The organism is Streptomyces sp. NPDC048288 (genome assembly GCF_043201555.1).
Taxonomy (GTDB): domain Bacteria; phylum Actinomycetota; class Actinomycetes; order Streptomycetales; family Streptomycetaceae; genus Streptomyces.
Map to the genome: position 1 here is coordinate 1 of NZ_JBICZD010000009.1, position 165032 is coordinate 165032.

At 71.7% G+C, this 165032-nt stretch carries 131 protein-coding genes, 6 pseudogenes and 1 riboswitch; of the genes and pseudogenes, 41 read left to right on the forward strand and 96 right to left on the reverse strand.

Features of this window, described 5'->3' with window-relative positions:
* Positions 1 to 243: 243 nt before the first annotated feature.
* The 5 genes and pseudogenes from ACGFZS_RS30150 to ACGFZS_RS30170 all read right to left on the reverse strand — a co-directional run.
* A complete protein-coding gene (locus ACGFZS_RS30150; protein ID WP_393539947.1) occupies positions 244 to 1929 on the reverse strand; it encodes a ribonuclease J in 1686 nt (561 codons plus the stop codon).
* A 159-nt stretch (positions 1930 to 2088) separates the two neighbouring features.
* The gene (gene dapA, locus ACGFZS_RS30155) at positions 2089 to 2988 is read right to left on the reverse strand and encodes a 4-hydroxy-tetrahydrodipicolinate synthase (protein ID WP_365691366.1); all 900 of its coding nucleotides are present in this window, start codon (positions 2986 to 2988) and stop codon (positions 2089 to 2091) included.
* 211 nt (positions 2989 to 3199) lie between these two features.
* Positions 3200 to 3649 (reverse strand): annotated as a pseudogene (gene thyX, locus ACGFZS_RS30160) (FAD-dependent thymidylate synthase); the annotation flags it as partial.
* Positions 3650 to 3652: 3 nt separating this feature from the next.
* Positions 3653 to 4579 (reverse strand): annotated as a pseudogene (locus ACGFZS_RS30165) (HNH endonuclease); the annotation flags it as partial.
* Positions 4559 to 4849, reverse strand: a pseudogene (locus tag ACGFZS_RS30170) (FAD-dependent thymidylate synthase); the annotation flags it as partial. The pseudogenes ACGFZS_RS30165 and ACGFZS_RS30170, both read right to left, overlap by 21 nt.
* 201 nt (positions 4850 to 5050) lie before the next feature.
* Between ACGFZS_RS30170 and ACGFZS_RS30175 the strand changes: the two are divergent.
* Both ACGFZS_RS30175 and ACGFZS_RS30180 read left to right on the forward strand, forming a co-directional pair.
* Positions 5051 to 5287, forward strand: coding sequence for a hypothetical protein (locus ACGFZS_RS30175; protein WP_359216182.1), 237 nt, complete (start codon positions 5051 to 5053; stop codon positions 5285 to 5287).
* 90 nt (positions 5288 to 5377) lie between these two features.
* Entirely contained in the window at positions 5378 to 5932 is a 555-nt protein-coding gene (locus ACGFZS_RS30180; protein ID WP_393668853.1) for a hypothetical protein, read from the forward strand.
* 118 nt (positions 5933 to 6050) lie between these two features.
* Here the strand turns inward: ACGFZS_RS30180 and ACGFZS_RS30185 are convergent, their stop codons facing one another.
* The 5 genes from ACGFZS_RS30185 to rpsO form a co-directional block, all read right to left on the reverse strand.
* Positions 6051 to 6503 carry a hypothetical protein gene (locus ACGFZS_RS30185; RefSeq protein ID WP_393797741.1) on the reverse strand — a complete coding sequence of 151 codons (453 nt, stop codon included), beginning with the start codon at positions 6501 to 6503 and terminating at the stop codon, positions 6051 to 6053.
* Positions 6504 to 6518: 15 nt separating this feature from the next.
* Positions 6519 to 7271 (reverse strand): 4-hydroxy-tetrahydrodipicolinate reductase, encoded by a 753-nt coding sequence (gene dapB / locus ACGFZS_RS30190; protein WP_393797742.1) that lies wholly within the window; start codon positions 7269 to 7271, stop codon positions 6519 to 6521.
* Positions 7272 to 7312: 41 nt separating this feature from the next.
* The gene (locus tag ACGFZS_RS30195) at positions 7313 to 8692 is read right to left on the reverse strand and encodes a pitrilysin family protein (protein ID WP_359216172.1); all 1380 of its coding nucleotides are present in this window, start codon (positions 8690 to 8692) and stop codon (positions 7313 to 7315) included.
* Positions 8689 to 10911, reverse strand: a complete 2223-nt coding sequence (locus ACGFZS_RS30200; protein ID WP_362338575.1) for a polyribonucleotide nucleotidyltransferase — start codon at positions 10909 to 10911, stop codon at positions 8689 to 8691. Before ACGFZS_RS30200 ends, ACGFZS_RS30195 begins: the two co-directional genes overlap by 4 nt.
* Positions 10912 to 11269: 358 nt before the next feature.
* Positions 11270 to 11557, reverse strand: coding sequence for a 30S ribosomal protein S15 (rpsO, locus tag ACGFZS_RS30205; RefSeq protein ID WP_033529274.1), 288 nt, complete (start codon positions 11555 to 11557; stop codon positions 11270 to 11272).
* Between the two features lie 265 nt (positions 11558 to 11822).
* Here rpsO and ACGFZS_RS30210 point away from each other — a divergent pair, with 265 nt between their 5' ends.
* Together ACGFZS_RS30210 and ACGFZS_RS30215 are read left to right on the forward strand one after the other, a co-directional pair.
* A complete protein-coding gene (locus tag ACGFZS_RS30210; RefSeq protein ID WP_393797743.1) occupies positions 11823 to 12116 on the forward strand; it encodes a DUF397 domain-containing protein in 294 nt (97 codons plus the stop codon).
* A 751-nt stretch (positions 12117 to 12867) separates the two neighbouring features.
* Entirely contained in the window at positions 12868 to 16314 is a 3447-nt protein-coding gene (locus tag ACGFZS_RS30215) for an SCO5717 family growth-regulating ATPase (RefSeq protein WP_393797744.1), read from the forward strand.
* Between the two features lie 67 nt (positions 16315 to 16381).
* On the opposite strand, the gene ACGFZS_RS30220 is transcribed toward ACGFZS_RS30215, so the two are convergent.
* The 9 genes from ACGFZS_RS30220 to rimP form a co-directional block, all read right to left on the reverse strand.
* A complete protein-coding gene (locus ACGFZS_RS30220; RefSeq protein ID WP_359216162.1) occupies positions 16382 to 17332 on the reverse strand; it encodes a bifunctional riboflavin kinase/FAD synthetase in 951 nt (316 codons plus the stop codon).
* 118 nt (positions 17333 to 17450) lie between these two features.
* Positions 17451 to 21107 carry a trypsin-like peptidase domain-containing protein gene (locus ACGFZS_RS30225; protein ID WP_393797745.1) on the reverse strand — a complete coding sequence of 1219 codons (3657 nt, stop codon included), beginning with the start codon at positions 21105 to 21107 and terminating at the stop codon, positions 17451 to 17453.
* A gap of 247 nt (positions 21108 to 21354) precedes the next feature.
* Positions 21355 to 22260, reverse strand: coding sequence for a tRNA pseudouridine(55) synthase TruB (gene truB, locus ACGFZS_RS30230; RefSeq protein ID WP_393797746.1), 906 nt, complete (start codon positions 22258 to 22260; stop codon positions 21355 to 21357).
* Entirely contained in the window at positions 22257 to 22715 is a 459-nt protein-coding gene (gene rbfA / locus ACGFZS_RS30235) for a 30S ribosome-binding factor RbfA (RefSeq protein ID WP_365691346.1), read from the reverse strand. The genes truB and rbfA overlap by 4 nt, the downstream gene beginning before the upstream one ends.
* Before the next feature lie 46 nt (positions 22716 to 22761).
* Entirely contained in the window at positions 22762 to 23055 is a 294-nt protein-coding gene (locus ACGFZS_RS30240) for a DUF503 domain-containing protein (RefSeq protein ID WP_046732584.1), read from the reverse strand.
* A gap of 192 nt (positions 23056 to 23247) precedes the next feature.
* Positions 23248 to 26388 carry a translation initiation factor IF-2 gene (infB, locus tag ACGFZS_RS30245; protein WP_393797747.1) on the reverse strand — a complete coding sequence of 1047 codons (3141 nt, stop codon included), beginning with the start codon at positions 26386 to 26388 and terminating at the stop codon, positions 23248 to 23250.
* 154 nt (positions 26389 to 26542) lie between these two features.
* A complete protein-coding gene (locus ACGFZS_RS30250; protein WP_359216149.1) occupies positions 26543 to 26812 on the reverse strand; it encodes a YlxR family protein in 270 nt (89 codons plus the stop codon).
* A gap of 147 nt (positions 26813 to 26959) precedes the next feature.
* Positions 26960 to 27946 (reverse strand): transcription termination factor NusA, encoded by a 987-nt coding sequence (gene nusA, locus ACGFZS_RS30255; protein ID WP_355720742.1) that lies wholly within the window; start codon positions 27944 to 27946, stop codon positions 26960 to 26962.
* 2 nt (positions 27947 to 27948) lie between these two features.
* Positions 27949 to 28458, reverse strand: a complete 510-nt coding sequence (gene rimP / locus ACGFZS_RS30260; protein ID WP_355720745.1) for a ribosome maturation factor RimP — start codon at positions 28456 to 28458, stop codon at positions 27949 to 27951.
* Between the two features lie 246 nt (positions 28459 to 28704).
* Between rimP and ACGFZS_RS30265 the strand changes: the two genes are divergently transcribed.
* Genes ACGFZS_RS30265 through ACGFZS_RS30275 form a run of 3 tightly spaced genes read left to right on the forward strand, consistent with a single transcriptional unit; the run spans position 28705 to position 30724 of the window.
* Entirely contained in the window at positions 28705 to 29250 is a 546-nt protein-coding gene (locus tag ACGFZS_RS30265) for a hypothetical protein (protein WP_393797748.1), read from the forward strand.
* The gene (locus ACGFZS_RS30270; RefSeq protein ID WP_393797749.1) at positions 29247 to 29771 is read left to right on the forward strand and encodes a ferritin-like domain-containing protein; all 525 of its coding nucleotides are present in this window, start codon (positions 29247 to 29249) and stop codon (positions 29769 to 29771) included. The genes ACGFZS_RS30265 and ACGFZS_RS30270 overlap by 4 nt, the downstream gene beginning before the upstream one ends.
* 59 nt (positions 29772 to 29830) lie before the next feature.
* Positions 29831 to 30724, forward strand: a complete 894-nt coding sequence (locus ACGFZS_RS30275) for an aminoglycoside phosphotransferase family protein (protein ID WP_393797750.1) — start codon at positions 29831 to 29833, stop codon at positions 30722 to 30724.
* 87 nt (positions 30725 to 30811) lie between these two features.
* Here the strand turns inward: ACGFZS_RS30275 and ACGFZS_RS30280 are convergent, their stop codons facing one another.
* Genes ACGFZS_RS30280 through ACGFZS_RS30295 form a run of 4 tightly spaced genes read right to left on the reverse strand, consistent with a single transcriptional unit; the run spans position 30812 to position 33771 of the window.
* Complete coding sequence (locus tag ACGFZS_RS30280; protein ID WP_355720756.1) at positions 30812 to 31012, reverse strand: ferredoxin; 201 nt, start codon at positions 31010 to 31012, stop codon at positions 30812 to 30814.
* 1 nt (position 31013) lies between these two features.
* A complete protein-coding gene (locus tag ACGFZS_RS30285; RefSeq protein ID WP_393797751.1) occupies positions 31014 to 32231 on the reverse strand; it encodes an NADH-ubiquinone oxidoreductase-F iron-sulfur binding region domain-containing protein in 1218 nt (405 codons plus the stop codon).
* Entirely contained in the window at positions 32231 to 32806 is a 576-nt protein-coding gene (locus ACGFZS_RS30290) for a ferric reductase-like transmembrane domain-containing protein (RefSeq protein WP_365691335.1), read from the reverse strand. The genes ACGFZS_RS30285 and ACGFZS_RS30290 overlap by 1 nt, the downstream gene beginning before the upstream one ends.
* Positions 32803 to 33771 carry an FAD:protein FMN transferase gene (locus ACGFZS_RS30295; RefSeq protein WP_393797752.1) on the reverse strand — a complete coding sequence of 323 codons (969 nt, stop codon included), beginning with the start codon at positions 33769 to 33771 and terminating at the stop codon, positions 32803 to 32805. The genes ACGFZS_RS30290 and ACGFZS_RS30295 overlap by 4 nt, the downstream gene beginning before the upstream one ends.
* Before the next feature lie 21 nt (positions 33772 to 33792).
* Here ACGFZS_RS30295 and ACGFZS_RS30300 point away from each other — a divergent pair, with 21 nt between their 5' ends.
* Positions 33793 to 34212, forward strand: a complete 420-nt coding sequence (locus tag ACGFZS_RS30300) for a hypothetical protein (RefSeq protein ID WP_393797753.1) — start codon at positions 33793 to 33795, stop codon at positions 34210 to 34212.
* A gap of 96 nt (positions 34213 to 34308) precedes the next feature.
* On the opposite strand, the gene ACGFZS_RS30305 is transcribed toward ACGFZS_RS30300, so the two are convergent.
* The 6 genes from ACGFZS_RS30305 to dxr form a co-directional block, all read right to left on the reverse strand.
* The gene (locus ACGFZS_RS30305; protein WP_393797754.1) at positions 34309 to 36015 is read right to left on the reverse strand and encodes a proline--tRNA ligase; all 1707 of its coding nucleotides are present in this window, start codon (positions 36013 to 36015) and stop codon (positions 34309 to 34311) included.
* Between the two features lie 88 nt (positions 36016 to 36103).
* On the reverse strand, positions 36104 to 36634 hold the full coding sequence (locus tag ACGFZS_RS30310) for a GNAT family N-acetyltransferase (RefSeq protein WP_359216120.1): 531 nt from the start codon (positions 36632 to 36634) through the stop codon (positions 36104 to 36106).
* A gap of 134 nt (positions 36635 to 36768) precedes the next feature.
* Positions 36769 to 37617, reverse strand: coding sequence for a GNAT family N-acetyltransferase (locus ACGFZS_RS30315; RefSeq protein ID WP_393797755.1), 849 nt, complete (start codon positions 37615 to 37617; stop codon positions 36769 to 36771).
* A gap of 314 nt (positions 37618 to 37931) precedes the next feature.
* Positions 37932 to 39089 (reverse strand): flavodoxin-dependent (E)-4-hydroxy-3-methylbut-2-enyl-diphosphate synthase, encoded by a 1158-nt coding sequence (ispG, locus tag ACGFZS_RS30320; RefSeq protein ID WP_351747546.1) that lies wholly within the window; start codon positions 39087 to 39089, stop codon positions 37932 to 37934.
* Between the two features lie 170 nt (positions 39090 to 39259).
* Entirely contained in the window at positions 39260 to 40552 is a 1293-nt protein-coding gene (locus ACGFZS_RS30325; protein ID WP_393798026.1) for a M50 family metallopeptidase, read from the reverse strand.
* An 8-nt stretch (positions 40553 to 40560) separates the two neighbouring features.
* Positions 40561 to 41841, reverse strand: coding sequence for a 1-deoxy-D-xylulose-5-phosphate reductoisomerase (gene dxr, locus ACGFZS_RS30330; RefSeq protein WP_393797756.1), 1281 nt, complete (start codon positions 41839 to 41841; stop codon positions 40561 to 40563).
* Positions 41842 to 42025: 184 nt separating this feature from the next.
* On the opposite strand from dxr, the gene ACGFZS_RS30335 reads away from it, so the two are divergent.
* Positions 42026 to 42484 (forward strand): lamin tail domain-containing protein, encoded by a 459-nt coding sequence (locus ACGFZS_RS30335; protein WP_393797757.1) that lies wholly within the window; start codon positions 42026 to 42028, stop codon positions 42482 to 42484.
* A 4-nt stretch (positions 42485 to 42488) separates the two neighbouring features.
* On the opposite strand, the gene ACGFZS_RS30340 is transcribed toward ACGFZS_RS30335, so the two are convergent.
* On the reverse strand, positions 42489 to 44441 hold the full coding sequence (locus ACGFZS_RS30340; protein WP_365691321.1) for an acyl-CoA dehydrogenase family protein: 1953 nt from the start codon (positions 44439 to 44441) through the stop codon (positions 42489 to 42491).
* Between the two features lie 146 nt (positions 44442 to 44587).
* The gene (locus ACGFZS_RS30345; RefSeq protein WP_393797758.1) at positions 44588 to 45397 is read right to left on the reverse strand and encodes an endo-1,4-beta-glucanase; all 810 of its coding nucleotides are present in this window, start codon (positions 45395 to 45397) and stop codon (positions 44588 to 44590) included.
* Between the two features lie 232 nt (positions 45398 to 45629).
* Between ACGFZS_RS30345 and ACGFZS_RS30350 the strand changes: the two genes are divergently transcribed.
* The 3 genes from ACGFZS_RS30350 to ACGFZS_RS30360 all read left to right on the forward strand — a co-directional run bounded on the left by ACGFZS_RS30350 (position 45630) and on the right by ACGFZS_RS30360 (position 50120).
* Positions 45630 to 46643, forward strand: a complete 1014-nt coding sequence (locus ACGFZS_RS30350; RefSeq protein ID WP_393797759.1) for a LacI family DNA-binding transcriptional regulator — start codon at positions 45630 to 45632, stop codon at positions 46641 to 46643.
* Between the two features lie 102 nt (positions 46644 to 46745).
* Entirely contained in the window at positions 46746 to 48803 is a 2058-nt protein-coding gene (locus tag ACGFZS_RS30355) for a TIM-barrel domain-containing protein (protein WP_393797760.1), read from the forward strand.
* A gap of 117 nt (positions 48804 to 48920) precedes the next feature.
* The gene (locus ACGFZS_RS30360; protein ID WP_393797761.1) at positions 48921 to 50120 is read left to right on the forward strand and encodes a sulfotransferase family protein; all 1200 of its coding nucleotides are present in this window, start codon (positions 48921 to 48923) and stop codon (positions 50118 to 50120) included.
* Between the two features lie 84 nt (positions 50121 to 50204).
* Here ACGFZS_RS30360 and ACGFZS_RS30365 read toward each other — a convergent pair whose 3' ends face one another.
* The 7 genes from ACGFZS_RS30365 to ACGFZS_RS30395 all read right to left on the reverse strand — a co-directional run bounded on the left by ACGFZS_RS30365 (position 50205) and on the right by ACGFZS_RS30395 (position 61287).
* Positions 50205 to 50918 carry a hypothetical protein gene (locus tag ACGFZS_RS30365; RefSeq protein ID WP_393797762.1) on the reverse strand — a complete coding sequence of 238 codons (714 nt, stop codon included), beginning with the start codon at positions 50916 to 50918 and terminating at the stop codon, positions 50205 to 50207.
* A 35-nt stretch (positions 50919 to 50953) separates the two neighbouring features.
* A complete protein-coding gene (locus ACGFZS_RS30370; RefSeq protein WP_393797763.1) occupies positions 50954 to 53155 on the reverse strand; it encodes a glycoside hydrolase N-terminal domain-containing protein in 2202 nt (733 codons plus the stop codon).
* Positions 53152 to 55146: a beta-galactosidase gene (locus ACGFZS_RS30375; RefSeq protein ID WP_393797764.1), complete on the reverse strand. Its 1995-nt coding sequence runs from the start codon at positions 55144 to 55146 to the stop codon at positions 53152 to 53154. The genes ACGFZS_RS30370 and ACGFZS_RS30375 overlap by 4 nt, the downstream gene beginning before the upstream one ends.
* Positions 55143 to 57335, reverse strand: a complete 2193-nt coding sequence (locus ACGFZS_RS30380; protein ID WP_393797765.1) for a 1,4-beta-glucanase — start codon at positions 57333 to 57335, stop codon at positions 55143 to 55145. The genes ACGFZS_RS30375 and ACGFZS_RS30380 overlap by 4 nt, the downstream gene beginning before the upstream one ends.
* A gap of 260 nt (positions 57336 to 57595) precedes the next feature.
* A complete protein-coding gene (locus tag ACGFZS_RS30385; RefSeq protein ID WP_393797766.1) occupies positions 57596 to 58534 on the reverse strand; it encodes a carbohydrate ABC transporter permease in 939 nt (312 codons plus the stop codon).
* Positions 58531 to 59568 carry an ABC transporter permease subunit gene (locus tag ACGFZS_RS30390; RefSeq protein WP_359216078.1) on the reverse strand — a complete coding sequence of 346 codons (1038 nt, stop codon included), beginning with the start codon at positions 59566 to 59568 and terminating at the stop codon, positions 58531 to 58533. The genes ACGFZS_RS30385 and ACGFZS_RS30390 overlap by 4 nt, the downstream gene beginning before the upstream one ends.
* 27 nt (positions 59569 to 59595) lie before the next feature.
* A complete protein-coding gene (locus tag ACGFZS_RS30395; protein ID WP_365691297.1) occupies positions 59596 to 61287 on the reverse strand; it encodes an extracellular solute-binding protein in 1692 nt (563 codons plus the stop codon).
* A gap of 359 nt (positions 61288 to 61646) precedes the next feature.
* On the opposite strand from ACGFZS_RS30395, the gene ACGFZS_RS30400 reads away from it, so the two are divergent.
* Positions 61647 to 64487, forward strand: coding sequence for a glycoside hydrolase family 3 C-terminal domain-containing protein (locus ACGFZS_RS30400; RefSeq protein ID WP_393797767.1), 2841 nt, complete (start codon positions 61647 to 61649; stop codon positions 64485 to 64487).
* A 90-nt stretch (positions 64488 to 64577) separates the two neighbouring features.
* Here ACGFZS_RS30400 and ACGFZS_RS30405 read toward each other — a convergent pair whose 3' ends face one another.
* From ACGFZS_RS30405 to ACGFZS_RS30415, 3 genes are all read right to left on the reverse strand, one after another.
* Complete coding sequence (locus ACGFZS_RS30405; protein ID WP_365691294.1) at positions 64578 to 66026, reverse strand: aldehyde dehydrogenase family protein; 1449 nt, start codon at positions 66024 to 66026, stop codon at positions 64578 to 64580.
* A gap of 208 nt (positions 66027 to 66234) precedes the next feature.
* On the reverse strand, positions 66235 to 67803 hold the full coding sequence (locus ACGFZS_RS30410; RefSeq protein WP_393797768.1) for a PucR family transcriptional regulator: 1569 nt from the start codon (positions 67801 to 67803) through the stop codon (positions 66235 to 66237).
* Positions 67804 to 67970: 167 nt separating this feature from the next.
* Entirely contained in the window at positions 67971 to 70142 is a 2172-nt protein-coding gene (locus ACGFZS_RS30415) for an ATP-binding protein (protein ID WP_393797769.1), read from the reverse strand.
* Positions 70143 to 70433: 291 nt separating this feature from the next.
* Between ACGFZS_RS30415 and gabT the strand changes: the two genes are divergently transcribed.
* Positions 70434 to 71768, forward strand: coding sequence for a 4-aminobutyrate--2-oxoglutarate transaminase (gabT, locus tag ACGFZS_RS30420; protein ID WP_365691289.1), 1335 nt, complete (start codon positions 70434 to 70436; stop codon positions 71766 to 71768).
* Positions 71769 to 71960: 192 nt separating this feature from the next.
* The gene (locus tag ACGFZS_RS30425) at positions 71961 to 72839 is read left to right on the forward strand and encodes a phosphatase PAP2 family protein (RefSeq protein WP_393797770.1); all 879 of its coding nucleotides are present in this window, start codon (positions 71961 to 71963) and stop codon (positions 72837 to 72839) included.
* Here the strand turns inward: ACGFZS_RS30425 and ACGFZS_RS30430 are convergent.
* The 8 genes from ACGFZS_RS30430 to ACGFZS_RS30465 form a co-directional block, all read right to left on the reverse strand.
* Positions 72778 to 74580 (reverse strand): chitinase, encoded by a 1803-nt coding sequence (locus tag ACGFZS_RS30430; protein ID WP_393797771.1) that lies wholly within the window; start codon positions 74578 to 74580, stop codon positions 72778 to 72780. The two genes, ACGFZS_RS30425 and ACGFZS_RS30430, sit on opposite strands and share 62 nt — an antisense overlap.
* A gap of 166 nt (positions 74581 to 74746) precedes the next feature.
* On the reverse strand, positions 74747 to 75190 hold the full coding sequence (locus tag ACGFZS_RS30435; RefSeq protein WP_359216057.1) for a hypothetical protein: 444 nt from the start codon (positions 75188 to 75190) through the stop codon (positions 74747 to 74749).
* Positions 75191 to 75316: 126 nt separating this feature from the next.
* Entirely contained in the window at positions 75317 to 76744 is a 1428-nt protein-coding gene (locus ACGFZS_RS30440; RefSeq protein ID WP_393797772.1) for an NAD(P)/FAD-dependent oxidoreductase, read from the reverse strand.
* A gap of 32 nt (positions 76745 to 76776) precedes the next feature.
* The gene (locus tag ACGFZS_RS30445; protein ID WP_393797773.1) at positions 76777 to 77577 is read right to left on the reverse strand and encodes an ABC transporter permease; all 801 of its coding nucleotides are present in this window, start codon (positions 77575 to 77577) and stop codon (positions 76777 to 76779) included.
* Positions 77578 to 78504, reverse strand: coding sequence for an ABC transporter permease (locus ACGFZS_RS30450; RefSeq protein WP_393797774.1), 927 nt, complete (start codon positions 78502 to 78504; stop codon positions 77578 to 77580).
* The gene (locus tag ACGFZS_RS30455) at positions 78504 to 79649 is read right to left on the reverse strand and encodes an ABC transporter ATP-binding protein (protein ID WP_393797775.1); all 1146 of its coding nucleotides are present in this window, start codon (positions 79647 to 79649) and stop codon (positions 78504 to 78506) included. Before ACGFZS_RS30455 ends, ACGFZS_RS30450 begins: the two co-directional genes overlap by 1 nt.
* Before the next feature lie 7 nt (positions 79650 to 79656).
* Positions 79657 to 80892 (reverse strand): spermidine/putrescine ABC transporter substrate-binding protein, encoded by a 1236-nt coding sequence (locus ACGFZS_RS30460; protein WP_365691272.1) that lies wholly within the window; start codon positions 80890 to 80892, stop codon positions 79657 to 79659.
* A gap of 52 nt (positions 80893 to 80944) precedes the next feature.
* Complete coding sequence (locus ACGFZS_RS30465; RefSeq protein WP_393797776.1) at positions 80945 to 82480, reverse strand: gamma-aminobutyraldehyde dehydrogenase; 1536 nt, start codon at positions 82478 to 82480, stop codon at positions 80945 to 80947.
* Between the two features lie 209 nt (positions 82481 to 82689).
* Here ACGFZS_RS30465 and ACGFZS_RS30470 point away from each other — a divergent pair, with 209 nt between their 5' ends.
* Complete coding sequence (locus ACGFZS_RS30470; RefSeq protein WP_393797777.1) at positions 82690 to 83262, forward strand: NADAR family protein; 573 nt, start codon at positions 82690 to 82692, stop codon at positions 83260 to 83262.
* A 116-nt stretch (positions 83263 to 83378) separates the two neighbouring features.
* On the opposite strand, the gene ACGFZS_RS30475 is transcribed toward ACGFZS_RS30470, so the two are convergent.
* Positions 83379 to 84110, reverse strand: coding sequence for a DUF4190 domain-containing protein (locus ACGFZS_RS30475; RefSeq protein ID WP_393797778.1), 732 nt, complete (start codon positions 84108 to 84110; stop codon positions 83379 to 83381).
* Between the two features lie 37 nt (positions 84111 to 84147).
* Here ACGFZS_RS30475 and ACGFZS_RS30480 point away from each other — a divergent pair.
* Positions 84148 to 85346 (forward strand): annotated as a pseudogene (locus ACGFZS_RS30480) (adenosine deaminase).
* Positions 85347 to 85379: 33 nt separating this feature from the next.
* Positions 85380 to 86075, forward strand: coding sequence for a glycerophosphodiester phosphodiesterase (locus ACGFZS_RS30485; protein WP_393797779.1), 696 nt, complete (start codon positions 85380 to 85382; stop codon positions 86073 to 86075).
* On the opposite strand, the gene ACGFZS_RS30490 is transcribed toward ACGFZS_RS30485, so the two are convergent.
* Positions 86057 to 87745, reverse strand: coding sequence for an RNA polymerase sigma factor (locus tag ACGFZS_RS30490; RefSeq protein ID WP_393797780.1), 1689 nt, complete (start codon positions 87743 to 87745; stop codon positions 86057 to 86059). The two genes, ACGFZS_RS30485 and ACGFZS_RS30490, sit on opposite strands and share 19 nt — an antisense overlap.
* Before the next feature lie 284 nt (positions 87746 to 88029).
* On the opposite strand from ACGFZS_RS30490, the gene ACGFZS_RS30495 reads away from it, so the two are divergent.
* Entirely contained in the window at positions 88030 to 89211 is a 1182-nt protein-coding gene (locus tag ACGFZS_RS30495) for a serine hydrolase domain-containing protein (protein WP_393797781.1), read from the forward strand.
* Here the strand turns inward: ACGFZS_RS30495 and ACGFZS_RS30500 are convergent.
* Positions 89198 to 91123, reverse strand: coding sequence for a hypothetical protein (locus tag ACGFZS_RS30500; protein WP_393797782.1), 1926 nt, complete (start codon positions 91121 to 91123; stop codon positions 89198 to 89200). The two genes, ACGFZS_RS30495 and ACGFZS_RS30500, sit on opposite strands and share 14 nt — an antisense overlap.
* Before the next feature lie 304 nt (positions 91124 to 91427).
* On the opposite strand from ACGFZS_RS30500, the gene ACGFZS_RS30505 reads away from it, so the two are divergent.
* The 4 genes and pseudogenes from ACGFZS_RS30505 to ACGFZS_RS30520 all read left to right on the forward strand — a co-directional run bounded on the left by ACGFZS_RS30505 (position 91428) and on the right by ACGFZS_RS30520 (position 95531).
* Positions 91428 to 92126, forward strand: coding sequence for a response regulator (locus tag ACGFZS_RS30505; protein WP_393798027.1), 699 nt, complete (start codon positions 91428 to 91430; stop codon positions 92124 to 92126).
* Between the two features lie 191 nt (positions 92127 to 92317).
* A pseudogene (locus ACGFZS_RS30510) lies at positions 92318 to 92545 on the forward strand (MarR family winged helix-turn-helix transcriptional regulator); the annotation flags it as partial.
* A gap of 282 nt (positions 92546 to 92827) precedes the next feature.
* Positions 92828 to 94531 carry an NAD-dependent malic enzyme gene (locus tag ACGFZS_RS30515; protein ID WP_393798028.1) on the forward strand — a complete coding sequence of 568 codons (1704 nt, stop codon included), beginning with the start codon at positions 92828 to 92830 and terminating at the stop codon, positions 94529 to 94531.
* 73 nt (positions 94532 to 94604) lie between these two features.
* Complete coding sequence (locus ACGFZS_RS30520; RefSeq protein WP_393797783.1) at positions 94605 to 95531, forward strand: LysR family transcriptional regulator; 927 nt, start codon at positions 94605 to 94607, stop codon at positions 95529 to 95531.
* 58 nt (positions 95532 to 95589) lie between these two features.
* Here ACGFZS_RS30520 and ACGFZS_RS30525 read toward each other — a convergent pair whose 3' ends face one another.
* From ACGFZS_RS30525 to ACGFZS_RS30540, 4 genes are all read right to left on the reverse strand, one after another.
* Complete coding sequence (locus tag ACGFZS_RS30525; RefSeq protein ID WP_393797784.1) at positions 95590 to 97101, reverse strand: aminobutyraldehyde dehydrogenase; 1512 nt, start codon at positions 97099 to 97101, stop codon at positions 95590 to 95592.
* A gap of 56 nt (positions 97102 to 97157) precedes the next feature.
* Positions 97158 to 98060, reverse strand: a complete 903-nt coding sequence (gene dapA, locus ACGFZS_RS30530) for a 4-hydroxy-tetrahydrodipicolinate synthase (RefSeq protein WP_393797785.1) — start codon at positions 98058 to 98060, stop codon at positions 97158 to 97160.
* 63 nt (positions 98061 to 98123) lie between these two features.
* Positions 98124 to 99512, reverse strand: a complete 1389-nt coding sequence (locus tag ACGFZS_RS30535) for a flavin monoamine oxidase family protein (protein ID WP_393797786.1) — start codon at positions 99510 to 99512, stop codon at positions 98124 to 98126.
* 127 nt (positions 99513 to 99639) lie between these two features.
* Positions 99640 to 101007 carry an MFS transporter gene (locus ACGFZS_RS30540; protein ID WP_393797787.1) on the reverse strand — a complete coding sequence of 456 codons (1368 nt, stop codon included), beginning with the start codon at positions 101005 to 101007 and terminating at the stop codon, positions 99640 to 99642.
* 281 nt (positions 101008 to 101288) lie between these two features.
* Here ACGFZS_RS30540 and ACGFZS_RS30545 point away from each other — a divergent pair, with 281 nt between their 5' ends.
* Positions 101289 to 103097, forward strand: a complete 1809-nt coding sequence (locus ACGFZS_RS30545; RefSeq protein ID WP_393797788.1) for a helix-turn-helix domain-containing protein — start codon at positions 101289 to 101291, stop codon at positions 103095 to 103097.
* Here the strand turns inward: ACGFZS_RS30545 and ACGFZS_RS30550 are convergent.
* Positions 103090 to 103725 carry a GntR family transcriptional regulator gene (locus tag ACGFZS_RS30550; protein ID WP_393661405.1) on the reverse strand — a complete coding sequence of 212 codons (636 nt, stop codon included), beginning with the start codon at positions 103723 to 103725 and terminating at the stop codon, positions 103090 to 103092. The two genes, ACGFZS_RS30545 and ACGFZS_RS30550, sit on opposite strands and share 8 nt — an antisense overlap.
* Positions 103726 to 103857: 132 nt before the next feature.
* Here ACGFZS_RS30550 and glyA point away from each other — a divergent pair, with 132 nt between their 5' ends.
* From glyA to ACGFZS_RS30570, 4 genes and pseudogenes are all read left to right on the forward strand, one after another.
* The gene (glyA, locus tag ACGFZS_RS30555) at positions 103858 to 105192 is read left to right on the forward strand and encodes a serine hydroxymethyltransferase (RefSeq protein WP_393797789.1); all 1335 of its coding nucleotides are present in this window, start codon (positions 103858 to 103860) and stop codon (positions 105190 to 105192) included.
* A complete protein-coding gene (locus ACGFZS_RS30560; protein WP_393797790.1) occupies positions 105189 to 106439 on the forward strand; it encodes a sarcosine oxidase subunit beta family protein in 1251 nt (416 codons plus the stop codon). Before glyA ends, ACGFZS_RS30560 begins: the two co-directional genes overlap by 4 nt.
* Before the next feature lie 15 nt (positions 106440 to 106454).
* A pseudogene (locus ACGFZS_RS30565) lies at positions 106455 to 109603 on the forward strand (sarcosine oxidase subunit delta family protein).
* The gene (locus ACGFZS_RS30570) at positions 109593 to 110186 is read left to right on the forward strand and encodes a sarcosine oxidase subunit gamma (protein ID WP_393797791.1); all 594 of its coding nucleotides are present in this window, start codon (positions 109593 to 109595) and stop codon (positions 110184 to 110186) included. The pseudogene ACGFZS_RS30565 and the gene ACGFZS_RS30570 overlap by 11 nt, the downstream one beginning before the upstream one ends.
* A gap of 24 nt (positions 110187 to 110210) precedes the next feature.
* On the opposite strand, the gene ACGFZS_RS30575 is transcribed toward ACGFZS_RS30570, so the two are convergent.
* From ACGFZS_RS30575 to ACGFZS_RS30585, 3 genes are all read right to left on the reverse strand, one after another.
* Positions 110211 to 111404, reverse strand: coding sequence for an extracellular solute-binding protein (locus ACGFZS_RS30575; RefSeq protein ID WP_393797792.1), 1194 nt, complete (start codon positions 111402 to 111404; stop codon positions 110211 to 110213).
* 91 nt (positions 111405 to 111495) lie between these two features.
* Positions 111496 to 112617, reverse strand: coding sequence for a sensor histidine kinase (locus tag ACGFZS_RS30580; RefSeq protein WP_393797793.1), 1122 nt, complete (start codon positions 112615 to 112617; stop codon positions 111496 to 111498).
* Positions 112614 to 113270 carry a response regulator transcription factor gene (locus ACGFZS_RS30585; RefSeq protein ID WP_365691213.1) on the reverse strand — a complete coding sequence of 219 codons (657 nt, stop codon included), beginning with the start codon at positions 113268 to 113270 and terminating at the stop codon, positions 112614 to 112616. Before ACGFZS_RS30585 ends, ACGFZS_RS30580 begins: the two co-directional genes overlap by 4 nt.
* 119 nt (positions 113271 to 113389) lie before the next feature.
* Between ACGFZS_RS30585 and ACGFZS_RS30590 the strand changes: the two genes are divergently transcribed.
* Positions 113390 to 113869 (forward strand): hypothetical protein, encoded by a 480-nt coding sequence (locus tag ACGFZS_RS30590; protein ID WP_393797794.1) that lies wholly within the window; start codon positions 113390 to 113392, stop codon positions 113867 to 113869.
* A gap of 118 nt (positions 113870 to 113987) precedes the next feature.
* Here ACGFZS_RS30590 and ACGFZS_RS30595 read toward each other — a convergent pair whose 3' ends face one another.
* Entirely contained in the window at positions 113988 to 115427 is a 1440-nt protein-coding gene (locus ACGFZS_RS30595) for a gamma-aminobutyraldehyde dehydrogenase (protein WP_393797795.1), read from the reverse strand.
* 165 nt (positions 115428 to 115592) lie between these two features.
* Between ACGFZS_RS30595 and ACGFZS_RS30600 the strand changes: the two genes are divergently transcribed.
* The 7 genes from ACGFZS_RS30600 to ACGFZS_RS30630 all read left to right on the forward strand — a co-directional run bounded on the left by ACGFZS_RS30600 (position 115593) and on the right by ACGFZS_RS30630 (position 122330).
* Positions 115593 to 116111 carry an Lrp/AsnC family transcriptional regulator gene (locus ACGFZS_RS30600; protein WP_351485096.1) on the forward strand — a complete coding sequence of 173 codons (519 nt, stop codon included), beginning with the start codon at positions 115593 to 115595 and terminating at the stop codon, positions 116109 to 116111.
* On the forward strand, positions 116096 to 117478 hold the full coding sequence (locus ACGFZS_RS30605) for an aspartate aminotransferase family protein (RefSeq protein ID WP_355720480.1): 1383 nt from the start codon (positions 116096 to 116098) through the stop codon (positions 117476 to 117478). Before ACGFZS_RS30600 ends, ACGFZS_RS30605 begins: the two co-directional genes overlap by 16 nt.
* A gap of 203 nt (positions 117479 to 117681) precedes the next feature.
* Entirely contained in the window at positions 117682 to 118422 is a 741-nt protein-coding gene (locus ACGFZS_RS30610; protein ID WP_393797796.1) for an ABC transporter ATP-binding protein, read from the forward strand.
* The gene (locus ACGFZS_RS30615) at positions 118404 to 119786 is read left to right on the forward strand and encodes a hypothetical protein (protein ID WP_393797797.1); all 1383 of its coding nucleotides are present in this window, start codon (positions 118404 to 118406) and stop codon (positions 119784 to 119786) included. The genes ACGFZS_RS30610 and ACGFZS_RS30615 overlap by 19 nt, the downstream gene beginning before the upstream one ends.
* Before the next feature lie 98 nt (positions 119787 to 119884).
* Positions 119885 to 120292 carry a VOC family protein gene (locus ACGFZS_RS30620; RefSeq protein ID WP_393797798.1) on the forward strand — a complete coding sequence of 136 codons (408 nt, stop codon included), beginning with the start codon at positions 119885 to 119887 and terminating at the stop codon, positions 120290 to 120292.
* A 16-nt stretch (positions 120293 to 120308) separates the two neighbouring features.
* Positions 120309 to 121463, forward strand: a complete 1155-nt coding sequence (locus tag ACGFZS_RS30625; protein WP_393797799.1) for an LOG family protein — start codon at positions 120309 to 120311, stop codon at positions 121461 to 121463.
* Between the two features lie 192 nt (positions 121464 to 121655).
* On the forward strand, positions 121656 to 122330 hold the full coding sequence (locus ACGFZS_RS30630) for an LAETG motif-containing sortase-dependent surface protein (protein ID WP_393797800.1): 675 nt from the start codon (positions 121656 to 121658) through the stop codon (positions 122328 to 122330).
* Positions 122331 to 122464: 134 nt separating this feature from the next.
* Here ACGFZS_RS30630 and ACGFZS_RS30635 read toward each other — a convergent pair whose 3' ends face one another.
* The 11 genes from ACGFZS_RS30635 to rpsB all read right to left on the reverse strand — a co-directional run bounded on the left by ACGFZS_RS30635 (position 122465) and on the right by rpsB (position 134685).
* Positions 122465 to 123490, reverse strand: coding sequence for an ABC transporter ATP-binding protein (locus ACGFZS_RS30635; protein WP_393797801.1), 1026 nt, complete (start codon positions 123488 to 123490; stop codon positions 122465 to 122467).
* Positions 123490 to 125088: an ABC transporter permease gene (locus tag ACGFZS_RS30640; RefSeq protein WP_393797802.1), complete on the reverse strand. Its 1599-nt coding sequence runs from the start codon at positions 125086 to 125088 to the stop codon at positions 123490 to 123492. The genes ACGFZS_RS30635 and ACGFZS_RS30640 overlap by 1 nt, the downstream gene beginning before the upstream one ends.
* A gap of 35 nt (positions 125089 to 125123) precedes the next feature.
* Positions 125124 to 126200: a thiamine ABC transporter substrate binding subunit gene (locus ACGFZS_RS30645; protein ID WP_393797803.1), complete on the reverse strand. Its 1077-nt coding sequence runs from the start codon at positions 126198 to 126200 to the stop codon at positions 125124 to 125126.
* Between the two features lie 72 nt (positions 126201 to 126272).
* Positions 126273 to 126380: riboswitch (TPP riboswitch) on the reverse strand.
* A gap of 20 nt (positions 126381 to 126400) precedes the next feature.
* Complete coding sequence (gene rlmN, locus ACGFZS_RS30650; RefSeq protein ID WP_355720453.1) at positions 126401 to 127507, reverse strand: 23S rRNA (adenine(2503)-C(2))-methyltransferase RlmN; 1107 nt, start codon at positions 127505 to 127507, stop codon at positions 126401 to 126403.
* Between the two features lie 79 nt (positions 127508 to 127586).
* On the reverse strand, positions 127587 to 128375 hold the full coding sequence (locus ACGFZS_RS30655; protein ID WP_393797804.1) for a VOC family protein: 789 nt from the start codon (positions 128373 to 128375) through the stop codon (positions 127587 to 127589).
* 16 nt (positions 128376 to 128391) lie between these two features.
* Positions 128392 to 129636, reverse strand: a complete 1245-nt coding sequence (locus tag ACGFZS_RS30660; protein WP_393797805.1) for a cytochrome P450 — start codon at positions 129634 to 129636, stop codon at positions 128392 to 128394.
* A gap of 159 nt (positions 129637 to 129795) precedes the next feature.
* Entirely contained in the window at positions 129796 to 131115 is a 1320-nt protein-coding gene (locus tag ACGFZS_RS30665) for a phosphatidate cytidylyltransferase (RefSeq protein ID WP_393797806.1), read from the reverse strand.
* Positions 131115 to 131672 (reverse strand): ribosome recycling factor, encoded by a 558-nt coding sequence (gene frr / locus ACGFZS_RS30670; RefSeq protein ID WP_046727856.1) that lies wholly within the window; start codon positions 131670 to 131672, stop codon positions 131115 to 131117. Before frr ends, ACGFZS_RS30665 begins: the two co-directional genes overlap by 1 nt.
* A gap of 130 nt (positions 131673 to 131802) precedes the next feature.
* The gene (gene pyrH / locus ACGFZS_RS30675; RefSeq protein WP_355720446.1) at positions 131803 to 132561 is read right to left on the reverse strand and encodes a UMP kinase; all 759 of its coding nucleotides are present in this window, start codon (positions 132559 to 132561) and stop codon (positions 131803 to 131805) included.
* Between the two features lie 207 nt (positions 132562 to 132768).
* Complete coding sequence (gene tsf, locus ACGFZS_RS30680; protein WP_393797807.1) at positions 132769 to 133605, reverse strand: translation elongation factor Ts; 837 nt, start codon at positions 133603 to 133605, stop codon at positions 132769 to 132771.
* Positions 133606 to 133737: 132 nt separating this feature from the next.
* Positions 133738 to 134685 (reverse strand): 30S ribosomal protein S2, encoded by a 948-nt coding sequence (rpsB, locus tag ACGFZS_RS30685; RefSeq protein WP_393797808.1) that lies wholly within the window; start codon positions 134683 to 134685, stop codon positions 133738 to 133740.
* A 273-nt stretch (positions 134686 to 134958) separates the two neighbouring features.
* Between rpsB and ACGFZS_RS30690 the strand changes: the two genes are divergently transcribed.
* Positions 134959 to 135534, forward strand: coding sequence for a peptidoglycan DD-metalloendopeptidase family protein (locus tag ACGFZS_RS30690; RefSeq protein WP_393797809.1), 576 nt, complete (start codon positions 134959 to 134961; stop codon positions 135532 to 135534).
* 183 nt (positions 135535 to 135717) lie between these two features.
* Here ACGFZS_RS30690 and ACGFZS_RS30695 read toward each other — a convergent pair whose 3' ends face one another.
* The 17 genes from ACGFZS_RS30695 to ACGFZS_RS30775 all read right to left on the reverse strand — a co-directional run bounded on the left by ACGFZS_RS30695 (position 135718) and on the right by ACGFZS_RS30775 (position 148794).
* Complete coding sequence (locus ACGFZS_RS30695) at positions 135718 to 136275, reverse strand: TetR/AcrR family transcriptional regulator (protein ID WP_393540545.1); 558 nt, start codon at positions 136273 to 136275, stop codon at positions 135718 to 135720.
* Positions 136276 to 136391: 116 nt separating this feature from the next.
* On the reverse strand, positions 136392 to 137234 hold the full coding sequence (gene whiG, locus ACGFZS_RS30700) for an RNA polymerase sigma factor WhiG (RefSeq protein ID WP_355720435.1): 843 nt from the start codon (positions 137232 to 137234) through the stop codon (positions 136392 to 136394).
* Positions 137235 to 137546: 312 nt separating this feature from the next.
* Complete coding sequence (dprA, locus tag ACGFZS_RS30705) at positions 137547 to 138692, reverse strand: DNA-processing protein DprA (protein ID WP_393797810.1); 1146 nt, start codon at positions 138690 to 138692, stop codon at positions 137547 to 137549.
* Positions 138689 to 140299, reverse strand: a complete 1611-nt coding sequence (locus ACGFZS_RS30710; protein WP_393797811.1) for a YifB family Mg chelatase-like AAA ATPase — start codon at positions 140297 to 140299, stop codon at positions 138689 to 138691. Before ACGFZS_RS30710 ends, dprA begins: the two co-directional genes overlap by 4 nt.
* A 1-nt stretch (position 140300) precedes the next feature.
* A complete protein-coding gene (locus tag ACGFZS_RS30715; RefSeq protein WP_393797812.1) occupies positions 140301 to 140672 on the reverse strand; it encodes a YraN family protein in 372 nt (123 codons plus the stop codon).
* A 118-nt stretch (positions 140673 to 140790) separates the two neighbouring features.
* Positions 140791 to 141099 (reverse strand): DUF2469 domain-containing protein, encoded by a 309-nt coding sequence (locus tag ACGFZS_RS30720; RefSeq protein WP_008745401.1) that lies wholly within the window; start codon positions 141097 to 141099, stop codon positions 140791 to 140793.
* Between the two features lie 56 nt (positions 141100 to 141155).
* Positions 141156 to 141662 carry an NUDIX hydrolase gene (locus ACGFZS_RS30725; protein ID WP_393797813.1) on the reverse strand — a complete coding sequence of 169 codons (507 nt, stop codon included), beginning with the start codon at positions 141660 to 141662 and terminating at the stop codon, positions 141156 to 141158.
* Positions 141652 to 142449, reverse strand: coding sequence for a signal peptidase I (gene lepB, locus ACGFZS_RS30730; RefSeq protein WP_393797814.1), 798 nt, complete (start codon positions 142447 to 142449; stop codon positions 141652 to 141654). The genes ACGFZS_RS30725 and lepB (ACGFZS_RS30730) overlap by 11 nt, the downstream gene beginning before the upstream one ends.
* A 91-nt stretch (positions 142450 to 142540) precedes the next feature.
* On the reverse strand, positions 142541 to 143548 hold the full coding sequence (gene lepB / locus ACGFZS_RS30735; protein ID WP_393797815.1) for a signal peptidase I: 1008 nt from the start codon (positions 143546 to 143548) through the stop codon (positions 142541 to 142543).
* Positions 143439 to 144527 carry a signal peptidase I gene (gene lepB, locus ACGFZS_RS30740; RefSeq protein WP_393797816.1) on the reverse strand — a complete coding sequence of 363 codons (1089 nt, stop codon included), beginning with the start codon at positions 144525 to 144527 and terminating at the stop codon, positions 143439 to 143441. Before lepB (ACGFZS_RS30740) ends, lepB (ACGFZS_RS30735) begins: the two co-directional genes overlap by 110 nt.
* Positions 144520 to 145215, reverse strand: coding sequence for a signal peptidase I (gene lepB, locus ACGFZS_RS30745; protein WP_393797817.1), 696 nt, complete (start codon positions 145213 to 145215; stop codon positions 144520 to 144522). The genes lepB (ACGFZS_RS30740) and lepB (ACGFZS_RS30745) overlap by 8 nt, the downstream gene beginning before the upstream one ends.
* A gap of 47 nt (positions 145216 to 145262) precedes the next feature.
* Positions 145263 to 145613 carry a 50S ribosomal protein L19 gene (gene rplS, locus ACGFZS_RS30750; RefSeq protein ID WP_123973848.1) on the reverse strand — a complete coding sequence of 117 codons (351 nt, stop codon included), beginning with the start codon at positions 145611 to 145613 and terminating at the stop codon, positions 145263 to 145265.
* 136 nt (positions 145614 to 145749) lie between these two features.
* The gene (trmD, locus tag ACGFZS_RS30755; protein WP_393797818.1) at positions 145750 to 146583 is read right to left on the reverse strand and encodes a tRNA (guanosine(37)-N1)-methyltransferase TrmD; all 834 of its coding nucleotides are present in this window, start codon (positions 146581 to 146583) and stop codon (positions 145750 to 145752) included.
* A complete protein-coding gene (rimM, locus tag ACGFZS_RS30760) occupies positions 146583 to 147125 on the reverse strand; it encodes a ribosome maturation factor RimM (protein WP_359215903.1) in 543 nt (180 codons plus the stop codon). Before rimM ends, trmD begins: the two co-directional genes overlap by 1 nt.
* 121 nt (positions 147126 to 147246) lie before the next feature.
* Complete coding sequence (locus ACGFZS_RS30765) at positions 147247 to 147486, reverse strand: RNA-binding protein (RefSeq protein WP_005479813.1); 240 nt, start codon at positions 147484 to 147486, stop codon at positions 147247 to 147249.
* A 5-nt stretch (positions 147487 to 147491) separates the two neighbouring features.
* Positions 147492 to 147911: a 30S ribosomal protein S16 gene (rpsP, locus tag ACGFZS_RS30770; protein WP_123973851.1), complete on the reverse strand. Its 420-nt coding sequence runs from the start codon at positions 147909 to 147911 to the stop codon at positions 147492 to 147494.
* 286 nt (positions 147912 to 148197) lie between these two features.
* A complete protein-coding gene (locus ACGFZS_RS30775; protein WP_093498845.1) occupies positions 148198 to 148794 on the reverse strand; it encodes a hypothetical protein in 597 nt (198 codons plus the stop codon).
* 564 nt (positions 148795 to 149358) lie between these two features.
* Here ACGFZS_RS30775 and ACGFZS_RS30780 point away from each other — a divergent pair.
* Complete coding sequence (locus ACGFZS_RS30780; RefSeq protein ID WP_393797819.1) at positions 149359 to 150216, forward strand: class I SAM-dependent methyltransferase; 858 nt, start codon at positions 149359 to 149361, stop codon at positions 150214 to 150216.
* Between the two features lie 102 nt (positions 150217 to 150318).
* Here ACGFZS_RS30780 and ftsH read toward each other — a convergent pair whose 3' ends face one another.
* From ftsH to ACGFZS_RS30810, 6 genes are all read right to left on the reverse strand, one after another.
* The gene (gene ftsH / locus ACGFZS_RS30785) at positions 150319 to 152262 is read right to left on the reverse strand and encodes an ATP-dependent zinc metalloprotease FtsH (RefSeq protein WP_393797820.1); all 1944 of its coding nucleotides are present in this window, start codon (positions 152260 to 152262) and stop codon (positions 150319 to 150321) included.
* A gap of 49 nt (positions 152263 to 152311) precedes the next feature.
* A complete protein-coding gene (ffh, locus tag ACGFZS_RS30790) occupies positions 152312 to 153859 on the reverse strand; it encodes a signal recognition particle protein (RefSeq protein WP_355726792.1) in 1548 nt (515 codons plus the stop codon).
* 93 nt (positions 153860 to 153952) lie between these two features.
* Entirely contained in the window at positions 153953 to 156412 is a 2460-nt protein-coding gene (locus ACGFZS_RS30795) for a [protein-PII] uridylyltransferase (RefSeq protein ID WP_393797821.1), read from the reverse strand.
* A 35-nt stretch (positions 156413 to 156447) separates the two neighbouring features.
* Positions 156448 to 156786, reverse strand: coding sequence for a P-II family nitrogen regulator (locus ACGFZS_RS30800; protein ID WP_355726789.1), 339 nt, complete (start codon positions 156784 to 156786; stop codon positions 156448 to 156450).
* The gene (locus ACGFZS_RS30805; RefSeq protein WP_359215888.1) at positions 156783 to 158123 is read right to left on the reverse strand and encodes an ammonium transporter; all 1341 of its coding nucleotides are present in this window, start codon (positions 158121 to 158123) and stop codon (positions 156783 to 156785) included. Before ACGFZS_RS30805 ends, ACGFZS_RS30800 begins: the two co-directional genes overlap by 4 nt.
* A gap of 331 nt (positions 158124 to 158454) precedes the next feature.
* Positions 158455 to 159939: a hypothetical protein gene (locus tag ACGFZS_RS30810; RefSeq protein WP_393797822.1), complete on the reverse strand. Its 1485-nt coding sequence runs from the start codon at positions 159937 to 159939 to the stop codon at positions 158455 to 158457.
* Between the two features lie 457 nt (positions 159940 to 160396).
* Between ACGFZS_RS30810 and ACGFZS_RS30815 the strand changes: the two genes are divergently transcribed.
* Entirely contained in the window at positions 160397 to 161053 is a 657-nt protein-coding gene (locus ACGFZS_RS30815) for a bifunctional DNA primase/polymerase (protein ID WP_393661351.1), read from the forward strand.
* 99 nt (positions 161054 to 161152) lie between these two features.
* Here ACGFZS_RS30815 and ftsY read toward each other — a convergent pair whose 3' ends face one another.
* On the reverse strand, positions 161153 to 162346 hold the full coding sequence (ftsY, locus tag ACGFZS_RS30820) for a signal recognition particle-docking protein FtsY (RefSeq protein WP_365691137.1): 1194 nt from the start codon (positions 162344 to 162346) through the stop codon (positions 161153 to 161155).
* A gap of 128 nt (positions 162347 to 162474) precedes the next feature.
* Here ftsY and ACGFZS_RS30825 point away from each other — a divergent pair, with 128 nt between their 5' ends.
* Positions 162475 to 163947 (forward strand): cytosine permease, encoded by a 1473-nt coding sequence (locus tag ACGFZS_RS30825; RefSeq protein ID WP_393797823.1) that lies wholly within the window; start codon positions 162475 to 162477, stop codon positions 163945 to 163947.
* A gap of 57 nt (positions 163948 to 164004) precedes the next feature.
* Positions 164005 to 164976, forward strand: coding sequence for an LLM class flavin-dependent oxidoreductase (locus ACGFZS_RS30830; protein ID WP_393797824.1), 972 nt, complete (start codon positions 164005 to 164007; stop codon positions 164974 to 164976).
* Positions 164977 to 165032 lie beyond the last annotated feature (56 nt).

A 165032-nucleotide genomic window follows, 5' to 3' on the forward strand; every position in this document is an offset into this window, starting at 1 on the left:
TGCGTTTCCGACTCTATCAGACCGTTTTCCGATCCGATTTCCTCGGCGCTTTCCAGGTTTCCGCTCTCGCGTTTCCCTTTCCGGCGGTTCCGACTTTATCAGAAGTTCTGAGTCGGAATTTCCACCCGGTCCGGGTGACCGGGTCCAGTCCATGAAGCACTGGGGTTCCCCGTCGGGCGGAGCCGTAAACGTACTGGAGCGGGGTCCCTCGATGCAAATCGAGGGACCCCGCTCCGGGTTGGGTCAGACCTCCACGACCACCGGGAGGATCATCGGCCTGCGCCGATACGTGTCCGAAACCCACTTGCCGAGGGTCCTGCGGATGAGTTGCTGCAGCTGGTGGGGTTCCACGACGCCGTCCTGGGCCGAGCGCTCCAGGACCTCCGAGATCTTCGGGATGACGTCGGCGAACGCCGAGTCGTCGATGCCGGAGCCCCGGGCCTGGACGTGGGGACCGCCCGTGATCTTGCCGGTGGACGAGTCGACGACGACGAAGACCGAGATGATGCCCTCGTCGCCGAGGATCTTGCGGTCCTTGAGGGCCGGTTCGCCGACATCGCCGACGGAGAGGCCGTCGACGTACACGTAGCCCGCCTGGACCTTGCCGGAGATCTTCGCCTTGCCGGCGACGAGGTCGACGACGACACCGTCCTCGGCGATGACGATGCGGTCGTGCGGGACGCCGGTGAGGGCGCCCAGCTCGGCGTTGGCGCGCAGGTGCCGCCATTCGCCGTGGACCGGCATCAGGTTCTTCGGCCGGCAGATGTTGTAGAAGTACAGCAGCTCGCCGGCGGAGGCGTGGCCGGATACGTGCACCTTGGCGTTGCCCTTGTGGACGACGTTGGCGCCCCAGCGGGTCAGGCCGTTGATGACGCGGTAGACCGCGTTCTCGTTCCCGGGGATGAGGGACGAGGCCAGGATGACCGTGTCGCCCTCGACGATGCGGATCTGGTGGTCGCGGTTGGCCATCCGGGACAGGGCCGCCATCGGCTCGCCCTGGGAGCCCGTGCAGACCAGGACCACCTCGTGGTCGGGCAGGTCGTCGAGCGTCTTGACGTCGACCACCAGGCCCGGCGGGACCTTGAGGTAGCCGAGGTCCCGGGCGATGCCCATGTTGCGGACCATGGAGCGGCCGACGAAGGCGACCCGGCGGCCGTACTCGTGAGCCGTGTCCAGAATCTGCTGGATGCGGTGGACGTGGCTGGCGAAGCTCGCCACGATGATCCGCTTGCGGGCTCCGGCGAAGACCTGGCGCAGGACGTTCGTGATGTCGCGCTCGGGCGGGACGAATCCCGGCACCTCGGCGTTGGTCGAGTCGGCCAGGAGGAGGTCGATGCCCTCCTCGCTCAGCCGTGCGAACGCGTGTAGATCTGTCAGCCGGTTGTCCAGCGGGAGCTGGTCCATCTTGAAGTCGCCGGTGTGGACGACCATGCCGGCGGGGGTCCGGATGGCCACGGCGAGGGCGTCCGGGATGGAGTGGTTGACGGCGATGAACTCGCAGTCGAAGGGACCGACGCGCTCGCGCTGGCCCTCCGCCACTTCCAGGGTGTAGGGGCGGATCCGGTGCTCCTGGAGCTTGGCCTCGATGAGGGCGAGGGTCAGCTTGGAGCCGATCAGCGGGATGTCCGGCTTCTCGCGGAGGAGGAAGGGGACGCCGCCGATGTGGTCCTCGTGGCCGTGCGTGAGGACGATGCCCTCGACATCGTCGAGGCGGTCCCGGATGGACGAGAAGTCCGGCAGGATCAGGTCGATTCCGGGCTGCTCCTCCTCGGGGAAGAGCACTCCGCAGTCGACGATCAGCAGGCGGCCGCCGTACTCGAAGACGGTCATGTTTCGGCCGATCTCGCCGAGGCCGCCGAGCGGGGTGACCCGCAGGGCGCCTTCGGGGAGCTTCGGCGGCGGGGCGAGTTCAGGATGCGGATGACTCAAAAGACTCTCCTCACCACGCACGCCACGTACCGGTCGGGCACGTGGCGTGCGTGACGTTCGTGCATAAGCAGTTGTCGTTGTGTGGGTGCGGGCACACCGGTGGTCCCGCTTATTCAGTTGTGAAGCCTTGCTGCGCGGACAGCCGCGCGAAGTCTGTTGTCAGATCTGTACCCCGCCAGCAGCAAGATCGATCTTGAGCTGGGCGATCTCCTCGGCCGAACATTCGACCATCGGGGCGCGCAGGGGTCCGGCGGGCAGTCCCAGGAGGGCGAGCGCGGCCTTGGTGGTCATGACGCCCTGGGTGCGGAACATGCCGGTGTACACCGGGAGCAGCTTCTGGTGGATCTCGGCGGCCTTGACGACATCACCCGAGGTGTAGGCGTCGACGAGCGCCCGCAGGTCGGGGGTGACCAGGTGGCCGACGACCGACACGAATCCGACGGCGCCCACGGAGAGCAGCGGCAGGTTGAGCATGTCGTCGCCGGAGTACCAGGCCAGACCGGACCGCGCGATGGCCCAGCTCGCGCGGCCCAGGTCGCCCTTGGCGTCCTTGTTGGCGACGATCCTCGGGTGCTCGGCGAGGCGGACGAGTGTCTCGGTGTTGATCGGGACGCCGCTGCGGCCGGGGATGTCGTAGAGCATGACGGGCAGCCCGGCGGCGTCGGCGACGGCCGTGAAGTGCCGGTACAGGCCCTCCTGCGGGGGCTTGTTGTAGTACGGCGTGACGACGAGCAGGCCGTGGGCGCCGTCGCGCTCGGCCTGGCGGGCCAGCTCGATGCTGTGGTGGGTGTCGTTGGTGCCGACGCCGGCGACGACGTGGGCGCGGTCGCCGACCGCCTCCAGTACCGCTCGTACCAGCTCCGATTTCTCCGCGTCGCTGGTGGTGGGCGACTCACCGGTGGTGCCGTTGATGATCAGGCCGTCGTTGCCTGCGTCCACCAGGTGGGTTGCGAGCCGCTGCGCGCCGTCGAGGTCGAGCGCGCCGTCCGCCGTGAAGGGCGTGACCATGGCGGTGAGGACCCGCCCGAAGGGGGTCTGCGGAGTGGAGGTCGGAGCCATGGGTTACACGCTACTCGGTGCTCACGGCGCGGTCTGCCCTTGGGGTGCGGGGAAAGTCCGGACAAATGCGGAGCCCGGCACTGCCTGCTCGGGGGTTCAAGCAGTGCCGGGTCCGTTTGATCAGGCTAGATGAACTTCGCTAAATGCCGCAATACGGACACTTCAGGAGGCTGATCCGTACATCTGTGCCGAGCGCGAGCAGAAGGCCGGGTTACGGCGCGACACGGCCGTTGGCGTTGAAGGCGGCGTGGGTCAGCGGCATGAGCCTGGCCCACTCCGCCTCCATCTTCTCGCCCACCATCTCGATCTCCCGCTGCGGGAAGGACGGCACCTTGGCCAGCTCGTGCTGGGTACGCAGCCCGAGGAAGTGCATCAGCGAGCGGGCGTTGCAGGTGGCGTACATGGAGGAGAACAGCCCGACCGGAAGCACCGCACGAGCCACCTCACGGGCGACACCGGCGGCGAGCATCTCCTGGTAGCGCTCGTACGCCTGGATGTACGACTCCTGCATCGAGCGCTCCACGATCTCCTGCTGGGCCGTGGTGCCCGGCACGAACTCGTACTTGCCGGGACGCCCCTGCTGCACCAGCTTGCGGTCCTCGCCGGGGACGTAGAAGACCGGCTCGAGCTCGCGGTAGCGGCCGGACTCCTCGTTGTACGAGTTGTGGACGACGAATCCGTTCGCAAGGAAGTTGTGCCAGGGGCCTTCCACGGAGAGGTCGTACGTCATCTCCTCGCCGTCGGCCTCGATGGCGACGACCTGGTCCGGCACCGCCTTGGCGACCTTGCCATCGCGCTGGGCCAGCGCCTGCTCCCCCGCGCTCTTGGTCGCGTGACACGGTTCGCAGGCCGGAGCGAGGTTCTTCTCGTCGAGGGCCTGGAGCAGGTCACCGGCCACCGGGACGACGTGGTCCAGGGCGAGTTGCTCGCGCGGGAAGTCCCGACCGCACAGATGGCAGGTGTCGGTCTCCTTGATCAGCCGCTCGCGCTGCATCGAGCTCCACACGCCGATGCCGCGGCGCAGGCTCGGCGGGACCAGCCCCTGCGACGGGCGCGGCGCCGTACCGGAGACCAGGACGGCGTCCCCGACGGTGAGCTCTCCCGCCTTGCACCATCCCTCGGGGGTGAAGAGGGCGTGGTCGACCGTGCAGCGGAGGGTCTTGCCCGAGGCTGTGGTGATCTTGATGAGCGGCTTCACACCCGACTCGATCACGTCGACGATCCTGGCGCGCTGGGCGAGCAGGGTCTCCTCGTCATAGCAGCGCACGTGGTTGCGGCGGACCGATTCGAGCTTGCGGATACGGGTGCTGGGGTGCAGCTCCCGGAACTCCGCGACGGCCGACTCGGCCGCCTCGCGGTTCTCGTACAGGCCGAGGTAGTGGTTGGTGTCGCCGCGTCGCACCTGGGCCATCCACTTGCCCGCCCGACTGTGCCAGGTGACACCACCGGCCGAGTGCGGCAGACGGTCCTCGACACCCAGGTGCCAGAGCTTGTACAGGTCGGCGATGGTGCGACGGCGCAGCTGACCGGCCTCGCTCTCCAGCGTGATCTCCGTGTCCCCGGCGATGCACCACCCCACCCGGTGCCGCATGAACTCGCGGAAGACGAAGATCGGGGCGCTGATGAAGAAGGTCATCGAGTTGTGCTCGAAGGGGCTGCCGTGCCGGTCGCGCATGAGGTAGTTGATGAGGCCCTTGGAGCGCTCCGGGTCCTTCTTCAGCTCGTCCAGGGACTGCTCGCCGGCGGTGGAGACGCGGGCGGCCCACAGTACGTCGGAGTCGGCCGCGCTGTGCTTGACCAGTTCGACGGTGACATCGCTCCGGAAGCTGGGCTTGAGGTCGTCGGCGGGGGTGTCGGTCACGGCTCGGAGGGTCCTTCCATCACTTCTCTCGGGCGGCGCCCACTCTACGGCCCGGCACTGACATCGGGGCGTTCGGTGCCGGGGCACGACATACGGCGGCGAATTTCTGTGAATTCGGCGAAACCGGGCACCTTTTGGGGCACTCGCCCGTCTGTGTAGATGACAGACATTCTTTCGATCTCCGAGAGGAGAAGCACCACCATGCTCCGTCGGCGTGAACCCGTCCCGTTCGCCTTCCTCGCCGAAGCCGACAGGTTCCGCAGCAATGTCGCTCCCCCACCCCGTCAGCGGTCGTCCGCCGGTCAGATAGCCGGGCGGTGGCTGCTCGGGCTCACTCTCGTGGCCGGGCTCGTGGGCTCCCTGGTCCTCGCCATGCCGGCGCTGTCCACGCCCTCCGACACGCAGACCCAGCAGTCACAGGCCTCCCAGGGGCACTGACTCTTCCAGCCCCCCGTGAGTGGTGAGCGGGGACATGGCCGGATAGCCTCACCGGGCACAGCCCACGCATGGATTGAGTGAGGACCAGCCGTGCCCCTGCCCTTCCTGACGGCCGACCGCACCTTTGACGCGGCACCCGACACCGCGCTGCCCTACGACGACCGGGAGCGCTGGCGGCGCCCCTACCGGCCCGGGCCGTGGCGTGTGGGCGGGGCCGCCCTGTGGCTGCTGCTCGCCTCGTTCGTGCTGTTCGCGGCGGTCGCGCTGGCCCTGACCGGTTCGCTGTCCTCCGCCGGGGCGGTTCTCGGCATCGCGCTGCTGATCATCGCCGCCGCGCTGCGGATATTGCGCATGGGCGTGTGGGTGAGCGCGCACGGAGTGCGCCAGGTGGGTCTGCTGTACACGCGGACCGTGCCCTGGAAGCGGATCGTCTCGGTGCGTACGGCACAGCAGCCGGTGCGCTGGCTGGGGCTGCCGCGCACGGTGCAGGGGCAGGCGCTGACCCTCGTACGCAAGGACCGGTCGGCGGAGGACATCGCGCCGCTGCTGACCACGCACGGGATGGATTTCGTGGGCCGGTCGTCGGCCTTCGATCTCGCGGCGGACGCGGTGGAGGCGTGGGCCTCGGAGTACGGGCGCGGGTAGCTCCGCGGGACGTGCCGTGATGTGGCGTCTTTCGTCTGCGGCGCCGTTGTTGCTGGTCGCGCAGTTCCTCCCCCAGCCTTCGGCCGGGGCCCCCAGCGCCCCTTCAGGGCGCGACCGCTCAGGCCTCCACCGGCCTGCCGTCGTGGAGGGCGATGGCGCGCTGCATCGCCTTGCGGGCGCGCGGGGTGTCGCGGGCGTCGTGGTAGGCGACGGCGAGGCGGAACCAGCTGCGCCAGTCGTCGGGAGCGGCCTCGGTCTCGGCCTTGCGCTTGGCGAAGACCTCGTCGGCGGAGTCCCGGTCGATGCGGCCGCCGGGGGTGCGCTTGAGCTCGTCCACGGGCAGGCCGCCCTCGGCGTCGAGTTCGGTGGCGAGGGCGTTGGCCTTGCGGACGAACTGGGTGTTCTTCCAGAGGAACCAGAGACCGATGACCGGCAGGATCAGCACCGCCACGCCGAAGGTGACGGTGAGGAGCGTGCCGGTCTGGATGAGCATCACGCCACGGCTGCCGACCAGGACGAAGTAGAAGAGCAGGACGGCGGCCGTGACGGCGTAGGAGATCTTCGCGCGCATGTCAGAGGTCCCGTATCAGCCCAGGTCGAGGAAGTTCTCCAGGCCGAAGGTCAGGCCCGGAGTGGTGACCACGCGGCGGGCGCCGAGCAGGATGCCCGGCATGAAGCTGCTGTGGTGGAGGGAGTCGTGGCGGACGGTGAGGGTCTCGCCCTCGCCGCCGAGGAGGACCTCCTGGTGGGCGAGGAGGCCGCGGAGGCGGACCGCGTGGACCGGGATGCCGTCGACGTCGGCTCCCCGGGCGCCGTCCAGGGCGGTCACCGTGGCGTCCGGGGCCGGGGCGGTGCCGGCCGCGCGGCGGGCCTCGGCGATGAGCTGAGCGGTGCGGGTGGCGGTGCCGGAGGGGGCGTCGACCTTGTTCGGGTGGTGGAGCTCGATGACCTCCACCGACTCGAAGTACGGGGCGGCGATCTGGGCGAACTTCATGGTCAGCACGGCGCCGATGGAGAAGTTCGGGGCGATGAGCACGCCGGTCTCCGGGGACTGGGCGAGCCAGCCCGTCAGCTGCGCGAGGCGTTCGTCGGTCCAGCCCGTCGTGCCGACGACCGCGTGGATGCCGTGGCGCACGCAGAAGTCGAGGTTGCCCATGACCGAGGCGGGGGTGGTGAGTTCGACGGCGACCTGGGCGCCGGACTCGGCCAGCGCCTCCAGCTTGTCGCCCCGGCCGAGGGCGGCGACCAGCTCCATGTCCTCGGCGGCCTCGACGGCCTTGACCGCCTCGGAGCCGATCCGGCCCTGGGCGCCGAGGACCGCCACGCGCAGCTTGCTCATCTTCGTTCGTTCCTTACGGGAGGGGCCTTACCGGTGGGGTGTCAGGCGACGGCGTCGTGCAGGCGTGCGGCCTGTTTGTCCTTGAGCGGGCCGATGACCGACAGCGAGGGGCGCTGTCCCAGGATCTCGCGGGCGACCGAGCGGACGTCGTCCGGGGTCACCGCCGCTATCCGGGCCAGCATGTCGTCGACGGACATCTGCTCGCCCCAGCACAGTTCGCTCTTGCCGATACGGTTCATCAGCGCGCCGGTGTCCTCCAGGCCGAGGACCGTGGAGCCCTGGAGCTGGCCGATGGCACGGCCGATCTCGTCGTCCGGCAGGCCGTTCTCGGCGACCTGGTCGAGTTCGTCCCGGCAGATCTTCAGCACGTCGTGGACCTGCGAGGGGCGACAGCCGGCGTAGACGCCGAACAGGCCGCAGTCGGCGAAGCCGGAGGTGTACGAGTACACGCTGTAGGCCAGGCCTCGCTTCTCGCGGACCTCCTGGAAGAGCCGGGAGGACATGCCGCCGCCGAGGGCGGTGTTGAGCACGCCGAGCGCCCAGCGGCGGTCGTCGGTGCGGGCGAGCCCTGGCATGCCGAGGACGACGTGCGCCTGCTCGGTCTTGCGGCCGAGGAGTTCGACGCGGCCGGCGGTGCGGATCGTACGGCTGCCGTCGCGCGGGGCGATCGGGGCGGCCGCGGCGGTCTTGAAGGCGCCCGCCTTCTCGAAGGCCGCGCGGACCTGTCGTACGACCTTGTTGTGGTCGATGTTGCCGGCCGCTGCGACCACCAGGTGGGTGGGGTCGTAGTGCTTCTTGTAGAAGCGGCGGATGCGGTCGGCGGTGAGGGCGTTGACCGTGTCGACGGTGCCGAGGACCGGGCGGCCGAGGGCGTTGTCGCCGAACATGGTGTGCGCGAACAGGTCGTGCACGCAGTCGCCCGGGTCGTCCTCGGTCATGGCGATCTCTTCGAGGATCGCGCCCCGCTCGACGTTGACGTCGTCTTCCAGGATCAGCGAGCCCGTCAGCATGTCGCAGACGACGTCGATGGCGAGCGGCAGGTCGGTGTCGAGCACGCGCGCGTAGTAGCACGTGTACTCCTTCGCCGTGAACGCGTTCATCTCGCCGCCGACCGCGTCGATGGCGGAGGAGATGTCCAGGGCGGAGCGGCGCGTGGTGCCCTTGAAGAGCAGGTGCTCCAGGTAGTGGGTGGCGCCGTTCAGGGCGGGGGTCTCGTCGCGGGATCCGACGTGGGCCCAGATGCCGAAGGTCGCGGAGCGGACCGAGGGCAGGGTCTCGGTGACGATGCGCAGGCCGCCGGGGAGGGTCGTCTTGCGGACCGTGCCGATGCCGTTCTCGCCCTTGATCAGGGTTTGGGTACGGGCGACGGCCCGCGCCTCCGAGGAGGTGCGGGCCGTCGCCGTGGAGCTGCTCGACGTCACTTGTCGGTGTCGTCCTTCGCGTCCTCGTCGGAACCTTCCTCGCCCTCGATCACGGGGATGAGGGAGAGCTTGCCGCGGGAGTCGATCTCGGCGATCTCGACCTGGACCTTCTGGCCCACACCGAGGACGTCCTCGACGTTCTCCACGCGCTTGCCGCCGGCCAGCTTGCGGATCTGCGAGATGTGCAGCAGACCGTCCTTGCCGGGCAGCAGGGAGACGAACGCACCGAAGGTGGTCGTCTTCACGACCGTGCCCAGGTAGCGCTCGCCGACCTCGGGCATCGTCGGGTTGGCGATGCCGTTGATGGTCGTACGGGCGGCCTCGGCGGACGGGCCGTCGGCGGCACCGATGTAGATGGTGCCGTCGTCCTCGATGGTGATCTCGGCGCCGGTGTCCTCCTGGATCTGGTTGATCATCTTGCCCTTGGGGCCGATGACCTCGCCGATCTTGTCCACGGGGATCTTGACGGTGATGATCCGCGGGGCGTTCGGGGACATCTCGTCCGGCTTGTCGATCGCTTCCATCATCACGTCGAGGATGTGGAGGCGGGCGTCCCGGGCCTGCTTCAGCGCGGCGGCCAGGACGGAGGCCGGGATGCCGTCCAGCTTGGTGTCGAGCTGGAGGGCGGTCACGAACTCCTTGGTGCCGGCGACCTTGAAGTCCATGTCGCCGAAGGCGTCCTCCGCACCGAGGATGTCGGTGAGGGTGACGTAGTGCGTCTCGCCGTCGATGTCCTGGGAGATCAGCCCCATGGCGATACCGGCGACGGGGGCCTTCAGCGGCACACCGGCGTTCAGCAGCGACATGGTGGAGGCGCAGACCGAGCCCATGGACGTCGAGCCGTTGGAGCTCAGGGCCTCGGAGACCTGGCGGATCGCGTAGGGGAACTCCTCGCGCGTCGGCAGGACCGGCACGAGGGCGCGCTCGGCGAGGGCGCCGTGGCCGATCTCGCGGCGCTTCGGGGAGCCGACGCGGCCGGTCTCGCCGGTGGAGTACGGCGGGAAGTTGTAGTTGTGCATGTAGCGCTTGCGGGTCACCGGGGAGAGGGTGTCCAGCTGCTGCTCCATCCGGAGCATGTTGAGGGTGGTGACGCCCAGGATCTGGGTCTCACCACGCTCGAACACCGCGGAACCGTGCACCCGCGGGATGGCCTCGACCTCGGCGGCGAGCGTACGGATGTCCGTGACACCGCGGCCGTCGATGCGCTTCTTCTCCTTGATCACGCGCTCGCGGACCAGCTGCTTGGTGAGCGAGCGGTACGCGGCGGAGATCTCCTTCTCGCGGCCCTCGAACTCCGGGAGCAGCTTCTCGGCGGCCAGACCCTTGACGCGGTCCAGCTCGGCCTCGCGCTCCTGCTTGCCCGCGATGGTCAGCGCGGAGGCCAGCTCCGGGCGGACGGCGGCGGACAGCGCCTCCAGGACGTCGTCCTGGTAGTCGAGGAAGATCGGGAACTCGCCGGTCGGCTTGGCGGCCTTCGCGGCGAGGTCGGCCTGCGCCTTGCAGAGGACCTTGATGAAGGGCTTCGCGGCCTCCAGACCGGCGGCGACGACCTCCTCGGTGGGCGCCTCGGCGCCGCCCTTGACCAGCTGGATGGTCTTGTCGGTGGCCTCGGCCTCGACCATCATGATCGCGACGTCGCCGTCCTCCAGGGCGCGACCGGCGACCACCATGTCGAAGACGGCGTCCTCGAGCTCGGTGTGCGTCGGGAAGGCGACCCACTGGCCGTTGATCAGCGCGACGCGGACGCCGCCGATCGGGCCGGAGAAGGGCAGGCCGGCCAGCTGGGTGGACGCGGACGCGGCGTTGATCGCGACGACGTCGTACAGGTGGTCGGGGTTGAGCGCCATGATCGTGGCGACGACCTGGATCTCGTTGCGCAGGCCCTTCTTGAAGGACGGGCGCAGCGGGCGGTCGATCAGGCGGCAGGTGAGGATCGCGTCCTCGCTCGGCCGGCCCTCACGGCGGAAGAAGGAACCCGGGATCTTGCCGGCGGCGTACATCCGCTCCTCGACGTCCACCGTGAGGGGGAAGAAGTCGAGCTGGTCCTTGGGGTTCTTGGAGGCGGTGGTGGCCGACAGCACCATGGTGTCGTCGTCCAGGTACGCCACGGCGGAGCCGGCGGCCTGCTTGGCCAGGCGGCCCGTCTCGAAGCGGATGGTGCGGGTGCCGAAGGCGCCGTTGTCGATGACGGCCTCGGCGTAGTGGGTCTCGTTCTCCACTAGCGTTTTCTCCGTTACTTGTCGTCTTTCGTCACTCCCTGCCCGTGTGGCAGGGGGACGGTGGCGGAGAAGCGCGCCGGTCGTGCGGGCCGGTCTTCGATCGAAGCACCCGGGGCTCGCTTCCCCCCGGGGGCCACTACCGAGGACCGGCGGCGGCTTGGGTGCGCTTCTCCTGATTCGTTGTCGTGCTGTGTCGTCCGTACTGCGTTGTGCTACCACACTACAAAGCGTGAGTGACACTCCGCACGTTTCCGCACGTACGGCCGGGCGTGCGGTCGTACGTCCGGCGCTGTTTTCAGCACGTACGGCAAAGGGAGCGGTCCCGGGTGTCTCCGGGAACCGCTCCCTTCACGGCGTCTTACTTGGCGCCCGCCGCACCACGGCGGATGCCCAGGCGGTCGACCAGCGTACGGAAGCGCTGGATGTCCTTCTTCGCCAGGTACTGCAGGAGGCGACGGCGCTGACCGACCAGGATCAGCAGACCACGACGGGAGTGGTGGTCGTGCTTGTGGGTCTTGAGGTGCTCCGTCAGGTCGGAGATCCGGCGCGAGAGCATGGCGACCTGGACCTCGGGGGAGCCGGTGTCACCCTCCTTGGTACCGAACTCCGAGATGATCTGCTTCTTCGTGGCGGCGTCGAGCGACACGCGTACTCCTCAGGCTGTGAGTGGCCACCGAGCGCCCCGGTCTTCATCGCGGGGAAGCTTCCACTACTCGGGTGGCGAGGTCCGCTGGGCGCTGCCTCCGGGGTCCGCTGGGGATTCCGGAGGTGCGTACACAAACGGCCGTCGTCCAGGGTACCAGTGCCGGTGGGCGGCTCCGACCGGGGATCCACAAGCCCCGACGGGCCGATACGACCGCCAGTAGTGTGACCGTCACAGCTTACGTACGTCGGGAAGGGGTCGCTGCGGGATGAGCGAGACGGCTGAGGAGATGAAGGCGCGCAAGGAGCGGGAACGGGACGCGCTCTACGCGCTCGACATCTCGGGCGTCGAGTGGCACTGCGCGCCCGGTACCGAGCAGGACGAGGAGCGGGTCGAGATCGCCTATCTGCCGGAGGGGGCGGTGGCCATGCGGTCGTCCCTCGACCCGGACACCGTGCTGCGGTACACGGAGGCGGAGTGGACGGCGTTCGTGCTGGGCGCGCGGGACGGCGAGTTCGACCTGGAGCCGAACGAGCGCAACGGGGGCCTCGCCGCCCAGTAGACGGGTGACGCGGCGGACGGGGGACATGGGGCGCGGCACGCGCGGGTGCCGCCCCGGCCGGGCCCGGCCCGTGGGCCGACTGCGCGGTCAGCCGTTCCCGGCGCCGCCGACGCGCTTGTCGTCGGCGGCGGGCCTCGCGGACTGAGGGCGTCCGCGCGCGCCACAGCTTCTTGTCGGTGTTCGGGTCGACGATGACCACCTCGCCCTCGTCGCGGATGCCGGCGATCCTCGTGCCGGTGCCCTGGACCAGGGGCCGGGGCGCCCTCCTTGGGGAGGCTCTCCTCGTAGTGGTCTGCCGTATCTCGTCCCCGGCGGCAGGCGCGGACACACTCCCCCGCCCTCCGTCGCATTCGCGCGCAATGCCCCGTCTTCTGGGGCCAGTTCGTCGGTGCTCGCGCGAACACGCGCTCACCCTGCCCCCGCCCCCACCGCGGACTCGACGCCCGAACTGACGTTTCTTGCCCGTTTCGTTCACGGATTGTTCGGCAAGAGGAAGGCTGTGCACACCACTTCCGGGCACCGTGTGACCAGGTGGGCGTCCGCAGAGAGACGGACGGGCCTGCCGAGGTGCGGCTCGTGGTGATTAGGCTGGGAGGGGGCGCGACGTCAGGACCGTGAACACGGCGTCGGTGCTCCCGGGGGGAGAGCCGGTGGATCGGACTACCTCACACGAATACGGATGCTGAGAACGACACGACATGGTCGTCGCGCCGGCACGGCATGAGGGTGCTCGACCACACCAGGAGGAACTGTGAGCAGCGATCGGGACGGGACGCGCGGGGGCTGGGCCACACCCGGCGATGACCAGCCCGACGCCGAGTCCCTCAACGAGATGACGGGCGAGTTCACCATCGACTACGCCCCGCCCGCCTGGTACACGCAGAACGCGGCCGAGGGTTCCGGTGGGCCGGGGACGGACGCCGGTGGGCCGGGGGATGGTGCGGGCTCGGGGGCAGGGGCGGGTGCGCCTGGTTCCGGTACGACGCCTGCCGGTCATCCTCGTTCACCGTTCCCGCCGGGTGCGCCAATCCCCGGGCTGACGCCGCCTCCGCATGCCCAGCAGGGGGGTGGGGCGCCGGGACCGTTCACTCCGCCGCCGACCTCGACGCCGGGGGCGCCGTTCACCCCGCCGGCCGCGTCAACGCCCGCGGCGCCGTTCACTCCTGCGCCCACGTCGACGCCGGGTGCACCCTTCACCCCGCCGCCGCCTACGACGACGCCTGGAGCACCGTTCACGCCTCCGGCCGCCGCCGCGCCGAGTCCGCCGTTCACTCCGCCGGCACCGGCACCGGCACCAGTGCCAGTGGCACCACCGGCACCGGTCGCTCCGCCGGAGCCGGTCGCTGAGCCCGCCGCGCCCGTCGCCGGCCCGACCGCCGTGCCGAAGCTGCCGGTCGGTTTCGAGCCGCAGCGGCCTGCCGCCGAGGAGCAGGCAGCCGAGCCCGCGCGGGACCTGGAGCCGGAGACGAACCTGACGCCGGAGCCGGAGCCGGACAACGGTGACCTGGAGAGCGGGGCGACGATGCGGTTCTCCGCCGTCGCGCTGAAGCGCGAGATGGCCGAGGCCGCCGAGCAGGGTCGTGCCGAGGAGAAGGAAGCCGACGTCGTCGTGCCCTCGGCGGACGCCGAGGCAGAGGAGGCGGCCGAGGCTCCCGAGCCGGTCGCGTCCGTCGGCGTGGCCGATGTCGCCGACTCGGCCGACGCCACCAGTGACGTCATCGGCGACGAGGACGAGCAGGCCGCAGGGGACGGCGACGAGGAGGTCTCCCTCGACGCCGCCGACACGGTGGACGAGGACGACAGCGCCGACAGCGCCGAAGAGGACGAGCACCAGGACGCGGTCGTCGACGGCGAGGAGGAAGTCGGCTCCGACGGCGAGCCGGACACCGCGGCCGAGGACGCCGTTGCCCCCGTAGCCGCCGAGGACAGCGCGGAGCCCGAGGACGACGCGCCCCCCGCGCCTCAGGACGCCGTACCCGCCGCTCCCGCGCCGCAGGACGCGCCCCCGGCTCCCGAGGACATCGTGGCCACCCCTTGGGCCGCACCGCCGACGCCGCCCGCGGTGGTGCCGCCGCTGCCGCCGTCGTACCAGCCCGCGGCCCCCGCGCCGGCCGCCCAGTGGCCGGCCCAGCCGACGGTGGCGCCCGAGCCCACACCGGGGCCGCCGCAGCCCCAGCCGATCGCAGCACAGGGCCCCGCGGGCGTGCCCGAGCCGCCGCAGCCGTTCCAGCCGCAGGCTCCGCAGCCCGCCCCGGCCGCCTGGCACCAGCCCGCGCCCCCGCAGCCGGGCCAGCCGTACGCGGCGCAGCAGCCGCAGCAACCGCCGCAGCCGCCGGTCCCGCAGCCCCCCGCGCCCGGCGCGCAGGGCGGTTACGGCTTCCCGCAGCCGGGTGCCCCCGTCCCGCCGCAGGCGCCGGGCGGCTACGGCTACCCCGGCGCTCCCGTGCCCCAGGCACCCGCGCCGGCCGGCTACGGCTTCCCGCAGCCGGCCGCGCAGCCCCCCGTGCCCCCGGCCCAGCCCGGCGGCTACGGCTTCCCGCAGGCACCGCAGGCACCGCAGGCACCGCACGCCCCGCAACCGCCCCAGCAGCCGCAGGCCCCCCAGGACCCGCGCGCCGCCCAGCCCGCTCCGGCCCCTCGGCCCGAGTACGAGGTCCAGGCACCGCAGGCGCCCCAGGCACCGCAGGCGCCCCAGCCTCCGGTCGACCCCCGTGCCGGTGCGGCCTGGCCGCAGCCCATCCAGCACGACCAGCGGCAGATGACCAACCCCGGTGCCGCGCCGCTCGGTTACACCGCTGCCGTGGAGCTGTCGTCCGACCGGCTGCTCAACAACAAGAAGCAGAAGGCCAAGAGCGGCCGGCCCGCCGCCGCGTCCTCCCGGTTCAAGATCGGCGGTAAGAAGGAGGAGGCCGAGCGGCAGCGGAAGCTGGAGCTGATCCGCACGCCCGTGCTGTCCTGCTACCGGATAGCGGTGATCAGCCTCAAGGGCGGGGTCGGCAAGACCACCACGACCACCGCGCTCGGCTCGACCCTCGCCACCGAGCGGCAGGACAAGATCCTCGCCATCGACGCCAACCCGGACGCCGGCACCCTCGGCCGCCGGGTGCGCCGGGAGACCGGGGCCACCATCCGTGACCTGGTCCAGGCGATCCCGTACCTCAACTCCTACATGGACATCCGGCGCTTCACCTCGCAGGCCTCGTCCGGCCTGGAGATCATCGCCAACGACGTCGACCCGGCCGTCTCGACCACGTTCAACGACGAGGACTACCGGCGCGCGATCGACGTGCTCGGCAAGCAGTACCCGATCATCCTCACCGACTCCGGCACCGGTCTGCTCTACAGCGCCATGCGCGGGGTGCTCGACCTCGCCGACCAGCTGATCATCATCTCGACGCCGTCGGTGGACGGCGCGAGCAGTGCCAGTACGACCCTGGACTGGCTGTCCGCGCACGGCTACGCCGACCTGGTGTCCCGCTCCCTCACGGTCATCTCCGGGGTGCGCGAGACCGGCAAGATGATCAAGGTCGAGGACATCGTGTCGCACTTCGAGACGCGCTGCCGGGGTGTGGTGGTCGTTCCCTTCGACGAGCACCTGTCCGCCGGTGCCGAGGTCGACCTCGACATGATGCGGCCGAAGGTGCGCGAGGCGTACTTCAACCTCGCCGCGATGGTCGCCGAGGACTTCGTACGGCACCAGCAGATGCACGGCCTGTGGACCAGCGACGGCAACCCGCCGCCGGTGGCCGCCCCGCCGATGCCCGGCCAACCCTTCCCCGGCCAGCCCGGCCCGCAGCAGTACGCGCCGGGTCAGCCGCAGCAGCCGTACGCGCCCGGACAGCCGTATCCGCAGCAGCCGCCGCAGCCGTACCCGCCGCAGCAGGAGCTCTACGGCCAGCCCCAGCCCCCCGCCGCCCAGCCGCCCTATCCGCCGCAGCAGCCCCCGCAGGTACAGCCGTATCCCCCGCAGCCGCAGCCGCAGCCGCAGCCGGGATACGGCTACCCGCAGGCCGGTGCCCAGCCGCCCGTCGCTCCCCCGACCCCGCCGCCCGGCGGCTACGGCTTCCCGCAGCCGGGCCAGCCCGGTCAGCCCGGTCAACCCGGCGGTCAGCCCGTGCCGCCGGCACCCGAGCAGGCGGCGGCCCCGCAGCCGCCCCAGCAGCCGCAGGGACCGCCCCCGCAGGGACCGCAGCAGTAGCCGAAACGCCGAAGGGCGGCCGGTGCGTCAGCGCACCGGCCGCCCTTCGGCGTAGGGGACCCGGAGGTCAGGCGTCCTCGGCCGCCACCAGTTCACGGCAGCGCTTGACGTCCTCGGCCATCTGCTCCAGCAGGGCGTCGAGGGAGTCGAACTTGGCCTGGCCGCGGACGTAGGCCAGGAAGTCGACGGCGACGTGCAGGCCGTACAGGTCGAGGCCGACGCGGTCGATGGCGTACGCCTCCACCGTGCGCTCGGTGCCGTCGAACTGCGGGTTGGTGCCGACGGAGATCGCGGCGGGCATGATCTCGCCCTGCGCGTGCAGGTAACCGGCGTAGACGCCGTCGGCGGGGATCGCGGTGTGCGGGAGGGTCTCCACGTTGGCGGTGGGGAAGCCCAGCTCACGGCCGCGCTGGGCGCCACGCACGACCACGCCCTCCACCCGGTGCGGGCGGCCCAGGATCTCGCGGGCGCCCGCGAGATCGCCCTCGGCGACCAGGCGCCGGGTCAGGGTGGAGGAGAACGGCTCGCCGCCGCCCGCCTCGCCGCGCACGAACAGGTCGACGACCTCGACCTCGAAGTCGTACACCTTGCCCTGCTCGATCAGGAACTCCACGTTGCCCGCGGCCTTGTGGCCGAAGCGGAAGTTGGGGCCCTCGACGACCGCCTTGGCGTGCAGCTTGTCGACCAGGACCTTCACCACGAAGTCGGCGGCCGACAGCTTCGAGAACTCGGTGGTGAAGGGCAGGATCAGCACCGCGTCCACGCCCAGGTCCGCCATCAACTCGGCGCGGGTGTGGTGCGGGGCGAGCAGCGGCGGGTGGCTGCCGGGGCGGACGACCTCGCTGGGGTGCGGGTCGAAGGTGACGACGACGGCCGGGATGCCCAGCTGACGGGCGCGGTCCACGGCATGCCGGATGATCAGCTGGTGACCGCGGTGCACCCCGTCATAGGAACCGATGGTGACGACGCTGCGCCCCCAGTCCTCGGGGATGTCCTCCAAGCCACGCCAGCGCTGCACTGTGTCCGCTCCTCGAACCTGTGTCCGTTGTCCCTCTTACGCAGGTCTAAGGGTGCCATGTTTGGCGCACTCGGCTCACACCGGCACGGTCGCTGTGACCGGGCGCACGTGTCGGCGGTCACGCGGGGACCCGGACGCCCGCCAGGTTGCCCAGCATCCGGCGGGTGCTGGGGCCGACCACCGCGGCCCATTCGTCCGGGGTGTCGGTGAGCCAGCGGGCCATCAGGGCGGCGAATCCGGGCACGTGCCGGCCGAGGTCGACCAGTCCGCGGTCGAACCGGGTCGCGCCGTCCGGGGTGCGGACCAGCAGCAGCCCGGTGCGCCGGACCAGTTCCCGCTTCTGGTCGCCGTCCTCCCCACGCTGGGCGGCGGCCGCGTGCAGCAGCGCGTCCAGGACGCCCGGGTCCCGCTCACGCGCGAGCAGGAACTCCAGCAGTTCCCGGCGCAGCGGGCGCGAGGCGGCGGGACCGGCCGCGCCGAGCACGGTCGCGAGGGCGGCCCGCACCGGCTCGGGGCCGTCGTCGAGCAGCCCGGTGACCAGCGGGAGGAGTACGGTGCGGGCCTCGGCGCCGCGGCCGAGGCGCCGTTCGACGAACCCGGCCACCTGTCCGGCCAGCTCCGGCCGCAGTTCGGCGGCCTCCAGGACGATCTCGGTGACCCGCTGGGCGTGCGCGGGCACGATGACCTCGGCGAGGGTGCGCAGCACGGGTCCGGCCTCCGGTCCGCGCAGCCGGGCCCGGAAGGCCTCCAGGACTTCGTCGGGGTGGCTGGCCAGGGCGGGGACCAGGGCGGCGGGCGTGAGCTGGAGGTCGCCGGCGGTGAAGTGCCGTAGCGCCTGCGGGAGATGGCGGGCGCGGGTGCGCGGGTCGCGGACCAGGAGGGCGAGGGCGCCGCCGTGCAGGGTGCAGTCGGCGGGGCGGGCGAGCAGGGCGAGCGCGGCGTAGCGGAGGAGTTCGCGGTCGGGCTCGCTGCGGACGTGCGGGGCGGCGCGCAGCCCGTGGGCGACGGCGGCCACCCGGCGGGCCGGGCGTTCGTCGTGCGCCCAGCGGTCGACGGCCCGGCAGAGCGCCGACGGCTCGTCCTCGGCGAGGACGCCGAGCAGTTCGTCGGCGCGCCGGTGTGCCGCGTCCACCAGCACCTCGGTCAGGTCGTCCAGCGCCCTCCGGCGATGGGTGTGCAGCAGCGCCTGGGCCGCGGTCGCCACGGTGGCGTGCGGCATCGCGGGCAGCGGCCGCTCGTCGTCGAACCACCGGGTGAGATACGGCTGTACGACGGCGGAGTGGGCGGCGAGCAGCCGGGCGACGGCGTCCAGATAGCGCGGCTCCTCCCGGCCCTGGGTGTCCTCGGCCACCGGCCGGGCGCCGAAGCGCCCGACGCCCGCGGTCTCCGGCAGCGGCTCGTCCGCGAGCACCAGCCGCCGCAGCAGGTCGAAGCGTTCGGCGTCGGGGAGCGCGAGCGCGGTCCAGAAGTCCGGTCCGAACTCGGCGGGCGCGCTGCGCTGCCGACCCACGACCCGGTCGGCGAGCAGCCGCAGCACCCCGGTGTACGGCATGGCGTCGGGCAGCCGCAGCAGGGTCTGGGCGAGCAGTCGCGCGGCCCACCAGGAGCCGGGGTCCAGGTCCAGGGCGTGCGCCAACTCGTCCAGTCTGGGCGCGAGTCGGGACGGGCCGTACTCGCGGTCGAGGAGCAGCAGGGCCTGCACGACCGGGCCGACCCGGTGGTGCGGGACGGGCAGGGGGTGGGCGCCCTGGGGGGTGCGCGGGCGGTGGACGAGGGCGTGCAGGGCCTCGTCGAGGTCCAGGTGCATGCCCTGGATCCAGTCGGCGAACTCCTCGTGGGCGAAGCGGTAGCCGCCGCCGGCGGGCACCAGCAGGCCCTCGGTGAGCACGGCGGAGGCCCAGCCGGAGCCGGCGCCGAGGTGGGCCGGGACGGGTCCCCAGGGGAACACCGCCTCGAACGACTCGCGGTCCAGCTCGCCCTGGCCCGGGCCGAGGCTGCGCCGGGCGGCCTCGTGCACCTGGCCGGAGACGCGGGCGGCGAGCCGTCGTACGGCCGTACCGCGCAGGCCGTTCTCGGCGGCCAGCCGGACCGCGATGCGCAGGCACATCAGGTCGAGGTGGGCGGCGAAGACGTCGTGCCGGTCGAGCGGGCCGTCGGCCGGTGTGTCGGCGCCCGGGAGGGCGGCGCGGACCTCGGCGAGCAGGCGCAGGGCGAGCGGGTGCCGGGCGTCGCGGTCGGTGAGGAGGCCGTCGGGGATGCCGTAGCGGGAGCGGGCGCTTCGGGCCTCGTCGGGGGTGAGGTCGGTGAGCCGGACGCAGGAGGGTTCACCGGTGCCCTGGTGCAGCAGGTCGGGCGGGAACTCGGTGCCGGCGCGCTCCCAGTACTCCTCGCGGCAGGCCAGCAGGAGACGGGTGCCGGTGTCGCGCAGCCAGTCCGCGGTGCCCGCGGTCCAGGCCGGCAGCCGGTGGGCGAGGACGGGGGGCATCTCCTCGGGGCCGTCCAGCAGGAGCAGGAGCGGGCGGCCGGCGCGGGCGGCGAGGCGGGCCAGCCGTTCGACGGTGAGGTCGCCGAGGTCGCCGGGGAGCTGGGAGCGGGAGGCGGCGACGATGCGTACGGCGCGCTCCAGGGAGCGGCGGGCCGCGTCGGCCACGGAGTCGTCGGCGTCCTTGAGGTCGGCGCCGCGGAGCCAGAGGGTGGGGGTCGCTTCGCGGTTGCGGCGGGCGGCGAGGGCGGCGAGTTCTGTGGTGCGGCCGGTGCCGGGGGAGCCGACGAGGGCAAGGACCGTGCCGTGGCCGCGGGTGCCTTCGGCGAAGGCCGACAGTTCCCTTGAGATGGCCGCTCGTTCCACGGGTTGTACGGGGTCGGTGTATTCCGCAGAGAGTGGTGCGGAAGGTGAGTGAGGGGCTGCGGGTGAGTGGGGGCTGGTCGCGCAGTTCCCCGCGCCCCTTTGGGGCGCTCCGGTGCGGGGGGTGGACATGCGAGGGCGGCCCACATAACCGGCCAGGGTGCCCGGGGGGCCGTCCTGGCCCACCGAGGTCGCCGTCAGTTCCAGGAGGCCGGCGAGGTTGAGATCGGGGCCGTAGGCCGGGACGGTCGCGGCGTTGCGGGTGAGGAGGTCGGTGAGGGGGGTGGTGTCGGGGTGGTGGAGGGGGACGGCGAAGCCGACGTCGCGTTGGCCGGACTGGAGGGCTGTGCCGAGGACGGCGAGGACGGCTCCGGTCTCGGCGTCCAGGACCGGGCCGCCGGCGGCGCCACCGCCCAGGCGCAGGGCGTCGCGGCCCGCCGTGCCGATCGCCAGCTCCAGGGCGTCCTCGAGGAGGTGGAAGCGGTCGGTGGCGGTGTAGGTCACCTGGGTCGCGGCCAGCACCCGGGCCTCGCGCCAGCGGTCGGCGGCGATGCGGACGTAGGTGCCGGCGGGGATGCGCTCCCGTACGGTGATCGGGAGCGGGTCCACGCCGAGGCCCTCGGTGCGGATCAGGGCGAGGTCGTGGGCGGGCAGCGGGGTGACCGCGTCCGAGGCGACCACGCAGGTGCGGCCGTCGGCCGCGTGCAGCACGATCCGGGCGAGGCCGTCGACGGCCTCGTGGCTGGTGACGAGCGTGCCGTGGTGGTCGGCCAGGAAGCCGGTGCCGCGCGGGCGCCCGGCGAGGTCGCGGACCCGGACCAGCCGCTCGTCCAACCCCGCGCCCGGGTCCTGGCCCGGGTCCTGCCGTGCCTCCCGCGGACCGTCCGCCGTCCGGCGACCGCTCCCGGTCCGCGGGCCGCGTACCGCCATGATCGAACCTCCCCGCCCGTACACCCGTGCCTCGTCTTCGACCGTAGGCGCGAAATGATCAGCGGGACAGAGCGGGCGGTGAACGCGCCCCCCTCCGCTCCCCCGGTTCACTCCGAGCGCCTGCTCGGTCGGGTGAATAGCCCGGGGCGGGTGGATACACCCTAGGGGTGGGGGAACCGAGGGGGGACCGTGGAGCGGCGGCGGCGCCAGACCCCGTGGTCGCCGCTCCACGGGCACACCGGGTGGTTCAGCCGAAGACGGCGAGGCTCTTGGCCTTGCCCTTCTGCTCCTCGACGAGCGCGAGGAAGCGGCCCTCGGGGTCGAACACGGCGACGGGACCGGCGTCCGCGTACACCTCGGGCATCTCCAGGCGTACGCCGTTGAGCAGCAGCCTGGCCCGCTTGGCGTCGACGTCCCAGCGCCGGAAGGCGGCCCCGGCGGCCTCGGCGATCGGCATCACGGTCAGCTCCTGCTGGAGCTGGTCGAGGGTGCGCGCGGAGTCCAGCTTGTACGGTCCGACGCGGGTGCGGCGCAGCGCGGTGAGGTGCCCGCCGACGCCGAGGTCGGCCCCGAGGTCGCGGGCGAGGGCGCGGATGTAGGTGCCGGAGGAGCAGACCACCGAGACGACCAGGTCCAGGACGGGGGTGCCGTCCTCGGCGACGGCGTCCCGGATGTCGTACACGGCGAAGGAGGAGACGGTCACCGGGCGGGCCGGGATGTCGAAGTCCTCGCCGTCCCGGGCGCGCTTGTACGACCGGACACCGTCGATCTTGATGGCGCTGACCTTGGACGGCACCTGCATGATGGCGCCGGTCAGCTTGGCGATGCCGGCGTCGACGGCCTCGCGGGTGACCTTGGAGGCGTCGGTGGACGAGGTGATCTCGCCCTCGGCGTCGTCCGTGACGGTGTTCTGCCCGAGGCGGATCGTCCCCAGGTACTCCTTCTCCGTGAGGGCGAGGTGCCCGAGGAGCTTGGTCGCCCGCTCGATGCCGAGGACGAGGACGCCCGTGGCCATGGGGTCGAGGGTGCCGGCGTGCCCGACGCGGCGGGTGCGGGCGATGCCCCGCATCTTGGCGACGACGTCGTGCGAGGTGAAGCCCGACGGCTTGTCGACGATGACAAGGCCGTCGGGCGGGGTGGGCTTGCTGGTCATTCGGTGGCGTCGTCCGTCTCGTCGGCCGTCTCTTCGCCCGGCTTCTTGTACGGGTCGGCGTCCCCGGCGTAGTCGGCGCCCGCGGAGGCCTCGCGGACCGCCGCGTCGGACTGGCGCGCCCGGTCGAGGAGGTCCTCGATGTTCCGGGCGGTGTCCGGGAGGGCGTCCGCGACGAAGGCGAGGGTCGGCGTGAACTTCACGCCGGCGGCACGGCCGACCTCGGACCGGAGAATGCCCTTGGCGCTCTCCAGACCGGCGGCGGCCGCCTTCCGCTCCTCCTCGTCGCCGTACACCGTGTAGAAGACGGTCGCCTCCCTGAGGTCACCCGTGACCCGGGTGTCCGTGATGGTGACGTGGGTGCCGAGCCGCGGGTCCTTGATCCCGCGCTGCAGCTTCTGGGCCACCACCTCTCGGATGAGGTCCGCCAGCCTTTTAGCCCGCGCGTTGTCGGCCACTGGTCCGTCTCCCGTTCTTTCTTCTTGTCGTTCTCAAGTCTCAGGTCTAGTCGTCGTCGCCGTGGAAACGCCGTCGCACGGACAGCAGTTCCACCTCGGGGCGGCCGGCGACCAGCCGTTCGCACCGGTCGAGTACGTCGGTCAGGTGCGCGGCGTCTCCGGAGACCATGGCGAGGCCGATACCGGCCCTGCGGTGAAGGTCCAGATGGTCCACCTCGGCGGCACTCACGGCGTACTTCCGCTGGAGTTCGGCGACGATCGGGCGGACGACGGAGCGCTTCTCCTTCAGCGAGTGGATGTCGCCGAGGAGGAGGTCGAAGGACAGGGTCCCCACGTACATGTGTGTAACCGGTTAACCCGCCGGCTCGGGATCGATGGCCCTGCGACGACGGTACCCCGTCCGGGCCCGTGGCTCGACGGGGTTTTACCGCACCCTGGGCTGCGGCGCAGGTCCCGGGGCGGCGCCCCGGACCCAGGGAAAAGTGCCGGCCGACGGAAGCGGACTCCCGTCGGCCGGCACCAACCGTGGGTGTTACACCCGCGGCTTCTCGCGCATCTCGTACGTCGCGATGACGTCGTCGATCTTGATGTCGTTGAAGTTTCCGAGGTTGATACCGCCCTCGTAGCCTTCGCGGATCTCGGTGACGTCGTCCTTGAAGCGGCGCAGGCCCTCGATGTTGAGGTTCTCCGCGATGACCTTGCCGTCGCGGACGAGGCGGGCCTTCGTGTTGCGCTTGACCTCGCCCGAGCGGATGAGGACACCGGCGATGTTGCCCAGCTTGGACGACTTGAAGACCTCGCGGATCTCCGCCGTACCGAGCTCGACCTCCTCGTACTCCGGCTTCAGCATGCCCTTCAGGGCCGCCTCGATCTCCTCGATCGCCTGGTAGATGACCGAGTAGTACCGGACGTCCACACCCTCGCGCTCGGCCATCTGCGCCGCGCGGCCGGCCGCGCGGACGTTGAAGCCGATCACGATGGCGTCGGAGCCCATCGCCAGGTCGATGTCGGACTCCGTGACCGCACCGACGCCGCGGTGCAGGACGCGGATGTCGACCTCTTCGCCGACGTCCAGCTGGAGCAGGGAGGACTCGAGGGCCTCGACGGAACCGGAAGCGTCACCCTTGATGATGAGGTTGAGCTGCTGGATCTCGCCGGCCTTGAGCACCTTGTCCAGGTCCTCCAGGGACACGCGACGCGTGCGCTTCGCGAAGGCCGCGTTGCGCTCGCGCGCCGCACGCTTCTCCGCGATCTGGCGGGCCGTACGGTCCTCCTCGACCACGAGGAAGTTGTCGCCGGCGCCCGGGACGTTGGTGAGACCCAGGACCTGCACCGGCGTGGAGGGGCCGGCCTCGGCGACGTTGTTGCCGTTGTCGTCGAGCATGGCGCGGACGCGACCGTAGGCGTCGCCCACGACCATCGTGTCGCCGACCCGCAGGGTGCCTCGCTGGACGAGGACCGTCGCCACGGCACCGCGGCCGCGGTCGAGACGGGACTCGATGGAGATGCCCTGCGCGTCCTGGTGCGGGTTGGCCCGCAGGTCGAGCGAGGCGTCCGCGGTGAGGACCACGGCCTCCAGCAGCGAGTCGATGTGCAGACCCTGCTTGGCGGAGATGTCGACGAACATGGTGTCGCCGCCGTACTCCTCGGCCACCAGGCCGTACTCGGTCAGCTGACCGCGCACCTTGGTCGGGTCGGCGCCCTCGACGTCGATCTTGTTGACCGCGACGACGATCGGGACGTCGGCCGCCTTGGCGTGGTTGAGCGCCTCGACCGTCTGCGGCATGACGCCGTCGTTGGCCGCGACGACCAGGATCGCGATGTCCGTCGACCGGGCACCACGGGCACGCATGGCGGTGAACGCCTCGTGACCCGGGGTGTCGATGAAGGTGATCGCGCGGTCCTCGTCGTTGACCTGGGTCGAGACCTGGTAGGCACCGATGTGCTGGGTGATGCCGCCGGCCTCGCCCGCGATGACGTTCGTCTTGCGGATGGCGTCGAGCAGTCGGGTCTTACCGTGGTCGACGTGACCCATGACGGTGACGACCGGCGGACGGACCACCAGGTCGTCCTCGTCGCCCTCGTCCTCGCCGAACTCGATGTCGAAGGACTCGAGCAGCTCGCGGTCCTCCTCCTCGGGGCTGACGATCTGAACCTCGTAGTTCATCTCGCCCGCGAGGAGCTGCAGCGTCTCGTCGGAGACGGACTGCGTGGCCGTGACCATCTCGCCGAGGTTCATCATGACCGCGACGAGCGACGCCGGGTTGGCGTTGATCTTCTCCGCGAAGTCGGTGAGCGACGCGCCGCGGGAGAGACGGATGGTCTCGCCGTTGCCGCGCGGCAGCATCACGCCGCCGACGCTCGGGGCCTGCATGGCCTCGTACTCCTGGCGACGCTGCCGCTTCGACTTGCGACCGCGACGCGCCGGACCGCCGGGACGGCCGAAGGCGCCCTGCGTGCCACCACGGCCGCCGGGACCGCCGGGACGACCGCCAAAGCCGGGACGACCGCCGCCGCCACCGCCACCGGGACCGCCGCCGAAGCCGCCGCCACCGCCACCGGGGCCACCGCCGCCGGGACGGCCGGCGAAGCCGCCGCCACCACCGGGACGGGCACCGCCGCCACCGCCGCCGGGACGGCCGGCGAAGCCGCCGCCACCACCGGGACGGGCACCGCCGCCACCGCCGGGACGACCCGCACCGCCGGGACCGCGACCGCCGCCACCGGGGCCGGGACGCGGGCCGGCAGCGGGACGCTGCGGCATCATGCCGGGGTTCGGACGCGGACCCGCGGAGCCGCCGCCGGGACGCGGACCGCCCTGCGGACGGGGCATGCCGGACGGGCTCGGACGGGAGCCGCCGGGAGCCTGCGGACGCGGACCGCCGCCCTGGGCGCCGGGCGCCTGCGGACGGGGACCGCCACCGGGGGCACCGGGGCCACCCGGGCGCGGACCGCCCTGCGGGCGCGGGGCCTGCGGACGGGCCATGCCGGTGGAGCCACCGGACGTGAAGGGGTTGTTACCGGGACGCGGACCGGCCGGACGGGCACCGCCCGGACGCTGGCCCTGGCCACCGGGGCGCGGCGCACCCTGACCCGGACGGGCCTGGCCCTGACCGGGGGCGGGACGACCGCCGGGACGCGGAGCACCCTGGCCCTGACCCTGACCCTGGCCCTGACGCGGACCGGAACCGGGACGCTGGCCCTGTGCGGCGGCCGGGCTCGGTGCCGCGGCGGCCGGAGGGGCCGGCGGAGCGGTGAACTCGGGCGCGGCCGGAGCCGGGCGCGGGGCGGGCTTGGGACCCGGGCGCGGGCCGGAGGCGGCCGGCGCGGGGGTGACCGGCGCGGGGGTGACCGGAGCCGGAGCCGCCGGAGCCGGAGCCGCGGGCGCGGCCGGGGGCTGCGGGGCGGCCGGACGCGGTGCACCCGGCTTCGGGGCACCCGGACGGGCCGACTGCGCCGGAGAGGGCGCGCCGGGCTTGGGGGCAGCCTTGCGCGGGGCAGGCTTGCCGCTGCCGCCGCCCTGGAGGGCGTCGGTCAGCTTGCGTACAACGGGCGCCTCGATCGTCGAGGACGCCGAACGGACGAATTCACCGAGTTCCTGGAGCTTGGCCATGACGACCTTGCTCTCAACCCCGAACTCCTTGGCGAGTTCGTATACCCGGACCTTAGCCACTTCGCTCCTTTTAGGTCCGGGTGTGTCCGGACCGTCGCTACTTCATGGGCGTACTCATCGCGTGCTCATCGAGTGCTCATCGCAATCTCGACCTACTTCCAACTCGCGGGGTACCAGAGCCGCACGGACGTTCCGGACGACGCTTCTTACGGTGTTACTGCTCGACGTACCGGCGCAACGCCTTTACGTCGAGCGGGCCCGGGACGCGGAGCGCCCTCGGGAGTGCCCGGCGGCGTACCGCCTGGTCCAGACAGACCTGGGCGGGGTGTACATATGCACCCCGGCCGGGCAGCGTACCGCGAGGATCGGGGACGCATTCGTCCTCGACCACCACGATCCGCAGCAGTTCGGTCTTGGCCGCTCGCTGCCTGCACCCCACACAGGTGCGCTCAGGGCATGCGCGGGCACGCGTCCGGCCAGACACCGCTAAGTCTACCTCCCCGTACCGACCTCACCCCTTCGGGGCAAAGATCGAACGGCCGTTGTCGTAATCCCAGCCACCTGCGGCTGGGAACTATTCCCCCCGTCCGGGTGAACCCCGGACCGGGGTGGGCGTCACCCGCCCGATGATCTACTCGGACACCTGTTCGGTATCCGGGCGGATGTCGATCCGCCAGCCGGTGAGCCGGGCGGCGAGCCGGGCGTTCTGTCCCTCTTTGCCGATCGCCAGCGACAGCTGGTAGTCCGGCACGGTCACCCGGGCCGACCGGGACGCCAGGTCCACGACCTCGACCTTGGAGACCCGGGCCGGGGACAGCGCGTTCGCCACCATCTCGGCCGGGTCGTCCGACCAGTCGACGATGTCGATCTTCTCGCCGTTCAGCTCGCCCATCACGTTGCGGACCCGGCCGCCCATCGGGCCGATACAGGCGCCCTTGGCGTTCAGGCCCGAACGGGTGGAGCGGACCGCGATCTTCGTCCGGTGACCGGCCTCGCGGGCGATGGCGGCGATCTCGACGGACCCGTCGGCGATCTCCGGCACCTCCAGCGCGAAGAGCTTCTTCACCAGGTTCGGGTGCGTACGGGAGAGCGTGACGGAGGGACCGCGGACGCCCTTCGCCACCCGGACGACGTACGACCGCAGCCGCAGACCGTGCTGGTACGTCTCGCCGGGCACCTGCTCCTGCACCGGCAGGATGGCCTCCAGCTTGCCGATGTCCACGAGCACGTTCTTCGGGTCGCGGCCCTGCTGGACCACACCGGTGACGATGTCGCCCTCGCGGCCGGCGTACTCGCCGAGCGTGGCGTCGTCCTCGGCGTCGCGCAGTCGCTGCAGGATCACCTGCTTGGCGGTGGTGGCGGCGATCCGCCCGAAGCCCGACGGGGTGTCGTCGAACTCGCGCGCCTCCTGCCCCTCCTCCAGGTCCTCGGGATCCTCCTTCGCCCACACGGTCACGTGCCCGGTGTTCCGGTCGAGCACCACGCGCGCGTGGCGGCGGCTTCCCTCGGTGCGGTGGTAGGCGATGAGGAGGGCCGACTCGATCGCCTCGACCAGCAGGTCGAAGGAGATCTCCTTCTCCCGCACCAAGCCCCGCAGGGCGCTCATGTCGATGTCCACGGCTACGCCTCCTCCTCTTCCTTCATGTCCTTCTTGTCCTTGCGGTTGAACTCGACCTGCACCCGCGCCCGGTCGATCTCGGCGAAGCCGAGTCTGCGGGCGGTGGCCTTGCGGCCCTTGACTCCGGGCACCTCCAGATCGAGGCCCTCGTCGTCGACGTCCAGAATCCTGGCGACCAGCTCGCCGCCCTCGGCCAGCTGGAACCTCACCAGGCGGTCCACGGCACGCGCATAGTGCCGGTGCTCGCTCAGGAGGCGCTCCGCGCCGGGGGTGCCGACCTCGAGGGTGTACTCCCCCTGGCCCATCGCGTCCGTCTCGTCGAGCTTCGCCGAGAGCTCACGGCTCACATCGGCGATCTGGTCCAGATCCGCCCCGGTGTCGGAGTCGACGACCACACGCAGCACCCGCTTGCGTCCGACGGAGTCCACGGCGATCTCTTCGAGATCCAGTCCCTGGGAGACGACGAGCGGTTCCAGGAGCTCTCGCAGCCTCTCGCTCTGGGTGGTGCTCATCCGGGTGACTCCTCGGCCGCGTGTGCTGTTGTGGGATGGGTCGCGCGTCTGGTCAAAGGGTATCGGGTCGCAGGGTGTGTTGCCGTCCACATGTGCCGCCGGCGGCGGGGCCGGAGCGCCCCGGAGCCCGGGCGTCCGCGGTGCGTCGAGCCGGTGACGCGGGTCGACGGGATGCGCGGGTAACGTGATCACGGCGGGCCGCCCTCCCGCCCGTGTGTTCGTACGAGCCCCCCGAGGACGTCTGCCGTGTCGTTCCCCCCGCCCTCGCGTACCCCCTGGGGAGTACGCAGAAGGAGCCTGATCGTTTCGGCGGCCTCGGCCGCCGTGCTGGCGGGCTGCTCCACCGACTCCGGCTCCGCGAGCGGCGCCGGCAGCCCGTCGCTCTCCGCGCGGGCACGCGCGCGTGCGGCCCGGGACAGCGAGGGGCTGCTCCGGAGCTACGACGCCGTCCTCGCCGCCCATCCGACGCTCGCGGAGCGGCTGCGACCGCTGCGGGCGGAGGTCGCGGCGCACGCGGCCGCGTTCCGGGAGGGCGCGGCGAAGGAAAAGGCAGCCGGTGGGAGTACGGCGAGCGCGGGGACCACGGCGACGGGTTCGCCGTCGGCCTCCGCGCCGGAGGTGCCCGCCGACGAGAAGTCCGCGCTCGCCTCGCTGGCCACCGCCGAGCGGAGCCTCGCCGACCAGCGGGCCAAGGCGCTGCTGGAGGTGCCGGGCGAGCTGGCGCGGCTGCTGGCCGGGGTGGCGGCGGCCGGTGCCGGGCACGCGTACCTGCTGACGAAGGGGGACCAGTGAGCGACCAGGCCAAGACCGGCGAGCTGACGGCGGTGCAGGCCGCGCTGTCGGCGGAGCACGCGGCGGTGTACGGGTACGGCGTCGTCGGCGGCCGGATCGGCGCGGGGCGGCTGGCCGAGGCGCGTTCGGCGTACGACGCGCACCGGGCCGGCCGGGACGCGCTCGCCCGTGCGGTGCGGGACCTGGGCGGTGAGCCCGTCGCCGCGAGCGCGGCGTACGCGCTGCCGTTCGCCGTGACGGACTCGGCGACGGCTGTCCGGCTCGCCGCCGAGTTGGAGGACCGGGTGGCCGACGTGTACTCCGACCTGGTCCGGGCGTCCACGGGCGCGCGGCGCGGGTCGGCGGCCGGGTCGCTGCGGGAGGCGGCGGTGCGGGCGGTGCGCTGGCGCGGGGAGAGCGTAGCCTTCCCTGGGCTCGCCGAGCGGGGCGCGCCGCTGGGCGAGGCCGGTGGTTCCGCCTCGCCGTCGGCGTCGGCTGAGGCTTCGGCTTCGGCTTCGGCTTCGGCTTCGGCGACTCCCTAGGGCGGAGCCTGGAGCACGGCTCAAGACAGGACTGGAAGCAGGAAGGGAACGACTCGCGTATGGCTTTCGAACCGCCGCGGCGCCTGGTGAGGGCGCTCGGTGAGACGGCGCCGGACGGTGACGAGTGGCTGGAGAAGCTGCCGGGTGCGGCGGAACAGGCCGTCGCGCTACGCGAGTTGACCGTGGAACGGGTCCAGGTCCCGGGCGGGCGCAGCAGCCTCGTCCTGCTGGTACGGCGGGCGGACGGGACCCCGGCCGTGCTGAAACTGGCGCCCGGACGGGCCCGGCCGGAGAGCGAGGCGGCCGCGCTGGCCCACTGGGGCGGACTCGGTGCGGTGCAGTTGCTGGAGGCCGACGGGGCCGCGGGGGTGCTGCTCCTGGAGCGGCTGCATCCGGAGGTGTCGGTGCGGTCGCTGCCCGAGGCGAAGGCGCTGCTGGAGGCGGCGGGGACGCTGCGGCGGCTGTGGGTGGAACCGCCGGCGGATCATCCCTTCGAGACCGTGGCCGGGCGCACCGGGCGGCAGGCGGCGGTGCTGCGGGCCACGGCCGACCCGGAGGTGGTGCCGCTGGTCGACGCGGCGCTCACGGCCCGGGAGGAGCTGCTGGCCGCGCCGCCGGAGCGGCGGCTGCTGCACGGCACGTTCCGGCAGAGCAAGGTGCTGGCCGGGGAGCGGATGCCGTGGCTGGCGGTGGGGCCGGATCCGGTGGTCGGGGAGTGCGCGTTCGATCTGGCGCGGCTGGTGCGGGACCGGGTGGAGGATCTGATCGCCTCGCCGTCGGGGGCGTCGATCACCCGGCGGCGGATCAAGCGGCTCGCGGAGTCGCTGGAGGTGGATCAGGAGCGGTTGCGGGGGTGGACGCTGTTCCGGGCGGTGGAGTCGGGGGTGCGGGCGCGGAGGGTTGGGCGGCCGGGGGATGCGGAGCTGTTGCTTGAATTCGCCGGGTGGGTTTGACGGATTTTGGGTGCGGGTTCGGTGGGGGCTGGTCGCGCCCACGCGGCGGTAGCCGCATATCGAATACAGCCTCGCGCCCCCAGGTAATTACTCTCCCCTCAGTTTGAGAGCCAGGACCGGACAGTCAGCCGCTGCTCTGCGGGCTCGCTTCCTTGTTCGGGGTGGGATGGGGCGGCCGTCGACCAGTGGGTAGCCCCATTCGTCCAGGGTGATGTGCTCGGGGAGGAGTTCGGCGCAGAGGCCGTGGCCCTGGCAGGAGGTCCAGTCGATGTCGATGTGCTGGTCCATGTCAGATCTCTTCGGTGGGTACGGGCAGCAGGGGGGTGCGGTCGGTCGCGGTGCAGAAGCCGCTGGCGTGGGCGTCGAGTTCCGTGGTGAAGGTGGTGAGGGCGCTGCGGACGAGGCGGATCGTGCCGTCGGGGTGGTGGCAGGCGCCTCGGCCCGCCACCAGGCCCGCCCAGCGGGAGATGTCGGTGCGGGCGGTGCCCTGGGGACCGGGGGTCGCGAGGGTCTGGAAGGCCGCGGCCATGCGCGGGAGGCCGTTGAGGCAGGGGCCGCACTGGCCCGCCGACTGCAGGGCCAGGTAGCGCAGGACGCGGGCGGTTTCGGCCAGGCCGCAGCGGTCGGTGGGGAGCGCGGCCAGGACGCCGGCGCCCAGGTGGGCGGCGGAGAGCGGGACCTGTGCCGCCTCCGCGGCCGGGATCCAGGTGCCGTGGTAGCCGCCGATCAGGGCCGCGGAGGCACCCTCCAGCGGGAGCAGGCGGCCCACCGGCATGCCGAACGGGGCCTCGACGACGCGGACTTCACGGCCGGGGACGTGCAGGGTGCACAGGACGCTGCCGGGTTCGCCGGGGGTGCCCGCCGTGCGGAACCACTCCGCGCCGTAGCGGGCGATCAGGGCCAGGTGGGCCAGGGTCTCGACGTTCTGGACGAGGGTGGGGGCGCGGCGCACCCCGCGTTCGCGGACCGGTGGGGTCGGGTGGGCGGGGCGGGCCGCGCCGCCGGACAGGTACTGGACCAGGGCCGAGGCCTGGCCGGAGAGGAAACGGGCGGGCAGCCGTACGACCTGGACGCGGACCGGGTCGCGGCGCTGGGCGAGGGCCGACTCCAGGTAGGAGGCGCCGTCCTCGACGGCGAGGTACGCCTCCGCCGCGCCGGTCGCCTCGGCGGCCAGCTGGAGTCCGTCCAGCACCAGGTGGGGTGAGAGCCGGAGCAGGGTCTTGTCCTTGTGGCTGGCCGGCTCGCTCTCCGCGCCGTTCGCGACGACGACCGGCGCGCGCTCGGTGCGGCGGGCCGCGTCGGCGACCGCGACGAACTTCCGGTACGCCGGGAAGCCCGCCCCGCCGCGTCCGGTGAGGCCGGATTCGGCGAGGGTGCGCAGCAGGGCGGCCGGGTCGCCGTGCGCGAGCGGGCCGTAGCGCTGCTCGTGGGTGGCGAGGTCGGCCGGGGTGCCGCCGGGGGCGAGCAGCCGTGGGGACATGTAGACATCCGTGAAGAGCGTGGTCATCAGTGGGCCCCTTCGGTGTGCAGGAGGGCGGCGGGGGTCCGGCGGGCGGCCCGGACGGCGTGCGCGGTGCGCAGCGCGAAGGCGGTGATCACCGTCGCCACGCAGGCCACGGTCAGCCAGGTCATCCAGTCGGTGCCGGCGTCCGTGCCGATGCCGATGCCGTGGACGAGGGCGACCGGCCAGGAGGCGTACGCCAGCCAGTGCACGGCCCGCCAGGCGCGGTGGCCCAGGCGGTCCCGGAGCAGGCTGGTGACCAGGACCGCGAGCATCAGGTCGAAGGCGACCGTGCCGAGGCCGAGCCAGAGCGGCTGGTAGTCGGAGACGAAGGGGACGAGGGCGTCGAGGGGGCTGATGCTGACGTAGCCGTCGACGACCGCCGTGGTGATGTGCAGGGCCAGGAAGGCGGTGGCGGAGAGGGAGAGCGTGCGGTGCAGGCTCATGGTGCCGAAGCGCGGCAGGCCGGGGAGGCGGCCGCGGAGCCGGACGGCGATGCCGAGCAGTACGACCACGGTGAAGAGGACCAGGCAGACGGCGCCGGTGGCCCGGTTGGCGTACCAGAGGGTCTCGGAGGTCATGCCGCCGCCTCCAGCGCCGGGGCGGAGACGGGCCAGCCCGGTGTGGTGAGGACGGTGCCCCGGTGGGTGACCAGCCGGGCGGGCAGGCCCAGGCGGGTCAGCCAGCGTTCCGCGCCCGCACCCTTGACCAGGGCGGCCGTGGTCGCCGCGTTGGCGTCGGCGCAGCTCGCGGCGGCCACCGAGACCGTACGCCACGGGGAGCGGACCGGCAGGCCGGTGCGCGGGTCGACGATGTGGTGCAGGTCGTGGCCGCCGCGCTGCCAGCGGCGGGCGGTGGTACCGGAGGTGGCGAGGCCCCCCGAGCGCAGGCCGACGGTGTCGTACGACCCCTGCGCGGGCTGTTCGTCGACCGGTCCGGTGATGTCCTGGACGCGGATCTGCCAGCCGCCCGCCGGGGGTTCGCCCGCGACGGCCGTGTCGCCGCCGAGGCTCACCAGCACCCCGCAGCCGGCGGTCCGCGCCAGCGTCCGCGCCGCCCGGTCGGCGGCCCAGGCCTTGGCGGTGGCGCCCAGGTCGAGGCGGACGCCCTCGGGGACGGTGACCGTGCCCGTCTCCTCGTCCAGGGTGACCCGGCGCCAGCCCGGGGCGCGGCGCACGCGCAGGGAGACCGGGCGGTCGTCCTCGCGGACGAGGGTGAAGTCGCGGTCGTAGCCGATCGCCTCCATCGCCGAGCCGACGGTCGGGTCCACCGCGCCGTCCGTGGCCTCGGCCGCCCGCAGGGCGACCGCGAGGGCCTCGGCGAGCAGCGGGCTGACCCGCACCGGGCGGCCGTGGGTGGTGTCGAGAGCGGCCAGTTCGGAGTCGCCGCGGAACCGGCTGCAGGCCGCGTCCACCTCGGCGAGCTGCCGGGCGAGCAGCAGGTTGCAGGAGTCCAGCAGGGCCGGGTCGGTGACGACCAGGCGGACGGTGGTGCCGAGGGCACGCCACTCGGCGGCGGCCGTCGTCCGGAGAGCGCGGGCGGTCATGACGCCCCCGAGGTGGAGTCGGTGGAGCCACTGCCGGAGGTGAGACCGTCGGAGGAGGACTGGAGGTCCGAGGACGACGAGGAAGTAGACGAAGACGAAGAAGAAGACGACGAGGACGACGAGGACGACGACGAAGAAGATGAGGTCGAGGAACTGTCCTTGCTGGAGCCGGAGTTGCTGTCGGCGGTGCTGCTGCTCGTCGTCGTGGCGCTGCCGCTGCTCGCCGTCGTCTCGGCGTCCGACTGCATCGTGCCGACCAGGGCGAACACCCCGGCCGACGCGGCGAGTGTGATCGCCGCCGCCAGGGCCGCCGTACGCCTGGTTCCCCTGCGGACGGCCGCGGCCGCCCCCCGCTGCTCTCTCTCGGTCATGACCGATCCCCTCCTGCGTGACTGTCTGTCACGCATTACGTTCGGGTATCGGCCTGAGAGAAGTCTGTGAGGTGCCCATACGGATCGGAAGAACCGTCTGAGAGGTTCCTGAAAAGACGCGAGGGCCGCCGGTGGTCACCGGCGGCCCTCACTAAGGGAGTTGGGTTCAGTGGGCGGTCAGGCGGGCGATCGCCTCGTCGACCGTCAGCTCCTCGCGCTCGCCCGTCTTGCGGTCCTTGAGCTCCAGGACGCCCTCGGCGGAGCGGCGGCCAGCGACCAGGATCTGCGGGACGCCGATGAGTTCGGCGTCGGTGAACTTCACGCCCGGGGAGACCCCGGCGCGGTCGTCGACCAGGACGCGCAGGCCGGCCGCGCGCAGCTTCTCGGAGACGTCCAGGGCGAGTTCGGTCTGCAGGGCCTTGCCCGCGGCGACCACGTGCACGTCGGCCGGGGCGACCTCGCGGGACCAGACCAGGCCGTGCTCGTCGGCGGTCTGCTCGGCGAGGGCGGCGACGGCGCGGGAGACGCCGATGCCGTAGGAGCCCATGGTGACGCGGACCGGCTTGCCGTTCTGGCCGAGGACGTCGAGCTTGAGCGCGTCGGCGTACTTGCGGCCGAGCTGGAAGATGTGACCGATCTCGATGGCGCGGTCCAGCTTGAGGCCGGTGCCGCACTTCGGGCAGGGGTCGCCTTCCAGGACGACGACGACATCGACGTACTCGTCGACGGTGAAGTCCCGGTCCGCCACCACGTTCTTGGCGTGCGTGCCCGCCTTGTTGGCGCCGGTGATCCAGGAGGTGCCGGGGGCCACGCGCGGGTCGGCGAGGTACTTCACCTTCTCGCCGAGGCCCTGCGGGCCGACGTAGCCGCGGACCAGGTCGGGGCGGCCGGCGAAGTCGGTCTCGGTGACCAGCTCGACGGTGGCCGGGGCGAAGTGCTCCTCGACCTTGCCCATGTCGACCTCGCGGTCGCCCGGGACGCCGACGGCCACGATCTCCCCGTCGACCTTCACCAGGAGGTTCTTCAGGGTCTCGGAGGCCTGGACGCCGAGGTGGGCGGCGAGGGTCTCGATGGTCGGGGTGTCCGGGGTGGGGATCTCCTCCAGCGCGGGCACGTCGGTGGCGTCGACCGGCTTCAGCGTGTACGCGATCGCCTCGGTGTTCGCCGCGAAGTCGCAGTTCGGGCAGTCGGCGAAGGTGTCCTCACCGGCCTCGGCGGGGGCCAGGAACTCCTCCGACTTCGAGCCGCCCATGGCGCCGGCGGTGGCCGCGACGATGCGGTAGTCGAGGCCGAGGCGCTCGAAGATGCGCTGGTAGGCCTGGCGGTGCAGGGCGTAGGACCGGGCGAGGCCGTCGTCGTCCAGGTCGAAGGAGTAGGAGTCCTTCATCAGGAACTCACGGCCGCGCAGGATGCCGGCGCGCGGGCGGGCCTCGTCCCGGTACTTGCTCTGGATCTGGTAGAGGATGACCGGCAGGTCCTTGTACGAGGACGCCTGGTCCTTCACCAGGAGGGTGAAGATCTCCTCGTGGGTGGGGCCGAGGAGGTAGTCGCCGCCCTTGCGGTCCTGGAGGCGGAACAGTTCGGCGCCGTACTCGTCCCAGCGGCCGGTCGCCTCGTAGGGCTCGCGGGGCAGCAGGGCCGGGAGCAGCACCTCCTGGGCGCCGATCGCGTCCATCTCCTCGCGGACGACGCGCTCGATGTTGGAGAGCACCTTCAGGCCGAGCGGCAGCCAGGACCAGATGCCGGCGGCCGTGCGGCGGACGTAGCCGGCGCGGACGAGGAGCTTGTGGCTGAGGACCTCGGCGTCCGCCGGGTCGTCACGCAGCGTCTTCGCCATCAACTGGGACATGCGTTGGACCGGTGCGTTCGCCATGGTTCTTGTACTCCTGCCGGGAAACGTTGATGGCTAGGAGGTTAGCCGGGCTTGCTGTGCCGGTGGAAATCCGTTAACGGCGATCGGCTCAGCGGCGGCGCAGCGGAAGCGGGGCGCCCATCACGGCGTACGGCTTCGGGGCGCTCGGGAAGTGGACCTGACGGGCCAGGTCGGTGTAGCCGAGGGAGTGGTAGAGGCCGCGGGCCGGGCTGTCGGTGTCGATCGCGGAGAGGATCGAGCGGGGCTCGGCGGCGCCGTCGGTGATCTGGGTGATCAGCCGGCGGCCGACGCCGCGGTTCTGGTGGCGGGGGTGGACGTGCAGCTCGGTGATGACGAAGGAGTCGTCGAGCCAGTGGGCGTTGCCCTGGGCGCGGAGGTAGGGCTCCACGACGGTGGACCACCAGTGCGTGCGGCTGTTCGGCATGCCGTAGACGAAGCCGACGAGCAGCCCTTCCGCGGTGGCGCCGAGGGCTCTGGCCCCGGGGTACTGCATGTGGCGGAGGACGATCTGGCGGCGGACGGCCACCTCGTCGGGGCCGAGGCCGAAGGCGATCGCCTGGACTGCGAGGGCCTCGTCGACGCGGGAGGGAAGGTCCAGGGGGCCGATCACGAGGTCCATGCGGGGAGCGTACAGGGGGTGGAGCGGTGTCGTCCGGGCGCGCGTGGGTTGTGGCTGGTCGCGCTCACGCGGCGGTAGCCGCATGTCGAATACCGCCCCGCGCCCCCGGCGGGGCGCGGGGCCTGGACGTCGGTCTAGAACAGCACGCTCATGAACGCGCCGACCTCCTGGAAGCCGACGCGCAGATACGTCCTTCTCGCGGCCGTGTTGAAGTCGTTGACGTAGAGGCTGACCACCGGGGCCACGTCGGCGAGGGCGTAGCGCAGGACCGCCGCCATGCCGGGGGCCGCCAGGCCCCGGCCCCGGTACTCGGGGGCCACCCAGACGCCCTGGATCTGGCAGGCCTCGGCCGTCGCCGCGCCGATCTCCGCCTTGAAGACGACCTTGCCGTCCTCGTCGAGCCGGGCGAACGAGCGGCCGGAGCCGACCAGTTCGGCGACCCGCGCCTGGTAGAGGAGGCCGCCGTCGCCGGCCATCGGGGAGACGCCCACCTCTTCGGTGAACATCGCCACGCACGCCGGCATGATCGCCTCCATCTCGTCCTTGCGGATGCGGCGGACGTACGGATCCGGGGCGATGTCGGCGGGCATGCGGTCGGTGACCATCAGGGGCTGGTGGCCGCGGACCTCGCGGGCCGGGCCCCAGTGCGGTTCCAGGAGGCGCCAGAGCTGGGCGGTGGCCTCGGAGGGGCCGACGATGGAGGAGCAGCGGCGGCCGGCCCGGCGGGCGCGGTCGGCGAAGGCGCGGACGGCGCGCGGGGTGGCGCAGATCGGGACGAGGTTGGCGCCGGCGTAGCAGAGGGACGTGAGCATGCCGTCCTCGTACCAGCCCCACATCTCGCCGCCGAGGCGCCAGGGGTCGAGGCCGGCCACCTGCACGCGCGAGGTCACGAAGGCGTTCGTGACCGGCTCGCGGTCGAGTACGGCGAGCGCGGCGTCCAGGTCACTCGGTTCGAGCACCCGTGAGGTGGTCTGCGTCAACACGTGCGGGGCCTCACGCTGAGGGGTTCTGCTGATCTCCGCACTGTACCTGCGGAAGCTTGGCAGTGCCGCCCCGTGTCCGTGAAGTGGCCGCCGGCCGCGGTTCCGCCCCTGGGGGCTGCCGCCCCCAGCCCCCCGCACCGGCCTCGTCCGTCTGCTTATTCAGCCCCTCCGGCGTTTGAGGGGCGGGGTCCAGGGGCGGGGTCCAGGGGCGGGGTCCAGGGGCGGAGCCCCTGGCGGGGTCGAAGGGGCGGCGCCCCTTCAGGACGGGACGGGTAGGGGCGGCGGGGGCGAGAAAATCCCGCCCGAGGACGGTCTCAGCCCGCCACCGACACCGACGGCTCGCCCGACTCCGTACCCTCCGCCTCCATCTGCTCGGCCAGCTTCATGGCCTCCTCGATGAGGGTCTCGACGATCTTCGACTCGGGGACCGTCTTGATGACCTCGCCCTTGACGAAGATCTGGCCCTTGCCGTTGCCGGAGGCGACGCCGAGGTCGGCCTCGCGGGCCTCGCCCGGGCCGTTGACGACGCAGCCCATGACGGCGACGCGGAGGGGGACCTCCATGCCGGTGAGGCCGGCGGTGACCTCTTCGGCGAGCTTGTAGACGTCGACCTGGGCACGGCCGCAGGACGGGCAGGAGACGATCTCCAGGCCGCGCTGCTTGAGGTTGAGGGACTCCAGGATCTGGTTGCCGACCTTGACCTCCTCGACCGGAGGAGCGCTCAACGACACCCGGATCGTGTCGCCGATGCCCTGGGAGAGGAGGGCGCCGAAGGCGACGGCGGACTTGATCGTGCCCTGGAAGGCCGGGCCCGCCTCGGTGACGCCGAGGTGGAGGGGGTAGTCGCACTGGGCGGCCAGCTGGCGGTAGGCCTCGATCATGACGACCGGGTCGTTGTGCTTGACCGAGATCTTGATGTCCCGGAAGTCGTGCTCCTCGAAGAGGGACGCCTCCCACAGGGCGGACTCGACCAGGGCCTCGGGGGTCGCCTTGCCGTACTTCTGGAGCAGTCGGCGGTCCAGGGAACCGGCGTTCACGCCGATGCGGATCGGGGTGCCGTGGTCCTTGGCGGCCGCCGCGATCTCCTTGACCTTGTCGTCGAACTGCTTGATGTTGCCGGGGTTGACGCGGACGGCGGCGCAGCCGGCCTCGATCGCGGCGAAGACGTACTTCGGCTGGAAGTGGATGTCCGCGATCACCGGGAGCTGGGACTTGCGGGCGATGGTCGCGAGGGCGTCCGCGTCGTCCTGGGTCGGGCAGGCCACCCGGACGATCTGGCAGCCGGAGGCCGTCAGCTCGGCGATCTGCTGGAGGGTGGCGCCGATGTCGGACGTACGGGTCGTGGTCATCGACTGGACCGAGACCGGGGCGTCTCCGCCGACCGCCACGGAGCCGACCTGGATCTGCCGGCTCTTCCGGCGCTCGGCGAGCTTGGTCGGAACGGACGGCATGCCGAGAGAAATCGCAGTCATCTGCTGTGCAACCCCAAGTCGTGGATCTAGGTCCAGGTCCCGCCCGAGACGGGTTCCAGGCTTCGAGATTACGGCACCGGGCCGGGCACGGGCACATCCCCCATCCGTAAACCCACTCAATGGGAGCGGCCCGGAACAGAGCGTTCCGGGCCGCTTCGAACATCGTGTGGCTAGGAGATTTTCACCGGGTTAACCACGTCGGCGATCAGGACGAGGATCGTGAAGCAGATGAAGACTCCGGCCACCACATAGGCCACCGGCATCAGCTTCGCCACGTCGAACGGGCCGGGGTCCGGGCGGCGCAGTACCCGGGCGAGGTTGCGGCGCAGGGACTCCCAGAGGGCGCCCGCGATGTGGCCGCCGTCCAGCGGCAGCAGCGGGAGCATGTTGAAGAGGAAGAGGGACAGGTTGAAGCCCGCCACCAGCATCAACGCCATGGCGAGCTGCTGGGTGGGCGGGATGTCGAGGGTGAAGATCTCGCCGCCGACGCGGGCCGCGCCGACCACGCCCATCGGGGAGTCCGGCTGGCGGGGGGCGCCGTCGAAGGCCGCGTCCCACAGGGCCGGGATCTTGCCGGGCAGGCCCGCGATGGAGTCGACGGCCTCGCCGAGGCGGTCGCCCATCCAGGTCACCGACTGGCCGAAGTCCTGGCGGACGATGCCGGTGGCGGCGCTGAAGCCGAGGAAGCCGGCGGTGACGTACTGGCCCTGGACGATCTGGCCGCTGGAGTCCTTCTTGGCGACCTGGTTGGTGGCGATCTTCGCGTGCAGGGTGACGTCCTGGCCCTTGCGGTCGACGACGATCGCGACGTCCTTGCCGGGGGTGGCGCGGATCAGGTCGGAGAGCTGGTTCCAGCTGGTGGTCCGGACGCCGTCGAAGGAGAGGATCTTGTCGCCCGCCTTGAGGCCCGCGGCGGCGGCCGGGGCGGCCGCGTCGGTCTTCTTGCAGGTGTCGCGGTTCTGGCTCTGCGCGATCACGCACTGGGAGACCGAGCTGACCGTGGTGGTCTGCTGGCTGATGCCGAAGCCCATCAGGACGGTGAGGAAGAGGGCGACGGCGAGGACCAGGTTCATGAAGGGGCCCGCGAACATCACGATCACGCGCTTCCAGGGGGCGCGCGTGTAGAAGAGCCGGCTCTCGTCGCCGGGCTGGAGCTCCTCGAAGGCGGCCGAGCGGGCGTCCTCGATCATGCTGCGCCAGGGCGAGGTGGAGCGGGCGGTGACCCGGCCGTCCGCGCCGGGCGGGAACATGCCGATCATGCGGATGTAGCCGCCGGCCGGGATGGCCTTGATGCCGTACTCCGTGTCGCCCTTGCGCCGCGACCAGATGGTCGGGCCGAAGCCGACCATGTACTGCGGGACGCGGATGCCGAAGAGCTTGGCGGTGGAGAGGTGGCCCAGTTCGTGCCAGGCGATCGAGACCAGCAGGCCGATCACGAAGACGACTATGCCGAGGATCATCATCAGGGCTGTCATGCACGCGCCTCCGCGGTCGCCTTCTGTGCTGTCAGTTCCCGGGCCCGGGCCCGTGCCCAGGTCTCCGCTTCGAGTACGTCCGGCACGGTGAGCGAAGTTCCCGTACGAGGGGTGCCGTGTTCCTCGACCACCCGGATCACGGTCTCCATGATCCCGTTGAAGGGAAGCAGACCGGTCCGGAAGGCCTCGACGCACTCCTCGTTGGCCGCATTGAACACCGCCGGAGCGGTGCCCGCGAGCTCTCCGACGTGCCGGGCGAGGTTCACGGAGGGGAAGGCCTCGTTGTCCAGCGGGAAGAACTCCCAGGTGGAGGCCTTGCTCCAGTCGAAGGCGGGCGCCGCGTCCGGGACCCGTTCGGGCCAGCCGAGACCGATGGCGATCGGCCCACGCATGTCGGGGGGCGTCGCCTGCGCGATCGTGGATCCGTCCGTGAACTCGACCATCGAGTGGACATACGACTGCGGGTGCACGACCACCTCAATGCGGTCGAAGGGAATGTCGTAGAGGAGGTGCGCCTCGATGACTTCCAGCCCCTTGTTGACCAGGGTGGCCGAGTTGATCGTGATGACCGGCCCCATCGCCCAGGTGGGGTGGGCGAGCGCCTCCTCGACGGTCACCCGGGCCAGGTCGGCCTTGGTGCGGCCGCGGAACGGCCCGCCCGACGCGGTGACGACCAGCTTCCGCACGTCGGCGCGCGTCCCGCTCGCCAGCGACTGGAAGAGGGCCGCGTGCTCGGAGTCCACCGGGATGATCTGGCCGGGCTTGGCCAGCGCCTTGACCAGCGGGCCGCCGACGATCAGCGACTCCTTGTTGGCGAGCGCGAGGGTGCGGCCCGCCGCCAGGGCGGCGAGGGTCGGGGCGAGGCCGATGGAGCCGGTGATGCCGTTGAGTACGGTGTGACATTCCACCGAACCGGCGCCGGCGACCTGCGTCGCCGCGTCGGGTCCGGCGAGGATCTCGGGGAGCGGCTCACCGGGGCCGTAGAGCCCCGCCAGGGCCTCGCGCAGGGCCGGTACGACGTCCTCGCGGGCGACCGCGACGGTCCGTACCCGCAGCCGGTGCGCCTGCTCGGCGAGGAGGGCGACCCGGCTGCCGTTGGCGGACAGGGCGGTGACCCGGAAGCGGTCGGGGTGGCGCAGGACGAGGTCGATGGCCTGGGTGCCGATGGATCCGGTGGAGCCGAGGATCACCACGTCCTTCGGGCCGTCGCCCGCGAGCGGGTCGTAGACGAGGTGGGGGTCGGCGAGGGGTGCCGGACGGGCGGGACTGTCGGTCATCCCCCCATTGTTGCCGCAACCGGCGGCCCGGCGGACAGCGCGTCCCTCACGCGGGTGCCTTATCAGCTCTTGGCGCCGTATGGAGCGGAATTCCCTTTGTGAGGTTCAGGTGAAGATCGTGTGATAACACTTCTGTCGAGCCGTCGGATGAACGGCTCGATCCGGATCCAGGGGGGATCTCTCCATGCGTACTGTGCGCATACGCGCCGCCGTGCCCGCGCTCGCGGGGGCCGCGCTGCTCACCGGCACCCTGCTCAGCACCCCGGCCCAGGCGGCCGGCGGTGTGACCGTCTACCACGTCTGGTTCGACAGCCCGGGCAGCGACGACCGCTCCAACGCGAGCCTCAACGCCGAGTGGGTGCAGATCAAGAACACGAGCGGCTCGGCCGTCTCGCTCAAGGGCTGGGTCCTGAAGGACGTCTCCAACCACCGGTACGTGTTCAAGGACGTGAAGATCGGCGCCCACAAGACGATGAAGGTGCACACCGGCCGGGGCACGGACACCGCGTCGAACAAGTTCCAGAACCGCCGTGCCTACGTGTGGAACAACACCAGCGACACGGCGACGCTGACCAAGGCGAGTGGCACCAAGGTCGACTCCTGCTCCTGGACGACGCGGGATCCGAGCGAAACGTACTGCTGAATCGCTACTTCAGGGGACGGCGGACGTTCTCCCGGGTGGCCGGACCGGGCGTCGCGTCGGCGATCCACGGGCCCTCGCCCGACGGGTCGACGACGCCCCGCTCCAGCCACTCGAAGGAGCCGCCGAGCACACCCTTGACGACCTTGCGGTCCAGGTCGTCGGTGTTGGACCAGAGGCGGGTGAACAGCTCGTCGACGCGGATGCGGGCCTGCCGGCAGAACGCGTCGGCGAGCTGGTAGGCCTCGCGTCCGTGGTCGCCCTGGCGGCGCAGCAGTTCGGCGCGGACACAGGCCGCGCTCATCGCGAACAGCTCGGCGCCGATGTCCACGATCCGGCCGAGGAAGCCCTGCTTGGTCTCCATCCGGCCCTGCCAGCGGGACATGGCGTAGAAGGTGGAGCGGGCCAGCTTGCGGGAGTGGCGTTCCACGTAGCGCAGATGCGGGGAGAGGTCCACGCCGTGCTTGAAGTCGCCGTACGACGTGGGGAGCTGGCCCGGGCCCGCGACCAGCTTCGGCAGCCACTTGGCGTAGAAGACGCCCGCGTTCGCGCCCGCCTTCGCCTTGTCCTGGAGGGACTTGTCGGGGTCGATGAGGTCGCCGGCGACGGAGAGGTGGGCGTCGACGGCCTCGCGCGCGATCAGCAGGTGCATGATCTCCGTGGAGCCCTCGAAGATCCGGTTGATGCGCAGGTCGCGCAGGATCTGCTCGGCGGGGACCGCGCGTTCGCCGCGCGCCGCCAGGGACTCCGCCGTCTCGAAGCCCCGGCCGCCGCGGATCTGGACCAGCTCGTCGGCCATCAGGCAGCCCATCTCGGAGCCGTAGAGCTTGGCGAGGGCGGCCTCGATCCGGATGTCGTTGCGGTTCTCGTCGGCCATCTGGGAGGACAGGTCGACGACCGCCTCCAGCGCGAAGGTGGTGGCCGCGATGAAGCTGATCTTGGAGCCGACCGCCTCGTGCAGCGCGACCGGCTTGCCCCACTGCTCACGGACCGCCGACCACTCCCGGGCGATCTTCAGGCACCACTTGCCGGCGCCCACGCACATCGCGGGCAGCGAGAGCCGGCCGGTGTTGAGGGTGGTGAGCGCGATCTTGAGGCCCGCGCCCTCGGGGCCGATGCGGTTCGCGGCCGGGACCCGGACCCGGTGGAAGCGGGTGACGCCGTTCTCGATGCCGCGCAGGCCCATGAAGGCGTTGCGGTTCTCGACCGTGATGCCCTCGGAGTCCGCCTCGACCACGAAGGCCGTGATGCCCCCCTTGCCGTCCTTGCCGTCCTTGCCGTCCTCGGACTTCGGGACCCGGGCCATGACCACGAGCAGGTCGGCGACCACGCCGTTGGTGGTCCACAGCTTCACGCCGTCGAGGACGTAGTCGTCCCCGTCGCGTACGGCGGTGGTGGCGAGGCGCGCCGGGTCCGAGCCGACGTCCGGCTCGGTGAGCAGGAACGCCGAGATGTCGGTGCGGGCGCAGCGGGGCAGGAAGGCGTCCTTCTGCTCCTGGGTGCCGAAGATCTTCAGCGGCTGCGGGACGCCGATCGACTGGTGGGCGGAGAGCAGCGCGCCGACCGCCGGGTTGGCCGAGCCGACCAGAGCGAGGGCCTTGTTGTAGTAGACCTGGGTGAGGCCGAGGCCGCCGTACTTGGTGTCGATCTTCATGCCGAGGGCGCCGATCTCCTTGAGACCGGCCACGACCTCGTCCGGGATGCGCGCCTCGCGCTCGATGAGCGCCGAGTCGATCTTCGTCTCGCAGAACTCGCGCAGCCGGCCGAGGAACTCCTCGCCGCGCTGTACGTCCTCGTCCGCCGGGAGCGGATGAGGGTGGATGAGGTCGAGCCGGAAGCGCCCGAGGAACAGTTCCTTGGCGAAACTGGGCTTGCGCCAGTCCTGTTCCCGGGCGGCCTCCGCCACCTGGCGGGCCTCCCGCTCGGTGACGGTGGGTTTCTTGGTGGTGGGGGCGGACATTGAGGCTCACCTCGCCGCGAAAGGGGACGTTGACGACCGTTCGTTACCGACCAGTGCTACTGGATCGTTGGTACCCGAAACGGGCCGCCCCCACCAGTCCTCGCGGTCCGATCGGAGGACGGACCGGCCATCGCGACCGGGACCGCTCAGCCGATGCCGACGGAGTAGGACGTGGTGTCGAGCCGCCCCGAGCCCTTGAAGACCTCGCTGCCGGACTCGATGCCGGAGACGTACTTGTCGTCGCTCAGCAGCTTGCGGCGGACCAGGGCCTGGGTGAAGTCGTCCAGGTTCAGCGTGGCGCCGGTGGTGTTGGCGCGGCGGACGAAGGAGTAGACCTTCCAGCCGATGTCGCCCTGGTAGAGGTCCCACATCGCGCCGCCGAGGCTGACGCTGCCGTACTTGGTGCCCAGGGGTCCGGCGCCGCCCTGGCGGTTGAGCCAGATCATGATCTCGTCGGTGGGCTGGTCCTGCCAGTCCGCGGTGCTCTTGCCGTGCAGCCACAGGTCGTAGGCCACGTTCATGGTGCCGGGGTTCGAGCTGAGGGTGAAGTTCCACTTGGCGGTGACCTTCTTGCGGTCGCCGACCCGCAGCGGCAGCCCGGTGGTCGCCTTGTCGACCTTCCAGCCCCAGTGCCAGCCGAGGACCGTGCCGGCGTACGACTTCACGTCCGAGTCGGTGCCCTTGCTGTTGTTCGCCCAGCTGTACGACGTCCCCCAGGAGATCGTGGAGCCCGACCGGGAGTTGTCCCAGACGCACTGGCTGCCGGTGCCCTTGTCCTGGCCCCAGAGGTTGTTGTTGACGTAGTACTTGCCGAGCGTGACGGTGTCGAAGGCGGTGCACTTCTTGCTCGACTCGCCGGCCTGCGCCACGCCGACGCCCGCGGCGGCCGCGAGCGCGACCGCCGCCGAGAGGAGCGTCTTCGCCTTCTTCGACAGGCGTGGTCTGCGGTGTTGCATCAGGGGGTCCTTCCGGGGGACGGTTCGGGTACGACCCGTCTGACGGCCGTACGACCTGTTTGTGGCCGCCGCCCTCCCGAAAGGTTGCCGAGAGCGGCCCGTGAATTGGGTGTCGAAGCGCTTCGACAGCCTATGGACACCCACCCCCACTGAAGCTACTGTCGATACACCCTCACTCGCCCTTGTCAGCAATGCGCACTGTCGAAGCGCTTCACAAAGCTTGGAGAGCTGGATGGTCACCCTCGCCGAGGTCGCCCAGCACGCCGGAGTCTCGGCGAGCACGGTGAGCTATGTCCTCAGCGGCAAGCGGTCCATCTCCACCACCACCCGGCAGCGGGTCGAGCAGAGCATCCGGGAGCTGGGCTACCACCCGAACGCGGGCGCCCGCGCCCTGGCCAGCAGCCGGTCGAACATCATCGCGCTGATGATCCCGCTGCGTACGGACATGTACGTGCCGGTGATGATGGAGATCGCGATCGCGGTGGCCACCACGGCCCGCATCCACGGCTACGACGTCCTGCTGCTCACGGGCGAGGAGGGCCCGGACGCGGTCCGCCGGGTCACCGGCAGCGGACTGGCCGACGCCATGATCCTGATGGACGTGGAACTGGAGGACGAGCGGCTGCCGCTGCTGCGCCAGACCGACCAGCCCTCCGTGCTCATCGGGCTGCCCGCCTCCACCTCCGGGCTGACCTGCGTCGATCTCGACTTCGGGGCGACCGGCGCGCTCTGTGTGGAGCACCTGGCGAAGCTCGGTCACCGTGACATCGCTGTCATCGGCGAGGCTCCCGCGGTCTACGAGCGGCACACCGGCTTCGCCGAGCGCACCCTCGACGGACTGCGGTCCCGGGCCCGGGAGTTGGGCCTTCGGGTACTGCACCGGCCGTGCGAGGGCGGGTACGACGCGATGGCCGCCACCCTGGCCCGGGTCTTCGACGAGCGCCCGGGCACCACGGGCTTCGTCGTCCAGAACGAGTCCGCGGTGGAGCCGCTGCTCGCGCTGCTGCGCCAGCAGGGCCGGGCCGTGCCCGAGGACGTGTCGGTGGTGGCGATCTGCCCGGACCAGGTCGCCGTCCAGGCCTCGGTGCGGCTGACCTCGGTCGCCATCCCCGCCCAGGAGATGGGCCGGTACGCCGTGGAGCACCTGGTCGCCAAGCTGGACGGCCGGGGCAGTGACGAAGTCGTCCTGATCACACCCGAGTTGACGGTACGGGCGAGCACGGGACCGGCGCCGGCCGGCTCCTGAACCGTTCCCCTTCCGGCTCGGCCGCAGTGCCCTGCCCTGCCGGGGCGCCCCCTGCCCCGGCCAGGGCACCCCCCTGTCTGCACTCCTCCAGGAGCACGTGACATGAATCAGCCTGCCGAAAACCAGCACGCGGACACCCAGCCCAAGGTCAGCCTGGCGCAGTCCTCCCCCACCGTCGGCACCTTCCGGGAGCGGGACGGTGCCCTGGAGTGGAGCGGCCGTCAGGAGACACTGCGGATCGAGCCGTGGGGGCCGGACGCGGTCCGGGTGCGGGCCCGGCTCGGCGGCCCGGTCCTCGACGGTCTGCCGGGCGCGCTGCTCGACGGGCGTCCGGCCACCGAGTCGGCCGTCAAGGTCACCGACGGCGAGGGGCGGCTGACGGTCGGCGGCCTGACCGTCGAGGTCTCCGCCGAGGGCCTGGTCCGCTTCCTGCGCACGGACGACGGCTCCGAGGTGCTGGCCGAGGAGCGCGCCCACTTCTGGTGGCCGGGCTCCCGCCTCTACACCGCCGTCGGCAACGGCCACCACCGTCTTGAGCAGCGGTTCGCCGCCTACGAGGGCGAGAAGCTGTTCGGCCTGGGCCAGCACCAGCACGGCCGCCTGGACCAGAAGGGCCTGGTCCTGGACCTGATCCAGCGCAACGCCGAGGTCTCGATCCCGGTGCTGGTCTCCAGCCGCGGCTACACCCTGCTCTGGAACAACCCGGCGATCGGCCGCGTCGAACTGGCCGGCAACGGCACCCGCTGGGTGGCGGACTCGGCGCGCCAGCTCGACTACTGGATCACGGTGGGCACTCCGGCCGACGGCCAGCGCAACTACAGTGCGGTGAGCGGCCGTTCGCCGATGCTGCCGGAGTGGGCGGCGGGCTTCTGGCAGTGCAAGCTGCGCTACCGCACCCAGGACGAACTCCTCTCCGTGGCAAGGGAGTACAAGCGCCGGTCCCTGCCCATCTCGGCGATCGTCTGCGACTTCTTCCACTGGACCCACCTGGGCGAGTGGAAGTTCGACCCGAAGGAGTGGCCCGACCCGGCCGCGATGGTCCGCGAGCTGGACGAGCTGGGCATCAAGCTGGTGGTGAGCGTCTGGCCGTCGGTCTCCCCGCTGTCCGAGAACCACCCGGTGATGGAACAGCGCGGCTACCTCATCGGCACCCAGTACGGCCCGATGGCGCACGCCGACTGGCCGGACAAGGGGGTGGCGTCGACCGTCCAGGTGGCCTTCTACGACGCCACCAACCCGGACGCCCGTGACTTCCTGTGGGCGAGGATCAAGGAGAACTACCTCGACCCGTACGGCATCACCGCCTTCTGGCTGGACGCCTGCGAACCCGAGCTGAAGCCCGGTTTCCAGGAGAACCTGCGCTACTGGACGGGCCCCGGCCTGGAGGTGGGCAACAGCTACCCCGCCGAGAACGCCCGCACCTTCTACGAGGGGCTGCGCGCACACGGCGAGGAGGAGATCGTCACCCTCAACCGCTCGGCGTGGGCGGGCAGTCAGCGCTACGGCGCCGCCGTCTGGTCCGGTGACATCCCGACCGACTTCGCCTCCCTGCGCCGCCAGATAGCGGCCGGTCTCAACACGGCCCTGTCCGGGATCCCCTGGTGGAACACGGACATCGGCGGCTTCCACGGGGGCGACCCGGACGACCCGGCGTACCGGGAGGTGATGGTCCGCTGGTTCCAGTTCGGCGCGCTGTCCCCGCTGATGCGCCTGCACGGCTTCCGGGACCCCGGCATGCCGCTGGGCCCCGACATGACCGGCGGTCCCAACGAGGTGTGGTCGTACGGCGAGGCGGCCGGCGCGATCCTGGAGAAGTACCTGCGGCTGCGCGAGCGCCTCAAGCCGTATGTCCTGGAGGTCATGCGGGAGGCCCACGAGGAGGGTCTGCCGGTGCTGCGGCCGCTGTTCCTGGAGTTCCCCGAGGACCAGACGGCCTGGACCGTGGACGACGCCTACCTGTTCGGCCGGGACCTCCTGGTGGCGCCGGTCCTGACGGCGGGCGCCACGGCCCGGACGACGTATCTGCCGGCGGGCGCCCGGTGGACGGACGCGTGGACGGGCGAGTCGTACCCGGGCGGTACGGCGGTGACGGTGGACGCGCCGCTGGATCGTATTCCGCTGTTCCTCCGGGACGGGGCGGAACTGCCGGTGACGGAGTAGCTCCGGCCCGTTGTCGTTACCAGCCGGTAAATGTCTCAACTCGGCGGTGTGGTGGAGCAGTTGGAGGGGGTAGTCAGTATCCCCTCCCCCTGTCCCCCCACGAAGGGTTCCGTCACCGTGCCCGCTGCCGCGTCCTCAGGACCGCTCCCCCTCACGCTCGCGAACCTGCTCCTGCGGCCCTCCGCCCGCTCCCGCCGTACCCCGGACCGGGCCTTCGACCGCCTGCTCGACACCGCCGGGCAGGCGGCGGGCGACGAGCGGTTCACCGACGGCTTCCGCCACCTGCTGCGATGTTGGTCCGGCGCCGAACACCTCACCCCGGTCGGCTGGCTGTCCGCGCGCGGGCACGTCGGCCGCCACCTGGCCAACCGCGCCCGGATCCGCCGGCTGCTCGCCGAGCACCCGGCCATCGAGCGGGAGCCCGTCGAGCGGCCGGTGTTCGTGGTGGGCCTGCCCCGTACCGCCACCACGCTCACGCACGGCGTGCTGTCCCTCTCCGCCGACCACCGCTGCCCGCTGCTCTGGGAGTTACTGACCCCCGGCCTCGAACCCGACGCGGCGGAACGGGAGAAGGCGATCGCGACCGCCCGCCGCCTGGTCGGCGGGATCAACCTGTTCGCCCCGCGCTTCCGGCACATCCACGCGCTGCGCCCCGAGGGCCCGGAGGAGTGCACCTTCGCGCTGCCGCACACGGTGATGCCGCTGTCCCAGGCAGTGATCCCGGAGTACCTGCCCTGGCACGAGGCCCATGACTTCGGGCCCGACTACCGCTACCTCAAGCAGATCTACCAGGTGCTCCAGTACGGCCGTCCGCGCCGCCGCTGGGTGCTGAAGTCCCCGCTGCACCTGGAGAACCTGGACGCGCTGCGCGCGGTCTTCCCGGACGCCACGATCGTGTGGACGCACCGCGATCCGGCCACCGCCGTGGCCTCGTTCTGCAGCCTGGTCGAGCACGGCATGGCGGTCAACACCCGCCCCCTGGACCTGGACCGGATCGGTGCCACCTGGCTGGAGCTGCTGGCCCGCTCCGCCGCCCGCGGCCTCGCCGCCCGCGCCCGCATCCCCCGCGAGTCCCTCGTCGACGTGCCGTACTCCTGGCTGGGCGCCGACCCGGCGGCGGGCGCCCCGAAGCTCTACGCGGCCGTCGGCGCCCGCTGGACCGAGTCCGACGCGGCCCGCCTCCCCGCGGTCACCGCCCGCCCCCGGGGCACCCGCGTCCACTCCTACGACCTGGCCCGCTACGGCCTGACCCGCGCGGACGTCGACGCGGCCTTCGCCGGCTACAACGCGCTGCGCGCCGAGGTCGACCGGGCGTGACCGCGTAGAGGGCCGCGCAAAGGACCGCGCAAAGGACCGCGAGAAGGGCCGGCCCCGCACCGCACGCGGGGCCGGCCCGGTCACTCAACTGCTGCTGACGCTCTCGCTGTTGACGGCGAAGTCCAGCCCGCCGGAGGAGGACGTGATCTCGAAGCCGAACTGGAAGTCACCGATGGTGACGTTCCCGAACCAGCCCTTGGTGTCCTTGATCCACTTGAGGATCGGCAGGACGTTGACGGTGCCGGAGGACGAGTTCGAGGTGCGCACGAACGAGAAGACGTCGTTGGAACCGTTGTTGCCCTTGTACACGGTCCAGGTGTGGCCGCCCAGGGTCAGCGTGCCCTGCGAGGTGCCGAGCGGGCCGACGGCGCCCGTGTAGTTCATCCAGAGCATGATCTCGTACTTGTAGCCCGTGTCCCAGATGTCGTACGACGTGTTGTACGCGCCGGACGACGGGACCGTGACGTTGTAGCTGCTGGTGAGCGTGGCGAGCGAGGTGATCGACTTGCTGATCACCGCCTTGGCGTTGGGGTAGGACTTGATGCCGCCGGTGTTGGGGTGGTTGGCCCAGACCCCCCAGTTGGTACCGGAGTTGGCCCAGATGCACTGGCTGCCGGCGCCGGAGCCCCAGATGTTGTTGTAGAGGGTGTAGCCGTTCAGCGAGGTGTTGCCCCACTGGTCGCAGGAGCTCCAGACGGCGGCCGAGGCGGGGGCCGAGGCGAGGCCGACGGTGGCACCGAGGGCGAGCGCGGGGGCGATCAGGGCCTTGGCGACCCTGCGATACGTGCGTGTTGCCATGGTGTCCCTTCCATGGGTGGGGGGAGGTGCGGTGGCTACCACGTCCCCAGGGTGAGGACGTGGTCTTCGCCGGCGACGAGGTCGAGCGGCCGACCGCCGGAGGAAGTCCACAGGTCGACACGGAGCGTCCGGTGCGGCTTCAGGACGGCTCGCGCGCCGTCGGGGGTCCAGGAGAGGTCGAGTACGGCTCCGAAGCGGGTGCGGATGCCGTGCAGCCGGCCTTCGGGCAGCGCCCGCGGCCGCGCGGGGAGCAGGACCAGCCTGTCCGGGGTGGACTGGACAAGGGCCTCGATCAGCACGGCGGGCAGGGTGTGCGCGGCGTCGGCGTTGTAGACGTCGAGGTCCGGGTAGTGGGAGCTCATCAGGGAGGCGTGGAAGAAGTCGCCGTCCAGGACCCGGGCGAGGGCGGCGGCGACCCGTTCGCCGTCCCGCAGCCGGGCCGCGACGAGCGCGTGGTGGAGATGCCCGTGCGCCGAGTCGTTCTCGGCGCCGCGCAGTTCGAGCGCGCGGTGCGCGGCCGCCGCGAGGTCCGGGGTGTCGTACGGGGTGATCTCGTCGAGCGGCCAGACGCCGTAGAGGTGGCTCAGATGGCGGTGGTCGTAGCTGTCGTCGAGCCCCGGCCAGGCCCATTCGGCGAGCGCGCCGTCGGCATTGACGCGGTGTGCGGGCAGCCGGTCGGCGAGGGCGCGCCAGCGCTCGGCGTCCGGGCCCGGGTGGTAGTCGGCGGCCGTACGCAGGGCGTGCCGGGCGGCCGAGAGGTCCATCGCCGCGTTGACCGCGCCCCAGCTGCCCTGCGCGGGCCGGTTCTCGGGCGAGTAGGAGGGGACCACCACGATCCGCCCGTCGGCGTCGGTCCGGGTCAGGAAGTCCTCGTAGAACACGGCGACTTCGGCGAGCACGGCCGCCGTGCGCGGGTCGCGCTCGCCGCGGATCTCGTCGTGCTCGACGAGCGGCTCCAGCAGCCAGTCGGCACCGGCGGTCCACAGGTGCAGGGGGTACTCGCGGCTGAAGTGGTACGACAGCCCGGACTCCCCGTCGCTGTGCGCGGGTGCGACCACGCCCCGGGCGCCGAACACCGCACGGGCGTTCTCCCGCCAGTCGGCCACCTGACGATGGATCAAGGACGCCTGTGCCTCGGTGACTTCGGGCAGGTCGGCCGTGGCCGCCGAGGCGGTCTGGAGATTGACGTTGGCGTCGTTGGTGAAGGCGCCGGACCAGGCGGTGTCCCAGTCGCCGGTCCACAGGCCGGTCAGGCGGGGCGGGTTGAGGCCGGAGGCGGAGAGCAGGTGGTAGCGGCCGGCGGCGAAGAGCCGTTCCAGCAGCGCGGCCTTCGACGGCCGCTTGATCAACTCGGAGCCGGGGAGCGCGCGTTCGGCCGGACCGGCGGCCAGGTCGAGGGTGACGCGGGTGTAGGCGGTGCGGTGCAGGTCGAGGTGGCGGGCGAGGAGGGTGTCGTACGACTGCCCGTCGGCGAGGAGTTCGCGCAGCTCCCGTGCCTCCGCGTTGACGTCGAGCTCGCCGGTGTGGCGGCGGACGCGGGTGAGGAGGAGCACGGTGGAGGCTCCGGCGGCCCGGACACCGGGCGGGGAGAGTTCGGTGGTGCCGCCGGTGACGGCGACGAGGGTGACGCCGGTGTAGGCGCGGTCGCTGTCGGGGTAGCGGGCGCGGAGGCTGAGCAGGGCGCCCTCGGGGGTGCGGAGGGCGCCGTGGCCGACGCCCAGGGCCTGCGGGGCGCCGGGGAGCCGGTGGTCGAGGGAGATGTCGAGGTCGCCGGCGGTGGTGACCCGCTGCACGATCACGTCGTCCGCGCGGGAGACGAAGACACGGCTGGTCCAGTCGGTGGCGGTGGCGGTGACCTCGCCGGTGGTGAAGTCGACGGAGCGGCGATAGCCGTCGGCGCCGCCGGTCGCCGTGCGGCGCAGCCGGGTCTGGAAGGCGGGGTGGAAGGGCTGGACCCACTGGAGGGGGCGGCCGTCGGTGAGGCCCTCGGCGGCCTTCAGGTCCCCGGCGAGCAACCGGTCCTGGACGTCGGCGAGTTCGGCCGCCAGCCGGGGCGGACGGGCGTGTTCGCCGCCGTTCGGGCGGACCAGGGTGTGCTGGGTGACGATGACGCGGTCGTCGTTCGGATCGCCGAACACGAGGGCGCCATGGTGGCCGTTGCCGCTCAGGAAGCCGTCCTCCCAGCGGGCGGCCGGGGCGGGCTCCCAGGTTCCGTGGACGGGGCCGGTGGTGGTCATGGCTTGAGCACCGCCACTCCGTAGCGGCCGAGGACGGTCTCGCCGCTGACGGTCGTACCGGTCAGCAGGTCTCGATGTGTTCCCATGAGAGCGATCTTCACATCGTCGCGACCGTGGTTGAACAGGAACAGCAGCTCACCCCGCCGGACCGCCTCGACGCCCTTCGGCAGCCCGTCCAGCACCGGCCGGACCCCCGCGCCGGCGGCGATCCGGCCGACCAGCTCCCGCAGCGCCTCCGGTTCCGGGAGCGTGGAGACGTACCAGGCACGCCCGTTGCGCAGTACGGCCGGGAGCCCGTCGAGTTCGCCGCCCCGGTAGGCCACCGTCTCGTCGACCCCGGGCGCGGCCTCGATCTCCTCCGACCACAGGGTCCCGCGGAAGCCTTCGCACGCGACGGTCTCCTCCGCGTCCAGCGGCCACCACTCGTGCAGGGTGCGGATGCCGAACAGCTCCCGCAGCCGCGCGTCCATGCCACCGGGGCGGACCCGGTCGTCCTCGTCGGCGACGCCGGTGAGGAAGCCGCTGACGAGGGTGCCACCGCCCCGGACATAGGCGAGGAGGTTGTCGACGGCGGTGTCGGTGAGCAGGTAGAGCTGCGGGACGACCACCAGCTTGTAGGCGGACAGGTCCTGGCCGGGATGGGCGAAGTCGGTGGTGAGGTTCGCCTCCCACAGGGCGCGGTGCCAGGCGTGCAGGACGTCGGGGAGGTCCACCTCCGTGGAGAGGCGGCCTTCGTGGGCGCCGGCCCACCAGGAGTGCCAGTCGTGGAGCACGGCGATGTCGGCGCGGATATGACGGTCAGTCACCTCGGCGCCTATGCGCGCCAGTTCGGCGCCGAGCCGTGCGACCTCCCGGTAGGTACGGCCCTCCTCCCCCGCATGGCTGACCATCCCGGAGTGGAACTTCTCCGCGCCCTGTCTGGACTGCCGCCACTGGAAGTAGCAGACGGCGTCCGCGCCACGGGCCACCGCCTGGAGGGACCACTGCCGGTTGAGGCCGCGGGGTTTGGGGTGGTTCACCCCGCGCCAGTTGACCGGTCCGGCGGCCTGCTCCATCAGCATCCAGGGGCCGTGGGCCTGGGAGCGGGTGAGGTCGTGGACGAGGGCGCCGTGCTGCGCGCCCAGCGGGTCACGCGGATCGGGGTAGAGGTCGACGGAGACGACGTCCTCCTCGCCGGCCCAGCGCCAGGCGTCCTGGCCGATCCAGAGCGGCATGAAGTTGGTGGTCACCGGGATGTGCGGGGTGTGCCGGGCGACGATGTCCCGCTCGGCCGTGTAGCACTCCAGGAGCATGTCGGAGGTGAAGCGGCGGAAGTCCAGCACCTGGGTGGGGTTCTTCAGGTAGTGGGCGTGACGCGCGGGCAGGATGGCGTCCCAGGTGTCGTAGCCCTGGCTCCAGAACGCCGTTCCCCAGGCGGAGTTGAGGGCGTCCAGGGTGCCGTAGCGCTCGCGCAGCCAGCGGCGGAAGGCGGCGGCGGCCTCGTCGCCGTGGTCGAAGGTGCAGTACTCGTTGTTGATGTGCCACATGGTGAGGGCGGGGTGGCCGCCGTAGCGGGCGGCGAGGTCCTCGGTGATGGCGGCGGCGTAACGGCGGTAGGTGGCGCTGGAGTGCGAGAAGTGCTGGCGGCCGCCCCACCACTCGGTACGGCCGTCGGCGTCCCGGGGCAGCGTGTCCGGGTGCAGCCGGCCCAGCCACGGCGGCGGGGCGGAGGTCGGGGTGGCGAGGACGACGCCGATGCCGTTCTGGTGCATCAGGTCCATGAGCCGGTCCAGCCAGCCGAAGTCCCGCTCCCCGGGCCGGGGTTCGAGCTTCGCCCAGGAGAAGACACCCATGGTCACGGAGTTGACGTGCGCGGCCTTCATCAGCCGGACGTCCTCCCGCCAGGTCTCCTCGGGCCACTGCTCGGGGTTGTAGTCACCGCCGAAGAGGATGCGGCCCCGGGTGGCGTCGGAGAGTCCGGGGCGTCCGGGGCGTCCGGGTGCGGCCGTCATACCGGGTCTCCGTACTGGATGCCGCGTCCGTTGGTGGCGAGGTAGACCCGCCCGTAGACCCGCGGGTCACCGGTGACGGCCTGCCCGGTCCAGCCCCACTGGTGCCGGTCGTCGTTGATACGGGTCCAGGTCGCGGCCTCGTCGTCGGAGCGGTGGACGGCGGTGACGGCCTCGGTGGAGCCGACGAGGTAGATCGCCGGGTAGTCGGCGCCGGGCGCCGCCTTGCCGAAGCCGAGGGTGTAGGCGGCCCAGCAGCTGCCGACCTTGGTGAAGCCGGCGCCGCCGTCGACGGACCGGTACAACCCGTTCCACTTGACGCTCAGCCACAGGTCACCGGACCGGCCGGGCGCCGCGACCAGCTGGAACTGGCTGTCCCCGGCGGGCAGCCCGGTCGCACGCACGGTGAAGGTGCGGCCACTGTCAGTGCTGGCTTGTAGCGTTCCTGTGTCGGAGTCGTACGCGTAGAAGAGCGTCGGGTCGGCCGGGTCGGCGACCGGCGTGGCGCCCTTCGGGAAGGAGGAGATCTCGGTCCAGGTGGCGCCGTTGTCGTCCGACCGGTGGGCGGGGTACTTGGTCCCGTCCCAGTGCACGAAGGACCACAGCAGCGCGCTGCCGTCGGCGTTGGTGGCGATCGGCCCCGGTGCGTCGTGGGCGAGGGAGGGCTGGGCGGCGAAGGGCGCCCAGGTCCGGCCCCCGTCGTCCGAGTACGCGCCGTTGCCGTGGTCGCCCCAGCCGGTGCGGACCACGTACGCCGGCCTGCCCGCGGCCTGCGCGAGCCCCGTCGCCGACCCGAACACGGGGTTCGCGGCCATACCGCGGGACGGAGACGCGGTCAGCCGCTCGTGGTACATCACGCCGATGTCCCCCGAGCCGCTCAGCAGGTGCGCCTCCCCGACCGGGGGCGACACCAGCCGCACCACGGACGTCTCCTCCAGGCCGCGGACCCGCGGCGCCCAGTGGACGAGGTCGCGGGTGCCGTAGAGGGTGGCGCCGGTGCCGTACACGAGGTGCCGGGAGTCGAACGGGTCCACCGCCACGGCCTGGATCCACCACCCGAACTTGGGCTGGTCGCCGCCCCACTTCAGGAAGGGAGTCTCGGACACGTCGAAGACAGCGGAGTCCTTGAGGGACGTCCACGTCCGGCCGCCGTCGGTGGTCCGGTACAGGGTGTCGACGGCCGCCCAGCGGTTGTTGGTGGAGACGACGACGGTGCCCGGGCGACGGGCGTCCACGGCGACCCCGCCGTAGCCGAAGGTGTCGCTGCCGCCGGGCACGGCCGGGGTGACGTCGGACCACCGGCCACTGCCGACGGCCAGCTTGTGCACGCTTCCGTCCGCCTGGCCGTTGGGACCGGGGGCGTCCGCGTACGTCACGTACAGCTCGCGGGCGTGGCAGTCGTAGGCGGCGCGCACCGGGATCTTGGCGGCGGTGCCGGTGGGCTGGTCCGGGACGGCCTCCCACGCCGCCCCGTCGGAGGTGCGGTACAGGTTGACGGCGCTCGCCCCGCCGTCGCCGTCCGCCCAGCCGGCGTAGACGGCACGGCCGACGGCCACGAGCAGGCTGACGCCCTGCCCGGAGGCGGTGGGGGTGGCCGGGAAGCCGGGCGCCGCCGCCCAGGTGGCCCCGCGGTCCGTCGACCTCAGCAGTCCGTCGTGCCGGGTGCCCAGCCACAGGGTGTCGCTGTCCCGGGGGTCGACGAGGAGGCGCTCCCCCATGCCCCGGCCGTCCTCGTTGGCGCCGAGCTTCACGGTGAGATCGGTCCGGGTCCAGCTGGCGCCCCGGTCCTCCGAGCGCAGGATCGCGCCGTTTCCGGCCCAGGACTGGGCGTAGGTGCCGAGCGCCAGGTAGAGCCGGTCCGGGTGCGCGGGGTCGACGGCCAGCGCCTCCACCCCGAGCAGGTTCCAGTCGTCCCAGCCGAGCTGGTCCGTGAGCGGGGTCCAGCGAGCGGTCCGGTCGTCCCAGCGGTAGGCGCCGCCGATGTCGGTACGGGCGTAGGCGAGGCCGGGGGTGGTGGGGTGGAACAGGACACCGGTGACGAATCCGGTGCCGCCGATCACCGCGTTGCGCCAGCGGTACGCCTGCGGCTGGGGCTCGGCCGCGTGGGCGGTGGCCGTGAGGGTGGGCAGGGCCGTGACGGCGGTCGCTGCTGCCGTACCGGCAAGGACGGTTCTGCGGCTCAGGGTGGGCATGGGGAACCTTCGGTGGGCGTGGGTGGGTTGGTGATCCGGGGTGGGGGCTGGGGTACCGGGGTTTCGCTCGCCCGCGCTCGCGGGGTGCCGCTGCGCCCACCCGTGCCGCCCCAGGCGGCACGCATGCCCGCAGCTACGGCGACTGGGCAGTAGCGGCGACCGCGGCGACCCGTCAGGGGCGCGGGGAACTGCGCGACCAGCCCCCACCGGCCTGCAGCCGCCGGCGTTCCCCGCCACCCCCCTCAGAAGGCGCCAGTCGGCTACCCCTTGACCGCCCCGGTCAGCATCCCCTTCTTGAAGTGCTTCTGGACGAAGGGCGAGAGGACCGCCACCGGCAGCAGCGCCATCACCATCACCGCCATCTGCACCGCCAGCCCCGACAGCTCCCCCGTCTTGATCGCCTGGCCCAGCCCCACCGGGGCCTGCTGCTTCTGGACCAGCTGGATCATGACGTTCTGCAGCGGCATCTTGTCCTGGTCGTTGAGGTAGAGGGACGCGTTGAACCAGGCGCTCCAGTACCCGACCGCGTAGAACAGGGTGATCACGGCCAGCACCGCCCGGGACAGCGGCATGACGATCTGCCACAGGATCCGGAAGTCGCCGGCGCCGTCGATGCGCGCGCTGTCGATGAGTTCCTGCGAGATGCCCATGAAGAAGCCGCGCAGGACGAGGATGTTGAAGACGCTGACCGCGCTCGGCAGGATCAGGGCGAGGTAGCTGTCGGTCAGGCCCAGGGACTGGACCAGCAGGTACGTCGGGATCAGGCCCGCGCTGAAGAACATCGTCGCGAGCAGCAGCATCAGGAACCAGCGGTGGCCGAGCGAGCCGATGCGCGAGAGGCCGTAGGCGCACAGGACCGACACCGCCATCGAGAACACCGTGCCGACGAGGGTGATGAGGACGCTGATGACCGTGGCCCGGGTGACCTGGCCGCCGCTCAGCAGCTCCTGGTAGGCGACGAAGGTGATGCCCTTGGGCACCATCACCAACCCGCCGGCCTGGTCGATGGTCTTCCGCGACGAGAGGCTGGTGACGACGATGATCCACAGCGGGAAGAGAACGCCCAGGCAGGCGAGGACGAGGACGAGTCCCTTGCCGGCCGCTCCGGCCCTGCTGGGCTCCTCCTCCCACACCGGCCGGGGCGGCGCGGCCCACCGGGACGGTTCCCGTACGGGCGGCTTGTCGATGACGGCGGTCATTTCTTGTACACCCCCTGCTCGCCCATGAGATGGGCCACCTTGTTCGCGGCGAGGACCAGGCCGAGGCTGACCACGCCCTTGATCAGGCCGGCGGCGGCCGCGTAGCCGAAGTCCTGGTTGCGGACGCCGTTCCACCAGACGAAGGTGTCGAGGACCTCCGCGGCCCCGGGGCCGACGGCATCGCGCTGCAACAGGATCTGTTCGAAACCGACCGTCAGCGCGTCCCCCACCCGCAGCACCAGCAGCAGGGCGATCACCGGCCGCAGGGCGGGCAATGTGACATGCCACATGCGGCGCCAGCGGCCCGCCCCGTCCATCGCCGCCGCCTCGTAGAGGTCCGGGCTGACGGACGCCAGCGCCGCCAGGAAGACGATGATCCCCCAGCCGGCGTCCTTCCAGACACCCTCCGCCGTGACCAGGAACTTGAAGGTCGACGGGTCGGACATGATGTCGAGACCGTCGTAGCCGTGCTGCCGCAGCAGCTGCGACAGCAGACCGGCACCGCCGAAGATCTGCTGGAAGACGGAGATGACCAGCACCCAGGAGAAGAAGTGCGGGAGGTACAGGACCGCCTGGGCGAGCGCCCGTACCCGGGGCCGGACCACGCTGTTGATGAGCAGGGCGAGCGCGATCGGGATCGGGAAGAACAGCACGAGCTGCAGGAAGAACAGCACCAGGGTGTTCTTCACCGCGTTCCAGAACGCCGAGTCGGCGAAGATCTGCTGGAAGTTCTCCAGGCCCACCCAGGCGCTGTGCAGCATGGAGACGATCCCGTTGTCGCTGACGTAGGGGTCGTAGTCCTGGAAGGCGACGATGTTGCCGAGGATCGGCAGGTAGTTGAAGACCAGGAGCAGCAGGATCGCCGGCAGGGTCATCAGGATCAGTACGCGGTCGCGTCTGAATCTGAGACGCAGGCTCAGTTTCCCGGCCTTCTCCTTCTTCCGGGTTCCGGTGGTGCCGTCGGACGCCACCGGAGTCCTCCCCGCTCTGTCGTCTGCCTCGGCCCTGCTGCGAGGCACCGTGCTGTGGGACACGGCCGTTCTCCTTGCCTCGGTGCCTGGTCAGCTCGCGGACGAACCGTTGTCGTCGAGCAGCTTCTGGTACCAGTCGCGCAGCCTGTCGCCGCCCTTGCTCTTCCAGTCGGAGACGGCCTGCTGCATGTCGCTGATCTTCTTGCGGCCGCGCGTGATGTCGTCCTCGAGCTGCTCGAAGTCGTTCATGAGGTTGGTGTAGCGGGACGGTTCGGTGATCATCTGGCCGAAGAAGCTGGACTTCTTGGTGAAGGAGCCCATCCGCTGCTGCCACTCGACCTGGGCCTTGGCGACCTCGGGGAAGTCGGGGTGGGCGATGGTGGAGGCGGGGCTGGCGACCATGACATAGGCGTTGATGACCTCGTTGTTGCCCTGAGTGGTCTTGGTGGGCACACCGTTCTTGACGGTGTAGTGGGTGCCCTCGACGCCGTAGTTGGTGGCCATGTACTCCTTGGTGCCGTACGGCGCGGCGGTGGTGTTGGCGACGGCCAGCACGTCGTGGATCACGGACTCCGAGGCCTTCTTGTTGATGAAGGCGAAGATGCCGGCGGGCTGTTCGGCCCAGACCTGCGGGTTGCCGCCGTCGTGGGCGTAGACGTCCATGCCCCAGATCTTGTAGTCCGGGTTCTGGGTGGCCTGTTCGGCGGTGCGGCTCCACCACTGGCTGATGTCGTTGGGGTAGATCAGGAACTCGCCGGCCGCGAACTTGGGGCCCGCGTCAGGGGCGTTCTTGCCCAGCATGGAGTCGGGGTGGACGACCCCGGCGGCGAAGAGCTTGCGGGTCCACTCCAGCGCTTCGAGGTATTCCTGGGTCTCGATGCGGTTGACCAGCTTGCCGTCGACGAGGTTCCAGCCGAGCGGCTTCTCGCTGCCGGAGAGCACGCTGAACATCTGCCAGGCGGTCCACTTCATGTCCATGCAGGCCCAGCGCTTGGCCTTGGCGTTGGTGATCTCCTTGGCCAGGGCGAGGAACTCGTCCGCCGAGCGCGGAACCTCGTAGCCCTTCTTGTCGAAGATGTCCTTGCGGTAGAAGGGCACGATGTTGGTCACGTACGAGGCCGGCATCGGCAGGCCGCGCAGCTTGCCGCCGAAGATGCAGCGGCGCCAGGCGTCGGTGGGGATGGCGGCGAGGTTCGGGTAGTCCTTGACCTTGTCACCGGACAGGTAGGGCCCGAGGTCGGCGAACTTGCTGATGATGGCGGTGGGTATCTTGCCGCCCATGTTCCAGTTCGGGACGACCACCACGTCCGGCACCTCGCTGGAGGCGAGGACCGCGCCCAGCTTCTGGTCGTAGGTGTTGCCGTCCTGGTTCTGCCACTCGACGTCGACGCCGATCATGCTGTTCATCGCCTTGTAGTAGGCGTTGTCCTGCTTCGGCGGGGAGCCCCAGAACGGGGCCATGATGGTGACCTTGCCGCCCTTGCCGAGCTTCTTGGGGACCGAGGTCTTCAGGGTGGCCAGGTCGAGCTTGCCGGTGAAGCCGATCGAGGAGCCGTTCTTCGACGGGATGTCCGGCGTCACCACGTTGTTGGCGACGTACGACGGCAGCAGCTTCTTCGCGTCCTTGCCCGAGGAGGAGCCCCCGCCCGACCCGGTGTCCGACGCCCCGCAGGCGGCGAGCAGCGGCATCCCGCCCGCCACCGCCGCGGTGGCGACTGCAGTGGAGGCGAGGAAAGTTCTCCGGCTCGGCCCGGAGGGGGCAGAAGCGGCGTTCGGCGTCATTGCGTCAACCCTTCATGGCGCACCAGGACACCCGGCGGTGGCCGTCGGCTGCGGTGTCTCGAGTGGAACTGGCTGAGCTGAAGCGATCCTCCGACCTACGACCCCTGTGGTGCGTCCCCGGCCGTGTGGCGCTGGGGCGGACCGGCTAGTCGAAGCGCTTCGATGTTGCTGCGAGGTTAAGTGAACACCCGGGGGTGCACAAGGGTCGCTTCCAAGATTCCTCCAAGCCGACGCGGGTGACCTCTTCGTATGCGCTGCTTGAAATATCGATGTGCGTCTCTTGACACCCACCCCTGCGTCGAATGAGCATCGAAGCGCTTCGAAAGAGCCTCGCCGCTCCATCGCAAGGGGAACCGCACGTGACCGCAAAAACGCCGACTACGCCGCCTTTCCGCGATCCGCACCTGCCGTTCGCGAAGCGCATCGACGACCTGCTGACGCGGCTCACCCTGGACGAGAAGGTCTCCTTCCTGCACCAGTTCGCGCCCGCCGTGGACCGTCTCGGCATCGCCGCCTTCCGCACCGGCCAGGAGGCCCTGCACGGGGTGGCCTGGATGGGCCCGGCGACGGTGTTCCCGCAGGCGGTGGGACTGGGCGCGACCTGGAACACCGAGCTGGTGCGCCGGGTCGGCGAGGCCGTGTCCAAGGAGGTCCGGGCGATGCGCGCCCGCGACGACCGCGTCGGCCTCAACGTCTGGGCCCCCACGGTCAACCTGCTGCGCCACCCCCTCTGGGGCCGTAACGAGGAGGGCTACTCGGAGGACCCGAGGCTGACCTCCGCCATCGCCACCGCCTACACCCGCGGCCTGCGCGGCGACCACCCGGTGTACTGGCGCACGGCCCCCGTCCTCAAGCACTGGCTGGCCCACAACAACGAGACGGACCGCGCCACTTCCTCCTCCTCGGTCCGCCCGCGCGTGCTGCACGAGTACGACCTGCGCGCCTTCAGGGAGACCGTGGAGGCGGGCGCGGTGGCCGGGGTGATGCCCGCCTACAACCTGGTCAACGGCCGCCCCAACCACGTCTCCCCGTACCTGCGCGAGCACCTGCGCACCTGGACCGACGAGGACCTGCTGGTCTGCTCGGACGCCGGCGCGCCCTCCAACCTGGTCGACCACGAGCACTACTTCGACACCCACGAGGAGGCCACGGCGGCCGCCCTGCTCGCCGGCGTGGACAGTTTCACGGACCACGGCACGGACGGCTCGCAGATCACCGCGCGGCTTCAGGGAGCCCTGGAGCAGGGCCTGCTGACCGAGGCGGACATCGACACGGCGGTCCGCCGCCAGCTCTCGGTCCGGTTCCGCCTCGGCGAGTTCGACCCGCACGACGACCCGCATCCGGGCACCGCGGAGTTCGACACCCCGGCACACCGGGCCCTCGCCCAGGAGGCGGCTGAGCAGGCGGTCGTCCTGCTCAAGAACGACGACTCCCTGCTCCCCCTCGCCTCCGACACCCGGCTCGCGGTGGTCGGCCTGCTCGCCGACGAGTGCAAACTCGACTGGTACAGCGGCACGTTGATCCACCGCTCGACCCCGCTGGAGGGCCTGTACGAGCGGTTCGGCGCGGAGCGCGTGGAGTTCGCGGAGGGGGTGGACCGGGTCCGGCTGAGGCTCGCGGACGGCACCTTCCTGCACGTACCGCCGGCCACCGAGGCGGCCGACGAGGTGCGCGGCGCGGCGGGCGCCCTGGACCCGGCGCTGCTCGCGGGCCGCACGGACCTGCCGCCGCTCACCGCCGACGCCACCGGCACCGAGTTCGCCCTCGTCGACTGGGGCGAGGGGGTGCTGACGCTGCGCGCGCCGGACGGCCGCTACCTCTCGGTCGCCGACGACGGCTTCGTCCGCGCCGCCGCGGACCAGCCCGGCGGCTGGGTCGTCCAGGAGACGTTCCGCCTGGAACCCCACGACAACGGTCACCTCCTCCGGCATCTCGGCTCGGGTCGCCATGTCTCTGTCGCCGCCGACGGGGTGCGGGTTGCCGCCGAAAACGCTTCCCTCTTCGAACTGATCATCGTCGAACGGGGTGCGGACGCCGTCGCCAGGGTGGCCGCCGCGGCCGACGCGGTCCTGGTGGTCGCGGGCAACGACCCGCACATCAACGGCCGCGAGACCGAGGACCGTACGACCCTGGCCCTGCCCCCGCACCAGGAGCGGCTGCTGCGCGCCGCCCGCGCCGCGAACCCGCGGACCGTGCTGGCGCTGACGTCCGCCTACCCCTACGCGGTGGACGTGGCCCGCCTCCCGGCCGTGCTCTGGACGGCCCACGGCGGGCAGGCCGCCGGCACCGCCCTCGCCCGTGTCCTCGCCGGTGACGTCTCCCCCGCGGGCCGCCTCCCGCAGACCTGGTACGCCGCCGACGCCGACCTGCCCGGCCTCCTCGACTACGACGTCCTGGGCGCCCGCCAGACCTACCTCTACTTCGAGGGCACCCCGCTCTTCCCGTTCGGCCACGGGCTGTCCTACGCGTCCTTCTCCTACGCGGACCTGACGACCGAGGTGACGGCCGGGACCCTCCGCGTGACCTGCACGGTCACCAACACCGGCGATGTCACGGCGGACGAGGTGGTCCAGCTCTACACCCGGGCCGTGGAGCCGTCGTCGACCCGCCCGCGCCGCGAACTCCTCGCCCACCGCCGCCTCACCCTGGCCCCCGGCGAACGGGCCGGCACGGACTTCGAGGTCCCGCTCTCCGCCTTCGCGTTCTGGGAGGTGGCGCGTGACGGATGGCGCCTGGAACAGGGTCCGTACGACGTGCTGGTCGGCGCGTCCAGCGAGGACGTCCGCCTGCGGACGACGCTGGTCCTGGACGGCGAGCGGGCGGCACCGCGCCCGGTCGCCGAACGCGGCCTGGACGCGGTCGGCTTCGACGAGCAGTCGGGCATCGCGATCGTGGACCGCACGAAGTCCGAGGGCGACGCGGTCACCCCCGAGGGCGAGGGCCCCGGCGAACTCGTCTACCGCAACTGCGACTTCGGCCGGGGCGCGACGGAGGTGACCGCACGGGTGTCGGGCGCGGGCACGCTGGAACTCACCCTGGACGGCGGCCCGCCACTGGCCCTGCTGACCCTCCCCGGGCCGACGCCGGATCCCTACACCTACATCTCACTCACCGCCGGCCTCGTCGCCGAGGGCGTCCACGACGTCCACCTCACACTGCGCGGCCCGCTGCGGCTCGCGCACGTCGGCTTCTCCGGTTGAGGGTCCGGAGCGGTCGGCACGGAGAACGGCCGCAGCCCCCGCACAGCGGGCTGCGGCCGTTCTGTCGCTCTCCGAGCCGTCCGTGGCAGGTCAGAGGGCGAGGCCGGTGAGGACCAGGACGCGCTCGTAGGTGTAGTCGTCCATCGCGAACCGGACGCCCTCGCGGCCGACGCCGGACTGCTTGACGCCGCCGTACGGCATCTGGTCGGCGCGGTAGGAGGGGACGTCGCCGACGATCACGCCGCCGACCTCCAGCGCGCGGTGGGCGCGGAAGGCGGTCTGCAGGTCGTGGGTGAAGACGCCCGCCTGGAGGCCGTACTTGGAGTCGTTGACGGCGGCGAAGGCCTCCGCCTCGCCGTACACCTTCTGCACGGTGAGGACGGGTCCGAAGATCTCCTCGCAGGAGACGGTGGTGTCGGCCGGGACGTCGGTGAGGACGGTAGGCGCGTAGGTGGCGCCGTCGCGGTCGCCGCCCGTGAGCAGGGTGGCGCCGTCCTCGACGGCCTCCTTCACCCACGCCTCGACGCGCTCCGCGGCCGCCTCGCTGACCAGCGGGCCGACGTCGGTCTTGGCGTCCGCCGGGTCGCCGGTGACCTGGGCCTCGACGGCGGCGACGATGCGCGGGAGGAGACGGTCGTAGACGGACGCGTCGGCGATGACCCGCTGCACGGAGATGCAGGACTGGCCGCCCTGGTAGTTGGAGAAGGTCGCGATGCGGGTGGCGGCCCAGTCCAGGTCGGCGTCGGAGGCGTAGTCGGCCAGGACGACCGCGGCGCCGTTGCCGCCGAGTTCCAGGGTGCAGTGCTTGCGCGGCACCGAGTCCATGATCGAGTAGCCGACCTTCTCGGAACCGGTGAACGAGATGACCGGGAGGCGCTCGTCCTGGACGAGGGCGGCCATCTTGTCGTTGGCGACCGGGAGGATCGACCAGGAGCCGGCCGGGAGACCGGTGGTCTCGGCGAGCAGGTCACCGATGATCAGGCCGGAGAGCGGGGTGGCCGGGGCCGGCTTGAGGATGATCGGCGCGCCGGCCGCGATCGCCGGGGCGATCTTGTGGGCGCAGAGGTTGAGCGGGAAGTTGAAGGGCGCGATGCCGAGGACGACGCCCTTCGGGAAGCGGCGGGTCAGCGCGAGCCGGCCCTGGCCGCCGAGGTCGGTGTCCAGGCGCTGGGCCTCGCCGCTGTTGAAGCGGCGGGCCTCCTCGGCGGCGAACCGGAAGACGGAGACGGCACGGCCGACCTCGCCGCGCGCCCACTTGATCGGCTTGCCGTTCTCGGCGGAGATCAGCTGGGCTATCTCCTCGGTGCGCTCGGCGAGCCGGCGGCTGACGTGGTCGAGGGCGGCGGCGCGTACGTGGGCCGGGGTGGCGGCGAACTCGTCCCGTACGGCGTACGCGGCGGCGACCGCCTCCTCGACCTGGGCGTCGGAGGGCACGCCGACCTTGCCGACGAGGCGCCCGTCCCACGGGCTGGTGACGTCGAAGGTGTCCTCGCCGGTGACCTGACGGCCGGCGAGCCAGAAGGCGTGGGTGGAGGTCATGTGCGAGTCCCGGCCCTTCCGCGTAGAGGGGTGTGTGCGTGGCTTTCGACTCCACCGTAGGTCGGCGCGGGCGGAGGTGCGTTTGTCCGGGGTGTAGTGGTCGGGGCGGGGGCTGTGCCGGATTGGTGCGGTCAGGCCCAAGGGGCGCGGGGAACTGCGCGACCAGCCCCCCACGACCCGCAGCCGGCACACGACCTGCCGCCCCCGCTCACTCCCCCGACGTCGCCTTCAACGCCAGCCACAGCTCCATCCGCACGTCCGGGTCGTCCAGCGACCGGCCCAGGATCTCCTCGACCCGTCGCATCCGGTAGCGGAGCGTGTGGCGGTGGACGCCCAGGTCCGCGGCGGCCGCGTCCCACTGGCCGTGCCGGGACAGCCAGGCCCGCAGGGAGGCCACCAGGTCGCCCCGGCCGGTCGCGTCGTGCTCGTGCAGCGCCCGCAGCAGACCGTCCGCGAACGCCTTCACGGCGTCGTCGGCCAGCAGCGGCAGCACCGACCCCGACGCCAGCTGCTCGTGCTCCACCAGGACCCGCCCCCGCCGCCGCGCCACCGACAGCGCCTGCTCGGCCTGCTTGTAGGCCGCGGCGGCCGCGATCGGACCGGACGGCGCGGACATGCCCACGACCAGGTCGTCCTCCTCGGCGGCGCCGCCCTGCTCCGGCACCGCGCGGGCCGCTTCCCGGGCCGCCGCGTACTCCACGCAGGCGCCCACCGCCGCGCCCGCGTCCGCGGCCAGCACCACCAGCCGCTCCCCCTCCGGCACCACCAGCAGCGCCTCCCCGGCGCGCGCCGCCGCCGACTCCACCGCCTCCGTGAGGCCGGCCAGCAGCTCGGCGCCCGCGTCCGCGACGATCATCCGGAACGGTGCGTCGAGCAGCCCGCCGTACAGGTCCCCGGCGACGCCCCGGGCATGGTCCGGCTGCCCGGCGAGCAGCATCCGCAGCACCGCCGCGCCGACCCGCTGCTCGGCCGCGCGCAGTGAGCGGGAGCGTTCCGTCGTGAGGGTGAGCAGCGCGATCGCGGAGTGGACAGCGTAGCGCTCGGCCGTGCCCAGCGCCGACGCCGTACCCACCGCCAGGGCCGCCCTGGGGCGGCGGCCCGTGCCGAGCGAGTGCAGTTCCACCCGGTCCTCGTTGTCCGGGCCGCCGACCACCGAGGAGGCCGGTGCCGGGCGCTCCCGGAGGCGTTCCACCTCGGCCGTCAGCCGGGCCGCCCTGCGGCCGGCCCACTCCGGTGCCGTGGCGACGACGGCGCCGGACGCGTCGTACAGCGCGGCCCAGCCGTCCACCTGGGCCGCGAGGGCGGCCAGCACGCCCTCCGGGCCGGCGTTCAGCGCCTGCCGGGTCAGCTCGCGCTGGGCGGCGAAGCCCGCGGTCACCGCCCGGTACTGGTCGGCCGCGATCGCCGCCGAGACCGCCTTGCTGATGGCGAGGAAGGGGGTGCGGCGCGGTACCTCCAGCAGCGGCAGGCCCTCCTGCTCCGCCGCCTCGACCAGGGCCCCGGGGATCTCCTCGTAGTTGACCCCGACGGCGAAGCCGAGGCCCACCACACCCGCCCCGACCAGGCGTTTCACATAGCGCCGCATGGCCTCCGGATCCTCCGCGTCCAGCTTCAGCGCGGTGATCAGGAGCAGTTCCCCGCCCTCCATGTACGGCACCGGGTCGGCGAGTTCGCTGACATGGGCCCAGCGCACGGGCACGTCGAGGCGGTCCTCGCCCGCGCGCACGGTCAGCTTGAGCGCGGAATGGTGGACGAGCGAGGCGAGCGTCGGTGGCATCGGGCCGTCAGATCTTCTCTTCGGTCGTGAACAGGGACTGGGTCAGGGACAGGGGCTGGGACTGGGACAGCGGGGCAGGGCGGCGGGAGAGTCATGGCCTTTGGCCGTCGCGTATGAACGGCCTCTCTCGATTCTGCCTCACTGTACGGTCGCGTGTGCGCCCCTGTTCAGACCCGGCCGCCGCCCCTCAGATCCACCAGCAGCGGCGGCGCGTGCTCGCCCTTGACGGTCGTCAGGGAGAGGACCGCGTGGCCCGGCGGCACCCCGTGGGCCAGTTCGGAGGCCGACCAGCGTTCCCGCTCCACCTGCCGGACGGTGACCGCCCGCGCGGTGGCCGCCTTGCCGGTGATGACCCGGCGCACGACGTGCAGCGCCTTGCCGGCCGGGGTCTCCGCGATGATCTGGCGGTCGGTGACGTCCCGGGCCTCGATCCACTCCTTGCCCCAGACCTCGGCGAAGTCCTGGCCGTCCCAGGGGGTGAGGCCGGAGAAGGCCATCCGGCAGCCGGCGGCGCCGAGCAGGGGGCTGCGCAGCGGACGCGGTACGTCGTCCAGGGTGCGCAGGGTGAGCGCCACGCCCGCGTTGGCCGAGCGCAGCCGCTGGATGCCGCGGACCGCCTCCGGCGTCACCACGCCCGTGGCGTCGTCCAGGAGCAGACAGGCGAAGAGCGAGCGGTCGTCCCGGACCGTGACGCTCGCCGTGAACTGGGCGAGCACCAGGCGGGCCAGGATGCGGGAGGCGTCCGCGTGACCGCGCTCGGGCAGGTCGATGCGGACCCGGACCGGGTGGTCGAGGGCCTTGAGAGAGAAGGGGCGGGACGAGCCGGAGGTGTCGAAGAACCCGGCGAAGGCGGGGCGGTCGAGGAGCGCGATGCGGTCGGCCAGGACCGCGCCGACGTCCCCGGGGTGTCCCATCTGGCGTTCCCGCGCGTCGAGTTCGCGCAGCAGCGACTCGTGGCCGGTGTCCGTCAGCGCCTTGCGGAGCGCGGCGAGCGGGCCGGGGGCGCCGTCCAGGAGCCGGCGGAGTTCGGGGACGGACGGGAAACGGCCGTGGACCGCCTTGAACGGTCCGATCAGCTGGGCGAGGACGGTGGTGGAGCGGCGGCTGTCGCTGCCGGGGTGCGGGTCGGCGAGGTCGCCGGCGAGGGCCTCGGCGAGTATGGCGGCGGCCTCGTCGGGGTCGGTGGTGCCGCCGTACAGGTCGAGGTCGTAGACGGACTCGGGGTGGGCGATGCGGACGACGACGTCGTAGGCGTCGGCGGGTCCCAGCCCGGCGCCGGCCGCGCCGACGACGACCACGGAGGCGCGTCCGGCGAGCGCGTGCAGGCACAGCGACTCGGCGAGCGGGCGGACCAGGCTGCCGGTCTTGCCGGAGCCGGCCGGGCCGACGGCGAGCAGGGAGGTGCCGAGCAGGTCGGGGCCGAGGGCGAGGCCGGTGCCGCGGTACTGGTACGGGTTGCGGGGGTCGTCGGCCGTCGTGCCGAGCCGGACCTGGCCGGTGACCATGTCGTGCTGCGCGTGCCGCGCGGGCAGGTCGCGCTCGCCGGAGGGGTGCAGACAGGCGGCGGCACCGTCCTTGACCACGGCCGCGGTGAACGTCGCCATACTGTGCCGGCCGCTCCGCACCCCCTGCCAGGCCCGGGCGATCCGAGCGTGGTCGACGTCGCGCATCAGGCCGGTCCGCGCGTCCCCGGCAAGCCGGTCGGCGGCATCGCCCGCCCCCGCCTGACGGAGGTAGAGGAACTCGGCGGGGTCCTGCTCGGGGGCGGGGGGCCGTTCCGGGGTGGGCGCGGCCCGGTTCCAGGCGGGCGGACCGTAGCGGCGCCAGACCTCGCCCCAGCGGCCGAGCTTGCCCACGACGGCCGCGATGAGGAGGGCTACGAGGATCTGGTAGCCCCGGTACAGCATGAGTACGCCGACCTCGCCGAGCGAGCTGTCCCCGCCTCGCCAGGAGTGGGGGACGATCAGGTCGAAGGGGACCCACCACCACGCCCCCAGATAGCCGTTCTGCAGCAGCGACCAGACCAGCCAGCCGACCAGGAACGCGATGAGCGCGCCGCTCAGCAGCTGCCGGGCCGGGACCTGGTCCGGCTCCTGCTCCGGCCGGGGCTTGTACCCGAACCGCCACACCCCGGGCACCGTCTCGGGCCTCGGTGTGCGCAGCCAGCCCAGGAAGGCCGAGCCGTCCGGGAGCGGGGGCATCGTGGGGGGTGCCGTCGGTCGCGGCGGTACCGCGGGCTTGGCCTCGGCCGGCATCCCGCCCCCGTCCTGCGGCCCCGCCGGACGCGGTACAGGATTCGCATGCGTACCCCGCGTGTCCCGCGTCCCGTCGCTGTCCATCGCTCTCGCTCCCTGACCAGCCGTTCCGTCCACCGTCAGCGGCCAATCTAACGCCCTCACAAGGGGAGTTCACCGCTTACGCGGCCGAGGAACCTCCCGGCGCGGCCACCCGCACTATGTCCACCACGGACAACGTCACCCTCCGACAACGCCCACATGGAGCATGCCCACCTCTCATACCCGGCCCTAGCCTGCGAAGAAAGAAGGAAAGCGTCCGAAAACGCACCACCGGAGCCGCCGGACGGGACCGTCCGGTACGCAACGGCTCGCACCACTCATCAGGGAGCCCCCATGACCGCACTTCCGCAGGAGCGCCGCGTCGTCACCGCCATCCCCGGCCCCAAGTCGCAGGAGCTGCAGGCCCGCCGCCTCGCCGCGGTCGCGCAGGGCGTCGGTTCCGTGCTGCCGGTGTTCACCGCCCGCGCGGGCGGCGGCATCATCGAGGACGTCGACGGCAACCGTCTCATCGACTTCGGTTCCGGTATCGCCGTGACCAGCGTGGGCGCCTCCGCCGAGGCCGTCGTACGGCGCGCGAGCGCCCAGCTGGCCGACTTCACCCACACCTGTTTCATGGTCACGCCGTACGAGGGGTACGTCGAGGTCGCCGAGGCGCTCGCCGAGCTGACCCCGGGCGACCACGAGAAGAAGAGCGCCCTGTTCAACTCCGGTGCCGAGGCCGTCGAGAACGCCGTCAAGATCGCGCGTGCGTACACCAAGCGGCAGGCCGTGGTCGTCTTCGACCACGGTTACCACGGCCGGACCAACCTGACGATGGCGCTCACCGCCAAGAACATGCCGTACAAGCACGGCTTCGGTCCGTTCGCGCCCGAGGTCTACCGGGTGCCGGTGGCGTACGGCTACCGCTGGCCGACCGGTGCGGAGAACGCCGGTCCCGAGGCCGCCAAGCAGGCCATCGACCAGATCAGCAAGCAGGTCGGCGCCGACAACGTCGCCGCGATCATCATCGAGCCGGTGCTCGGCGAGGGCGGCTTCATCGAGCCGGCGAAGGGCTTCCTGCCGGCGATCAGCCAGTTCGCCGAGGACAACGGCATCGTCTTCGTCGCGGACGAGATCCAGTCCGGGTTCTGCCGTACGGGCCAGTGGTTCGCGTGCGAGGACGAGGGGATCGTCCCGGACCTGATCACCACCGCCAAGGGCATCGCGGGCGGCCTGCCGCTCGCCGCCGTCACCGGCCGCGCCGAGATCATGGACGCCGCGCACGCCGGCGGCCTCGGTGGTACGTACGGCGGCAACCCGGTCGCCTGTGCCGGTGCGCTCGGGGCCATCGAGACGATGAAGGAGCTCGACCTCAACGCGAAGGCGAAGGCCATCGAGGCGATCATGAAGCCGCGGCTCACCGCCATGGCCGAGAAGTTCGACGTGATCGGCGACGTCCGCGGCCGTGGCGCGATGATCGCGATCGAGCTGGTCAAGGACCGTACGACCAAGGAGCCGAACCCGGAGGCGACCGCCGCCCTCGCCAAGGCCTGTCACCAGGAGGGCCTGCTGGTCCTGACCTGTGGCACCTACGGCAACGTGCTGCGGTTCCTGCCCCCGCTCGTGATCGGCGAGGACCTCCTCAACGAGGGCCTCGACATCATCGAGCAGGCCTTCGCCCGCATCTGAGCCACAGGGTCCCCGCAGCCCGCCCCCAGGCTGTCGAACCCCTGTGCCACAGCCGCCCCACCCCCCTCACCTGGCGTGATGCGAGGGGCCGGGGCGGCCCCCGTCAGGCCGTGTGAAGAAGGTGTGCGAGGTGCATGACGGGACGCGATTCCGCCTGTCTTCGCACCGCGCCCTGCCGTAGGTTCTATCCAGATGAGAGATACACCCCGTCCACAGGGGACTGTGGGCGATTTCAGGCCGGGGCCTCCCCAGCTTCGACCTGGTCGTGCCCTCGCGCACACAACCGGCGCCTTTGGCTCCGGATCTCCTCACCGATCGGACGGTCGCTCGCCCCAAACCCCCCGGGGCGCGCGGCGTTCCGATCCGGACGGCCGCCTCGGAACTACCCCCCCTGTTCCGGGGCGGCCGACCTCCTTCCTTCCCTTTCTGCTCGTGGGACTCCTGGCCCTTCCGGCCCTCCTCTTCGCGCTGATCACCTGGCAGGTCGTGGCCCATGGCCCCCTGCTGCGCCTGGACAGCCGCCTGAGCAGCGCACTCGTCCACCCGGACAAGTTCTCCTCGGGCCTCTCCGATCTCGGCAACGTGCAGGTCGCCGTCCCGGTCCTGGTGATCGTCATCGTCTACGTCGCCCGCCGCGGCCGTGCCATTGGTACAGACCGCTGGTGGCTGCCGCCGACGGCCGCCGCCGTGCTGATGGCCCTGGTCCCCGCGATCATCGTGCCGCTGAAGGACTGGACCGCCCGGCCGGGGACCCCTGTGGTGCCCCCGGCGGTCGGCTACTTCCCCTCCGGCCACACGGCGACCGCGGCGATCGCGTACGGCTCCGCCACCCTGATCCTCCTGCCGTGGCTCGGCTCCGCGAGGGCCCGCCGCACCGCCGTCGGGATCTGCGCGGCCCTGGTCCTCGGCGTCTCCTTCGGCCTGGTCCGCCGGGGCTGGCACTGGCCGCTGGACGTGGTGGCCAGCTGGTGCCTGGGCAGCGTCCTGCTGACCGTCCTCGCCCTCTTCCTCAGCCGAAGTAGGCGTCGAAGTTCTTCTGGAACTCCCAGTTCGAGTACCGGTCCCAGTTGACCGACCAGGTCATCAGGCCGCGCAGCGCGGGCCAGGTGCCGTGCGTGGCGTACGACCCGCAGTTCGTCTTCTTCGTCAGGCAGTCCAGGGTCTTGGTGACCTCGGACGGGGCCACGTAGCCGTTGCCCGCGTTGACCGACGCCGGCATGCCGATCGCGATCTGGTCGGGGCGCAGCGGCGGGAAGACGTTGTTCGCGTCGCCCGCGACCGGGAAGCCGGTGAGCAGCATGTCGGTCATGGCGATGTGGAAGTCGGCGCCGCCCATGGAGTGGTACTGGTTGTCGAGGCCCATGATCGGGCCCGAGTTGTAGTCCTGGACGTGCAGCAGGGTCAGGTCGTCCCGCAGGGCGTGGATGACCGGGAGGTACGCCCCGCAGCGCGGGTCCTGGCCGCCCCACTTGCCGGTGCCGTAGTACTGGTAGCCCATCTGCACGAAGAAGGTCTCCGGGGCCATGGACAGCACGAACTTCGCCCCGTACTTCGCCTTCAGGGTCTTCAGTGCCGAGATCAGGTTCACCACCACCGGGGTGGTCGGGTTCCTGAAGTCCGTGTCGCTCGCGTCCAGGGAGAGCGAGTGGCCCTCGAAGTCGATGTCCAGGCCGTCCAGGCCGTAGGTGTCGATGATGTTCGAGACGGAGGAGACGAAGGTGTCCCGGGCCGCGGTCGTGGTCAGCTGGACCTGGCCGTTGGCGCCGCCGATCGATATCAGCACCTTCTTGCCGGCCGCCTGCTTGGCCTTGATCGCCGTCTTGAAGTCGGCGTCGCTCTCGACGTTCGGGCACTCCGTCACCGAGCAGCGGTTGAACCGGATGTCCCCCGAGGTGGCCGAGGTCGGCTCGCCGAAGGCCAGGTCGATGACGTCCCAGCTGTCGGGGACGTCGGCGACCCGGGTGTAGCCGGAGCCGTTGGCGAAGGAGGCGTGCAGATAGCCGACCAGGGCGTGCGTCGGCAGGTCGCCCGAGCCGCCGGAGGAACCGGCGGTCGTGGTCGCCGTCACCGCGGCCGACTTCGCGGACTCGCCGGCACCGTTCACGGCGGTGACCTGGAAGCTGTAGGCGGTCGAGGCGGACAGGCCGGTCACGGTGGCCGAGGCCCCGGTCGCCGTCTGGACCTTCGCGCCGTCCCGGTAGACCGCGTAGCTCGTCGCGCCCGTGACCGCGCTCCACGACAGGGCGACACTGGAGGACGTGATCGTGCCGGTCTTCAGTCCGGTCGGCGCGGCGGGCGGCTGGCCCGCGGAGGCCCCCGGCCCGACCAGGGACACGTCGTCGGCGTAGTAGGCGCCGGTGCCGTACCAGCCGTGGGTGTAGATGGTGACCTTGGTGGTCGAGGCGCCGGTGGTGAAGGTGGTCGTCAGCTTCTGCCAGTCGGGGGCGGACTGGGTCCAGGTGGAGACGTCGGTGGTGCCGGTGCCGCTCGCGCCCAGGTAGACGTAGGAGCCGCGGACGTATCCGGACAGGGTGTACTGCGCGCCCGGCTGCACGGTCACCGTCTGCGCGCACTGGGCGTTGTCGCTGCCGGCCGGGGTCGCCTGCAGCGCGGAACCTCCGCCGTGCACCGGTGAGTTGACCGTCGTACCGCTGCCCGCCGTACAACTCCAGCCGGACAGCCCGGACTCGAAGCCACCGTTGACAGCGAGGTCCGCGTCGGCCGCACGGGCGGCCGACGAGAGCGCGGTGATACCGGGCACGGCCAACAGCACGGCCGTGAGAAAGGTGAGGACAGGTCTCGCGCGCACCACAAGTACCTCCGAACATGGGGGATTTGGAGGACGGAAACGCACTCAACTTGGTCCAGACCAATTCACTTGTCAATACCTGCGGCAGCGCCCCGTCAGGGGCGCGGGGAACTGCGCGACCAGCCACGACGACGCCGCGGCCGACCGACATCCCTGCCGCGAACGGCGTCTAGTCGTCAGCCAACCCCGCCGCCGCCTCATGCATGGCCAGCTCCAGCAACGCCGGATCCGTCAACGTCCCCGACCCGTCCGGCGCCACCAACCACCGCACCCCCTGTGTCGCCCGCCCCGGATACGGCACGACGATCCACGTCCCGGCCCCCGCCGTACGGATCCCCGTACCGAGCCACCGCGCGGCCGTTCCGGGCGGCACGAAAAAGCCCACCCGGTTGTCCCCGAAGTCGGCCAGGACGGGCCCTGGCTGGTCGAGGACGCGGGTGAGCACGTCGAGGGTGGGATAGCCGAGCCCGCCCGGCAGGATCAGTACGTCCCAGGCCCGGCCGGCGGGCAGAAGCGCGACCCCTAGTGGGTTGCGCTCCCATTCCCAGCGGCAGGACTCGGGATCCGGTGCGACGGATGCCAGCCATTCGACCGCCGTCTTCGCCCCAGTCATCAGAGGACCTCCCCATCTCACACGTGGACGCGGGCTTCGCGTCACGGGGAGAGAGGGAGGTCTTCCATCGGCATTACGCGGGTTCCGGCACCCAATTCGAGTGACCCGGATCACACCCCGAAGGGGTCAGCTGTCGAAGCCCAGCCCCATCCGGTCCATCGCCCGAAGCCACAGGTTCCGGCGCCCGCCGTGCGCGTCGGCCCGGGCCAGGGACCACTTGGTGAGGGCGATACCGGTCCAGGCGAACGGCTCGGGCGGGAACGGCAGCGGCTTCTTGCGGACCATCTCAAGGCGGGTGCGCTCGGTCTCCTCCCCCGCCAGCAGGTCCAGCATCACGTCGGCGCCGAACCGGGTGGCTCCCACGCCCAGCCCCGTGTACCCGGCCGCGTACGCCACCCGCCCCTGGTGGGCCGTGCCGAAGAACGCCGAGAAACGGGAGCAGGTGTCGATCGCGCCGCCCCAGGCGTGGGTGAAGCGGACGCCCTCCAGCTGCGGGAAGCAGGTGAAGAAGTGCCCGGCGAGCTTGGCGTAGGTCTCCGGACGGTCGTCGTACTCGCGGCGCACCCGGCCGCCGTAGTGGTGGATCGCGTCGTAGCCGCCCCACAGGACGCGGTTGTCGGCGGAGAGCCGGAAGTAGTGGAACTGGTTGGCGGAGTCCCCGAGGCCCTGCCGGTTCTTCCAGCCGATCGCGCCGAGCTGCTCGGCGGTGAGCGGTTCGGTCATCAGGGCGTAGTCGTAGACCGGGACGGTGTAGGCGCGGACCCGCTTGAGCAGGTTCGGGAAGATGTTGGTGCCGAGCGCGACCCGCCGGGCGCGGACCGAGCCGTACGGGGTGCGTACGGCCATGCCGGCGCCGTACGCCTTCAGGTCGAGGGCGGGGGTGTGCTCGTACACGCGGACGCCCAGCGCGAGGCAGGCCTGCTTGAGGCCCCAGGCGAGCTTGGCCGGGTGGAGCATGGCCACGCCCCGGCGGTCCCAGAGGCCCGCCTCGAAGGTGGGCGAGGCGACCTGGGCGCGCACCGCGTCGGCGTCGAGGAACTCGATGTCGTCCGCGAGGCCCTTCTGCTCCAGCTCCTTGTGCCAGTCGCGCAGTTCCCAGGCCTGGTAGGTCTCGGTGGCGACGTCGATCTCGCCGGTCCGCTCGAACTCGCAGTCGATGCCGTGCCGGGCGACGGCGGCCTCGAACCCGTCGAGGTTGCGCCGGCCCAGCTCCTGGAGCTGGTGGATCTCCTCGGGCCAGCGGGCCAGCCCGTTGGGCAGCCCGTGGGTGAGGGAGGCGGCGCAGAAGCCGCCGTTGCGGCCCGAGGCGGCCCAGCCCACCTCGTGGCCTTCCAGCAGGACCACATCGCGCCCGGGGTCGCGCTCCTTGGCGTTGAGCGCGGTCCACAGTCCGCTGTACCCGCCGCCGACGACCAGCAGGTCGCAGGTGTCGGCGCCGGTGAGCGCGGGCTCGGGGTGGGGCTTGCCGGGGTCTTCGAGCCAGTACGGGACCGGCTGTGCTTCGGAGAGTGACTTGGTCCAATCTGCCTGACGGCTCATGGCGCTTGGGGCCATGATTTCCAACTCCCTACAGAGTCAATTAAGGGCTATGCCTTTTGCCTGTTGCGGCGGTTGTTGACGAGCATCGATACCAGCACGAGCAGTACGGCGACCAGGAACATGGCCGTGCCGATGACGTTGATCTGGACGGGCGTGCCGCGCTGTGCCGAACCCCAGACGAACATGGGGAAGGTGACGGTGGAGCCCGCGTTGAAATTGGTGATGATGAAATCGTCGAAGGAGAGCGCGAAGGAGAGCAGCGCGCCCGCCGCGATTCCGGGGGCCGCGATGGGGAGGGTGACCCTGACGAACGTCTGCACCGGTCCGGCGTAGAGGTCGCGGGCCGCCTCCTCCAGGCGCGGGTCCATCGACATCACGCGCGCCTTGACGGCGGTGACGACGAAGCTGAGGCAGAACATGATGTGGGCGATCAGGATGGTGTAGAAGCCCAGCTGGGCGCCCATGTTGAGGAACAGGGTGAGCAGCGAGGCGGCCATGACGACCTCGGGCATCGCCATCGGCAGGAAGATCAGCGAGTTCACGGCGCCGCGGGCGCGGAACCGGTAGCGGACCAGGGCGAAGGCGATCATCGTGCCGAGGAGCGTGGCGCCGATCGTGGCCAGGGCGGCGATCCGGAGGCTGATGGAGAGCGAGCCGCACATGTCGGCGACCCCGCACGGCTGCTTCCAGGCGTCCAGCGAGAACTGCTGCCATTCGTAGTTGAAGCGCCCCTTCGGTTTGTTGAAGGAGAACACCGTGACGATGACGTTCGGCAGCAGGAGATATCCGAGGGTCACCAGTCCCGCGATGACGACCAGATGCTTCTTGAGCCAGTTGACGAAGGGCATTTAGACCAGATCCTCCGTCCCGGACCGGCGGATGTAGATGGTGACCATGGCGAGGATCGCGGCCATGAGGATGAAGGACAGCGCGGCCGCCGTCGGATAGTCGAGAATCCGCAGGAACTGCGTCTGGATCACGTTTCCGATCATGCGGGTGTCGGTCGAGCCGAGGAGTTCGGCGTTGACGTAGTCACCGGCCGCCGGGATGAAGGTCAGCAGCGTGCCGGAGACCACGCCCGGCATCGACAGCGGGAAGGTGACCTTGCGGAACGTCGTCCACGGCTTGGCGTACAGGTCACCGGCGGCCTCGTGCAGCCGGCCGTCGATGCGCTCCAGCGAGGTGTAGAGCGGCAGGATCATGAACGGCAGGAAGTTGTACGTCAGACCGCACACCACCGCGAGCGGGGTGGCGAGGACGCGGTCGCCGGCCGTCCAGCCGAGGAAGTCGGTGAGGTCCAGGATGTGCAGCGAGTTCAGCACGTGCACGACCGGGCCGTTGTCGGCGAGGATCGTCTTCCAGGCCAGGGTGCGGATCAGGAAGCTGGTGAAGAACGGCGCGATCACCAGGATCATGATCAGGTTCCGCCAGCGTCCCGCGCGGAAGGCGATGAGGTACGCCAGCGGGTAGCCGAGCAGCAGGCACAGGACCGTGGCCGCCGCCGCGTAGAAGACGGACCGCAGGAACTGCGGCCAGTACTCGCTGAGCGCGTCCCAGTAGGTCGCGAAGTGCCAGGTGACCTTGTAGCCCTCTTCCAGGGAACCCGTCTGGATCGACGTGGACGCCTGGTAGATCATCGGGAGGGCGAAGAAGATGACCAGCCACAGGATGCCGGGGAGCAGCAGCCAGTAGGGGGTGAACCGGCCGCGCTTGCGCGGGGGCTTCTTCTCGGGGGCCGGCGCCAGGGGCGGCGGCGCTTCCGTCAGCGTGGCCATCAGGCGGCCTCCTCCTCGGTGCCGGCGTCGATGTCCTGGGCGGCGTCGAGACCGAAGGTGTGGGCCGGGCTCCAGTGCAGGACGACGTCGGCGCCGGGGACGAGCCGGCCGTCGCGCTCGACGTTCTGCACGTACACCGCGAACTCGGGGCAGACCGCGCTGTCGATGACGTACTGCGTGGAGACGCCGATGAAGCTGGCGTCGGCGACCTTGCCGGTGATGCGGTTGCGGCCCTCGGGGATGGAGCCCGCGTCGTCGGCGTGGGTGAGGGAGATCTTCTCGGGCCGGATGCCGACGAGCACCTTGCCGCCGGTCGCGGTCGGCGCCGAACATCGCGACTCGGGCAGCACCAGCTTCCCGCCGCCCGCCTTGAGGACGATGTCGTCCCCGTTCTTCGTGTCGACCTCGGCCTCGATCAGGTTCGAGGTGCCGAGGAAGTTGGCGACGAACGTGGTGTTCGGGTTCTCGTAGAGGTCGGCGGGCGAGCCGAGCTGCTCGACGCGGCCCGCGTTCATCACGGCGACCGTGTCGGCCATGGTCATGGCCTCCTCCTGGTCGTGCGTGACGTGGACGAAGGTGATGCCGACCTCGGTCTGGATCCGCTTGAGCTCCAGCTGCATCTGGCGGCGCAGCTTGAGGTCGAGGGCGCCGAGCGGCTCGTCGAGCAGGAGCACCTTGGGGTGGTTGATGAGGGCGCGGGCCACCGCGACGCGCTGCTGCTGGCCGCCGGAGAGCTGGTGCGGCTTCTTGCGCGCCTGCTCGCCGAGCTGGACCAGCTCCAGCATGTCCTCGACCTGCTTCTTCACGCTCTTGATGCCGCGCCGGCGCAGGCCGAAGGCGACGTTCTCGAAGATGTCGAGGTGCGGGAAGAGGGCGTAGGACTGGAAGACCGTGTTCACCGGGCGCTTGTACGGCGGCAGATGGGTCACGTCCTGGTCGCCGAGGTGCACGGTGCCGGTGGTCGGCTCCTCAAGGCCCGCGATCATGCGCAGGGTGGTGGTCTTGCCGCAGCCCGAGGCACCGAGGAGGGCGAAGAAGGAGCCCTGCGGCACGGTCAGGTCCATCGGCTGTACGGCGGTGAAGCCGTTGTCGTACGTCTTTCCGATGCCGGTGAGACGGACGTCGCCGCTGCTGTCTTTCGTCATGGTGTCGTCACGCCCCTGTGAGCTTCGCGAACTTCTGCTGGTAGGCCGTCTCTTCCTTCGAGCTGAGGGCTCGGAAGGCGTGGGACTTGGCCTGCATGGCCTTGTCGGGGACGATCAGCGGGTTGCTCGCCGCCCCCTTGTCGATCTTGGCGAGGTACGGCTGCACGTCCGCGACGGGGCTGACGTAGTTGACGTAGGCGGAGAGTTCGGCGGCCGGTTCGGGCTCGTAGTAGTAGTCGATGAGCCGCTCGGCGTTCGTCTTGTGGCGCGCCTTGTTCGGGATCAGCAGGTTGTCGGTCGACGTCATGTAGCCGCTGTCCGGGATGACGTAGGCGACGTCCGGGTTGTCGGCCTGGAGCTGCACGATGTCGCCGCCCCAGGCGACACAGGCCGCGAGGTCGCCCTTGCTGAGGTCCGAGGTGTAGTCGTTGCCGGTGAACCGGCGGATCTGGCCCTTGTCGACGGCCTTCTGGAGGCGGGCGATCACCGCGTCGTAGTTGTCGTCGGTGAACTTCCCCGGGTCGATGCCCATGTCGAGCATGGTCATGCCGACGGTGTCGCGCATCTCGGTCAGCAGGCCGACCCGGCCCTTGAGCGCGGGGTTGTCGAGCAGGTCGGAGACCGACTTCACCTCGACGCCGTTCAGCGCCTTCTTGTTGAAGGCGACGACCGTGGAGATGCCCTGCCACACGTACGAGTAGGCACGGCCCGGGTCCCAGTCGGGGCTGCGGAACTGGTCCGACAGGTTGGCGAAGGCATGCGGCAGGTTCGACGCGTCCAGCTTCTGGACGTAGCCGAGCCGGATCATGCGGGCGGCCAGCCAGTCGGTGAGGACGATCAGGTCCCGGCCGGTGTCCTGGCCGGCGGCGAGCTGCGGCTGGATCTTGCCGAAGAACTCGTCGTTGTCGTTGATGTCCTCGGTGTACTTGACGGTGATGCCGGTCCGCTTGCGGAACGCGTCCAGCGTGGGATGCGTCTTGCCGCTGTCGTCGACGTCGATGTACTCGGGCCAGTTGGAGAAGTTGACGACCTTCTCCGTGGCCGAGTGGTCGTCGGCGGAGACCCCGCCCTGGGACTTGCCGGCCGCGGGAATACCGCAGGCGCTCAGCGCCCCGACGCCGCCCACCGCGAGCGCGCCGCCCAGGAACGACCGGCGGGCCAGGGCGGCCCGGCCGTTGCGGAGACTGCGCCGCATGGCGGCCACTTCGACCGGGGTAGGGCGGTCGGGCTCGTACTGCCTCATGCGCTAGATGCCCTTTCGGGAAGCCGGCCGCGCCGAGCGGCCGGAGGTGTGACTATCGGTCCCCGAAGATCGTGCGGTGCCAGTCCTTCCGAGCCACCGCCATATTGTCGAACATTACGTGCTTGACCTGGGTGTACTCCTCGAACGAGTACGCCGACATGTCCTTGCCGAAGCCGGACGCCTTGTAGCCGCCGTGCGGCATCTCGCTGATGATCGGGATGTGGTCGTTGACCCATACGCATCCCGCCTTGATCTCCCGGGTCGCGCGGCCCGCCCGGTAGACACTCCCGGTCCACGCCGAGGCGGCCAGACCGTAGGGAGTGTCGTTGGCCAGCCGGATGCCCTCATCATCACTGTCGAACGGCAGAACGACCAGCACGGGCCCGAAGATCTCGGACTGGACGATCTCGCTGTCCTGCGGGGCGTCCGCGATCAGGGTGGGCCGGTAGTACGCGCCGCTCTTCAGCTCGTCCTGCGGCGGCTCGCCGCCGGTCACCACGCGCGCGTAGCCGCGCGCCCGCTCCACGAATCCGGCGACCCGGTCCCGCTGGGCGTGCGAGATCAGCGGCCCGAGGTCGGTACCGGGCGCGAACGGGTCCCCCAGCCGCACGGTCTCCATCAGGGCGGCCGTCCGCTCCACGAAGGCGTCGTAAAGCGGCCGCTGTACGTACGCGCGCGTGGCGGCCGTGCAGTCCTGCCCGGTGTTGATGAGCGATCCGGCGACGGCTCCGTTGACGGCCGCCTCCAGATCGGCGTCGTCGAAGACCACGAAGGGGGCCTTGCCGCCGAGCTCCAGGTGGAGCCGCTTCACGGTCGCGGTGGCGACCTCGGCGACCCGCTTGCCGACCCCGGTGGACCCGGTGAAGGACGTCATGGCCACGTCGGGGTGCCCGACGAGATGCTCACCGGCCTCCTTCCCCGTCCCCGTGACGATGTTGACGACACCGTCCGGGATGCCGGCGGCCGTCGCCGCCTCCGCGAAGAGCAGCGAGGTCAGCGGGGTCAGCTCGGCCGGCTTGAGCACGATGGTGTTGCCGGCCGCGATCGCCGGGAGGATCTTCCAGGCGGCCATCTGGAGGGGGTAGTTCCAGGGCGCGATGGAACCGACGACGCCGATGGGCTCGCGGCGGATGTACGAGGTGTGGTCGCCGGAGTACTCACCGGCGGCCTGCCCCTGCAGATGCCGGGCGGCCCCCGCGAAGAACGCGGTGTTGTCGATGGTCCCCGGCACGTCGAACTCGCGCGTGAGCTTCAGCGGCTTGCCGCACTGGAGGGACTCGGCCCGGGCGAACTCCTCCGCGCGCTCGGCGAGCACGGCGGCGAACCGGTGCAGCGCGTCGGAGCGCTCGCCGGGGGTGGCCCCGGCCCACGCCGGAAAGGCCGCGCGGGCCGCCGCGACCGCCGCGTCGACGTCGTCGGTCCCGGCCAGCTCGTAGGTGTAGACCTCCGCGCCGGTGGCCGGGTCGACGACGGCGTGCGTACGGCCGGACGTGCCCTTGGTGAACCGTCCCGCGATGTACTGCGCGCCGTCCGCGAGCCGCTCCTGCGCGGGGAAGGTCTCCGGGGTGGCGGTGCCCGGGTTGTCCATGTCGCTTCTCCTCCGCCGTCACCCCGCCCAGAGAGGCGGGTGGCGTAGCTCCAGCTCGATTTGACTGCCGATCCTGACAGAGCAAGGGGAGTCCAACAAGTGATTCCGTTGTTGCCTTTTGGTTACGCGACGGAATCTGTCGACCAGGTGTCGAGTCGGAAAGGTAAAGGCAGGACGGAGTGTCAGTGGTGCCTGCCAGACTGGCGTGCATGGCGAAGATCGATTCTGTGGAGGCCCTGATCAGGGCGGTCCAGGCGGGGGCCAGGATCAGGTACCTGCACTTCTGGGGACACCGCCCGAGGCCCGACGGGCAGGTCTCGGCGAGCTGTCTCAGCCAGTGGTGGCCGTCACCCTTCGTGGTCGACGGTGTCACCTACGCGACCGCCGAGCACTGGATGATGGCCGGCAAGGCAAGGCTTTTCGCAGACCCCGAGGCCGAGGCCCGGATCCTCGCGGCGGCCCACCCCGCCGAGGCGAAGAAGGCGGGCCGCCTGGTCCGCGGCTTCGACGAGGCGATATGGCAGCGCGAACGCCTCGCCCTCGTCACCGAGGGCAGCGTCCACAAGTTCCGGGCCGACCGTGAACTGCGGGACTTTCTGCTGGGGACCGGCGACCGGGTCCTCGTCGAGGCGAGCCCCGTGGACCGCGTATGGGGCATCGGCCTGGCAGCCAAGGACGAGGCTGCGGAGGACCCGGCCCGCTGGAGGGGGCTGAACCTTCTGGGGTTCGCGCTGATGGAGGCAAGGGCCCGGCTCTTGGCCGACGGAAGCAGCCCCACCTAAAGGGACGGGACTTCTGCCCAACAGAGACTGGTCCCACCTAAAGGGGCGCGGGGCTGTATCCATATGCGGCTCCGCCGCGTGGGCGCGACCAGCCCCCACCGCCCCGCACCCGCCCACTACCTACTGCTCGCCACCACGATCAACGCGATGAACCCGACGGCCAGCGCCAGCCCCGCCGACCCGCAGATGATCCCGGCCAGCGCCTGCCCCCCGTTGGTGGCCTCCCCCCGCTTCACCCGCCCCCGCCCGATCGCCCCGAACACGATGGCCAGCACCCCCATCACCAGGGCCACCGGCCACAGGCAGAACCCGACCGCACTGATGATCCCGGTGACGAGACTGGCCGTCCCCAGCCCGTTGTTGGGCATCGGCTGCATCCCCGGCCAACCGCCGTACCCCACCGGCCCGGCCGGGTACGAGGGCAGGGACTGCCCGGGATAGCCGTAACCGGGGCCGGGCACCCCGGGCCCGGGACCGGGCGCGGCCGGGTAGCCGTACGGCACCTGCCCCGGCCCGCTCGGCGCGATCGGCGGCGGAGGCACCGCCGCACTGTGCGGCTGCTGCGGCGGGGGCGGCGCGTAGGGGTTGGGCGCCGCGTGCGGGCCCGGCGCCGCGAACGGGTTCGGCGGCGGTGCGGGAACCGCGTCGGACGGCGCCCCGTAAGGGCTGGCCCAACCCTGCGGCGGGGCGTCGGCCGACCGGCCGACCGGTCCCGGCATCGCCGCGACCGTCCGCTGGTCATGGACCGACGGCGGGACCGGCGTCGCCGCCCCCGCCCCCGGCCCCTCTCCCGCCGCGGCCGTCTTGTCCAGCCGTATCTTCGAAGTCTCCGGCGCCTCGTCAGCCATCTCTCGATGTCCCCTCTCCTGAACGCGTGCCGTCGCCATGCTAAGGCCCGGATCACGCCGTACGCCGGGCCCGGCCTACGATGAGCCCGGACCACCGATCAGCCGATCACCGCGCAGGGCCCCACGGCCGTACCCCCGCCGTGGGCGGACCCGCGCCGTTCCGGGGAGGAACCCTTGACCGACCGTCACGCCGAACCCGCCGTCCACCGCGATCTGGCGGCCTTCATCGCCGGACTGCCGAAGGCCGAACTGCACGTCCACCACGTCGGCTCCGCCTCCCCCCGCATCGTCTCGGAACTGTCCGCCCGGCACCCCGACTCCAAGGTCCCCAGCGACCCCGAGGCCCTGGCCGACTACTTCACGTTCACGGACTTCGCGCACTTCATCGACGTCTATCTCTCGGTCGTCGACCTGATCCGCACGCCCGAGGACGTCCGGCTGCTCACCTACGAGGTGGCCCGCGACCTGGCCCGCCAGCAGGTGCGCTACGCCGAGCTGACGATCACCCCGTTCTCCTCCACCCGGCGCGGGATCGACGAGCGGGCCTTCATGGACGCGATCGAGGACGCGCGGAAGGCGGCGGAGGCCGAGTTCGGCACGGTCCTGCGCTGGTGCTTCGACATCCCCGGCGAGGCGGGCCTGGAGGCCGCCGAGGAGACGGTCCGGCTGGCGACCGACGACCGGCTGCGCCCGGAGGGCCTGGTCTCCTTCGGGCTCGGCGGGCCCGAGATCGGCGTGCCCCGGCCGCAGTTCAAGCCGTACTTCGACCGGGCCGTCGCGGCCGGTCTGCACTCCGTCCCGCACGCGGGCGAGACCACAGGACCCGGCACGGTCTGGGACGCGCTGACCGAGCTGCACGCCGAGCGCATCGGGCACGGCACCAGCTCCGCGCAGGACCCGAAGCTCCTGGCCCACCTCGCCGAGCACCGCGTCGCGCTGGAGGTCTGCCCCACCTCCAACATCGCCACCCGCGCGGTCCGCACCCTGGAGGAGCACCCGATCAAGGCGTTCGTGGACGCGGGTGTGCTGGTCACGGTCAACTCCGACGACCCGCCGATGTTCGGCACCGACCTCAACAACGAGTACGCGGTCGCCGCCCGCCTCCTCGGTCTGGACGAGCGCGGGGTGGCCGGCCTCGCCAAGAACGCGGTGACGGCGTCCTTCCTGGACCCGGCGGGCCAGGCGTCGATCGCGGCCGAGATCGACGCGTACACCGAGGCGTGGCTCGCCCCCTGACGATCCGCGGCCGGCCCCTGACACCATGGGCTCATGCAGACCGTGACCGCCGTGGCCCATCGCGGCGACCCCTACCGTTTCCGCGAGAACACGCTCGACTCCCTGCGTTCCGCGCTCCGCCGGGGCGCGGACGCGGTGGAGATCGACGTACGCCTGACCCGTGACGGCGTCCCCGTGCTGCTGCACGACGAGACCCTGGACCGCCTCTGGGAGCACGACCGTCCGCTGAGCGCGCTGTCGGCGGACGAGGTGCGCGGCCTCACGGCGGGCGGCGTGCCGACCCTCGCCGAGGCGCTGACGGCGACGAAGGACAGCCGGGTGATGATCGACCTGCCCGGAGACCCGAGCGAGCGCGCCGTGGCCAGGATCGTGGCGGTGGCCCGGGAGTGCGGCGCGGCGGACCGCGTCTACTACACCGGGGACGCCCCGTCGATGCTGGCGGTACGGGCGGCCGACGCGAAGGCCGAGATCGCCCTGACCCGCAAGACGCTGGCCCCGGCCCGCCCGGCGCTCCTGGACGTGATCCGCCCCCGCTACCTCAACTACCGCTTCACCCTGCTCGACCACGATCTGACCGAACACGTCCACCGCGGCGGCCACCTGGTCTCCTGCTGGACCCCGGACACCCGCCGCTCGATGCGCCGCCTCCTGGAGACCGGCGTCGACTCGATCACCACGAACAGGGTGGACGTGCTCAACGCGCTGCGGGGTTACACGGCCGAGCGCTGAGCCACCGTCGCCGGGTCGCTCGGCGTCTTCCGCGTGACGTACTGCGGAACCGGCGCCGAGTCCGTCCCGTCGTCCCGGACCAGCCCGTACCGGATCGCCCCGTCCGGGGGCCCGTACAGCACGTCCTTCTCCGCCGCGTCCCAGGTCGACGGGAAGACGCTCAGCCCGTAGTCGGCGCCCCGCTCGTTCACGGTCAGCGTGACGCTTCCGTCGACGTAGAAGTACTCGTTCTGCCACATCTGCTGGGTGCCGGAGGGCAGCACCGCGTAGCCCACGGCCGAGTTGCCCATGCCCGTGGCGGAGCTGTCGGTCGTGCTCACCCGGTCGTCCATCCGCCGGCCGCCGCCCGACGCCACATGGAAGATCTTCCCCTTGAGCCCGGTCCAGGACGGCATGACCAGGTTCCCGGCCCGGTACTGCGGTGAGATCTGCCAGCGGACCAGCACATAGCCCTGCCCGCTGAGCGTGACGCTGTCGCCCCGGTGGTTCATGACGGCGTGCGCGCCGCCCGTGCTGGTGATCCCGGCCTCGGGCCGGTGCGGCAGCGCGCCGGGCCTGGTGTCCGGGTCCGGTGCCGTGTCGACCGCGTCGACGACGGAGCCGTAGACCGCCGAAGCGGACGGGGACGGGGTGGGGGAGGCGGACGGCGAGGCCGTCGGGGACGGGGTGGGGGTGGCCGCCGGCGCCTGCGGCACCGCGCTGCTGACCACCGCCGTCGGCGACACGGCCGTACGCGGTGCCGATCCGTGCGGGGTCTGTACGACGACGTAGGCGCCGCCCGCGACGATCGTGGCCCCCGCGGTGACCGCCACGGCCGGCTTGGTCAGCGCGCCCAGTACCTTGGCCGACCAGCCGGCGGACGTGACGGAGGTCGCCGCCACCGCCGTCTTGCCGCCGAGCGCCAGCGACAGGGTGAAGCCCACCGGCACCGGTACCAGCGCGATCCCGACCAGCAGCCGTTCCGCCGGGACGACGGAGTCGCGCGCGTCGCCGCAGTAGCCGCAGCCGCGGACGTGCCGGGCCAGCCGCTTGCGCCAGACGGAGTCGGGCCGCCCGTCCCAGCGGGCGGTCAGCTCGCGCAGTTCCGGGCAGGCCCCGGCCAGTGCGCGCACGATGCCGCGCGAGACCTCCAGCCGTTCCTTCATCCGCTGGACACGCACGGCCGCGTGCTGCCGGCTGATGCCGACGGCCGACGCCAGCTCGCGCCGGGTGAGTTCGCCCGAGACCTCCAGCCACCACAGGGACACCAGCTGCCGGTCCTCGGGGTCCAGCCAGCGCACGGCCTCCGCGACCTCCCGCCGCTGGCCCTCCAACTGGAGCCGCAGCACGGTGAGTTCGGCGAAGTCGGCGCCGCCGTCCGGGACCCGCTCGTCCAGTTTCCGGTCCTGCCTGCGGCGCGCCCGGTCCCGTATCTGGCGCATGGCGATGGCCACCAGCCAGGACCGGAAGCTGTCCGGGTCGCGCAGGGTGCCGAGGTTGCCGACGGCGCGCAGCATGGTCTCCTGGACGACGTCGTCCACGTCGGCATGGCCGTTGAGGGCCCGGCCGACGACGTTGTAGACCAGCGGCAGCCAGCCCTCGACCAGCTCGTCCAGCGCCCGCCGGTCGCCCGCCTGCGCGGCCGTGACCGTGCTGCGCCACTGCCGGGGCAGGTGCACGTCCGTCCTCATAAGGGCACCCTCTCAGCCGGTGCGGCGGCCTGTGCAAGGTCGGGGATCACAGTGTGGAGACGGAGTGCGGGACTCCGGGATAACACTTTTTTCCGTCCCGGGGCCCGCGCCGCCCCGCGTCCCCTAAGGGCGAACCCCGGCAACTCCCCTATTTTCAGCGTGAGTTGATGGGTGACGGCTCAGGGGCGCACGCCCTCCTCGCCGACGATCCGGCCGACCGCCGCGCCCCCGGAGGATGACCGGGTCCCTTCACCGGTCCCCTCCCTCTCCCCTGGAGTCCACGCATGCGTGTCCGCACCCGGAGCACCGCTCTCGCCGCTTCTCTCCTCCTGGCCCTCACGGCCGGTCCCCTGGCGGCACCCGCCCTGGCCGCATCGGCCGAGGCACCGGCGTCAGCACCGGCATCGGCGGCGGCCCGGGCCGTCGCCCCCGACGCCGAGGCGCTGCGCGCCGCCCTCGCCGGACTGCCCGACGCGGACGCCACCGCCGCGCTCGTCCGGGTGGGCGGCACCGACGGCACCTGGCGCGGCAGCGCGGGCGTGCACGACCTGGCGAGCGGCCGGGCGGCGGACCCGGACGCCCGCTTCCGGGCCGGTTCCACGACGAAGGTGGTGACGGCCGCCGCCGTACTGAGGCTGGCGGCGCAGGGCCGGATCGACCTCGGCGCGCCCGTCCAGCGCTACCTCCCGGGCCTGTTCACCCGGGACTTCCGGCCCATCACCGTACGGCAGTTGCTCAACCACACCAGCGGCATCCAGGCCGGCGACGGCTGGGGCGACTCCTTCGAGGCGCAGTACGCGCACCGCTTCGACACGCTCACCCCCGAGCAGGTGGTGCGGTCGGCGGTGGCGAAGGGGCCGGAGTTCCGCCCCGGCCGGAAACAGGACTACCTCAACGTCAACTACACCGTGCTCGGGCTGCTGATCGAGAAGGTGACCGGGCAGTCGTACGCCTCCGCGGCCGAGCGGCTGGTGCTGCGCCCGGCCGGGATGCGGGACACGTACTTCCCCGGCACCGACCCGCGCATCCGCGGTCCGCACAACCACGGCTACCAGAAGGTGACGCGGGCCGACGGGACCACGGAGTTCGTGGACGTCACCGAGTGGAACCAGGCGGACCGGTTCGCGGCCGGGGACATGATCTCCACCACCGCCGACCTGGAACGCCTCCTCACCTGCCTCTTCCGGGGGCGGATCGTGCCGCCGGGACCGCAGCTGGAGGAGATGTTCACGGTCCCGGCGCACATCGAGGGCGCCACCTACAGCGCCGGGCTGCAGCGGTTCGTGTACGAGGGGCGGGTGTACTGGCTCAAGTCGGGCTCCCGGTACGGCTACAGCGCCGTGCTCCTCGGGACCCGCGACCTGAGCCGGACCCTCGTCTACTCGGTCGGCTCGACCGACGCCAAGGGCGAGGAGATGAACCCGGTGGCCCAGCGGATCGCGCTGGCCGCGCTCAGGCAGGGGTGAGGGTGAGCGCGCCGGTGTAGGTGGTGCCGGGGGTGAGGGCGGTCGCCGTGCCGTCGACGGTGAGGGTGAGGGTCCGGCCCGCCGGGGCCCGTACCACCGCGTCCGCGTCGACGACCAGCTTCGTCAGGTACGAGGTGCCGGTGACCGTCCAGACCGATCCGGCGCCCAGCTTCACGAGCACGCCGTTGTTGACCGTGGCCTGCGGGGTGTTGGTGACGTGGTTGATCTGCCGCCACTCGGCCGAGGTGATGGTGGCGACGGCGTGCCGGGACACGGAGGCGGAGATCACGCCCTCGATCCGGGTGCGTACGAAGGACGCGACCAGGTTCTTGCCGGTGCGCATCGCGTTGTAGAAGTCGCCGCGGAGCGTGATGTCGGTGAAGGCGGCGGTGGCGTCGGCGGTGTGCTCGGCGGTGACGTCGAAGGCGGTGTCCTTGGCCGGGGTCCCGGTGGGCTCGGTGTAGGTGCCGGTCATGGAGCCGGGGTCGTCGGTCTCCATGATCTGGACCAGGACGCCGTTGCCGGCGTGCAGCCGGGCGCCCCGGGAGCCGTCCACGGTGATGGCGATCTGCCGGGCCTTGTCGAGGAACATGGTCTCGGCGGTGGTGAACCGGGTGACGCCGCCGATGGTCACCGAGCCGCCGTCGCCGCTGTGCCACATGACGCCGAAGCCGCGTGAGGTGACGACCGACGGCCGCGGTTCGATCGCCGCCAGCTCCCGTTCGGTGAGCCGGAGATCGAGTTCGGTGTTGAGCGCGGCCACCGCCTCCCGGGTGCTGTCCCCGAAGGTGACCGGGCTGCCGGTGGAGATGGCGGCGAAGGTGGCCACGTCGAAGCGGGTGCCGAGGAAGAGGTCCCGCTGGCTGTTGCCGTCGGCGTAGGTGCCGTAGCCGGAGTCGCCGGTGAGGGTGACGGTGCTGTTGATCGCGGTGAGGCGGGAGTTGCGGACCGAGTCGGTGGAGAGCACGCCCCAGGACTCGGAGGAGACGGCGGTGTCGAGGTAGGTGGCGGAGGTGTTCTCGCCGAGGACGTTGGTGGCGCGGACGTTGCCGCTCAGGCCCAGCATCCAGGGCACGGTCATCATGTTCGCGCCGAACCCGGGCTGGTAGTCGGCGGGGAGGACGCCCTCACGGGTGTGGATGCGGGAGTTCCTGACGATCACGTTGGCGCCGTCGCGGGCGATGACCCCGGTGCGGACCGCGCCCCGGTTGTCGATGTCCGCGCCGTCCACGACCAGCCGGGTGCCGTCCCCCGCGCCGGTGACGGCTGAGCCGTAACTGGCGAAGTCCAGGCGGCCGTTGCCGTCGAAGCGGATGCGGGGGTTCGCCAGGAGGTACGAGGCGCCGTCGGCCACGAAGAACCCGTTGAACGCCTCGCCGGTGGAGGTGAGGCCGACGTTCCTGGCGCTGGCGTCGGTGAGGCGGCCGCCGCGTACGGCGGACAGCACCGAGTTCGCCTGTACGACCCCGGTCGCGCCGACGTAGACGGCCTGGCGGAGGTGGAAGGTGGCGCCGGCGAAGGACTCCAGGTGCTCGGCCGCCGGGGTGACGACCACGTCCCCGCGATAGGTGCCGGCCGCGATCACGGTGGTCCAGCCGTAGGTGCCGTCCAGGGCGGAGCCCGTCTCCACGCCGTTCACGGTCAGGGAGAGGATGGAGCCGTCGGGGGCGGTGAGGACGGCGCCCTCCTCGACGACGAGTTCGTCGAGCCGGGTGATCTCCGTCACCTCCCAGGTCTCCCCCGCGGCGACGGTCCTGCTCCGCCGCCCCGCCGCCCGTGCCGCGGTGGGCGCGAGCAGCCCGGGCGCGGCGGCGGCGCCGGCGACGACGAGCAGCGCGCGCACCCGCGCCCGCAGGGGCACCCCGCGCTCGGCGCGGGCCTGTTCCTCGGTCCTCACGGTGTTTTCGGGCATGCGGAACTCCCTTGTGCCCCATGGCTGTTCATGGGGCGATCGACGTCAGGGGGTGCGGGACGGAGTGAATCAGCGCCCGGGGGACCGCAGAAGTGAGCCGCCCCTGTGAATCGGCCGTCGTGCCATGGCCATGCGAGATATGAACCATGGCTCCCGGCCGGCACGACACCGAGATCACCGAGCGGCTCGCCCTGACCGACCCCCCTCTCCCGGGGCCGGGAATCCAGGCGTAGCATGTGAACGAAACAGTTTCGTTCACGAAACGGACCTCGCACGGAACGGACCTCGCATGGAGAAGACAGGCATGGTCTCCGTACTCGTCGTCAACGACCAATCCCTCCAGCGCCTCGCCCTGCGCATGCTGCTCACCGCCGAGCCCGGACTCACGGTGGTCGGGGAGGCGGCGGACGCGGACGAGGCGATCCGTGCGAGCGCCGCCCTCCGCCCCGACGTCGTCCTCATGGACAGCCACCTGTCCCGGGCGGACGGCATCGAGACCATCCGGCGCCTCGCCCACCCCGCCCAGCGCACCCTGACCCCCGGATTCGCGGGCGAGGAGGCGTCCACCCCCCGGGTGCTGGTGCTGACCGCGGCCGACCAGGAGGCGGACGCCTGGGCCGCCCTGCGCGCGGGCGCCGGCGGCTTCCTGCTCGACGACGCCGACCCGGCCGAACTCACCGCGGCCATCCGGGTGGTGGCCGCCGGCGACGCCGTCATCACGCCCGGCCTGACCCGCGCGCTCATCGACGCCGTCCGGCTGCAGCACACCGTCCGCCCCCTCCCCCGCGCCTCGGGGCTCGGCGCCCTCACCCAGCGCGAGCGGGACGTCCTCGTCGCCGTGGCCTCCGGCTGGTCCAACGCCGAGATCGCACAGTGGCTGTCCATCGCCCCGACGACCGTGAAGACGCACGTCAGCAACGTCCTCGCGAAGATCGGCGCCCGCGCCCGGGTGCAGGCGGTGACCTTCGCCTACGAGTCGGGGCTGATCCGCCCGGCGGCCTAGAAACCCCGCCGGCCACGACGACGGCCTCGGGTGTGCCGTCGGGCACGAGACGCCTCCGCCCGGCACTGCGGCCCCCGGGACGGCCGGGTGAACCGGCTTCCAACACCCCCTGCGAACCAAGGTGTTCCCGGCCCCGGAAGCAACCCGGTCGCCGACTCTTCACCCCCACCGCCGGCCGGCCGAGGAGCCCCATGCCGGCCGCGAAGCCCGATCCGGTGCTGCCTCGTCCCACTCTTGTCGAGCGCGCCCCGGTCAGCTTCGGGCTCTTCGCCCGGGACGGCCAGACCCAGGCCGAGCTGCAGCAGGCGGTCGGGCTCGACCACTCGACGGTCTCGCGGTCGATCCGCCGCATGGAGGACGCCGGCCTGGTCGCCCGGGCCCGCGCCGAGCACGACCGCCGGGCCTTCGTCGTCTCCCTCACCGACGGCGGCGAGGCGCTGCGCCGGCCCATCGCCGAGGGCGCCGGCTTCCTCACCACCGTCGCGGAGCTGGAACGCGCCCACGCCACGGCCCGCCGGATCCGGCTACGTCACACGGCTGCCCCTCCCCGCCGCCAAGAACCCGCAAAGCGCGCAGGTGGCGCCGTACGCATGCACCGGGCTCATGAGTTACTTCGTTTTCAGGCATTGGACGTATGTGTGCGAGGCGGCCGAGGCTTGCGGAAGCCACGGAGCAGAGCCGGACGCGACAAGGAGCCGATCATGAAGACCCAGTGGAACGCCGCCGAGGGGCGCCTGGAGACGACCGCCCGGGGCCGTGCGGTGCTCTCCCAGCCCCGCCTCAACCGGGGCACCGCCTTCACCCCGGAGGAACGGCGGTCGCTGGGTCTGGTCGGCCTGGTGCCGCCGGCGGTGCTGACCCTGGAGCAGCAGGCCGAACGGGCCTACCGGCAGTACGCCGCACAACCCACCGACCTGGCCAAGAACGTCAACCTCACCGCGCTGCACGACCGCAACCAGGTGCTCTTCTACCGGCTGCTCGGCGACCACCTCGACGAGATGCTGCCCATCGTCTACACCCCCACCGTCGGCAAGGCGATCCAGCGCTACAGCTACGAGTACCGGCGCCCGGCCGGGGTCTACCTGTCGGTGGACTCCCCGGAGGAGATCGAGGGCGCGCTCACCGCGGCGGGCCTCGGCCCGGACGAGGTCGACCTGATCGTCGCCACCGACGGCGAGGCGATCCTCGGCATCGGCGACTGGGGCGTGGGCGGCATCGACATCTCGGTGGGCAAGCTCGCCGTCTACACGGCCGCCGCCGGCATCGACCCGAACCGCACCCTGGCCGTGATGCTGGACGTCGGCACCAACCGCCAGGAACTCCTCGACAGCCCGTTCTACCTCGGCAACCGGCACCCGCGCGTGGACCGGGAGACGTACGACGCGTTCATCGACGCCTATGTCACCACCGCCCGCCGGCTCTTCCCGGACGCCCTGCTGCACTGGGAGGACTTCGGCCCCGCCAACGCCCGCCGGATCCTGGACCGCTACCGTCCGCACGAGTTCACCTTCAACGACGACGTCCAGGGCACCGGTGCCGTCAACCTGGCGGCCGTGCTGTCCGGGGTGAAGGCCAGCGGGATCGCGCTGCGCGACCACCGTGTGGTGATCTTCGGCGCGGGCACGGCCGGGATGGGCGTCGCCGACCAGCTGCGGGACGCCATGGTCGCCGACGGGCTGACCGACGAGGAGGCCACCGCCCGGATCTTCGGTGTCGACCGGTACGGCCTGCTCACCGCGGACCAGGCGGAGCTGCGCGACTTCCAGGTCCACTACGCCCGCCCGGCCGCCGAGGTCGCCGACTGGCACCGGGACGAGAAGGTGGGCGGCATCGCGCTGGCCGAGGTGGTCGGGCGGGTGCGCCCGACCGTCCTGATCGGCACGTCCGGGCAGGGCGGCGCCTTCACCGAGGACCTCGTCCGCACGATGGCCGCGCACACCGACCGCCCGATCATCCTGCCGATGTCCAACCCGACGGACCTGGCCGAGGCCGTCCCCGCCGACCTGCTGGCCTGGACGGAGGGCCGCGCCCTGATCGCCACCGGCAGCCCGTTCCGGCCGGTCGAGCAGGACGGGGTGGTGTACCGGATCGGACAGGCCAACAACGCGCTGGTCTTCCCCGGCCTCGGGCTCGGCGCGATCGTCTCCCGCGCCACCCGCGTCACCGACGCCATGCTGGCCGCCGCCGCCCACGCCGTCGCCGCCCAGACCGACGCCACCTCCCCGGGCGCGCCGATCCTGCCCCTCACCGGCCGGCTCCGCGAGACCTCCGTCGCCGTCGCGATCGCCGTCGCCCACGCCGCGGCAGCGGACGGCGTGGCCCGCACCGCCGTCGACGACACCATCGAGAACCGGGTCCGCGCGGCCATGTGGGAGCCGGTGTACCCGCCGGTCAAGGGCGTCTGAACCCCCCGCCCGCCCCCTCCGATACCCCCGGCTCCTGACTCCACCCGGTCCGATGCCGCAGGAGAATGGGTTCATGGATCTTCAAGTGCTGCGCTCCTTCCAGGCCGTGGCCGAGGGGGTGACCGTCACCGAGGCCGCGGCGGCGGCACACCTCACGCAGCCGGCGCTGTCCCGGGCGCTGAACCGGCTGGAGGCGGAGGTCGGGGCGGAGTTGTTCCAGCGGGTGGGGCGGGTGCTGCGACCGACGCCGGCCGGGCGGGTGTTCAAGGAGTACGTCGACTCGGTGCTGGACGGTTACGACCGGGGGCGGCGGGCCGTGGCCGAGGTCGTCGACCCCGACACGGGTGTGGTGTCGCTGGCCTTTCTGCACACCCTGGGCACCTGGCTGGTGCCGGAGCTGGTCACGGGTTTCCGGCAGCGGTTCCCCGCCGTCCGGTTCGAACTGCACCAGGCGGACGAGAACGGTCTCGCCCAGCACCTCCTGGACGCCACGGCGGACCTGATCATCACCGGCAAGGACCCCGGCCACCCGCTCATCACCTGGCGCCGGCTCCTGGTCGAGCCCCTCTGGCTCGCCGTCCCGGCCCGGCACCGGCTCGCGCAGCGCCGGCGGATCCGGCTGGCCGAGGTGTCCGCCGAGCAGTTCATCGTGCTGAAGCCCGGCTACGGCCTGCGCAGCGTCACCGAGACCCTGTGCCACCAGGCCGGTTTCCGTCCGCTCGTCGGCTTCGAGGGCGAGGAGGTGGAGACCCTGCGCGGCCTGGTCGCGGCCGGCCTCGGCGTCTCCCTGATCCCGGCCGCGCCGGAGGCCGCGGCGGCCCCGGAGACCAACCCGGACCTCCCCATCCGCTACCTCAGCCTCACCGACGTCCGGGCCGCCCGCGACATCGGCATCGCCCGCCTCGCCTCCCGCACCCTCCCGCCGGCCGCCCGGCGCTTCGCCGACCACGCCTCGCAGACGGCGCCCGGACCGGAAGGGGTACCCGCGCCGGGCGCCTGAGCACCGCCGTCGACGCCCACCCGGCGGCCTCACCGGCCCGGCTCGGCGGCTCAGCGGCTCAGCGGCCGTGGTGGTGCATCACGTGCTTGGTCCGCGTGTAGTCGTCGAGGGCGTAGATCGACAGGTCGCGGCCGTAGCCGGAGCCCTTGAAGCCGCCCCAGGGGACTTCGCTGGCGAGGACGAGGTGGGAGTTGACCCAGACGGTGCCGAAGTCGAGGCGGGCGGCGATGTCGTGGCTGCGGCGGGCGTTCTCGGTCCATACGGACGCCGAGAGGCCGAGCGGGACGTCGTTGGCGCGGCGGACCGCTTCGTCCTCGTCGGTGAAGGTCTCCACCGTGACGACCGGGCCGAAGATCTCCTCGCGGGCCGCCTCGGCCCCCTCGGGGACGTCGACCAGGACGGTCGGGGCCACGAAGTGACCGGGCCCGTCCAGGGCCCCGCCGCCGGTCGCGACCCGCACCCCCTCCTTCTTCGCCCGTTCCAGGTATCCGGTGACCCGGTCGAAGTGGGCCTTCGACACCATCGGGCCGACCTCGACGTCCGCTCCGGCGGCAGGCTCGCCGACGACCAACGCCCGTACCTCGCCGACGAGTTGCTCGATGAACTCATCCGCGACCGAATCGTGGACGAGGACGCGGCAGGCGGCGCCGCACTCCTGGCCCGAGTTCCAGAAACCGGCGACGCGCAGCGCGGACGCGGCGGCCGCGAGGTCGGCGTCCTCGAAGACGACCACCGGGGCCTTGCCGCCGAGTTCGAGGTGGACGCGCTTGAGGGTGTCGGCGGCGGCGCGGGCCACGGCACGGCCGCTGCCGACCGAACCGGTCAGGGCGATCATGTCGACGTCCGGGTGCTCGGCGAGCCGGGCACCGACCGTCGCGCCGTAGCCGTTCACCACGTTCAGCACACCGGCCGGCAGCAGGTCGGCGACGAGTTCGGCGAACTTCAGGGTGGTCAGCGGAGTCTGCTCGGACGGCTTCAGGACCAGGGTGTTGCCGGCGGCGAGGACGGGGGCGGTCTTCCAGGCCGCCATGAGGAGGGGGTAGTTCCAGGGAGTGACCACACCGATCACGCCGAGCGGTTCGCGCAGGATGACCGACAGGTGGTTCTCGGCGTACTCGCCGGCGGCCAGGGACGTGGTCGCGCGCACCGCGCCCGCCATGAACCGGAAGGTGTCGATCGCCTGGCCGACGTCGTCCGTCGAGACCGCGAGCGGCTTTCCGGTGTTCGCCGACTCCAGCCTCGCCAGCAGTTCGGTGTTCCCGGCGAGCCGGTCGGCGATGGCGTGCAGCAGTTCGGAGCGCTCCCTGGGGAGCCGCCGCCCCCACGGGCCCGCGGCCGCCAGCGCGGCGGCCACCGCCCGGTCGACGTCCTCGGCGGTTCCCTCGGGCACCCGGGCGATGACGTCCTCGGTGCTCGGGTCGACCACGTCGATGACCCGGTCGGTGGACGGCTCGACGAAGGTCCCGTCGACGAAGTGCCGGGCCGGGGGCAGATCGGCGGCGCCGATCAGGGGGGACGGGTCGGCGGCGCGCCGGACGGTGGCCGGCGTGGGGTCGGCGGCAGTGGTCATGAGCGGTGGCTCCTCGTGTCGTACGGCCGGAAACGCGGTGGCTGTCGTGCGGTTCGTCAGTGCGCGGCGGACAGGTGCGGCAGCGTCGACCCGACCAGGGAGGAGATCCTGGCCGTCGTGGCGGCGTCGAGGCCGAGCAGCGGTTCGCGGGGGCCGCCGACCGGGACCCCGGCCGCGTTCAGCGCCACCTTGACCGCCTGGATGAACGGGGCGGACATGATCGCGTCCATCAGCGGGTAGAGCCGCGCCCACTCGGCCCGGGCCCGGTCGAGGTCGCCGGCGAGCAGGGCGCGGTGGACCGAGACGAGTTCGGCCGGCATGAGGTTCGCGGTCCCGGCCATGACACCGGCCGCGCCCTCGGTGAGTGCCTGGAGGAGGAGGCTGTCCCAGCCGACGAACGTCGAGACGACGTCGCCGTGATGGTGGATCAGCCGTCCCGCCTGGGCCATGTCGGCACTGGTGTCCTTGATGTACCGGATGTTCTCGACCTCGCGGGCGAGCCGTCCGACGGTGTCGGGATCGAGGTTGACGCCGGTGGCACCCGGCAGGTTGTAGAGCATGACCGGGATCTGTACGGCGTCGGCGACCGTGCGCAGGTAGTGCAGGGTCTCGTCCATGGTCAGCGGCTCGTAGTACGGGGTGACGACCATGAGGACGGCGGCGCCGGCGGCCTCCGCGTGCCGGGACAGTCCGACCGCTTCCCTGGTGCTCACCGCGCCGGTCTGGGCGACGACGGGGACGCGTCCGGCGGCCTGGTCGACGACGGTCTCGACGAGCAGGCGCCGCTCGTCACCGGTCATCGCGGCGAACTCCCCGGTGGAGCCGCAGGCGACGACGCCGTCGACCCCGCCGTCGACGCTGCGGTCGACCAGGCGGCGCAGCACCTTCTCGTCGAGCTGCCCGTCCGCGGCGAAGGGGGAGGCGAGCGCGGTCAGGACACCGCTGAGCTGTGCCGACATGTCTGGGATCTCCTCGGTTTCAGGTGGAGAAAGGGGGCGGTGGAGGAAGGAGAGGCGGTGGGTCTACGACGCGCTGCGCGCCGGGGTCAGGTCGCGCGCGGCGGTCTGCCGGCCGGTGGCGAGGAGGCTGCGGACCTCGTGCGCGGCGGAGAGGCCGGTCTGGATGGCGGTCTCGGTGTAGAGGGTGCCGAGGTAGTCGCCGGCCAGGAACACCCGGCCGCCGCGCCGGGTCAGGGTCTGCTGGAGCTTTCCGCGGCCGGGGAAGCAGTACGGGGCGCCGGTGGGCCAGCGCTGGACCTCGGCCTCCACGACGTTGCCGGCGAAGCCGGGCAGGACCTGGTCCAGGTCGTCCAGGTAGATCCGGCGGATGGTGTCGTCGTCGTGCTCCAGCAGTTCGCGGGCGAGGCTGCCGGGCGAGAAGGTCATGATGCTGCTGCCCGGCCGCCGTTCCCGTGCGTAGCCGTGGACGACGTTGGACATGTTCAGCGCGACGTTGAAGGAGCGCTTGGGGGCGGCGATGCCGTAGGCGTCGTCCCAGACCTGGCGGCCGCTCTCGTCGGAGAGGAAGGCGGCGCTGACATAGGGGCCGTAGACGATCTTCGAGAGGGCCTCGCGGACGTCCCGGTCGAGGTCGACGGCGATCCGGTGGCTGACGGTCGCCGGGGTGGCCAGGACCACGTAGCGGGCCTCGGCCTCCCGCTCGACGCCGTCCTGCCGGTAACGGACCACGACCGAGGCGTCCTTCTGGACGATCTCGTCGACGGTCGCGTTCAGCCGCACCCGGTCGGACAGGGCCGCCGCGATGGACTCGGTCAGGGTGGACGGACCGCCCAGGATGCTCTGCGAGAGACCGCCGCCGATGTTCCACACCAGGCTGAAGTAGCCGACGCCGGCGCCGGCCGAGAGCTGGTCGATGTCGGCGGAGGAGCGGGTCACCGTCGGCTTGAAGAGGGCCTCGGCGTCCTCGGGGAGGTCGCCGAGGAAGTCCTTGAAGGAGCGGTCGTTCATGAAGTCGTAGATCCGCTGCTGGTGCTGGGCGGGGCTCTCGTCGCGCCGCCGCCGCACGATCCGCGCGTAACGCGCCACCCGCAGCGCGACCTTGGCGCCCGCCGTGACCATGCCGACCCGCGATGCCATGGACATGGGGATGCGGAAGGGGTACGTCTCCACACGGCCCTTGAGCAGCAGCTTGCCGTTCATCGCCAGGCCCGCCAGCGAGCCGGGCACCGGGACCGAGTCGACGCCGGTGTTGTCGAGCAGCCAGCCGGTCGCGGAGTCGCCGCCGGCGTAGACATGTCCGCCCCAGTTCAGCCAGTACGGGCCGCGGCGCTCCGAGCGGATACGGCCGCCCACCCGGTCCTCGGACTCCAGCAGCAGGGTGTCCCAGTGCCGCAGCCGCCAGCCGGCGGCCAGACCCGCGATGCCACCACCGACGATGACCACGTCCTTCATGGAAAACCTCCTGCGTGTTCAAAAGGGCAAAGGGGCAAAGCGGCAACGGGGCAAAGCGGCAAAAGGGCAAGGGGAAAGGGCTCGGCTGCCCGGCGGGGCCCCACGAGCGGGGCCCCGCCGGTGGCGGTCAGACGGCGGCGGGACGGCCGACCGGCTCCGCCGGCGTGGATGACAGTGCGGCGGCCTCGTGCAGGGCCATGCCGCGGGTCTCGGGCGCCCACAGGACGGAGACCGCGGCACCGACGGCGTTGATGGCGGCGGCCGCGATCATGGTGCCGCCGATGCCCCAGCCGGTCAGCGCCATGGGGACCAGGTAGGTGCCGACGGCGGCACCGATCCGGCTGGCGGAGGAGGCCAGACCGACCGCGGAACCGCGCACCTCGGTCGGGAACAGCTCGTTCGGGTAGACCCACTGCAGGATCTGGGTGCCGCCGATGATGACCGCGTAGGCGGCGAACAGCACCATGATCACGGCGGCGGGCGCGTCCGGGAAGATCCCGAGCAGCAGCAGCGCCAGGCCCGACCAGACGAAGCTGTGGATGACCAGCGGGCGACGGCCCACCCGGTTCACGAGGAACAACGCGATCACACAGCCGACCAGGAACATGACCGTGATCAGGGCCGAGCCGACGTTGGCGAGCGAGCCTTCGAGGTGCAGCGCGCCGAGGATGGCCGGGCCGAAGGCGTAGACGGCGAACAGCGGCACGATGGAACAGGTCCAGAACACGGAGATGTACAGCATCCGCCCGCCGTAGCCGGCGCGCAGGATCGCCTTGAGGTCGACGTTCTCGCGCTCTTCCTCCTCCGGCAGGTCGGCGATCGACGCGTCAGGACCGTAGACCTTCCTCAGGACGTCCTCGGCCTCCTCGATCCGGCCCTTGTTCGCCAGCCAGCGCGGGGACTCGGGCGTGCCCAGGCGCAGCAGCACGATGACCGTGGCCGGCAGCGCGGCGCTCGCGAGCATCCACCGCCACCCGTCGTCGCCGGTCTTCAGCAGCAGTTCGCCGACGATGTACGCGACGGCGGCACCCACGAACCACATGACGACCAGACCGCCCAGCAGCGGACCCCGGTAGCGCCGGGGCGTGAACTCGGCCAGCAGCGAGGTCGCGATCGGGTAGTCGGCGCCCACGGCCATGCCGATCAGCAGCCGCAGCACGAACAGCCACACCGGGTCGTCGGCCCAGAACTGGGCCACGGAACAGACGATGATGGCGACCAGGTCGATGGTGTAGAGGACCTGCCGGCCGAACCTGTCCGTCAGGTACCCGCCGGCGAAGGCGCCGAGGAAGATGCCGATGAGCGCCGACGCGCCGATCAGGCCCTGGGCGGAGCTGGACAGCTGCAGTCGCGGGGTGATCTGCACCATGGCGACGCCGATGATGCTCAGCACGTAGCCGTCGAGGAACGGACCCCCCGAGGAGTACAGCGCCAGTTTCTTGTGGAAGCGCGACAGGGGCGCGTCGTCCACCTTGTTTCCTGCGGTTTCTGTCATCACGGCCTCCGGGAGCGATACCCGGGCGTACCTCTTCAAAGGTATGCCCGGTCCAGGCGGGGATCGATGGCGTGCGGGGAGGAGGACCACGACCCGTCGTGCGCAGGGACGGGCGGTCGGAGTCGTGGTGGCGAGGCGAATTCTCGGTTTCCGGGGGACGCCGGCGGCATGGCCACCGGGTTGCCTCGAAGTATGTGAAGGCCGTGGCGGGCCAACAACGGTCCCGTCACCGCGGGGGTTCGGGGGTCCTTCCGAGTCAGAAGTTCGGCTACGGTTGCCGTATGGCCGGCCGCCCCCGTGACGCCGTGGTCCTCACCGAGGACGAACGGGCCGCACTCCTGCTGTGGACCCGCAGTCGCGCCTGCTCACAGGCGCGGGCCCTGCGCGCCCGCATCGTGCTGGCCTGTGCGGGCGGGGCCACCAGCACCGCCGTGGCCGAACACCTCGGCGTCTCCCGCGACATGGTCGGCAAGTGGCGCGGCCGTTTCCTCGCCGAGCGGCTGGCCGGCCTGGACGAGCAACCCCGGCCGGGACGGCCGCCGGCGGCCGACGACGACACGGTGGCGCACGTCCTCGTCCGTACCCTCACCCCGCCGCCGCCCGGTGCCGCACGGGGCTGGTCGACCCGTTCGATGGCGGCCGAGACCGGTCTGAGCCAGAGCACGGTGAGCCGGATCTGGCGGACCTACCGCGCCCAGCCGGGGGCGCGCGTGCAGGTCGGCCCGCGCCGGGCGTGGTCCCTGCCGGACCGCGCCGAGGAGGCGGTGGGGCTGTTCACGGCGCCCCCGGTGTGCGTGCTCGCCGTGACGGCCCGGTCCGGGCGGGGTCCGGCCGCGCGCGGCCCGGCGGCGCCCGTGGCCGGCCGGCTGTTCGGGCAGGACCGGGACGCGGCCCATGTCCTGGCGGTGGTCTGCGCCTTCGCGGCGCTGCGGGGCGAGCGGCACCTCGCGGACGTACCCGGGCTGCGGGCGTTCGTGGAACAGGTGACGTCGGCCGTGGGTGCCGGGACGAGCGTGCACCTGCTGGCCCACGGGGTGTCCGGCGCCGCCGCTCGGCCGGACGGCTCCGGGCGCTGGCACCATGCGCCCAGTTCGGAGGCGTGGACCGAGGAGGCGCACCGCTTCCTCGCCGCCGACGACCGGCTCCCCCGCGAGCCGGCGTCCCGTACGCCCCGGCTGCGCGACGCCCTGCTGACCTGGTCCACCACCTGGACCCCGGCCGCGGCGCCCTTCACCCGTGTCGCCCCGCCGCGTCCGTCGTACGTCATCCCGGCCATCTGCGGCCCCGGCAATGACTCGAACACCCCGGACACCCGCTCACTCGTCCCGCCCGGCCCGCCCGCAGCGGCGCGGAGCACCGCGCTCGACGCCGCGCCGGGCGCGCCCGTCACCTCCGATCCCGTCATCGGGCTGCTGCGCGAGGCCCTCCTCGCTACCGGCTGCCGGCCGGGCGACCGCGTCCGGGAGGCCCCGCTCGCACACGACCTCGGCCTCTCCCGCCGGGTCGTCCGCGCGGGCCTGCGGGCGTTGGCCGAGGAGGGCATGCTCGATCTGCTGCCGGGCGGTGCGACCGCGATCCCCGACATCACCGCGAAGGACGTCCTCGACCTCTATGCCCTGCGCGCGAGCCTCGGCGCCCTGCTGATGCGCCGCGTCGCCATGCTGGGCCGGGAGAACCTCGCGCCGGCCTCGGCCGCCCTGGCGGAGGTGCACGCGGCGGCCCGCGACAACGACCATCTGCGCATCCGGGAGGTCGACCTCCGCTACCAGGACGCCCTCGCCCGCATCGCGGACCTTCCCCAGGCCGCCCACACCTTCGAGCGCCTCACGGCCCGGCTGCGGATGTTCGTCACGGTCCTGGACATGAACTACAGCCAGGCCTGCGACACCATCGCGAGCGAGGACGCCGCCGTCCACGACGCGTTGCGTGACGCCGACGGGAACGAGGCGGCGCGGCTGTGGCGGGTCAAGATCGAACGCTGTGTCCGCTACATGATCGCCCAGCTCTCCGAGGACGACGTGGCGCCCTACCTGTGGACCACGCTCGCGGGCAGGCCCCGGCTGCGGCCGGGGGAGCCGCGGCTCAGATGACGCTCCGCACCGCCGCCTCGAACCCCTCCACATGCCCCTGGGCCAGGGCCACGGCCTTCTCCGCGTCGCCCTCGATGACGGCGCGCAGCAGGGGGCCGTGTTCGTGCACATGGCCCGCGAGGCCCGGGAGCCGGTCGAGGAACAGGCACCAGATGCGGGTGGCGAGGTTGTCGTACCTGATCAGGGTGTCTTCGAGGTAGGGATTGCGGGTCGCGGCGTAGATGGCGCGGTGCAGGGTCATGTCGAGCCGGATCAGGTCGGTGCCGGAGCCGGAGACGTCCGCCAGCCGGGCCAGCAGCCGGTCGAGGGCGGCGCGGTCGGCCGCACCGGCCCGCTGTGCCGCCAGGCCCGCGGCGAGGGGCTCCAGCTGGCGGCGGACCTCCGAGATGTGCCCGAGGTCGGCGATCTGCACCTCGGTGGCGAAGGTCCCGCGCCGGGGGTAGGCGACGATCAGGCGCTCGTGTTCGAGGCGTTTGAGGGCCTCCCGGACGGGGGTGCGCCCGAAGCCGAGTTCGGTGGCGATCCGCTCGTCGTTGATGGGCTCCCCGGGGCGGATCCGGAGGGTCACCAGACGGTCCGAGATGGCGCGATAGGCCTGGTCGGCCAGCGTTCCCTCGCCCAAAGTCACACCAAGCCCTCCCTTGACGCGGGCCGATCCGTCCTCTTAGCGTATCGCAACAGCAGGTTGATATATCAGTCGCCTTCCAGTCGGTTCCCAGGTCCCCAGGTCTTCAGGTCCCCAGGTCTTCAGGGAGTTCTCATGACTGCCCACGCCCCCGACCAGCAAGCGGCCCGCTCCGCGGTGCTCAGCGCCCGGCTCGACGACTTCGACCCCGAGATCGCCACGGCGATCGACGCGGAACTGGCCCGGCAGCGCGGCACGCTGGAGATGATCGCGAGCGAGAACTTCGCACCGCTCGCGGTCATGCAGGCCCAGGGCTCGGTCCTGACCAACAAGTACGCAGAGGGCTACCCCGGCCGCCGCTACTACGGCGGCTGCGAGCACGTCGACGTCATCGAGCAGATCGCGATCGACCGTATCAAGGCGCTGTTCGGTGCCGAGGCCGCGAACGTGCAGCCGCACTCCGGCGCCCAGGCCAACGCGGCCGTCATGGCCGCCCTGCTGCAGCCCGGTGACACGATCCTCGGCCTGGACCTGGCGCACGGCGGTCACCTCACCCACGGCATGCGGCTCAACTTCTCCGGCCGCCTGTACAAGGTGGCGGCCTACCAGGTCGGCGAGGACGACCACCGCATCGACATGGCCCAGGTCCGCAAGCTCGCCCACGAGCACCGGCCGAAGCTGATCGTGGCCGGCTGGTCGGCCTACCCCCGCCACCTGGACTTCGCGGAGTTCCGCCGGATCGCCGACGAGGTCGACGCCTACCTGATGGTCGACATGGCGCACTTCGCGGGCCTGGTCGCGGCCGGACTGCACCCCTCCCCCGTACCGCACGCGCACGTGGTGACCACGACCACCCACAAGACGCTCGGCGGTCCCCGCGGCGGAGTGATCCTGTCCACCGCCGAACTCGCCAAGAAGATCAACTCCTCCGTCTTCCCGGGCCAGCAGGGCGGCCCCCTCGAACACGTCGTCGCGGCGAAGGCCGTGGCGTTCCGGATGGCCGCGCGGCCGGAGTTCGCGGAGCGGCAGGCCCGCACCCTGGAAGGGGCGGCGATCCTGGCGGAGCGGCTGCTGGCCGAGGACACGAGGGCGGCCGGGGTGAGCGTGCTGACCGGCGGCACCGACGTCCACCTGGTCCTGGTCGACCTGCGCCACTCCGAACTCGACGGCAGGCAGGCCGAGGACCGGCTGCACCAGGTCGGCATCACCGTCAACCGCAACGCCGTCCCCTTCGACCCGCGCCCGCCGATGGTCAGCTCCGGGGTCCGCATCGGCACCCCCGCCCTGGCCGCCCGCGGCTTCGGCAGGGAGGAGTTCACCGAGGTCGCCGACATCGTCGCCACGGCCTTCCTGCCCGGCTTCGACGACCGGGTCGCCGCCGGACTGCGCCGCCGCGTCCAGCTCCTCACCGACCGCTTCCCGCTCTACCCCACCGCCCCGCAGCCGATGGCCGAGGAGGCCGCCCGGTGACGCACGCACCCGACACCGCCCCCGCCACGCCCGGCGACGTCCTCCCCGACCACCCCGAGTTCCTGTGGCGCAACCCCGACCCCAAGCGGTCGTACGACGTCGTGATCGTCGGCGGCGGCGGGCACGGCCTGGCCACCGCCTACTACCTGGCGAAGAACCACGGCATCACCGACATCGCCGTGCTGGAGAAGGGCTGGCTCGCGGGCGGCAACATGGCCCGCAACACCACGATCATCCGCTCCAACTACCTCTGGGACGAGAGCTCCGGCATCTACGAGCACTCCCTCAAGCTCTGGGAGACCCTCGAAGAGGACCTCGACTACCCGATCCTCTTCAGCCAGCGCGGGGTGCTCAACCTGGCCCACACCCTCCAGGACATCCGCGACAGCAAGCGCCGGGTCTACGCCAACCAGCTCAACGGCATCGACGCCGAGTGGCTGGAGCCGGAGGACGTCGCCAAGGTCTGCCCGATCGTCAACATCTCGCCGGACGTGCGCTATCCGGTGCTCGGCGCGACCTATCAGCCGCGCGCCGGCATCGCCAAGCACGACTACGTGGCCTGGGGTTTCGCCCGCAGGGCCGACGCGTACGGCATCGACCTGATCCAGGACTGCGAGGTCACCGGTCTCGACATCGTCGACGGCCGGGTGCGCGGCGTGCGGACCACGCGCGGTCCGATCGCCGCCGGCAAGGTCGCCCTCGCGGCGGCCGGGCACTCCTCCGTGCTCGCGTCCATGGCCGGGCTGCGGCTGCCGCTGCAGAGCCACCCCCTGCAGGCACTGGTCTCGGAGCTCCTCGAACCCGTCCACCCGACCGTGGTGATGTCGAACGCCGTGCACGTGTACGTCTCCCAGGCGCACAAGGGCGAGCTGGTGATGGGCGCCGGCATCGACAGCTACAACGGCTACGGCCAGCGCGGCGCCTTCCACATCCTGGAGCGCCAGATGGCCGCCGCCCTGGAGCTGTTCCCCGTCTTCGCCCGCGCCCACCTGCTGCGCACCTGGGCCGGCATCGTCGACACCACCCCGGACGCCTCCCCCATCGTCGGCCTGACACCGGTCGAGGGCCTCTACCTCAACTGCGGCTGGGGCACCGGCGGTTTCAAGGCCACCCCGGGCGTCGGCTGGTGCTTCGCGCACACCGTCGCCACCGGCGCACCCCACCCCTACAACGCGCCCTTCACCCTCGACCGCTTCACCACCGGTGCCCTGGTCGACGAGCACGGCGCCGCCGCCGTGGCCCACTGAGCGAGGAGTACCGGCATGCAGCTCATCACCTGCCCCTGGTGCGGCGACCGCGAGGAGATCGAGTTCCACTACGGCGGCCAGGCGCACGTCGCCTACCCCGAGGACCCCTACGCGCTCGACGACGAACAGTGGGCCCAGTACGTCTTCTTCCGCGACAATCCCAAGGGCCCGTTCGCCGAACGCTGGGTCCACGCGGCCGGCTGCCGCCGCTGGTTCAACGCCGTGCGCGACACCGTCACCCACGAGTTTCTCTCCGTGTCCGTGCCCCGGGCGAAGGACCAGGAGGCCACCCGATGAACACCCCCTTCCGCGCCCCCGGCCACGGCCACGTCGACCGCGCCACCGCCCTCTCCTTCACCTTCGACGGCACCGCCTACACCGGCCACCCCGGCGACACCCTCGCCTCGGCCCTGCTCGCCAACGGCGTCCACCACGTGGCCCACAGCATCAAGTACGGCCGCCCGCGCGGGATCCTGGCCGCCGGTGCCGAGGAACCCAACGCGCTCGTCCAGATCGAGTTCCCCTTCCCCGAGCCCATGCTCACCGCCACCACCGTCGAGCTGTACGACGGCCTGGTCGCCCGGGGCCTGTCCGGCCAGGGCAGGCTGAGCACCGAACCGGACACCGCCCGCTACGACACCCTGCACGCCCACTGCGACCTCCTGGTCGTCGGCGCTGGCCCGGCGGGACTGGCCGCCACCCTGGCCGCCGCCCGGACCGGCGCCCGGGTCGTCCTCGTGGACGAACTCCCGCAGCCGGGCGGTTCGTTGCTCGGCACCCAGGAACCGATCGACGGCGCACCGGCGAGTGAATGGGTCGGCTCCGTCCTCGCGGAGCTCGCCGGCCACCCCGACGTACGGATCCTGCCGCGCACCACCGCCTTCGGCCACTACGACGACGGACTCGTCCTCGCCCTGGAGAAGCGCACCGACCACCTCGGCGCGGCGGCACCCGCCCACGTCTCCCGGCAGCGGATCTGGCGGATCCGCTCCCGCCAGGTCGTGTACGCCACCGGTGCCTACGAGCGTCCGGTCGCCTTCGACAACAACGACCGGCCCGGAATCATGCTGGCCGGTTCGGCCCGTACCTACCTCAACCGCTTCGGCGTCCTGCCCGGTTCCCGGGCCGTCGTCTTCACCACGAACGACAGCGCCTACCCGGCGGCGCTCGAACTCGCCGACGCGGGTGTGCGGATCGCCGCGGTGGTCGACGTACGCGAACAGGTGCCGGAGCACTGGCGCACCGCCTGCGCCGAACGCGGCATCGGCATCCGCGCGGGCCAGGCCGTCACCGGCACCAGCGGCATCGAGCGGGTCACCCGCGCCCATGTCGCGCCCTTCGGCGAGGGCCGGCTCGGCGAGCGGCACGGCATCGACTGCGACCTGCTGCTGGTCTCCGGCGGCTGGAACCCGGCGGTCGCCCTGTTCAGCCAGGCCCGCGGCACCCTGCGCTACGACGCCGGGATCGGCGCCTTCGTGCCCGCCGACGCGCCCGGTGCCGTGCGCACGGCGGGGGCGGCCGGGGGCACCTTCACCCTCTCCGGCTGCCTCGCGGACGGTGTGGACGCGGCCCGGCAGGCCCTGTCGGCGCTCGGCAGGACGGCCCCGGAGGTCGCCCTCCCGGCCACCGCGCCGCTCCCGGCCGGTGCGCCCGCCCGGGTGCTCTGGCGGGTGCCGAGCCCCGAGGACCGTCACGACGACCAGGACGGCGCGCTCCAGTTCGTCGATCTGCAGCGCGACGCGGCCGTCTCCGACGTACTGCGGGCGACCGGGGCGGGCCTGCGCTCGGTGGAGCACGTCAAGCGGTACACCACCATCGGCACCGCCCACGACCAGGGCCGTACCTCGGGCGTGATGACCTCGGGCATCGTCGCCGAGGCGCTGGGCGTGGACGTCGCCGACCTCGGCACCACCCGCTACCGCCCACCGGCCGTGCCGGTCTCCTTCGCCGCCCTCGCGGGCCGCAACCGCGGCGAGCTCTTCGACCCGGTCCGGGTGACGGCGATCCACCCCTGGCATGTCGCGCACGGCGCCCTGTTCGAGAACGTCGGCCAGTGGAAGCGCCCCTGGTACTACCCGCGGGCCGGGGAGACCATGGAGGAGGCCGTGCTGCGCGAGTGCCGGGCCGCCCGCACCGGTGTCGCGATGATGGACGGCTCCACCCTCGGCAAGATCGATGTGCGGGGCCCGGACGCCGGCGTGCTGCTGGACCGGCTCTACACGAACCTGATGAGCACCCTCAAGGTGGGCCGGGTCCGCTACGGCGTGATGTGCGGCGTCGACGGCATGGCGATCGACGACGGCACGGTGATCCGGGTCGCCGAGCAGGAGTTCCTGCTCACCACGACCACCGGCAACGCGGCCAAGGTCCTGGAGTGGATGGAGGAGTGGCTCCAGACGGAGTGGCCCGACCTGCGGGTGCACCTGACCTCCGTCACCGAGCACTGGGTGACGATCCCCCTGGTCGGCCCCCGTTCCCGTGACGTACTGGCCCTGGTCGCCCCGGACCTGGCCGTCGACAACGACGCCTTCCCCTTCATGTCCTGGCAGGACACCACCGTCGCCGGGGTAGCGGCCCGGGTCTGCCGGATCAGTTTCTCCGGTGAGCTGGCCTACGAGATCAACGTGCCCGCCTGGTACGGCATCACGGTGTGGGAAGCCCTCTGCGCGGCCGGCGACGCGTTCGGCCTCACGACGTACGGCACCGAGACGATGCACGTGCTGCGCGCCGAGAAGGCCTACCCGATCATCGGGCAGGACACCGACGGCACCGTCACCCCGCAGGACCTCGGCATGTCCTGGGTGGTGTCGAAGAAGAAGCCGGACTTCGTCGGCAAGCGGTCCTTCACCCGCGCGGAGAACCGGCGCGAGGACCGCAAGCAACTGGTCGGCCTGCTTCCGGCCGACGAGCACGTGCTGCTCCCCGAGGGCGCCCAGATCATCGCCACCAGCGACATCCCGGCACCCCCGGTGCCCATGCTGGGCCACGTCACCTCCAGCTACCGCAGCGACGCCCTGCGGCGGACGTTCGCCCTGGCCCTGGTGCGTTCGGGCACCCACCGCATCGGCGAAACCCTCTACGTCCCGCTCGACGGCCGGACCGTCCCGGTGACCGTGACCGACCCCGTGCTCTTCGACAAGGAGGGAGCTCGCCGTGACGGTTGAGACACCCGCCCGCTTCAGCCCGCTGTCCGAGTGGCAGGACACCCTGGCCGGGTTGCCGGCCGGCATCGAGGTACGGGAGCTGCCCTTCCTGACCCACCTCACCCTCCGCCTGGAGCCGGGCGGCGCCGCGGCCCAGGCCGTCGAGTCCTGCCTGGGCGTCCCCCTGCCCGGCCCCCTGCGCGCCGAGCGGTCCGGCGACGTCGAGGTGCTGTGGACGGGCCCGGACGAATGGCTGCTGATCGCCCCGGAGGGCCGTCGGAACGACCTCTCCGCCCGCCTGCGCTCGGCGATCGGCGACGCGTTCGCCACCGTCACCGACGTCTCGGCCCAGCGCACCACGCTGGCCCTCTCCGGCGACCTCGTCCGCACCGTGCTGGCCCAGGGCTGCGCCATCGACCTCGACCCCCGGGTCACCCCGGCCGGCTCGTGCCTCACCACCCTGCTGGCCCAGGCCCCGGTCACCCTCCTGGTACGCGACGAGACACCCTGCGACCTCCGCCTCCTGGTCCGCTCCTCCTTCGCCTCCTACCTGGCCGCCTGGCTGACCGACGCCTGCACGGAGTACCGGGAGAACGGCGGATGAGCGCCCCTGCAACTACGACTACAACTACAACCCGACGATCGAGTTCCAGCGCTTGGCGAAGTCCACCCGTTCCGTCGAGGTGATGTCGCGGGCGATGGCGAGGCGCTTGCGCATCGCCGTGTTCGGGAAGATGAGGGGGTTGTCGGCGAGGGCCGCGGTGTCCTTGTCCTTGGAGTCGGCGAGGACCTGCTGGGCGGCCGGGACGGGGCAGACGTAGTTGACCCAGGCCGCCAGCTCGGCGGCGACCTCCGGCTCGTAGTAGTAGTCGATGAGCCGTTCCGCGTTGGCCTTGTGGGCGGCGCGGTCCGGGATCATCAGCGAGTCCGACCACAGCTCCGCGCCCTCCTCGGGGACGAGGAAGCGGATGTCGGGGTTGTCGGCCTGGAGCTGGATGACATCGCCGGAGTACGCCTGGCAGGCCAGGACATCCCCGCTGACCAGGTCCTTCGTGTAGTCGTTGCCGGTGAAGCGGCGGATCTGGCCGCGGTCGACCTGCTGCTGCACCTCGTCGCAGACGGCGTAGAAGTCGTCGGCCGTCCACTGGGTGATGTCGACGCCGTTGCCCTGCATCAGCAGCGCGAACGCCTCGTCGAGGCCGGAGAGCAGGGTCACCCGGCCCTTGAGGTCGCTCGCCCACAGGTCCTTGACGTGCCGGATCTCGCGGCCCAGCTTCCGGCGGTTGTAGGCGATGCCGGTGATGCCCGACTGCCAGGGCACGGTGTGGAGGCGGCCCGGGTCGAAGGCGGGGTTGCGCAGCAGCGGGTCCAGGTACTTCGCGACGTTCGGCTGGTGGGCGCGGTCCATCTGCTGGACCCAGCCCAGGCGGACGAACCGGGCGCACATCCAGTCGCTGATGACGATGATGTCCCGGCCGGTGGACTGGTGGTTCATCAGCGCCGGGCTGATCTTGCCGAAGAACTCGTCGTTGTCGTTGACCTCCTCGATGTAGTCGACGGAGATCCCGGTGCTCTTCTGGAAGGCGTCGAGGGTGGGCCGCTTGTTCGGGTTGTCGTCGTCCACGTCGATGTACAGCGGCCAGTTCGCGAAGACCAGCCGGTGGTCCCGGGCGGACAGGTCGGTGACGGCACGGTCGCCGGCCTTCACATAGGCGGCGGGCACCCCGCAGCCGGCCAGCGCGCCCAGCGCGGCGGTGCCGCCGAGCGCGCGCAGCAGGGAGCGACGGGAGAGCGCGGGCGTTCGAGGAGGATTCTGGGGCACCTGTGCAGCATGCTGCCGATGGCGTTGATCGGGCAATCGACGGTGCGTCGAGCGCCCCGTCGCGGACCGGACACCTTGTCGATGGCCCCGGTCAACACCGGGTTACATGGGCGGTCACCGGCGGTAGGGCCAGCTCGACGGTGAGTCCTCCCGTGGGGTGCGTGTGCGCCCGTACCCGGCCGCCGTGGGCCGCGACGACCGCCGCCGCGATGGACATCCCGAGGCCCAGGCCGTCCCGGTTCCGCACCCGGTCCGCCGCGCCGAGCCGCCGGAACGGCTGGAACAGCTCCGCCGCCCGGTCCGCCGGGATCACCGGCCCGCTGTTGGCGATCCGCAGCCCGGGCCGCCCGGCCGCGTCCACCCCCGTCCACACCCGCACCCAGCCGCCCTCCGGAAGGTTGTGCCGTACGGCGTTGTCGGCGAGGTTGGCCACCAGCCGCTCCAGCAGCTGCGGGTCCCCGAGCACCGGCGCCGGATCGAGCACCGCCGCCACCCGCTCCCCGGCCGGCAGCAGCTCCCTCACCACCTCCGCGAGGTCCACCGACTCCCGCCGCTCCAGCCCCCGCTGACTGCGCGCCAGCGTCAACAGCGCCTCGATCAGCCGTTCCTGCTCCCGCCCCGCCGCCCGCACCCGGACCAGCGCGGCGCGCAGCACGTCCGCCGGGGCGTGCGGGTCGGCCAGGGTGACGTCGACGAGGGCCTGCTGCAGGGTGAGCGGGGTGCGCAGCTCGTGCGAGGCGTTGGCCACGAACCGCCGCTGCGCCTCGAAGGCCCCCTCCAGCCGCGCCAGCACGTCGTCGAACGTGTCGGCCATCGCCTTGAGTTCGTCCTCCGGCCCCGGCACCGCCAGCCGCTCGTGCAGGTTGTCGGCGGAGATCCGGCGGGCGGCGGCCGTCATCGTCCGCAGCGGCGCCAGCACCCGCCCGGCCATCAGCCGCCCCAGCGCCAGCGAGGCCACCGCCGTCAGCCCCAGCGCGACCCCGCCCCAGACGAGGAGTGCGTGCAGCTGGTCCTGGTGGACGACCTCGGCGACGGTGGTGAGCGCCGGCCCGCCGGACGTACCGGCCTCCGCGAAGGAGGAGGACGTGGACACTCCGGGCCTGGACCGCGCCACCAGGACGTAGGTGACGCCCAGCAGCAGCGCGCCGGCCGCCACGAACAGGGCGGTGTAGAGGACGGTGAGCCGCCACCGGATACTGCGCAGCGGTCTCATCGGATCCGGTATCCCGCCCGCTCCACCGTCTCCACGACCGGCGGCTCCCCCAGCTTGCGCCGCAGCCTGCTGACCGTCACCTTCACGGTCTGGCTGAAGGGGTCGGCGGCCTCGTCCCAGGCCCGCTCCAGGAGTTCCTCGGTGGAGACCACGGCGCCCTGCGCGGCGAGCAGCAGCTCAAGGACCGCGAACTCCTTCGGGCTGAGCGCCAGTCGGCTCCCGGCCCGGGTCGCGGCCCGGCGCGCCGGGTCGAGCCGCAGCTCCCCGCGGACCAGCACCGGCGGCAGCGCGGGCTGCGCCCGGCGGCCCAACGCCCGTATCCGCGCGACGAGTTCGGTGAAGGCGAACGGCTTGGGCAGATAGTCGTCGGCACCGAGCCCGAGCCCCGCGACCCGGTCGGCGACCGTCCCCGACGCGGTGAGCATCAGCACCCGCGCCCGGCTGCCCTCCCCGGCCAGCGCCCGGCACACCTGGTCCCCGTGGATCCCGGGCAGATCCCGGTCGAGTACGACGACGTCGTAGCCGTTGACCGTGGCCCGCTCCAGGCCGGTCGGCCCGTCGAAGGCGAGGTCCACGGCCATGCCCTCCCGGCGCAGCCCCCCGGCCACGGTCTCGGCCAGCTCCTCATGGTCCTCGACCACCAGCACACGCATGGCGCCCAGTGTGCGCGGCGCCCGGTTACACGGCCGTAAGTCCGGCCGTTCCGCTCCGGTAACTGCCGGACCGCTTCCGTGGAGCCGCACAGAACCACCGCTACCCACCAGGAGGACCCATGGCGCTCAGGAAACACCGCCTCGCACTCGGCGTGGCCGCGCTGACGGCCGCCGCCCTCGGCACGGTCGGCGTCACGGCCGCGCAGGCGACCACGACCACACCCGCGCACACCAGGCCCGGGGCCCCGAAGGGCGCCGCTTTCGGCGTCTCCTACCGCCCCACCGCCCAGGCGCCCGGTGACGTCAACACCGCGAGCGACGCGTTCGGCGCGTGCATGGCCGACCAGGGCGTGACCACGTACCCCGCCTTCCACGCGACGAAGGACGCGAAGGGCCGGGTCCTGCTCCGGGTCCAGACCAGGGCCGGCGCCCACGACCCGTCGTCGGCGCCGTACAAGAAGGCCCTGAAGAAGTGCGCCCCGATCCTGTCGAAGGCAGGCCTGACCTTCACGGACGGCAGGCCCGGCAGGCCGGAGAAGGGCCTGCGGACGTCCACGGGCACGGACGAGGGCCCGGGCCTCACCACTTCGGAGGCCTGACAGCAATGCGCTGCCCGGGGCACATCTCTGTCCCGGGCAGCGCAAACGCCCCTGAAAGGGGCGCGGGGAACTGCGCGACCAGCCCCCACACACCCGCACCCGAACTACGGCCTATGACCTACGCCTCCAACGACGTCATCACATGCTTGATCCGCGTGTAGTCCTCGAACCCGTACCCCGACAGGTCCTTGCCGTACCCGGACTTCTTGAACCCGCCGTGCGGCATCTCCGCGACCAGCGGAATGTGCGTGTTGATCCACACGCACCCGAAGTCCAGCCTCTTGGACATCCGCATCGCACGCCCGTGGTCCTTGGTCCACACGGACGACGCCAGCGCGTAGTCGACGCCGTTGGCCCACTGAACGGCCTGGTCCTCGTCCGTGAAGGACTGGACGGTGATGACCGGCCCGAAGACCTCGTTCTGGATGATCTCGTCGTCCTGCTTCAGCCCGGAGACGACGGTCGGCGCGTAGAAGTACCCCTTGTCACCGACCCGCTGACCACCCGCCTCGACCTTGGCGTGGGCGGGCAGCCGCTCGATGAAGCCGGAGACCTGCTTGAGCTGGTTCGGGTTGTTCAGCGGTCCGTACAGCACGTCCTCGTCGTCCGGCTGGCCCGTCTTCGTCTCGGCCGCGGCCTTCGCGAGCGCCGCCACGAACTCGTCGTGGATGGACTCCTGCACCAGCACCCGGGTGGCCGCCGTACAGTCCTGCCCTGCGTTGAAGTAGCCCGCCACGGAGATGTCCTCGACGGCCTTGGCGATGTCGGTGTCCTCGAAGACGACGACCGGCGCCTTGCCGCCCAGCTCCAGGTGGACCCGCTTGAGGTCCTTGGACGCGGACTCGGCGACCTGCATGCCGGCCCGCACGGAACCGGTGATGGAGGCCATCGCCGGGACCGGGTGCTCGACCATCAGACGGCCGGTGTCACGGTCGCCCGTGACGACGTTGAAGACACCCTTGGGCAGGATCCCGCCGAGGATCTCGGCCATCAGGACCGTCGACGCCGGAGTGGTGTCCGACGGCTTCAGGACCACCGTGTTGCCCGCGGCGATGGCCGGCGCGAACTTCCACACGGCCATCATCATCGGGTAGTTCCAGGGCGCGACCTGCGCGCAGACACCGACCGGCTCGCGGCGGACGATGGAGGTCATCCCCTCCATGTACTCGCCGGCCGAGCGGCCCTCCAGCATCCGGGCCGCACCGGCGAAGAACCGGATCTGGTCGACCATCGGCGGGATCTCCTCGGAGCGGGTGAGCCCGGTCGGCTTGCCGGTGTTCTCCACCTCCGCCGCGATGAGTTCCTCGGCCCGCTCCTCGAACGCGTCCGCGATCTTCAGCAGGGCCTTCTGCCGCTCCGACGGAGTGGTGTCGCGCCAGCCCGGGAAGGCCGCGGCCGCGGCCGCCATCGCCGCGTCGACGTCCGCCTCGCCGGACAGCGGCGCGGTCGCGTACGCCTCACCGGTGGCGGGGTTGACCACCTCGGTGGTCCGCCCGTCGGCGGCGTCCCGGAACTCACCGTCGATGTAATTGCGCAGACGACGCAGCTCGGTGCTCACTGCCGGCCCTCCAAGTTCGGGTGTCCATTGACTGAGACACCCACACTAATCCGCGTTCCCACGTTTTCAACACCCCCGCGGCCGCCATGTCTGCGAAATCCGCAATCCCAGCCACCTCAAACAACGAATTTCATCGATACGGCCTTGCGGAACCGTCGAGACGTCGTGCACAGTGAGGTCGTGGCCAGTCGAAGCGCAGACCAGAGGGACTCGTCCCGCGAGTCCAGGAACGGCACCCCCCAGCTGGATGCCGTCTCCCTCGCCATCATTCAGCAGCTGCAAGAGGACGGCCGCCGGCCGTACGCCGCGATCGGCAAGGCCGTCGGCCTGTCCGAGGCGGCCGTGCGCCAGCGCGTCCAGAAGCTGCTGGACCAGGGCGTCATGCAGATCGTCGCCGTCACGGACCCGCTCACCGTGGGCTTCCGCCGGCAGGCGATGGTCGGCATCAACGTCGAGGGCGATGTCGAGTCGATCGCGGACGCGCTGAGCGCCATGTCGGAAGTCGAGTACGTGGTGATGACCGCGGGCTCGTTCGACATCCTCGCGGAGATCGTCTGCGAGGACGACGACCACCTGCTGGACGTCATCAACAAACGCATCCGGGCGCTGCCCGGGGTGCGCTCCACCGAAAGCTTCGTTTATCTGAAGCTGAAGAAGCAGACCTACATGTGGGGAACCCGATAACCGTGACCCAGAAGGACCTCAGCCGCACCGCGTACGACCACCTGTGGATGCACTTCACCCGCATGTCCTCGTACGAGCACTCCCCCGTCCCGACCATCGTCCGGGGCGAGGGCACCTACATCTACGACGACAAGGGCAAGCGCTACCTCGACGGTCTCGCGGGTCTGTTCGTGGTCCAGGCCGGTCACGGCCGCACGGAGCTCGCCGAGACCGCCTTCAAGCAGGCCCAGGAGCTGGCGTTCTTCCCGGTGTGGTCGTACGCCCACCCGAAGGCCGTCGAGCTGGCCGAGCGCCTCGCCGACTACGCGCCGGGCGACCTGAACAAGGTCTTCTTCACCACCGGCGGCGGCGAGGCCGTGGAGACCGCCTGGAAGCTGGCCAAGCAGTACTTCAAGCTGCAGGGCAAGCCGACCAAGTACAAGGTCATCTCCCGCGCGGTCGCCTACCACGGCACCCCGCAGGGCGCCCTGTCCATCACCGGCCTGCCGGGCCTGAAGGCCCCCTTCGAGCCGCTGGTCCCCGGCGCCCACAAGGTGCCGAACACCAACATCTACCGCGCCCCGCTCTTCGGCGACGACCCGGAGGCCTTCGGCCGCTGGGCCGCCGACCAGATCGAGCAGGAGATCCTCTTCGAGGGCGCCGACACGGTCGCGGCCGTCTTCCTGGAGCCGGTGCAGAACGCGGGCGGCTGCTTCCCGCCCCCGCCCGGCTACTTCCAGCGGGTCCGCGAGATCTGCGACAAGTACGACGTGCTGCTCGTGTCGGACGAGGTCATCTGCGCCTTCGGCCGCCTGGGCACGATGTTCGCCTGCGACAAGTTCGGCTACGTCCCGGACATGATCACCTGCGCCAAGGGCATGACGTCCGGCTACTCCCCGATCGGTGCCTGCATCGTCTCGGACAAGATCGCCGAGCCGTTCTACAAGGGCGACAACACCTTCCTGCACGGCTACACCTTCGGCGGCCACCCGGTCTCCGCGGCCGTCGGCCTCGCCAACCTCGACCTGTTCGAGCGCGAGAACCTCAACCAGCACGTCCTCGACAACGAGGGTGCCTTCCTCTCCACCCTGCAGAAGCTGCACGACCTGCCGATCGTCGGCGACGTCCGCGGCAACGGCTTCTTCTACGGCATCGAGCTGGTCAAGGACAAGGCGACCAAGGAGTCCTTCAACGACGAGGAGACCGAGCGCGTCCTGTACGGCTTCCTCTCGAAGGCCCTGTTCGAGAACGGCCTGTACTGCCGTGCCGACGACCGCGGCGACCCGGTCGTCCAGCTCGCCCCGCCGCTGATCTCCAACCAGGAGACCTTCGACGAGATCGAGCAGATTCTGCGCGCCACCCTCACGGAGGCGTGGACGAAGCTCTGATCATCGGAATTCCGATCATCGGATCAGCAGCCTGAACCGGCCCCGGCGCCGTCCGTTCGAGTGAGAACGGCGGCCCGGGGCCGTGTGCTGTCCGGGCTCCGCCCGCCCGCCCGCCTAGCGTGCACGTGACCGATCGGCCCAGCCTTCGTTCCCCCGGACGTGGGAAGGCACGGCAAAACGGATCAGAACCGAGGTGTACGCGCATGGAGGCCCCGCCGGACAACGACGTGCTGTGGGCACGCTCCCTGCACTTCCGCCACCAGGACGGCTCACCGGGCATCGTCGGCATCTCGCTGGGTGTGCGGGAGGGCGAGATCCTCGCCGTCACCGGTCCGCGCGGCAGCGGCAAGACCACGCTGCTGAGGTGCCTGGCCGGTCTGGTCCCGGCACAGGGCGGCGAGGTCTGGTTCAACAGCACGGCCGTGCACCGGATGGGCCCGGTCACCCGTGAACGGCTGCGCCGCGACCGCTTCGGCTGGATCGACCCGGCCCCGGTGCTCGTCCCCGAGCTGAACGTCTGGGAGAACACGGCACTGCCCCTGATGCTGCGCGGCACCGGCCGCCGCCGGGCCAAGGTGGCCGCACTGGAGTGGCTGGAACGCCTGGACGTGGGCGACAGGGCCCACAGCCGCCCGGCCGAACTCCGGCAGGCCGAGCGCCAGCGCGTCTCCATCGCCCGCGCCCTCGCGCCCGCCCCGACGATCCTCTTCGCGGACGAGCCGACGGCCCCCCTGCACCGCGCGGACCGCGCGCACGTCCTGCGCACCCTCACCACGGCGGCCCGCTCGCACGGCATCACGGTCGTCCTCGCCACGCACGACGCGGAGACGGCGGACCTCGCCGACCGCCGGATCCCGCTCCTGGACGGCCGCCGGGTGAACACCGTCCACCTGCCGCCGGTCACCGAGTCGGAAGGCCGGGCCGAGTGCTCGCTCTCCGTCTGACCCGCGTCGCCCACCCGGCCGTCCACCTGCGCCGCCTCCTGGTGGCGACGGCGGCCGCCGGCACGGGCTTCCTGCTGCTGTCCGCGCTCGGCTACGCGCTGGCCCACCCGGGGAACCCGACGGGGGCGCTCCTGCGGCTGTCCTGGTGCGCGATCCCGCTCGCCGCCACGGTGCACCTCGCGGTCGCCGTCGCCCGCACCGACCCCGGTACCAGGCCCCGCCCCGGCCTCTCCGCCTTCGGCCTGGGCCCGGCCCGGCTGATGGCCGTCGCGGCCCTGAACACGGCCCTCGCCTGCGTCCTGGGCTCCCTGCTGGCCCTCCTGGTCTTCCTCCACCTCCGGGGCGACCTCACCGGCATGCCCTTCGACGGCGCCGCGAAGGACTTCCTGGCAGCGGACAGGTCCCTGCCCCTCCCGGCGGCCCTGACCCTCCTGGCCGTCCCCCCGGTGCTCGCCTCCGCCGCCGTGGCCCTGACCCTCCGCCCCCGGGACCTCCCCCACCCGGGCCCCCGCGCGTACGGCCGCTTCGGCGCGTACGGCACGGGAACCCCCGAGGAGACCTTCGGCGCCTACGGCCGCTTCGGCGCCCGCCTCTTCAAACGCCCGCCCCGCCCCGCCGACGCCGACACAGCCGCCGCCGACGACGACGCCCAGGCCTCCCCGCAGGACGCCCCCTCCTCCGCCCCGCAGGACGTCCGGGCGGCCGCGGAGGACCAGGCAGTACCCGCCCTACCCGCCCCTCCCGTACCCACCCAGCCCCCCACCGGCCTCCCCTGGGGCATCGCCGTCCTCGCCGCCGGGCTCGCCGTCGAGTCCTACGCCGGCACCACCGGGGCCACCCCCCGGACCACCCTCCCCGGCGGCCTCGTCGTGGGCCCCGCCGGCGGCCTGGCCGGCTGGTCGCTCACCGCTCTCGGCCTGGTCCTCGCCGCCCCCGGTCTCACCCACCTCTGCGGCCGGCTCCTGCAGGCCGCCCGCCCCGGCGCCCGCCGCCTGCTCGCCGGCCGCGTCCTGATGGCGGAGGCCACGAGGATCGGCCGCCCCCTCGGTGTCGTCTGCGCGGTCGCCTCCGCGGCCTTCGCGGCCGGCACGCTCTACGGCTACGACGGCGCCGCCCCCGCCTACGGCCCGCTCACCGCCCTCGGCGGCCTGGTGGTCGCCGGCTGCACGGTGGCCACCCTCCTCACCGCGGCCGTGGAGGCCCGCCAGTCCCGCGCCGGCACCACCGAGGCCCTGCTCCGGCTGGGCGCCCCGGCCACCGTGCTGCGCGGTGCGGCCGCCCTGCGCGCCGGCGCCCTGCTGGCCCTCTTCGGCCCCCTCACCCTGCTGATCGCCGACCTCGCCGCACTGCCGCTCGCCCCCTGAAAGGCCGTACGAAGAAATCCGGCGACCGCCGATGACTTTCGCGGCACCCTCCGGTCCAACCCCCCGAACAGCACGTCACACCCGAGGGAGAGGCCCCCATGTACCAGCAGATGATCTTCGTGAACCTGGCCACCGACGACGTCGCCGCGTCGCGGAAGTTCTTCACGGAGCTGGGCTACACGATCAACCCGCAGTTCAGCAACGACGACTGCTCCTGTGTCGTGATCAGCGACACGATCGTCGCGATGCTGCTCGGCAGGCAGCGCTACGCCGACTTCACCAAGAAGGAGATCGCCGACTCCCGCAAGACCAGCGAGGTGCTGATCTGCCTGAGCGCGGAGAGCCGCGAGAAGGTCGACGAGCTGGTGGAGAAGGCGGTCGCGGCCGGCGGCACCGCCAACGACGACGTCCAGGACCACGGTTTCATGTACGGCCGCTCCTTCGACGACCTCGACGGCCACTCCTGGGAGGTCATGTGGATGGACCCGGCGGCCGTGCAGGGCTGACACCTAGAGTGGGCGGGTGCATCCGACACCCGCCCAGCCCGACCCCGCCCGGCCGCGGCCCACGCGGCCCCACCGCGCCGCCCACGACCGCGAGATCGAGTCGCTCGCCGAGTTCGACGAGGTCGTGGCCGGGCCCGGCACGCTCGCCCAGTACCGCGTCCAGGCCGTCGATCTGACGGACCGTACGGACGCCCTGCTCACCACCGACACCACCGGGGCCGTCTTCCTCGGCTGCCCGATGTCCCCCGAGGCCGCCGCCCGGGTCGGCGCGTCCGGCGCCCTGGTGTTCCCGCCGGTGCCGAACCTCCCCTTCGATCCGTACCGCGCCTTCGCGTACACGCCCGGCGAGTTGTTCGAGTCGCTCGCCGAGGGCTACGAGGCGACGCCGGACGCCCGTTCGTACGCCTGGTTCCAGCGGACCAGGTCGGACGGCGACATATTCGCCTCGATGCTCCGCTCGATCCACGACGACGCCGTCTCCGACGCGCTCGACGAACTCCTCGCCGGCGCCCGGGTGGTGGGCGTGATGGGCGGGCACGCCATGGCACGCGGCACGGACGCGTACGCCGGTGCCGCCCGGCTCGGCCGCGAACTCGCGCGCGCCGGGTACACGGTGGCGACCGGCGGCGGCCCGGGCGCGATGGAGGCGGCGAACCTCGGCGCGTACGCGGCCCCCTTCGACGACGGGATGCTGGAGGAGGCGCTCCGGCTCCTCGCCAAGACCCCGTCGTTCCGGCCGTCGATCACCGACTGGGCCCGCGCCGCCTTCGAGGTCCGCGAGCGCTGGCCGGACGGCGGCCCTTCGGTGGGCATCCCCACCTGGTTCTACGGCCATGAGCCGCCGAACGCCTTCGCCGCGCACATCGCCAAGTACTTCGCCAACGCCACCCGCGAGGACGGCCTGCTGGCCCGCTCCAACGCCGGTGTGGTGTTCCTGCCGGGCGCGGCCGGGACCGTACAGGAGATCTTCGACAACGCGACGCCCAACTACTACGAGTCGCGGGGCGAACCGACCCCGATGGTGCTCGTGGACGAGGCGCACTGGAGGGAGAAGCTGCCGGCCTGGCAGTTGCTGACCTCGCTCGCCGGGGAGCGCGCGATGGCGTCCCGTATCGCCCTGGTTGACCGGATCGAGCAAGCTTCACACGCGGTGAAACGTCTCAGCACTTAATAAGCAGGCAAAGTCAACGCCTGTGGACCGCATATGCATTGACACTACTTACGGAGCGCTTATAGACCTGTGAGCCTCTTGGGAATGCTGATGCCTCACCTCACCGTTGCGTCAACTTCCCCTCAGCCCCCCGCAGTTATGCACTCAGTAAGGACAAACGTGTCCATATCCCGCCGCAGTGCACGTAGTTCCGTGCGCATCCTGGGTGTCGCCGCCGCGTCGGCCGCGCTGACGCTGGGCGTCTCCGGCTCCGCCCTCGCGTGCAACATCTCCGACTTCTCCGCCGAGGCCACCTGCGACGGCGCCAACGGCTCCATCGTCGTCACCGACACGGACGCCTCCGGTACGTCGGCCACCATCACCGTCTTCCTCGAGAACAACGGGGCCGACGCCAAGCAGGTCGGCGAGGCCCAGACCGTCAAGGGCTCCAAGGCCGGCACGAAGGTCACCTTCTCCGAGGACTGGAAGCCGAACGCGGAGTACCGGGTCCACGTGGTCGTCGACACCGAGAAGTTCCAGATCGACAAGGACATCACGCCCAACCTGACGACCCCCTCCACCGCCTGCGCCACGGAGGAGAGCGCCAGCCCGTCCCCGTCGGACTCGGCCACGCCGTCGCCGTCGGCGTCGGAGTCCACCCCGGCCGAGTCGGACTCCCCGGCCCCGTCGGAGTCGGAGAGCAGCACCGCCCCGGCCGGCACGTCGAGCAACGCCCCGTCCCCGGCGGTCGGCGAGTCGAACCTGGCCGAGACCGGTGCCAACTCCAACACCGGCCTGATCGCCGGTATCGCCGCCGCGCTGGTCGCGGTCGGCGGCGGCGCCGTCTGGTTCGGCATGCGCCGTCGCGGTGCCCACAGCGGCAGCTGACGTACTTCCCCGAGCAACACCGTAACGCCAGCACCGCCGGCACCACCCAGCACACCGTCGAGGCCCGTCCCCGTATCCCCGGGGGGCGGGCCTCGGCCGTTCCCGGGGGCCTCGGTGCGATACGGCGGTCTCCGTCAGTCCAGTACGACGGTCTCCGCCGCGTCGAACTCCACGCCCACCGCGTCCCCCGCCTCCGGGGCCTCCCGCAGCGCGCAGGCCGCCTCCAGCCGGGGGCCGCCGTCCCGGGGCTGGAGGTGGACGGTGACATGGGTGCCCTGGAAGGTGCGGGCGGCCACCGTGCAGGGCAGCCCCGCGTCGGCCGCCACCAGCCGTACGCCGGCGGGCCGGACCAGCAGCGTGTGCGCCCCCTCGGGCGCGGTCCCGGGCACCGGCAGCTTCCCCCACGGCGTCACCGCGACCGCCCCCTCGACAGTCGCCGGAACCACGTTGCCGAAGCCGAGGAAGCGGGCCACGAACGCGTCGGCGGGCCGCTGCCACACCTCCAGGGGCGTGCCGGACTGGGCGATCCGGCCGTCCCGCATCACCACCACCCGGTCGGCCAGCGCGAACGCCTCGCCCTGGTCGTGGGTGACGGCGAGCACGGTCGTACCCAACCGCCCGAACAGCTCCCGGAGTTCGACCACCAGCCGCTCCCGCAGCGAGCGGTCGAGCTGGCCGAGGGGTTCGTCGAGCATCAGCAGCCGGGGCCGGGGCGCCAGCGCGCGGGCCAGCGCCACCCGCTGCTGCTCGCCGCCGGAGAGCCCGGCGACGGCCCGCCGGTCCGCGCCCGGAAGACCCACCAGCTCCAGCAACTCGCCCACCCGCTCGGCCTGTTCCGCGCGGCCGGCGCCCCGCATCCGGAGCCCGAACGCCACGTTCCCGCCCACGTCCCGCTGCGGAAACAGCTGATGGTCCTGGAACATCAGCCCGACCTGCCGCCGGTGCGCCGGCACCCGCGTCTGGTCCCGGCCATCGAGCAACACCCGCCCAAAGTCCAGCGGTTGCAGCCCGGCCACCGCTCTGAGCAGCGTCGACTTGCCGCTCCCGCTCGGGCCGAGCACACACACCACCTCGTGCTCCGCGACCGCGAGGCCGACGGCGTCGAGCACGGCCCGCCCGCCGAACCGCACGGTGGCCCGCTCCAGTTCGAGAAGGGTCATCAGAACTCCCCCGTCCGGTCGGTCCGCAGCCGTTCGAGCACCAGCAGCGCCACCGCGCACACCACCATCAGAATCGTGGAAAGGGCCATCGCCTGGCCGTAGTTGAGATCACCGGGGCGGGACAGCAGCCGGGCCACCGCGACCGGCAGCGTCGGGTTGTCGGGGCGCGCGATGAACACGGTCGCCCCGAACTCCCCCAGCGACACCGCGAAGGCGAAGCCCGCCGCGATCAGCAGCGCCCGCCGCACCAGCGGCAGATCGACCTCCCGCCACACCCGCCACGGCGAGGCCCCGAGCACCGCCGCCGCCTCCCGCAGCCGCTCGTCCACGGCCCGCAGCACGGGCAGCATGGTCCGTACGACGAAGGGCACGCCGACCAGCGCCTGCGCGAGCGGGACGAGGATCCAGGACTGGCGCAGGTCCAGCGGCGGCCTGTCGAGCGCGATCAGGAACCCGAAGCCGACGGTCACCGCGGACACCCCGAGCGGCAGCATCAGCAGCGTGTCGAAACCCCGTACGAGTCTCCCCGCGTCCCGGCGGGCCAGCGCGGCGGCGGCGAGACCGCCGATCAGCACGGCGACGGCGGTGGCGACGGCCGCGTACTGCAGCGAGTTGACGACCGACTCGATCGGCGCGACCAGGAAGGTGCCGCCGTCGGCGTCGCCGAGCGCCCGGTAGTACCCGAACCCGCCGTCGAGCGACCGCCGTACCAGCACGGCCAGCGGCAGCACGAGGAGGACGGCGACGGTGGCGAGGACCCCGCCGAGCAGCGCCCACTGCCCGGTCCCGCGCGGCCGGCGCGCGGTGGCCTCCGGGGCGACCAGGCGCAGCGCGCTCTCCCGCCGCCGCACCGTCCACGCGTGCACGGCGAGGATCGCGCCGACCGCGACGAACTGCACGAGGGTGAGGACGGCGGCCGTGGAGAGGTCGAAGATCTCCGAGGTCTGCCGGTAGATCTCCACTTCGAGGGTGGAGAAGGTGGGGCCGCCGAGGATCTGCACCACGCCGAAGGAGGTGAAGGTGAACAGGAAGACCATCAGCGCGGCGGCGGCCACGGCGGGCGCGAGCGCGGGCAGGGTGACCTTCCGCCAGGCGCCAAGCGGGGAGGCGCCGAGCATCCGCGCGGCCTCCTCCTGCCGGGGGTCCAGCTGGGCCCAGAGCCCGCCCACGGTCCGTACGACCACGGCGTAGTTGAAGAAGACATGCGCCAGCAGGATGGCCCAGACGGTGGTGTCCAGTCGTACGCCCCACAGCTCGTCGAGCAGTCCGCCGCGCCCGACGAGCGCCAGGAAGGCGGTCCCGACCACCACCGTCGGCAGCACGAAGGGGACCGTCACCACGGCCCGCAGCACCTGCTTGCCCGGGAAGTCGAGGCGGGCGAAGACGTAGGCGGCGGGCAGCGCGACCAGCAGGGTGAGCGCGGTGGAGGCGAGCGCCTGCCAGGTGGTGAACCAGAGCACGTGCCGGATGTCGGACTGGCCGAGGACATCGGCGATCCGCCCGAACCGCCAGACCCCGTCGGCCTTCAGGCCGCGGGTGACGATCGCCGCGACCGGCCAGGCGAAGAAGACACCGAAGAACGCGACGGGCACGAGCATCAGCCCGAGCCGCGCCGCGCTCCCGCGCCCGGCCGCTACTTCAGTACGAGAGACGTCCACGTCTTGACCCACTGGTCACGGTTGGCGGCGATCTTCTCGGGCGCCATGGTCTCGGGGTCCTGGGCGGCGGGACCGTACTTCGTGAACTCGGCGGGCACGCTCGCGCCCTTCACCACCGGGTACACGAACATGTTCAGCGGCATGTCCTCCTGGAACTCCTTGGAGACCAGGAAGTCGATGAGCGCCTTGCCGCCCTTGCTGTTCCCGGCGTTGCTCAGCAGCCCCGCGAACTCGATCTGCCGGAAGCAGGTGCCGGTCGCGACACCGGTGGGCGCGGTGCTGGGCTTCGGGTCGCCGTAGATCACCTCGGCGGGCGGGGAGGAGGCGTACGACACCACGAGCGGCCGGTCGCCCTTGGCCTTCTTGCCGCCCGCGGAGCCGGAGAACTCCTCGTTGTAGGCCTGCTCCCAGCCGTCGACGACCTTGACGCCGTTGGCCTTGAGCTTCTTCCAGTAGCCCTGCCAGCCGCTGTCCCCGTACTGAGCCGCGCTCCCGAGCAGGAAGCCCAGCCCCGGCGAGGAGGTGGCCGCGTTCTCGGTGACGAGGAGGTTCTTGTACTGCGGCTTGACGAGATCCGCGTACGAGGTGGGCGGGGTCAGCTTGTGCGCGCTGAAGTACGCCTTGTCGTAGTTGACGCAGATGTCGCCGTAGTCGATGGGCGTGACCCGGTGCTTGCCGGCGTCGAGCTGGTACTCCGTGCCGACCTGGGCGAGCCCCTTCGCCGCGTACGGCTGGAAGAGGCCGTTGTCGAGGGCGCGGGAGAGCAGGGTGTTGTCGACGCCGAAGAAGACGTCGCCCTGCGGGTTGTCCTTGGTCAGGATCGCCTTGTTGACGGCCTGCCCGGCATCGCCGTCCTTGAGGACCTTCACCTGGTAGCCGGACTGCTTCTCGAAGTCCCGGAGCACGTTCTTGGAGACGGCCCACGAGTCGTGGCTGACGAGGGTGACGGTCTTGGAGTCGGCCGCCGAACCCGACGACGAACACGCGGACAGCGTGACGAGACCGAGCCCTATGGCCGCGGCCACGAAGGCCTTGGTGTGCGTGGTGTGCACTGGTGTTTTCCTCCTGGGGTGGACCAGGAAGAGACGCGGCCCTGCCCGCGGTGTGCGGGCAGGGCGCAACAGCTTGAGTGATGACCGAACTTCCTACCCAGAATGACCTGGGCGAGGTTCAGAGGGTCTGCGGCCCGATTGCCGCACTCTCAGCGCTGTGGCGCTCCCCTGTCGGAATATGAAGATGTGGTGGCCAGATCCTACCGCTCGGTGGCCGCGAGCTGACCGCAGGCGCCGTCGATCTCCTGGCCACGGGTGTCCCGTACGGTGACGGGCACCCCGTGGGCGGCGATCGCCTCGACGAACGCCTTCTCGTCCTCGGGCCGCGAGGCGGTCCACTTGGAGCCCGGCGTCGGGTTCAGCGGGATCAGGTTGACGTGCACGGGCTTGCCGCGGAGCAGCCGGCCGAGCCGGTCACCGCGCCACGCCTGGTCGTTGATGTCCCGGATGAGGGCGTACTCGATGCTGAGCCGACGGCCGCTCTTCTCGACGTACTCGAACCCGGCGTCGAGCACCTCGCGCACCTTCCACCGCGTGTTCACGGGGACGAGGGTGTCGCGCAGTTCGTCGTCGGGCGCGTGCAGGGAGATCGCCAGCCGGCACTTGAAGCCCTCGTCGGCGAACCGGTTGATGGCCGGGACCAGTCCGACGGTCGAGACGGTGATGCCCCGCTGCGAGAGCCCGAGACCGTCCGGGGCGGGATCGGTGAGCGCCCGGATGGCGCCGACCACCCGCTTGTAGTTGGCGAGCGGCTCGCCCATCCCCATGAAGACGATGTTCGAGAGCCGCGCGGGCCCGCCGGGCACGTCCCCGTCCCGCAGCGCCCGCATCCCGTCCACGATCTGGTGGACGATCTCCGCGGTGGACAGGTTCCGGTCCAGGCCCGCCTGCCCCGTCGCGCAGAACGGGCAGTTCATCCCGCACCCCGCCTGCGAGCTGATGCACATCGTCACCCGGTCCGGGTAGCGCATCAGCACCGACTCCACGAGCGTGCCGTCGAACAGCCGCCACAGCGTCTTGCGGGTGGTGCCCTCGTCCGTCGACAGATGCCGTACGACGGTCATCAGCTCGGGGAACAGCGCCTCGCGCAGCTTCTCCCGGGAGCCGGCCGGGATGTCCGTCCACTGCTCGGGGTCGTGCGCGTACCGCGCGAAGTAGTGCTGCGAGAGCTGCTTGGCACGGAACGGCTTCTCCCCCGTCTCGGCCACCGCGTCCTTGCGCTCGGCGGGCGAGAGATCGGCGAGATGCCGCGGCGGCTTCTTGGCTCCGCGCGGGGCGACGAAAGTGAGTTCTCCGGGCTTGGGCATGGTGGTACCAGTGTCGCAGATCCACTTGGGTGACCTGTGACCGAAGGTTTCGCCCGGTGGGGCCCGGTGCGGGCGGGGCTCAGGCGCGGGCCGTCGTGATGAGGGCAAAGAGGGCGCCGGCGGGGTCGAGGAACATGGCGAAGCGGCCGATGCCCGGTGCCTCGGTGACCGGGATGAGGACGACGGCTCCGGCCTCGACGGCCCTGGCGGAGGTGGCGTCGCAGTCGGTCACCTCGAAGTACGGGTGCCACTCCGGCGTCGAACCGGCGTCGAGGTTGGCCTGGGGCAACTGCATCAGTCCGCCCAGGGCCGCCTGCGGGCCGGCGCCGGCCGGGGTGAGGACGGTGTAGGTCAGTCCGGGGCCCATCGGCACATCGCGCGTCTGCCAGGAGAAGAGCGAGGTGTAGAAGGCCTTCGCCGTGCTCGCGTCGGTGGTGTAGAGCTCCGCCCGGGACAGGCTGCCGGGGTCGCCGACCAGGTCCAGGCCCTGGGTGTCGCCGGGCTGCCAGACCGCGAAGTCCGCGCCGGTGGGGTCGGTGAAGGCGGCGGTCCGTCCGAAGGTGAAGACGTCCCCCGGGGCGACCCGGACCCGGCCGCCGCCCTGTTCCACGGCCTTGGCGGTGGCGTCGGCGTCCGGGGTGTGGAAGTACAGCGTCCAGGACGGGCTCGCGCCCTCCTCGGTGAGCGGGCCCAGGCCCGCGACCGTCCGGCCGTCCTGGAGGAAGAAGCCGTAGCCGCCCGCCTCCGGTCCCGCCGACCGGTGCTCCCAGCCGAGGACGGCGGCGTAGAAGGCGGCGCTCGCCCCGGTGTCGGGGCTGCCCAGGTCGAGCCAGTTCGGAGCGCCGGGCACATAGGTGGTCGTCAGCATCGCGTGGCCTCCTCGGTCACCAGGTCACGGGCAGCCTACGCGGTCCGCGGATCAGGCCCCGGCGCTGGAACTCGACCTCGCGCGGCGGAACGGCGAGCCGGATGCCGGGGAAGCGGGTGAGGACCGAGCCGATCATGATCTCGGCCTCCATGCGGGCCATGATCGCGGCCATGCAGTGGTGCGGGCCGTGCCCGAAGGCGAGGTGGGGGCCGTTGGTGCGGTCGAAGTCCACGACGTCCGGGTCGGGGAAGACCGCGGGGTCGCGGTTGGCGGCGACGTACGCGTTGTAGACGACCTCGCCGGCCCGGATCAGCTGGCCGCCGACCTCGACGTCCTCGACGGCGACCCGTGGGATGCCGACGCCGTTGCGGTGCGGGACGTAGCGGAACAGCTCGTCCACGGCCTTGGGGAGCAGCTCGGGCTCGCGGCGCAGCCGGTCCATGTGGTGGGGGCGGGTCAGCAGCGCGTACATCATCGAGCCGCTGTTGTTGCGGACCGCGTGGCCGCCGCTGACCTGGATGGCGGTGGCCAGGGAGATCGCCTCGTCGTCGGTCAGCTCGCCGTCGGCCGCGGCCTGCGCGAGCACGCCGGCGAGGTCGTCGCGGGGCTCCGCGCGGCGGCGCTGGAGCAGTTCGGCGAGCCGGGCCCGGGTGGCCCGGGCGGCCTCCCGGGCGCGTTCCTCCGCGTCGGGGCCGGCGGACAGCAGCGCCTCGCCGGTCTCCGCCCAGCGGTGCCAGTCCTTCTCGTCGACGCCGAGGAAGTCCCGGATCACGGCGATCGGGAAGGGGCCGTGCAGCTGCTCCATGAGGTCGGCCGGCGGGCCCGCCGCGGCCATCACGTCGAGGAGTTCGGCGGCCCTGCGTTCGGCCATCGGCCGCAGCCGCTGCATGGCCCGCCCGGTGAAGGCACGGGCGACGACCCGGCGCAGCCGGTTGTGTCCGGGCGGGTCGATGTACTGCAGACCGGCCGTCTGCGAGGCGACGGGCTCCGGGCGCATGCTGGTGACGTCGCGGCCGACGACCGCCTCCCGCGAGAAGCGCGGGTCGGAGGTGACGAAGCGGACGTCCTCGTACCGGGTGACCAGCCAGGCGTGCCCCTCGCCATGCGCGAGCCTGATCCGGGTGACCGGCTCCTCGCGCATCATCTCGTCCAGGAACGGGTCGGGGTCGAGGGCGGGCAGGTCGTCGACGGACCAGAACCGCACCGGCGGAGGCGGCGAGGTCGGTGACGGGGTGGAGGCCGGGGCCGGGTCGAGGGGCATGGGCACACTCCCTGCGCGTCGGAGGACACAGCGTCCTCACAGGGAGTCTGCCTCCGGCCTGTCCGACCATGCGATTTCTGCTGCGTCATCCGGGGCCGACAACCCGACGAGCCCCCGCCCTGCGAAGGACGGGGGCTCGTCTACGACGACGGGTCTACGTCAGCCACTCCCCACGAACAGCACCATCAGCAGCCACACCACCGGAGCCGTCGGCAGGAGCGAGTCCAGCCGGTCCATGATGCCCCCGTGCCCGGGGAGGAGGGTGCCCATGTCCTTGATGCCCAGGTCGCGCTTGATCATGGACTCGCCGAGGTCGCCGAGGGTGGCGCTGGCGGCGACCGCGAGGCCCAGCAGCAGGCCCTGCCACCAGGTGCCGTCGTCGATCAGGAACTGCATGCACAGCGCGCCCGCGACCATGGCGAACAGCACCGCGCCGACCAGGCCCTCGCGGGTCTTGCCGGGGCTGATGCGGGGGGCGAGCTTGTGGGTGCCGAAGCGCCAGCCGACCGCGTAGGCGCCGGTGTCGCTGACCACGGTGAGGAGCAGGAAGGTGATCACCCGCCGCGGGCCGTCGTCGGCGGTGAGCATCATGGAGACGAACGTCGCCAGGAACGGGACGTAGAACGCCGCGAAGAGGCCCGCGGTGACGTCCCTGAGGTAGCCCTCCGGCGGTTCCGTCATCCGCCAGACCAGGATCGCGAGCCCGGTGAGCGCCAGGGCGACCCAGGCGCCCTCGGCCCCCCGGGCGTAGCCGGCGACGACCATCGCGGCGCCGCCGAGCGCCAGCGGGACCAGGGGCGCCTTGATGCCCTTGCGCTCCTGGAGCCGGCTGGTCAGCTCCCACAGACCCACCACGACCGCGACGGCGACCACGCCGACGAAGACGGCCTTGACGACGAACAGGGACGCCACGATCACGACGCCCAGTCCGACGCCGACCCCTATGGCCGCACCCAGGTCCCGGCCCGCGCTCTTCTTCTGCGGCGCGGGCGCCGGCTGGGGGGCGTCGGGCATGGGCTCCGGATTCTGCGGCGCCGCCGCGTGAGGCAGGGGCTGCGCCGACGGGGTGTCGTCGCGGGACGTCCCGTCGTGGAACGTCCCCTCGCGGAACGCCTCGTCTCGGAACAAGGGGCCGCCCAGCCGAGCGGCCCCCCGATCGTCGTCCTGGTCTGAGCCGTACGCGGGTACGTCGTCGGGCACGATGGGCATGGGGCGAGTCTGCTGCGCGTCATGCGCATCGTACGCGGGACCCGCCGGGGCGGCTCCCTGGACATACCCCTGGCCGTAGCCGTGGGCATGACCGTTCCCGTACCCCTGCCCGGAGCCGTGCGCGTACCCCTGACCGGCGGCTTGACCGTAGTCGTACCCCTGGCCGGTGCCCTGATCGGTCGGCGCCCAGTACCCGGCTCCGGCCTGCGGTCCGGCCTGCCCGGTCTGCGGCCCGGCGGGCGGCGGGGCTCCCCAGGATGAGTCGTTCATCAGACTTCGAGAAGCTCCGCTTCCTTGTGCTTGAGGAGCTCGTCCACCTGTGCGACGTACTTGTGCGTGGTGTCGTCGAGCTCCTTCTCCCCGCGGCGGCCCTCGTCCTCGCCGACCTCGCCGTCCTTGACGAGCTTGTCGATCGCTTCCTTGGCCTTGCGGCGCACGGAGCGGATCGACACCCGGGAGTCCTCGGCCTTGCTCTTGGCGACCTTGATGTAGTCGCGGCGGCGCTCCTCGGTGAGCTCGGGGAACACCACCCGGATGATGTTGCCGTCGTTGCTCGGGTTGACGCCCAGGTCCGAGTCGCGGATCGCCTGCTCGATGTTGCGCAGGGCCGTCTTGTCGAACGGGGTCACGACCGCCATGCGCGGTTCCGGCACGGAGAACGAGGCCAGCTGGTTGATCGGCGTCGGCGCGCCGTAGTAGTCGGCCACGATCTTGTTGAACATCGCCGGGTGCGCACGGCCGGTGCGGATCGCGGCGAAGTCCTCCTTGGCGACCACGACGGCCTTCTCCATCTTCTCCTCGGCCTCGAGGAGGGTCTCTTCGATCACCACTTGCTCCTGCGTGTCTTGAGTAAGGCCCGGCTGCGGCGGCCGGCTGCGTCGCGTCTTCTTTCCTGCACGGTTCCCGACCGGCAGGACATTGTCCATCCCCCGGTCAGGGTGCGTCAGGCGGTGCCGGTCAGGCCCGGCCGCCCTGGTCACCCACCAGCGTGCCGATCTTCTCACCCTTGACGGCGCGGGCGATATTGCCCTCCGCCAGCAGCTCGAACACCAGGATCGGCAGCTTGTTGTCGCGGCAGAGCGTGATCGCGGTGGCGTCGGCGACCTTCAGCTCGCGGGTGATGACCTCGCCGTAGCCGAGGGCGTCGAACTTGACGGCGTCGGGGTTGGTCTTGGGGTCGGAGTCGTAGACCCCGTCCACACCGTTCTTGCCCATGAGCAGCGCCTCGGCGTCGATCTCCAGGGCGCGCTGGGCGGCGGTGGTGTCGGTGGAGAAGTACGGCATGCCCATACCGGCGCCGAAGATGACCACGCGGCCCTTCTCCAGGTGGCGCACGGCGCGCAGCGGGATGTACGGCTCGGCGACCTGCCCCATGGTGATCGCGGTCTGCACCCGGCTGTCGATGCCCTCCTTCTCCAGGAAGTCCTGGAGGGCGAGGCAGTTCATCACGGTGCCGAGCATGCCCATGTAGTCGGAGCGGGCCCGGTCCATGCCGCGCTGCTGGAGCTCGGCGCCGCGGAAGAAGTTGCCACCGCCGATGACGACGGCGACCTGCGCGCCGTCGCGGACGACGGCCGCGATCTCACGGGCGATCTTGTGCACCACGTCGGGGTCCACGCCCAGGCCGCCCCCGCCGGAGAAGGCCTCTCCGGACAGCTTCAGCAGAAACCGGCCGCGTACTTTGCCGTCGTCGCTCTTCTGGGCCTTGGTGGTCATGGAGATCCCGCCTCTTTCACGTGGTGCACATACGAAGAAGGCCATTGCCGGTGGGGTCGCTTTTCGCTGCCCATGCGCGGCAATGGCCTCCTCGTCAGATCTGCCGCCGTCCGTCACGCCCTGGGTGTGGCGGTGCGTACGGACGACTGCTGTCGAACGACCCTATCGGGATTTCCCCGCGGGTCGCGCGTCGATCGCGGTACGGACTCAGATGCCGACCTTGATGCGCGAGAAGCGCTTCAGGGTGACACCGGCCTCGTCCAGAACCTTCTGGACCGACTTCTTGTTGTCGAGCGCGTACGGCTGGCCGAGCAGCGTGGCGTCCTTGAAGAAGCCGTTCAGACGACCCTCGACGATCTTGGCGATCGCGGCCTCGGGCTTGCCCTCGGCGCGGGTGGTCTCCTCGGCGACGCGGCGCTCGGTCTCGACGACCTCGGCCGGCACGTCCTCCTTGGCGAGGTACTTCGGGGCGAACGCGGCGATGTGCTGCGCGATGCCCTTGGCGACCTCGGCGTTCGGCTTGTCCAGCTCGACGAGGACACCGATCTGCGGGGGCAGGTCGGGCATCGTGCGGTGCATGTACGCGGTCACGAAGCCGTCGGAGAACTGCGCGAAGCGGTCCAGGACGATCTTCTCGCCGAGGTTGGCGTTGGCCTCGTCCACGAACGCCTGGACGGTCTTGCCGGGCTCGATCTCGGAGGCGAGCAGGGCGTCGAGGTCGGCCGGGGAGGTCGCGGCGACGTGCGCGGCGATCTGGTTGGCGGCGGCCTGGAACTTGTCACCCTTGGCGACGAAGTCCGTCTCGCACTTCAGCTCGACGATGACACCGGAGGAGTTGTCGTCGGCGATGACGGAGACCACGGCGCCGTTCTCGGCGGAGCGGCCCTCGCGCTTGGCGACGCCCTTCTGGCCCTTGATGCGGAGCGCCTCGACGGCCTTCTCGACGCTGCCCTCGGCCTCGTCCAGCGCCTTCTTGCAGTCCATCATGCCGGCGCCGGTGAGCTCGCGGAGCTTCTTGACGTCAGCGGCGGTGTAGTTCGCCATGAGTCGTAAGTCTTTCTCGAAGTCGGAAGATCTGCCCGATCCACGATCTACACCGAGATGTAGAGCGCGAACCTATGGGTGAACGGCGGGGGCGTACGGGATGTCGCCGCCCCCGCCGTCAACGCTGACGGGTCAGGCCTGCTCGGCGTCCGCGGCCGGGGCCTCGGCGACAGCCTCGGTCTCGGCAGCGGCCTCGGCGGCCGGAGCCTCGGCGGCAGCCTCGGCAACCGGAGCCTCGGCGGCCGGGGTCTCGGCAGCCGGAGTCTCGGCAGCGGCCTCGGCCGGCTTCTCGGCCTCGTCGGCCTTCTTCTCGCCCTCGAGCAGGTCGCGCTCCCACGCGGCCAGCGGCTCGCCGGCGGCCTTGTCGCCCTTGCCCTCGGTGGCGACACGCGAGCGGGAGATGAGGCCCTCGGCGACCGCGTCGGCGATCACGCGGGTGAGCAGGGTGACGGAGCGGATCGCGTCGTCGTTGCCCGGGATCTTGTAGTCGACCTCGTCGGGGTCGCAGTTGGTGTCGAGGATCGCGACGACCGGGATGTTGAGCTTCCGGGCCTCACCGACCGCGATGTGCTCCTTCTTGGTGTCCACGATCCAGACGGCGCTGGGAACCTTGGACATCTCGCGGATACCGCCGAGGGTCTTCTCCAGCTTGGCCTTCTCGCGCGAGAGCACGAGAAGCTCCTTCTTGGTCAGACCGGACGCGGCGACGTCCTCGAAGTCGATCTGCTCGAGCTCCTTGAGACGCTGCAGACGCTTGTAGACGGTCGAGAAGTTGGTGAGCATGCCGCCCAGCCAGCGCTGGTTGACGAAGGGCATGCCGACGCGGGTCGCCTGCTCGGCGATGGCCTCCTGCGCCTGCTTCTTCGTGCCGACGAACATGACCGTGCCGCCGTGGGCGACGGTCTCCTTGACGAACTCGTAGGCGCGGTCGATGTACGACAGCGACTGGAGCAGGTCGATGATGTAGATGCCGTTGCGCTCGGTGAAGATGAAGCGCTTCATCTTCGGGTTCCAGCGACGGGTCTGGTGACCGAAGTGGACGCCGCTCTCCAGCAGCTCCCGCATCGTGACGACGGCCATGGCCGTATCTCCTTGAATTTCTCGGTTGTGCCGCGGGTACCGGACGGCTCCCGCGCCTGACGCCCGTGTGCGCTGTGCCGCGAAGGACCGAGAAGCGCTGACCCGGATCGTGTTACTGACCCGATGTCGGGGCGTGCGAAGTCGACCCGGTGACCCGGATCGCCAACAGAAGTGTACGGGACCCGCGGGGTACCGGGTGACGCCGCTGTCCACAACCCGGGAGTAATCCACAGGTACCGGCCATGATCGGCGGGGGCGCGAGACGGTTCGGGCATGGTGATCATGCGACGAGTGATGCGACAGGTGACGCGGTGGGTGGTGGCGGCGACGGTGTTGCCGCTGGTCCTGGCGGTGGCGGCGGCGCGGGCGGACACCCCTCCGTCACCACCGGTACCGGCGATCGCCCGCGCCTGGCCGGTGGGGGTACGGCCACCGGTCCTGCGCGGCTGGGAGCCGCCGGCGACGGTCTACGGCCCCGGACACCGCGGCGTCGACGTGGCCGCGTCCGCGGGCGAGCCGGTACGCGCGGTCGCGGCGGGCCGGGTGTCCTTCGCGGGGCGGGTGGCGGGGAGGGGGGTGGTGTCGGTGGCCCTGACGGGGACGGACCTGCGCACGACCTACGAACCAGTGACGGCGACGGTCGAGAAGGGGGACGAGGTCGCGGCGGGTCAGGTGGTGGGGACCGTGGAGCCGGCGGGCGCGCATTGCGGTGCGAGTGCGTGTGTGCACTGGGGTCTGTTGCGCGGGGAGACGTATCTGGACCCGTTGCTCCTGCTGCCGCCGTGGCTGTTGGACGTCGGTCCGTCCCGACTGCTGCCGGTGCTGGGGGTGCCGCTGCCGGAGGGGTGATTGCGGCGGGTTGCGCGGCCGCGGGTGGGTGGGGGCTGATCGCGCAGTTCCCCGCGCCCCTGAAGGGGCGCTGCAGCCGCGGTCTCTTTCCAGCTCGCTCAGCTGCGGGCAGGCGTGCCGCAGGGCGGCACGGGTGGGCGCGGCGGCACCCGGCCAGCGCCGGTAAGCGACCCCACCCCGACCTCAGCCCCGCACGCCCCGCAGTGCCATGGCCACGGCCGCGTCCGTGATGACGTCGGGCTCCTCGGCGGCGCCCAGCTCGATTCTGCGTACGGCCGCGTCGACGACCCCCTGCAGCAGCATCGCCGCCAGTCGCGGCTGCTCGTGACCCAGTTCTCCCAGGGCCTCCACGATCATCGCGACCAGTCCGCCGTGCGCGGCGCGGATCTTCTCCCGGGCCCCCGCGTCCAGCTCGCTCGCCGAGATCGCGACCACCGCCCGGTGCCGCCGGTCGCCGACCAGGGCCAGCTGCCGGCGCACATACGCCTCGACCTTGCCCTCGGCGGAGGCCGCGCCCCGCATCGCCGCCGCGACCTCCGCCGCCCACACGGGGAAGTCGACCTCGCACAGCTCCTCGACGACCGCGGCCCGGGAGCGGAAGTACTCGTAGACGGACGACCGGGCCAGCCCGGTCCGCTCGGCGAGCGCCGGGAAGGTCAGCGCCTCCGTCCCGCCCTCGGACAGGAGGGACCGCGCCGCGTCCAGCAGGGCGGCTCGCTGCATCGACCGGTGCTCGGCCACGGAGGCCGCTCGAATCCTTGGCACGTCAACCACTCTACGGACGCGCCGCGCCGGAGGGGAGACAGCGCGACGGGGACACGGGTCACTCCCGGCGACCGCGGCTCGAAAGCCGCCGGTCAGCGGCCGAAACTCGCCAGCTTCGCCCGTAGCTGCAGCACCGATTTGGTGTGGATCTGACTGACCCGGCTCTCGGTGACCCCCAGCACGTTCCCGATCTCGGCGAGCGTGAGGCCCTCGTAGTAGTAGAGGGTCACCACGGTCTTCTCGCGTTCCGGCAGGGTGTTGATGGCCCGCGCCAGGAACCGCCGCAGCTCCCGGTCCTCGGCCACCTCCACGGGGTTGTCCGCGGCGGTGTCCTCCAGCGTGTCCATGACGCTGAGCCCGTCCCCGCCCTCACCCCCGACGTGCAGCAGCTCCTCCAGCGCCACCACGTTGGCCAGCGACAACTGGCTGAACACCGCGTGCAGTTCGTCGACCTCGATGCCCAGCTCACCGGCGACCTCGCCCTCCGTCGGCGTCCGCCGCAGCCGCGCCTCCAGGGTCGCGTAGGCCCGCTCGACGTTGCGGGCCTTCTGCCGCACCGAACGGGGGATCCAGTCCAGCGCCCGTAGCTCGTCGATCATGGCGCCGCGGATCCGGGTGATCGCGTAGGTCTCGAACTTGATCTCCCGGTCGACGTCGAACTTCTCGATCGCGTCGATGAGCCCGAACACCCCGGAGGAGACGAAGTCGGCCTGCTCCACATTGGGCGGCAGACCGACGCTCACCCGCCCGGCCACGTACTTGACCAGCGGCGAGTAGTGCAGGATCAGCTGCTCCCGCAGCCGGTCGTCCCCTGTCGCCTTGTACGACCGCCACAGCTCGTCGAGCGTCGAGGGAGCGGGCGGCCGCACGCTGCCACCGTCGCGGGCGGCTGGGGGGATGGCCGCCCGGTCGGACCCGGAGGTGTGCTGGGGCATTCGTCGCCTTGTGCCGTTCTGCCGTGAAGTGCCAGGAAGTGCTGTGATGTGCTGCGTGATGAGCCGATGAGGATGTACCGGGCGAGGTGTCGGTCTGATGTCGGTTGGCGCGGTCTGCGTCGGGGCTTTCGTGAGCGTAGCGTGACTGAGGAGTCGCGGTGCGCGAACAGTGCGGCTCCACCCCTGCGCGAACCCCCTGTACGGCACGTCCGGCCGCGCTCGGCGCGTCGCTCTGCGTGATCACCGGGAGGTGTCAACTCCGGGAATTCCCAAGGGCGTCGGGCGTTCCCCCGGACGGCCGAACACGCTCGGTCAGCACCGACTCCGACCGTCCCGGACCGAGATCATCGCCTGGCGTGTCAACTTCCAGCCGTCGCCGTGTCGTTCGACGTAACCAAGTGCTCGGAGTTCGTACAGCCTGGCGACGGCCTCGTCCTCGGACGTCTGCGCGCCGCGTGCCACCTCTTCGGGTGAGGCCGGCCGGTTCCCGGGCAGGGCGGCCAGGACCCGCCGGGCGACGGGTTCCAGCAGGTCACGCGGGAGGACCGGGCCGCGTCTGGCCGGGGCCAGCGCGCCCATGTCACCCACGAGTTCGACGACTTCCGCGGCGTCGGTGACCAGGACGGCCTCCCCCCGGAGCAATTCGTGCACCCCGGCCGACAGGCCGCTGGTGGCGGGCCCGGGCACGCCCATGGTGAAGCGGCCGAGCCGCTGGGCCGCCCGCGCGGTGACCAGGGAGCCGCTGCGGTGGGCGGCCTCCACCACGACGGTGCCCCGGGTGAGGGCCGCGATGACCCGGTTGCGGAGCACGAATCTGCTCTGCGTCGGGTGCTCGCCGGGCGGCAACTCCCCCACCACCAGTCCCTGTTCGGCGATCCTGCCGATCAGTTCGGTGTGTCCTCGGGGGTAGGGCCGGTCGACCCCGCAGGCCAGCACGGCGACGGTGGCCCCGCCGGCGCCGAGGGCCCCGCGGTGGGCGGCGCCGTCCACGCCGTAGGCGCCGCCGGACACCACCACCCAGCCGTGCTCGGCGAGCCCCGCGGCGAGGGTGGCCGCCATGTGCGCCCCGTACTCGGTGCAGGCCCGGGCCCCGACGACGGCGACCGCCCGCAGCGCCCACATCCGCAGGCTGGGCCGGCCGCGCACCCACAGGCCGAGGGGGCGGGCGTCACCGAGGTCGTCGAGCTGGCTGGGCCACTCCGCGTCACCGGGGGCCACGAACCGGGCGCCGGCCTCCCGGGCGACGGCCAGGTCCGCGCGGGGGTCGGCCACCGCCGCCCGGGCCAGCAGCCCCGCCCAGCGCTTGTCACCGACACCGGGCAGCGCCGCGCCCCCGCCGCACAACCGCCCCACCACCTCCCCCACGCCCCACTCCCGCACCCACCGCCCGACCACCTCGTCCCCGGGCTCGACGACCCGGGCCAGGAAGACCCGGGCGAGCAGTTCGGCGTCGCTCATGTGGCGATCCCTTCCAGGACCGCACCGCGGCGGACGCCGGTGCGCAGCTCCAGAGCCAGGTTGACGTCATTGGCCGTGGGCCGGTCGTGGCCCGCCAGATCGGCGAGGGTCCAGGCGACCCGGAGCACCCGGTCGAGGCCGCGGGCGGTGAGCAGACCCCGGTCGAGGTCCAGTTCGGCCTTGTGGAGCGCGCCCGGCTGGACATGCCAGCGGGTGCGCAGCTCATGGCCGGGGACCTCACTGTTGGTGCGCCAGGGCAGACCCTCGTAGCGGCCGACAGCCCGTTCCCGGGCCGTGCGCACCCGGTCGGCCACCGCGGCGGAGGTCTCGGCACCGGTGTGGAGCCGCAGCAGTTCCGCCCGGGCGACCGGTTCGACGGTCACCCGGAGGTCCACCCGGTCCATCAGGGGGCCGGAGAGCCGGGCGCGGTACCGCTTGATCGAGGAGGGCCGGCACTCACAGACGTCACCGGCGGTGCCGTACCGGCCGCAGGGGCAGGGGTTGGCGGCCAGGACCATGAGGAACCTCGCGGGCATCCGCAGTATCCCGGCGGCCCGGGCGACCACGACATGCCCCGATTCCAGCGGCTGGCGCAGGGCGTCCAGGACGCTGCTGTGGAATTCGGCGGCCTCGTCCAGGAAGAGCACGCCGTGGTGGGACAGGGACACCGCCCCCGGGCGCGGCAGGCCCGTCCCGCCGCCGACCAGGGAGGCCATGGTGGCCGAGTGGTGCGGGGCGCAGTAGGGCGCCCTGTCCACGAGGGGATGACCGGGCGGCAGCATCCCGGCCACCGAGTGGACGGCCGTGACCTCCAGGGACTCCTGCCGGCCCAGCTCGGGCAGCAGTCCCGGCAGCCGTTCGGCCAGCATGGTCTTGCCCGCGCCGGGCGGGCCCTTGAAGAAGATGTGATGCCGCCCTGCCGCGGCCACCTCCAGGGCGGCCCGGGCCACATGCTGCCCGGCGACGTCCGCCAGATCCGGCGCATGCTCGCCGGTCACCATGCCGGTGCCGAGTCCCATGCCGGGGAGGGCCAGCCCCGCGATGAAGGGGTCGGGGCGGATCTCTCCGGGGACCGGCTCCTCGTCGGGCACCGGTTCGTCGGTGAGGACCGCGATCAGCTGGCGCAGGCTGCGGACGCCCAGCACCGACACCCCGGGCACCAGCGATGCCTCCGGGACCGCGCTCTCCGGGACGACCACCTGCTCGTATCCGGCGTCGGCGGCGGCCAGCACGGCCGGCAGGATGCCCCGGACCGGCCGGACCCGGCCGTCCAGGCCCAGCTCTCCGATCATCACGATCTCGGCGAGCACCCGGGGATCGATCCGCTCGGCTGCCCCGAGGACGGCCGCGGCGACCGCCAGATCGAAGCCGCTGCCGCTCTTGGGCACCGACGCCGGACTCAACCCCACCGTCAGCTTCTTCGAAGGCCAGGTCGCCCCCGAGTTGACGACCGCGGCCCGGACCCGGTCCTTGCTCTCCGTGAGGCTCTTGTCCGGGAGCCCCACCAGGGTGAACGCGGCGACGCCGGGCTCCAGGTCGGCCTGGACCTCGACCACCACGCCCTCGACGCCCACCAGGGCCACCGAGCAGGTACGCGCGAAGCCCATCTCAGGCCACCCCCCGCACGTGCTCGACGACGGGTGCCCCGCGCTGGGGCAGGAGCACCCCGACCACGTCGATGCGGACGCCGCCCGGCGGTGCCCCGCCGTGGGCGTGGATCCAGTGTTCGGCGAGGCCGCGCAGCCGCTCCGCCTTCTCCGGGGAGACCGCGGCCATGGGGTGCTCGAAGACACCCGCCCGCCGGGTCTTGACCTCGCAGACGACCAGGACGTCGCCGTCCCGGGCCACGATGTCGATCTCGCCCGTCCTGCCGCAGCGCCAGTTGCGCTCCAGGACCGTCAGACCGGCCTCCGTCAGCCGCCGCGCGGCCAGCGTCTCGCCGTACTTGCCGAGTGCACTGCGTGCCAGATTCGTGTTCATGTCGGCACCACCTCCGGCGCCAACCGTCACGCATCCCCCACCCAGAAGTTGATCTTGGTGAGTTACTCAGCGGTTGTGGACAACTCCGTCACCCACACGAGCGATCACCCCAGGAGGGTCAGCCGCCCGGAAGCTCCAGGTCGGTCTTGTTCAGCTCTTCGATGTTCACGTCCTTGAACGTGAGGACACGGACCTGCTTCACGAAACGGGCCGGCCGGTACATGTCCCAGACCCAGGCGTCCGCCATGGACACCTCGAAGAACACCTCGCCCTGGACCGAGTGCACCTGCATCTCGTAGTCGTTGGTGAGGTAGAAGCGCCGTTCGGTCTCGATCACGTATTTGAACAGACCGACGACATCGCGGTACTCCCGGTAGAGCTTCAGCTCCATCTCGGTCTCGTACTTTTCGAGGTCCTCGGCGCTCATGGCATGTTCCCCTTCAGCCGTGCGATCCCACCATTGTGCGCCAGTCCCGCGCGCCCCTAGACGATTTCCGTGTCAAGGGTCACGGGCCTGACGGGGGGACCTTCGTCGAGCAGCCTACGGAACAGCTCGGCGAGTCTGGTCGGATACACCGTCTCATGTGCCCGGGTCAGTTCCTGGCACGTCCACCAGCGTGCTCCGGCGACACTGCGCCGCTCCAGCTCGGTCAGGCCCTCGGCCCGGACGGACGTCTGCGTCGTACGGGCCAGGTAGTACCACTCGTCCTGGTCCCAGCGGCGGCCGGCGAACGGGAAGGAGCACATCCGCCGCCACAGCACCGGGCCGAGTTCGACCTCCGTGATGCCGGTCTCCTCCGCGAGTTCCCGCAGTGCGGCCTGCTCACGGGTCTCGTCGCCCTCCAGTCCGCCGCCGGGCGTGAACCACCAGTCGTCGGCCCGGTCGTCCGGTTCATGGCCGTGCAGGAGCAGGATGCGGTCGTCGGGGTCGAGCAGGACCACCCGGGCCACCTTGCGCGGGCCGCCCTCGGACAGCGCCTCAGCGGGCACCGGCGGGCTCCGTACGGTCGGTACGGCCACCGGTGCGGGAACGGCTCAGCAGGTTCGCGACCGGGCCGTACGCGGCGCCCGCGAGGACCAGCACGGCACCGACCACGATCATGATCTCGATGGTGCGGATCGGGCCCGGCCGGGACAGGCTGCCCAGGGTCTCGAAGCCGGTCGGGCGCTTGAGCATGCCCTTCATCGGCCAGACGATCGAGTCCACCCGGGCGGTCACGGCACTGGTGGCGACCGTGCCCTTCGCCGCGTCCGTGAGGTGGGCGGTGGAGTCCAGGGAGCCCTGGCGCTCGTCACCGAGGAGGAAGAGCCGGCCCTTGGGCACGGTGACGGACGGGAAGTCCTGGATCTCGGCGAGGCTGCCCGCCGGCAGATACGGCTCGTCGATCTGCTTGCCGTTGACCGTCAGCTTGCCGTCCGTGCAGCAGGAGACCGTGTCCCCGCCGACCGCGACCACCCGCTTGACGACGTCCGCGTTGGTGACCCAGCTCTTGTCGTGGAAGACGACGACGTCACCCCGGCGCACCTCACTGCCGTCGATCCGCTGGGCGAGGACCCGGTCCCCGGCGTTGATCGTCGGGGTCATCGACCCGGTGGGGACGGTGTACGGCCGGTACACCACCGCGCCCCAGGCGAATCCCCCGAGGAACAGCACGATGCCCAGCGCGACGGCGACCCCGGACAACCGATGTCCGAGCCCGCTGCCGGTCTGCGCCGTGCCCGTGCTGGTGCCCGCACCGCTGCGCGGGGCCGTACGTATCGTGCTCTCGCCACCCATGAGGCCGCACCCTACCCGGCGGTACCGGGCAGGGGCAGCCCTTCTCCGGCGCCCTTGGTCACAAGCTCCCCAAGGGTTTCACATGTGCCGGTTACCGCTTCCCGAACTTGGACCCGACCCGCTCGCCCCGCCGACGGCGCCACACCGCGATCGGCAGGACGGCCGCGACGGCCACGCCCTGCGGGGCCACCGAGAGGGAGGCGGCGGCGGACGACTGCGTGTTGATGCCGGACTGGTCGAAGGTGTCCGGGACCGGCAGCGTGCCCCAGCGGTTGATCGGCCAGGCCTTGACGATGGCGCGGCCGACGACCTCCTTCACCGGGACCATGCCGTGGTGCTTGTCCGACTGGTTGTAGCGCGAGTCGCGGGAGTTCTGGCGGTGGTCGCCCATCACCCAGATGTAGCCCTTGGGCACCTTCACCGTGAACTGGCCGCCCTGGTCGTCGACGCTGCACGGGGTGTTGCCCGGGTACACATAAGGCTCGTTCAGCGCATGGCCGTTGACCATGAGCGGGCCGCTGCCCTTGCAGGAGACGGTGTCGCCGCCGACGCCGATGACCCGCTTGATGAGGTCCTTCTCCTGGGCGGACGGCATCAGGCCGATCCAGCTGAGGAAGGTCTGGACCGCGTTCGGCTGGGCGGTGGGCTCGCCCGCCAGCCAGTCGTCCGGGTCGTGGAAGACCACGACCTCGCCCCGCTCCGGCTTGGAGCCGAACCACGGGGTGAGCTTGTCGACCAGGACGCGGTCACCCTGCTGGAGGGTGTTCTGCATCGAGTCCGAGGGGATCGAGAACGCCTGCACCAGGAACGTCTTGATCAGCAGCGCCAGCACCAGCGCGATACCGATCAGGATCGGCAGCTCCTTCCAGAAGGAGCGGGGCTTCTTCGGCGCGGGCGCCGCCGATTCGCCCGGCTCCCCGTCCCGGCCGCCGCCCGCGCCGCCGGAGGACAGCATGTCCGCCGGACCGCCGTCCTGGGCCGCGCCGGTGTCATTCCCGGAGGTCAGACCGCTGTCTGCGCTGGGGACATTCTCCTCGGGGCGCCCGCTGTGCTCCTCGCCGTCGTGTCCCGACCGTGCGCCAACCGCCACATCCCCCACGCCAGCTCCTTACTCTGTGCCGCCGCCCGCGCCATCCCCGGCGCAGGCCCACCACTCCCATAACGAGCGGGAGTTCCGCAGGGGTCGGGAGTTGGATGTATCCGTTCGGATCGTCGGAGGCAACCCTATGCGACACCTGGGGGGACGCGGTCGACCCCGACACAGAGTCAGAAACGCTTGCGAAGGTTTTAGGTTCATCGAGCGAGGTCCAGTGCCCGAACGGCCAGCCGATCCACTTGGCCCGGCCCACCACGTTGCTCACCGGGACCGTGCCGCCGTAGTCGGTGTCCTGGTGCGCCCGGGAGTCGGCCGAGTTGCCCCGGTGGTCGCCCATCACCCAGAGCCGCCCCTGCGGCACGGTGATGTCGAACTCCTGGGTGGACGGCGCGTTCCCGGGATACAGGTAGTCGCCCTCGGTCAGCGGTACGCCGTTGACGGTCACCCGGCCCTGCGAGTCGCAGCACTTGACGTGGTCGCCGCCGACCCCGATGACCCGCTTGATGAGGTCCTTCTCGTTCGCGGAGGGCAGCAGGCCGATGAAGGTGAGCCCTTCCTTGACCTGCTTGACGCCCACCGGGTCGTTCGTCTTGGTGGTCTGCTCGTCGGCCAGCCAGCCGCCCGGGTCGTGGAAGACGACGACGTCCCCGCGGTGCGGCTGCCATCCGAACCAGGGGGTGAACTTGTCGACGAGGACGCGGTCGCCGATCCGGATCGTCTGCTCCATGGAGCCCGAGGGGATCACGAAGGCCTGGACGAGGAAGGTCTTCAGTACGAGCGCTATCAGGACGGCCACCCCGACCAGCAGCGGGACCTCCCGCATCGCGCCGCGCCGGCGCTTGCGCTTCACCTTGCGCTGCAGTTGGCGCCGCTCCGCGCGGCTGCGGCCGCCGGACGGGCTGGCGGCGCGCCGGGCCCCGGTGGGCAGCAGGGTGGAGACGGCGTCGGTGGGCACGCCGCGCGGTTTGCCGCGGTTACCCATGGGCCGCTCCCGCCGCCGGCACGCGCGCGTAGGCGGCGGGACGGGTGAGGCGGGTCCAGTGCGCGTACGGCCAGACGATCCAGTCGGCCCGGCCGATGACCTTCCCGACGGGGATCATGCCGCCCCCGGGCGAGCCGAGGTGGTCGCGGGAGTCGCTGGAGTCGCTGCGATGGTCACCAAGGACGAAGATCCTCCCGCCGGGGACGACGACGTCGAAGGCGACCGTGGAGGGGGTGTCCCCCGGATAGAGGAACGCGGTCTCGTCGACCGACCGGCCGTTCACTTCGATCCTCCCCTTCTTGTCGCAGCAGACCACATGGTCTCCTCCCACACCGACAACGCGTTTGATGTAGTCGGCGTCCCCGAAATACCCGGCTCCGTCGAACACGACGACATCGCCGCGGCGCGGCTCGGCACCGAAACCGTACGCCAACTTATTTACGAGAACGCGGTCTCCGATCCTCAATCCCTGTTCCATGGATCCGCTGGGAATCTGGAATGGTTGCGCCACGAAAGTGTTGAGGACGAGCAAAAACGCCAGGCAGGTGAAGAGGGTCAGCGTGATCCGGCCGCCCGGCAGCCAGTCGGTGACCCGGGTCAGCAACGCGAAACGCGACCGGTCCTCCACGGCCCCTGGTTCGGGGCAGGAGGAGCGGTCGCGCTCCGTCGGCTGTGCTTCGGTGTCCATCGGGGCCCGATGTTATCCGGCCCCGATGAGAATCCCGTCGCGCGAGATCAGCGCTCGCGCTTCTCCTTGATCTTCGCGGCCTTACCGCGCAGGTCGCGCAGGTAGTAGAGCTTGGCGCGACGCACGTCACCACGGGTGACGAGCTCGATCTTCTCGACGATCGGGGTGTGCACCGGGAAGGTGCGCTCGACGCCGACGGAGAAGGAGACCTTGCGGACCGTGAAGGTCTCGCGGACACCGCTGCCCTGGCGGCGGATCACAACGCCCTTGAACTGCTGCACACGGGAGCGGTTGCCCTCGATGACGCGGACGTGGACGTTGACGGTGTCACCCGGGCGGAAGGCCGGGACGTCGCTGCGCAGCGACGCGGAGTCGACGGTGTCGAGCAGGTGAGACATTTCGTCTGCTTTCCTCGCTGATGCCACAGGTCATCAACGGAAACTAGGTGTTCCATGAGGTCTGCCGTGCGGGTCGGGGCGGGCGTCGTGTCCCCCTGCGGCAGGGGCGCACGCCGGACGGACGCACAACAGCGACCTATTCTTCCACGCCCTCTGGCCTGCGCCAAAATCGGCCGTGCGGGGCGCCCTCCGGGTCCGGGGCCCAGCCCAGGATGGAGAGCATCTCGCGGTCCTTCTTGTCGAAGGCCTTGGGGTCGCAGCGCTCGATCAGGTCGGGCCGGTGGGCGGTGGTCCGCTTCAGCGCCTCGTCCCGGCGCCAGCGGGCGATCTTGCCGTGGTGGCCGCTGACCAGCACCTCGGGGATGTCCCGGCCGCGCCAGACGGGCGGCTTGGTGTAGACGGGGCCCTCCAGGAGGTTCGCCATCGCGCCGGGCGCGAAGGAGTCGTCCCGGTGCGACTCGGCGTTGCCGAGGACGCCGGGCAGCAGCCGCGCCACGGCCTCCGTGATCACCAGTACGGCCGCCTCGCCGCCGGCGAGCACGTAGTCGCCGATGGACACCTCGTACACCGGCATCCGGGTGGCGTACTCGTCCATGACCCGCCGGTCGATGCCCTCGTAGCGGGCCGGTGTGAAGATCAGCCAGGGCCGCTCGGAGAGCTCGACCGCGAGTTCCTGGGTGAAGGAGCGGCCGCTGGGGGTGGGGACGATCAGCGCGGGGGCGTGCGAGCCGGTCTCGTAGCCGTCGGCGAGCGCGGAGTCGAGGGCGTCGCCCCAGGGCTCGGTCTTCATGACCATGCCGGGGCCGCCGCCGTACGGGGTGTCGTCCACGGTGTTGTGCCGGTCGTACGTCCACGCGCGCAGGTCGTGCACATGGACGTCGAGCTGTCCACGCGCGCGTGCCTTGCCGACCAGCGAGACGTTCAGCGGTTCCAGGTACTCGGGGAAGATCGTGACGACGTCGAGGCGCATTACGACTCGTCCCGGGAGGACGCGATCTCGGCCTGGTCGTCGATCAGGCCGGGCGGCGGCGCGACGACCGCCTTCTGCTCCTCCAGGTCGATCTCGACGACGATCTCCTCGACGAAGGGGATCATCACCTCGCTGCCGTCGGGGCGCTCGACGATGAACAGGTCCTGGGACGGCAGGTGCGAGATCTCGGTGATCCGGCCGACCTCGGTGCCGTCGACGGTGACCACGTCCAGGTCCATGAGCTGGTGGTCGTAGTACTCGTCCTCGCCCTCGGGCAGTTCCTCCGGGTCGATCTCGGCGATCAGGAGGGTGTTGCGCAGGGCCTCGGCGCCGGTGCGGTCCTTGACGCCCTCGAAGCGCAGGAGCAGGCGGCCGCTGTGCACGCGGCCCGTCTCGATGGTGAGCGGTCCCACGCCGGCGGGATCGGTGGCGAGTACGGCGCCCGGCCCGAGCCTGAGCTCCGGTTCGTCGGTACGTACCTCCACGGTGACCTCGCCCTTGATGCCGTGGGCGCGGCCGATCCGTGCGACTACGAGCTGCACTGTGCCTGTTCTCCTGTCATCTCCTGCTCGGCCTGCTCTGCCGGCTCGGCCTGCTCATACGACTGCGGGCCGGGGACAGCCGGTTACGGCCCTCCCCGGCCCGAGCCGGTTGCGATAAGCGTCAGCGGACGTGGTCGACGTCGACGAGGTCGACGCGGACTCCGCGACCGCCGATGGCACCCACGACGGTGCGCAGGGCACGCGCGGTGCGGCCGTTGCGGCCGATCACCTTGCCGAGGTCGTCGGGGTGCACCCGGACCTCCAGCACGCGTCCACGGCGCAGGTCGCGCGAGGCGACCTGCACATCGTCGGGGTTGTCGACGATGCCCTTCACGAGGTGCTCAAGCGCCTCTTCGAGCATGCTGCTCAGGCCTCGGTCGACTCGGACTCAGCCGCGGCCTCGTCCTTCTTCTCAGCCTTCTTCTTCTGGGTGATCGCCTCACCCTTGCCCTCGTCGTCACCGCCGAGCGCCTCGAACGACGGACGCGTGGCCTTCGGAGCGGCCACGAGCAGCGGAGCCGGGGCGGGCTCGCCCTTGAACTTCTGCCAGTCGCCGGTCTTCTTCAGGATGGCGAGCACGGGCTCGGTCGGCTGGGCGCCGACGCCGAGCCAGTAGGCGGCGCGCTCGGCGTCCACCTCGATGACCGACGGGTTGTAGGTCGGGTGGTACTTGCCGATCTCCTCGATCGCACGGCCGTCACGGCGGGTGCGGGAGTCGGCGACGACGATGCGGTAGTGAGGCGAACGGATCTTGCCCAGACGCTTCAGCTTGATCTTGACTGCCACGGGAGTGGGTTCTCCTGGTTTTGACGTGGTTGGGCACGGCGAGACTGCCGCGTGGGGTTGCGGTACCCGAGTGCCCGATGGACGCGTCAGCCGGAGGAGAGAGGGGTCCTGTGCGGCTGTCGAGTACAGCTAGCCATTGTGCCACATCCTGCGGGTCGCTCTGTCCGGCGGCCGTGCGAGGGCACACCGGAGGCGCACCCGGCGTGGAGGTGGTTACGTCGGGTGCGCCGGCCGGCGTCACGGCGTGGCGATGGCTACGGCTGCCACGAGCAGTCGTCCGCCGGAGTCACGCCGCTCCGACGACCTCCGGGATGCGGAACGGCTTGCCGCAGCCGCCGCACACGATGGGGGCCTGGGCCAGGACCGACGGGACCACCCGGACGTTGCGGCCGCAGTCGCACACCGCCTTGACCCGGACGCCGCCGCCGGACGAACCGTGGCGGGCGGCCGGGCCGCGGAAGGTGCGCGAGGTGTCCGCGGAGGTGGCCACCGTGTGCGCCTTGAGAGCGCGCTGCAGTCTCTCGATGGTCGGGCGGTAGCGGCGCTTGGCCTCGGGGTTGAGCGTGACCAGCGAGAAGCCGCTGCTGGGATGCGGCTCGTCGGGGTGGTCCAGGCCCAGCTCCTCGGCGATCGCGAGGAATCTGCGGTTGTGGTAGCGGCCGGCCCGGGAGGTGTCGCGGACTCCGCGGGAAGCGGCGATGCCGTGGACTGCCTCATGGAGCAGCCGTTCGAAGGAGAGCTCGTGACCGCACGCGGACGACGACTCCCCGATCAGGGACTCTGGCGCGGCAAGGTCGGGCAGCTCGGGGTGGTACCGCTGAATGTCGGCCCACGCCTCTGCCAGCTCTGCGGCGAGAACAGGTGGTGTCTGTGTCGTGCTCACGTAATGACAACGAGCGGGGGTGCCGCTGTGTTCCTATTCCGGGCCATCCCAAATAATTTGCACGTACCCGTCAGTTGCCGCTGATGCGTGGAGACGAGTACGGGTGCGCTGATCTGCGGAGAAGCCTCACAGCTCGTACCAAGCCGGTGCGTAGTCTGACGTACGACCCGACGCGTACTCCCGGCCGGGACGCCGGGGAGGCTGTGGTCGGCGGAGGCGCAAGAGGCGTTTCGGTCGCTCTCGTGGCGGAGGACGCTACCCCGGTCAGCGTCGCCGAGGGCCCCGACGTTACTCCGGAGCCCGTCGTCGTCCGGCGTCGGCCGGTCCCCCCGGGCGGCCGACCATGGCCAGAACCGCCGTGTCACGGGTCCGATGGTAGAGCCCCACGTTGCCGGGATGTGAAATCTCGCCACAGTCACAGCGCCCGCACAAGCCGGGACCCGCGACCCCTGGACGCCACCGCGAGCCCGGAGTTATGTGGCATAGGTGGGAAGTGCGAGCGCACGGCACGGGGGCCACGGAATCGGTCAGTGCGTAACTCTCGGCGGATTGGGGCGCTTACCTATGACACCTACGCTCGTGCGGCAGCACCGGTCTCACGCGGACTCGACCCCCCGCGTGAACCTGTGGGCACGCGCGCGTGACTGGTCCGAGATCCAGGAGCGGATGCTGGTCCCGCTCTACGAGACCGTCCACGAGCGACTCGAAGTGGGCCCCGCCACCCGGCTGCTCGGCCTGCGCTGCGGATCCGGTCTCGCCCTGCTGATGGCGGCGACCAGAGGGGCCGCGGTCACCGGTGTCGACTCCTCCCCCGAACGCCTCGCCCTCGCCCGTGAGCGCCTGCTGCCCGACCCGGCCCCGGGCGCCCGCTCGCGCGGTGCCGCCCGGATCGTCGAGGGCACGCCCGGGGACCTGGCGGGCGCGCGGACACCGGCGTACGACCTGATCACCGCCTTCGACCCGATCGGCTGCCTGGCCGGTGACTCCGAAGGGCTCGCCGGCCTGCTCGCCGAGGCGACGCCGCTGGCGCGGCACGGGGCGGCCGTGGTGCTGGTCGGCTGGGGCCCGCCGGAGCGCTGTGCGACCTCGTCCGTGCTGCGGGTGGCCGCGAAATTGGCCGATCCTTTGCGCAGTACGAACAGGTGGCGTCCGGCCCGCCGGGACGATCTGGAGGAGGTCGCCGAGCGGGCGGGGCTGCGGATCGACGGTTCGGGGCGGGTCTCCTGCCCGTTCGGGTACGCCGACGCGGACAGTGCGGTACGGGGGCTGCTGTCGACGGGGCTGTTCGACGCGGCGATCGCGGCGACCGACCAGGAGCAGGTCGGCAAGGAGCTGGCGGAGGCGCTGCACCCGCACCAGCGGCCGGACGGCACGGTGTGGATGGCGAACGTGTTCCGGTACCTGGTCGCACGCGTGCGCTGACGCTCCGCTGAGGGGGCCGCCTCCTTGAGGGGGGTGCCGCCGTCGTTCGTCTGCGGCGCCGTCGTGGCTGGTCGCGCAGTTCCCCGCGCCCCTACGGGGCGCTCAGGCCTCGTCCAGGTCCTTGGTCAGGCGGGTGATGCCCGCGATGCGGTAGGCGTCCGCCTCCTCCAGGGTCTCGTTCTCCAGGAGGGCCTGGGCGAGGGCGTCCAGCTGGCCGCGGTGGTCGCGGAGTTTGCGGCGGGCCTCCTCGTAGCACTCGTCGACGATGCGGCGCATCTCGGTGTCGATGGCGTCGAGGGTCTGGGGGGCGGCGGCGAGGCCGTAGGCCTGCTGGGCGTCGCTGGGGAGGGCGGAGAGGCGGCCGACCTCCTCGCTCATGCCCCAGCGGGAGACCATGCCGCGGGCGATGCCGGTGACCTGCTCCAGGTCGCTCTCCGAGCCGGTGGTGATCACGCCGTAGACGACCTGTTCGGCGGCCATGCCGCCGAGGGCGCCGATGATCCGGCCGCGCAGGTACTCCTCGGTGTACGCGTACTTGTCGGCGTCCGGCGTGGAGAGTGTGACGCCGAGGGCGCGGCCGCGCGGCACGATGGTGATCTTGCGGACCGGGTCGGCGCCGGGCTGCAGCATGCCGAGCAGGGCGTGCCCGCTCTCGTGGTAGGCGGTCCTGCGCCGCTCCTCCTCGGGCATGACCAGGGGCCGTTCGGCACCGAGCTGGACCTTCTCCAGGGCCTCCGAGAGGTCGGACTGCGTGACCTTGTCCTGCTTGCGCTTGACGGCGAGGAGGGCGGCCTCGTTGGCGAGGTTGGCCAGTTCGGCGCCGGTCATGCCGGGGGTGGTGCGGGCGACCTGGGCGAGGTCGACGCCCTCGGCGAGCGGGATCTGACGGGTGTGGATCTGGAGGATGGCCTCCCGCCCTGTGCGGTCGGGGGGCGAGACCTGGACGACCCGGTCGAAGCGGCCGGGCCGGGTGAGCGCCGGGTCGAGGATGTCGGCGCGGTTGGTGGCCGCGATGACGATGACGCCCTCGGAGCCGGAGAAGCCGTCCATCTCGGTGAGGATCTGGTTGAGGGTCTGCTCGCGCTCGTCGTGCCCGCCCATGGAGGCGCCGCCGCCGCGGGCCCGGCCGATGGTGTCGATCTCGTCGATGAAGATGATGGAGGGGGCGACCTTGCGGGCCTCGGCGAACAGCTCCCGCACGCGGGAGGCGCCGACGCCGACGATCATCTCGATGAACTCGGAGGCGGACGCCGAGAAGAACGGCACCCCCGCCTCGCCGGCGACGGCCCGCGCGAGCAGCGTCTTGCCGGTGCCGGGCGGGCCGGCGAGCAGCACACCGCGCGGCATCTTGGCGCCCATCTTCCGGTAGGCGTCGGGGTTCTTCAGGAAGTCGACGACGTCGTTGAGCTCGCCCTCGACCTCGTCGATGCCGGCCACGTCCTCGAAGGTGGTCCGCTGCTGTCCGGGCTCCAGTTCGACCGGCTTGGGCGGCGCCTTGCGGCCCAGCATGCCGCCCGCGCCGCCGAGCCCGGCGCTCATCCGGCGGGCGATGAAGACCCACACCGCGACCAGGATGATGATCGGCGCCAGTGAGATCAGCAGATTGGCGAGAAAGCTGCGGTGCTGGACGACGGGCTCGGCGGTGACCGTCACGTTGTGCTTGGTCAGGCTGGTCCAGAGGTCGTCCCCGGCGAACGAGGGGCGCTCGGTGTTGAACTTGGTGTAGTCGCCGCCGCCCTCGGGGTTCTTCTGCTTCTTCTTGAGCTGCCCCTGGATCGAGTCGCCCTTGGCGTAGATCTTCTCGACGTTGCCCGCGTCCACCTGCTTGCTGAACTCGGTGTACGAGACGGTGGGCTCGTTCGCCTCGTCGAAGTAGGACAGCACCAGGTTGGCCAGCAGGTACACGACCAGTGCCGTGACGATGAGCCGCCACCAGCCGCCGTGCATCCGACGCCCGCCGTTCGGCGGCTTCGGGGGCTCCTCGGGAGCCCCCTCGGTACGCCAGGGCTGGTCGGGTGACTTGCGCGGCGGCGCGGGGTTGGTCATATGCGGACCGTACGACACGGACCAACCCCTGGCACCCGCACCGGTGAACTCAGCCCATGAACTTCTTGAACTCGTCGGGCAGCTCGAAGTCCTGGGCGCCCTGCTGCGGCAGGCCGAAGGCGCCGCCCTGGGCCGCGGCCTCGCGGCGCTGGGCCTCCTCCAGCTCCTGCTGCTTGCGCTTCATCGGGTTGCCGGAGCGCTGCTTGCCCTTGGCCTGCTTCGGCTGCTTCTTGGTGCGGCCGGGGCCGCCACCCATGCCCGGCATCCCCGGCATGCCCGGCATGCCGCCGCCCTGCGCCATGCGGGACATCATCTTGCGGGCCTCGAAGAACCGCTCGACGAGCCCCTTGACCGCGCTGACCTCGACACCGGAGCCCTTGGCGATACGGGCGCGGCGGGAGCCGTTGATGATCGTCGGGTCCTGGCGCTCGCCCGGGGTCATCGACTTGATGATCGCGGCGGTGCGGTCGACGTCCCGCTCGTCCAGGTTGTTGATCTGGTCCTTGATCTGGCCCATGCCCGGCAGCATCCCGAGGAGCTTCGAGATGGAGCCCATCTTCCTGACCTGTTCCATCTGGGCCAGGAAGTCGTCCAGGGTGAAGTCCTGGCCCTTCTTGGACGCCAGCTTGGAGGCCATCTTCTGGGCCTCTTCCTGGCTGAACGTCTTCTCCGCCTGCTCGATCAGGGTGAGCAGGTCACCCATGTCGAGGATGCGGGAGGCCATCCGGTCCGGGTGGAACGCGTCGAAGTCGTCGAGCTTCTCGCCGTTCGACGCGAACATGATCGGCTTGCCGGTGACCTGGCGGATGGAGAGCGCGGCACCACCGCGGGCGTCACCGTCGAGCTTGGAGAGGACCACGCCGTCGAAGCCGACGCCGTCGCGGAAGGCCTCGGCGGTCGTGACGGCGTCCTGGCCGATCATGGCGTCGACGACGAAGAGGATCTCGTCGGGCGAGACGGCGTCCCGGATGTCGGCCGCCTGCTGCATCAGCTCCTGGTCGATACCGAGCCGGCCGGCGGTGTCCACGATCACGATGTCGTGGACCTTGGCCTTCGCGAACTCGATGGAGTCCTTGGCGACCTTGACCGGGTCGCCGACGCCGTTGCCCGGCTCGGGCGCGTAGACCGCGGCACCGGCGCGCTCGGCGACCACGCTGAGCTGGTTGACGGCGTTGGGGCGCTGGAGGTCGGCGGCGACGAGCAGCGGGGAGTGGCCCTGCTCCTTGAGCCAGTGGGCGAGCTTGCCCGCGAGGGTGGTCTTACCGGCACCCTGGAGACCGGCCAGCATGATCACGGTGGGCGGCTGCTTGGCGAAGCGGAGCCGCCGGGTCTCGCCGCCGAGGATCGTGACGAGCTCGTCGTTGACGATCTTCAGGACCTGCTGGGCCGGGTTCAGCGCCTTGGAGACCTCGGAGCCGAGGGCCCGTTCCTTGACGTTCTTGATGAACGTGCGGACGACCGGGAGGGCCACGTCGGCTTCGAGGAGCGCGATGCGGATGTCCCGGGCCGTGGCGTCGATGTCGGCTTCGCTCAGACGCCCTTTGCCGCGCAGATTCTTGAAGGTCGCTGAAAGGCGATCGGAGAGAGTGTCGAACACGGCGGCGTCGGTCCTCGGAGTCGGGGGCGGTGAGCGTCTTCCAGGGTATCCGGCCGCGCAAGGAAGTAGTCCCCACCGTGCGCGACCGTGCGATCAGCCCCGCAGAGTCTCCTCCAGTTTGCGGGCCACGGAGGCCGCCTCCTCCGCGGGCAGCGGCGCGTGGTCGGTGCCGGTCACGTAGAAGGCGTCGACGGCGTTGGCGCCCAGCGTGCTGACATGGGCGCTGCGCACCCGTACCTCCGCGTCCTCCAGCGCCCGCCCGATGCGGAAGAGCAGGCCGGGGGCGTCCTGGGCGCGTACCTCGAACACCGTGGCGTGCCGGGAGGCCGCGGAGGCCACCGTCACGCGCGGCGGCGGGGCCACCCAGCCCCGGCGCCTCGGGTAGGCCGCGTCCCGTTCGGCGAGGCGGCCGGCGATGTCGAGCGTGCCGTCCAGGGCCCGCACCAGGTCGGCGCGGAGCCGGGCGGCCTGCGGCAGGGAGCCGTACTCGGCCGCGACCCGCCAGTCGAGCAGCAGCACCGTGCCGTCGTCGACGTCGTTCGGCAGTTCCAGGGCGCGCAGCTCGGCGGTGCGGACGGTGAGCCGGTGCATGGCCAGCACACCGGAGACGGCGGGCAGGACGCCCGGCTGGTCCGGTACGGCGATGAGCAGTTCCACGCCGAGCGGCTCGGGATCGCCGGAGGGCTCGTCCTCGGTCGCCGTCGGCTCGGTCTGGGCGCGCAGGGCGAGGACCGGGCCACCGGTGCGGAAGGCCTCGATGGCCAGCCGCTCCTGCTCGGCCGTGGGGGCGCCCGGCTCGGGTGCGTCGGTGGTGTCGTCGCCGGCGAGGACCGCCGAGACCCGCTTCACCAGGTCGGCGACGAGGGAGCCGCGCCAGGAGGACCAGGCCGCCGGTCCGGTGGCCAGCGCGTCGGCCTCGGTGAGGGCGTGCAGCAGCTCCAGGGTGCCCTGGGTGCCGACCGCCTCGGCGACCAGCCGGACCGTGGCCGGGTCCTCCAGGTCGCGCCGGGTGGCGGTCTCGATGAGCAGGAGGTGGTGGCGTACGAGCGTCGACAGGACCGCCACGTCCGCGCGGTCGAAGCCGATCCGGGCGGCCACGTCCTTGGCGATGATCTCGCCGGCCACCGAGTGGTCGCCGGGCCAGCCCTTGCCGATGTCGTGCAGCAGGGCGGCGACCAGGAGGAGGTCGGGGCGGTGCACGCGGCGGGTGAACTCGGAGGCGCGGACGGCGGTCTCGATCAGGTGCCGGTCGACGGTCCAGATGTGCACGGCGTTGCGCTGCGGCCGGCAGCGCACCCGCTCCCAGTCCGGGAGCAGGCGGGTGATCAGGCCCTCGGCCTCCAGCGCCTCCCAGACGTCCACGGTGGGGCGGCCGGAGCCGAGCAGGGTGACCAGCTGCTCGCGGGCCTCGGCCGGCCAGGGCGTGGACAGGGGGCGCGCGGTGGTGGCCATACGCCGTACGGCGTGCAGGGAGAGCGGGAGGCCGGCCTGGGCGGCGGCGGCCGCGGCGCGCAACGGGAGCACGGGGTCGCGTTCGGGGCGGGCGGCGCGGGCGAGCACCACCTCGCCGTCCTGCTCCACCACGCCCTCGGCGAGCGGGGAGCGCTCGGGGACCGGCTTGCCGCCGCCCAGCATGGCGCGCAGCCGCGGGCGGACGGCGCGCGAGCGCAGCACCCGCCCCACTTCACGCCAGGTGACATCGCTGGCGTACGAGATGACGCGCGCGGACTCGTAGACCTGGCGCAGCAGGGTGTCGGCGTCGAGGAGGTCCAGTTCGGCGGCGACCTGGTCCTGCTCCTGGAGGGCCAGGCGGTCGGTGGCCCGGCCGGTGGTGAGGTGCAGGGCGTCGCGGACGTCGAGGAGGAGGCGGCGGGCGTCGGCGAGGCCCTCGCGCGGGGCGTCGGCCAGCCAGGAGGCGGCGACGGCGCGCAGCGCGGTGGCGTCGCGGAGGCCGCCGCGGGCCTCCTTGAGGTCGGGTTCCAGGAGGTACTGCAGCTCGCCCTGGCGTTCGGCGCGCTCGGCGCACAGCTCCTGGAGTTCGGGGAGACGTTTCGGCGCCTGGTTGCGCCAGTCGGCGAGGATCGCGGTGCGCAGTCCCGAGGTGAGGCCGAGGTCGCCGGCGATGTGCCGGGCGTCGAGCAGGCCGAGCTGGACCTTGAGGTCCTCGCCCGCGGTCCTGCGGGCCTCGGCGGGGGTGCGCACGGAGTGGTCGAGGGCCAGGCCCAGGTCCCAGACGGGGTACCAGAGCCGGTCGGCGACCGCGGCGACCGCGCCGGAGTCGCCGCCGTCGTGCAGCAGCAGGAGGTCGAGGTCGCTGCGCGGGGAGAGCTCGCTGCGGCCGTAGCCGCCGACGGCGACCAGGGAGACACCGCCTCTGATGCCCTCGGTGGCCGCCGCGAACAGGCCGGTCAGCCACTCGTCGGTCAGCTCGGCGAGGGCGGTACGGCGCGGCGGCCCGGACCGCGCCCCCTCGGTGAGGAGGCGCAGCCGGGCCGCCGCGTAGCCGCTGGGTCCCGTGTTCTCCGCGTCGTTCCGAACTTCCGTACCCGTCACCCAGCGACTCCTGCCTGTATGCAGATGGTTCTGTTCTACAGCGCGTCCGGGCCGCGCTCGCCCGTGCGGACCCGTACGGCGGTCTCGACCGGGACCGACCAGACCTTGCCGTCACCGATCTTGCCGGTGCGGGCGGCCTTGACGACGACGTCGATCAGCTGCTCGGCGTCGGCGTCGTCGGCCAGCACCTCGATGCGGATCTTGGGCACCAGGTCGACCGTGTACTCGGCACCACGGTAGACCTCGGTGTGGCCGCGCTGCCGACCGTAGCCGCTGGCCTCGGTGACCGTGAGGCCCTGGACGCCGAAGGCCTGCAGGGCCTCCTTGATCTCGTCGAGCCGGTGGGGCTTCACGACGGCGGTGATGAGCTTCATGCGTCCACCTTCTTGCTCGTGCCGGCCAGCGACCCTCCGGAGACGGTGCTGACGACACCGCCGCCCGCGCCGCTGAAGTCGTATGCAGTCTCGGCGTGCTCGGCCTGGTCGATGCCGGAGACCTCCTCGTCCTCGCTGACCCGCATACCGATGGTCTTGTCGAGGAGGAAGGCGAGGACCGCCGAGGCGACCAGGGAGTAGGCGAGGACCGCGCCGACACCGGCGAACTGCTTCCACAGCTGGGTGAAGGAGTGGTCGCCGTAGAAGACGCCGGTCGCGGTGGACTGGCCCTTGCCGGTGGCGAAGAAGCCGATGAGCAGGGAGCCGATGATGCCGCCGACCATGTGGACGCCGACGACGTCCAGGGAGTCGTCGTAGCCGAACTTGAACTTCAGTCCGACGGCCGCGGCGCAGGCGACACCGGCGATGGCGCCGACGGCGATCGCGCCGAGCGGGGAGACCGCACCACCGGACGGGGTGATGGCGACCAGACCGGCGACCGCGCCGGAGGCGGCGCCCAGGGTGGTGAACGCGCCGTGCCGGATCTTCTCGTAGGCGAGCCAGGCGAGCATGGCGGCGGCGGTGGCGACCTGCGTGTTGACGAACATCAGCGCGCCGACGCCGTCGTCGTTGCCGAGCCAGGAACCGGCGTTGAAGCCGAACCAGCCGAACCACAGCAGACCGGCGCCGAGCATGACCAGCGGGAGGCTGTGCGGGCGCATCGGGTCCTTCTTGAAGCCGACGCGCTTGCCGATGACCAGGATGACGCCGAGGGCGCCGGCACCGGCGTTGATGTGGACCGCGGTACCACCGGCGAAGTCGATCACGCCGAGCTTGTAGGCCCAGCCGTCGGCGCCCCAGACCCAGTGGGCGACCGGGACGTACACGACCGTGAGCCACAGGGCGACGAAGAGCGCCCAGGCCGAGAACTTGACGCGGTCCGCGATGGCGCCGCTTATCAGGGCCGGCGTGATGACCGCGAACATCATCTGGAAGACCATGAAGACGAAGATCGGGATCGTGTAGCCGTCCCAGAGCTCCGTGAGGCCGATGTTGCTCAGGCCCAGCCAGTCGGAGTTGAAGCCGATGAAGCCGTTGCTGGAGCCGAAGGCCAGCGAGAAGCCGTAGAGCACCCACAGGATGGTGACGATCCCGATGCTGATGAAGCTCATCATCAGCATGTTCAGGGTGCTCTTGACGCGGACCATGCCGCCGTAGAAGAAGGCGAGTCCCGGCGTCATGAGCAGCACCAGGGCGGAGCAGATGAGCATGAAGCCCGTGTTCGCGGAGGACAGCTTGGGTGCCTCCGCGGCAAGCGTGATGGCGGCTGATGCCATCGGCGTCTCCTCGTCGGTTGTACGGCCCCGTGCGGGTCGGAGCGTGAGCGGTCCGGTCAAGCGGGGGGTGGGCCGGTTATGCGCCATGAGATTGGCGCAGCGCGGTTTCGGTCGTTGCCCCTCGTTGTTTCGCCGGAGTGACGAAGGCGCCTGGCGTGTTACGGGTAGATGAATTGCGAGATGTCCCGCTGCGGGATCGTTATCGTGGCGCAACCTTCCCTCGGAGGAAAGGAACCGGCCGCGGTCGGCCTTCCGATGACCTGGCGTGGGGGAGCCGAGTCGGGCAGTTCCGGAGGGCCGGCCGCGGCCGGGGTCTTGGGATTGCCGGGCTTCAGACCGCCTCGGCGGTCTCCGGGAGGTCGACGGCGAGCTGCTCGGTGAGGTCGACGACGGCCGCGAGGTCACCGTGGTCCCGGACGGCCGAGTCGACGGTCTTTCGAATACGAGTGTTGACGCGCTCGGAGCGGACCTTCTTGGCGATGCCCATGGCCTCGGAGGCCAGAACCGTGCTCTGCTCCGGCTCGCCGCGCAGCAGGTGCACGGTGGCCATGCCGATGAGGTTGAGCGCGTACGACCGCTGGTGCTCGGCGTCCTTGGCGAACAGCTCCACGGCCTTCTGCATCAGCGGCTCGGCGAGCGAGGCGTAGGTGGGGCTGCGGCCGGCGACATAGGCGAGGTCCCGGAAGGAGTGGCTGTTCTCGCCGTACAGCTCGGCCTCGGAGAAGAAGCGGATCCAGTCGGGATCCGGCTCGTCCCACTCGTCGGCCTCGGCGAAGGTGTCCTCGGCCATCCGGACCGCGCGCTTGCACTTGCCGGGCTGGCCCATGTTGGCGTAGGCGCGGGCCTCCATCGCATACAGCATCGACTGGGTGCGCGGGCTCGCGCAGTCCCGGCTGCCGTACTGGGCGAGGTGGATCAGCTCCAGGGCGTCGTCGGGCCGGCCGAGGTGGATCATCTGGCGGCTCATGCTGGAGAGGACGTACGAGCCCAGCGGCTTGTCACCGGCCTCCTTGGCCGCGTGCAGCGCGAGCACGAAGTACTTCTGGGCGGTGGGCTGGAGCCCGACGTCGTACGACATCCAGCCGGCCAGTTCGGCCAGTTCGGCGGCGACCTTGAAGAGCTTGCGCTCGGTGGCCTCGGGCTGGGGTTCCTGGAGGAGGTCGGTGACCTCGTGCAGCTGGCCGACGACCGCCTTGCGGCGCAGCCCGCCGCCGCACTGGGCGTCCCACTGGCGGAACATCACCGTGGTGGACTCCAGGAGTTCCAGCTCGGGCTTGGAGAGGCGGCCCGGACGGCGGGCGTCGGCCGGCGACTCGGGGGCCGACTGCGGGGAGCCGGGCGAGGGCACCAGCCAGCGCTGCATCGGCTCGATGAGGGACGGGCCCGCCGACAGGACCAGCGAGGTTCCGAGGAAGCCGCGCCGCGCCAGCATGAGGTCGCTGCGCGAGAACTCGCTGAGCAGGGCCACCGTCTGCGGGCCCGTCCAGGGCAGGTCGACGCCGGTCGCGGAGGGTGACTGGCGGGCGGCCCGCAGACCGAGGTCCTCGACCGAGACGACGCAGCCGAACCGCTCGGAGAACAGCTCGGAGAGGATCCTGGGGATCGGCTCGCGCGGATTCTCCCCGTCGAGCCAGCGACGCACCCTGGACGTGTCCGTCGAGATGTGGTTCGCGCCCAACTGGCGTGCCCTGCGGTTCACTTGCCGTGCCAGCTCGCCCTTGGACCAGCCGCTGCGCACGAACCACGAGTTGAGCAGCTCATTGGGGCGCTTGTCGGTACTGGTCGCGGTCGCCCCGCTTCCGCCGTTGCCGCCCACTGGAACGCCCCCATCCCTGAGACCACTTGATGCCGGATGCGCCAAGCCCTATCAGAATGCCGGTAAATACGGCTGCCCGTCCGGTAGTTCTCACCCTTCGAACGGGATGCCGAGTTGCCTCCGGCATACCCACGAGAGCATGTGCCCCCAGGCCTCGTGCACTCAAAGTAATCCTACGATCACTGCTCCAGCCATGGCGATCCCGGAAACGCCACCATTCGCCACCCCTTCGAATGAACTCACGATGCCCTTGGCGCGATTCACTTGACATAGGACGGCCGGGAGTAGGCGGAACGATGCACCCAGGGGCGCGTGTCCCCAGGTGCACCACCCAGGGCGCCTCAGGGCGCTGTCTTGACCTTGCGGGCGGAGGGGAAGGCGGAGCCGTAGCGTCACGTTCCGTTTCCGTCTCGTTCCGTGTCGTAACCACCGGCGCGCCGGACCCGTTGGAGGGGGCATGGGCTTCACGATCGGCGGCATTCGCGAGATCCGCTCCGGCACACGCCGGCGCGGTCGTTCATCGGACTGCACCGCCGTCGCCGAGTTCACCGGCCTGTGGGGCTGGGACGTCGTACCGGGTGCCCGGGCCGCGGCCGGCGTCTGTTCCTGCGGGCACGGCGACTGTCCCGCGCCGGGAGCGCACCCGCTGGACTTCGCGTCCCAGGTGTCCGCCGGGGCCACGCTGGACGAGGTCGCCAAGGCCTGGGCCGAGTTTCCCGGCGCGGCCGTGATGCTGCCGGTCGGCCGCGCGTTCGACGTGATCGAGGTCGCCGAGCCCGCCGGGCGCCGCGCCCTGGTCCGCCTGGAGCGCATGGGCCTGCCGCTCGGCCCGGTCACCGCCACCCCGCAGGGCCGCACCCAGTTCTTCGTCGCCCCCGGCGCCGCCGCCGAACTGCCCGCGCTGCTCTACCGCATGGGCTGGGACGACCCCACCTCCCTGGACCTGGGGGGCCTCGGCCCGGGCAGCCACATCACGGCTCCGCCGTCGGACCGGGGCGGCCTGGGTCCGGCGCGCTGGCTGCGCCCGCCGGCCCTGGACTCGGCGACCCGGCCGCCCGCCGCGAGGCTGCTGCTGGGGACGCTGGCCTACGTGGCACACCGGTCGCGGGCGTAGCCCCGCGGGCCCGTACGCCGAAGCGCCCGTCCCCCACCACTGCATCCTGGGGGCCGGGCGCCTCTCACGCGGTCGGGGGGTATCCGCATCCCCCTCGGGTCAGTCACCGATAAGGGCATCCACGAACGCTTCCGGCTCGAACGGCGCCAGGTCGTCCGCGCCCTCACCGAGGCCGATGAGCTTGACCGGGACGCCCAGTTCGCGCTGGACCGCGATCACGATGCCGCCCTTGGCGGTGCCGTCCAGCTTGGTGAGCACGATCCCGGTGATGTCCACGACCTCGGCGAAGACCCGGGCCTGCACCAGGCCGTTCTGCCCGGTGGTGGCGTCGAGCACGAGCAGCACCTCGTCCAGCGGGGCGTGCTTCTCGACGACCCGCTTGACCTTGCCGAGCTCGTCCATGAGCCCGGTCTTCGTGTGCAGCCGCCCCGCGGTGTCGATGAGGACGACGTCGACCCCCATCTCCTTGCCCTCCTTCACCGCGTCGAAGGCGACGGAGGCGGGGTCACCGGCCTCGGGGCCGCGCACGGTGTAGGCGCCGACCCGCTCGCCCCAGGTCTGGAGCTGGTCGGCGGCGGCGGCCCGGAAGGTGTCGGCGGCGCCGAGGACGACCGTACGGCCGTCGGCGACGAGCACGCGCGCGAGCTTGCCGGTGGTGGTGGTCTTGCCGGTGCCGTTGACGCCGACGACCATCACGATGCCGGGCTTGCGGTCCTCGGGCTCGGTCTTCACCGTGCGGTCGGCGTCGGTGCCGACCAGCTTGAGGAGTTCCTCGCGCAGCAGGCCGCGCAGCTCGTCGGGGGTGCGGGTGCCGAGCACCTTGACGCGCTCACGCAACCGGTCGACCAGTTCGGTGGTGGGCTGCACACCGACGTCGGCGGTGAGCAGGGTGTCCTCGATCTCCTCCCAGGTCTCCTCGTCGAGGTGCTCGCGCGAGAGCAGCGTGAGCAGCCCCTTGCCGAGCGCGTTCTGGGAGCGGGAGAGCCGGGCGCGCAGCCGGACCAGGCGGCCGGCCGTGGGCTCGGGGATCTCGATCTCGGGGGCGGCGGGCTCTTCCACGACGACGGGAGCCGAGCCGTCGGGAAGGTCGACCTCCTCTATCGTCCGGCGCGCTTCGTCGCGCGGCGTCTCGGCCTCGTCGCCGACGTGCGGCTCGGCCGGTGGCGCGGTGATGTCGGGCGCGGCGGGGGGCGGCGGGGGCAGCGACTTCTTGCGCCGGCTGCCGACGATTAGCCCGCCGAGCGCGCCGAGCACGACCACGGCGATGACTACAGCAAGGATGACGGTTTCCATAACCCGTCCAGTATCCATCCCTCCCTCGCGGCCGACTTTGTTCCCTCGCGTAGGAGTTTCCGGATGATTCTCCGATACCGATCGTCCCTTTTGAGCGGATTAGTCGGACTAACGTACGATGATTGACCATGAGCACCACCGCCCACCACGACGGCCCGCTCGAACATCTCGAAGAGTCCCTGGAGCACCACGGCCTCGAAACCCGGGGCATCGAACCGGTCCCGGACGCCGAGCGCACCGCGACGACCCGCGGCCTGCTCCCCACCTGGATCGCCGCCAACATCACCGTCCTGCTGGTGACCATGGGCGCGGGCCTGGCGGTCTCCTTCGGGCTGAACTTCTGGCAGATCCTGGTCGTGGGCACCGCCGCGCCGATCGTGTCGTACGGCCTGGTCGGACTGGTCGGCATCGCGGGCAAGCGCGGTGGCGCGCCGGGCATGGCGCTGTCCCGCGCGGTCTTCGGCCAGCGCGGGAACCTGCTGCCCGGCGCGCTGATCTGGGTGGCGCGCTGGGGCTGGGAGACGATCAACGCGGTGACCGGCGCCTACGCACTGCTGACGGTCCTGGACATCCTGTTCGGCGTCCGGCGCAACACCGCCCTGGTCGTCGTCGCGCTGCTGCTCTTCGTGATCGCCACGTTCGCCATCTCGGGCATGGGCATCAGGGCGGTACGGCGCTGCAACCGCTGGGCGACCTGGCTGTTCGGCGCCTTCTCCGTGCTGGTCCTCGGCCGGCTGGTCATGAGGACGGACTGGAGCGGGGTGTTCGGGCAGGAGGCCGGTTCCGCGGCCGCGATGGTCACCGGGGCCGGGCTGATCGCGGCGGGCGGAATGAGCTGGGCACCGGCGGCCCCGGACTTCACGCGCTATCTGCCGGGTACGGCGTCCTCGGCGGCGATCGTACGCAACACGGTCGGCGGCGCGGGGATCGTCGTACTCCCCATGGTCCTGATGGGCGCGGTGACGGCGTCGGGCATGCCGGACCTGGCCAGGGCGGCCGACCCGGTCGCCTTCCTGGGCGCGGCCCTCCCGCTCTGGCTCGCCGTGCCCTACCTCCTCATCACCCTGGTCGGGATGGTGCTGATCAACGCGATGTCGATGTACTCGGCGGGCTTCACCGCCCAGACCCTCGGCTTCCGGATCCCCCGCCCCTGGGCGGTCTCCGTCAACGCGGTCATCTCGCTGGTCCTCGGTGGTGTCCTGATGCTGGCGGCGACCTCGTTCCTGGGCTCCTTCATCGCGTTCCTGTCGCTGCTGGCGGTGGCGTTCTCGGCATGGGTGGGCGTGTTCGGGATCGACATGCTCCGCCGTCGGGAGTACGACGCCACGGCCCTCCTCGACACGACCCCGGCCGGCGCCTACTGGTACCGGGCGGGCTTCTCCCCCGCCGCCGTGACAGCCTGGGCGCTCGGCCTGGCGGCGGGGCTGCTCTTCACCAGGTCCGACTGGTTCACCGGGCCGTTCGCCACCGGCAACCCCGTCGGCCGGTACGGCCTCGGCTGGGTGGCGACGATCGTCGTCTCGGGTCTGCTGTACGCGGTGCTGCCGAAGCCGGCGGTGGTACCGGCGGCGCCCAGGAACCCCACGCCTCTGGCTGTCTGACGCACCGTCAGCTACTGTCCCCGCACACCAGCCCGGCCAAGGTGAAGGGGAACTCCCATGCCCGTCTCGGTCGTCCGCTTCAACCTCGTCGAGCCCGGCGCCGACCGGGCGTCCCTGGGTGCCCGTTACCGAGCGGCCCTCGACATGGCCGCGTACGCCGACGAGCACGGCGTCACCACCGTCCAGACCGAGGAGCACCACGGGGTCGAGAACAACTGGCTGCCGTCGCCGTTCGCCTTCGCGGGCGCGGTGTTCGGGGCGACCCGGACCATCGCGGTGACCGTGTCGGCGGTGATCGGCCCGCTGCACGACCCGCTGCGGCTCGCGGAGGACATCGCGGTCCTCGACCTGCTCAGCGGGGGGCGGCTGGTGACGGTGGCCGGGATCGGCTACCGGCCCGAGGAGTACGCCCTGTTCGACGTGGAGTGGAAGCGGCGGGGGAAGCTGCAGGACGAACTCCTGGAGACGCTGCTCAAGGCCTGGACCGGCGAGGAGTTCGAGTACCGGGGCCGTACGGTGCGGGTCACGCCCCGCCCCCTCACCGACCCGCACCCCCTTCTCCTGGTCGGCGGCTCCTCCCGCGCCGCCGCCCGCCGCGCCGCCCGCCTCGGCCTGCCGTTCTTCCCGAGCGCGCATCTGCCGGAGCTGGAGGCCTACTACAAGGAGCGGCTCACCGAGTACGGCACCGAGGGCTGGACCATGATGCCGACCGCCGAGACCCCGCTGCTGCACATCGCCGAGGACCCGGACCGGGCGTGGGCCCGGTACGGCGAACACTTCCTGCACGAGGCCCGGACCTACGCCTCCTGGCAGTCCGGCGACATCCGCTCGGCCGTGCGCTCGACGGCGACGACGGTGCCGGAACTCCGCGCGGAGGGCGTGTACCGCATCCTCACCCCCGAGGAGTGCGTGACGGCGGGGCTGGACAACCTGGTACTGCACCCACTGGCCGGCGGCATGCCGGTCGATGAAGGCTGGCGAAGCCTCCGACTCTTCACGGAGACCGTCCTTCCGGCGCTACCGGCGTAGCGGGGGCCCGGCCTCTCGGCGGGTGGCGACGGAAGGGCCCGGCACCGCCGGTCAGC

Excerpts from the sequence above, each read along its gene's own strand:
- ftsH (WP_393797820.1), bottom strand. The coding sequence starts at position 152,262 with ATGACCAACCCCGCGCCGCCGCGCAAGTCACCCGACCAGCCCTGGCGT.
- ACGFZS_RS30310 (WP_359216120.1), bottom strand. The coding sequence starts at position 36,634 with ATGGACCTCGTGATCGGCCCCCTGGACCTTCCCTCCCGCGTCGACGAG.
- ACGFZS_RS30435 (WP_359216057.1), bottom strand. The coding sequence starts at position 75,190 with ATGACTGGGGCGAAGACGGCGGTCGAATGGCTGGCATCCGTCGCACCG.
- ACGFZS_RS30340 (WP_365691321.1), bottom strand. The coding sequence starts at position 44,441 with ATGTCCGCCCCCACCACCAAGAAACCCACCGTCACCGAGCGGGAGGCC.
- dxr (WP_393797756.1), bottom strand. The coding sequence starts at position 41,841 with ATGACCGACAGTCCCGCCCGTCCGGCACCCCTCGCCGACCCCCACCTC.
- ACGFZS_RS30375 (WP_393797764.1), bottom strand. The coding sequence starts at position 55,146 with ATGACGGCCGCACCCGGACGCCCCGGACGCCCCGGACTCTCCGACGCC.
- ACGFZS_RS30305 (WP_393797754.1), bottom strand. The coding sequence starts at position 36,015 with ATGGCGAACGCACCGGTCCAACGCATGTCCCAGTTGATGGCGAAGACG.
- ACGFZS_RS30525 (WP_393797784.1), bottom strand. The coding sequence starts at position 97,101 with ATGACCACTGCCGCCGACCCCACGCCGGCCACCGTCCGGCGCGCCGCC.
- dapB (WP_393797742.1), bottom strand. The coding sequence starts at position 7,271 with ATGAGCAAGCTGCGCGTGGCGGTCCTCGGCGCCCAGGGCCGGATCGGC.
- ACGFZS_RS30405 (WP_365691294.1), bottom strand. The coding sequence starts at position 66,026 with ATGACCTCCACCCACGCCTTCTGGCTCGCCGGCCGTCAGGTCACCGGC.
- ACGFZS_RS30715 (WP_393797812.1), bottom strand. The coding sequence starts at position 140,672 with ATGAACACGAATCTGGCACGCAGTGCACTCGGCAAGTACGGCGAGACG.
- ACGFZS_RS30355 (WP_393797760.1), top strand. The coding sequence starts at position 46,746 with ATGAATCAGCCTGCCGAAAACCAGCACGCGGACACCCAGCCCAAGGTC.
- ACGFZS_RS30455 (WP_393797775.1), bottom strand. The coding sequence starts at position 79,649 with ATGACGAAAGACAGCAGCGGCGACGTCCGTCTCACCGGCATCGGAAAG.
- ACGFZS_RS30475 (WP_393797778.1), bottom strand. The coding sequence starts at position 84,110 with ATGGCTGACGAGGCGCCGGAGACTTCGAAGATACGGCTGGACAAGACG.
- ACGFZS_RS30540 (WP_393797787.1), bottom strand. The coding sequence starts at position 101,007 with ATGACAGAAACCGCAGGAAACAAGGTGGACGACGCGCCCCTGTCGCGC.
- ACGFZS_RS30225 (WP_393797745.1), bottom strand. The coding sequence starts at position 21,107 with ATGGCGGTACGCGGCCCGCGGACCGGGAGCGGTCGCCGGACGGCGGAC.
- ACGFZS_RS30500 (WP_393797782.1), bottom strand. The coding sequence starts at position 91,123 with ATGCCCGAAAACACCGTGAGGACCGAGGAACAGGCCCGCGCCGAGCGC.
- glyA (WP_393797789.1), top strand. The coding sequence starts at position 103,858 with ATGACTGCCCACGCCCCCGACCAGCAAGCGGCCCGCTCCGCGGTGCTC.
- gabT (WP_365691289.1), top strand. The coding sequence starts at position 70,434 with ATGACCGCACTTCCGCAGGAGCGCCGCGTCGTCACCGCCATCCCCGGC.
- ACGFZS_RS30640 (WP_393797802.1), bottom strand. The coding sequence starts at position 125,088 with ATGCTCGTGCCCGTCGCGTTCTTCGGTGTCTTCTTCGCCTGGCCGGTC.
- ACGFZS_RS30765 (WP_005479813.1), bottom strand. The coding sequence starts at position 147,486 with ATGCTCGAAGAGGCGCTTGAGCACCTCGTGAAGGGCATCGTCGACAAC.
- ACGFZS_RS30450 (WP_393797774.1), bottom strand. The coding sequence starts at position 78,504 with ATGGCCACGCTGACGGAAGCGCCGCCGCCCCTGGCGCCGGCCCCCGAG.
- ACGFZS_RS30610 (WP_393797796.1), top strand. The coding sequence starts at position 117,682 with ATGGAGGCCCCGCCGGACAACGACGTGCTGTGGGCACGCTCCCTGCAC.
- ACGFZS_RS30280 (WP_355720756.1), bottom strand. The coding sequence starts at position 31,012 with ATGGACCAGCACATCGACATCGACTGGACCTCCTGCCAGGGCCACGGC.
- trmD (WP_393797818.1), bottom strand. The coding sequence starts at position 146,583 with ATGCGCCTCGACGTCGTCACGATCTTCCCCGAGTACCTGGAACCGCTG.
- ACGFZS_RS30590 (WP_393797794.1), top strand. The coding sequence starts at position 113,390 with ATGGCGCTCAGGAAACACCGCCTCGCACTCGGCGTGGCCGCGCTGACG.
- ACGFZS_RS30520 (WP_393797783.1), top strand. The coding sequence starts at position 94,605 with ATGGATCTTCAAGTGCTGCGCTCCTTCCAGGCCGTGGCCGAGGGGGTG.
- ACGFZS_RS30325 (WP_393798026.1), bottom strand. The coding sequence starts at position 40,552 with ATGATGATCCTCGGCATAGTCGTCTTCGTGATCGGCCTGCTGGTCTCG.
- ACGFZS_RS30545 (WP_393797788.1), top strand. The coding sequence starts at position 101,289 with ATGGCCGGCCGCCCCCGTGACGCCGTGGTCCTCACCGAGGACGAACGG.
- ACGFZS_RS30490 (WP_393797780.1), bottom strand. The coding sequence starts at position 87,745 with ATGAGGACGGACGTGCACCTGCCCCGGCAGTGGCGCAGCACGGTCACG.
- ACGFZS_RS30370 (WP_393797763.1), bottom strand. The coding sequence starts at position 53,155 with ATGACCACCACCGGCCCCGTCCACGGAACCTGGGAGCCCGCCCCGGCC.
- rplS (WP_123973848.1), bottom strand. The coding sequence starts at position 145,613 with ATGTCTCACCTGCTCGACACCGTCGACTCCGCGTCGCTGCGCAGCGAC.
- truB (WP_393797746.1), bottom strand. The coding sequence starts at position 22,260 with ATGACCAGCAAGCCCACCCCGCCCGACGGCCTTGTCATCGTCGACAAG.
- ACGFZS_RS30780 (WP_393797819.1), top strand. The coding sequence starts at position 149,359 with ATGACACCTACGCTCGTGCGGCAGCACCGGTCTCACGCGGACTCGACC.
- ACGFZS_RS30335 (WP_393797757.1), top strand. The coding sequence starts at position 42,026 with ATGCGTACTGTGCGCATACGCGCCGCCGTGCCCGCGCTCGCGGGGGCC.
- ACGFZS_RS30580 (WP_393797793.1), bottom strand. The coding sequence starts at position 112,617 with ATGAGACCGCTGCGCAGTATCCGGTGGCGGCTCACCGTCCTCTACACC.
- ACGFZS_RS30470 (WP_393797777.1), top strand. The coding sequence starts at position 82,690 with ATGGCGAAGATCGATTCTGTGGAGGCCCTGATCAGGGCGGTCCAGGCG.
- tsf (WP_393797807.1), bottom strand. The coding sequence starts at position 133,605 with ATGGCGAACTACACCGCCGCTGACGTCAAGAAGCTCCGCGAGCTCACC.
- ACGFZS_RS30395 (WP_365691297.1), bottom strand. The coding sequence starts at position 61,287 with ATGACGCCGAACGCCGCTTCTGCCCCCTCCGGGCCGAGCCGGAGAACT.
- ACGFZS_RS30425 (WP_393797770.1), top strand. The coding sequence starts at position 71,961 with ATGAGAGATACACCCCGTCCACAGGGGACTGTGGGCGATTTCAGGCCG.
- ACGFZS_RS30365 (WP_393797762.1), bottom strand. The coding sequence starts at position 50,918 with ATGGCAACACGCACGTATCGCAGGGTCGCCAAGGCCCTGATCGCCCCC.
- ACGFZS_RS30690 (WP_393797809.1), top strand. The coding sequence starts at position 134,959 with ATGGTGATCATGCGACGAGTGATGCGACAGGTGACGCGGTGGGTGGTG.
- ACGFZS_RS30345 (WP_393797758.1), bottom strand. The coding sequence starts at position 45,397 with ATGCAACACCGCAGACCACGCCTGTCGAAGAAGGCGAAGACGCTCCTC.
- ACGFZS_RS30660 (WP_393797805.1), bottom strand. The coding sequence starts at position 129,636 with ATGCCCCTCGACCCGGCCCCGGCCTCCACCCCGTCACCGACCTCGCCG.
- ACGFZS_RS30535 (WP_393797786.1), bottom strand. The coding sequence starts at position 99,512 with ATGAAGGACGTGGTCATCGTCGGTGGTGGCATCGCGGGTCTGGCCGCC.
- ftsY (WP_365691137.1), bottom strand. The coding sequence starts at position 162,346 with ATGGAAACCGTCATCCTTGCTGTAGTCATCGCCGTGGTCGTGCTCGGC.
- ACGFZS_RS30800 (WP_355726789.1), bottom strand. The coding sequence starts at position 156,786 with ATGAAGCTCATCACCGCCGTCGTGAAGCCCCACCGGCTCGACGAGATC.
- ACGFZS_RS30175 (WP_359216182.1), top strand. The coding sequence starts at position 5,051 with ATGCTCCGTCGGCGTGAACCCGTCCCGTTCGCCTTCCTCGCCGAAGCC.
- ACGFZS_RS30290 (WP_365691335.1), bottom strand. The coding sequence starts at position 32,806 with ATGACCTCCGAGACCCTCTGGTACGCCAACCGGGCCACCGGCGCCGTC.
- ACGFZS_RS30515 (WP_393798028.1), top strand. The coding sequence starts at position 92,828 with ATGAAGACCCAGTGGAACGCCGCCGAGGGGCGCCTGGAGACGACCGCC.
- ACGFZS_RS30655 (WP_393797804.1), bottom strand. The coding sequence starts at position 128,375 with ATGCTGACGACCACCTATGTGCCCGGCGCTCCGAACTGGCTCGACCTG.
- ACGFZS_RS30710 (WP_393797811.1), bottom strand. The coding sequence starts at position 140,299 with ATGGGCTTCGCGCGTACCTGCTCGGTGGCCCTGGTGGGCGTCGAGGGC.
- ACGFZS_RS30815 (WP_393661351.1), top strand. The coding sequence starts at position 160,397 with ATGGGCTTCACGATCGGCGGCATTCGCGAGATCCGCTCCGGCACACGC.
- lepB (WP_393797817.1), bottom strand. The coding sequence starts at position 145,215 with ATGGACACCGAAGCACAGCCGACGGAGCGCGACCGCTCCTCCTGCCCC.
- ACGFZS_RS30505 (WP_393798027.1), top strand. The coding sequence starts at position 91,428 with ATGGTCTCCGTACTCGTCGTCAACGACCAATCCCTCCAGCGCCTCGCC.
- rlmN (WP_355720453.1), bottom strand. The coding sequence starts at position 127,507 with ATGCCCAAGCCCGGAGAACTCACTTTCGTCGCCCCGCGCGGAGCCAAG.
- ACGFZS_RS30445 (WP_393797773.1), bottom strand. The coding sequence starts at position 77,577 with ATGCCCTTCGTCAACTGGCTCAAGAAGCATCTGGTCGTCATCGCGGGA.
- ACGFZS_RS30585 (WP_365691213.1), bottom strand. The coding sequence starts at position 113,270 with ATGCGTGTGCTGGTGGTCGAGGACCATGAGGAGCTGGCCGAGACCGTG.
- ACGFZS_RS30295 (WP_393797752.1), bottom strand. The coding sequence starts at position 33,771 with ATGACCGCCCGCGCTCTCCGGACGACGGCCGCCGCCGAGTGGCGTGCC.
- dapA (WP_393797785.1), bottom strand. The coding sequence starts at position 98,060 with ATGTCGGCACAGCTCAGCGGTGTCCTGACCGCGCTCGCCTCCCCCTTC.
- dprA (WP_393797810.1), bottom strand. The coding sequence starts at position 138,692 with ATGAGCGACGCCGAACTGCTCGCCCGGGTCTTCCTGGCCCGGGTCGTC.
- ACGFZS_RS30240 (WP_046732584.1), bottom strand. The coding sequence starts at position 23,055 with ATGTACGTGGGGACCCTGTCCTTCGACCTCCTCCTCGGCGACATCCAC.
- ACGFZS_RS30380 (WP_393797765.1), bottom strand. The coding sequence starts at position 57,335 with ATGCCCACCCTGAGCCGCAGAACCGTCCTTGCCGGTACGGCAGCAGCG.
- ACGFZS_RS30465 (WP_393797776.1), bottom strand. The coding sequence starts at position 82,480 with ATGGACAACCCGGGCACCGCCACCCCGGAGACCTTCCCCGCGCAGGAG.
- ACGFZS_RS30460 (WP_365691272.1), bottom strand. The coding sequence starts at position 80,892 with ATGAGGCAGTACGAGCCCGACCGCCCTACCCCGGTCGAAGTGGCCGCC.
- ACGFZS_RS30805 (WP_359215888.1), bottom strand. The coding sequence starts at position 158,123 with ATGGCATCAGCCGCCATCACGCTTGCCGCGGAGGCACCCAAGCTGTCC.
- ACGFZS_RS30210 (WP_393797743.1), top strand. The coding sequence starts at position 11,823 with ATGAGCGAGACGGCTGAGGAGATGAAGGCGCGCAAGGAGCGGGAACGG.
- ACGFZS_RS30485 (WP_393797779.1), top strand. The coding sequence starts at position 85,380 with ATGCAGACCGTGACCGCCGTGGCCCATCGCGGCGACCCCTACCGTTTC.
- ispG (WP_351747546.1), bottom strand. The coding sequence starts at position 39,089 with ATGACTGCGATTTCTCTCGGCATGCCGTCCGTTCCGACCAAGCTCGCC.
- rpsB (WP_393797808.1), bottom strand. The coding sequence starts at position 134,685 with ATGGCCGTCGTCACGATGCGGGAGCTGCTGGAGAGCGGCGTCCACTTC.
- lepB (WP_393797814.1), bottom strand. The coding sequence starts at position 142,449 with ATGGGTGGCGAGAGCACGATACGTACGGCCCCGCGCAGCGGTGCGGGC.
- whiG (WP_355720435.1), bottom strand. The coding sequence starts at position 137,234 with ATGCCCCAGCACACCTCCGGGTCCGACCGGGCGGCCATCCCCCCAGCC.
- ACGFZS_RS30350 (WP_393797759.1), top strand. The coding sequence starts at position 45,630 with ATGGTCACCCTCGCCGAGGTCGCCCAGCACGCCGGAGTCTCGGCGAGC.
- ACGFZS_RS30410 (WP_393797768.1), bottom strand. The coding sequence starts at position 67,803 with ATGCCACCGACGCTCGCCTCGCTCGTCCACCATTCCGCGCTCAAGCTG.
- ACGFZS_RS30830 (WP_393797824.1), top strand. The coding sequence starts at position 164,005 with ATGCCCGTCTCGGTCGTCCGCTTCAACCTCGTCGAGCCCGGCGCCGAC.
- ACGFZS_RS30385 (WP_393797766.1), bottom strand. The coding sequence starts at position 58,534 with ATGACCGCCGTCATCGACAAGCCGCCCGTACGGGAACCGTCCCGGTGG.
- ACGFZS_RS30415 (WP_393797769.1), bottom strand. The coding sequence starts at position 70,142 with ATGGACAGCGACGGGACGCGGGACACGCGGGGTACGCATGCGAATCCT.
- pyrH (WP_355720446.1), bottom strand. The coding sequence starts at position 132,561 with ATGACCACCAAGGCCCAGAAGAGCGACGACGGCAAAGTACGCGGCCGG.
- ACGFZS_RS30635 (WP_393797801.1), bottom strand. The coding sequence starts at position 123,490 with ATGACCCTTCTCGAACTGGAGCGGGCCACCGTGCGGTTCGGCGGGCGG.
- ACGFZS_RS30275 (WP_393797750.1), top strand. The coding sequence starts at position 29,831 with ATGGCTTTCGAACCGCCGCGGCGCCTGGTGAGGGCGCTCGGTGAGACG.
- dapA (WP_365691366.1), bottom strand. The coding sequence starts at position 2,988 with ATGGCTCCGACCTCCACTCCGCAGACCCCCTTCGGGCGGGTCCTCACC.
- ACGFZS_RS30285 (WP_393797751.1), bottom strand. The coding sequence starts at position 32,231 with ATGACCACGCTCTTCACGGATGTCTACATGTCCCCACGGCTGCTCGCC.
- lepB (WP_393797816.1), bottom strand. The coding sequence starts at position 144,527 with ATGGGTAACCGCGGCAAACCGCGCGGCGTGCCCACCGACGCCGTCTCC.
- rimP (WP_355720745.1), bottom strand. The coding sequence starts at position 28,458 with ATGAGCACCACCCAGAGCGAGAGGCTGCGAGAGCTCCTGGAACCGCTC.
- ACGFZS_RS30825 (WP_393797823.1), top strand. The coding sequence starts at position 162,475 with ATGAGCACCACCGCCCACCACGACGGCCCGCTCGAACATCTCGAAGAG.
- ACGFZS_RS30440 (WP_393797772.1), bottom strand. The coding sequence starts at position 76,744 with ATGGCCCCAAGCGCCATGAGCCGTCAGGCAGATTGGACCAAGTCACTC.
- ACGFZS_RS30620 (WP_393797798.1), top strand. The coding sequence starts at position 119,885 with ATGTACCAGCAGATGATCTTCGTGAACCTGGCCACCGACGACGTCGCC.
- ACGFZS_RS30185 (WP_393797741.1), bottom strand. The coding sequence starts at position 6,503 with ATGCGCGCGAAGATCTCCTACGCCGTCACGGCCGCCGTCCTGCTCTTC.
- ACGFZS_RS30665 (WP_393797806.1), bottom strand. The coding sequence starts at position 131,115 with ATGAACGACTCATCCTGGGGAGCCCCGCCGCCCGCCGGGCCGCAGACC.
- ACGFZS_RS30720 (WP_008745401.1), bottom strand. The coding sequence starts at position 141,099 with ATGAGCGCCGAGGACCTCGAAAAGTACGAGACCGAGATGGAGCTGAAG.
- ACGFZS_RS30495 (WP_393797781.1), top strand. The coding sequence starts at position 88,030 with ATGCGTGTCCGCACCCGGAGCACCGCTCTCGCCGCTTCTCTCCTCCTG.